At 29.8% G+C, this 230,686-nt stretch carries 191 protein-coding genes, 7 tRNA genes and 2 riboswitches (2 of these 200 running past the window's edge); of the genes, 117 read left to right on the top strand and 81 right to left on the bottom strand.

All coding sequences use genetic code 11. From position 1 onward, the window contains the following. The 3 genes in view from ACJJVY_RS08250 to ACJJVY_RS08240 are tightly spaced (at most 60 nt apart) and all read left to right on the top strand, a layout consistent with a single transcriptional unit that may run on beyond the window. Positions 1 to 478: the 3' portion of a tetratricopeptide repeat protein gene (locus ACJJVY_RS08250; protein ID WP_405606763.1), read on the top strand. 242 nt of this gene lie to the left of the window's left edge; 478 of the gene's 720 nt are visible here — the last part of the coding sequence; the start codon falls outside the window, past its left edge; it ends in the stop codon at positions 476 to 478. A 60-nt stretch (positions 479 to 538) separates the two neighbouring features. Next, complete coding sequence (locus tag ACJJVY_RS08245; protein WP_405606761.1) at positions 539 to 1,972, top strand: M20/M25/M40 family metallo-hydrolase; 1,434 nt, start codon at positions 539 to 541, stop codon at positions 1,970 to 1,972. A gap of 25 nt (positions 1,973 to 1,997) precedes the next feature. Further along, entirely contained in the window at positions 1,998 to 3,611 is a 1,614-nt protein-coding gene (locus ACJJVY_RS08240; protein ID WP_405606759.1) for an amidohydrolase, read from the top strand. A 74-nt stretch (positions 3,612 to 3,685) separates the two neighbouring features. Here ACJJVY_RS08240 and ACJJVY_RS08235 read toward each other — a convergent pair whose 3' ends face one another. Continuing rightward, positions 3,686 to 5,902, bottom strand: a complete 2,217-nt coding sequence (locus tag ACJJVY_RS08235; RefSeq protein ID WP_405606757.1) for an FUSC family protein — start codon at positions 5,900 to 5,902, stop codon at positions 3,686 to 3,688. Positions 5,903 to 6,153: 251 nt separating this feature from the next. Between ACJJVY_RS08235 and ACJJVY_RS08230 the strand changes: the two genes are divergently transcribed. Then, positions 6,154 to 6,990, top strand: a complete 837-nt coding sequence (locus ACJJVY_RS08230; RefSeq protein ID WP_405606755.1) for an FKBP-type peptidyl-prolyl cis-trans isomerase — start codon at positions 6,154 to 6,156, stop codon at positions 6,988 to 6,990. Between the two features lie 66 nt (positions 6,991 to 7,056). Here the strand turns inward: ACJJVY_RS08230 and ACJJVY_RS08225 are convergent, their stop codons facing one another. From ACJJVY_RS08225 to ACJJVY_RS08150, 16 genes are all read right to left on the bottom strand, one after another. Continuing rightward, on the bottom strand, positions 7,057 to 10,227 hold the full coding sequence (locus tag ACJJVY_RS08225; protein ID WP_405606753.1) for a S41 family peptidase: 3,171 nt from the start codon (positions 10,225 to 10,227) through the stop codon (positions 7,057 to 7,059). 84 nt (positions 10,228 to 10,311) lie between these two features. Next, the gene (gene trpA / locus ACJJVY_RS08220) at positions 10,312 to 11,076 is read right to left on the bottom strand and encodes a tryptophan synthase subunit alpha (RefSeq protein ID WP_405606751.1); all 765 of its coding nucleotides are present in this window, start codon (positions 11,074 to 11,076) and stop codon (positions 10,312 to 10,314) included. Then, positions 11,073 to 11,864: a DUF3050 domain-containing protein gene (locus tag ACJJVY_RS08215; RefSeq protein WP_405606749.1), complete on the bottom strand. Its 792-nt coding sequence runs from the start codon at positions 11,862 to 11,864 to the stop codon at positions 11,073 to 11,075. The genes trpA and ACJJVY_RS08215 overlap by 4 nt, the downstream gene beginning before the upstream one ends. After that, a complete protein-coding gene (gene trpB, locus ACJJVY_RS08210) occupies positions 11,864 to 13,048 on the bottom strand; it encodes a tryptophan synthase subunit beta (RefSeq protein ID WP_405606747.1) in 1,185 nt (394 codons plus the stop codon). Before trpB ends, ACJJVY_RS08215 begins: the two co-directional genes overlap by 1 nt. Position 13,049: 1 nt before the next feature. Beyond that, positions 13,050 to 13,739 (bottom strand): phosphoribosylanthranilate isomerase, encoded by a 690-nt coding sequence (locus ACJJVY_RS08205; protein WP_405606745.1) that lies wholly within the window; start codon positions 13,737 to 13,739, stop codon positions 13,050 to 13,052. 121 nt (positions 13,740 to 13,860) lie between these two features. Beyond that, the gene (trpC, locus tag ACJJVY_RS08200) at positions 13,861 to 14,649 is read right to left on the bottom strand and encodes an indole-3-glycerol phosphate synthase TrpC (RefSeq protein WP_405606743.1); all 789 of its coding nucleotides are present in this window, start codon (positions 14,647 to 14,649) and stop codon (positions 13,861 to 13,863) included. A gap of 107 nt (positions 14,650 to 14,756) precedes the next feature. Then, entirely contained in the window at positions 14,757 to 15,746 is a 990-nt protein-coding gene (trpD, locus tag ACJJVY_RS08195; RefSeq protein ID WP_405606741.1) for an anthranilate phosphoribosyltransferase, read from the bottom strand. 23 nt (positions 15,747 to 15,769) lie between these two features. Next, the gene (locus ACJJVY_RS08190) at positions 15,770 to 16,270 is read right to left on the bottom strand and encodes a phosphohydrolase (RefSeq protein ID WP_405606739.1); all 501 of its coding nucleotides are present in this window, start codon (positions 16,268 to 16,270) and stop codon (positions 15,770 to 15,772) included. Between the two features lie 39 nt (positions 16,271 to 16,309). Further along, entirely contained in the window at positions 16,310 to 16,885 is a 576-nt protein-coding gene (locus ACJJVY_RS08185) for an anthranilate synthase component II (RefSeq protein ID WP_405606737.1), read from the bottom strand. Between the two features lie 72 nt (positions 16,886 to 16,957). Then, positions 16,958 to 18,349 (bottom strand): anthranilate synthase component I family protein, encoded by a 1,392-nt coding sequence (locus tag ACJJVY_RS08180; RefSeq protein WP_405606735.1) that lies wholly within the window; start codon positions 18,347 to 18,349, stop codon positions 16,958 to 16,960. Between the two features lie 278 nt (positions 18,350 to 18,627). Further along, entirely contained in the window at positions 18,628 to 21,960 is a 3,333-nt protein-coding gene (gene gatB/aspS, locus ACJJVY_RS08175; RefSeq protein ID WP_405606733.1) for a bifunctional amidotransferase subunit GatB/aspartate--tRNA ligase AspS, read from the bottom strand. Beyond that, complete coding sequence (locus ACJJVY_RS08170) at positions 21,960 to 23,360, bottom strand: amidase family protein (protein ID WP_405606731.1); 1,401 nt, start codon at positions 23,358 to 23,360, stop codon at positions 21,960 to 21,962. Before ACJJVY_RS08170 ends, gatB/aspS begins: the two co-directional genes overlap by 1 nt. A 2-nt stretch (positions 23,361 to 23,362) precedes the next feature. Next, entirely contained in the window at positions 23,363 to 23,632 is a 270-nt protein-coding gene (locus ACJJVY_RS08165; RefSeq protein WP_405606729.1) for a hypothetical protein, read from the bottom strand. Between the two features lie 300 nt (positions 23,633 to 23,932). After that, the gene (locus ACJJVY_RS08160) at positions 23,933 to 25,702 is read right to left on the bottom strand and encodes a glycerophosphodiester phosphodiesterase family protein (RefSeq protein WP_405606727.1); all 1,770 of its coding nucleotides are present in this window, start codon (positions 25,700 to 25,702) and stop codon (positions 23,933 to 23,935) included. A gap of 82 nt (positions 25,703 to 25,784) precedes the next feature. Continuing rightward, entirely contained in the window at positions 25,785 to 28,289 is a 2,505-nt protein-coding gene (locus ACJJVY_RS08155) for a TonB-dependent receptor (protein WP_405606725.1), read from the bottom strand. A gap of 178 nt (positions 28,290 to 28,467) precedes the next feature. Further along, on the bottom strand, positions 28,468 to 29,736 hold the full coding sequence (locus tag ACJJVY_RS08150) for a porin (protein WP_405606723.1): 1,269 nt from the start codon (positions 29,734 to 29,736) through the stop codon (positions 28,468 to 28,470). Between the two features lie 371 nt (positions 29,737 to 30,107). On the opposite strand from ACJJVY_RS08150, the gene gyrB reads away from it, so the two are divergent. The 3 genes from gyrB to ACJJVY_RS08135 all read left to right on the top strand — a co-directional run bounded on the left by gyrB (position 30,108) and on the right by ACJJVY_RS08135 (position 34,682). Next, positions 30,108 to 32,045, top strand: a complete 1,938-nt coding sequence (gene gyrB, locus ACJJVY_RS08145; RefSeq protein ID WP_405606721.1) for a DNA topoisomerase (ATP-hydrolyzing) subunit B — start codon at positions 30,108 to 30,110, stop codon at positions 32,043 to 32,045. 182 nt (positions 32,046 to 32,227) lie between these two features. Beyond that, positions 32,228 to 33,235, top strand: a complete 1,008-nt coding sequence (locus ACJJVY_RS08140; RefSeq protein ID WP_405606719.1) for a DUF6588 family protein — start codon at positions 32,228 to 32,230, stop codon at positions 33,233 to 33,235. A 436-nt stretch (positions 33,236 to 33,671) separates the two neighbouring features. Beyond that, a complete protein-coding gene (locus ACJJVY_RS08135; protein WP_405606717.1) occupies positions 33,672 to 34,682 on the top strand; it encodes a DUF6588 family protein in 1,011 nt (336 codons plus the stop codon). A gap of 43 nt (positions 34,683 to 34,725) precedes the next feature. On the opposite strand, the gene ACJJVY_RS08130 is transcribed toward ACJJVY_RS08135, so the two are convergent. Beyond that, positions 34,726 to 35,724 (bottom strand): DUF6588 family protein, encoded by a 999-nt coding sequence (locus ACJJVY_RS08130; RefSeq protein ID WP_405606715.1) that lies wholly within the window; start codon positions 35,722 to 35,724, stop codon positions 34,726 to 34,728. 37 nt (positions 35,725 to 35,761) lie between these two features. Continuing rightward, positions 35,762 to 36,262, bottom strand: a complete 501-nt coding sequence (locus tag ACJJVY_RS08125) for a hypothetical protein (protein WP_405606713.1) — start codon at positions 36,260 to 36,262, stop codon at positions 35,762 to 35,764. 270 nt (positions 36,263 to 36,532) lie between these two features. Between ACJJVY_RS08125 and mdh the strand changes: the two genes are divergently transcribed. From mdh to obgE, 5 genes are all read left to right on the top strand, one after another. Next, positions 36,533 to 37,459, top strand: a complete 927-nt coding sequence (gene mdh / locus ACJJVY_RS08120; RefSeq protein WP_405606711.1) for a malate dehydrogenase — start codon at positions 36,533 to 36,535, stop codon at positions 37,457 to 37,459. A 72-nt stretch (positions 37,460 to 37,531) separates the two neighbouring features. Further along, a complete protein-coding gene (locus tag ACJJVY_RS08115; RefSeq protein ID WP_405606709.1) occupies positions 37,532 to 38,134 on the top strand; it encodes a hypothetical protein in 603 nt (200 codons plus the stop codon). Between the two features lie 164 nt (positions 38,135 to 38,298). After that, positions 38,299 to 41,274 (top strand): protein translocase subunit SecDF, encoded by a 2,976-nt coding sequence (gene secDF / locus ACJJVY_RS08110; RefSeq protein WP_405606707.1) that lies wholly within the window; start codon positions 38,299 to 38,301, stop codon positions 41,272 to 41,274. A gap of 100 nt (positions 41,275 to 41,374) precedes the next feature. Then, positions 41,375 to 42,493, top strand: a complete 1,119-nt coding sequence (locus ACJJVY_RS08105; protein ID WP_405606705.1) for an adenylate kinase — start codon at positions 41,375 to 41,377, stop codon at positions 42,491 to 42,493. Between the two features lie 81 nt (positions 42,494 to 42,574). After that, positions 42,575 to 43,564, top strand: a complete 990-nt coding sequence (obgE, locus tag ACJJVY_RS08100; protein WP_405606703.1) for a GTPase ObgE — start codon at positions 42,575 to 42,577, stop codon at positions 43,562 to 43,564. Positions 43,565 to 43,637: 73 nt separating this feature from the next. Here obgE and ACJJVY_RS08095 read toward each other — a convergent pair whose 3' ends face one another. The 5 genes from ACJJVY_RS08095 to ACJJVY_RS08075 form a co-directional block, all read right to left on the bottom strand. After that, complete coding sequence (locus tag ACJJVY_RS08095; protein WP_405606701.1) at positions 43,638 to 44,114, bottom strand: hypothetical protein; 477 nt, start codon at positions 44,112 to 44,114, stop codon at positions 43,638 to 43,640. A 42-nt stretch (positions 44,115 to 44,156) separates the two neighbouring features. Then, entirely contained in the window at positions 44,157 to 45,410 is a 1,254-nt protein-coding gene (locus ACJJVY_RS08090; RefSeq protein ID WP_405606699.1) for a tetratricopeptide repeat protein, read from the bottom strand. 15 nt (positions 45,411 to 45,425) lie between these two features. Then, positions 45,426 to 46,904, bottom strand: a complete 1,479-nt coding sequence (locus ACJJVY_RS08085) for a M56 family metallopeptidase (protein ID WP_405606697.1) — start codon at positions 46,902 to 46,904, stop codon at positions 45,426 to 45,428. 17 nt (positions 46,905 to 46,921) lie between these two features. After that, on the bottom strand, positions 46,922 to 48,484 hold the full coding sequence (locus tag ACJJVY_RS08080; protein ID WP_405606695.1) for a M56 family metallopeptidase: 1,563 nt from the start codon (positions 48,482 to 48,484) through the stop codon (positions 46,922 to 46,924). Between the two features lie 163 nt (positions 48,485 to 48,647). Further along, entirely contained in the window at positions 48,648 to 49,010 is a 363-nt protein-coding gene (locus tag ACJJVY_RS08075) for a BlaI/MecI/CopY family transcriptional regulator (protein ID WP_405606693.1), read from the bottom strand. Positions 49,011 to 49,176: 166 nt separating this feature from the next. Here ACJJVY_RS08075 and ACJJVY_RS08070 point away from each other — a divergent pair, with 166 nt between their 5' ends. From ACJJVY_RS08070 to ACJJVY_RS08055, 4 genes are all read left to right on the top strand, one after another. Next, the gene (locus ACJJVY_RS08070) at positions 49,177 to 49,677 is read left to right on the top strand and encodes a DUF456 domain-containing protein (protein ID WP_405606691.1); all 501 of its coding nucleotides are present in this window, start codon (positions 49,177 to 49,179) and stop codon (positions 49,675 to 49,677) included. Between the two features lie 367 nt (positions 49,678 to 50,044). After that, positions 50,045 to 51,739 (top strand): lysine--tRNA ligase, encoded by a 1,695-nt coding sequence (lysS, locus tag ACJJVY_RS08065; RefSeq protein ID WP_405606689.1) that lies wholly within the window; start codon positions 50,045 to 50,047, stop codon positions 51,737 to 51,739. A 138-nt stretch (positions 51,740 to 51,877) separates the two neighbouring features. Then, complete coding sequence (locus ACJJVY_RS08060; RefSeq protein WP_405606687.1) at positions 51,878 to 52,795, top strand: glutaminase; 918 nt, start codon at positions 51,878 to 51,880, stop codon at positions 52,793 to 52,795. A 33-nt stretch (positions 52,796 to 52,828) separates the two neighbouring features. Then, the gene (locus ACJJVY_RS08055; RefSeq protein WP_405606685.1) at positions 52,829 to 53,527 is read left to right on the top strand and encodes a hypothetical protein; all 699 of its coding nucleotides are present in this window, start codon (positions 52,829 to 52,831) and stop codon (positions 53,525 to 53,527) included. Positions 53,528 to 53,564: 37 nt separating this feature from the next. Here ACJJVY_RS08055 and ACJJVY_RS08050 read toward each other — a convergent pair whose 3' ends face one another. Further along, positions 53,565 to 54,437 carry a phosphatase PAP2 family protein gene (locus ACJJVY_RS08050; RefSeq protein WP_405606683.1) on the bottom strand — a complete coding sequence of 291 codons (873 nt, stop codon included), beginning with the start codon at positions 54,435 to 54,437 and terminating at the stop codon, positions 53,565 to 53,567. Positions 54,438 to 54,602: 165 nt separating this feature from the next. Between ACJJVY_RS08050 and ACJJVY_RS08045 the strand changes: the two genes are divergently transcribed. Continuing rightward, positions 54,603 to 55,322: a 3-ketoacyl-ACP reductase gene (locus ACJJVY_RS08045; RefSeq protein ID WP_405606681.1), complete on the top strand. Its 720-nt coding sequence runs from the start codon at positions 54,603 to 54,605 to the stop codon at positions 55,320 to 55,322. A gap of 14 nt (positions 55,323 to 55,336) precedes the next feature. Here ACJJVY_RS08045 and ACJJVY_RS08040 read toward each other — a convergent pair whose 3' ends face one another. After that, positions 55,337 to 56,107 carry an alpha/beta fold hydrolase gene (locus tag ACJJVY_RS08040; RefSeq protein WP_405606679.1) on the bottom strand — a complete coding sequence of 257 codons (771 nt, stop codon included), beginning with the start codon at positions 56,105 to 56,107 and terminating at the stop codon, positions 55,337 to 55,339. 157 nt (positions 56,108 to 56,264) lie between these two features. After that, entirely contained in the window at positions 56,265 to 56,978 is a 714-nt protein-coding gene (locus ACJJVY_RS08035; RefSeq protein ID WP_405606677.1) for a pyridoxine 5'-phosphate synthase, read from the bottom strand. A 60-nt stretch (positions 56,979 to 57,038) separates the two neighbouring features. Between ACJJVY_RS08035 and ACJJVY_RS08030 the strand changes: the two genes are divergently transcribed. From ACJJVY_RS08030 to murI, 8 genes are all read left to right on the top strand, one after another. Continuing rightward, a complete protein-coding gene (locus ACJJVY_RS08030) occupies positions 57,039 to 57,698 on the top strand; it encodes a CBS domain-containing protein (protein WP_405606675.1) in 660 nt (219 codons plus the stop codon). Beyond that, a complete protein-coding gene (locus ACJJVY_RS08025) occupies positions 57,698 to 58,597 on the top strand; it encodes an NAD kinase (protein ID WP_405606673.1) in 900 nt (299 codons plus the stop codon). Before ACJJVY_RS08030 ends, ACJJVY_RS08025 begins: the two co-directional genes overlap by 1 nt. Before the next feature lie 106 nt (positions 58,598 to 58,703). Further along, complete coding sequence (locus ACJJVY_RS08020; RefSeq protein WP_405606671.1) at positions 58,704 to 59,381, top strand: DUF6089 family protein; 678 nt, start codon at positions 58,704 to 58,706, stop codon at positions 59,379 to 59,381. Positions 59,382 to 59,383: 2 nt separating this feature from the next. After that, positions 59,384 to 60,127, top strand: a complete 744-nt coding sequence (locus ACJJVY_RS08015) for an isoprenyl transferase (protein ID WP_405606669.1) — start codon at positions 59,384 to 59,386, stop codon at positions 60,125 to 60,127. 7 nt (positions 60,128 to 60,134) lie between these two features. After that, positions 60,135 to 62,666 carry an outer membrane protein assembly factor BamA gene (bamA, locus tag ACJJVY_RS08010; RefSeq protein WP_405606667.1) on the top strand — a complete coding sequence of 844 codons (2,532 nt, stop codon included), beginning with the start codon at positions 60,135 to 60,137 and terminating at the stop codon, positions 62,664 to 62,666. 64 nt (positions 62,667 to 62,730) lie between these two features. Next, positions 62,731 to 63,534: an OmpH family outer membrane protein gene (locus ACJJVY_RS08005; RefSeq protein WP_405606665.1), complete on the top strand. Its 804-nt coding sequence runs from the start codon at positions 62,731 to 62,733 to the stop codon at positions 63,532 to 63,534. A 16-nt stretch (positions 63,535 to 63,550) separates the two neighbouring features. After that, complete coding sequence (locus ACJJVY_RS08000; protein WP_405606663.1) at positions 63,551 to 64,057, top strand: OmpH family outer membrane protein; 507 nt, start codon at positions 63,551 to 63,553, stop codon at positions 64,055 to 64,057. Between the two features lie 64 nt (positions 64,058 to 64,121). Beyond that, entirely contained in the window at positions 64,122 to 64,922 is an 801-nt protein-coding gene (murI, locus tag ACJJVY_RS07995; protein ID WP_405606661.1) for a glutamate racemase, read from the top strand. Here the strand turns inward: murI and ACJJVY_RS07990 are convergent. The 11 genes from ACJJVY_RS07990 to ACJJVY_RS07940 form a co-directional block, all read right to left on the bottom strand. Continuing rightward, positions 64,919 to 65,902 (bottom strand): type IX secretion system membrane protein PorP/SprF, encoded by a 984-nt coding sequence (locus ACJJVY_RS07990; RefSeq protein WP_405606659.1) that lies wholly within the window; start codon positions 65,900 to 65,902, stop codon positions 64,919 to 64,921. The genes murI and ACJJVY_RS07990 overlap by 4 nt on opposite strands. 120 nt (positions 65,903 to 66,022) lie before the next feature. After that, positions 66,023 to 66,721: a sulfite exporter TauE/SafE family protein gene (locus tag ACJJVY_RS07985; RefSeq protein WP_405606657.1), complete on the bottom strand. Its 699-nt coding sequence runs from the start codon at positions 66,719 to 66,721 to the stop codon at positions 66,023 to 66,025. Continuing rightward, positions 66,721 to 67,167, bottom strand: coding sequence for a FixH family protein (locus tag ACJJVY_RS07980; protein WP_405606655.1), 447 nt, complete (start codon positions 67,165 to 67,167; stop codon positions 66,721 to 66,723). The genes ACJJVY_RS07985 and ACJJVY_RS07980 overlap by 1 nt, the downstream gene beginning before the upstream one ends. A gap of 6 nt (positions 67,168 to 67,173) precedes the next feature. Beyond that, a complete protein-coding gene (gene ccoG / locus ACJJVY_RS07975; protein WP_405606653.1) occupies positions 67,174 to 68,595 on the bottom strand; it encodes a cytochrome c oxidase accessory protein CcoG in 1,422 nt (473 codons plus the stop codon). Positions 68,596 to 68,605: 10 nt separating this feature from the next. Then, complete coding sequence (locus tag ACJJVY_RS07970; protein ID WP_405606651.1) at positions 68,606 to 69,496, bottom strand: cbb3-type cytochrome c oxidase N-terminal domain-containing protein; 891 nt, start codon at positions 69,494 to 69,496, stop codon at positions 68,606 to 68,608. Between the two features lie 13 nt (positions 69,497 to 69,509). Continuing rightward, entirely contained in the window at positions 69,510 to 69,677 is a 168-nt protein-coding gene (locus ACJJVY_RS07965; protein ID WP_405606649.1) for a CcoQ/FixQ family Cbb3-type cytochrome c oxidase assembly chaperone, read from the bottom strand. Positions 69,678 to 69,682: 5 nt separating this feature from the next. Continuing rightward, a complete protein-coding gene (gene ccoN, locus ACJJVY_RS07960; protein WP_405606647.1) occupies positions 69,683 to 71,878 on the bottom strand; it encodes a cytochrome-c oxidase, cbb3-type subunit I in 2,196 nt (731 codons plus the stop codon). Positions 71,879 to 71,888: 10 nt separating this feature from the next. Then, a complete protein-coding gene (gene ccoS, locus ACJJVY_RS07955; protein ID WP_405606645.1) occupies positions 71,889 to 72,125 on the bottom strand; it encodes a cbb3-type cytochrome oxidase assembly protein CcoS in 237 nt (78 codons plus the stop codon). A 24-nt stretch (positions 72,126 to 72,149) separates the two neighbouring features. Next, positions 72,150 to 73,520 (bottom strand): oxygen-independent coproporphyrinogen III oxidase, encoded by a 1,371-nt coding sequence (hemN, locus tag ACJJVY_RS07950; RefSeq protein ID WP_405606643.1) that lies wholly within the window; start codon positions 73,518 to 73,520, stop codon positions 72,150 to 72,152. Between the two features lie 9 nt (positions 73,521 to 73,529). Further along, positions 73,530 to 74,228, bottom strand: a complete 699-nt coding sequence (gene deoD, locus ACJJVY_RS07945; RefSeq protein ID WP_405606641.1) for a purine-nucleoside phosphorylase — start codon at positions 74,226 to 74,228, stop codon at positions 73,530 to 73,532. 2 nt (positions 74,229 to 74,230) lie between these two features. After that, a complete protein-coding gene (locus ACJJVY_RS07940) occupies positions 74,231 to 76,606 on the bottom strand; it encodes a heavy metal translocating P-type ATPase (protein ID WP_405606639.1) in 2,376 nt (791 codons plus the stop codon). A 103-nt stretch (positions 76,607 to 76,709) separates the two neighbouring features. On the opposite strand from ACJJVY_RS07940, the gene ACJJVY_RS07935 reads away from it, so the two are divergent. Beyond that, entirely contained in the window at positions 76,710 to 77,396 is a 687-nt protein-coding gene (locus ACJJVY_RS07935) for a Crp/Fnr family transcriptional regulator (protein WP_405606637.1), read from the top strand. Between the two features lie 81 nt (positions 77,397 to 77,477). Here ACJJVY_RS07935 and ACJJVY_RS07930 read toward each other — a convergent pair whose 3' ends face one another. The 6 genes from ACJJVY_RS07930 to xrtF all read right to left on the bottom strand — a co-directional run bounded on the left by ACJJVY_RS07930 (position 77,478) and on the right by xrtF (position 81,877). Continuing rightward, positions 77,478 to 77,705, bottom strand: coding sequence for a heavy metal-binding domain-containing protein (locus tag ACJJVY_RS07930; protein ID WP_405606635.1), 228 nt, complete (start codon positions 77,703 to 77,705; stop codon positions 77,478 to 77,480). Positions 77,706 to 77,709: 4 nt separating this feature from the next. Further along, complete coding sequence (locus ACJJVY_RS07925; protein WP_405606633.1) at positions 77,710 to 78,117, bottom strand: heavy-metal-associated domain-containing protein; 408 nt, start codon at positions 78,115 to 78,117, stop codon at positions 77,710 to 77,712. Between the two features lie 21 nt (positions 78,118 to 78,138). Beyond that, positions 78,139 to 80,382: a TonB-dependent receptor domain-containing protein gene (locus tag ACJJVY_RS07920; protein ID WP_405606631.1), complete on the bottom strand. Its 2,244-nt coding sequence runs from the start codon at positions 80,380 to 80,382 to the stop codon at positions 78,139 to 78,141. A gap of 81 nt (positions 80,383 to 80,463) precedes the next feature. Continuing rightward, positions 80,464 to 80,868: an HYC_CC_PP family protein gene (locus ACJJVY_RS07915; RefSeq protein ID WP_405606629.1), complete on the bottom strand. Its 405-nt coding sequence runs from the start codon at positions 80,866 to 80,868 to the stop codon at positions 80,464 to 80,466. A 44-nt stretch (positions 80,869 to 80,912) separates the two neighbouring features. Next, positions 80,913 to 81,344 carry an exosortase F system-associated membrane protein gene (locus ACJJVY_RS07910; RefSeq protein WP_405606627.1) on the bottom strand — a complete coding sequence of 144 codons (432 nt, stop codon included), beginning with the start codon at positions 81,342 to 81,344 and terminating at the stop codon, positions 80,913 to 80,915. After that, positions 81,341 to 81,877 (bottom strand): exosortase family protein XrtF, encoded by a 537-nt coding sequence (gene xrtF / locus ACJJVY_RS07905; protein WP_405606625.1) that lies wholly within the window; start codon positions 81,875 to 81,877, stop codon positions 81,341 to 81,343. The genes ACJJVY_RS07910 and xrtF overlap by 4 nt, the downstream gene beginning before the upstream one ends. Positions 81,878 to 81,930: 53 nt before the next feature. Here xrtF and ACJJVY_RS07900 point away from each other — a divergent pair, with 53 nt between their 5' ends. The 9 genes from ACJJVY_RS07900 to ACJJVY_RS07860 all read left to right on the top strand — a co-directional run bounded on the left by ACJJVY_RS07900 (position 81,931) and on the right by ACJJVY_RS07860 (position 91,400). After that, complete coding sequence (locus tag ACJJVY_RS07900; RefSeq protein WP_405606623.1) at positions 81,931 to 82,383, top strand: GAF domain-containing protein; 453 nt, start codon at positions 81,931 to 81,933, stop codon at positions 82,381 to 82,383. 76 nt (positions 82,384 to 82,459) lie between these two features. After that, positions 82,460 to 82,588 (top strand): hypothetical protein, encoded by a 129-nt coding sequence (locus ACJJVY_RS07895; protein WP_405606621.1) that lies wholly within the window; start codon positions 82,460 to 82,462, stop codon positions 82,586 to 82,588. Between the two features lie 121 nt (positions 82,589 to 82,709). After that, entirely contained in the window at positions 82,710 to 84,236 is a 1,527-nt protein-coding gene (purH, locus tag ACJJVY_RS07890) for a bifunctional phosphoribosylaminoimidazolecarboxamide formyltransferase/IMP cyclohydrolase (protein ID WP_405606619.1), read from the top strand. Between the two features lie 77 nt (positions 84,237 to 84,313). Further along, positions 84,314 to 85,342, top strand: coding sequence for a rod shape-determining protein (locus ACJJVY_RS07885; protein WP_405606617.1), 1,029 nt, complete (start codon positions 84,314 to 84,316; stop codon positions 85,340 to 85,342). Between the two features lie 19 nt (positions 85,343 to 85,361). Continuing rightward, positions 85,362 to 86,192 (top strand): rod shape-determining protein MreC, encoded by an 831-nt coding sequence (gene mreC, locus ACJJVY_RS07880; protein ID WP_405606615.1) that lies wholly within the window; start codon positions 85,362 to 85,364, stop codon positions 86,190 to 86,192. Further along, positions 86,185 to 86,688: a rod shape-determining protein MreD gene (gene mreD / locus ACJJVY_RS07875; protein ID WP_405606613.1), complete on the top strand. Its 504-nt coding sequence runs from the start codon at positions 86,185 to 86,187 to the stop codon at positions 86,686 to 86,688. Before mreC ends, mreD begins: the two co-directional genes overlap by 8 nt. Next, on the top strand, positions 86,688 to 88,574 hold the full coding sequence (gene mrdA, locus ACJJVY_RS07870; RefSeq protein ID WP_405606611.1) for a penicillin-binding protein 2: 1,887 nt from the start codon (positions 86,688 to 86,690) through the stop codon (positions 88,572 to 88,574). The genes mreD and mrdA overlap by 1 nt, the downstream gene beginning before the upstream one ends. Then, positions 88,555 to 89,835 carry a rod shape-determining protein RodA gene (gene rodA, locus ACJJVY_RS07865; RefSeq protein ID WP_405606609.1) on the top strand — a complete coding sequence of 427 codons (1,281 nt, stop codon included), beginning with the start codon at positions 88,555 to 88,557 and terminating at the stop codon, positions 89,833 to 89,835. The genes mrdA and rodA overlap by 20 nt, the downstream gene beginning before the upstream one ends. Positions 89,836 to 91,208: 1,373 nt before the next feature. Beyond that, on the top strand, positions 91,209 to 91,400 hold the full coding sequence (locus ACJJVY_RS07860; protein ID WP_405606607.1) for a PID-CTERM protein-sorting domain-containing protein: 192 nt from the start codon (positions 91,209 to 91,211) through the stop codon (positions 91,398 to 91,400). Here ACJJVY_RS07860 and ACJJVY_RS07855 read toward each other — a convergent pair. After that, entirely contained in the window at positions 91,390 to 91,974 is a 585-nt protein-coding gene (locus tag ACJJVY_RS07855) for a riboflavin synthase (RefSeq protein ID WP_405606605.1), read from the bottom strand. The genes ACJJVY_RS07860 and ACJJVY_RS07855 overlap by 11 nt on opposite strands. Before the next feature lie 59 nt (positions 91,975 to 92,033). Between ACJJVY_RS07855 and pdxA the strand changes: the two genes are divergently transcribed. The 7 genes from pdxA (at position 92,034) to ACJJVY_RS07820 (ending at position 97,465) form a co-directional block, all read left to right on the top strand. Further along, a complete protein-coding gene (gene pdxA, locus ACJJVY_RS07850) occupies positions 92,034 to 93,068 on the top strand; it encodes a 4-hydroxythreonine-4-phosphate dehydrogenase PdxA (protein WP_405606603.1) in 1,035 nt (344 codons plus the stop codon). A 73-nt stretch (positions 93,069 to 93,141) separates the two neighbouring features. After that, the gene (locus tag ACJJVY_RS07845; RefSeq protein ID WP_405606601.1) at positions 93,142 to 93,684 is read left to right on the top strand and encodes a YceD family protein; all 543 of its coding nucleotides are present in this window, start codon (positions 93,142 to 93,144) and stop codon (positions 93,682 to 93,684) included. A gap of 1 nt (position 93,685) precedes the next feature. Further along, positions 93,686 to 93,880, top strand: coding sequence for a 50S ribosomal protein L32 (gene rpmF, locus ACJJVY_RS07840; RefSeq protein WP_405606599.1), 195 nt, complete (start codon positions 93,686 to 93,688; stop codon positions 93,878 to 93,880). A 150-nt stretch (positions 93,881 to 94,030) separates the two neighbouring features. Beyond that, positions 94,031 to 95,026 (top strand): beta-ketoacyl-ACP synthase III, encoded by a 996-nt coding sequence (locus tag ACJJVY_RS07835; RefSeq protein WP_405606597.1) that lies wholly within the window; start codon positions 94,031 to 94,033, stop codon positions 95,024 to 95,026. Positions 95,027 to 95,051: 25 nt separating this feature from the next. Continuing rightward, positions 95,052 to 95,528 carry an acetyl-CoA carboxylase biotin carboxyl carrier protein gene (gene accB, locus ACJJVY_RS07830; RefSeq protein WP_405606595.1) on the top strand — a complete coding sequence of 159 codons (477 nt, stop codon included), beginning with the start codon at positions 95,052 to 95,054 and terminating at the stop codon, positions 95,526 to 95,528. 75 nt (positions 95,529 to 95,603) lie between these two features. Then, positions 95,604 to 96,941, top strand: a complete 1,338-nt coding sequence (gene accC, locus ACJJVY_RS07825) for an acetyl-CoA carboxylase biotin carboxylase subunit (RefSeq protein WP_405606593.1) — start codon at positions 95,604 to 95,606, stop codon at positions 96,939 to 96,941. 74 nt (positions 96,942 to 97,015) lie between these two features. Then, the gene (locus tag ACJJVY_RS07820; protein ID WP_405606591.1) at positions 97,016 to 97,465 is read left to right on the top strand and encodes an Lrp/AsnC family transcriptional regulator; all 450 of its coding nucleotides are present in this window, start codon (positions 97,016 to 97,018) and stop codon (positions 97,463 to 97,465) included. 68 nt (positions 97,466 to 97,533) lie between these two features. Here the strand turns inward: ACJJVY_RS07820 and ACJJVY_RS07815 are convergent. After that, positions 97,534 to 97,619 (bottom strand) — tRNA-Leu (locus ACJJVY_RS07815). 19 nt (positions 97,620 to 97,638) lie between these two features. After that, positions 97,639 to 97,710 (bottom strand) — tRNA-Gly (locus ACJJVY_RS07810). Between the two features lie 570 nt (positions 97,711 to 98,280). Between ACJJVY_RS07810 and ACJJVY_RS07805 the strand changes: the two genes are divergently transcribed. Continuing rightward, the gene (locus ACJJVY_RS07805) at positions 98,281 to 100,662 is read left to right on the top strand and encodes a polysaccharide lyase 6 family protein (protein WP_405606589.1); all 2,382 of its coding nucleotides are present in this window, start codon (positions 98,281 to 98,283) and stop codon (positions 100,660 to 100,662) included. Positions 100,663 to 100,676: 14 nt separating this feature from the next. After that, positions 100,677 to 101,738 (top strand): heparin lyase I family protein, encoded by a 1,062-nt coding sequence (locus ACJJVY_RS07800; protein WP_405606587.1) that lies wholly within the window; start codon positions 100,677 to 100,679, stop codon positions 101,736 to 101,738. A 9-nt stretch (positions 101,739 to 101,747) separates the two neighbouring features. On the opposite strand, the gene ACJJVY_RS07795 is transcribed toward ACJJVY_RS07800, so the two are convergent. Next, a complete protein-coding gene (locus ACJJVY_RS07795) occupies positions 101,748 to 102,716 on the bottom strand; it encodes a Gfo/Idh/MocA family protein (RefSeq protein ID WP_405606585.1) in 969 nt (322 codons plus the stop codon). Positions 102,717 to 103,030: 314 nt separating this feature from the next. On the opposite strand from ACJJVY_RS07795, the gene ACJJVY_RS07790 reads away from it, so the two are divergent. From ACJJVY_RS07790 to ACJJVY_RS07725, 14 genes are all read left to right on the top strand, one after another. Further along, on the top strand, positions 103,031 to 105,343 hold the full coding sequence (locus ACJJVY_RS07790) for a chondroitinase-B domain-containing protein (RefSeq protein WP_405606583.1): 2,313 nt from the start codon (positions 103,031 to 103,033) through the stop codon (positions 105,341 to 105,343). Between the two features lie 77 nt (positions 105,344 to 105,420). Then, positions 105,421 to 107,628: a heparinase II/III family protein gene (locus tag ACJJVY_RS07785; RefSeq protein ID WP_405606581.1), complete on the top strand. Its 2,208-nt coding sequence runs from the start codon at positions 105,421 to 105,423 to the stop codon at positions 107,626 to 107,628. A gap of 143 nt (positions 107,629 to 107,771) precedes the next feature. Continuing rightward, positions 107,772 to 108,716 carry a T9SS type A sorting domain-containing protein gene (locus ACJJVY_RS07780; RefSeq protein WP_405606579.1) on the top strand — a complete coding sequence of 315 codons (945 nt, stop codon included), beginning with the start codon at positions 107,772 to 107,774 and terminating at the stop codon, positions 108,714 to 108,716. A 76-nt stretch (positions 108,717 to 108,792) separates the two neighbouring features. After that, the gene (locus ACJJVY_RS07775; protein ID WP_405606577.1) at positions 108,793 to 111,054 is read left to right on the top strand and encodes an alginate lyase family protein; all 2,262 of its coding nucleotides are present in this window, start codon (positions 108,793 to 108,795) and stop codon (positions 111,052 to 111,054) included. A gap of 23 nt (positions 111,055 to 111,077) precedes the next feature. Next, the gene (locus ACJJVY_RS07770; protein ID WP_405606575.1) at positions 111,078 to 111,452 is read left to right on the top strand and encodes a cupin domain-containing protein; all 375 of its coding nucleotides are present in this window, start codon (positions 111,078 to 111,080) and stop codon (positions 111,450 to 111,452) included. Positions 111,453 to 111,735: 283 nt separating this feature from the next. Continuing rightward, positions 111,736 to 114,966, top strand: coding sequence for a SusC/RagA family TonB-linked outer membrane protein (locus ACJJVY_RS07765; RefSeq protein WP_405606573.1), 3,231 nt, complete (start codon positions 111,736 to 111,738; stop codon positions 114,964 to 114,966). Between the two features lie 11 nt (positions 114,967 to 114,977). Beyond that, positions 114,978 to 116,552: a RagB/SusD family nutrient uptake outer membrane protein gene (locus ACJJVY_RS07760; protein WP_405606571.1), complete on the top strand. Its 1,575-nt coding sequence runs from the start codon at positions 114,978 to 114,980 to the stop codon at positions 116,550 to 116,552. Between the two features lie 13 nt (positions 116,553 to 116,565). Beyond that, entirely contained in the window at positions 116,566 to 117,744 is a 1,179-nt protein-coding gene (locus ACJJVY_RS07755; RefSeq protein WP_405606569.1) for a hypothetical protein, read from the top strand. Between the two features lie 15 nt (positions 117,745 to 117,759). Beyond that, complete coding sequence (locus ACJJVY_RS07750; RefSeq protein ID WP_405606567.1) at positions 117,760 to 119,250, top strand: PKD domain-containing protein; 1,491 nt, start codon at positions 117,760 to 117,762, stop codon at positions 119,248 to 119,250. Between the two features lie 358 nt (positions 119,251 to 119,608). Beyond that, positions 119,609 to 122,647 (top strand): SusC/RagA family TonB-linked outer membrane protein, encoded by a 3,039-nt coding sequence (locus ACJJVY_RS07745; RefSeq protein WP_405606565.1) that lies wholly within the window; start codon positions 119,609 to 119,611, stop codon positions 122,645 to 122,647. An 18-nt stretch (positions 122,648 to 122,665) separates the two neighbouring features. Next, on the top strand, positions 122,666 to 124,204 hold the full coding sequence (locus ACJJVY_RS07740) for a RagB/SusD family nutrient uptake outer membrane protein (protein ID WP_405606563.1): 1,539 nt from the start codon (positions 122,666 to 122,668) through the stop codon (positions 124,202 to 124,204). Positions 124,205 to 124,357: 153 nt separating this feature from the next. Continuing rightward, positions 124,358 to 125,068, top strand: coding sequence for a FadR/GntR family transcriptional regulator (locus tag ACJJVY_RS07735; RefSeq protein WP_405606561.1), 711 nt, complete (start codon positions 124,358 to 124,360; stop codon positions 125,066 to 125,068). A 20-nt stretch (positions 125,069 to 125,088) separates the two neighbouring features. Then, positions 125,089 to 126,375 (top strand): MFS transporter, encoded by a 1,287-nt coding sequence (locus ACJJVY_RS07730; protein WP_405606559.1) that lies wholly within the window; start codon positions 125,089 to 125,091, stop codon positions 126,373 to 126,375. Positions 126,376 to 126,428: 53 nt separating this feature from the next. Beyond that, positions 126,429 to 127,193: an SDR family NAD(P)-dependent oxidoreductase gene (locus ACJJVY_RS07725; protein WP_405606557.1), complete on the top strand. Its 765-nt coding sequence runs from the start codon at positions 126,429 to 126,431 to the stop codon at positions 127,191 to 127,193. Positions 127,194 to 127,357: 164 nt separating this feature from the next. Here ACJJVY_RS07725 and ACJJVY_RS07720 read toward each other — a convergent pair. After that, a tRNA-Asn gene (locus tag ACJJVY_RS07720) sits at positions 127,358 to 127,431 on the bottom strand. A gap of 184 nt (positions 127,432 to 127,615) precedes the next feature. On the opposite strand from ACJJVY_RS07720, the gene ACJJVY_RS07715 reads away from it, so the two are divergent. From ACJJVY_RS07715 to ACJJVY_RS07705, 3 genes are all read left to right on the top strand, one after another. Beyond that, a complete protein-coding gene (locus ACJJVY_RS07715; RefSeq protein WP_405606555.1) occupies positions 127,616 to 130,348 on the top strand; it encodes a 2-oxoglutarate dehydrogenase E1 component in 2,733 nt (910 codons plus the stop codon). Between the two features lie 188 nt (positions 130,349 to 130,536). Further along, positions 130,537 to 131,748: a 2-oxoglutarate dehydrogenase complex dihydrolipoyllysine-residue succinyltransferase gene (gene odhB / locus ACJJVY_RS07710; RefSeq protein ID WP_405606553.1), complete on the top strand. Its 1,212-nt coding sequence runs from the start codon at positions 130,537 to 130,539 to the stop codon at positions 131,746 to 131,748. Positions 131,749 to 132,002: 254 nt separating this feature from the next. Beyond that, a complete protein-coding gene (locus ACJJVY_RS07705; RefSeq protein WP_405606551.1) occupies positions 132,003 to 132,371 on the top strand; it encodes a DUF2200 domain-containing protein in 369 nt (122 codons plus the stop codon). A gap of 121 nt (positions 132,372 to 132,492) precedes the next feature. Here the strand turns inward: ACJJVY_RS07705 and ACJJVY_RS07700 are convergent, their stop codons facing one another. Together ACJJVY_RS07700 and ACJJVY_RS07695 are read right to left on the bottom strand one after the other, a co-directional pair. Then, complete coding sequence (locus ACJJVY_RS07700; protein WP_405606549.1) at positions 132,493 to 133,074, bottom strand: TetR/AcrR family transcriptional regulator; 582 nt, start codon at positions 133,072 to 133,074, stop codon at positions 132,493 to 132,495. An 80-nt stretch (positions 133,075 to 133,154) separates the two neighbouring features. Continuing rightward, the gene (locus ACJJVY_RS07695; RefSeq protein WP_405606547.1) at positions 133,155 to 133,910 is read right to left on the bottom strand and encodes an SDR family oxidoreductase; all 756 of its coding nucleotides are present in this window, start codon (positions 133,908 to 133,910) and stop codon (positions 133,155 to 133,157) included. A 348-nt stretch (positions 133,911 to 134,258) separates the two neighbouring features. Between ACJJVY_RS07695 and ACJJVY_RS07690 the strand changes: the two genes are divergently transcribed. Next, the gene (locus tag ACJJVY_RS07690) at positions 134,259 to 136,664 is read left to right on the top strand and encodes a helix-turn-helix domain-containing protein (protein WP_405606545.1); all 2,406 of its coding nucleotides are present in this window, start codon (positions 134,259 to 134,261) and stop codon (positions 136,662 to 136,664) included. Between the two features lie 186 nt (positions 136,665 to 136,850). Then, a complete protein-coding gene (locus ACJJVY_RS07685; protein WP_405606543.1) occupies positions 136,851 to 137,222 on the top strand; it encodes a VOC family protein in 372 nt (123 codons plus the stop codon). A gap of 8 nt (positions 137,223 to 137,230) precedes the next feature. Here ACJJVY_RS07685 and ACJJVY_RS07680 read toward each other — a convergent pair whose 3' ends face one another. Genes ACJJVY_RS07680 through ACJJVY_RS07670 form a run of 3 tightly spaced genes read right to left on the bottom strand, consistent with a single transcriptional unit; the run spans position 137,231 to position 139,720 of the window. Next, positions 137,231 to 137,584 carry a DUF4160 domain-containing protein gene (locus ACJJVY_RS07680; RefSeq protein ID WP_405606541.1) on the bottom strand — a complete coding sequence of 118 codons (354 nt, stop codon included), beginning with the start codon at positions 137,582 to 137,584 and terminating at the stop codon, positions 137,231 to 137,233. 5 nt (positions 137,585 to 137,589) lie between these two features. Beyond that, on the bottom strand, positions 137,590 to 139,275 hold the full coding sequence (gene recJ / locus ACJJVY_RS07675; protein WP_405606539.1) for a single-stranded-DNA-specific exonuclease RecJ: 1,686 nt from the start codon (positions 139,273 to 139,275) through the stop codon (positions 137,590 to 137,592). A 13-nt stretch (positions 139,276 to 139,288) separates the two neighbouring features. After that, positions 139,289 to 139,720: an OsmC family protein gene (locus ACJJVY_RS07670; protein WP_405606537.1), complete on the bottom strand. Its 432-nt coding sequence runs from the start codon at positions 139,718 to 139,720 to the stop codon at positions 139,289 to 139,291. A gap of 293 nt (positions 139,721 to 140,013) precedes the next feature. On the opposite strand from ACJJVY_RS07670, the gene ACJJVY_RS07665 reads away from it, so the two are divergent. Next, positions 140,014 to 143,052, top strand: a complete 3,039-nt coding sequence (locus ACJJVY_RS07665; RefSeq protein WP_405606535.1) for a SusC/RagA family TonB-linked outer membrane protein — start codon at positions 140,014 to 140,016, stop codon at positions 143,050 to 143,052. A 10-nt stretch (positions 143,053 to 143,062) separates the two neighbouring features. Further along, positions 143,063 to 144,574 (top strand): SusD/RagB family nutrient-binding outer membrane lipoprotein, encoded by a 1,512-nt coding sequence (locus ACJJVY_RS07660; RefSeq protein ID WP_405606533.1) that lies wholly within the window; start codon positions 143,063 to 143,065, stop codon positions 144,572 to 144,574. 80 nt (positions 144,575 to 144,654) lie between these two features. On the opposite strand, the gene ACJJVY_RS07655 is transcribed toward ACJJVY_RS07660, so the two are convergent. The 3 genes from ACJJVY_RS07655 to ACJJVY_RS07645 are packed head-to-tail and all read right to left on the bottom strand — an operon-like array spanning position 144,655 to position 147,360. Further along, entirely contained in the window at positions 144,655 to 145,311 is a 657-nt protein-coding gene (locus tag ACJJVY_RS07655) for an N-acetylmuramoyl-L-alanine amidase (RefSeq protein WP_405606531.1), read from the bottom strand. A gap of 13 nt (positions 145,312 to 145,324) precedes the next feature. Further along, on the bottom strand, positions 145,325 to 146,347 hold the full coding sequence (locus ACJJVY_RS07650; RefSeq protein ID WP_405606529.1) for an aminotransferase class I/II-fold pyridoxal phosphate-dependent enzyme: 1,023 nt from the start codon (positions 146,345 to 146,347) through the stop codon (positions 145,325 to 145,327). A 2-nt stretch (positions 146,348 to 146,349) separates the two neighbouring features. Then, complete coding sequence (locus ACJJVY_RS07645) at positions 146,350 to 147,360, bottom strand: dipeptide epimerase (protein ID WP_405606527.1); 1,011 nt, start codon at positions 147,358 to 147,360, stop codon at positions 146,350 to 146,352. A gap of 68 nt (positions 147,361 to 147,428) precedes the next feature. Between ACJJVY_RS07645 and ACJJVY_RS07640 the strand changes: the two genes are divergently transcribed. Beyond that, on the top strand, positions 147,429 to 148,025 hold the full coding sequence (locus tag ACJJVY_RS07640) for a carboxymuconolactone decarboxylase family protein (protein WP_405606525.1): 597 nt from the start codon (positions 147,429 to 147,431) through the stop codon (positions 148,023 to 148,025). A 75-nt stretch (positions 148,026 to 148,100) separates the two neighbouring features. Here the strand turns inward: ACJJVY_RS07640 and katG are convergent, their stop codons facing one another. The 4 genes from katG to ACJJVY_RS07620 form a co-directional block, all read right to left on the bottom strand. Further along, the gene (gene katG, locus ACJJVY_RS07635; RefSeq protein WP_405606523.1) at positions 148,101 to 150,380 is read right to left on the bottom strand and encodes a catalase/peroxidase HPI; all 2,280 of its coding nucleotides are present in this window, start codon (positions 150,378 to 150,380) and stop codon (positions 148,101 to 148,103) included. A 390-nt stretch (positions 150,381 to 150,770) separates the two neighbouring features. Further along, entirely contained in the window at positions 150,771 to 151,721 is a 951-nt protein-coding gene (locus ACJJVY_RS07630) for a tRNA-dihydrouridine synthase family protein (protein WP_405606521.1), read from the bottom strand. A 109-nt stretch (positions 151,722 to 151,830) separates the two neighbouring features. After that, the gene (locus tag ACJJVY_RS07625; protein WP_405606519.1) at positions 151,831 to 153,192 is read right to left on the bottom strand and encodes a dihydrolipoyl dehydrogenase family protein; all 1,362 of its coding nucleotides are present in this window, start codon (positions 153,190 to 153,192) and stop codon (positions 151,831 to 151,833) included. 74 nt (positions 153,193 to 153,266) lie between these two features. Further along, the gene (locus tag ACJJVY_RS07620; protein ID WP_405606517.1) at positions 153,267 to 153,611 is read right to left on the bottom strand and encodes a HopJ type III effector protein; all 345 of its coding nucleotides are present in this window, start codon (positions 153,609 to 153,611) and stop codon (positions 153,267 to 153,269) included. 117 nt (positions 153,612 to 153,728) lie between these two features. Between ACJJVY_RS07620 and ACJJVY_RS07615 the strand changes: the two genes are divergently transcribed. From ACJJVY_RS07615 to ACJJVY_RS07600, 4 genes are read left to right on the top strand one after another with little or no spacing between them, the layout of a single operon-like run. Next, on the top strand, positions 153,729 to 154,244 hold the full coding sequence (locus ACJJVY_RS07615) for an RNA polymerase sigma factor (RefSeq protein ID WP_405606515.1): 516 nt from the start codon (positions 153,729 to 153,731) through the stop codon (positions 154,242 to 154,244). Continuing rightward, the gene (locus tag ACJJVY_RS07610) at positions 154,225 to 154,653 is read left to right on the top strand and encodes a hypothetical protein (protein ID WP_405606513.1); all 429 of its coding nucleotides are present in this window, start codon (positions 154,225 to 154,227) and stop codon (positions 154,651 to 154,653) included. The genes ACJJVY_RS07615 and ACJJVY_RS07610 overlap by 20 nt, the downstream gene beginning before the upstream one ends. 38 nt (positions 154,654 to 154,691) lie before the next feature. After that, positions 154,692 to 155,192: a TonB-dependent receptor plug domain-containing protein gene (locus ACJJVY_RS07605; protein WP_405606511.1), complete on the top strand. Its 501-nt coding sequence runs from the start codon at positions 154,692 to 154,694 to the stop codon at positions 155,190 to 155,192. A 44-nt stretch (positions 155,193 to 155,236) separates the two neighbouring features. Continuing rightward, a complete protein-coding gene (locus ACJJVY_RS07600; RefSeq protein ID WP_405606509.1) occupies positions 155,237 to 156,025 on the top strand; it encodes a TlpA family protein disulfide reductase in 789 nt (262 codons plus the stop codon). Positions 156,026 to 156,073: 48 nt separating this feature from the next. On the opposite strand, the gene rsmI is transcribed toward ACJJVY_RS07600, so the two are convergent. After that, on the bottom strand, positions 156,074 to 156,745 hold the full coding sequence (rsmI, locus tag ACJJVY_RS07595) for a 16S rRNA (cytidine(1402)-2'-O)-methyltransferase (RefSeq protein WP_405606507.1): 672 nt from the start codon (positions 156,743 to 156,745) through the stop codon (positions 156,074 to 156,076). A 288-nt stretch (positions 156,746 to 157,033) separates the two neighbouring features. Here rsmI and ACJJVY_RS07590 point away from each other — a divergent pair, with 288 nt between their 5' ends. From ACJJVY_RS07590 to ACJJVY_RS07570, 5 genes are all read left to right on the top strand, one after another. After that, positions 157,034 to 159,154: a catalase gene (locus ACJJVY_RS07590; RefSeq protein WP_405606505.1), complete on the top strand. Its 2,121-nt coding sequence runs from the start codon at positions 157,034 to 157,036 to the stop codon at positions 159,152 to 159,154. Positions 159,155 to 159,331: 177 nt separating this feature from the next. Beyond that, positions 159,332 to 161,086, top strand: a complete 1,755-nt coding sequence (gene aspS, locus ACJJVY_RS07585) for an aspartate--tRNA ligase (RefSeq protein ID WP_405606503.1) — start codon at positions 159,332 to 159,334, stop codon at positions 161,084 to 161,086. Between the two features lie 47 nt (positions 161,087 to 161,133). Next, positions 161,134 to 161,847 carry a DUF6503 family protein gene (locus ACJJVY_RS07580; protein ID WP_405606501.1) on the top strand — a complete coding sequence of 238 codons (714 nt, stop codon included), beginning with the start codon at positions 161,134 to 161,136 and terminating at the stop codon, positions 161,845 to 161,847. Then, positions 161,847 to 163,622, top strand: a complete 1,776-nt coding sequence (locus ACJJVY_RS07575; protein WP_405606499.1) for a chloride channel protein — start codon at positions 161,847 to 161,849, stop codon at positions 163,620 to 163,622. The genes ACJJVY_RS07580 and ACJJVY_RS07575 overlap by 1 nt, the downstream gene beginning before the upstream one ends. 47 nt (positions 163,623 to 163,669) lie before the next feature. Further along, complete coding sequence (locus tag ACJJVY_RS07570) at positions 163,670 to 164,269, top strand: hypothetical protein (RefSeq protein ID WP_405606497.1); 600 nt, start codon at positions 163,670 to 163,672, stop codon at positions 164,267 to 164,269. Here ACJJVY_RS07570 and ACJJVY_RS07565 read toward each other — a convergent pair. Further along, a complete protein-coding gene (locus ACJJVY_RS07565; protein WP_405606495.1) occupies positions 164,266 to 164,799 on the bottom strand; it encodes a hypothetical protein in 534 nt (177 codons plus the stop codon). The two genes, ACJJVY_RS07570 and ACJJVY_RS07565, sit on opposite strands and share 4 nt — an antisense overlap. Before the next feature lie 67 nt (positions 164,800 to 164,866). Beyond that, entirely contained in the window at positions 164,867 to 165,799 is a 933-nt protein-coding gene (gene glpQ / locus ACJJVY_RS07560) for a glycerophosphodiester phosphodiesterase (RefSeq protein ID WP_405611620.1), read from the bottom strand. Positions 165,800 to 165,828: 29 nt separating this feature from the next. On the opposite strand from glpQ, the gene ACJJVY_RS07555 reads away from it, so the two are divergent. Beyond that, the gene (locus ACJJVY_RS07555) at positions 165,829 to 166,068 is read left to right on the top strand and encodes a hypothetical protein (protein WP_405606493.1); all 240 of its coding nucleotides are present in this window, start codon (positions 165,829 to 165,831) and stop codon (positions 166,066 to 166,068) included. Here ACJJVY_RS07555 and ACJJVY_RS07550 read toward each other — a convergent pair. Beyond that, positions 166,065 to 167,030, bottom strand: coding sequence for an endonuclease/exonuclease/phosphatase family protein (locus tag ACJJVY_RS07550; RefSeq protein WP_405606491.1), 966 nt, complete (start codon positions 167,028 to 167,030; stop codon positions 166,065 to 166,067). The genes ACJJVY_RS07555 and ACJJVY_RS07550 overlap by 4 nt on opposite strands. Positions 167,031 to 167,298: 268 nt before the next feature. Here ACJJVY_RS07550 and hflX point away from each other — a divergent pair, with 268 nt between their 5' ends. Together hflX and ACJJVY_RS07540 are read left to right on the top strand one after the other, a co-directional pair. After that, on the top strand, positions 167,299 to 168,507 hold the full coding sequence (gene hflX, locus ACJJVY_RS07545; RefSeq protein WP_405606489.1) for a GTPase HflX: 1,209 nt from the start codon (positions 167,299 to 167,301) through the stop codon (positions 168,505 to 168,507). Positions 168,508 to 168,521: 14 nt separating this feature from the next. Further along, complete coding sequence (locus ACJJVY_RS07540) at positions 168,522 to 169,373, top strand: CPBP family intramembrane glutamic endopeptidase (protein WP_405606487.1); 852 nt, start codon at positions 168,522 to 168,524, stop codon at positions 169,371 to 169,373. A gap of 37 nt (positions 169,374 to 169,410) precedes the next feature. Here ACJJVY_RS07540 and ACJJVY_RS07535 read toward each other — a convergent pair whose 3' ends face one another. The 3 genes from ACJJVY_RS07535 to metK form a co-directional block, all read right to left on the bottom strand. Next, the gene (locus tag ACJJVY_RS07535; protein WP_405606485.1) at positions 169,411 to 170,526 is read right to left on the bottom strand and encodes a CNNM domain-containing protein; all 1,116 of its coding nucleotides are present in this window, start codon (positions 170,524 to 170,526) and stop codon (positions 169,411 to 169,413) included. 193 nt (positions 170,527 to 170,719) lie between these two features. Continuing rightward, positions 170,720 to 173,191, bottom strand: a complete 2,472-nt coding sequence (locus ACJJVY_RS07530; RefSeq protein ID WP_405611617.1) for a zinc-dependent metalloprotease — start codon at positions 173,189 to 173,191, stop codon at positions 170,720 to 170,722. 287 nt (positions 173,192 to 173,478) lie between these two features. After that, on the bottom strand, positions 173,479 to 174,735 hold the full coding sequence (gene metK, locus ACJJVY_RS07525; RefSeq protein WP_405606483.1) for a methionine adenosyltransferase: 1,257 nt from the start codon (positions 174,733 to 174,735) through the stop codon (positions 173,479 to 173,481). A gap of 358 nt (positions 174,736 to 175,093) precedes the next feature. Next, positions 175,094 to 175,218, top strand: a riboswitch (SAM riboswitch). Between the two features lie 126 nt (positions 175,219 to 175,344). Between metK and ACJJVY_RS07520 the strand changes: the two genes are divergently transcribed. The 31 genes from ACJJVY_RS07520 to ACJJVY_RS07370 all read left to right on the top strand — a co-directional run bounded on the left by ACJJVY_RS07520 (position 175,345) and on the right by ACJJVY_RS07370 (position 209,636). Then, entirely contained in the window at positions 175,345 to 176,619 is a 1,275-nt protein-coding gene (locus ACJJVY_RS07520; protein ID WP_405606481.1) for an O-acetylhomoserine aminocarboxypropyltransferase/cysteine synthase family protein, read from the top strand. 97 nt (positions 176,620 to 176,716) lie between these two features. Next, positions 176,717 to 180,118, top strand: coding sequence for a bifunctional aspartate kinase/homoserine dehydrogenase I (gene thrA, locus ACJJVY_RS07515; RefSeq protein ID WP_405611614.1), 3,402 nt, complete (start codon positions 176,717 to 176,719; stop codon positions 180,116 to 180,118). Positions 180,119 to 180,200: 82 nt separating this feature from the next. After that, entirely contained in the window at positions 180,201 to 181,367 is a 1,167-nt protein-coding gene (locus ACJJVY_RS07510; protein WP_405606479.1) for a trans-sulfuration enzyme family protein, read from the top strand. A 69-nt stretch (positions 181,368 to 181,436) separates the two neighbouring features. Next, positions 181,437 to 182,642, top strand: coding sequence for a polysaccharide lyase family 7 protein (locus tag ACJJVY_RS07505; RefSeq protein WP_405606477.1), 1,206 nt, complete (start codon positions 181,437 to 181,439; stop codon positions 182,640 to 182,642). A gap of 92 nt (positions 182,643 to 182,734) precedes the next feature. Then, positions 182,735 to 183,148 (top strand): RrF2 family transcriptional regulator, encoded by a 414-nt coding sequence (locus ACJJVY_RS07500; RefSeq protein WP_405606475.1) that lies wholly within the window; start codon positions 182,735 to 182,737, stop codon positions 183,146 to 183,148. Positions 183,149 to 183,357: 209 nt separating this feature from the next. Further along, entirely contained in the window at positions 183,358 to 183,621 is a 264-nt protein-coding gene (locus tag ACJJVY_RS07495; RefSeq protein ID WP_405606473.1) for a DUF2061 domain-containing protein, read from the top strand. Further along, complete coding sequence (locus ACJJVY_RS07490) at positions 183,621 to 184,235, top strand: phosphoadenosine phosphosulfate reductase family protein (protein ID WP_405606471.1); 615 nt, start codon at positions 183,621 to 183,623, stop codon at positions 184,233 to 184,235. Before ACJJVY_RS07495 ends, ACJJVY_RS07490 begins: the two co-directional genes overlap by 1 nt. A 10-nt stretch (positions 184,236 to 184,245) precedes the next feature. Further along, complete coding sequence (gene cysD / locus ACJJVY_RS07485) at positions 184,246 to 185,151, top strand: sulfate adenylyltransferase subunit CysD (RefSeq protein WP_405606469.1); 906 nt, start codon at positions 184,246 to 184,248, stop codon at positions 185,149 to 185,151. Positions 185,152 to 185,267: 116 nt separating this feature from the next. Further along, positions 185,268 to 186,515, top strand: coding sequence for a sulfate adenylyltransferase subunit 1 (locus ACJJVY_RS07480; RefSeq protein ID WP_405606467.1), 1,248 nt, complete (start codon positions 185,268 to 185,270; stop codon positions 186,513 to 186,515). Positions 186,516 to 186,688: 173 nt separating this feature from the next. Further along, the gene (locus ACJJVY_RS07475) at positions 186,689 to 188,776 is read left to right on the top strand and encodes a HEPN domain-containing protein (protein WP_405606465.1); all 2,088 of its coding nucleotides are present in this window, start codon (positions 186,689 to 186,691) and stop codon (positions 188,774 to 188,776) included. Positions 188,777 to 188,786: 10 nt separating this feature from the next. Further along, a complete protein-coding gene (cobA, locus tag ACJJVY_RS07470; RefSeq protein WP_405606464.1) occupies positions 188,787 to 189,557 on the top strand; it encodes a uroporphyrinogen-III C-methyltransferase in 771 nt (256 codons plus the stop codon). A 4-nt stretch (positions 189,558 to 189,561) separates the two neighbouring features. Then, positions 189,562 to 190,146 carry a bifunctional precorrin-2 dehydrogenase/sirohydrochlorin ferrochelatase gene (locus ACJJVY_RS07465; RefSeq protein ID WP_405606462.1) on the top strand — a complete coding sequence of 195 codons (585 nt, stop codon included), beginning with the start codon at positions 189,562 to 189,564 and terminating at the stop codon, positions 190,144 to 190,146. Positions 190,147 to 190,150: 4 nt separating this feature from the next. Next, positions 190,151 to 191,206, top strand: a complete 1,056-nt coding sequence (locus ACJJVY_RS07460) for an NAD(P)/FAD-dependent oxidoreductase (protein WP_405606460.1) — start codon at positions 190,151 to 190,153, stop codon at positions 191,204 to 191,206. 57 nt (positions 191,207 to 191,263) lie between these two features. Next, entirely contained in the window at positions 191,264 to 191,593 is a 330-nt protein-coding gene (locus ACJJVY_RS07455) for a 2Fe-2S iron-sulfur cluster-binding protein (RefSeq protein WP_405606458.1), read from the top strand. 8 nt (positions 191,594 to 191,601) lie between these two features. Further along, entirely contained in the window at positions 191,602 to 192,360 is a 759-nt protein-coding gene (epsC, locus tag ACJJVY_RS07450; RefSeq protein ID WP_405606456.1) for a serine O-acetyltransferase EpsC, read from the top strand. Position 192,361: 1 nt separating this feature from the next. Beyond that, positions 192,362 to 193,249 (top strand): cysteine synthase CysM, encoded by an 888-nt coding sequence (cysM, locus tag ACJJVY_RS07445; RefSeq protein ID WP_405606454.1) that lies wholly within the window; start codon positions 192,362 to 192,364, stop codon positions 193,247 to 193,249. A 60-nt stretch (positions 193,250 to 193,309) separates the two neighbouring features. Beyond that, positions 193,310 to 193,413, top strand: a riboswitch (SAM riboswitch). Between the two features lie 52 nt (positions 193,414 to 193,465). Continuing rightward, positions 193,466 to 194,479: a homocysteine S-methyltransferase family protein gene (locus ACJJVY_RS07440; RefSeq protein WP_405606452.1), complete on the top strand. Its 1,014-nt coding sequence runs from the start codon at positions 193,466 to 193,468 to the stop codon at positions 194,477 to 194,479. A gap of 5 nt (positions 194,480 to 194,484) precedes the next feature. Then, complete coding sequence (locus tag ACJJVY_RS07435) at positions 194,485 to 194,766, top strand: antibiotic biosynthesis monooxygenase family protein (protein ID WP_405606450.1); 282 nt, start codon at positions 194,485 to 194,487, stop codon at positions 194,764 to 194,766. Continuing rightward, on the top strand, positions 194,766 to 197,441 hold the full coding sequence (gene metH / locus ACJJVY_RS07430; RefSeq protein ID WP_405606448.1) for a methionine synthase: 2,676 nt from the start codon (positions 194,766 to 194,768) through the stop codon (positions 197,439 to 197,441). The genes ACJJVY_RS07435 and metH overlap by 1 nt, the downstream gene beginning before the upstream one ends. A gap of 321 nt (positions 197,442 to 197,762) precedes the next feature. Further along, positions 197,763 to 198,719: a methylenetetrahydrofolate reductase [NAD(P)H] gene (gene metF / locus ACJJVY_RS07425; protein WP_405606446.1), complete on the top strand. Its 957-nt coding sequence runs from the start codon at positions 197,763 to 197,765 to the stop codon at positions 198,717 to 198,719. Positions 198,720 to 198,922: 203 nt separating this feature from the next. Beyond that, positions 198,923 to 199,240: a thioredoxin gene (gene trxA / locus ACJJVY_RS07420; RefSeq protein ID WP_215993585.1), complete on the top strand. Its 318-nt coding sequence runs from the start codon at positions 198,923 to 198,925 to the stop codon at positions 199,238 to 199,240. Between the two features lie 79 nt (positions 199,241 to 199,319). Continuing rightward, positions 199,320 to 201,884, top strand: a complete 2,565-nt coding sequence (locus tag ACJJVY_RS07415) for a M1 family aminopeptidase (protein ID WP_405606444.1) — start codon at positions 199,320 to 199,322, stop codon at positions 201,882 to 201,884. Position 201,885: 1 nt separating this feature from the next. After that, positions 201,886 to 202,806, top strand: a complete 921-nt coding sequence (locus tag ACJJVY_RS07410; RefSeq protein WP_405606442.1) for a DUF58 domain-containing protein — start codon at positions 201,886 to 201,888, stop codon at positions 202,804 to 202,806. Positions 202,807 to 202,869: 63 nt separating this feature from the next. Continuing rightward, positions 202,870 to 202,943: transfer RNA gene (locus ACJJVY_RS07405), tRNA-Asp, on the top strand. 130 nt (positions 202,944 to 203,073) lie between these two features. Beyond that, positions 203,074 to 203,147 (top strand) — tRNA-Asp (locus ACJJVY_RS07400). A gap of 187 nt (positions 203,148 to 203,334) precedes the next feature. Then, entirely contained in the window at positions 203,335 to 203,694 is a 360-nt protein-coding gene (locus ACJJVY_RS07395) for a phage holin family protein (protein WP_405606440.1), read from the top strand. Positions 203,695 to 203,789: 95 nt separating this feature from the next. Beyond that, positions 203,790 to 205,112: a trigger factor gene (gene tig / locus ACJJVY_RS07390; RefSeq protein ID WP_405606438.1), complete on the top strand. Its 1,323-nt coding sequence runs from the start codon at positions 203,790 to 203,792 to the stop codon at positions 205,110 to 205,112. A 175-nt stretch (positions 205,113 to 205,287) separates the two neighbouring features. Continuing rightward, a complete protein-coding gene (gene clpP, locus ACJJVY_RS07385; RefSeq protein WP_405606436.1) occupies positions 205,288 to 205,947 on the top strand; it encodes an ATP-dependent Clp endopeptidase proteolytic subunit ClpP in 660 nt (219 codons plus the stop codon). A 65-nt stretch (positions 205,948 to 206,012) separates the two neighbouring features. Further along, the gene (clpX, locus tag ACJJVY_RS07380) at positions 206,013 to 207,251 is read left to right on the top strand and encodes an ATP-dependent Clp protease ATP-binding subunit ClpX (RefSeq protein ID WP_405606434.1); all 1,239 of its coding nucleotides are present in this window, start codon (positions 206,013 to 206,015) and stop codon (positions 207,249 to 207,251) included. A 128-nt stretch (positions 207,252 to 207,379) separates the two neighbouring features. After that, positions 207,380 to 209,404 carry a DNA primase gene (gene dnaG, locus ACJJVY_RS07375; RefSeq protein WP_405606432.1) on the top strand — a complete coding sequence of 675 codons (2,025 nt, stop codon included), beginning with the start codon at positions 207,380 to 207,382 and terminating at the stop codon, positions 209,402 to 209,404. A 100-nt stretch (positions 209,405 to 209,504) separates the two neighbouring features. After that, entirely contained in the window at positions 209,505 to 209,636 is a 132-nt protein-coding gene (locus tag ACJJVY_RS07370) for a hypothetical protein (RefSeq protein ID WP_405606430.1), read from the top strand. A gap of 65 nt (positions 209,637 to 209,701) precedes the next feature. Here the strand turns inward: ACJJVY_RS07370 and nadE are convergent, their stop codons facing one another. Beyond that, positions 209,702 to 210,490, bottom strand: coding sequence for an NAD(+) synthase (gene nadE / locus ACJJVY_RS07365; RefSeq protein ID WP_405606428.1), 789 nt, complete (start codon positions 210,488 to 210,490; stop codon positions 209,702 to 209,704). 60 nt (positions 210,491 to 210,550) lie between these two features. Between nadE and gldB the strand changes: the two genes are divergently transcribed. Further along, the gene (gldB, locus tag ACJJVY_RS07360; protein ID WP_405606426.1) at positions 210,551 to 211,510 is read left to right on the top strand and encodes a gliding motility lipoprotein GldB; all 960 of its coding nucleotides are present in this window, start codon (positions 210,551 to 210,553) and stop codon (positions 211,508 to 211,510) included. Then, the gene (gldC, locus tag ACJJVY_RS07355; RefSeq protein WP_405606424.1) at positions 211,510 to 211,845 is read left to right on the top strand and encodes a gliding motility protein GldC; all 336 of its coding nucleotides are present in this window, start codon (positions 211,510 to 211,512) and stop codon (positions 211,843 to 211,845) included. Before gldB ends, gldC begins: the two co-directional genes overlap by 1 nt. Positions 211,846 to 211,926: 81 nt before the next feature. Here gldC and ACJJVY_RS07350 read toward each other — a convergent pair whose 3' ends face one another. The 7 genes from ACJJVY_RS07350 to ACJJVY_RS07320 form a co-directional block, all read right to left on the bottom strand. Next, complete coding sequence (locus tag ACJJVY_RS07350; RefSeq protein WP_405606422.1) at positions 211,927 to 213,393, bottom strand: OmpA family protein; 1,467 nt, start codon at positions 213,391 to 213,393, stop codon at positions 211,927 to 211,929. 67 nt (positions 213,394 to 213,460) lie between these two features. Then, complete coding sequence (folK, locus tag ACJJVY_RS07345; RefSeq protein ID WP_405606420.1) at positions 213,461 to 214,585, bottom strand: 2-amino-4-hydroxy-6-hydroxymethyldihydropteridine diphosphokinase; 1,125 nt, start codon at positions 214,583 to 214,585, stop codon at positions 213,461 to 213,463. A 104-nt stretch (positions 214,586 to 214,689) separates the two neighbouring features. Further along, the gene (locus ACJJVY_RS07340; protein WP_405606418.1) at positions 214,690 to 216,930 is read right to left on the bottom strand and encodes a polyribonucleotide nucleotidyltransferase; all 2,241 of its coding nucleotides are present in this window, start codon (positions 216,928 to 216,930) and stop codon (positions 214,690 to 214,692) included. A 179-nt stretch (positions 216,931 to 217,109) separates the two neighbouring features. Next, positions 217,110 to 217,379: a 30S ribosomal protein S15 gene (gene rpsO / locus ACJJVY_RS07335; RefSeq protein ID WP_405606415.1), complete on the bottom strand. Its 270-nt coding sequence runs from the start codon at positions 217,377 to 217,379 to the stop codon at positions 217,110 to 217,112. 103 nt (positions 217,380 to 217,482) lie between these two features. Continuing rightward, a complete protein-coding gene (gene accD / locus ACJJVY_RS07330; RefSeq protein WP_405606413.1) occupies positions 217,483 to 218,346 on the bottom strand; it encodes an acetyl-CoA carboxylase, carboxyltransferase subunit beta in 864 nt (287 codons plus the stop codon). A 159-nt stretch (positions 218,347 to 218,505) separates the two neighbouring features. Then, positions 218,506 to 219,573, bottom strand: a complete 1,068-nt coding sequence (gene fbaA, locus ACJJVY_RS07325; RefSeq protein ID WP_405606411.1) for a class II fructose-bisphosphate aldolase — start codon at positions 219,571 to 219,573, stop codon at positions 218,506 to 218,508. 101 nt (positions 219,574 to 219,674) lie between these two features. Continuing rightward, entirely contained in the window at positions 219,675 to 222,182 is a 2,508-nt protein-coding gene (locus tag ACJJVY_RS07320; RefSeq protein ID WP_405606408.1) for a BamA/TamA family outer membrane protein, read from the bottom strand. A gap of 69 nt (positions 222,183 to 222,251) precedes the next feature. On the opposite strand from ACJJVY_RS07320, the gene ACJJVY_RS07315 reads away from it, so the two are divergent. Next, positions 222,252 to 222,983, top strand: coding sequence for a TrmH family RNA methyltransferase (locus tag ACJJVY_RS07315; RefSeq protein WP_405606406.1), 732 nt, complete (start codon positions 222,252 to 222,254; stop codon positions 222,981 to 222,983). A 22-nt stretch (positions 222,984 to 223,005) separates the two neighbouring features. Here ACJJVY_RS07315 and ACJJVY_RS07310 read toward each other — a convergent pair whose 3' ends face one another. The 5 genes from ACJJVY_RS07310 to ACJJVY_RS07290 form a co-directional block, all read right to left on the bottom strand. Then, positions 223,006 to 223,719 (bottom strand): porin family protein, encoded by a 714-nt coding sequence (locus ACJJVY_RS07310; protein ID WP_405606404.1) that lies wholly within the window; start codon positions 223,717 to 223,719, stop codon positions 223,006 to 223,008. Further along, on the bottom strand, positions 223,719 to 224,447 hold the full coding sequence (gene ubiE, locus ACJJVY_RS07305; protein WP_405606402.1) for a bifunctional demethylmenaquinone methyltransferase/2-methoxy-6-polyprenyl-1,4-benzoquinol methylase UbiE: 729 nt from the start codon (positions 224,445 to 224,447) through the stop codon (positions 223,719 to 223,721). Before ubiE ends, ACJJVY_RS07310 begins: the two co-directional genes overlap by 1 nt. Positions 224,448 to 224,452: 5 nt before the next feature. After that, positions 224,453 to 225,361, bottom strand: coding sequence for a NifU family protein (locus tag ACJJVY_RS07300; RefSeq protein WP_405606400.1), 909 nt, complete (start codon positions 225,359 to 225,361; stop codon positions 224,453 to 224,455). A 130-nt stretch (positions 225,362 to 225,491) separates the two neighbouring features. After that, complete coding sequence (locus ACJJVY_RS07295; protein WP_405606398.1) at positions 225,492 to 226,886, bottom strand: OmpP1/FadL family transporter; 1,395 nt, start codon at positions 226,884 to 226,886, stop codon at positions 225,492 to 225,494. 40 nt (positions 226,887 to 226,926) lie between these two features. Then, positions 226,927 to 227,895: a hypothetical protein gene (locus tag ACJJVY_RS07290; protein ID WP_405606396.1), complete on the bottom strand. Its 969-nt coding sequence runs from the start codon at positions 227,893 to 227,895 to the stop codon at positions 226,927 to 226,929. A gap of 155 nt (positions 227,896 to 228,050) precedes the next feature. On the opposite strand from ACJJVY_RS07290, the gene proS reads away from it, so the two are divergent. The 5 genes from proS to rpsT (ACJJVY_RS07265) form a co-directional block, all read left to right on the top strand. Then, entirely contained in the window at positions 228,051 to 229,529 is a 1,479-nt protein-coding gene (proS, locus tag ACJJVY_RS07285; protein WP_405606394.1) for a proline--tRNA ligase, read from the top strand. A 101-nt stretch (positions 229,530 to 229,630) separates the two neighbouring features. Then, positions 229,631 to 229,702, top strand: a tRNA-Glu gene (locus ACJJVY_RS07280). 34 nt (positions 229,703 to 229,736) lie between these two features. Next, on the top strand, positions 229,737 to 229,988 hold the full coding sequence (gene rpsT / locus ACJJVY_RS07275; protein ID WP_405606392.1) for a 30S ribosomal protein S20: 252 nt from the start codon (positions 229,737 to 229,739) through the stop codon (positions 229,986 to 229,988). Positions 229,989 to 230,352: 364 nt separating this feature from the next. After that, positions 230,353 to 230,424: transfer RNA gene (locus ACJJVY_RS07270), tRNA-Glu, on the top strand. A gap of 35 nt (positions 230,425 to 230,459) precedes the next feature. Continuing rightward, positions 230,460 to 230,686 carry the 5' portion of a 30S ribosomal protein S20 gene (gene rpsT, locus ACJJVY_RS07265; RefSeq protein WP_405606390.1) on the top strand. It continues 25 nt past the right edge of the window, so only the first 227 of its 252 coding nucleotides appear in the window; the start codon lies at positions 230,460 to 230,462; the stop codon falls past the right edge of the window.

Raw genomic sequence — 230,686 nt, 5'->3', positions numbered from 1 at the left:
CACTTTTCAAAATAAAATAAATTTAGCAGATGCATATTTAACTCATAAAGATTATGAGAAAGCCATTTTTTATTATGAAAATGCTTTAGAAGCTAATTTTAAAGACGAACCTTACACCTTAAATAAATTAATAAAATGCTATTTTAAAATTGCTGATTATGATAAAGTAATCGCAATTTCACATAAAATAGATTTAGACAAAGATTTTAAAGAATCGCTTTATTTTTATGGTTTGGCTTTAGAGAAAAAAGGAAATTTGGATGAAGCAGAAAATCAACTTAAAAAAGTAGATGTTAGATATTCGAATTACACAGAAAGATTAGAATTCTCTAACTTTTTAGTCCGAAGAAATAAAAATAAAGAAGCAAAAGAAGTTTTAACAGAAATTATCTCAGAAATACAGTCAATGTCTAAAGCAAGTGTTAAAAATCATCGATTAACACTTAATCAAGCTGAAAAAAGACTGAATCAACTATAACTATTTTAGGTTTTTAATTTCATTTTTGTAGATTTATAAAATCAAATAATTTACACAAAAATGAAAAAACTACTACTCTTTATTTCAATTTCAATCTTAATTATTTCTTGTAACCAGAAACAAGAAACAAAATTAGCTTCGACTAAATTTTCTGCTGAAGAAAAAATAGATTCTACTCAAATAAAAACTATTTTTAATTCTGCTCTTACAGAAAGTAAATCTTACGAGTGGCTTAGAGATTTAACTCAAAATATTGGTGGGCGATTATCTGGTTCTCCAGAAGCACAACAAGCGGTAGAATGGGGAGAAAAATTAATGAATGAAGTTGGTTTAGATTCAGTTTGGTTGCAACCAGTTATGGTTCCACATTGGGTTCGTGGAGAAAAAGAAGTTGCCACTTACACTACAAACGGAGTTCAAAAAAATGTACCAATTTGCGCTTTAGGTTTTTCTATTGCAACACCAAAAAATGGAGTTTTAGCAGAAGTTCTAGAAGTAAAAAGTTTAGAAGAAGCGGCTGCTCTAGGTAATAAAATGAAAGGTAAAATTGTATTTTTCAATCGCCCTTTCGACAATACATTAATCAATACTTTTAAAGCTTACGGTGGTTGTGTAGACCAACGTGTTAGAGGTGCAACAGTTTGTGGCGAGTTTGGTGCAAAAGGTGTAATTGTACGTTCTATGACAAATGCTATTGATGACTACCCGCATACCGGAACCATGAGTTACGGAGATTTACCAGAAGAAAAACACATACCAACTGCTGCAATTAGTTCTAGAGCTGCAAATATTTTAAGTGATGATTTAAAAGCAAATCCTAATTTAAAATTCTACTTTAAACAAAGTTGTAAAAACTTACCTGACGCTCCTTCTTTTAATGTTGTCGGAGAAATTAAAGGATCTGAAACTCCTGAAAATATTTTTGTAGTAGGTGGTCATTTAGATTCTTGGGATTTAGGTGAAGGTGCACATGATGACGGAACAGGAATTGTACAGTCTTTAGAGGTAGCTTATTTATTTAAAAAAAACAACATCAAACCTAAAAACACCTTAAGAGTTGTATTTTTTATGAATGAAGAAAATGGAACAAGAGGTGCTAAAAAATACGCGGAATTAGCAAAATTGAATAAAGAAAATCATATAGGAGGTATAGAATCTGATGCTGGTGGTCATACACCAAGAGGTTTTTCTATTGATGCAAATACTGTGAATACAAAATTATTACAAAGTTGGAAAAAGTTGTTATCGCCTTACGGATTACACGATTTAGACAAAGGTGGTTCTGGTGCAGATATTGGTCCTTTAAAAGGAGAAAATGTAACTTTAGTTGGTTACAGACCAGATTCTCAACGCTATTTTGATTACCACCATACAAGTACAGATACTTTTGATAAAGTAAACAAACGTGAGCTAGAATTAGGAAGTGCTTCTATGACAAGTTTGATTTATTTAATGGATAAATATTTATACAGTAATACACCAGTAAAACTTTAAAATCAGTTTTTTATAAAATATAAAAATGAAAAAAAATATATTAACCTTAAGTTTATCAATCCTACTTTTTGCTTGTAATAAAGAAAAAGTAGACACTATTATCATAAACTCTAACACCTATACTGTAAATGATAATTTTGATAAAACAGAAGCATTTGCCATAAAAGATGGTAAATTTATAGCTGTAGGTACATCCAAAGAAATTCAAAAAAAATACGAAACTAAAAATACTATTGATGCTAAAAACCAAACTATTGTTCCTGGTTTAATTGATGCACATTGTCATTTTTTTAGAATGGGTTTACAACAACAAAAAGTAGCTTTAGATGGCACAAAAAGTTACGATGAAGTTTTAGAAAGAATCGTTGCTTTTCAGAAAGAGAAAAATGTTGCTTTTATTACAGGTCGTGGTTGGGATCAAAATGATTGGGAAATAAAAGAATTCCCGACTAAAGAAAGATTAGATGAATTATTCCCTACAACTCCGGTTGCTGTTGGTAGAGTTGACGGACACGCTTTATTGGTAAATCAAGCTGCATTAGATTTATCTGATATCACAAAAGACACCAAAGTGTCTGGTGGAGAAATTATCAAAAAAAACGGCAAAATTACAGGTGTTTTAATTGATGCTGCTATGGATTTTATCAAGTTTCCAGCAACTACAAAACAAGAAGCTATTCAGGGTTTATTAGATGCTGAAAAGATTTCTTTTTCCTACGGATTAACAACTATTGATGACGCTGGTTTAGATAGAAGTACTATTGAATTGATAGATAGTTTACAACAAGCAGAAAGTTTAAAAATGCGTATTTACGCCATGATTTCTGGTGATAAACAAGAGCAAATAGATTACTACCTTAACAAAGGAATCATTAAAACGGATAGATTAAATGTGCGCTCTTTTAAAGTTTATGGTGATGGTGCTTTAGGTTCTAGAGGAGCTGCAATGCGAACATCTTATTCCGACAGAGATAATCATTTTGGAGCTTTAATTTACTCGCCAGAAAGATATCAAGAAATTGCAAAACAGATTGCAAATTCAGAATTTCAAATGAACACACATGCTATTGGAGATTCTGCAAATAACTGGCTTGCAAAAACCTACAGCGAAGTTTTAAAAGGTCAAAAAAACAGACGTTGGAGAATTGAACATGCTCAAATTATTTCTCCAGAAGATTTCTCAAAATTTGATAATATATTGCCTTCCGTACAACCAACACACGCAACATCTGATATGTATTGGGCAAAAGACCGTATTGGAGAAGAAAGAATGAAAGGCGCTTATGCTTTTAAAGATTTGTTAGATAGTTATGGTAAAATTGCTTTAGGTACAGATTTTCCCGTAGAACAAGTAAATCCGTTTTTAACGTTTTATGCAGCAACAATTAGAAAAGACATCAACAATTATCCAGAAGATGGTTTCCAAATGGAAAATGCTTTAAGTAGAGAAGAAACTTTAAAAGGAATGACTATTTGGGCTGCTTATTCTAATTTTGAAGAAGAAGAAAAAGGATCTATAGAAGTGGGTAAATTTGCAGATTTTGTGATTTTAAATCAAGATATTATGGAAGTTGAGGGAAGTAAAATACCAAAAACAAAAGTAATTTCTACTTTTTTAAATGGAGAAAAAGTTTACTAAAAATACATTTATTTTCATCAATTTTAAAACGATTGATTTTAAAATTGATGAAAAATTTATCACTTTATTCTTTATTATATCAATTTTACTTTTTTTACTAAATTCTCAGACAAATTAAACATCCATCTTACTTGTTCTGATACCAATTGTATTTCGTGCAATTTCATTCTCATTTCTTTTGTAATTGGCAATCCTTCTTCTATTTCTTTATCTCTCTTTAGGGCTAGATTTTTAAAATAATCTTCATAATTTTTTGTTGCTACATCTAACTCTTTATTCTCCAGAGAAATTTTAGTTTCTGAATTGTTTAAAATATCTTTTGCCTTCTCTAAATTTGCTAAAATATATTTTATATAAACCTCAAATTGTTGTGGTACTTTACCTGTTTCATTTGTTCTTATATATACACCTAAAGACGTTAGCGAAGATAAATAGGTATTAAAAATAGTCATCAATTCGTAAATTGTAGCCAAATTTTGTTGTTTGGATTTTGGTTCTTGAATCAATCTTTGATAAGCAGAATTTAAATTACCAACTTGTAAGAAAGCTTCTTTTCTTGCCAAACCATATGCGGTAGAAACTTCTCCCTTTTTATGATAAAAAGCATCTATCTCTTTTAAAAATTCGACAAAACTATCTATTGAATTTGAGAAAAATTCTTTGATATTTTTAGACTCCCAAACAGGCCAAAAAAAGTAATTACCCAAATAAGCCAACACAGACCCAATTAAAGTATCAAAAACCCTAAATTCTATAACTGTTAATATATTAGGATGAATTAATGCATACATAAAAATAACATAGACCGTTATAAATGCTGCTCCGTTTCTATAATTTTGTTTTACTAAAGAAAAACCAATAATTAAAGACAGTGCAGCAATTAGGGCATAAATTACTGTGTTTTGTGTTAAAAAAACAATTGCTACTGCAATTGCAGCACCAATTAAAGTACCTACTACTCTATTTTTAGTTCTCTCTTTTGTTAACCCGTAGCTTGGTCTCATAATTACAACTACGGTTAATAAAATCCAATAAGATTGTTGCATTTCTATAAAATTACCAATAATAAAACCGATTAACATGGTAAGTGTTAACCTTAAAGAATGCCTAAATATTGGTGATTTAAAACTAAAGTTTGCTTTTAATTTTCTGAGATCATAGTCTTGTGGAGTTAAAAATTGTTCTACATCTTTTATTGCTCTAATTTTATCATTTTTAGAATAACTATCTAATATTCTTACAATATCAATTAAATTGCTAATTTGCTTTTCTTGATATTCTTTGTAATTCAGTAAAAATATAGTGCCTTCTCTAGATGTTGGCATACCAACACTTACTTTATAAATTTCTATGTGGTTTTCTATCTTTTTAATTAAAACCTTAAAATTATTTTTAAATGAAAGTTTTTCTTCATTTAAAATAACTTTAGAAATATGATTTAACCTGTTTGAAATTTCAAAAATTAAGAGCTTAAATTCATCTATTTTTTCTTGATGTTCTTTAAAGAATGTATCAAATTTTTCATAATCAATGGTATTAGATATTGCCAATTCATAAATCTCTATAATCTTAGAAAAAATTAATTGCTGTCTTCTTGTTCTATTACTAAAACCAGAACTTAATCTTTTGTCTAAAATAACTTCTCTAATCGTTTCGTGTAACTCATTTATTTCTACTTGAAGTTTAAAATTTTGTTCTAATAACGTTGTTCTATTTTCTACCTCAACTAATAATTTGCCTCTTATTTTTATAAATTCAGATGTTTTTTCAATCAGATTAACAAACAAATTATCTACCTGAACACTTGGTAACGATAATTGTGTTATCACTGTTAAAAACAAGTACCAAAAACCACCCAATAAAATATACAAAGAATGTTCAAAAACAGAAATTTCTGCACTCTGATTAGCAAAAGCTAAAACTAACGCTATTAAACCAGATAAAGAGACTAAAGAAGCTCTAAAACCAAAAACAGAAATATAAGATATAGAAAAGGTTAAAATAATTAATAAAGGCACTGATACAAACAAGGAACCACTAAAAGTACCAATTAATAATGTTATCAAAAAAGATAAAATGATAGAAGCTAGTATACCATAAAATTTATGCTTTAAACTTCCAGACACATCAGAAGGCGCACTAAAAATAGTACCTAAAGCAAAACTAAAACCAATTGTAAAACTATCAAAAAAATAAATTGACACCAATACAGGAATCACCATTGAGATGGCAACTAAAAATGCTTTAAAAAAATCGATACTTTTAAAATACCTAATTAAGTTTTTAATCATATTACAATTTATAGTACAAATTTAAGAAGTATTTATAGCTAAAATGATACTTTTAATATATTTAAAGCGTTAAAAAGTAGAGATAATCAATGTTAAATAATCTTTCTGTAAGATTTTATCAAAAAAGTATAGTAATTTAACCACCCTTATTAAAGTTGATAAAATTAACCTCTTTTAACTTATTTAAAAGCCAAAAGGTTTTTTAAAATAATCAAAGTATATTTGCCAAAAACCATAAAAAACACATTAAAATGAAATCATATTTATTACTTTTTTTCTCATTAATTCTTTTTAATTCTTGTAATAGTGATGACTCTAATTCTTTTACACAAGAAACTGAAGAAGACATCTTACAATATATAACAGATAATAATTTAACGGCTTCAAAAACAGATTCTGGTCTATACTATATTATTAATAATGAAGGAACTGGAGCGACTCCTACAGAAAGCTCTGTTGTAGAAATTGATTACAAAGGATATTTTTTAGATGGTTCTCTTTTTGACGAATATGATGGAGCAGTATTATATTTACCACAAGTAATTAATGGTTTTAAAGAAGGTCTTCAGCTTTTTAAAGAAGGAGGAGATGGTACATTAATAATCCCTTCTGAGTTGGCTTATGGAGATTATGGTAACGGTGATGTAATTCCCGGAGGTGCTGTATTAATTTTTGACATAAAAATTAATAATTCTTATGCTGATTATGAAGAACAAAATGATGTTCTTATTTTACAATATATAGAAGATAATGATTTAACAGCTACAAAAACAGAGTCTGGTTTGTATTATGTTGTTAATAATGAAGGGACAGGAACTCAACCAACAAGCGACTCTAATGTAACAGTTGCCTATAAAGGGTATTTATTAGACGGAACTGTTTTTGATGAAAGTACTGATGCTGGAGTATCTTTTAATTTAAGCCAATTAATTGCAGGGTTCACAGAAGGAGTTACTTACTTTAAAGAAGGTGGAGAAGGTACCTTATTAATGCCTTATACTTTAGGTTACGGAGAATACGGAAGTGGTTCTATACCTGGTTTTACTGTATTAGCGTTTGATATAAATTTAATTAGCGTTAATGACTAAATAGTTTTAAACGTCATAAAAAAAGCGAAACTTATTAAGTTTCGCTTTTTTTTGTCTAGATTTCTTTTAATTTAAGTCTTGCAACAAAACTTCTACAGCTTTCTTTAACTGGTCGTCTTCTCCTCTTGCTTTCCATCCTGGTTTATTTTGTACTAAATAATCTGGTACTGCAGGACCATGTTCCATATTTTTACCAGTTTCTTTAACATACCAAGCTCTGTATGGCATTCGAATAGAACCGTCTTGTAATCTATGAGAGCCGGTAGAGATTACTGCTCCAAAAGTTGGTTGGCCAACTATTTTACCTAACTTAAAACTTTTAAATGCATGTGCAAAAATTTCTGCATTAGAGTAACTACTTTCATTGGTTAATGCAACCAAAGGTTTTGTATTTACCGCTAACAAAGCTCTTTCATTAAAAGGATAATTGCCAATAAAATCTTTATTATCTTTTTGTAAGTTATCTGTTGCACCTCTTGGTACTGTATACGAATGTTGTTGTACCGTTAATACAGCCATTAAACGATCTGTTGTCCATCCACCACCATTATTTCTAACATCTATTACAATTCCTTTTTTACCATAACCACTGGCTTTTAACTCTCTCTCAAAACGTTCAAAACTTGGTAAATTCATTCCTTGTATATGAATATATCCTAATTGTCCATTAGAATATTCATCAACTAACTTTTTTCTAGAATTTATCCATTCCTCATAACGTAAGCCACTTATTGTTCTACTAGATTCTGTTCTTACAACAACCTCTCTTTTATCCCCTAAAGTTAATAAAATCTCATTTTCTGATGTATTTTTTAATAAGCTATAAAAATTAGTGTTTTTTGTAATCTTTTTTCCGTTTACAGCAGTAATAACATCACCTTCATTTAAAGAAACATTTGTTTTTGTTGCTGCAGAGTTCGGTAAAATAAAATTGATTTTTACTCCACTATTTACATTAGAAACATCTAACCCTAACAAACCAACATTATCATTAGAAACTTTTTCTGGTGTTCTTCCTCTATATCCCATATGACTAGCATTTAACTGACCTAGCATATTATTAAACATAAATGTATAATCTTGCTTTGTAACGGCAGCTAAAACCATTGGTCTGTATCTTTTTACAATCTCATCCCAATTATATCCATGAAATTTAGGGTCATAAAAACCAGCTGTTATCGCTCTTACTCCTTCTTCAAAAACCTGTTCATTTAATTTGCTAAAGTTGGTTGTATAAATAGCTGAATGAGAAAAAGATGAAATCTTATCTGATTTTAAGTTTAAAGATTTTAATTTTCCGGCGGCAGAGTAATAAAGATTATCTTTATTTAAACTGAAGCCACGTAAATTAGCTACGCCTTTAACTAATTTTGGGTTTCCTGCTTTAATAGCTATTTTATAAAGAGCATTTTGACCTGTTGTTGGGTCTACAGCAGACACATATATACTTTTGCTATCAACACTAAATAATCTACCATATTCATTACCACCCCAATTAGTTAACTGTACCAATCTATCATAGATTTTCTCTTCGTCTATTTTTACAGTTACTACTTTCTTTTCTTTTTTGCTTTTAGAATCATCATTATTTGTATCATAATAATCTCCTTCTGCAAAATCTGCTCTTGTTTTTTCCCAATCAGATTTTTCTAACCAAACCATCCAAGTATCATAATTAATTCCGCCTCTATCTCCTGCTCTATTAGAAACAAAAGAAAGTTTTTTACCATCTGGACTCCAAACTGGAGAAGAATCTGATCTTGGATGCATAGAAACATTTATTTTCTTTGATGAATTTTCTATAGACTGAATATAGATTTCGCTATCAAAATTTAAATCTTTTTGAGAATATGCGATGTATTTGCTATCTGGACTCCAAGCAACACCCTCTGCTGCTGCCCAAGTATCTGAGTAACTTTTGATATTAGTTAATTTACCTTCTTTTAAATCTGCAATTACTAATTGGCCTCTACCAACTCTATAAGAAATTTTCTTTCCGTTTGGCGACACTAAAGGTTCAAAAACATCTATTTTACTTTTGGTAAGTTGTGTAACTTTTGTTTTTAAACTTCTACTTAAGTTTACATTATCTTCTGTAGAAACTACTTTATAAAGTTCGTTTAGGCCACTTCTATCTGATAAAAAACCTAATGTATTATCATCAATCCAAAAAGGATTATCATCTTTAAAAGGATGATTACTTACATTATTAGATTTTGATTTTTCTTTAGTATTTTCTTTTACAAAAATTTCTCCATTAATACTCAACGCTATTAATTTACCATTTGGAGAAACATTTAAGTCTCTAATTCCGTTAGATACTGTTTCTGTTTCTTCCAATTCAAATCTATTATCTGTAGATAGATTTAAGTTTATTTTTGATACAGCGTTATTTTCAATTTTAAAAACATCTAATCCGCTATTATAAATAATGGTTCCGTTACTACTTACAGTAAAAGATAAAATACCATTTACTTTTAAACCTGTTAATTGATTTTCTGAAGCTTTTTTACTACCATTTGTATTTAAAGACGTTTTATAAATATTATACCTACCACTTTCTGCACCAATATAATATAGATTATTATCAACGTCCCAAAGAGGAGAATGATCATTCTTTTTACTGGTAGTAATTTGGTGATATTCTTTAGTTTTTAAGTTAAAAACCCAAATATCCCTTTGTGCAGGACCATTATAATCTTCTCTAGAAATTCTACAAGTTCCTTTTACAAAAGCAACAAAATTACCATCAGGAGAAATTGAAGCCTGACTCCCTAAAGCTGTCATAAACCGATTAGGAGTTTTTCCATTTTCATTAATTTTATATATTGACGATTCTCTTTCTGTACCCTTATATATTCTGTTACTAGAAAATATAATTTCTCCATCAGAATTCCATTGACTAGGTGTATCTGTTGTAGGGTAATAAGTTAATTGTGTAGGAATACCTCCATTTAAATCAGTTTTAAAAATATTTGTATTTCCTCTTCTATTAGAGGTAAAAACTAACTGATTACTTTCTGAATTCCATATAGGATTCGTTTCATAAGCCTGGTGAATGGTTAATCTTTTAGGCTGGTTTGTATTTAAATCGAGTACCCAAATATCACCATCAAAACTAAATGCCATCTTAGAAGCGTCTGGGCTTATAGATGGCATTCTTATTAAGGTCTTTTGGGCTATTAATACAGTTGTACTAAACAAAACTGCATAAAAAAATAAAGTATTTTTAATCATTATTTTAATTTTAATGACCAAATTAAACTTTATTAAGAACTCAACCTTTTTTTAATTACTCTTTATGAAATATTTAAGAATTTGTTAACTAATTATCGGTTTTATAAAAGCATCAATTTTATCAATACCTTTTTTTCCTAAATTCTTGATAAAAGCAGAACCTATAATTGTTCCGTTTGCATATTTACAAGCTGTCTTAAAAGTTTCTTTATCAGAAATACCGAAACCAACAATTAAATTACTTTTTAGATTCATACTTTTTATTCTTTCAAAATAAGCAATTTGTTGATTAGAGATATCACCTTTTGCTCCCGTTATAGAAGCTGAAGCCACAACATAAATAAATGCTTTTGTATAAGAATCTATTTTTCTAATTCTTTCTTCGGATGTATGCGGTGTGATTAAAAATACATTTGTAATTCCGTATTTTTCAAACAAAGCTTTATAATGGTTTTCAAATTCAACCATTGGTAAATCTGGTAAAATAACTGTCTCAATACCACAATCTACAACTTTTTGGCAAAACTTCTCTTCACCGTATTTTAACATCTGATTTAAATACCCCATTAAAACCAAAGGTGTTTTATTGGTTTCTTTAATAGACATTAATTGGTCAAAAATTAGATCTAAATTAATTCCGTTTTCAAGCGCTTTTTGGCTACTATCTTGTATTGTTGGTCCGTCTGCTAATGGATCAGAATATGGCAAACCAACCTCTATAAAATCTACACCACTTTTTTCTAACTCAGTAATTACTTTTGTTGTGTCATCTAATTTAGGATAACCGCAAGTAAAATAAATTGATAATAAATTTTTCTTTTCTTGAAAAATTGTTTCTAACTTTTTCATGCTAAAACTGATTCTTTTTTACTTTTTAATTCCTCTTCTACAGCACTCCATAAATTAATTCTTACTTGTAAAGATTCTTTAGCTACGTCTAAAACTTCTTTCCATTTTTTATCATCATTACCGCATAACTCTTCAATCATTTGTAATGATAAAGGTCCATGCTCATCACCATCTAAATCAATATGTCTTTGTAAATAATAAATAAAATTATCAAATCTTTTATTACTTTTCAAAGTAGTTTCATCAACAATTTTTAAAAACATATCTGGTATAATATCTTCTCTTCCAAATGTAAAAGACGATGCTATTTTATGATTTTCATTGGTTTCTATTATCTTAAAAGTATAAAAAATAAAGTCTTTTACAGCTTTATTAATTGATAAGTTATCAATCAATTTTATAACATTTTCTCCTTCAGAAATTCTGTTGATAAAATCTTCAATGATAGTGCAATCTGCATTCATTTCTTGCATTGCATCCAAATACATTTCGTAATGACTTTTTAAAACGCCATCTTTATTAACATCACTTTCTTCTGCCAAAGTAATCTCATTTATAAAGCGTACAAGGTTTGTATTTTTCTTCGGAATCCAAGGAAGTGAAACAGTTGTTAAATTGATTTGTAACGCTTTTAAAAGCGACATAAAGTCCCAAACAGCAAAAACATGAGCTTCCATAAAAATTTTAATATCTTCTATAGAATTTAGTTTTTGATATAAACTATGATTTCTTAATTCTTCTCTTAAAGAGGTTAATTCGTTTTCTAAGTATTCTATTTTAGAATTCATTAATCTTCTAAATTTTTAATATATGTTTCTAAATCTTTATCTCCTCTACCCGATAAATTTACAACAACAACTTGGTCTTTTGTAAACTTAATTTTTGGTAAAACTGCCAATGCATGCGCACTTTCTAAAGCAGGAATAATTCCTTCTATTTTAGTTAATTCATAAGCAGCTGCTAATGCTTCTTTATCTGTTGCATCCATAAACTTGGCTCTTTTACTTTCATATAAAAAAGCATGTAAAGGCCCAACTCCAGGATAATCTAAACCTGCAGAAATAGAATAAGGTTCTACAATTTGTCCATATTCGTCTTGCATTAAAATGGTTTTAGAACCATGTATAATTCCTACTTCTCCTAATTGAGAAGTTGCAGCACTTTCACCAGAATTAACGCCTAAACCAGAAGCTTCTACTGCAATTAATTCTACTTCATCATCATCCATATAATGATAAAAAGCACCAGCAGCATTAGAACCTCCACCAACACAAGCGATAATTGTATCCGGATTTTCTTTACCTGTTTTTTCTTTTAATTGCCATTTCATTTCTTCTGATATTACAGCTTGTAAACGCGCCACCATATCTGGATATGGATGCGGACCAACTACAGAACCAATTAAATAAAATGTTTCTGGATGCTGAATCCAATAACGAATCGCTTCGTTTGTAGCATCTTTTAGTGTTTTAGAACCGCTGGTTGCCGGTACAACTTTTGCCCCTAACATTTTCATACGAGCTACATTTGGAGCTTGACGCTTAATGTCTTTTTCTCCCATAAAAACTGTACATTCTAAGCCCATTAATGCACAAACTGTTGCAGCTGCAACTCCATGTTGTCCTGCTCCTGTTTCTGCAATAATCTTGGTTTTCCCTAATTTCTTAGCAACCAAAATCTGACCAATTGTATTGTTTACTTTGTGTGCTCCTGTATGATTTAAATCCTCTCGTTTTAAATAAATAAAAGCACCATATTTTTCTGACAAACGCTTTGCCAAATACAACGGACTTGGGCGACCAACGTAATCTTTTAATAATGATTTGTACTCTTCTTGAAACTCATCAGATTCTAATATTTGAATATAATTATCTTCTAATTCTTTCACATTTGGGTATAATAATTCAGGGATAAATGCACCTCCAAATTGCCCGTAATAACCATTTTTGTCTGGGTGAAATTTTGATTTCATATTATAATGTATTCTTGAAGCTTTTTACTTCATTAATATTCTTTAATCCTGGTTTACTTTCAAATTTACTATTTACGTCTAATGCATAAATTGGTAAATCTGATTTCATTATTTTTTGTACTTCTTCAACATCCTCTAGACCAATTCCTCCACTTAAAAAGAACGGTTTATCAAAAGGATATTTTTCTAAAACAGACCAATCAAATTTTGTTCCGTTTCCGCCTCTTTCTTTTCCTTTTGTATCAAATAAAAAGAAATCTACTACTTCTAAATAAGGTTTTAAAACCTCAAATTTAAATGTATCTTTTATTCCGAAAACTTTAATAATTTCAACTTCTTTTTTAGAAATATAATGTTGGTTTTTCTTCTTTTTAATCTGCTTATTCTCTTCAATAAATAAAGCTCTATTTTCTGCTAGTTGTTTTTTTAATTTAATAACATAATCAACAGATTCATCACCATGTAACTGAATCGCATCTAATCGATATTCTTCAATTAAAGAAATAACAATTTCTATATATTCATTAACAAAAACACCCGCTTTTTTAATTGAATTAGAAAATTCTGGAATAATTCCTTCAAAATTTCTTTTTGATTTTTCATAGAAAATAAAACCTAAATAATCTGGTTTTAAATCAGCAACTTGCTGAATATTTTCTACATATTTCATTCCACAAACTTTCAGTTTCATAATATAATTTTATTGCTGTCACTTCGAGTGGTTTTTGATTTTAGGAGAAAATTGTATCGAAAAATTATTTTGTTCTCGATACAAATTTTTAGTTCCTCAAAATTCACTCGAACTGACATAACTATCTAATTTGATTGATAAAATCTTGACAAGCTTCTCCAGGATTTTCAGTTTTCATAAAGTTTTCTCCAATTAAGAAACCTTGAAAACCAAATTCTTTTAAACCTGTAATAATCTTCGGATCAGAAATTCCACTTTCAGAAACTTTTAAACACGTATCAGGAATTTGACCGGCTAATTTAATAGAGTGTTCTAAATCAACTTCAAAAGTCTTTAAATTACGGTTGTTAATTCCGATAATTTTATTATCTAAATCATTTATTTTATCTAAATCTTCTTGCGTATGCACCTCATACAAAACCTCTAAACCTAAATCTGTTGCTAAGTTTCCGTAGTTTTTTAATTCTAATGATGTTAAACATGAAGCAATTAATAAAACAACATCTGCTCCAATTGCTTTTGCTTCTACAATCTGAAAACCATCTACAATAAAGTCTTTTCTAAGAATTGGTTTTTGTTGATTGATAACTCTAGCTTCCATTAAATCTGCCATTGTTCCTCCAAAGAAAGAAGTATCTGTTAAGATAGATTGTGCTGCAACATTTGCATCTAAATAACCATTAGTAACCTCAGCAATTGTTACTTTGTCATTAATAATTCCTTTTGATGGAGATTGGCGTTTATATTCTGCAATAATCCCTGTAGAACCTACTTCTAACAAAGATTTTTTTAATGAAAAAGTTTCTCTGCCAAAACTAGGACTTTTTACTAAATTCTGAACAGGTACTTCTGCCTTTATCTTTGCTATTTCCTTCTTTTTAAAAGCTATAATTTTATCAAGTATAGTCATTTTCTATATTATTTTATCATTTCGACTTTATGGAGAAATCTAGAATCTTTTTAGATTTTTCAATTTCATTTCATTTAGCTCAAAATGACATTATTTATAATTTGTTATTAAATACTTACTAATTTTTCTAATGTTTGTTTCGCTTTTAAGCCAAAAAGCGAATCTTTTGATTCTGCAAAAGCGTTTTCAAAAGACTTATTTTCATCAACAATCGTTAAAGCAAAAGCAGCATTTGTTAATACTACATTATTTTGTGCTTCAGTTCCTTTCCCTTCTAAAATTGATTTGAAAATTTTTGCAGCATCAGCAACCGAGCTTCCTCCAAATATTTCTGATTGTTGAATTCTTTTTTGTCCTAAATCTTCTGGATTTATAATTTGTTCTCCGTTTTTAGTAAACAATTTAAATCCGCTTGTTAACGAAATTTCATCATAACCATCTAAGGCATGAATAATTCCGTAATTGATATTTTCTTCTTGTAAAATATAGTTGTACAAACGTGCAACTTCTAAATTAAACGTACCTAACATGTGGTTTTTTGGCGAACTCGGATTTACCAAAGGTCCTAACATATTAAAGAAAGTTTTTAAGGCCAAAGCCTTTCTTGTTGGTCCAACTGCTTTCATTGCCGGATGAAATTTTGGCGCATGTAAAAAACAAATATTTGCTTTTTCTAAGTGTTCTTTTAAAATGTTTTCATCATTGGTAAAATTATATCCAAAACTCTCTAACATATCTGAAGAACCCGATTGAGAAGACACCGAATAATTACCGTGTTTTGCTACTTTTTGTCCGGTTCCTGCAACAATAAAAGAGGTTAGGGTTGATATATTGAACGTATCTTTTCCATCGCCACCAGTTCCAACAATATCTATGGTATTATAATCTGATAAATCTACTTTTATAGATAATTCTTTTAACGCGTCTCTAAAACCAGAAAGTTCGTCTGCTGTAATTGGACGCATCATAAAAACCGTCATAAACGACGCTAAATGTGCATCGTTGTATTTTTCTGAAGCAATATCTTTTAAGATTTGTTTTGCTTCTGATTTTGACAATCTTTCGTGATTATATAATTTGTTTAAAATTGCTTTCATTTTTATTTCTCGGTACAATATTTTTATTCGAATAAGCTTTCTAAATGATTCGCTATTTCCTTACATTTCGGTGTATAAATTTTGGCTACAAAGTTAGAGTTTTCTGATTTGTATTTTTCAAACATTCCAGATTCTATAGATTTAGAATAAGTAACATTTGCTATTCTATCACAAAATTTGATAAAAGAAGCGTTTTTAGTCTCTAAAATTCCTTTGTAATATTTATCATTTGCCCTTTCTTGTCTTGTGCGTCCTTTTTCATTAGTTAGAGCATATACTAAATTTGCAACTTTTTCATTAGTTACCTTTTTAACATCATTATAGCTTTCTCTTGCATCTTCTATTATATCATGTAACCAACAAGCAGCCAAAACATTTTCTTGCTCATCTTTTTCTACTAAATGAATAAATTGTTGCCCAACTTCAAAAACCATATTTAAATGAAAATCATAATTATAATCATCATATTTATGGTTTGTTGCTTGGTGCTTTTCTATTGCGTAGTTTTTAGCTTTTTGTAACATACTTTTTATCTGATTGATTATAAATTTAAATCTCTCTAATTAACTATTTGCGTTGATAAAATTAGCAACTAATTGCTCACCAACATCTGTTAAAATAGATTCCGGATGAAATTGAACTGCAGAAATTGGAAATATTTTATGCTCAATTGCTTGTATTAATCCATCCTCATCTCTTGCGGTAACTTGTATTTCTTCTGGAAAACCTTCGTCTGTTGCTGCCCAAGAATGATAACGTGCTGCTAAAAATATTTCTGGCACATCTTTAAAAATAGTTGCATTTTTATCGGTTACTTTCATCTCTGTAGCAACTCCATGAAAAACATCATTTAAATTGATAATTTTACCACCAAAAACTTCTGTAATTGCTTGCAAACCTAAACAAACTCCGAATATTGGTTTTATACCTGCGTAGGTTTTAATTACCTCTTTTAAAATCCCTGCTTCATCTGGAATTCCTGGTCCTGGAGACAACATAATCATATCGTAATTTGCAACATCTGCAATACTGATTTCATCGTTTCTAAAAACTGCAGGAAAATTTCCTGTAATTTTTTCTACCATATGAACCAAGTTATATGTAAACGAATCGTAATTATCTAAAATTAATATTTTCATTTTAAAAAGCTTTTGGCTTTTCGCTTTTGGCAATCAGCAAAAGGCTAACTGCAAATAGCTAAAAGCATTTTTTTAAATATTTTCTGCTAAAATCAACGCTTTTTTTAACGCTGCTAATTTATTATTTACTTCTTGTAATTCTTTTTCTTCATCAGAATGAATTACGATTCCTGCTCCTGCTTGATAATACAAAACATTGTTTTTACTAACAAAAGAACGAATGGCAATTGCTAAATTTACAGAACCATCTAAACCGATAATACCTACTGCACCTCCATAAAATCCACGAGATTGATTCTCGTAGGTATCAATCAATTGCATGGCTTTGTATTTTGGCGCTCCACTTAATGTTCCTGCCGGAAAAGTATCTCCAACAATTTCTATTGGATTTCCTTTTAACTGACCAGAAACCGTAGAAACCAAATGAATTACATGGCTAAAATACTGCACTTCTTTAAAAACCTCTACTTCTACATTATCGGCATGTTTGCTTAAATCGTTACGTGCTAAATCTACCAACATTACGTGTTCTGCAGTTTCTTTTTTATCTGCGGATAATTTTTTACCCAACTGAATGTCTTTTGCCATATCGCCAGTTCTTCTAAAAGTACCTGCAATTGGATTAATGGTTGCTTTACCCGCAGAAACTTTAATTTGTGCTTCTGGTGAAGATCCCATCAATTTAAAAGAACCATAATCAAAAAAGAACAAATATGGAGACGGATTGATTGAACGCAATGCTCTATAAACATTAAACTCATCCCCTTTAAATTTTTGTTGAAATTGGCGAGATAAAACCAACTGAAAAACGTCTCCTCTTTTACAATGCGCTTTTGCTTTTCTTACATACTCTATAAATTCTTCTCCTTTTACATTGGATGTTTCATCACCAACAATTTCAAATTTTTGAGTATTAAAAGCTTGCGCATCTATAATTGTCTCAATTTCTGTAATACGAGATTCTGTACCTTCTTCAATATTTTCTATCAATATCATTTCATCATTAAAATGATTAATGGCAATGATAAATCGATAAAAACTATATTGCATTAACGGAATTGTAGAAGGCGCATCTTTTACAGTTAAATCAATATTTTCGAAATACTGAACAGAATCATAAGTTGTATAACCATACAATCCGTTAAAAGATTTTAATTCCGCAGAACAATCTAATTCGATTGTTTTACTATAAGTATCAAAAATTTGGTTAAAATTTCTTCCTATTTTCTGATTTTCTAACTCAACTCCTTTATGAGAAAAACTTAAATGATGATTTTCGGCTTTTATAGAAACAACAGGCTCAATAGCTATAAATGTATAACTTTCTTCTTTACTATGATAATCTGAACCTTCTAACAGCAATGTGTTTGCATATCTATCTCTAAAACGCAAGTACAAACCTACCGGAGTAATTGTATCTGCCATTTTTGTTTTAGAAATTGTTTTAACTTGTATTTTCTTCATTTTACTTTTTGTCTAGTTGAGCGCAGTTGAATTTTTTTAACTCCTCTCGACTGCGCTCGATAGGACATTTATCTTTTTTACTTTGAATGATAAAAATATATCATAAAAAAAAGGCTTATCGTGAGATAAGCCTTTTTTAATATATTATATACATATAGGTTAGTTCTCACTTATTAGATAAGAGAGTTCCACCACCAAGTATTTTTTGTAAAATTTTTCATAATTAAGTTACAAAAATAACATAGATTTTTGATTAAACAAATTTTATCTCTAAAAAATTACTTTATAATTTTCACATTCATCTCTTCTACTTTCTTATCAGAAAGAATAGATGGTGCATTAAATAATAAATCTTCAGATGAACCTGTTTTAGGGAAAGCCATTACCTCTCTAATAGAAGCTTTCTTTTCTAAAATCATCATTAATCGATCAACTCCCCAAGCAATTCCTCCATGAGGTGGAGCTCCATATTGAAAAGCTTTGTACATTGTACCAACACTTTTCATCATTTCTTCTTTATCGTAACCCATATTTTTATAGGTTGCTTCTAAAATTTCTGCTTTATGTGCACGAACAGAACCTCCACCAATTTCATAACCATTTAAGATTAAATCGTATTGCTGTGCTATTATGGTTCCTATTTCATCTCCTTCTCCATTCATGTGCTTTTCTAAATCATAAATTGCTGGCATAGAAAAAGGATTGTGTGTAAATGTCCATCTTCCTTCGTCTGTTTTTTCAAACATAGGGAAATCTACCACCCAAGCTGGTCTTAATTCTTTAGGATTTATCAATTTTAAGATTCTTCCCATTTCTTGACGAACAGCATCTAATGCTTTATTTGCTGTTGCATAATCTGCTGCAGAGAAAAATACGATATCTCCTACTTGAGCATCTGTAGCTTTTATAATATTAGCTGCAATTTCTTCGCCTAAAAACTTAATAATTGGCGATTGTAAATCGTTTTCATTTACAATAATATACGCCAAACCACCCAAACCATTTTGTTGTGCAATGGCTGTTAAGTTTTCTATTTGTCCTTTAGACATACGTTTGTTTCCTTGCTCTTCTGCAGAAACCTTAATACATTTTACAATTCCACCATCTTCAATTGGTTTACTAAAAACTTGGAAAGTTGTATCTTTTACAATACCTGTAATATCTTGCATTTCTAAACCATAACGTAAATCTGGTCTATCACAACCATATTTATCCATAGCATCTTTGTAAGTAATTACTTCAAAAGGACGTAAAATCCATTTTTTACCATAAATTTTCTTCACAATTTCATTAAACATTTTGGTGTTTAAATCGATAATCTGTTGCATACTTGCATACGCCATTTCAATATCTAATTGTGTAAATTCTGGTTGTCTGTCTCCTCTAGAATCTTCATCTCTAAAACAACGAGCAATTTGGAAATATTTTTCAAAACCACCCACCATTAACATTTGCTTAAACTGTTGTGGCGCTTGTGGTAATGTGTAAAAAGAACCTGCTTGTTTTCTTGTTGGAACAATAAATTCTCTTGCACCTTCATCTGTACCTGCAGTTAAAATTGGAGTTTCAATTTCTAAAAATTCTTCCTCGTCTAAAATATCACGTAGTAACTTAATTACTTTATGTCTGTTTACGATTGCTTTACGAACCTCATCATTTCTATGATCTAAAAACTTGTATTGAAAACGCGTAGTTTCATTCGTTTTCATCGCTCTTTTTATTTCAAAAGGAAGCGTTTTAGATAAGTTTAAAATTTCTAATGCAGCTGTTTCTAATTCTATTTTACCAGTTCTTAAACCTGCATTATAATCGTCTTCGTTTCTTTGAACTACAACTCCAGTAACCATAATTACAGTTTCTGGTTTTAGCTTTACCAATTCATCTAAATTAGGGAAAGTTTCTCTACTTAAACGAACTTGAAATATTTGGTTACTAGAATCTCTTAAATCGATAAAAATTAACTCTCCGTGATCTCTTACACTAGAAACCCAACCAGATAAAGTAACTTCTTCTTTGATAGATTCTTCTGATAATTGAGAAATTTTATGAGTTCTATATTCTTCTTTAATTACAATAGGAATTTCTGGAAGCGTTTCTTCTTCTGTTTTTGCCTTTGGTTGATCTCCATTTGCTTTAAGTTGACCAGCTTTTACATTCGTATTCTTATTTGTAGAATCTCCTTTAAGGTTATCTAAAATTTCTTGACGAATTACTTTTCCTGAAGCTCCTTTACCAATAATGCCAATTACCTTACCAACAAGAATACCAGCTTTACCTTGGTTTCCTGCTTTTATATCATTTGCAATAGCTTCATTTTCTGATATTACTTTTAAAACAGCAGCCTTAATTTGATCTTCAGAAATGGTATTTTCTTCAAAATATTTGTTGTAATCGAAATTTCTATCTTTTAAATAAGATGTAATTCCGTTTCGAACTAAAACAGAAGTAATTTTATCATCTTTAAATAATTGAAAAATTTCAATCAATTGATCTACACTATGAATATTTGCATATTCATCTGCTCCAAGATTATTAACTAAAGTTTTAGCAACAAAAGAAGGATCTTTAATTGCATTATTAATTTCTACAAAAGTTTTAGAACGTAAAGCATCTGCAGTAAAAAACTTTGCATCTTGAGGTAAAACTCCACCTTTAATCAAAATAGATTCTACAGCAAAAGGTAAAGAACTTACATCTACATCTATACTTTCTACAACTTGTTTAATGTTTACAAATGGTAAATCTGGTTCAGAAATAAAACGGTAATCTGCTTCAAATTCCTTTTTACGCATTGTTTTGGTTTGCTTTAAATCTGCATCCCATAAAACAGTTGTTTGATCTGGTCTAAACGCTTTATTTTCTATATAATAATTTAATTGCTTTTCTACTTCTTCCTTTAAAGCATCTACCATAAACTTAAATGAGTTTAAGTTTTTGATTTCTGTTCTTGGGTTTAAATTATACGTATGTTTCTTTCTAAGTGATACAGAAACATCACTTTTAAACTCACCTTTTTCTAGGTTTGCTTCAGATATTTTTAAGTTCTGAACAATTCTTTGAATATACTGTGCATATGTTGATGCATCTTCGATATTACGAATACAAGGATCTGTTACAATTTCTATTAACGGAACACCAGCTTTATTAAAATCTACTAAAGAAACTTTCTTTTCGTGCATTAATTTTGCAGCATCTTCTTCAATATGAGTTTGCGTTAAACTCACTGTAAACTGAGTTCCATCATTTCTATAACAAGAAACTTGTCCGTCTGGAATTACAGGATTATGAAACTGTGTTATTTGAATATTCTTTGGATTATCTGGATATTCATAATGCTTTCTATCCCAAGAAATAACTTCATTTTTAAATGTAGATTTTACCGCTTTTCCAAAATAAATTGCTTTTGTAATTGCTTCTTTATTTATAGATGGTAAAACCCCCATTTGTCCTGTACAAACAGAACAGATATTTTTATTAGGCTCTTCAATTTCTTGATTTGCACAAGAACAAAATAATTTGGTATTCGTATTTAAACGAACGTGTGTTTCTAAACCAATTACTAACTCTAAATCGTGCTTTTTTAAAAGCTCATTTAATTGTTCCAATTCCATTATATCGTATCTTTTAAGAAGTTAGCAAACTTCAAAACGAGTTCGTCATTATTTTTTGCTGCTGTAATTTGCAATCCTGTTTCTGTTCCTTGTGGTACAGTTAACGTTGGTAATTGTCCCAAACTAAAACCAACCGTATAAGCATCTGACAAGTACATTGCCAATGGATCACTTAAGCTGTCTCCTATTTTTGGCGGAGAATTTGGTGTTACTGGTGATAAAATAATATCAACTTCCTTAAAATCTTTTTCAAAATTATCAGAAATCTGATCTCTCAAATTCAATCCTTTTAAATAAATTTCATCAGAAAAACCTTGCGATAATACTTGATTTCCACCAACAATTCTACGTTTTGTTTCTTCAGAAAAATTTTCTGAACGTGTAATAGAATACGTGTCTTTTAAATTATCTCCTTCAATTCTTGCTCCGTAATTTGTACCATCTAATCTAGATAAATTAGAAGCAGTTTCTGCCATTGCTAAAGTATAATATGTAGAAACTAACGTATCTGATTCAAAGAAATCTAACTCTTTTACTTCAATTCCTTTTGCTTTTATTTTTTCTATGGATGCTAAAAAATCTGATTTTACTTGTGCATCAATAGCATCATTTTCGATGAAATTTTTAAAATAACCGATGGTTTTAATTTCATCAGCATTTAAAATATTGTCTTCTAAAATTGTTTCTGATTGATAAGTTGTCTGATCTTTTATATCCTTTCCACTCATCACATTTAAAACAATTCTAATATCTTCAATCGATTTTGCAATTGGACCTACACAATCTGTTGATGAAGCATACGCCATTAAACCATATCTAGAAATTCTTCCATAGGTTGGTTTTAATCCATAAATATTATTGTAACCTGCTGGCTGACGAACAGAACCTCCTGTATCTCCTCCAATTGAAAATACTGTATAATCTTTGGCAACATTTACTGCAGAACCTCCACTAGAACCTCCACCAACTAAATCTGGATTGATCGCATTTTTTACGGCTCCAAAAATGGTGTTTTCTGATGATGATCCATGTCCAAAAGAATCACAATTTTCTTTTACTAACGGAATTGCGCCTGCATCAAATAATTTTTGAATTGCTGTTGCAGTATAAGAAGACTTGTATTTTTTTAGTAAATCAGAACTTGCAGTTGTATAAGTTCCTTGCACCATGTATACATCTTTAATTCCGAATGGAATTCCTTCTAACAGACCAATTTCTTGTCCACTTTCTATTTTAGCATCTACTTTTGCAGCAGCTTCTAACGCTAAAGAATCTAAAAGTGAATTAACAGTATTGTTTGTGTTCTGTTTTAATAAATCTAATCTTTCTTGCACTAATTTTGTACAAGTGATTTCTTTGTTCATCAATTGCTGATGAATTTTATGTATTTGCGATTCCATAATTATTCTTCTATCACTTTAGCAACAACTAAATATCCGTCTTTTTCTTTTGGAAAGTTTTCTATAATAATCTCTTTTTCTATTTGAGAACTATCAATTACAACATCTTCTCTTAAATCATCTAATGACACAGCATTATTATGACCTGCATTAACAGCATTATTATTTGAAGTATTTGCACTTTTAATTGCCTCAAACAATTTACTTACAGCTTCAGACTCTTTTGCTCCTTTAATACTCGACAAAATGTCGACAGTCATTATTTTACTCATTTTTTTTGATATTAAAAAAGCCTTCCGAATTCGGAAGGCTTTATATATTTCTAAACAACAACCTTCCTACCCTAACAATTAGGATTATTGAAATTACGATTGTTATTATTGTTTGTCATTTTTGTTTTATTGCTGACAAATATATACAGAATATATCTTATAAAAACTTCTTTTTAAAGTTTTTATAAAGACTTTACAGTATTTTTAAAATATCTTTATTTATTTGTTGATATATTAAAACATTACTATTAATCACAAAAATCATTAACGATTAGTTAGGATTTATTTTCAAATAATAAATTACTTTCTTATAGGAACTGCAATATTCGGGTAATCAGTAATAATTCCATCAACACCCATTTTCAATAAATCCACCATTTCTTCCTTTTTATTAACAGTCCAAGGAATTATTTTCATGTTATTATTATGTATTATTTCAACCTCTTTTCTATTTAAAAGAATGTAAAACGGACTATACACTTTTGGCATAAAACTTAACATTTTCATATTTGTTTCAAAATCATTTTGATACGTTAAAAATGCCAAAGTAAACTCTGGATACGTTTTATGAATGTATTCTAAAACTCTAGGATCAAAACTTTGTACCGTTATTTTTTCTAATGGTAATTTTGCTTCTTTTAATTGTGCTATTACAAGATCAGAAAATTCTGCAACAGAAGGTTGAAACCCATTTTTTTCGTCATTTGGCGTACTTTTAATCTCAATATTATAACGAATTTCATCATTTTTAGCTTCCGAAAATGTAATTACTTCAGACAATAAAGGTTTGTAAGCTTTCTCTTTTTTCTGTTCTAAAAATTTTGGATTCCCGATAGAACCAACATCATAACTTTTAATTTTTTTGTATTTATTCTTATACATATTAAAAGCTTTAGCATCTTCTTTTGTTATCTTGTTTCCTTTTGCATCTAAGGTAACTTCATCATTTAACCAAGGTTCGTGAGAAACAACTACTTTATTGTCTTTACTGATAACTACATCTAATTCTAAGGTGTTTACACCTAAATCTAAAGCTTTCTCAAAAGCTTGAATAGTGTTTTCTGGTGATAAACCTCTTGCTCCTCTATGACCTTGTAAATCAAAATTAAACTTTTGCTCTTTCTCTAAAATTACTTCATCAATAAAAGTTATTGTTTGATTATATACATTCTGCCAATCGTTAGATCTTAAATCACACGCAATTACATGATTTCCTGCTTCTGGGAACGCAACTTTTACTTTTTTATCCGCAGGAGTTGCCAAGGCATCAAACATTTTTAAAATTGCAGGTACAGAAACCACTTGATCTTGTTCTTTTTCATTTTTATAATAATAGCCAACAAATGCCGGAATTTTAACTTTAGAAAAAGTAGTTGAATTCATGTTTTTAGTTACCATATTTATCAAAGCCTCGTAACCATCTATATGATAAATTGTAGACCAATATTTAGCTTCTTCTTCTGGTCTTTCTTGTTTCATAATCTCACTTCCTTTATTCATTTGAATAAAACCAGCTTTACCTTGCGGCGTAGTAATCGCTTTAAAAGCAGGATTTATAAGATCTATAAAAGGAGAATACATTACTAATCCTAAAATATCGCTACTATCTTCTGATGCTAATTTTAAACTTAAAGAACCACCTGTAGAAGTACTAACTAAAATTATTTTTTTTCCAATTATTTTACCAATTGATAACGCTTCCTTTGCAGTTTCTATATAATTTTCTGGCGTTAACTTACTAAAACTATCATCTCTACTAATTCCATGTTCTTTTAAACGAGACATATATACATTGGCATTGTATTTTTTAGAAAGTTGACTCATAATTGGTTCACCTTCTCTACTACTCGCTCCAAAACCATGCAAATACACAAAAGCAATATCTGTTTGTTTTTGCTTATAATTATCTGCCCAAATAATTTTTGCTTGGTTATTTGGCTTGATGTTTTTATTACTATTTTCTTTAGTATTTACAATACTTTCAATTGTCATTATCGTTTTTACTTCTTGACCTAAAACTGCAAAATTAAAGGCGATTAATAAAAGCGAAGTTAAAAATGTTTTTTGCATAATAAATTGTATTTAAAAAAAAGCTATCTAAAATGTTTGTTAAGACACCTTAAGATAGCTTTTATGTTTGTTTTAATTTTTATTAAAAGTCAGCTTTTAATTGTACTCCAAAAAACCTAGGAGCACCCGCAATAAATGTTGGTATACCAAAAGCACCACCTGTGTTACCAGCATCTACAATAAATTCTTTATCTAAAACATTGTTCATAAAGAAAGTTAACTCATAATCTTTATTAAGTACAAGTCCTGTTTTAAAGTTTAAAATACCATAACCGTCTTGAGATATGTTTGGTAAATTTGTTTCTTCAAAAAACACTTTAGATTTGTATGTATACGTTGGTCTAAAGAAATAACGTAAATTATCATTAGCATCTACATTGATGTTAAAACCAGCAGAAAAAGAATGTTTTGGTGTTAATCTAAATGTATTTCCTGCTAAATCCTGTTCGTTTCCATTAGAATCTACATCATCAAAAGAAGCATCTATATAACCATAATTAGCAAAAAAGCTTGATGTTTTAGAAAAAGCATACTGCATTGCTGTTTCAAAACCAAAAGAACTTGCATTACCACTATCTTCTGTAGTACTTGTTAAAACTCCATCTTCAAATTTAGCAACCGAAGTTTGAAAGTTAGAATAATCGTACATATAAGCATTTACATCAAACTGTAAACTGTTATCTAAGAATAAAGATTTTGCACCAACTTCGTAAGACCAAACAATTTCGTCTGATAAAATATTTGTTTCTGTAGCTGTTATGTTAATTACATTTGGTCTTCTTCCTCTAGAAGTTGTACCAAATAATGTAATATTTTCGTTTACATCATAATTTACAGCAAAACGACCAACTGCTGATAAAAAAGTTTCACTAGCTTCTATTTTTTCTCCGTTTGTTGATGCAAACAATACATTTGGAAAACTACCTGTTAAATAACCTAAGACAGATGGATTTTCTGAATCTGTTACTTGATACCCTGCATTAATATTTTCTAACGTTGCTCTTAAACCTAATGTAAAAGATAATTTATCTGTAAGATCATAAGAAGCATCTGCAAAAACATCTCCTGAGTAATTTTCTCCAAAATTAGTGTTTGCTTCTGTGTTAAAAGAATTTAAAGGAGCACCTGCTAACGGTCCAAAAGTATCTGGATCATTTGGTAAGTTTGGTATTAATGTTGGTACACCACCTACTAATAAAGCGGTTGGATTTAAGAAAATCATAGCTACACTTTGCTCATTATATTCCCAAGGCACATATTGCGATCCATCTTCGTAAAAGAAATTTGCACCAAAGAAACCTCTAAATTTATCATCATTATCAAAATTGAATCTAAATTCCTGACTAAATTGTTCTCCTTTAGATATTTCATGAAAGAATAATGCCGGAGCTGCTGTTCCGTCTGCATCAAAAGATTCATCAGAATTAAATTTTCTATAGGCAGTTGTAGACGTTAAATCCCAAGCATCATTAAAACTATGCTTTAAAATACCTGTAACACCCCAAACAGTTCTATCTAAACCTAACTCTTCTCCTCTTTCTAAATCCGCAAAAGTATTAGGATTTAAACCTCCACCTAAAGGAGCAAAAGTTCCGCTTTTAAAAGAAGTTCCCGGAGGTGTATCTTGCTGCCAGTTTGCAATAAGATCTAGAGTTGTATCGTCATTTATTAAATATTTAAATGATGTTCTAAATGCTACTGTTTCTTTTCCATTTAAATCTCCACCAGAAAGATTTTCAATAAAACCATCTCTTTTGTTATAAATTGCAGCAGCTCTAAAAAATAATTTATCATCTACCAAAGGAGCATTATAATGTCCTGTTGCTAAAAACTGATTAAAATTACCGTATCCTAATTTTACAGAACCAGATGTTTCGTTTTTTGCTTTATTTTGAATGATGTGCATTGCACCGATTTGAGCTCCTCTACCAAATAAAGTTCCTTGCGGTCCTTTTAAAACTTCTACGCGTTCTATATCGTATAACTCAACAACAGAACCTCTAGATTTACTAATAGAAACTCCGTCTTGAAAAATAGAAACCCTTGGTTCTACTCTAGAATCCCCACTATCACTTGTAATTCCTCTAACTACAATTCCTGGATTATTTACACTCTGAATTTGAACTTGAAAACCTGGTACATATTCAGACAAAGCATCATATTCAAAAGTACCTTGATTCTCTAAAAAATCTGTTCCATAAGATGTAATTGCAATAGGTACATCTTTATTTTTTTGTTCTCTTTTTTGTGATGTCACCACAACACCTTCTAATATAGAAGTACTTTCTTCTAAAACAAAATTTTGAATTGTTTCCGAATTACCAACCACAACTTTTTTTGTTATAGTATTGTAACCGATATAAGACACCTCTACTACATAAGTAGCGCTTGCAATATCTTTTAACAGAAAACTTCCATCAACGTCCGAAGTTGTTCCAATAGATAAACTTTTAACAAGAACACTTGCACCCATAATCGGCTCTCCTTGTTCTGTTTTTATTGTCCCTTTTATTGCGCCTTTATTTTGAGCGCTCATATTAATTACACCAAAAAGTGTTAAAAAAGTAAGTAAGAATTTAAATTGCATTTCTTTGAATTTATAATTAAGTAGAATGCGAATTTATCTTAGAAAAACTATCTTTTTATTAACTAAAAATGATACTAATGTTACATTTTGCAACAAATAGTATCATTTTTACATATACTTTACATTAAAATAATATTTTATTTTTTCTCGATTAATTATCCGTGTTTAAAAATTCATATTAAAATAAAGATACTTGATACTGTAATACAAGCATACCTTTATAATCTTTTTGTTTAAGTGTAGAAGAATCAAATATTGGTCTATGTTGGTAACCTAAACTTAATTTTCTAGCATGACCGCCATCTAATAAAAAATTTAATGTAAAATCGTACACTGTCATTTGATCTTTAAGCACATCAAAATTAGAACTCTGTACAGCAATATTTGGCTGAACAACTATTGGATAATTTAAAATCTTAGTCTTTTTAAACGCATAACCTAATTGTGTATACCAAGTAGTACCTGTACCCATCATAGGAAACGCAACTCCAGAACCATTAAAATCGTTTCCACCACTTGTTGCAGGGTTATTAGCACCTACATTTCTTATGTAATCTTTACCATAATCATAATCAAAAAAACCTAAATAAGCTGTAATTGCACCATCGTTATTTAATGGTAAGTTAAAAAATGAATCTATAGCCCAATGTTTCATATCATACAAATTAGTACTCGCTAATAGTGCATCTCCATCACTCATTGCTTTTTCTTGAAACTGAAAACCTACTCCTATATTAAACACTTTTTTAGTTTGCATATAAGAACCTGCTAAGTATGCAGATTTATTAGACTCCATATCAAAAAACTGATAATTAACATAAGATGATGTTCTAATTCTAGGTCTATTATTTGCAAAATCTACTTTACCATTTGGCATAGAAGTTACTAAAGTTGGCCTGCTAAAAGTAATTCTATAATCAAACTTATTAATTTGTCCTTTTGCCCAAACACTTAACAAACGTCCAATATGATCGTTTTTATTAACTGTTGTTAAAACAAATAAAGGAGAATCTAATCCCATTAAAGATTTACTAGAACGCACATTATACCTACTTAAACCTTGCCAACCAGATTTACCAAAACCAACTTCAAACTTTTTATCAAAAGCATATTCTGCATATAAATCTAAAATTTCTACAGCAAAACTTCCATCTTGATAATTATAATTATTTCCACCAAAAATAGAATACAAATATAATTTTGGTGTTACTTGAGATGTTATCGGTATTCTTAAACGTCTCATAGAAACATCTGCATAACCACTTGTAGCTTCTCCATTAATTAAAGAACCCTGGTTTAAATCTGAATAACGTAACCAAAACTGAGAAGTTATATTCCATTTTAAAGTAGGTTTAAACTTTTCTTTTTCTTGACCAATTACAAAAAGTGAAGAAAATAAAACAATTACTATTAAAAACTGTTTGAATAAATCTTGTACAAACTTCATTACAATTCTATTTTTTGAATTAAAAAACAAAATTATGGATATAAAATAATAGCGTAAGTGACAAACATCATATTTGTTCACACAATTTTAAATTAAAAAGTAAAATTGACATTTTTATCGATTTTTAATTAAAAATTAAACTCAAAAATTTTATAAATAAGCAACTTTATCAATCTTAAGATTTATCAATGATAAAAAAATTCTTGTTTTCTAAAATAATACGCTTTTTAGCTGTTTTAAGCCACTTTTAGAGTTTTTTATATTTTTTATTTTTTTGAACAAAATCATTTAAAAACCTATATTTTTAGCTATATTTGATAGCTTGTATTTTATACAATTTATTATTAAAAACAGAAAACTTATTAACTATAATGAGCGAAGAAAAAAAACATAATTATTCTGCTGATAGCATTCAGGCATTAGAGGGAATGGAGCATGTTAGAATGCGTCCATCAATGTATATTGGAGATGTTGGTGTACGTGGTCTACACCATTTAGTATACGAAGTTGTAGATAACTCTATTGATGAAGCAATGGGTGGCCATTGTGACACCATTGATGTTACTATAAACGAAGATAATTCTATTACTACTAAAGATAATGGACGTGGAATTCCTGTAGGGATTCATAAAAAAGAAGGTGTCTCTGCATTACAAGTTGTAATGACAAAAATTGGTGCCGGTGGTAAATTTGATAAAGATTCTTATAAAGTTTCTGGTGGTTTACACGGTGTTGGGGTTTCTTGTGTTAACGCATTATCAGACCATTTAACAGCAACTGTACATAAAGAAGGAAAAGTTTGGCAACAAGAATACGAAAAAGGTAAAACTTTATATCCTGTTAAAACAATTGGAGAAACAGATTTTACAGGTACAATTGTTACTTTTTTACCAGACAAATCTATTTTTCAGCAGTCTACTGAATACAATTACGAAACGCTAGCAACACGTATGCGTGAGTTAGCTTATTTAAACAAAGGGATTACAATTTCTTTAACTGATAAAAGAAACACAGATGATGAAGGTAACTTTATTTCAGAAACTTTTCATTCTGACGAAGGTTTGCCAGAATTTATCAAATACCTAGACTCTACAAGAGAGCAATTAACAGCTTCTGTAATTTCTATGGAAGGTGAAAAAAATGGAATTCCTGTTGAAGTTGCCATGGTTTACAATACTTCTTATGCAGAAAATTTACATTCTTATGTAAATAACATTAATACTCATGAAGGAGGAACACATTTATCTGGATTTAGGCGTGGATTAACAGGTACTTTAAAAAAGTATGCTGATGAATCTGGGTTATTAAAAAACGTAAAATTTGATATTGCTGGTGATGATTTTCGTGAAGGTTTAACAGCAATTGTATCTGTAAAAGTACAAGAGCCTCAATTTGAAGGGCAAACAAAAACAAAATTAGGAAACAGAGAAGTTACTTCCGCGGTATCTCAAGCAGTTTCAGAAATGTTAGCTGATTACTTAGAAGAAAACCCTAATGACGCTAAAACGATTGTACAAAAAGTAATTTTAGCAGCCACAGCACGTCATGCAGCACGTAAAGCCAGAGAGATGGTACAACGTAAAACTGTAATGAGTATTGGTGGTTTGCCTGGTAAATTATCTGACTGTTCTGAAACTGACCCAGAACAATGTGAAATTTTCTTAGTTGAGGGAGATTCTGCTGGTGGAACAGCAAAACAAGGTAGAGACAGAAACTTTCAAGCAATTTTACCACTTCGTGGAAAAATCTTGAACGTAGAAAAAGCTATGCAACACAAAGTTTTTGAAAACGAAGAGATAAAAAACATGTTTACAGCTTTAGGGGTTTCTATTGGTACTGAAGAAGACCCAAGAGCATTAAACTTATCTAAAGTTCGTTATCATAAAGTTGTTATTATGTGTGATGCCGATGTAGATGGATCGCATATTGCTACCTTAATTTTAACTTTCTTTTTTAGATATATGAGAGAAATGGTAGAGCAAGGTTATGTTTACATTGCTACTCCACCTTTATATTTAGTTAAAAAAGGTCAAAAAAGAGAATACGCTTGGGATGATAATCAACGTGATTTAATTGCTCAAAAAATGGGGGGTTCTGTAAACATCCAAAGATATAAAGGTCTTGGAGAGATGAATGCAGAACAACTTTGGGACACAACAATGAATCCTGAATTTAGAACTTTACGTAAAGTTGTAATTGATAGCGCTACAGAAGCAGATAGAGTTTTCTCTATGTTAATGGGAGACGAAGTTCCACCACGTAGAGATTTTATAGAAAGAAATGCTAAATATGCTAATATAGACGCATAGTAATTTTTAAATAATATTTTCAAAACCTCGACTCTAAAAATTAGTTTCGAGGTTTTTTTTGTCATATTTAATACCTATAAATAGGTATTTTTCTATAATTTAGAAGATTAATCATCATTTTATTAGAATCAAAATATTAATTTGTATTATTTTTATTTTGTTACCAACTAAAAACTAATAGAATGAAGAAAAATTTACTACTTCTAATGAGCCTCTTTACTTTAACTCAAACAATAAAAGCTCAAGAAGGTTTTGAACAAATTATTATTGCCGGACAAGAAGATTCAAAAAAAGTATTAGAAGGCTACTTTCAACCCGCTATGGAAGGGTTTATTTATGGCATTAATAATGGATGGGCACATACTGCCAAAGTACACAAAGTTTTAGGTTTCGATATCACAATAGGAGCTAGTGGAGCTTTAGTACCCTCTTCTCTAGAAATGTTTAAAGCAGTAGGACTTACAAATATTAATCAATCTGACGGAGGTGTTTACGAAGGACCAACATTAATGAGTGAACAAAGCGAAGGAAACACTTTAATAGTAAGTAAAAACGGTTATGATATTCCTATTAATATGCCTGGAGGAATTACTGAAGATTTACCTGTAAATGCTGTACCCTCACCAACCGTTCAATTAAATGTAGGACTCCCTTTTAAACTAGAAGCAATGGTTCGTTATTTCCCAGAAACAGATTTTGGAGAAGATGGCGGAAGTGCTAAATTATTAGGTTTAGGTTTAAAAAAAGAAATTACTAATTGGTTTGGTCCATTAGGTAAATTCCCTTTACATGTATCTTTATTAGCCTCTTATACAACATTAGAAGTTGCCTATGGTTTTGAAGATTCTTATTCAGATTACTTTTATTCAGAAGACGGTATGGCAGAGTTTGATTTAAAAGCGTATAATGTACAAATGCTAGCTTCTATAAATTTCCCTATTATAAATTTCTATGGAGCAATTGGCTACGGAAAAGGAGATACTAATTTTAAAATGACAGGTACTTATACATTTGACAAAGATGGATCTTATGAAGAAAACTTAACTCCTCCTGATTTAGAATTTAGCGCCGGAGGATTTAAAACAACTATAGGTACTAGATTAAGTTTAGGGTTCTTTAAAATATTTGCTGATTATACTTTACAGGAATATAACACAGTTTCTGCAGGTATAGCTTTAAGTATTAGATAAAAAATAAATAATTCATTAATAAAAAGACATCTATAAAAGGTGTCTTTTTATTTCTAGAAGGTACTTACCCTTCTTAATTATTTTTTATTATTCGTAAAAACACTCAAGTAAAGTTTTACTTTTATTCCAAACCTACTTTTAACGTAAATCATATTTAGATATATAATAATATTTATTGAAAAAATAAAAAGTAAACCATATAATAACTGTTATTTTATTTTTTCTCATTACTTTGCAGTATTCATTTTATTTAAACAACTCTATATCAAAGTAAAATTGAAGCATTTCAAATAAAAAAGACTAAAAAGATTAAGTTAAAATATGCTATCACCTCTGTTAAATCACAATACATCTCCACCTTTACCATATTTAAAATATATTATTTCGCCTTTTAAAAACCTTAATTAATTTTTTAATAAAATCAGAAATTTTTATAATGGCAAAAATCGCACTAATAGTATTATCTTTCTTTATTTATACACTATCAATAAAAGCACAAGAAGGTACACAAGATGTTATTGTAGCAGGTACAGATGATGCATCAAAACTATTAAAAGGCTATTACGGACCAGCAATGGAGGGTTCTATTTATAGCATAAATAATGGATGGGCACATAGTGCTGAGGTTCATAAACCATTCGGGTTTGATTTATCAATAGGAGTCAGTGGAGCTATAGTACCTCCAAGTAAGCAATTTTTTAAAGTAACTGGTTTAACTAGAGTAAATCAAAGAGATGGAGGCGTCTATGAAGGTCCAACTTTAATCAGTAATCAAGTTCATGGTAATTATTTGACTGTTATAACATCAAATGAGTTTTCACTAGCTGTTAGAATGCCTGGTGGCTTAGAAAAAAGATTACCATTAAATGCGATACCAGCACCTATAGCTCAATTGAATTTAGGTCTACCTCATAAAGCAGAAATAATATTTCGTTATCTACCAAAAATTAATATTGCTGGAGAAAATTTAAGCTATAATCTATTAGGTATTGGCTTAAAAAAAGAAATTACTGATTGGTTTGGGGAATTTAATAACCTCCCTCTACACATATCTTTACTAGCTTCTTATACAAATTTTGATGTTCAATATAGATTTGCTAATCTTAATTCTGAAATTTTATCTACCGAAAATGGTGCAGGTGCTTTTGATTTACAAGCTTATAATATACAAGCTCTATTTTCTTTAAATTATTCTACTGTAAATTTTTATGGTGGACTTGGTTATGGTTACGGTAACAGCAATTTTGAATTTAAAGGAAGGTATATTTACGATAAAGGTGGCCCAGATGAAGATCTTTATGATACTCCTAACTTAAAATTTTCTTCAGGTAGTCTAAAAGCAACTTTAGGCACAAGATTAGACTTTAATTATTTTAAAATATTTGCAGACTTCACATTACAAAAATACAATACTATTTCTACAGGTATCGTTTTTAGTCTTAAATAAATATATAATTACAAAAAAAACACTAAATAAACATAGCAGATCTTTATCTAACACTAAAACCAACTCTAACCGAAAATACATCATACTCTTGTAACGCATACTCCGCAGCTATATTAATAAAAAGTAGCTGAACACTCAAACCAAGATTAGCTTTCATAGAATTACCATTATATTCTAATTGAATAGGATCTATATAAACATCATCTTCAGTAGTAACATACCTACCTAAAACATTAACATCAGTTTCATAAGAACTTGTACCGACACCTCCATACAAAGTAAAAATTGAGAGTTTTTTTGACGCCAATAATTGAAACATAAAAGTTTTTGTATTAAACTCTAAAGCTTGGGTTGGCTCATCAATTTCATCCAAATAAAATTTTGTCTTTACATCATTCCAAGCTACTAATGCAGACAAATCAAAAGGTAATCGTTTAACAAAAGGAATCCATTGTTTAATATCATGCATTATACCTATTCCAAAAGTTGAAAACTCATATTCATCATCTGTTTGTTTTGGTATAAATCTAATTTTTAAATCGGTATTTTTAAAAAGACCAACACCCGCTTGTATCATCGCAGAAGGGACTACGTTATAATCGATAGATTCTTTTATACCAACCCCAGGTAAAGTAGATGCAGAAATTGTATTTCCATCACTATTAGAAAACTCTAATAAGGGTCTATCTTCTAATTTTTGAGATCCAAACAACGTTGGTAGTTCTGCTGAAGTACTGTTACTATTATATAATTTTATATTTGTATAATCCGCATTATTAAAAGTAAAAGTTTCTGATTTTGTAGGTACAAAAGATGCACTTGCTATAACAGCAATATCAAACCCAAGCACTTTATGTGCTTTTGCTGTTGTATACCAACCACCATTAATACCGTTTCCAAAACCAATTGGTGCAGGTTCTGTATAACCTTTTAAAAAAGTACTAGCATCACTTGTTCCTCCTTCTAATAAATACTCTAAGTCTATCTGCCCAAAAGACATTTTACAACAGAATATAAAAGCAAATACAATTATTGTTCTCATACAATTAGTTTAGTTAATTATTTTTAATCTTAACCTTCTACTCTACTGTAGCCTTAACTTTAAAAATCATATTTATAGTAAAATCGTTATCTTCTAATGGAGAAGCAGATGTACCAGATATAACAAAAGGAAAATTACCTGAAGTTATAGAATTAAGAATATCTACAGACTCTGTTAGATCTAATGTTTTTTCTACACCTTGTTCTAAAATTAAATCTTGGTCCACTACCGTTTCACCATCAATAACAATATGTAAACTAAGTGATATCGGGTTACCCGAGTAATCATCCTTCAAAACTATTCTAACTTCTTCTATTTCAGCTTCCACAAAGTCCGCACTATTCTCAATTAACCCAGAAATATCTGCTGATTCAGTAACTGAAAAACCAGACTCTCCTTCTTGACCTTTTACCTCCAAAATACCACTTTCAAATTCATCAACTACAATAAATTGTATAGGCCCTCCTTCTTCACAACTACTAAGACAAAACCCTAAAAAAAGAAAGAATATTAATTTTAAATGTTTAATTTTTTTCATCATTTTTATTTTTAGTTAAATTAACTTAAACGGTATAAATCATATTTTAAATTAGCAACAAAATTTTATTATTACTGGGACAATTTACACATTTTTCTCAATAAAGGATCCAAAAAATAACAATTAACCAAAATAAACGTTAATAAATAAAGAATAATTAATTATTACAATTTACCAATAGCCTAAGTGTTTATTACCCGTTATTACTTAATATTATCAATATTTTACCTTATTTTTGTAATTAAATTTAACACAATAAAATATATTCATATGAAAGTTACAGTTGTTGGTGCAGGTGCAGTAGGTGCAAGTTGTGCAGAATACATAGCTATTAAAGACTTCGCTTCTGAAGTTGTAATTTTAGACATTAAAGAGGGTTTTGCAGAAGGTAAAGCAATGGATTTAATGCAAACTGCTTCTTTAAATGGTTTTGACACAAAAATCACTGGAAGTACAAATGATTACTCTAAAACAGCAGGATCTGATGTTTGTGTAATTACTTCTGGGATTCCTCGTAAACCAGGTATGACTCGTGAAGAGTTAATTGGTATTAATGCAGGAATTGTAAAAACAGTATCTGCTAACTTAATAGAGCATTCTCCAAATACAATTATTATTGTGGTTTCTAACCCTATGGATACAATGACTTATTTAGTTCATAAAACTACTGGGTTACCTAAAAATAAAATTATAGGAATGGGTGGTGCTTTAGATTCTGCTCGTTTTAAATATAGATTAGCAGAAGCTTTAGATGCTCCTATTTCTGATGTTGATGGAATGGTAATTGGTGGTCACTCTGATAAAGGAATGGTACCTTTAACAAGATTAGCTACAAGAAACTCTGTACCTGTATCAGAATTTATTTCTGAAGAAAGATTAGAAAAAGTTGCTGCAGAAACTAAAGTTGGTGGTGCAACATTAACTGGTTTATTAGGTACTTCTGCTTGGTATGCACCAGGTGCTGCTGTTTCTGGAATGGTACAAGCAATTGCTTGTGATACTAAAAAGATTTTCCCTTGTTCTTCTTTATTAGACGGAGAATATGGTTTAAGCGATTTATGTATTGGTGTACCTGTAGTTTTGGGTAAAGACGGTATTGAAAGTATTGTTGAGATTAATTTAAGTGATGCTGAAAAAGCTCATTTAGAAGAATCTGCTGCTGGTGTTTCTAAAACTAATGGTTTATTAGAACTATAAGAAAATAAATATTATAAATTAAGATTGCTTTTTACTTCTGTAGAAAGCAATCTTTTTTTATATATTTGGCGCATGAAAGCAAAATGGTACATTAGTACACTTTTAATTGCGTTTACTTTTCTTGGAGCCTTCCAAGAAAACATACTGTTGCCTAATCAAGAAGTTATTCTAGAATTTAACAATCTAGATATTACTAGAAATGAAGTAGACAATACCATTAAAGATGTAAAAGAACAACTTATTACATCTGGTGCTTCTAATATTAGAGTACAAGAAACAAAAAATGGTACTTTAAAAATCTCTTACTTTAGTACCAATAATGTTTCTAACATTAAAGAAGCTCTTTCTAACAAAAACAAATTAGCTGAAAGTAATTTACCAAAAGACAATTATCCTCTTAAAAAAATATCTCGTTATAATTTAGACGTACATGAATTAAGTACAGATTCTGAAATATCAAATTTTGATAATAATTCAATTTTAGAAATAAAGAGTGATATACAAAGACCGAACATCACAAAAACTTACGCTTCCTTAGATCATATTTTAAAAAATGAAGCTAATAAACTCTTTAAAACAGCCTATAAATTTAATAGAGATGTTTTCAACTCTAAAGACAATACACTTCGTTGCCAACCAGAAGTAAGAGCTGGGCCCTACTTTTTTTATATATAAAAACTAAGTGGATTGATTACAACTTCTTTTAATCATCCCTACAATTGAGTCTCATTATCAGTTGTTAAAAAATAAAATATTAAAACAAATACTTTGTCAAAAAAAGTTCGAGATGTTATATATTTGCTCGTTTTTAAATTTTTTGACAAAAAAAGACATATAAAATGCAAAACAAAGGACTTATTAAATTATTCGCTATTCTTTTTGGATTAGTGAGTTTATACCAACTATCATTTACATTTTTAGCTAATAAAGTTGAAGATGATGCCGTTAATTTCGCTAACACTAAAGGTACCGATAGTGACGCAAGACAAAAAGCTACTTTAGAAAGAAAGTACTTAGATAGTGTTGCTAATAAAGAAATTATTGATTTAGGTGTTGCACAATACAGCTATAATGACGTTAAAGACAAAGAAATGAATCTTGGTCTAGACTTAAAAGGTGGTATAAACGCAATCTTACAAGTATCTGTAAAAGAAGTTTTAAAAAGCTTATCTAACGATTCTAAAAATGTTGTTTTTAACCAAGCTTTAGATGCTGCTGACGAAGCTCAAAAAAGTGATAATGCAAATTATTTAGACTTATTTTTCGAAGAATTTGAAAAAATTGCTGGTGACACTAAATTAAGTGATCCATCTATTTTTGGTACTAAAGCTTTAAGTGATAAAATTTCTTTTGACGAAGCTAATTCAACTGTAAAAGAAACATTACAAGAAGAAATTAATAGTTCTATTGCTACTGCTTTTGAAGTATTAAGAAGTAGAATTGATAAATTTGGTGTTACGCAACCAAATATTCAAAGAATTGGTACTTCTGGTAGAATTCAAATTGAATTACCAGGTGCAAAAGATATTGAGCGTGTTACTAAGTTAATTACTAGTAAAGCAGAATTACAGTTTTGGGAAGTATATACAAATGCAGAAATACAAAACTATTTCTTTGTTGCAAATAGTAAAGTTGCAGAACTTTTAAAAGATGATTCAGTTATCGAAAAAGCAATTGATTCTACTAAAAAAGATGATATTGATGATTTATTAGGAGAATCTACAGATTCTACAGACGTAGCTCAGAAAAATCTATTTACTTATTTATACCCAAATGTAGCACAATCTCAACAGCAAATGAGCTCTTTAGTTGCTCAAGCTAGAGTTGTAGATACTGCAATGGTAAACTCTTTATTAAATAAAAAAGAAGTAAGATCTTTATTACCAAACGAATTAAAATACGTTAAGTTTTTATGGGATTACAAATCTAATAAAGGAACAGACGGAACTGAATTGATTGGTTTATACGCTATTAAAGGAAACAGAAATGACAAACCTACAATTGAAGGTGATGTTATTTTAGATGCTGGTCAGGTTTTTGATCAATTAAATAAACCAGAAGTAAGCATGACAATGAATAGTTCTGGTTCTAAACAATGGGCAAAAATGACGGCAGATAATGTTGGTAATTTTGTAGCAGTTGTTTTAGATGATTATGTTTACACAGCTCCTTCGGTTAACCAAGCTATTACAGGAGGTAGAACTTCTATTTCTGGTGGAACAATGACAGTTGCAGAAGCAGAAGATATTTCTACAGTATTAAAAGCAGGTAAGTTGCCAGCAACCGCAAGAATTATTCAAATAGAAGTTGTTGGTCCATCTTTAGGACAAGAAGCTATTGATGCTAGTTTCCTTTCTTTTGGTTTGGCTATTTTATTAGTATTAGTTTGGATGACTTTATATTATGGTAAAGCAGGTATTTATGCAGATATTGCTTTATTAGTAAACATCTTATTTATCTTCGGAATTTTAGCTTCATTTAATGCTGTATTAACATTACCTGGTATTGCTGGTATTATCTTAACAATAGGTATGTCTGTAGATGCAAACGTAATTATCTTCGAAAGAATTAAAGAAGGTTTAGCATCTAAAAAAGGTTTAAAACAATCTGTAGAAGAAGGTTTTTCTATAAAAGGAGCATTATCTGCCATTATTGATGCAAATATTACTACATTATTAACAGGTGTTATTTTATATGTTTTTGGTACAGGGCCAATTAAAGGTTTTGCTTTAACATTAATGATTGGTATTGCAACGTCTTTATTTACAGCTGTATTTATTACACGTTTATTAATTGACAGAGCTATAAATAAAGGAAATAACTTAACTTTTAACACATCTATCTCTAAAGGATGGTTCCAAAATATAAATGTAGAATTCTTAAAGAAACGTAAGATTGCTTACATCATTTCTGGTACTATTATTATTGCTGGTATTATTTCAATTTTCTCTATCGGATTAAAACAAGGTGTAGATTTTAAAGGAGGTCGTTCTTATATTGTTCGTTTTGACGATGCTTTAAGTGCTACAGATGTTGCAGAAACTTTAAAGGATGCTTTTGGTACTGCTCCAGAAGTTAAAACTTATGGTTCTGATCATCAATTAAAAATAACAACAGTTTATAAAATTGAAGAAGAAGGTACTGAGGTTGATGAAGAAGTTCAAAGTGCTTTATTTACAGGGTTAAAGCCTTACTTAGGTACTACTTCTTACGAAAACTTTAAACCAGGTTTCGAAAAACAAGGAGCAGGTGTAATGAGTTACATGAAAGTAGAACCTACTATTGCAGATGATATTAAAACATCAGCTTTATATGCCGTATTTGGTTCTTTATTAGTTGTTTTCTTATACATTTTATTACGTTTTAGAAAAGTATCTTTTTCTATTGGTGCTGTAGCTGCAGTTTTCCATGATGTATTAATTGTATTAGGTGTATTCTCTATAACATATAGCTTTATGCCTTTTGATATGGAAATCGGTCAATCTTTTATTGCTGCTATTTTAACAGTAGTTGGTTACTCTCTGAATGATACCGTGGTTATTTTTGATAGAATTAGAGAATTTACAGATTCTCATTCTAACTGGAAATATAGCGAACTAGTAGACAAAGCATTAAGCTCTACTTTAGGTAGAACAATAAATACTTCTTTAACAACATTGTTAGTAATGATAGTAATCTTTTTATTCGGAGGAGACTCTATTAAAGGATTTATGTTTGCTTTAATTGTAGGTGTGGCTGTTGGTACATATTCATCATTATTTGTAGCAACACCAATTATGTACGATACTACAAAAAAAGAAGAGAAAAATAAATAATCTTATTTTAAGATAAATTAAAACCGTTTTTAATTACTGTATATCAGATTAAAAACGGTTTTTTCATTAACATATACATATTTATTATATTTACATTCTAATGAGCATTATAAAACTTCAAGACTTATATTTTAAACCTTATATTAATAAAGAGGAAATTGCTGCTATTGTAAAAAATTTAGCTTATCAAGTAGAAGCAGATTTACCAAAAGGAGAGGTTCCTATTTTTGTAGGTATTTTAAATGGATGTTTTTTATTTGCTGCAGATTTTATTAGAGAATTTAATAGTAACTGCGAAGTCTCTTTTGTAAAACTAGCCTCTTATAGTGGTACAACATCCACAGAAAATGTAAAAGAATTAGTAGGTATTAATGAAGATTTATCTGGTAGAACTGTAATTATATTAGAAGATATTATTGATACAGGAAATACTTTACAACAAATTTATAATATCTTTAGAGACAAAAACTTAAAACAATTAAAAATTGCAACGTTATTTTTTAAACCAGATGTATTTAGAAAAGAACTACCAATAGATTATATCGGAAAAAGTATAGACGATAAATTTATTGTAGGTTACGGTTTAGATTATAACGGATTAGGTAGAAATTACCCAGTAATATATCAATTATCAACACAACCAAAAATGAAAAACATAGTATTATTTGGCCCTCCTGGAGCAGGAAAAGGAACACAAGCAGAATTCTTAAAAGGAATGTACAATTTGGTACATATTTCTACCGGTGATGTATTCCGTTTCAACATTAAAAACCAAACAGAATTAGGTTTATTGGCTAAGAAATACATGGATGAAGGAGACTTAGTACCAGATGAAGTAACTATTAATATGCTAAAGGCAGAAGTAGAAAAAAATGCAGATGCTAATGGTTTTATTTTTGATGGTTTCCCTAGAACAGAGTCTCAAGCAAAAGCTTTAGACGAATTTTTATCTGAAAAAGGCGAACAAATAAACGGAATGATAGCTTTAGAAGTACCAGAAGACGTTTTAGTTACTCGATTATTAGAAAGAGGTAAAACTAGCGGAAGAACAGATGATACTGACGAAAGTAAAATTAGAAATCGTTTTAACGAATACAACACAAAAACTGCTATTTTAAAAGACTATTTTAATGAGCAAAAAAAGTATTATGGTATTAATGGTGTAGGTTCTATTAAAGAAATTACAAACAGAATTACCGAAGTATTTGATACACTATAAAAGCGTGTAACTGTTTAAACGTTTAATTGTTTAAACAAAAAATACAATTATACGTTTAAACTATTTAACAATTACACTAAGATGACTGAAGGAAATTTTGTCGATTACATAAAAATATACGCTTCTTCTGGAAAAGGAGGACAAGGATCTATGCACTTACATAGAGAAAAATTTATTACCAAAGGTGGTCCCGATGGTGGTGATGGTGGCCGTGGAGGACATATTATTTTACGTGGTGATAAAAATATGTGGACGTTGTTTCACTTAAAATTTAAACGTCATTTTAGAGCAGAAGGCGGTGGATCTGGAAGCGCTAGTAGAAGTACTGGGCACGATGCAGAAGACATTTATATTGATGTACCTTTAGGTACCATTATAAAAGATGCAGATACCGATGAAGTTATTGTAGAAATTACAGAACATCAAAAAGAAGTAGTTTTATTACGTGGTGGAAAAGGTGGGCTTGGAAACTGGCATTTTAAATCATCTACAAATCAAACTCCTAGATATTCTCAACCAGGAATGGATGGTGCAGATGGTTGGTTTAGAATGGAATTAAAACTTTTGGCAGATGTTGGCTTAGTTGGTTTCCCTAATGCTGGTAAATCTACTTTATTGTCTGTTTTAACTTCTGCAAAACCAAAAATTGCAGACTACGCTTTTACAACGCTAAAACCTAATTTAGGAATTGTAGAGCATAGAAATCATCAAACGTTTGTTATTGCAGACATACCTGGTATTATAGAAGGTGCTGCAGAAGGAAAAGGTTTAGGGCATCGTTTTTTACGTCATATAGAGCGTAATTCTGCTTTGTTATTCTTAATTCCTGCAGATAGTGATGATATCAACAAAGAATATGAAATTCTTTTAAATGAACTTAAAAAACACAATCCAGAACTGTTAGATAAAGAACGATTATTAGCAATATCTAAAACAGACATGTTAGATGATGAATTACAAGCAGAAATAAAAGCAGAATTACCAGAAGGTGTAGAAGCTATATTTATTTCTTCTGTAGCTCAAAAAGGTTTACAAGAATTAAAAGATAAACTTTGGAAAATGTTGAATTAAATAATATAATTCCTTTTTGTCTTTTTCATTTTGATAAAATAAAAAGCTCAAACATTAATTTGTTTGAGTTTTTTTATTCTGATAATTGAATTCTTATGGGCAATCTATATTTTGTAGTAACCGGAATTCCTCTTTTAATTGCCGGATAAATCTTTGGTAAATTCTGTACACTTACTTTTAATAAGCTATCTAATTTAGGTAATTCCTTTTTTATGTTTTCAGAATATTGAGTTGAATCTAAAATAAACAATCCATCAGAATTAATAATTAAATCTACATAAACAACCTCATCAATAGAATCTTTAATTGTAAAAGTATATTGTTGCAACTCCTCTCCTATTTTTTGATGTATGGTTGCTCTAAAACAAGTTGCTTTATCTTGTTTATCAATAATTGAATCACAATTTTTAAAAGAAGGAAAAACATCAACCGAAGAAAAATCTACAATAGTATCTAAAACGTTATTTTCTGATTTTTTAGTAAACGATAATTTATCACAAGAAGTGATAAAAATTAACAAAACCAAAAAAGAATAAAAACGTAAAAACATACCAATATTTAAAGCGTGAATTTACAAAACTTTAACGACTTTTTATTCTAAAGTTTCACCTCTTAAAAAGTAGTCCTTTTTAATTTCTTTTAATCTTTTTTCCACCAAACTGGTCATGGTTTTATCTTTAGATTCAAATCTTTCTATATATTTTTTATAATGTCTATAAGCGATCTTTTTATCTTTATAATAATCATCAGATAACTTTGCTAACTGAAAAAGAGCTTTATAATTGTTATAATTTTCCCTGTATGCTTTTTCGAAATTTACAATTGCTTCTTTAGGTTTTTTAGTTTCATAATACATGGTTGCCATTCCAAAGTACTCTTCATCTCGTTTTTCCTTTCCAATATAAGTTGCCATTCTATAACTAATTTCAGCCATTTTATAATTCTTCTCTTTAACAGCTATATGCCCTAAATAAGTAAAAGGTTTAAAATTCTCTCTATCCATAAATTTTAATTTGCTAAAATACTTTTTAGCTTTATCTAAACTGTCTAAATTATAATATGTGCGCCCTAACATAGAAGTTGGATATGTATCATTTCTAGAAATTGTATCTAATTTTAATAATAATGGAATTGCATCTAGATATTTTTTATCTCTATAAAATTGATTAATTTTTAATTTATTTAACGCAACATGATTACTATCTATTTGTAATCCTTTTTCTACAAATATTTTTGTAGAATCTATTTCTTTTAAAGTATTAAAACTCGTTGCTAATCTTAAAATCGCATTAAAATGAGTAGAATCTTTAGCATAAGTATCTAAAAAACTATTTATCATTCTATTTCTATCTTTGTTTAAACCATAACCCATCCCTAATTGATAAGAATAATGTGCATTTAAAGAATCTTGCTTTATCAATTTTTTAAAAACACCAATAGCTTTATCACCTTTTTTTGTAGTTAAATAAAGTTTACCTAATTGATATTTTAAAACCAAGTTTAGAGAATCTTGTGCTAAAATACCTTCATAAATTTCTATCGATTTATCAGGTTTTTTTATTCTTTGATAAGCTTTGGCTAATTTTAATTTTGCTTTATAATCATCTTTAATAGACAATGCTTTCTCTAAAAAAAGAATCGTATTTTTATAATCATCAATAGATTCATAAATAACAGCCGTTTTAAAATTTAATAAAAACGACGGTTCTTCAATTTGTTTTAATTTAGATAAAGCTAATTGATATCTTCCTTTTTCAAACAAACTATCAACGGTAGAAAAAGCCGGAGTTTGCGCTCCGACTTTTAAAAATCCAAATAAGAATACAAATAAAATTTTCTTTTTCATTTTCTTTTTTTAAAACTAGTTGATCATTATTGACAATGGAATATTGTAATAAACCTCTTCGTTTTGACTTGTTTTTTTATCAACAACTATTTTTGGTAAATTATTCATAACTCTAATAACTTCTTTTTTAATTTCAACATCAGGCGCTCTAACCTTTACATTTTCAACATTGCCTTCAGAATTAATTTTAAAAGCTATTAAAACTCTTTTTTTACCAGACTTTAAACCCGCATTGCTAAACATATTTTTATTAAAACTTTCAGAAAAATAATTTTGAATCTTATAAGAAAAACATTTGCTTTGTTCTACTTCATCATTAGAATTACAATCAGGTTCTATAGTTGAAACTTCCCATGCACTTTCTGGTAATATTACCTCATTAAGCATTTTAGAACTACTCTTAGCTTTATTATTATTTATTTCATTTGTATAAGTGAATTCTGTTAGCAATCTACCATTCTTAAAATTTAAAGCGACAACACTTTCTGGTAATAAAGTTAAAATATCTACTTCTTGTCCTTTACTATTAATACCAATTGTTTCTCCTAATTTATTTTGTTTTACTAAATAAAATTCATTTTCTATTTTAATTTTTCCTTGATATTCTTCTGTAGAAATATTAGTAGAGTTAGTTTCAGAACTTGTACACGACACATAAAACAACATACTTACTAATACAGGAATCAATAATAAATACTTTAATTGATTCATTTTTTGTGATTGATTTTTCTTCATCATAATAATTCTTTTTTTGATTAATGTTTGTTTGTAAAATTGATTGACAAAAGCAATATTTTCTACTTGAAAAAAGTTGGATAATAAATTATTGATATACCTTTCTTTTGTAGCTGATTTTGCGGCAACTTCATCAGAAATATACTCATGTATTAAAGTGATTCTTTTCTGATAGAAATAAATTATTGGGTTAAACCACATGACAATTTTCAAAAGCTCGAATAATAATAAATCTAAAGAATGCTTCTGTTTTGTATGGACTAACTCATGTGCTATAATTTGATTTTGTTGTGATTTTGGAATTTCTTTTCCTAAAAATATAAAGTTAAAAAACGAAAATGCTCTTGTTTGCTTAGGAATTAAAACCAATGTAAAAAACTCTTTTTTTACAGCTTTATACTTTCTAATTAAATAAACGATTTTAAATAATTTTACTAAAAATAAGATTGAAAAAATGCCAACTCCAACAAAAAATAAAATGTTTATATAATTTATATGATTAACCGATTGATAAATTTCTGTTTTCTGAATCACTTTATCTGGTGATAAAACAACTTCTGGCAAATGAATAATATATTCTTGCGGAATCGCTTTTTTAAAGGTTGGTATCTTTATCAACGGAATTAAAAAAGACAATAAAGGTGTTGTTATTAAATAACTTCTGTTTTTGGTAAAGAAGGTTTCTTTACTTAAAAAGAAATCATAAATAGCCAAGAACAAAACTTGAAATAAAATAACTTGTAGAATATAATTAATCATAGCTTTTTCTATTTTTATTATTCTACTATTAAAGTAATAGGAATTGAATATTTTACACCCACAGTTTTACCATCTTGTTCTCCAGGGGTCATTTTTGGTAAAGCATTCATAACACGTGTAACCTCTTCTTTAATATCTTCGTGTGGAGCTCTTGCTTGTACATTAACTACATTTCCTTCTTTATCAATTTTAAAGCCAATAAACACCCTTTTTCTACCTGATGTTAAACCTAATTGATTTGGTAAATCTGTATTAAAGTTTTTAGCAAAGTGCTTTTGTACTTCTTTAGAAAAACAGTCTTTATCTCCAGATTCGCAACCAGGAAAAGTAGGTGCTTTGTCAATTACCATAAAAGATACTTCTTCTGTTTCTATTATTTCTTTAGAAGAAAATTTATAATTTTTAGCTCCTTTTTTAAACTTATCAAAATCAATAATGTTCGCAATAATATTTCTTCCTTTATCTCCTTTATATAGTTTAATGTTAAATGTTATACTAGAAGACTTATCAATGTTATTTATTTTATTGATACGTTCATCATATTCATTTTTTTCTCCTTCAGTTAAATCATTATAGGTAATTTCTTTCCAACCTACAGTTTCTGTACCGAAATAAGAATCTAAATAAGTTTCTTTTTTCCCTACAGATTCTCTCATCTCATTGTCTCCAATTTTAATGTACGTTGTAGTAAGTTCTTTTTTAGCACTAATTTCATCTGATGTTGTCTCTGCACAAGATGTATAAAATAACATACTTGTCAATACCGGAATCAATACTAAATATTTTAGTTGATTCATTTTCTTAGATTGTGTTTTTTTCATCATAATAATTCTTTTTTTGATTAAGGTTCTTTTATAAAATTGATTGACAAAAGCTATATTTTCAACTTGAAAAAAGTTGGATAATAAATTGTTGATGTACGTTTCTTTTGTAGCTGATTTTGCGGCAACTTCATCAGAAATATACTCATGTATTAAAGTGATTCTTTTCTGATAGAAATAAATCATCGGATTAAACCACATAACAATTTTTAAAACCTCAAAGAACAATAAGTCTAAAGAATGCTTCTGTTTTGTATGGACTAACTCATGTGCTATAATTTGATTTTGTTGAGATTCAGGTATCTCTTTTCCTAAAAATATAAAGTTGAAAAACGAAAATGCTCTTGTTTGCTTCGGAATTAAAACCAACGTAAAAAACTCTTTTTTTACAGCTTTGTGCTTTCTAACTAAATAGATAATTTTAAATAGTTTTACTAAAAATAAGATTGAAAAAATGGCAACTCCAACAAAGAATAAAACGTTTATATAATTTATATGATTAACCGATTGATAAATTTCTGTTTTCTGAATCACTTTGTCTGGTGATAAAACAATTTCTGGCAAATGAATAATATATTCTTGCGGAACTGCTTTTTTAAAGGTTGGTATTTTTATCAACGGAATTAAAAATGACAACAATGGTGTACTTAATAAATACCACCTGTTTTTGGTGAAAAATGTTTCTTTACTTAAAAAGAAATCATAAATAGCTAAAAATAATACTTGAAATAAAATGACTTGTAAAATGTAATTTATCATAATTTTTAATTTTTGTTTATAAATCAATTCGAGTGACTCTGCTTTTATACAGAATTATATCAAGAAATATTTAATATGAAAACCAATCCAAAGTTTCAAGGCTCTCGATACAGATTTTTTGTCTTTAAAAATTCACCCGAACTGATATTTAGTAAAATACCGTTTACTCTTTCTTATTCACTTCATTTAAAATTGATTCTAATTCTTTAACATCCATTTTATTTTCTTTTACAAAAAAAGAAACCATACTTTTAAATGATCCATTAAAATAACCGTCCATTAATTTGTGTAAACTTTGGTTGCTATACGCTTCCTTTTCTATAATAGGATAATATAAAAAACCTCGTCCCAAAGGCTTATGACCTACAAATTCTTTGGTTTCTAAAATTCTGATAATTGTAGAAACTGTATTATATGCAGGTTTTGGTAATGGTAATTTTTCGATTACTTCTTTTACAGAAGCTTCTTCTAACGTCCATAAAACTTGCATTATCTGCTCTTCTGCTTTTGTTAATTGCTTACTCATTTTTTTAACTAATTTTTTAGTTCAACAATACAAATATAACTATTTATTTAGTTTAAACTAATTTTTTAGTTAATAAAATTGTAACAAATGAAACATATAACCGTCTTATAATTAGAAAAATGGCGTAAACATTGGGTTTAAGCTGATAAATTATTTTAAAATAAATATGGATATTTTTTTATTACTCTTAGGCTTTTTATTTGTTTGCTTAGGTATTATTGGGTCTTTTTTACCAGTCTTACCCGGACCTTTAACAAGTTGGCTTGGATTATTTTTATTACATTTTACTAAGATTATTCCTACAGATTGGACTTTCTTAGGGATTACTTTAGCAATTGCAGTTCTTATTTGGATTCTGGATTATTTTATACCAGCAATAGGAACAAAAAAATTTGGAGGAACAAAATATGGCGTTTACGGAACTACAATTGGGTTGATAATTGGCTTACTCTCTCCTATTCCTTTTGGTATGTTAATTGGCACATTTTTAGGTGCTTTTATTGGAGAGTTAATTTATGATAACAAAGACACTAATAGAGCATTAAAGGCTTCTTTTGGTGCTTTTATCGGTTTTTTAGCTTCTGCAACAATTAAATTTTCTATAGCAATCGTCTATTTTGTATTTTTTATAATACAGTTTTGGGAATTTAAAGGAGACTTCTTTTAATGTATTCTAAAAGTTTGCAAACAAGAATAGCCCTGATTGAAGCATTTGTTTGAGCTCTTTTTGAAGAATGAAAAAAAGCGAGTGCGTAAAGCAGGAAATAGCTTCAAAAAAAATAACTAAAAAGCAAAAAAAAAGCGTCCCATTAAAGGGAAGCTTTCCATTGGTTAACAAAACCACGACACTTTTACTAAAGCGCCAAAACAACACAACTAATAACTGCCCTAACAAAAAGCAGCCGACAAATATACAACCTTTTTAAATATTCGCAAGTAAAGAAGACGTTTTTTATTTATTTCTCAATTGTCTATTCATTCAAAGCATCGTATCTTTGCATTCTTTAATAAACATCAGAAAATTTAGACAACAAATGCAATTATCAGAACAAGAAGTTGTACGTAGAGAAAAGCTTGTAAAGTTACGCGCTTTAGGCATCAATCCTTATCCTGCAGATTTATATCCTGTAGATTCTAACTCAAAAGAAATTAAAAAGGATTTTGTTGCAGATAAAAAAGTAGTTATTGCTGGTAGATTAATGTCTATAAATATACAAGGTAAAGCCTCTTTTGCTCAATTACAAGATGGAGAAGGTAGAATACAAGTGTATTTTAATAGAGACGAAATTTGTGTAGGAGAAGACAAAACAAAATATAATGATGTTTTTAAAAAATTATTAGATTTAGGTGATTTTGTTGGGATTGAAGGTGAATTGTTTACCACTAAGGTAGGTGAAAAAACAGTGCGTGTTAAAGATTTTACTTTATTAAGTAAGGCTTTAAAACCATTGCCTTTACCTAAAGAAAAAGATGGTAAAGTTTATGATGCTTTTACAGACCCAGAATTAAGATATAGACAACGTTATGCAGATTTAGTGGTTAATCCGCATGTAAAAGAAGTATTTGTAAAAAGAACAAAATTGTTTAATGCAATGCGTTCTTTCTTTAATGATGCTGGTTATTTTGAAGTTGAAACTCCGGTTTTACAACCAATTCCAGGAGGAGCAGCAGCAAGACCTTTTATTACGCATCATAATTCTTTAGATATTCCGTTATACATGAGAATTGCTAACGAATTGTATTTAAAAAGACTAATTGTTGGTGGTTTTGATGGTGTTTATGAGTTCTCTAAAAACTTTAGAAATGAAGGAATGGACAGAACGCATAATCCAGAATTTACAGCCATGGAAATCTATGTTTCTTACAAAGATTACAATTGGATGATGGATTTTGCAGAGCAACTTCTAGAGCATTGTGCCATTGCAGTAAACGGAACCTCAGAAGCTACTTTTGGTGAACACAGAATAGACTTTAAAGCGCCTTACGCAAGAGTAACTATGGCAGATTCTATTAAACATTTTACTGGTTTTGACATTACAGGGAAAACAGAAGATGAAATTAGAGCAGCTGCTAAAAGCATGAATATTCCTGTGGATGAAACCATGGGGAAAGGAAAATTAATTGATGAAATTTTTGGTGAAAAATGTGAAGGAAACTACATTCAGCCAACTTTTATTACAGATTATCCAAAAGAAATGTCTCCACTTTGTAAAGAACACAGAGACAACCCAGAATTAACAGAGCGTTTTGAGTTGATGGTTTGTGGTAAAGAAATTGCAAATGCATATTCTGAATTAAATGACCCAATTGATCAACGTGAGCGTTTTGAGCATCAATTAAAATTGGCGGCAAAAGGAGATGATGAAGCAACTGAATTTATAGATCAAGACTTTTTACGTGCTTTAGAATATGGTATGCCTCCAACTTCTGGAATGGGAATTGGAATGGACCGTTTAATTATGTTCTTAACCAACAATCAATCGATACAAGAAGTTTTATTTTTCCCTCAAATGAGACCAGAAAAAAAAGCTACTGCTGTTGAGTTAAATGATGATGAAAAAGCTGTTCTAGCAATTATTAGAAAAGCAGAAAAAATAGATTTAAATACATTAAAAACACAATCTGGTTTGTCTAATAAAAAATGGGATAAAACCATTAAAGGTTTAACTAAAAATAAAGTTGCAAAAGTTTCTAAAACAGACGAAGGTTTGTTTGTAGAAGTTATTTAAAACAATTTTTGTTATTCCCAAATGATATAAAAATTCAAAAGGAATTACAGAAATGTAGTTCCTTTTTTTTCTGACTTTTAATCTGTTGCTTTAATAAATATTTTAAAAATTTACAACCACTAATTTTATAAACTATAAATGAGAAGTTATAAAGAGGTAATTGAATGTGTTTATACTGATGTAAAAAACATTACCGATACAGGTAAAGTTGCGGATTATATACCTGAATTAGCGCATGTTGATGCTAATAATTTTGGAGTTAACATTACAACTATTGATAAAGAAAGCTTTGGTGTTGGAGATTTTGAAAAGAAATTTTCTATACAAAGTGTTTCTAAAATTCTTACACTAACTTTAGCTTACAAGTTTGAAGGAGTTAAATTATGGGACAGAGTTGATGTAGAACCTTCTGGTAATCCGTTTAATTCCTTATTACAACTAGAAGCCGATTCCGGTAAACCAAGAAACCCGTTTATAAATGCTGGTGCCATTGTTATTTGCGATGTTTTATTGAGTCATCTTAAAAACCCAAAAGAAGATTTTTTAGATTTTTGTAGAGAAATTTCTAATAACCCTACTTTAAATTATAACGAAAAGGTTGCCGAATCAGAAAAAATATCTGGTTTTAGAAATGTTGCTTTGTGTAATTTTATCAAATCTTTTGGCAATATTAAAAATGATGTAGAAGAAGTTTTAGACTTTTATTTTTATACTTGTTCTTTAGAAATGACTTGTAAAGAGCTTTCTGAAATATTTCTATATTTAACTATAGATAATTTTACTACTCAAAAAGGAGAAAGAGTAATCACCGAAAGTCAAACAAAAAGAATTAATGCAATTATGCTTACTTGTGGTTTTTATGATGAATCTGGCGAGTTTGCTTTTCGTGTTGGTTTACCGGGTAAGAGTGGAGTTGGTGGAGGAATTATAGCGATTCATCCAGACCAATATTGTATGGCAGTTTGGAGCCCGAAACTAAATAAAAAAGGAAATTCTTATAAAGGAATGTTGTTCTTAGAAAAATTTACTACAAAAACCGCTTCTTCAATTTTTTAAAATCATTGTGTTAATATAAAGTTGAAAAGTATTATGGTTAATTTATCTCATTCTGATAATCAAATACAATGTGTTTCTAATTTTGAAAATCTAATTAGAACATCATTTCAAGGAAAAGTAAATGCCCTGTGTTGGAATCGTAAATTAGACGGTGATTTTTTTGAAATTATTGAAAAATCAACATTAACAGAAAACATTACATTATTACATCCTGATGAACTCTCCAAACTTCCGTTAAGCAAACAAGGGCAACTTGCACGTAACATTATTTTAGAAGATTATAAATTACTAAAAGCTTTTGGAGCATCACCAAGTATAAACATCATAAAACATTATGATAGAGATGATGTTTTTCCCTACTTTCCTACGGATGTTTATTCTTTTCATGTAGACAAATCTCCGATACCAACAGATACTTTTTTATGCACATATCATGGTAATGCGAGTGAAATTGTTGCAAACTCTAAAGCAGATCAAAAAATACAAATTCCAGAAATTCGTAATGAATTACGAAAATTACATGATGGAAAAGAAGAAGATTTTGATGCTTTTTTAAGTGAATTTTTCTTTGATTTACATTATCAACCAAAAAAAAATGTAGAATTCACCAATTTAGGTGTTGGTAATTTATGGAAACTAGCTACTAAGACTCCAGAAAGCAACGTATTACCTTGTATTCATAGAGCTCCTATAGAAAAAAATAAACAGTATCGATTGCTCTTAATTTGTTAAAGTAAATTAAGCTAATACATGAGTCAAAAAATAAATCTTAAAAAGTCATTACAACACCAAAACTTTGTGGTGTAAACTGAATATCCCAAGCCACTTTTTTCTCTTTTTTTAGAATACCTCTTTTATCATTATATTTTTCATCATACTTTGTATCTAAATATCTATCGATTGCTTCTACAATAAAAATACTTAAAGCAGTAGAAAAAGCAACATCAGAAACCCAATGAAAACGATCCATTATTCTTGCAAAACCAGGTATAGAGCCTACAGTATATAAACCTGCTTTTATCCAAGGATTATCAAAATGTTTTGCAACTACATAAGCATTTGTAAAACCTAACATTACATGACCAGAAGGAAAAGAATCATAATTATAAACTCTATCTATATGAAACGGATCAAAGGTAGCTTTACCAACATTTGCTTTTGGCCTTGCTCTACCAATAATTCTTTTAGATACTTGTTGTAATAAACCAGATGCAGATGCAGAAGAAATTAGTAAAACTCCTGTTCTTCTTAATTTAGGATTTTTTGTAAATAACCCCACCAAATATACAGCTCCTGTTAACCTAAAATTTGTATTTGGTCCTCCATATTCATTTCCATAATCAATTAACCAACGAGGTACATCATCTCTCCAACCACTTGCCCAGTTATCTATATTATCATCAACTAAATACAAAGCCCCTGTTCCGGCAGCAACATAACCTGCATTTTTAAATTGATTACCTTGCCAATGTAAAGGTCTGCTATATGCGTAACCCATTCCGCCTGCTATATTACCTAAATCGTAAGTAAGTGCTTGCCATAAATTTCTATCCTTTTTTAAGTTTAAGGAAATTTTATTGGCCTGACCAAAGCTCGCACTAAAAGAACTTATAAAAAAAACTAACGGTAATATTTTTCTCATTGATATAAAAATAAAGCGACAAAGATAAAGTTTCTCACCTCATTTTTCTTACCCAATGATAAAATTCTGTTAAGTTCAAAATTACTTACCTAAAAACTTAACGAAACTTAGTAACTTTACATCAAATCATTAAACAAAAAATTTACACCTAAAATATAATATAAAATGGAAAATTTAGTACGTAAAAAAGCAATAATAACTGGCGGTAGCAGAGGTTTAGGTAAAGCTACAGCAATTGCATTTGCAAAAGAAGGAATTGATATTGCCATAACAGGAAGAAATGAAACGTTTTTAAAAGAAACAGTTTCTGAATTAGAAGATTTTGGAGTTAATGCAATCTATGCTACATTTGATGTAGGTAATTATGAAGAAGTAAAAACAGGTATACAAAGTATTATAACTGAATTTGGCACTGTAGATATTTTAGTTAATAATGCTGGTATTGCTGCTTTTGGTTCTTTAAATGATATGCCTGTTGATAAATGGAGCCAAATTATACAAACCAATGTTATGGGTATGTATTATGTTACCAAAGAAGTTTTACCTTATTTAATTGAAAAAAATAAAGGAGATATTATTAACGTTTCTTCTACTGCTGGTTTAAACGGTAACGCAACTACATCTGCCTATTCTGCATCTAAATTTGCAGTGATTGGTATGTCTGAATCTTTGATGAAAGAAGTACGTAAAAATAATATTAGAGTTTGCACATTAACACCAAGCACAATTGCTTCTGATATGTCTATAGATCTTGGAATTGCAAGTGAAGATTCTGAAGACAGTGTTTTACAACCAGATGATTTTGCAGAATTAATTGTTGCTGGTTTAAAATTACCAAGAAGAGCTATGCTTAAAAGTGCAGCTTTATGGTCTACAAACCCTTAGAAAAAATTAAGTAATTATAACAAAAACTCAGAAACTTCTGTATAAAATTGTTTCGGATTTTCTGCATGTAGCCAATGTCCTGCATTTTTTATTTCTACAATTTTAGAATTCGGAAAATGTGCTTCTATAATTGGTTCTTCATCTTCTGTTATATAATCCGATTTATCTCCTTTTAAAAACAACGTTTCTTTTTCAAAAACAGTAAAAGGCGGCAAAGCTTCACCAACTTCTGGGTTATTTTCTGTTAAAGAATCTAAATTAAATCTGTATGCTAATTGTCCTTTTTCTTTCCAATACACATTTTTTAACAAAAACTGACGAACTCCAAATTCTGGAATTAATGTTGATAATTTTTTATCAACCAAAGTTCTTGTCTTTTCAACTGAAAAATCCACAGAATTTAAAGCGGCTAAAATTGCATTATGATGTGGTTGATACATTCTTGGAGAAATATCTACAACTACTAATTTCTCAATCAATTCTGGATACGTTACCGCAAACAACATCGCTGTTTTGCCGCCCATAGAATGCCCAATAATAACAACTTTTTCTAATTTATGATATTGTATATAAGCCAATAAATCTTCTACTAAAACTTCATAATTAAATTCATCTTCATGAAAACTACGTCCGTGATTTCTTTGATCTATTAAATGAACTTGATAATTTTCTGCAAACTGATTTCCTAAAGTTTTCCAATTATCGGACATTCCAAAATAACCATGCAAGATTAATAATGGCTTCCCTTCTCCTTTTATTGTTGAATGTAAAATTTTATTAGACATTTAGATTATTTTGTCTGGTCGAGCGCAGTCGAGACCTAAAGATGAACCTCTCGACTGCGCTCGAGGAGATATTTTTAAAAATTTTCAACTACATAGCAACATAAAAAACAAATTTTTAATGCTGACTAAAACTGCAATCTGAGGCTGATATTAAAACTTATTTTAAACGATGTAAATACATGTTTACAACATTCTCTAAACCTAAGTATAAGCTTTCTGCAATTAATGCGTGCCCTATAGAAACTTCGTCTAAATTAGGAATATTATCTTTAAAAAACTGAATATTATCTAAACTTAAATCATGCCCTGCATTAATTCCTAATCCCAATTTATTGGCTAAAATAGCAGCTTCTGTATAAGGTTTTATAGCTTCTTTATTTCCTAAATCAAACTGTGTAGCAAAATCTTCTGTGTATAACTCAATTCTGTCTGCTCCAGTCTTTGCTGCAGCTTCCATCAACTTCGTATTAGTATCAATAAAAATTGAAGTTCTAATTCCGTTTTGATTAAACTCTTTTATCACTTCTTGTAAAAATGATTGATGCGTAATTGTGTCCCAACCCGCATTAGATGTAATTGCATCTACGGCATCTGGCACTAAAGTTACTTGAGTTGGTTTTACTTCTAAAACCAAATCCATAAAAGATTTTATCGGATTTCCCTCGATATTATATTCTGTAGTTACCACTTTTTTTAAATCTCTTGCATCTTGGTAACGAATGTGTCTTTCGTCTGGTCTTGGGTGAATTGTAATTCCCTCAGCTCCAAAATTCTCTATATCACTTGCAACTTTTAACAAATCTGGCACATTAGCGCCACGAGAGTTCCTTAAAGTTGCTATTTTATTAATATTTACACTTAACTTTGTCATTATCTAAAATTAGACCGCAAAGATAATTTATTAAATCATTTTATCCTATATTCGTAAGGCATGAATGTTAACGACTACATATTAAAAGAAATAAAACCACTACGTTTAAAAGACACTATAAAAAAGGCTCAAAAAGTGTTTAAGAACTACCCTATTACTCATTTTCCGGTTATAGAAAATGACAAATTGTTAGGTTCTTTTGCAGAAGTTGACATCCAAACTATAGAAAACAAAGGCAATGAATTGGTTGAATATTCTTATTTACTAGATTCTTTTTTTGCTGATGAAAAAGCCACGGTTTTAGAATTATTAAAAATATTTGCTGATAACGACACCAATATTATCCCTGTTTTAAATCAAAATAAAGACTATATCGGTTATTTTGATTTACGTGATGTTTTAGATGTTTTTTCTACTAGTCCTTTTATGATTGAAGAAGGAGAAACACTTATTGTAGAAAGATCTAAAGATGATTATTCTATGAGCGAGGTTGTACAAATTATAGAAACTAACGGAGCTACACTATTAGGTTTGTATATTTCAGATAAAAAATCGGATATCACTCAAGTTACATTAAAAATAATTTCTGATGAGATAAACGAAATTATGCAAACTTTTAGAAGATATGATTATAAAATTATATCTATGCATGAAAACGACATTTATTTAGAAGACTTAAAAAACAGATCTGAATATTTACAAAAATACCTAGAAATGTAATGAAAAAAGCAGCTATATACGGTCAATCTTACGCAGTAACATCAGAAAAAGAAATCAAGACATTATTAGATGTTTTAACTAAAAATAATATTGAGTTTTATATTGAACAAGATTTTTACAATCTTTTAATTCAAGAAAAAATTATAGAAAATTCTTACAATTCATTTAGTAGTTTTAGCGATTTAGATAACACTTTTGATATAATGCTTACCATTGGTGGAGACGGAACATTTTTACGTTCTGTAACACATATTAGAGATTTAGACATTCCTATATTAGGCATAAACACTGGTAGATTAGGCTTTTTGGCAATTGTTGCTAAAGATGTTATAGAAGAAAGTATAAACCTGGTTTTAAATGGAGAATATACCACACAAGAAAGAGCACTTATATCTATTAGAACAGAACCAGAAACTAATAAATTTGGAGATCTTAATTTTGCGCTAAATGAAGTTACTATTGCTAAGAAAAACACCACTTCTATGATTGGTGTTAAAACTTATTTAAACAAAGAATATCTAACCAATTATTGGGCAGATGGTCTTATAATATCTACACCAACAGGTTCTACCGGTTATTCTTTAAGCTGTAATGGACCCGTAATTTTACCTGATTCTAAAAATTTAGTAATTACACCTATTGCACCGCATAACTTAAATGCAAGACCTATGGTTATTTCTGATGATACTAAAATAGAATTGAAAGTAGATTCTAGAGAAAAAAGTTACTTAGTATCATTAGATTCTAGAGTTACAACTGTGCCAAATGACACTAAAGTTTTTATAGAAAAAACAGACTTTTCAATTAAAAGTATTTTACCAAAAAATCAATCTTTTATAAAAACCCTTAGAAGTAAATTACTTTGGGGAGAAGATATTAGAAACAAAACCAATCTTTAACATTAATCAAACAATAATAGCCTAAAATAATTGTTATTCAAAAAAGACTGAATATTAACTTTATAAAGCAAATTGAAATTCTTATATTTGCACGCTATTTTTTAGGATGAAAAACACAATCTTATTTTTTGTTTTTGTAAATTTTTCTTCGATACTACTTGGTCAAGTTTATGAAGCAGGTGTATCTTTTGGAGGAACAAACTATGTTGGTGATATAGGAAGAAATTATTATTTCTATCCAAGTAAACCTGCAGGAGCTGTATTTTTTAAATATAACTGGAACCCAAGAATAGCATTAAGAGCCACTTATAATTACTTACCTATAGAAGGAAATGATGAAGATGCAGATACCGGTTTTAGAACAGATAGGGGTTATAGTTTTAAAAATACTTTACACGAAGTAGCATTAGGTATAGAGTTAAATTTTTATGAATATGATCTTTCTTCTGAAGACAAAACATGGACTCCTTACTTATTGTTAGAATTAGCTGGTTTTAATTATAGCAATGTAAAATCTCACACAGACACAGAAGACCTTGTAGCAGGCAATAAAACATCCTTTGCTATACCTTTCGGATTTGGTTATAAATCTAAATTGGCTGGTAATTTAGCTTTTGCCATTGAAGCAAAGTTTAGATATACTTTTGAAGATGATTTAGATTTTACAACTAATAACACACCTAATATAGAGTTAGACGGTACAGGTAACGATTGGTATATGTTTACAGGAGTTTCTTTAATTTACACATTTGGTAGACCTGCCTGTTACTCTAATAGAATATAAATATGGATAAAAAACTAAACATTGATTTACAAAGAGTTCCAAACCATGTTGCCGTTATTATGGATGGTAATGGAAGATGGGCAAAAGGTAAAGGAATGAATAGGATTTTTGGTCATAGAAATGCACTTACCGCAATAAGACAAGTTGCAGATGCATCATCAGAAATAGGTGTAAAATTCTTAACAATGTATGCTTTTTCAACAGAAAATTGGAAAAGACCCAAACTAGAAGTAGATGCTTTAATGAGCTTATTAATTTCTACTTTAAAAAAAGAATTACCAGAATTTCAACGTAAAAATGTTAAAGTAAATGCCATTGGTAACCTTACTAGCTTACCTAAAAATGCCCAAAAAGTATTAGAAGACGTAATTAATTCTACAAAAAACAACACAAAAATCACCTTAACCTTTGCTTTAAGCTACGGTTCTAGAGAAGAAATTGTTAATGCAATTAAAAACATTTCTAAAAAAGTTGTTAATAAAGAAGTTAATATCGAAGAAATTAGTGAAAAAACTATAAATAACCATTTATATACGTTTAATTTGCCCGATGTTGACTTAATGATAAGAACTAGTGGAGAGCAACGCATTAGTAATTACTTATTATGGCAGATGGCATATGCTGAATTATATTTTACAGATATCCTTTGGCCAGATTATAGAGAAGAGCATTATTATGATGCAATCATAGAATACCAGAATAGAGAACGAAGATTTGGAAAAACAAGCGAACAAATTACAGAATAAGTTTTATATGAAATTATTTTCTGCATCAGTAGTACTGATAACATTATTTTTTACTTTTAATGTTAACGCACAAACAAGTAAAGATAGTATACCAACTATTAAAAAAGACACAACATCTTCAGACAATATTTCTTATCAGAAAGGCAAAGAATATATTTTAGGAGGTATAAGTGTAACTGGTTTAAAGAAGTTTAGTGAAGAAACTGTTAGAGTTTTTACTGGTTTAAGAAACGGGGCTTTAATAAAATTACCTGGAGATAAACTTACTAGTGCCATAAAAAAACTATACGAAAGTAAGCAGTTTAGCGATGTAGATGTTTATTTAGCCAAAGTAGATGGTAATACTATTTATCTTCAATTTGATGTTCAAGAATTACCTCAACTAAAAACAGTTGTAATTAATGGTATCAAAAAAAGAAAAGCTAAAGAACTTATTAAAGATGCCGAATTAAAAACGGGTGCTCAGGTAACAGACAACCTTATTGTTACTACCAAAAATTACTTCACAAAAAAATACACCGATAAAGGTTTTCTTAAAACTAAAGTAAGTTTAGATGTAAGAAAGGACACTTCTGACATTAACACTGTAGATATGTCTATCTTTATTGATAAAGGAGAAAAAATAAAAGTTAAAGACATTCTTTTTACAGGTAATACAGCTATTACTGACTCTAAGTTAAAGAAGGCAATGAAAAACACCAAAGAAAAATTTCTAGGTCGTTTTTGGAAAGCTTCAAAGTTTATTGAAGAAGAATATCAAACAGATTTAGAAAGCATTTTAGATAAATATAGTAGATTAGGTTATAGAGATGCACGTATTCTTAACGATGGTATTTCTTGGAATGATGATAATACTATTAATATTAATATAGACTTAGAAGAAGGAAGACAATATAGATTTTCTGAAATATTATTTATTGGTAATAAAGAATATACTGATGAACAACTTCAAAGATATTTAAAAATTGAAAAAGGAGATGTTTATAACGGAGCTGTTTTAGAAGAACGTATTAAAGGTGACGGAACACCAACCTCTCAAGATATCTCTACATTATACCAAGATAATGGTTTCTTATTTTCTCAAGTAAACGCTGTAGAAACAAAAGTTTTAAATGATTCTATTACAGTAGAAATTAGAATTAGAGAAGATGAAAAAGCTCGTATTAGAAAGGTTACTCTTTCTGGTAATGAAAAAACAAATGACCATGTACTTTTTAGAGAATTAAGAGTAAAACCAGGTGATTTATTTAGTAGAAGTGCAATTATTAGATCTATTAGAGAGATTGGTCAATTAGGTTTCTTTGACGCTAACGTAACTCCAGACGTTATCCCTGATTATGAAAATAAAACAGCAGATATCGATTTTAGCGTAGTAGAAAAAGGAGGTAGCCAAATAGAACTACAAGGTGGTTATGGTGGTGGATCTTTTATTGGTACTTTAGGTTTATCTTTTAACAACTTTTCTGTTAAAAATATATTTAATAAAGAAGCATATAAACCATTACCTATGGGAGATGGTCAAACGTTATCTTTAAGACTACAGACAAGTAGAACTTATAGTACTTATAGTTTTTCTTTTACAGAGCCATGGTTAGGTGGTAAAAAACCAAAATCTTTATCTTTTTCTGTATATTCTTCCAATCAATACTCATTAGATTATACAACTTATGATGTAGATAAAAGTAAAAGTTTATCTATTATTGGAGCTACTTTAGGTTTAGGACAACGTTTAAAATGGCCAGATGATTATTTTCAATTATCTCAATCTATAAGTTATCAAGCATTAAAGTCTAATGATTATAGTTTTGGTTTAGCAGATATAAACCTTAACAATGGTACATTAAATAACCTATCTTACAATATTTCTTTAACTAGAAATTCTGCAGGACCAAGTTTAATATTCCCTACTTATGGTTCAGAATTTACAATTGGAGCAAAAGCAACTTTTCCTTATTCTTTACTTAGTGATACTGATTACACAGATAGTGATTTAGATGATAATGAAAAATATAAATGGTTAGAGTATTATAAATTTAACTTTAAGGCAAAATGGTATACATCATTTACAGATAAATTAGTACTAATGTCTAATGCAGAAATGGGTTATTTAGGGTTTTATAATGATGATTTAGGACCAACACCTGTAGAACGTTACTATGTTGGTGGAGATGGTATTGCTTCTTATCAATTGGATGGTAGAGAAACTATTGGTTTAAGAGGTTATGAAAACAGTGGACTTTCATCTTCTTATGGTGGAACTATCTACAACAAGTTTCAATTAGAATTAAGATATTCTATAACAGACTCTCCATCTGCTTCGATATATACCTTAGGTTTCTTAGAAGCAGGTAATTCTTATGACAATTTTAATAGTTTTAATCCGTTTGAATTGAAACGTTCAGCAGGATTAGGTGTTAGAATATTTATGCCAGCATTTGGATTATTGGGTATTGACTTTGCTCATGGTTTTGATCCTTTACCTGGAGAAAGTGAAAAATCTGGTTGGCAAACACATTTTATTATTGGAAGACAATTCTAAGAAAACTGTAATTTTGTAAAGAAAAAGTTTTTTTGGCACGGTTTTTTCTAAATACATTATACAAATGAAAAAAATATTTTTATTAATTGTTCTTTTGCTTAGCGTAAGTATTTCTTGGTCACAAAGAGATCAAATAATTGCTTACATAGATATGGAGTATATTTTAGAAAATGTACCAGAATATATTGAAGCTCAAAATACTCTAGATGCCAAAACTGTAAAATGGAGAACAAAATTAGACCAACAAGCAAGAGAAATTGAAATTTTAAAAACAGATCTAGCTAACGAAAAGGCTATACTTACAAAAGACTTAATTGAAGAAAAAGAAGAAGAAATTTTTATTAAACAAGCACAATTAAGAAAATCAGAATCTTTATACTTTGGTCCTAATGGAGACATGTTTTCTGTTAGAAAGCAACTAGTAAAACCTATACAAGACCAAGTTTACAATGCCATACAAAGTATTGCTACCAGAAAAAAGTATGATTTTGTATTTGATAAATCTAGTGACTTGGTTATGCTATATTCAAATAAAAAATACGATATTAGCGACCTTGTTTTAGCAACTATAGACAGAACACGTTTAATAGACACAAAAAACAAGCAAAGGAAAGAGAAGCAAAATACTCCTAAAGAGTTAACAGAAAAGCAAAAAGAGCAAATTGCTAAAAAAGAGGCTGCACAAGCTAAAAAGCTTGCAGATATAGAAGCTAAAAAGAAATTAATAGCAGAAAAAAGAGAAGCCATAGCAAAACAAAGAGAAGAAAAAAGAAAATTATTACGCGAAAAGAAAGAAGCTTTAAAGAAAGAGAAGGAAGAACAAGAACAAGAACAAGAACAAGAACAAGAACAAGAACAAGAACAATAATTAAATCAAAACAATAATGAAAAATTTAAAAACGTTACTATTAATTGCTGTATTTACTTTAGGTGTAAGTGGATTTACAAATGCACAAAAAATAGGTCATATAGACTTTGAAAAATTAGTAGCTGAGATGCCAGAAACAAAAACTTTAAAATCTGACATTGAAAAACTTGGTAAAACTTATCAAGATGAGATTACAGGAATGGAAAAGAAAATTGAGTCTACTCAAAAGAAATACGTTGCGGAATCTAAAACTCAAACAAACGAGACTAACGATCAAAGAGTACAAGAATTACAAGGTGAAGCTGCTAAATTAGAACAAGCAAGAAGATTAGCTTACCAAGATATGCAGAAAAAACAACAAGAAGGATTGTTACCTATTATAGAAAAAGCTCAAAAAGCAGTAGAAGAAGTTGCTGCCGCTAAAAGCATTCTTTACGTATTAGACGCTACTAATGGTAAAGGGTTATTAGTTAAAAAAGGAGAAGATTTATATCCTGCTGTAAAAGCAAAATTAGGATTCTAAAAAACTACTTAAATATTTATAAATGAAACCTACTGAATTCAGTAGGTTTTTTTATTTTTAGAAAATGATAAAATCTAACAGTTTTCCTATTGGTGTTTTTGATTCCGGAATTGGAGGCACATCCATTTGGAAAGAAATTAACGCACTTCTACCTTTAGAGAATACTATTTATCTTGCTGACAGTAAAAATGCTCCTTATGGAGAAAAAAGTAAAGAAGACATCATTAATTTATCGATTAAAAATACAGAATTACTTCTACAAAAAAAATGTAAATTAATAGTTGTTGCCTGTAATACAGCTACTACAAACGCTATTAAAATTTTAAGAAATAAATTTGACGTGCCTTTTATAGGAATAGAACCAGCTATAAAACTTGCTGCTCTAAACACAAAGACAAATACCATAGGTATATTGGCTACTAAAGGCACATTAAATAGTGAATTATTCGAAAAAACCTCTAATACTTTAAATAAAGAGATTATTATTAAAGAAATTATTGGTAAAGGTTTAGTTGAACTTATAGAGTCTAAAAAAATAAACTCTAAAGAGATGAAATCTTTATTATTAAGTTATATATCACCTTTAATGAAAGAGAACGTTGATTGCTTAGTTTTAGGCTGTACCCATTACCCTTACTTAATTCCTCAAATTAAAGAAATTGTAGGTAATCAAATTCAAATTATAGATTCTGGACGAGCAGTTGCTAAACAAACAAAAGCTATCTTAGAAAAAAACTCATTAATTAACTCTTCTTTAGAAACAAGTTCTCATCAATTTTTTATAAACACAAACAAAGAAGTAATTGAGATGTTTACTGATAATAAACTCCAAAAGAATATAACTATATTAGAAAAGGACTTTTAATAACCAATAAAAGAATTATTAATATTTGGTATACTTCTCCAGTTTTTTTCTCTAGTCCATAAATTAATACCTAAACCTATTTGATGAAACCCAGTATTAGATAAAACAACGTCATCTAACTGATTTGTATAAGTATAAGAAAACATTAACTTTTTATAATTTAAACCAATTATTGGTGATATAAATTTAGAATTATTTACACCATCTGCGCTATCAAAACTTCTTCTATAAGATAAAGCAACCCAAGCCTGAGTGTTAGAGAATGTTTTGTACATTTTTATATTAAAATCTGCTATTGTTTGCCCAATACTTTCTTTATATTGAAGCATAAAAGAAGGTTCTAATTGTACAAAATAACTGTCGTGATAATATCCAGCAGCAAACACATAATTTTTTAAGTCTAAAGGCTCTAGAACGTTTAAATTATTTTTATTGGTCTGTAATAAATTTTTAACCGTAAAGTAAGACGAGAATCCGCCTTTGTGATAAGCAGCACTAAAATCTGCATTATAGTAACTAGTGTTTTGAATAATTGCTGCTACATCATCATTACCAAAAGCTGTTTGGTCTGATTGATTTTGAATAAAAGTAAAAGACAACCCAAATGAAAGTTGCTCAAAATAATGTCCATTATCATTCAATGGTAAATGATAAGCATATGTACCTTGAATTCCTTTTTGTGAATGATATCCATTTTTATCATTAAATAAAATTAAACCATACGCTGCATTAGTTTCTTCTCCAAATCTAGAGTTTAAACTTATAGTTTGTAAAGTTGGCGCATCTGGTATACCAGACCATTGTTGTCTTGCTGTAAACCTTAATTTACCAGAGTTACCAATACCAGCTGCAGAAGGGTGTATTAAGTATACATTATCAGACAAATAATCTTGATATATAGGTAATGTTTCTTGAGAAAAAGTGTTTAAAGAAAAAAATAATACACAAAAAATGCAATATTGCAGGTAATTTAACTTCATTAAAACTAGTTTATTTATAAGTTATCAAATATATAATATTTTTTACATAAATACTTTTGCACTAAAATATTTAACAACAAAAAACTACTATTATTATAATAAAATTTTAATAAAGTAATATTAATGACAAGAATTATTTGCGTTAACTAAGTTTAAGACAGGTTCGGGTGATATATAAGGGATGCCTAAACCTAAACCTCTCAACACAAATAAGACTCCTATAAATACAACTACAACAGGTATTGCTTTTTGTATTTTATTTCTAACTGCACCTTTAGTAAAATTACCTAAATAGACTACAGATGTCATTAACGGTATTGTGCCTAGACCAAACAAAAACATGTACATACTACCAAATAGGGCATTGGTAGTTGTTAAAGCACCAAAAACAGCCATATAAACTAATCCACAAGGTAAAAACCCGTTTAAAAATCCTATAGTAAAAAATGTATCATTTTTTTTACTTTTTAATTCTTTTCCTAAAGCATTTTTTACTTTAAAGATAAGTTTACTTATTTTTTTTGATCCATTTATTTTAGCAAATAATTTCGGGAAAAGAATTATAAATATCATAGTAACACCAACTATAATAGATAATTGTTGTTGAAAACCGAAAAAATAAAAACCTTTACCCAAAAAGCCAAATAATAAACCGATTAAACTATAAGTTAACAATCTACCTAAATGGTAACTTAAAATTTGAAAAAATCCTTTAACAGTATTTTTTCTATCAATTGGTAACATAAAAGCTATAGGCCCACACATGCCAACACAATGAAAGCTCCCTAATAAACCAAATATAATTGCAGATAGAAACATTACAAATTCAACTCTTCTTTAAATAAATAATCTTTACCTTTATAGCTCCAAGAAACAGAAATGTTCCAACGACCACCTAACAAACGTTTCTCAGGCACGAGCAAATATGTATTAGAGATTGAAATTGGCATTTCAAAATCTAATTGTTTATTAGATGGTCTATATAGGAACACTTTTCCATTAATTTCTTTAGTATCAAAATTTGATGGAAATTTTATTTTTAAACCTTCTTTTACTTTAAGTAAGGTTACTTTTTCTTCTAGATTTGATGCATTTTTAGTAGCATCTATTTGATTTTGATATACTAATTCTTGTTGATAATATTTATCCGTTACCAAATCGTGACTATAATTTTTATCCGTACTCATTGTAATTACGAAATACATAATAAAGCTGATAAAACCAATAATAGCAATTACAATTCCTGTTCCCCAATTAAATTTCATACTTTTTTATTTATAACTTCTTGGTCCTAAAAAGTTTGTTATTGTTGTTTCTATAAGTGTATCACCACTAAAAACACCTATTTCTAATTTTTCTTTATCATTTTTTAATGCCGACGCATTTAACTCAATAAATAATGTTCCTTCTGCCAAACCTTGTTTTGGTACTACAAAATCATGATCGGAAACTAACTTGATGGTTCCTTTATGGGATAAGATTTTATAGTTGACATTATTGATATCTTTTGTAGTTTTATTAATCACTTTAAAAGTATACACATTACTTATAATATTGTTTTCTTTATGTTGATACAATTGCCCTGGCAATCTTAAAATTGTAGCTTCAACATCATTTCTTAAAAACAACATACCCACCAAAACACCAATTAAAATAAATAAAACTGCTGAATACCCTTTTATTCTTGCGGTTAATTTAAAAGGGTTCTTTTTTGCAATATTATCTTCACTTGCATATCTAATCAACCCTTTTGGCAAACCTACACTTTCCATCATATGGTCGCATTCGTCTATACAAGCAGTACAATTTACACACTCTAATTGCGTACCGTTTCTAATATCAATATTTGTTGGGCAAACAACTACACATTGTTTACAATCTATACAATCACCTTTTCCTGATGCTGCTCTATCTTCATTCTTTCTAAATTTAGCTCTTCCTTTCTCTCCTTCTCCTCGTTTATAATCGTAAGCAACATTTATTGTTTTATTATCTAATAAAACACCTTGTAACCTACCGTAAGGACAAGCAATAATGCAAACTTGTTCTCTAAACCAAGCAAAGATAAAATAGAAAATACCTGTAAAAATTAATAATGAAATTAAGGTACTTACATTATCTAAAGGATTGCCAGTGATGTAGCTAATTAACGTATCTCCACCTATTAAATAAGCTAAAAAAACATTGGCAATTATAAAAGAAATTACAAAGAAAATAAACCATTTTAAAAGTCGTTTTCTTATCTTTTCTGCATTCCAAGGTTGTTTATCTAACCGAATTTGTTTCCCTCTGTCTCCATCTATCCAATATTCTATTTTTCTGAAAACCATTTCTAAAAAAATAGTTTGTGGACAAATCCATCCGCAAAAAATACGACCAAAAACTACTGTAAATAATATTACAAATACTACTCCTATTATCATTGAAATTACTAACAAATGAAAATCTTGTGGCCAAAACGGAAATCCGAAAATATTAAACTTACGCTCTAAAACATTAAACAATAAAAATTGATTTCCATTAATTTTTATAAACGGAGCTGATAAAAGAAATATCAATAAAAAGTAACTTACATAACTTCTGTATTTGTAGAACTTACCACTTGGTTTCTTTGGAAAAACCCAAGAACGTTTACCGGCTTTATCTATAGTACCGATACTGTCTCTAAATTGTTCGTTTTTGGGTGTTTCCATATTAATTTAACTAGTTAGTAGCTTCTTCTACTTCTGTTACTTCAGTTTCAATAATCCATTTTTCTCCTTGCGGAGCTTTTGGGTTTGCTGGTGTAGTTCCTTGCAAGGAAAGCACATAACTTGCAACTTTAGCCATATCGGCAGCTTTTAAAGTTTTATTCCAAGCAATCATACCTTTACCATCTCTACCTCCATTAGAAATAGTTGTAAAAACATTTTTTATTCCTCCGCCTAAAATCCAATATTCATCTGTTAAATTTGGACCTATTTGTCCGCCTCCATCTTCTAAATGACAAGAAGCACAGTTCAATTTAAAAATAGCTTTACCTCTACCTAAATCTTTAGCATCTGTTAAAAGTTCCACATTATCTGCAGTAATTAAATCTGGTGCAGTTGCTTTATATTTATTTAAAGCAACTTTAGCTTCTGCAACAGCTTTATTATATTCTACAATTTGATTATCATCACCAACAACCTCAAAACGAACTAAATAAACAACCGCAAATATGATTGTTGCATAAAACATATACACCCACCAAGGAGGCAAAGTATTATCTAACTCTTTAATACCATCATAATTATGATCTAAAACAATTTCCTCTTCATCTTCTACGGCTTTTGCTTTGGTCCAAGAAGCAATAAGTTTTTTAATCCATGCATCGCTTTCTTCTGGTACAATTCCTAACTTTTCATTTTGCAGTTCTTTTGCTTTAGTTATGGCAATTACATTTACCATTTCTTTTAAAACAACTACAATGACAAAACCAATAAGTGCAAGCCAAACCAAAGGGTTTTCATAAACACTAAATGGGTTTTCGTACACCATAAACGACTTTGCAAGCGCTAAAAAAGTAACTATTACAAAAATGATATATACCGTAGATTTAAAATATTTTTTCATTTTATATTCGATTTTAATTATCTAATGGTAAATTACTTACCTTATTTATATATTCTTTTTTAGCTGTAACAACCCACCAAAACAAGGCTACAAAAAAAGTAAAGAATATAACTAATGATATCATCGGATAAATTTCTATACCCGTAATACTCTCCATATGATTTTTTACAAATTTTAACATAACTCTTATTTTTTAGCGGTTTTTTGTTCGTCTTTTACTTTAATATCTGTACCTAATCTTTGTATGTAAGCTATCAATGCAACAATTTCTCTATTTTTCATTTCTACAAAAGGCTCGCCATTTTCTTCTGCATATTTTTTATCAGCTTCATAACTTTTTGCAAAATCAGGATCTGCATAAAGATTCTCTTCAATTGTTGTTCCCTGTGCTAACATTAATTCTTGCGCATTGTCAATTTCTTCTTCTGTATAAGGAACTCCTAAAGTTACCATTGCTTCCATTTTAGCTTCTGTATCAGACTTATCAAGTTCATTTCTAACCAACCATTTATATGAAGGCATAATAGAACCTGGTGATGTACTTTGAGGATCGTACATATGATTTAAGTGCCAACTGTCGTTATATTTTTGACCAACTCTATGTAAATCTGGACCTGTACGTTTAGATCCCCATAAAAATGGATGATCATACACATATTCACCAGCTTTAGAATATTCTCCGTAGCGTTCTACTTCACTTCTAAAAGGTCTTACCATTTGAGAGTGACAACCAACACAACCTTCTCTTATATATAAATCTCTACCTTCTAACTCTAACGGTGTATAAGGTTTTACGCTACTAATTGTAGGAATATTAGATTCTACCAATAATGTTGGTATAATTTGTACAACACCACCAATTAAAATGGCAATAGTTGCATATATTGTTAATTTAATAGGTTTTCTTTCTAACCAAGTATGGTAACCTTCTCCTTTTGTTCTGTATTTAGAAACTTTTGTTAAAGCTGGTGCTTCTGCCAATTCATCAGTAACATCGCTACCAGATCTTACAGTTCTTACAACGTTGTACAACATTACAATTGCTCCTAAAATAAATAAGCTTCCTCCAATTGCACGCATCCAATACATTGGTATAATTTCATTTACCGTTTCTAAGAAATTACCATAAGTTAAAGATCCGTCTGGGTTAAATTGTTTCCACATAGAAGCTTGTACAAAACCTGCTACATACATTGGTAATGTATACATGATAATACCCAAAGTACCAATCCAGAAATGGAAATTAGCCAAACCTGTAGAATATAATTTTGTTTTAAACATTCTTGGTATTAACCAATACAACATACCAAAAGTTAAAAAACCATTCCATGCTAATGCACCAACGTGTACGTGTGCAATAATCCAATCAGAAAAATGTGCAATTGCGTTTACATTTTTAAGTGATAACATTGGTCCTTCAAAAGTTGCCATACCATAACCAGTAATTGCAACAACCATAAATTTTAAAACAGGATCTGTTCTAACTTTATCCCATGCACCTCTTAGTGTTAACAATCCGTTTATCATTCCTCCCCAAGAAGGTGCAATTAACATTACAGAAAATGCAACTCCTAAATTCTGAGCCCATTCTGGCAATGCTGTATATAATAAGTGATGCGGTCCTGCCCAGATGTAAATAAAGATTAAAGACCAAAAGTGTACAATTGATAATCGATAAGAATAAACTGGTCTGTTTGCTGCTTTTGGCACAAAATAATACATCAAACCTAAAAACGGAGTTGTCAAGAAAAATGCAACGGCATTATGTCCGTACCACCATTGTACCAAAGCATCTTGTACACCTGCGTATACAGAATATGATTTTAAGAAACTAACTGGTAACTCTAAACTATTAAAGATATGAAGCACCGCAACAGTAACAAAGGTCCCTAAGTAAAACCAAATTGCTACATATAAATGGCGTTGTCTTCTTTGTAATATTGTCCAAATCATGTTTACACCAAAAGCAACCCAAACTAAAGCAATGGCAATATCTATTGGCCACTCTAATTCTGCATATTCTTTAGATGATGTATATCCTAAAGGCAGTGTAATTGCTGCTGCAACAATAATTAATTGCCAACCCCAAAAATTAAAATTACTTAAAAAGTTACTTGCCATTCTTGCTTTTAACAATCTTTGTAACGAATAATAAACACCTGCAAAAATTGCGTTACCAACAAAGGCAAAAATAACTGCATTGGTGTGTAATGGTCTTAAACGCCCAAAACTTAACCACGAAATACCGTCGGTAAGATTAGGGAACAAAAACATAAAAGCTAAAAGTAAACCTACAGAAAACCCAACTATTCCCCAAAGTAAGGTGGCGTAAATAAACTTTTTAACGATTTTATTATCGTAATAAAATTGTTGCATCTCCATAATATAAAATTTAGTCTAAAGTTGATTTTTCTTGTTTGTCTATAACTAATTCGTCATCAAACAACATGCGAACAGAAGGTGTATACGAATCATCGTACTGACCTTTTTTTACCGAATAAATAAATGCAATAAAAAATAAGATTGCCACTATTATACTAATAGTTAGTAGTAGGTATATTACGCTCATATCTTGCCTGATAATTAATGATTCAAAAGTACTGTTGGTAGTTCTCTTATAATATGACATTTATCATACTTCAAAAATTCTCCATTAAATTGTCATTGAAAACAACTTTGTTTTAGGTTTATTTTTTAATAAACGTGCATCAAATGCCATACAGATATTTCTAACAAATGGTCTTGCTTTTTCTGGTATTTCTATTGATTTTAATTTTTTATCAATTATTACTAAACCGTCTTGTTCCATTTCTTGCAATAAATTCAAATGAGTGTCTATATCATTTATTCTCATCGATTTTTCTTCCCACGAAGTGGAAAAATGACACATCATATTTAAAATATGTTTTCTGATAATTCTATCTTCTTCGGATAAAAGGTGTCCTCTGAAAATTGGAATTTTACCAGAATTTACAATTTTTTGATATTCTTTTACCGTTTTTACATTCTGTGCAAATGCATACCAAGAATCTGAAATTGCAGACATACCCAAACCAATCATTAATTGAGTTTTGCTTGCTGTATAACCCATAAAATTTCTGTGTAATGTTTTGTTGATGGTTGCTTTATACAAACTATCCGTTTTTAAAGCAAAATGATCCATCCCAATTTCTATGTAACCTAACTCTGCAAAAAGTTCTTTACCAATTTCATAAAGCGCTCTTTTTTCATCATCTTTTGGCAAATCACTTTCATTAAAACCTCTTTGTCCAACTCCTTTTACCCAAGGCACATGTGCATAACTGTATAACGAAATTCTATCTGGTTGTAATTCTTTGGTTTTATTAATTGTGTGAATTACGTTTTCTTTGGTTTGAAATGGAAGTCCGAAAATTAAATCATGACTAACAGATGTATACCCAATTTCTCTTGCCCATTTTGTTACTTTTTCTACTTCCGTAAAAGGCTGAATTCTATGAATTGCCGTTTGTACTTTTAAATTATAATCTTGTACGCCATAACTAACTCTTGTAAAACCACAATTGTACAATGTTTGTAATTGTGCTTTTGTTGTATTACTCGGATGTCCTTCGAAACTAAATTCTGCTTCTGGATGTTTTTTTGAAAACGCAAAAATTCCATCCATTAAATACTCTAAATTTTCTTTTGAAAAAAAAGTAGGTGTTCCGCCTCCTAAATGCAATTCTTTTATAACCGGAATTTCATCAACTAAAGCAACATATAATTTCCATTCTTTTAAAACCGTTTCTATATAATCTTCTTCTACTTCGTGCCTTTTAGTAATGTGTTTATGGCAAGCACAAAACGTGCACAAACTTTCGCAAAAAGGTAAATGAATGTAAATACTAATTCCTTCAGAAGCATTACTTTCTTTAAAAGAAGCCTGAAAAGATTGTTTCCAAACTTCTTGGTCTATTCCTTCTTTATCCCAATACGGAACTGTTGGGTAACTTGTATATCTCGGGCCCGGAATATTATATTTTTGTATTAAAGAATTTTTCATTTTTATTTTTTAAACAAGCCCTAAAGCTATTTCTATCATCTCTTTAAAAGTTTGTTCTCTTTCTGATGAAGTAGTTATTTCTTTTGTTACCAAACTATCGGAAATTGTAAGAATAGATAAGGCATTTACATTGTATTTTGCAGCTACGGTATATAAACCAGAAGTTTCCATTTCTACACATAAAACACCATATTCTGCCCATTTTTTATAACTTTCAAAATCATCGGCATAAAACTCATCAGAACTTAAAACATTACCAGCTTTAACCGTAATTTCTTTTTCTTTGGCAACTTCAATTGCGTTTTGTAATAATTTAAAACTTGCTGTTGCTGCATAATCAGCACCATTAAAACGTATTTTATTTAAACCAGAATTTGTGGATGCTGACATTGCCAAAACAATATCTCTAACTTTAATTTCCTTTTGATAAGATCCAGCTGAACCAACTCTTATTAAATTTTTAACGCCATATTCTGTAATCAATTCTGTAGCATAAATTAAAGTTGATGGAATTCCCATTCCGGTTCCTTGAACTGATATTTTTTCTCCTTTATAAGTTCCTGTAAACCCCAACATTCCTCTAACATCATTATATAATTTTACATTTTTCAGAAATGTTTCTGCAATCCATTTTGCTCTTAACGGATCTCCAGGTAACAAAACTGTTTCTGCTATTTCTCCTTTTTTTGCTGCAATGTGAAGACTCATAATTATTTGATTTTTTTTCCTAATAAATTAGTTGCTATTGTTGTAAAAACTACAATACTTATGGAACTTAACGGCATTAAAATTGCCGCAATTACTGGCTTTAATTGCCCCGTTACAGCAAAATACAAGCCAACTATATTGTAACATAAAGACAGTACAAAACAATACTTTATAATTTGTATTGCTTTTTTAGATGCACTTATATAAGTTGCTATCTTATTAAATTTAGATGCATCTAAAATAGCATCGCAAGCAGGTGAAAAAACATTAATATTTTCTGATAAAGCAATACCAACATCACTTTGCGCTAAAGCACCAGCATCATTTAAACCATCGCCAATCATGGCTACTTTTTTATTTTTTTCTTGTAGTTTAACAACAACATTTAATTTATCTTCTGGTTTTTGATTAAATAAAAGTGTAGTTTCTTTCGGTAAATTTTCTTGTAAATAGGTTCTTTCTCCTTCATTATCTCCAGAAACAACAGATAAATCAAAATTTGGTTTTAGAGAATTAAATAGCTCTTTTACTCCTTTTCTATAAGAATTCTTAAAAGTAAATTGCCCTTTATATTCACCATTAAAACTGACGTAAACAGAAGTATCTAAAGCAGATTTTTCATTATCCATTTTAACAAATGAAGAGGAACCTAATTTTAGTTTAACACCTTTGTATTCAACTTTAATTCCTTTTCCAACAACTTCTTCGTAATTAGAAATAGTAACTGTTTCTACCTCATTAAAACTACCATATAAAGTTCTACTTAATGGATGGTTAGAAGCTCTTAAAGAACTTTTTAAAATGCTTTTTTCTTGAGTATTTAAGGCAATTCCGTCATAAGAAATGGTGTTTTCTTTATGCGTAGTAAGCGTACCTGTTTTATCAAAAATTAACGAATCTATTTTTGCCAATTGTTCTACAACTGTAGCGTTTTTTAAATAGAATTTTTGCTTTCCAAAAATGCGTAACATATTACCTAATGTAAATGGTGCTGCTAATGCAATTGCACACGGGCAAGCAATAATTAAAACTGCTGTAAATACGTTTAATGCTTTGCTTACATCAAAAAACAACCAAAAGACAGTCGCTATAAATGCGATTGATAAAACGATAATGGTAAAGTTTTTACTTATTTTATCTGTAATAGTTTTAAAATGCGATTTTTTATCCTTCTGAAAAACATCGTTACTCCATAATTGCGTTAAATAACTTTGAGAAACAGATGCTAAAACTTCCATTTCTAAAATTCCTGATAACTGTTTTCCTCCAGCAAAAAGTTTATCTCCAGATTTTTTAGCAACAGGCTCAGCTTCTCCGGTTACAAAACTGTAATCTATCTCGGCATTTCCGTTGATTAAAATTCCATCAACCGGAATTAATTCTTGGTTTCTAATTAATAACCTATCCCCTTTTTCAACATCATAAATTTGTACATTTTCTTCTTTATTATCTCTAGAAATACGGGTAACTGCTATTGGAAAATACGATTTATAATCGCGTTCAAAAGACAAAAAGTTATAGGTTTTTTGCTGAAAAAACTTCCCTAATAATAAAAAGAAAACTAAACCTGTTAAACTATCAAAAAAACCGGTTCCTAAATCAAAAATAATTTCTACAGCACTTCTTATAAAAAGCACAGAAATCCCTAATGCAATAGGTACATCAATATTTAAAATTTTAGAACGTAAACCTTTAAATGCAGAAATAAAATAATCGTTACCTGCATAAAAAACTACAGGTAAAGAAAAACAAAACATCAACCATCTAAAAATTGGTTTGTATTTTTCTATCCAAAATCCATCAACTTCAAAATATTCTGGAAAAGACAAAAACATTACGTTTCCAAATGCAAAACCTGCAATTCCTAACTTGTAAATTAAACTTCTATCTACTGCTTTTTTTCCAGATTCATAATCCTCTAAACTTATATAAGGCTCGTAACCAATAGAACTTAGAAGCAACACAATTTCTTTTAAAGAAGTTTTATCAGAATTATAAGTTACTCTTACTTTTTTCTTTGGGAAATCTACTTGAGATGAAGCTATTTTATCGTTTAATTTATGTAAGTTTTCTAAAACCCAAATACAAGAACTACAATGAATATGCGGAATGTATAACGTTACTATTTGTGTGTTTCCATCATTAAAATCTAGTAATTTTTCTGCAATTTCTTTATTGCCCAAGAAATCATATTTCCCTTTAATTTCTGTTGGAATTGCACCAGGATTATCCTGAAAATTGTAATAACAAGTTAAATTATTTTCAGAAAAAATTTCATAAACAGTTTTACAACCATTACAACAGAAAGGTTTATCATCAAATGTTATTAAATCATTATCACAAGAATCACCGCAGTGATAACATTGTGTAGATTTCATATTTACTCTTTTGCCTAGAGCAAATTTCCAATAAGTCGTTATTTTAAAACATGATATTTGTCACAATTTTAATATCTTTGATTTACAATCTTTAGCAGGGAATATGAGTAAATGTGAACAATGTATTATTCGTCAGTTAAATTCTTTACAACATTTAAGTAAAGAAGAACTGGTTAGAATGTCTAATTGCAAGACGTCTAAAATCATTAAAAAAGGTGATTCGATTTTTGATGAAGGAGATCGTTTAAAAGGTGTTTTTTGTATTAAAGATGGGGTTTGTAAAGTTTCTAAAATGAGTGAAAATGGTAGAAACCATATAATTAGCCTTGTTACTAGAGGAGATTTATTAGGTGAAAGAAGTTTGATTTCTGATGAAACATCTAACTTAAAAGCTATTGCTTTAAACGACATGGAAGTTTGCTTTATACCAAAGGAAGAAATAATGAAAGATTTAGAGAAAAACCCTAAGTTTTCTTTAAGTGTTTTAAAGGATATGGCTAGTAATTTAAAACAAGCTGACAATGTTATTGTAGACATGGCTCAAAAAACGGTTAAGCAAAGACTAGCTGAAACTCTTTTAAACTTAGAAGCTAAATTTGGCACAAATAAAGAAAATGTAATAGATGTATATCTTTCTAGAGAAGATATTGCTAATATTATTGGTACCGCAACAGAATCTGCAATAAGACTTTTATCTGACCTAAAGAGAAACAAAATAATTATGTTTAAAGGGAAAAACATTTCTATCTTAAATTCTAATGAATTAGAAAGAATATCTCAAGGTTTTTAACAAAACCAATTATTTATAAATAAAAAATCCGATAGAAATTAATCTATCGGATTTTTATTGATTTTCTAAAAAGCTAAAAAACTACTCTAAATCTGTTGTTTTAACTAATTTCATTTCGCAAACAGCACATTTACCTTTTTTATCATAGGTTTTTTCTCCTTCACATTTCATTGGGCATTGATATTTTGCAATTTCATTTTCTTCTGTAGAAATCTGCTCTTTTTTATCTTCTTTCTTTTCTGATTTACACGCAATAAATATCATGTTTACAGACAAGACTAAAGTTAATGCGATTATTATTTTTTTCATAATTCTAATTCTTCTTTTGTTTTTTTAATTCACCATCATGACCAGTAATAATCTCTTCATCTCTATATTTACAACAAGGATGCACAGAATTATAAGCTTCTGTAGTAGCAACCATTTTTTTATCTTCTTCTAAAATAATGTCGTGTCCAACTTCTGTTATATTTTTCTGAATCGTTAAAACATCTGTTTTACGCTCATCCATAATAACATTTAATTGATGAGTTTCTAAACTCCAAACAGCAAACTTGACACCTTTGGATTTTAAAGCTGCAGTTTCAATTCTTGTTTTACACATTCCGCAAATTCCATCTACTTCAAAAGATACTTTTGCATTTTTTTTCTTTTTTACTTCTTGTGATTGAACTGAAAACCCAATCAAAAACAAACTAAATACTAAGACTAATTTTTTCATTTTTATTTATTTTATGGTTTATTATTTTATTTTAAATCTTAAGCCCACATAAATTGTGCGTCCAAAAATTGGAGCATATACAATTGTCGTATCAAAATTTTCTCCAAATGGAGCATCACTTGCAATAATTGGATTTTCTTGTTGAACATTTGTAATGTTTTCTGCTCCCACATAAATTTCAAACTTTTCTGAAAACACTTTAGTTATTTGTGAATTTAATAACTGATAAGAATCTACATAATCTGTCAATTGATATTCTATAGGATTTGATGCAGTATTCGGTAAACGCTGCTTACCAATATTATTAAAAGTTACGTCAAATTTCCAGTTAGCGTTTTTTTCGTTTACTGGTGTTTCATAAGAAAGGTTTGCAAAAAAACGATTTTTAGGCTGTATTGGTTTTTGCAAATTACCCGAAGTATAATCTGTAGCAATATCAAAATACTTATAAGCGGTTCTAAAATTAAAATAAGGTGCAATATTATAATTTAATTCTACCTGAAAACTATTTGCAATACTTTTACCGTCTAAATTATAAAATGAAACTGCTTGCGGATTTTCCCAATCTACAACAATTTGGTTAGTAAAATCTGTCTGATAGAAATCAAAAGTAACATCTCCTTTTTTGTTGAATAAATTAAACTTTTGCATGTAAGAAACACCGTAATTCCATGCAATTTCTGGATTTAATCCGTAAATATTTCCACCAACAGCATTAATATTAATTTGTCTAGAACTTGCAAACATTTGTTGATTTTCTGCAAAAATATTAGCACTTCTTTTTCCTCTTCCAACGGAAGCTTTTAAAACTCCATTTTCCCAAGGCACATATCTTGCATGAATTCTTGGCGTTAAAAAAGTTCCTAATAAATTATGATCATCTACACGCAAACCAGCCGTTAAACTAAAATCCTCTAAATTATCATACGCATATTCAAAAAATGCGCCAACAGAAGTTTCTTTTCTTCCGTAATCTGTAAGATTTACAATTTCATCATAATCATCATGTGTAAAACTAATTCCTGTTTTAAAATTGTTTCTTGTATCACCAATAATCGATTTAAAAATAATATTAGAGTAAATACTTTGATGTTGTATATCATATGTTTTTAAACCAAAATAAGAATCTTGCTCATGATTGCTATATGCAAATTGCAGACTTACACTTTGAAAAGGCAATTCTGGGAAAACATATCCTAATTTTGCAGAAGTTTCAAAACGTTTTGTGTCAATTTCACTTCCCCAAGCATTGGTTGTTCCTTTATCTAAAGATGGATTAAAATCAGTTTCTCCTGTTTGTTTTTCATCATTTAAAAAACGAATATTTATAAAACTCACCCAACCTTTTTCTGCATCTACATATTGCCAACGATTCATTACATTAATTTGATTGGACAAAGGCATATCTATAAATCCGTCATCATTCCTATCAAACTTTTCTCCTCTATAATCTCCATGAATGTACAAACCTGTGTGCCATTTATCAGAAACTTTTTTATTGATGTGTGTATTCAGTTCCATTCTTCCATTTAAAGAAGAGTAAGCATTTACAAACAACTTATTATCAGAAAAGGGTTTTACCAATTCTGCATTTATTTGTCCGGAAATACTTTCGTAACCATTAACAACAGAACCTGCACCCTTTGTAATTTGTATACTTTCTACCCAAGTACCTGGTGTAAAAGTTAACCCAAATGCTTGTGATGCACCTCTTACAGAAGGAATGTTTTCTTGGGCAATTAACAAATACGGACTTGTTAAGCCTAACATTTGTATTTGTTTTGTACCTGTTAAGGCATCAGAAAAACTAACGTCTATAGATGGATTTGTTTCAAAACTTTCTGCTAAATTACAGCAAGCTGCTTTTAGAAGTTCATCGGAATTTACCGTAAACATATTAGTAGTTGCTAAGAAGTTTTTTTGAACAGATTTTTTTGTTGTTTTTATTACAACTTCATCTAAATCATCTTCTGGAGTTATAAAATGATGGACTGGTTTTAAACTGGTAATTGTTAAAGTGTCTGTCTTATAACCTAAATAATTAACTACTAATTTTTTATATTCTGGTTTATAATCAATTGTAAACCAACCTTTTTTATTAGTAATGGCACTTACATTTGTATTTAACCAATGTACAGTTACATCAGCAACACCTAAATTGTCTTTTGGATTGTTTTTATCCATAATCATCCCTTTAAACGTGGTTTGAGAAAAGAGAATGAGTGGAATAAATAGTAGAATACTACTTATTGTATATTTTTTCATTTTTATCTTAAAATTTTAATTGATAACGCTAATTTTTATCACCTATAAAAAAGGTGATATTTATTTGTTAAAAATTAAAAATCAAATTAAAAATGTTTGATATAAAACCTGGTAATCTCCATAATAATTAGGCGGAGAAAAGTTTGAGTAAAATTTATTCTTAGATTCATTTAAAACAAATAAATCTCTATAAGAAATTAAAAAAGCAGTTAAGAATTGCTCTTTTTCGAAAGTAATTTTATCGATTTTGTTTGTTTGTAGTTGGTCTTGCCCTTCTACTTTATGAATTTCGTCTTTGCAACAACCTTTTTTTACTTGTGTTACTTCTTTACTAACATCCATTTTACAAGCGTCTGTTTCTCCTGTAAAAGAAACATCAACTAAAAAATCTCCACAATAATGTTTTTCTACCGTAAAAGAAAAGGTCGAAAAAAGCACAAAAAGTGCTAATAAAAACGATATTATTTTAGAGAAAAATTGTTTCATTGCTTTTGCAAATTTACAATAAGAAAATTTAATAATCAATAGAATTACTTATTACTCAATTTTTGATAATAGAAAGCTGGCAATAATAACAATAAGAATATTGGATGAATTATAAATCTTCGGATATAAAACGGCAATAAATAACCATTTTTAAAATCGTTTTTTAATAAAAATATAAAAGGTATAATTAAAATAACAAATGCGACGATTAAGAAAAAAACAGAAAATTTAAAATAATCTTTTCTTAAAAAAAGAATCCAAATAATACCTAATGATATTATAGAATTTAAACTATATCTAAATAACATGTTTGTAATTAACTTCCAAAAATCTAAATCACCTACCTGTTTATATAAATATTCATTTTGAAAATATTCAATTAAAGGATCGTAAAACAATTCTTTTTGAAAAACTCTAACAAAAAAGAATGATAAGAAGAGTATTAAAACAAGTATAATCCTTATGTATTTATTCATTTTTTATAATTAGAAAACTTATTTACCCAAATAACCCAAAGTAAAAAAACTGTTCCGTAAATAATTGCCGGAAAAACCACACCATGTAATATTTCTACTTTAGCAGGGTATTTATAAATCATCACGGTTAAAAAAGCAATTCTTAAAACATTTATCACATAAATTACAATACTCCCAAAAATTGAATATAAAAAAGTGACTTTTAAAGATCCGGCAAAAGCAACAATAAAAGCAATAAATAGAATAATTAAACTTATAGAGTTACAACCTTCTATTACTCTTGCTGTATACTTCCCTTCAATTATTAATTTTACAGACAATTCTTTATCATGCTGTATAGCTTCTACATTATAATTAAAAATAGAAAGTACCGTAACTGTTTGATTTGCTACTAAACTTGTTATTGATGACGTATTATAGACACCTTGCTTTTTTTGAGATTTTTGTAAGTAGCCATTATATATTGCTACTAACAGAAAATAAGTTACAAAAAACTTAATTAGAAAAATGATAATATTTTTATGTTTTTTCACAAAAAATTTTAATTTAATTTAGCCGAATTATTTATAGTTAACGAATATACAAAATGAATACAGATATTTTAAAAAAGGAGATTGATAATATAATTTCATCTGATAATAAAACAGCACAAAAATTACAAGCAATTTGCGACTATTTAGAGAGTGAAATTTCTTATTATGATTGGGTTGGTTTTTACTTTAAAAACGGAGATAAAAACGAGTTAAAATTAGCACAATATACAGGCGAAGAAACAGAACATGTTATCATTCCTTTTGGTAAAGGTATTTGTGGACAAGTTGCTGTTAGTAACGAAAACTTTGTGGTACAAGATGTTACAGCTCAAGACAATTATATTTCTTGTGGATGGAAAGTAAAGTCAGAAATTGTAATTCCTATTTTTGTAAATGGAGAAAATATTGGTCAAATTGACATCGATTCTCACACTGCAAATACGTTTTCCTCAAAGGATGAGGAGATTTTAGAGTATATTTGTAAAAAATTATCACAAACACTTTAATTTTATTGATTTATATTTATGTTTTTGTTAAGTTTGATAAAAATAATGCAATTATCAAATTTTAAAAACCATAATAATGAGAAAACAAGACGCTAACGCCGCTTTTTCTGGATCTGATTTAACACAAAATCATACAAATGGAAAAGAAAGTTTATTAAATAATTTTATAGATTGGTTTAGAGACTTTTTAGATAATGCAGAGTAATTTTTTTTCTTAAAAATTACATTATTTTATTGTTAATTACTTCCTCTTTTTTGTTACTATTTTTTTATTGTGATTCACTCAATGTTTATGTAGATTTGCACTCTTAACAACACAACAAAAAATGAGCACTTCAAAAACAATTAAATCTGCATTAATTTCAGTTTTTCACAAAGATGGTTTAGCGCCAATTGTAAAAAAATTAGACGAATTAAATGTAACTATTTACTCTACAGGAGGAACAGAAAAATTTATTAAAGAACTAGGTATAGATGTTGTACCTGTTGATGAAGTTACTTCTTATCCATCAATTTTAGGAGGAAGAGTTAAAACTTTACACCCGAAAGTTTTTGGAGGTATTTTAAACAGACAAGACAACGAAAGTGATGTTGCTGAGTTAGCAGAATACAACATTCCGCAAATAGATTTAGTAATTGTAGACTTATATCCTTTTGAAAAAACGGTTGCATCTGGAGCACCCGAACAAGATATTGTAGAAAAAATTGATATAGGAGGAATCTCTTTAATTAGAGCAGCTGCTAAAAACTTTAAAGACACTTTTATTGTTTCTTCTATGGATCAATACGAAGATTTTTTATCTATTATTTCTGAAAATAACGGAGAAACTTCAATTGAACAAAGAAAGAAATTTGCTGCAAAATCTTTTAACATTTCTTCTCATTACGATACTGCTATCTTTAATTATTTTAATGAAGATGAAGTAGTTTACAAAGCTAGCGAACAAACTTCTAAAACATTACGTTACGGAGAAAACCCTCATCAAAAAGGATATTTCTTTGGAAATTTAGACGCAATGTTTGATAAATTACACGGTAAAGAACTAAGTTATAATAATCTTTTAGATGTTGATGCTGCCGTAAATTTAATGAATGAATTTATTGGAGAAGACCCAACTTTTGCTGTTTTAAAACACAATAACGCTTGTGGTTTTGCACAAAGAGCTACTATAAAACAAGCTTATGTAGACGCTTTAGCTGGTGACCCAGTTTCTGCTTTTGGTGGTGTTTTAATTGCTAACAAAGAAATAGATTTAGAAACAGCAGAAGAAATTCATAAATTATTTTGCGAAGTAGTAATTGCACCAAGCTATTCTGATGAAGCTTTGGCTACCTTAAAAGGGAAAAAGAACAGAGTAATTCTAATTCAGAAAACAACAGAGTTACCAATACAGAATGTTAGAACTGCTTTAAATGGTTTATTAGTACAAGATAAAGATGCTATAACAGATAAACTAGAAGATTTAACTTATGTTACAAATACTAAACCTGCAGAAAACGAGTTAAAAGATTTATTATTTGCTTCTAAAATTTGTAAACACACAAAATCTAACACTATTGTTTTTACAAAAAACAATCAATTATTAGCAAGTGGTACAGGGCAAACAAGTAGAGTTGATGCATTAAGACAAGCTATAGAAAAAGCAAATTCTTTTGGTTTTGATTTAAAAGGAGCTGTTATGGCAAGTGATGCTTTTTTCCCTTTTCCTGACTGTGTAGAAATTGCAGGTAATGCAGGTATAACAAGTGTTATACAACCTGGTGGTTCTATAAAAGATCAGTTAAGCATAGATTATTGTAACAACAACAATATTTCTATGGTTATGACTGGAACAAGACATTTTAAACATTAATAATTATTATGTATTTCACACTTATAAATTCAGTAAATTTGTGGTAATACATCAAAAATAAATAATAAAAATATTTTATGGGTTTTTTCGATTTTATGACTGAAGATATTGCGATAGACTTAGGAACCGCAAATACTCTAATAATCCACAACGGAAAAGTAGTTATTGACAGTCCTTCAATTGTTGCAAGAAACAGAATATCTGGTAACATAATTGCAATTGGTAAAGAAGCCAATTTAATGCAAGGAAAAACCCATGAAAATATTAAAACTATTCGACCTTTAAAAGATGGTGTAATTGCCGATTTTGAAGCCTCTGAACAAATGATTAAAGAATTTGTAAAGCAAATTCCTTCAATCAAAAAGAAATTATTTCCACCCGCATTAAGAATGGTTATTTGTATTCCTTCAGGAATTACAGAAGTGGAAAAACGTGCTGTACGTGATTCTGCAAAACACATGAATGCAAAAGAAATCTATTTAATTTACGAGCCAATGGCCGCTGCAATTGGTGTTGGTATAGACATTATGGAGCCTAAAGGAAACATGATAATTGATATAGGTGGTGGTACAACAGAAATTGCAGTTATTGCTTTAGGTGGTATTGTTTGTGATCAATCTGTAAAAGTTGCAGGAGATTTGTTTACCAGTGATATTATGTATTATATGCGTACGCAACACAATTTACATGTTGGAGAAACAACTGCAGAAAAAATTAAAATTACTATTGGTGCAGCTACAGAAGATTTAGAAACTCCGCCAGATGAAATGCTAGTTCAGGGTAGAGACTTATTAAGTGGTAAACCTAAACAAGTGCAAGTTTCTTTTAGAGAAATTGCCAAAGCTTTAGATAAATCTATCTTAAGAATTGAAGATGCTGTAATGGAAACTTTATCTAAAACACCTCCAGAATTAGCTGCAGACATTTATAACACTGGTATTTATTTAGCAGGTGGTGGTTCTATGCTTAGAGGGTTAGACAAACGTTTATCTAGAAAAACAGACTTACCTGTTTATGTAGCAGAAGATCCTTTAAGAGCAGTTGTTCGTGGAACAGGTATTGCTTTAAAAGAATTAAATAAATATAAGAATGTATTAATGAAATAGCAGTTTCTAAGTTCTAACAATGCAACAGATTATCTATTTTTTTCAGAAGTTTAAGTATTTTCTGTTTTACTTATTGTTAGCGTTTATTGCACTTGCATTAACATTTAACAATCTTAACTTTCATAGAAGTAAGTATGTTAATTCGGCAAACTATATTACAGGGGGTTTGTATTCTAAAACAGCTAATATTTCTGAATATTTAAGTCTAAAATCTGAAAACGAATTATTAAGCATAGAAAATACTAAATTAAGAAATCAGCTTGAAAAAGTAGGAGCTATTAAAGATTCTATTATTGAAGAATTGATAATTGATACTACTAAATTTCAGCAGAAATATTCTTATATCAATGCCAAAATCATTAAAAATAATTTTACCAACTCTTTCAATTTTATTACTATAAATAGAGGTAATAATAATGGTATATCTCAAGAAATGGCTGTAATTAATAGTAAAGGGATTATAGGTATTACAGATAATGCTAGAAACAAATATGCCAGAGTTCAATCTATTTTAAACAAGAATAGTAAAATAAATGCTCGTCTAAAAAACAGTTTTTATTTTGGTACTTTAACCTGGGATGGTAAAGATTATAAAACCGTTCAGTTATTAGATATACCAAGACAAGCTCCAATAAAAATTGGTGATACAATTGAAACAGGAGGTAAATCTACTATTTTTCCAGAAGGAGTTCCTATAGGTACAATTGCTAAAATTAATAAAGGTAATACTGCTGACAATAAAATAGATATTAAACTATTTAATGATATGAGCAACCTAGGTTATGTATATGTTATTAGAAATTTAGATAAAATAGAAATTAAATCATTAGAAAATTTAGTAAATGAATAAAACAGTTTATTTAATACTTCTTTTTATATTCTTATTATTTATTCAGGTTTTTGTTTTAAATAACATTAATTTTTTAGGATACATAAACCCTTATTTATATATTTCTTTTGTGTTTTTTTTCCCTTTAAAAGAAAATAAGTTTCAAATTTTATTCTTCAGTTTTTTATTAGGTTTATTTATAGACTTTTTTTCAGATTCAGGTGGTATTCATGCTTTATCAATTACTACAATAGCTTATTTAAGATTATTTTTTGTTGGAGTATTCTTTAAAAAATTACCATCAGATTATGGTTTTTTCAGCTTACAAACAGAAGCTTTCGGAAAAGTTTTTAACTATATAGTAACTTTAACAGTAATACATCATTTTATTCTTTTTGCTTTTATTAATTTTAGTTTTCAAAATTTTACAAGCGTTCTAACTAATACTTTATATTCTAGTATTTTTACATTAGTTCTATTTTTTTTAAGTAACTATATTTTTACGAAAGAGCAATAATGCAAAGAAGTTTTCTACTATATTTTATAATTACCACTGTTGGTATCATTTTTATTGGAAGGTTATTTCAACTTCAAATAATTAAAGGATCAAATTACGATCCTATTCATAATTCTGCTGTAAAAATCGTATATGATTATCCAGAAAGAGGATACATTTACGATAGAAATAATAAGCTTATAGTAGCCAATCAACTTTCTTATGATGTAATGATTCAGCCTAATCAAATAAAAAACTTAGATACTTTAGAATTTTGTTCTTTATTAAAAATTGATAAAGAGGATTTCTTAAAGCGTTTACAAAAAGCAAAAAATTATGCTACCTATTTACCTTCAGTTTTTTTAAAACAATTAGCCAAAGACGACTTTGCTTTTTTACAAGAAAAACTACATAAATATCACGGATTTTTCATACAAAAAAGAATTATCAGAAAGTACCCAATAAATGCAGCTGCAAATGTTTTAGGTTATTTAGGGGAAGTAAATCAATCTCTTGCTAAAAAAAGTAATTATTATCAAGCAGGAGAATTAATTGGTAAAGATGGTATAGAAAAACAATACGAACATTTTTTAAGAGGAAAAAAAGGAAAAAAATACCTACAAAGAAATAACCTTAATAAAGTTACAGGTTCTTATAAAGAAGGAAAACACGATACATTACCAATACAAGGTAAAGATTTAACATTAACGTTAGATATAGATTTACAAGTTTATGCACAAAAATTGATGACAGGTAAACGAGGTGGTATCGTTGCAATAGAACCTTCTTCCGGAGAAATTTTAGCTTTAGTTACCGCACCATCTTATGATCCTAATTTACTTGTTGGTAGAAAACGTTCTAAAAACTCTGTATTACTTTTTAACGATTCCATCAGTAGACCTGCTTTTGACAGAAGTCTTCTAGCGGCTTATCCTCCAGGATCACCATTTAAAATGATGAATGCTTTAATAGGTTTACAAGAAGGTGTTATAAATGAACAATCAACTTTTTACTGTCATCATGGTTATAGATATGGTGGTAAATCTACTGATTTCATGGGATGCCATTGTGGTATATTTTCTAGACCTGTTGATCTTAATTCTGCTATCGCTAGATCTTGTAATAGTTACTTTTCAAATACGTACAAAAGAATTGTAGAGCATGAAAATAATCCGTCTAAAGGAGTTGATGATTGGCATGATCATGCAGCAAGTTTTGGTTTTGGTAATTATTTAGGATATGATTTACCAGCCGGAAGTCCTGGTTTAATTCCTACCGGAGAATATTACGATAATGCATATAGATATTCTTGGAATGGATCGACAACCATATCAAATGCAATAGGACAAGGAGAAGTATTAACTACACCAATTCAACTAGCTAATTTCACTGCCGCAATTGCTAATAGAGGTTTCTTTTATACACCACACATTCTTAAAGAAACAAATAAAAAATCCATAGAAAATCCTAAATATACAGTTCCTCATAAGACAACAATCAATAAAGAGTATTTTACTCCTGTAGTTGAAGCAATGGCGGAAGTTTTTAAAACTGGTACTGGTAAATATAATCAAGTTGAAGGAATAGAAATTTGCGGAAAAACTGGTACTGCAGAAAATTTTATTAGAAACAATGGTATTAAAATACAATTACCAGATCATTCAATTTTAGTTGCCTTTGCTCCAAAAGATGATCCAAAAATTGCTATAGCTATTTTTGTTGAAAATGGTGGATATGGTTCTACAATAGCTGCTCCAATAACTAGTTTATTAATTGAAAAATATTTAAACGGAACTATTTCTGAAAAGAATAAACCTAGAGAACAAAGAATGCTAGATTTAAGTTTACAAGATATATATGATAAATTAATTCAAAAACCTCAAGAAATTGCGTCAGGAACGAAATAATATTTTTGTAGGTATCGATTGGCTTTTAGTTATTTTATTCATAATTCTTGTTAGTTTTGGATGGATGAATATTTATGCTGCATCAAAAAGTAATGAAGAATTTGAACTTCTAAATTTTTCGACAAAATATGGGAAACAATCAATTTTTATCTTGTTAACCATTCCTTTAATAGTTTTAATTCTCTTTTTTAATTCTAAGTTTTATGAAAAATTTGCCAGTATCTTATATGTAATATCTCTCTTATCACTTCTTGGTCTATTTATCTTTGGAAAAGAAATAAACGGAGCAAGATCTTGGTATAATTTTGGAGTTTTAGGATTACAACCATCAGAGTTTGTAAAAGCTTTTACTGCTTTGGCTGTTGCAAAATTGCTCAGTGATAGACAATACAATTTAAAATTAATAAAGAATCAAGTAAAGGCATTTATCATCATTTTTACTCCTGCCTTGTTAATCACATTACAACCAGATGCTGGTTCAGCTTTAATATATTTAGCTTTTTTCTTTGTTTTAAATAGAGAAGGATTAACATTAAATTATATCTTATTTGGTTCATTAGCTATTGTTCTTTTTATCTTATCTATATTATTAGGTCATATGTGGGTTCTATTTGGGATGTTAATTATTTTATCATTGATAACCTCTTATATTATCTATAAAGGAGATAAAATTTTTTTACGTTTTAATTGGCCTTATATTATAATAGCCTATTCAGCTGTTATATTATTTATTTTTGGAACAAATTTCGCATATAATAACATTTTCAAACAACACCATAGAGATAGATTTGAAGTTTTATTGGGATTAAAAACAGACAATAAAAATATAGGTTATAATTCTTATCAATCAGAATTAACAATAAGTTCTGGAGGTGTTAATGGAAAAGGTTTCCTAAATGGAGATATTACTAAAGGAGATTTTGTACCTGAACAGCATACTGATTATATTTTCAGTACAGTAGGTGAAGAATGGGGGTTTTTAGGAAGTTCTATAGTTATTCTTTTATTTATGTTGATGTTATATCGTATCATCTATTTGTCAGATACACATTCAAATAAATTCGGGCGTATTTATGGTTACGGAGTAGCATCTATATTCTTATTTCATATTATTGTTAATATAGGTATGGTAATAGGTTTACTTCCGACTGTTGGAATACCTTTACCTTTTTTTAGTTATGGAGGGTCTTCATTATGGGGTTTCACTATATTATTATTTATATTTATTAGATTAGATGCACATAAAAAATACGATTGGTAAATAAAGAATTAAGAGAAAGCACTCTTTCAGATAAATTATCCCCACTAAGAGATTTTCATTCTAATTACAACTAAATTTACAGAATTAAATACGATTTAAAAAGAATTTCAAAGATTAAAACTAGGTTCTAAAGGTTTTTTTCTAATTAAAGTGTGCAAGATTTTCCAATCCTTAGCAAAAACATTTTTCTGCATATATTAAGAAACGTTGGTTTAAAGAAATTCTAAGTTTTTTTTACCAAAAATTGGCAATTGGTAGGAAAGGATCTAGAATGACAAATAAATTTGCTACTTTTTAAAACAAATTAGTATATATTCATCATACAAGTACAAGTCTTGTTGCAAACTTCTTTAGTATAAATCCAAGAAATTCACAAAGACAATATAAAGATTATTTGAGTGATTTTAAATAATGAATCAAGAACCACACTCTAAAAACTCGTTGCCATTTCCTGAAAATATCTTTCCGTTGATAAAACCTCTTTTTTTAATGAAACTTATATACCATAGTTATCAATGGAAACAGAGGTGTGTTAATAAGGATGAATAAGGCAATAAATTTGAAGACTTTTAGAATTATTCATTAAAGAATATTAAAACTAAATAGAAAAGTATAATTAACTATGAATATGAGGTAATAGTTAAAAAATATTTCACAAAAGAAGTCCTGGTTATAGATCGATTTAATGTACAAAAATTAGATTTAGAAGCTTTAGCAGTATTGCCAGAATAATGGCTATTCATTATAAAAATATTCTAAATTATTTTGCCAATAGAAGAACAAATGCTTGTGCAATTCTTTTAATGCGAAAATAAAAGCGTTTAGAGTACTATTTAGAGTTGTCAAAAACATAGAATTCTTTATTTAAGCTAGCTAAATATCTATACCTGATTATTCATTTTCTCAACTTTAAGACTATCTTACCTCTTAATAAAAAAAGCCTCAATTCGTTAAGAATTGAGGCTTTAATAAAGAAAGGCGGCGACCTACTCTCCCACATAAATGCAGTACCATCGGCGCTATTGGGCTTAACTTCTCTGTTCGAGATGGGAAGAGGTGACCCATCTCGAACAGAGAAGTTAAGCCCAATAGCGCCGATGGTACTGCATTTATGTGGGAGAGTAGGTCGCCGCCTTTCTTTATTAAAGCCTCAATTCTTAACGAATTGAGGCTTTTTTATGATATATGAGTGTTAATAAATATTTTAATAATTGTTAATTTCTATATAAATAAAATGTTTTATTATTTATAAATAAGTAAATTAGGGGTGTTTAGTCAAAATTTACATAAATTACTAAAAAAGCAATCTCTATATTTTTTTATCTTAATAAAGTTTTATATTTGTAACCAGAAGTAATAAAAAATTAGGGGAAATGAAGAAAATAAAATACTTTATACTAGTATTAGTTACATGTACTAGTTTTAATAATTTGTATGGTCAAAAAACACCACCACCGCCTGAGGCAAAAGATGTGACTCCACCACCAGGTTTACCTATTGATGCTGGTTTGACTATCTTAGCTTTATCTGCGATTGTTTACGGTGTTAGAAAAACTAAAAATTAGTAAGTTTATTAATATACTTTCCAATAACATCAAATTCTAAATTAACATTATCCCCCATGTTAATGTGTTTGAAAGTTGTATTATCAAAAGTATAAGGTATTATTGCAACACTAAATTGATTCTTTTTAGAATTAATAACAGTTAAACTTACACCATTTATAGTAATTGATCCTTTTTCAATTGTAATGTTATTTGTTGTTGTATTGTATTCAAATGTAAAGATAGTACTACCTTTTTCTTTTAATATGTTTGTACATATTCCTGTTTGATCAACATGCCCTTGAACGATATGTCCATCTAATCTATCACCAAGCTTCATGCCTCTTTCTAGATTTATAGTATCTAATATAAGTAAATTACCAATATTAGTTTTTTCTAAAGTTTCCTTAATTGCCGTAACAGTATATTCGTCATTTTCAATAGCTACTACAGTTAAACAAACTCCATTATGAGCTACACTTTGATCAATTTTTAATTCATTGGTAAAATTACTTCTTACTGTAAGATGTATATTATCTTTTTCTTTGACAATATTAGTTACTGAGCCAAGTGTTTCTATTATACCGGTAAACATATCTATAAAATTTAGTTACTTTTGTAATATTCAAAAATAGGAATTATAGAAGAGTTAGTATGGATAAAATTGATAAAATTATAGTTGGTATTTCAGTAGGTGATTTAAACGGAATTGGTTTAGAGGTAGTGCTAAAAACTTTTATGGATAAGAGAATGTTAGAATTCTGTACTCCTGTTATTTTTGGATCAACAAAAGTTGTAAATGCTTATAAGAAATTATTAAAAATTGATACTCAAATTCTGGGTATCTCATCTTTAAATCAAGTCAATCATAATAGAATTAATGTTTTAAATATCTGGAAAGAAGATGTTTTTATCGAATTAGGTAAAGCTACTAGGACATCTGGAGAATATTCTGCAAAATCATTAGAAGCAACTGTTAATAGCTTAAAAAATAATGATATTGATGTTTTATTAACAGCTCCTATAAATAAAGATACCATTCAATCTGAAAATTTTAATTTTCCAGGTCATACAGAATATTTAGAAGCAAATTTGTCAGGAAAAAGTTTAATGATATTAATGACAGATGAATTAAAAATTGGTTTAATAACTGGTCATATTCCTATTTCTAGAGTGGCAGAATCAATTACTCCAGATTTAATTAAACAAAAAGTTGAGACAATGTATAATTCTTTAGTTTGTGATTTTGGAATAAATAAACCTAAGATTGCAGTTTTATCTTTAAACCCTCATTGTGGTGACAATGGTTTAATTGGTAAAGAGGATGATGAAACTATATTACCGACTATAGATGGAATAAGAAAAACAGGAAAACTTGTATTTGGGCCTTATGCAGCAGATGGTTTTTTTGGTTCTGAAACTTATAAACAATTTGATGGAGTTTTAGCAACCTATCATGATCAAGGTTTGGCTCCTTTTAAAGCATTATCTTTTGGTAATGGAGTTAATTATACAGCTGGGTTAAGCGAAATAAGAACATCTCCAGACCACGGTACAGGTTTTGACATTGCAGGTAAGAACTTAGCAAACCCTTCTTCTTTTAAAGAGGCATTATTTACAGCTATAAAAATTTATAAAACAAGGAAAGAGTTTAATCAGTTATCGAAAAATCCTCTTTTAGTTAAATAATAATTCTTTTTTAAAGAAAAGATGATAGAATAATAAATTTTTATATCTTTGCACGCTCAATTGATGTTTGGTAATGAAAGACTTGAAGGGATTCAACATACAGTTTGTAGGATTAAGAGAAGGTAATCATTGTTATACATATGATATTGATAATATGTTCTTTGCATTTTTTAATTATGATGAATTTGAAAGTTCATCTATTAAAGTCTCATTAGATTTTAATAAAAAAAGCACATTGTTCGAATTAGATTTTGAAGCTAAAGGTTATGTGGAAGTTCCTTGTGATACAACAGGAGAGCTATTTAACCAAGAAATTGATTCAAATTTACGTTTGATTGTAAATTTTGGTTCAGAATTTAATGATGATAATGAAGAAATTTTAATTTTACCTCATGAAGCATATGAGTTTAATGTGGCGCAATACATATATGAAATGATTGTACTGTCAGTTCCTTTAAAAAGAGTACACCCTGGTGTATTGGATGGAACATTAGATTCAAATACATTAAGTAAATTAAAAGAATTAGATAGTAATAGTAGAGTAGAAAAACCTGTTGAAGAAACAGACCCTAGATGGGATAAATTAAAGAATTTAATAACAGAAAAAAAGACATAAAATGGCACATCCTAAAAGAAAAATATCTAAAACTAGAAGAGATAAAAGGAGAACACATTATAAAGCAGCTTCTCAGCAAATTGCTACTGATCCTACAACAGGTGAAGCTCATTTATACCATAGAGCTCATTGGCATGAAGGTAAATTATACTATAGAGGACAAATAGTATTAGAATCTGCTGCAGTAGAAGCATAAGTAAAATACGAAAAATATAAAAAACCCTCATTTTTGAGGGTTTTTTTGCGTTTTCAAATCAAAAATGAGTGTTTTTTACTTTTTCTATCTAAAAGTGAAATAATTTTCATTTCTTTGAAACTCCTTAACGTTAGGATAACAACTTGAAATATGACTAAAATCACTGCGGCAATTACAGCAGTAGGGAAGTATGTTCCTGAATATGTTTTGACCAATAAAGAATTAGAAACCTATGTAGACACTAATGATGAGTGGATAACTACAAGAACAGGTATAAAAGAAAGAAGAATTCTTAAAGGAGAAGGTTTAGGTACTTCTTACTTAGCTATTAAGGCAACTGAAGATTTATTAAAAAAATCAAATACAGATCCAAAGGAAATAGATTTAGTGATAGTTGGTACAGCAACTCCAGATTTATTTGTTGCTTCTACAGCTGCTTATGTGGCATCAGAAATAGGAGCTGTAAATGCATTCGGTTATGATTTGCAAGCTGCATGTTCTAGTTTTTTATTCGGTATGTCTACAGCCGCGAGTTATATTGAATCTGGTAGGTATAAAAAAGTATTATTAATTGGAGCAGATAAAATGTCTTCAATTATAGATTATAATGATAGAGCAACTTGTATTATTTTTGGAGATGGTGCCGGAGCTGCATTATTTGAACCAAATAAAGAAGGTTTAGGTTTACAAGATGAATATTTAAGAAGTGATGGTGTTGGTAGAGATTTTCTTAGAATAGAAGCAGGTGGTTCTATGATGCCAACAACAGAACAAACTGTAAAAGAAAAAAGACATTTTGTATATCAAGAAGGAAAAACTGTTTTTAAATATGCAGTTTCTAATATGGCAGATGTTGCAGAAAAAATGTTAACTAGAAATAACTTAGAAGAAAAAGACATTCAGTGGTTAGTTGCACATCAAGCTAATAAAAGAATTATAGAAGCAACTGCTAAAAGAGTTGGTGTTTCTTCAGAAAAGGTAATGATGAATATTCAAAAGTATGGTAATACAACATCAGCAACATTACCACTTTTACTAGCAGATTACGAAAATCAATTAAAAAAAGGAGATAATTTAATTTTTGCTGCATTTGGTGGTGGTTTCACTTGGGGAGCTGCTTTTGTAAAATGGGCATATAATTCATAAATCAAATATTAAAATAATAAGTAGTATGGATATTAAAGAAATTCAAAATCTTATAAAATTTGTAGCAAAATCTGGCGCAAGCGAGGTAAAGTTAGAAATGGAAGATATTAAAATTACTATTAGAACAGGTAGTGATAAGACAGAAACTACAATTGTACAAGCTGCTCCTATTCCTAATATGCATCAGGCAGCTGCTCCTGTAGCAACTCAAATAACTGTTCCTGTAGATTCTAATGTTAATACAGAAAGTAATGAGTCTAAATACATTACTGTAAAGTCTCCTATTATAGGGACTTTTTATAGAAAACCTTCTCCAGACAAACCAAATTTTGTTGAAGTAGGTACTGCTATTAATGTTGGAGATACCGTTTGTGTTATTGAAGCAATGAAGTTATTTAATGAAATTGAATCTGAAGTTTCAGGTAAAATTGTTAAAGTATTAGTTGATGATTCTTCTCCAGTTGAATTTGATCAACCTTTATTTTTAGTAGATCCATCATAGTATTTTAGAAGATTTATAAAAGAAACTTAGGTTTCTTTTTCTACTAATTTACTAATCAAACTAACTAAAACAATTATGTTTAAAAAAATATTAATTGCCAATAGAGGTGAAATAGCACTTCGTGTTATTAGAACATGTAAGGAAATGGGTATAAAGACTGTGGCGGTTTACTCAAAAGCAGATGAAGAAAGCTTACATGTAAGATTTGCAGACGAAGCTGTGTGTATTGGTCCTGCAGCAAGTTCAGAATCATACTTAAAAATGGCTAATATTATTGCAGCTGCAGAAATTACAAATGCAGATGCAATTCACCCAGGTTATGGATTTTTATCTGAAAACGCTAAATTTTCTAGATTATGTGAAGAACATAATATTAAATTTATTGGTGCTACGGGTGGGATGATAGATCAAATGGGAGATAAAGCAAATGCAAAATCTACCATGATTGCAGCTGGTGTACCTTGTGTTCCTGGAAGTGAAGGTGTTATCACAGACTTTGAAGAGTGTGAAAAAGTTGCTGAATTAACAGGTTATCCTGTAATGCTAAAGGCTTCTGCTGGAGGTGGTGGTAAAGGAATGCGTGCGGTTTGGAAGAAAGAAGATTTAAAAGATGCTTGGGATTCTGCTAGACACGAAAGTAAAGCTGCTTTTGGTAACGACGATATGTATATGGAGAAGCTTATTGAAGAGCCTAGACATATTGAAATACAAATTGTTGGAGATTCTTACGGAAAAGCTTGTCATTTATCAGAAAGAGATTGTTCTGTTCAAAGACGTCATCAAAAGTTAACAGAAGAAACTCCATCTCCTTTTATGACAGATGATTTAAGGAATAGAATGGGAGAAGCAGCTGTAAAAGCAGCAGAGTTTATTGAATATGAAGGTGCAGGTACTGTAGAATTTTTAGTTGATAAACATAGAAATTTTTTCTTTATGGAAATGAATACTCGTATTCAGGTAGAACATCCAATTACAGAAGAAGTTGTTAATTATGATTTAATTAGAGAACAAATATTAGTTGCGGCAGGTGTTCCTATTTCTGGGAAAAATTATTTTCCTCAAATGCATTCTATAGAATGTAGAATTAATGCGGAAGATCCTTCTAATAACTTTAGACCAGCTCCGGGAAAAATCACAATTTTTCACTCACCAGGAGGTCATGGTGTAAGAGTTGATACACATGTTTATGCTGGTTATATGATTCCGCCTAATTATGACTCTATGATAGCTAAGTTAATTACTACTGCTCAAACAAGAGAAGAGGCAATTAATAAAATGAAAAGAGCTTTAGATGAGTTTGTAATAGAGGGGGTAAAAACTACGATTCCATTTCATAGACAATTAATGGATCATCCAGATTATGTAGCAGGAAATTACACTACTAAATTTATGGAAGATTTTGAAATGAAATAAAATACTTTGTTAAATATAAAAAAAGAGAATACATTATGTATTCTCTTTTTTTATATTTATAATTAAAAAATAATATGAAAATAGATGGAATTGATAAAAAAATTATTAGGGGTCTTATAAAAGACGCTAGAACACCAATTTTAAGCATTGCTAGAGAGGCGGGCGTGTCTGGAGCGGCTATTCATCAAAGGTTAAGGAAGCTTGAAAAGGCAAAGCTTATTGATGGTTATCAAATGAGAATTAACCATCAATCATTAGGCTATTCTAGAACAGCTTTTATAGGGATTTATTTAGATACAGATACTTTATTGCCTTCTGTGATAAAAAGATTAAAAGATATTACAGAAGTTTTAGAGTGCCATTATACTACAGGTAACTTTACGATTTTTATTAAAGTAATATGTAAGAATGATCAAGACTTAATGAATCTATTAGAAACTAAAATTAAAACAATCAAAGGAGTCTCTAAAATAGAAACTTTTCTATCATTAAATCAGCAAATAGACAGGCAGTTTTATATATAATTTGATATAATTTTAACCTCATAAAATCAAAAAACCGTTGAAAATCATTAGATTATCAACGGTTATTGTACTGAAGATGGGACTTGAACCCATACGGCCATTACTGACCACTGGATTTTAAGTCCAGCGTGTCTACCAATTCCACCACTTCAGCATTGGTATATTTTAAATAGAGCGAAAGACGGGATTTGAACCCGCGACCCTCACCTTGGCAAGGTGATGCTCTACCCCTGAGCTACTTTCGCAGTCATTATTTTATTTAGAACTTTGCTGTAAACATCTAATTGTTTAGAGCGGTGCAAAGATAGTATGTTTTATGGTTCTGACAAATTTTTTTTGATTTTTTTATGTTTTTTTTCTTCGGAGTTTTTGTTAAATAATTGAAGCTGAAAAAAGGGGCTTATAAACAGTTATTTAACTTGATTTTTTTTAAAATTAATTTTTACATTATGTTAATTAATTTAATCTTGGTAGGGAAGCAAAATATATTTTATATGTAATATCATCAATATTGATTAGAAGTAATATATTTTAGATATTCAAAATAGTTCTTTAAATTAATAATTTAAATATAAAAAGGTTTATTATTAAAAAAAAACCTCTTGTTAAAGGTCTTGTTTATAGTTTTGAGTTTTTTTTAAAATAATTCACTAAATGAGGTTAAGTTGTAATTTTTTTTATTCAACAAATGTTTATATATTTGGTTTACCAAATTGGTAAACCAATTGTATTGTTGCTTAATAAGATTAAGGTGACGTAAATAAAATTGGTTCATTTTTTGATTTATAAATAAAACACAATCAAAATTTAATTTTATGAATAGAATAGTTTTTATAATTATTACAGTTTTATCTTTATTTTCTTTAGAAGTAAAAGCTCAAGAAGTTTTAGTTTCTAATATAACAGAATATAATTCAACTATAAAAGAAGCAAAAGCAGGAGATGTTATTATTTTAAAAAATGGTGTTTGGGAAGATGTTAAACTAAATGCTTATGGTAATGGAGAAGAAGGTAAACCAATTATTGTTAAAGCAGAAACTGCTGGAGAAGTAATTATTTCTGGAAACTCTACTTTAAATATTTATGGAGAGTATGTAATAGTTAGTGGTCTATGGTTTAAGGATGGTAGCTCTTCTTATAAATCTGTTGTTCAATTTAAAAAAGATTCTAAAACTTTTGCTAATAATTGTAGATTGACTAATTCAGCAATAACTTATTTTGAAAATAATGCTGGCTTAAAAGATCATTGGGTTGATATTTGGGGAAAAAACAATAGAGTTGATCATAACAATTTTACAGGTAAAACTAGTGAAGGAACAACTTTAGTTGTTTGGTTAAAAGGAGATGAACATGTAGAAAATAACCATAGAATAGATAACAACTTCTTCGGAGAAAGAGAGGATTTAGGTAAAAATGGTGGAGAAACCATAAGAATTGGTACAAGTGAAAATTCTATGAAATCTTCTAAAACTTTAGTTGAAAGAAATGTTTTTGCAAACTGTGATGGAGAAATAGAAATTGTTTCTAACAAATCTTGCGATAATGTATTTAGAGATAATTTATTTGTAGAAAGTAAAGGTACTTTAACTCTTAGACATGGTAATAATGCATTGGTAGAAAGAAATGTATTTATTGGTAATGGAGTTTCTAAAACAGGAGGTATTAGAATTATTAATGAAGGACATATTGTAAGAAATAATTACCTAATAGGGTTAACAGGTGATGGGTATAGAGGTCCGTTAGTGGTTATGAATGGAGTACCGAATACTCCTTTAAATAGATATCTTCAAGTAAAAAATGTAGATATTCAAAATAACACAATCATAAATTCTGGACCAATAACTTTTGGAGCAGGAAAAGATGAAGAAAAAACTCTAGCACCTTTAAGTACTAATTTTTCAAATAATTTAATATTTAATACAAAATCTAGTAAAAATATCATTTTTGAAGACAGTGTTGATGGAGTTACGTTTAGTAGTAATTATATAGATGCTCCTACTTCTGAGGTTTTAAATGGTTTTATTTCTACAAAAGTAGATTGGAAAGAAATAGGTTCTTTTCCTGTGCCAACAGCAAATAATGCTGGATTATTGCAAGTGTCTAAGAATGATAAAAGTGCTATAAAAGATATTACAAATGCAACAAGACAAACATTTAATGCAGGTGCTTTTAATTTAGATGCAAATAAATTGCCAAAAGCATTAACTTTAAGAGCAGGTACTGGTTGGAAATTAAAAATTGTAAAACCTGTAGCAAAAGCAGAAGAAATTATTGTAGAGCCTGGTGTAGAAACATTGAGAAAGGTTATTAGTAAAGCAAATCCTGGTTCTATATTAATATTAAAAACAGGAGAGTATATTCTAGAAAAATCAATTAAAGTTTCCAAAAATATTACAATAGTTGGTGATAAAGGAGGAGCTACAATAATTACAGCTAAAAAAGACTTAGAAAAACCACTTAGTTATTTATTTAGAGTAAATGAAGGTGTTACTTTACATCTTAATAATGCAATTTTAGACGGAGAAATTTCTAACTTAAAATATGCAATAGTTTCACCTGATAAACTAGAAGCACAACTTTATAATTTATTTGTAGACAATGTTACTTTTAAAAACTTTACAAATAAAGATGGAGGAAGTGTGTTTAAAGCATACAATGGTACAAAAGCAGATACTTTAAGTTTTATAAACTCTAGAATTGAAGATAATTATAGAGGTTTAAATTTATCTTATGATAAAGATGAAATGGGTAAGTTTAATGCAAATAATATAATTATAGATAATACCGTCTTTAAGAATATAGAAGAAGCAGCTATTAATTATTACAGAAAAATTTTATCACCAGAACTTCCTGGTGGAAATTTAATTGTAAAAAATTCAGTTTTTAGCAATGTTTACAATGAAGAAAAAGGGAAAATAATTAGATCAGAAGGAATACATAATGTAGAAATTACCAACTCTGTTTTTGAGGGTAGTTTTAAAATGGAAACTCCAATCTCATTAAAAGGAACAAAAAATATAATATCTAATTGTTTGATATTTAAAAGTGGTTTTGTAAAAGTGAGCAATGGAGCAGAAAAAAAAGATATTATATATAAGAACCCGAAATGGGAAGATGATGTGCTTTTTATCCCTAGTGAAAAATCAGATTTATTAAAAAAGAATAACGAAATAGAAAACATTGGTTTAAAACAATAAATAATTTACTGTTTATGAAAAACTATCTTTTTGCTCTATTTTGTGTTTCAATTTCACAGTTGATTAATGGACAAGTTGTATTAAATTCAGACGGGCCTGGTGATACTTATCAATTGATAAATTCAGTTTTTGCCAATCCAAATAGAAATGTTGTAGAAGCTCCAGATTGTAGTCACTCAGATTTTGGTAATCATATAGATGAAGTTTTTGATACTGATTTAAATAAAAATGTTTTTCGTTTTCATATACATGTATCACCAGATAATGATCGTTGTAAAAAATTTGATAGACAACGAAATGAAATAAAATCATATTCAGATTCACCAGAAAACTTAAAAGCAGAAAAAGGGGAAACTGTAGAATATCGATGGAAATTTAAGTTGCCAGAAAACTTTAAAACTTCTTCTGATTTTACACACATTCATCAATTAAAAGTTGTTGGAGGGCCTTATGCATCAATTCCTATGATTTCTTTTACACTTAGAAAAGGAAATCCAGATAAACTAGAATTAAGATATACAGCAACCAAGAAACAGAACACGTTAAAAACAGTAAGTTTAGATTTATTTAAAGGTAATTGGGTAGAAGTTATCGAGTTTGTTAAGTTTGATGATGTTGGTAGTTATTCTGTAATTATAAAAAGGATTTCTGATGATAAAGAAATTTTTAATTACTCTAACAGCCCTTTAGATACTTGGCAAGATGGTGCAGAATTTGCAAGACCAAAATGGGGTATTTACAGAAGTTTAAAAAGTAAAGAGGATTTACAAGATGAAATTGTAAAATATGCTGATTTTAGCATCAACGAAATTAAAGGATTACTTTCTGTAGATGTTTTAAAAGAAAAAGCAGAAAGAGTGTTGTTAATGTCAAATTCATCCTCAGAAATAGAATTTAAGAATGTTGATGATTATGATTTGGTTGAATTATTTAATAATTCAGGAAGAAAAATAGAAATAGAAAATAGATTAAGTGATGAAGAATTAGATGTTTCTGATTTAACGAAAGGATTATATTTTATCGTTTTTAAAAAGGAAAGCGAAATTAGAAAAGTATTAAAATGCTATGTTAAATAAACTTAGCATTTACTTTTTAGTAAACTGATCTATAATTTTCATTGCTACTAAACCGCTTTCTATAGAGCAAGGATTTTCTTCTTTTTCTAAAAAATAATTAATAGTACTTTCAATCATCGGTTTTTGTATGTTTACAGGGTTTTCAAAATTGAAAATAGTTTCATTTTCTATAGTTGAAAGAAAAACCTTTTCTCCGTAAAAAGAAAAAGTAATTACACCTTTTTCTCCATAGATTTTACATTGATCTTTTACTTCTTTGTCAGAAACATTAAAGTTCCAGATTCCTTTAAATTGAATTCCATTTTTAAATTCGATACTTCCGTTTATAATGTCTGCGACTTTATTATTTTGTAATGAGGTAGTAAAACCTTCTGCTTTTTTAATTTCACCAAAATAATGATACATTAAATCTATTTGATGTGGAGCAATGTCATGAAAATAACCACCACCAGATATTTCTGGTTGCAAACGCCAATTATCGTCTGTTTTTACAATTACATTATTGTTTTTAGATTGTAGTATTTGAAGGTCAACATGTAAAACTTTACCGATTGCTCTATTGTCTATCAATTCTTTTACTTTTATAAAAGCAGGTAATTTTCTTCTATAATGTGCAACAACTAATTTATTTTGGTTAGTAACCAATTCGTTTAAATTTTCAGCTTCTAAAAAATTAAGCGTCATTGGTTTTTCTAAATAGATATATTTATTAGCAATTAAGCACTTTTTAGTTATTTCTAAATGAGTAGAAGGCGGAGTTGCTATATAAACTGAATTTATTTCTTTATTTTCTAGCAATTCATCAACAGAATTATACCAAAGAGGAACTTTATGTCTTATTGCAAAGTCTTCAGCTTTTTTTGCATTTCTTCTCATTACAGCAATTAGTTTAGAGTTTTTAACCTTGTTAAAAGCAGGTCCGCTTTTAACTTCTGCTACATCTCCACAACCGATAATACCCCATTTAATAATTTTCATTTTTAAAAAGATTTATTTAAGCTAAAATAGTTTTTTTGATTTCAATATTAGCAGTATATTTGGCTTAATGAATTGGTAAACCAATTTATTGAATTGTACATAAAATTACTTATAAATGGTGTTTCAATTTTTTATCTTAAAAAGAAATCCCTTATTTATTTAGCTTAGTTTGATTTTTTAAAAATAAGTAAACTCTTATTTTATTATTAGTACAATTAAATTTTTTATAGTAATAAATAAATTATTAGAGTTAGCAGCCTCTTTTATTTTTTACTCAACTTAGAACAGATTATTTAAACATATTAACTAAAAAAATGAAAAAATCCTTATTAATTATTGCTATGTTGCTTATAGTGGTATCTTGTAGTAACGAAAAAGTGGCACAAAGTATTGTTGTCTCAACACCTTCAGAATTAATCAATGCAGCAAAAAATGCACAACCAGGAGATGATATTGTTATCAAAAATGGTACTTATAAAGATGTGCAAATTGAGTTTATTGGAGAAGGAACAGAAGAAAATCCTATTAACTTAAGAGCAGAAACACCAGGAGAAGTTTTTATAGAAGGTGTTTCTAATTTAGAAATAGGAGGTTCTTACCTTAATGTGAGTGGACTTTATTTTAGAAAAGGTTATACACCAACTAAAGATGCTATTGCTTTTAGAATTGATAGTGAAAAAGTTGCGAATTACTCTAGTGTTTCTAATTGTGTGATTTTAGATTTTAATCAAGAGCAAAGGGATAAAGATGATCTTTGGGTTCAGTTTTACGGAACGCATAATACATTACAAAACTGTTACCTTGCTGGTAAAACAAATGGGGGACCAACGGTTAGAGTAGATTTAAAAGGAAACCAAAGTATTAGAAATTATCACCAAATTGTAAATAATCATTTTGGACCAAGGCCTAGAAAAGGTGGTGCAAGAGGAGAAACTATTCAATTAGGAAGTAGTTTTACATCAATGTCGCCAAGTAATACAACAATTGCAAATAACTTATTTGAAGAGTGTAATGGTGAGGTAGAAATTATTTCTAGTAAAACAAATTTTAATGTTATTCGTAACAATGTTTTTTATAAAAGTGAAGGTTCTGTGGTAACTCGTCATGGAAATTATGCTACAATTGATGGTAATTACTTTATTGGAGATGGTGTAAATAAAAACTACGGAGGAATAAGAATTGTAAATACAGGTCATTGGATTATCAATAACTATTTTTATAAAATTATTGGTGAGAACTTTAGAAGTCCTTTAGCGGTAATGAATGGTATTCCTAAATCTCCATTAAATAGATATAACCAAGTAACAGATGTTGTTGTTGCTTATAATACGTATGTAGATAGTAAATCTCCTTGGCAATTTGGAGTAGGAACAAACATTGCTCAGGCAGCAGTTTTACCTAAATCAGAGATTCGTTCTGCAAGAGCATTAAGAACCGTTGTTGCTAATAATGTTATATACAACAGTAAAGGTGATAAAGATATTATTATAGAACATGACAAAGCTGATGGTGTTAAGTTTGTAAGTAATGTTATTAACAATCAAGGAGTTGCTTTTGGTAATGAAAAAAGAATTACGCCAACTAGTTTTGAGTTAACAAAAGTAAGTGAAAACATTTATTTACCTAAGTTAACAGAAGATTTTGATGTTTACCAAGGTTTTGGTTTTGAAACAATTACTAAAGATCTTTTTGGAAACTCTAGAGCAAGTTCTAATTCTATAGGAGCTACAATTTCAGGAGAATTTCAAAATCCAGATATTTTAGACAAAACAAAATATGGTGCAGATTGGTACTCTAATGTTGTTGAGGCTAAAGAACCTACAGTTATTGAAGTTGCAGCTACGGAAGGAGAGTTAGAAGCAGCAATTGCTAAAGCAAAACCAGGAGACGTTGTTGTTTTAAGTGCTGGTAAATATTCGGTAGCAAAATCAATTGTAATCAATAAATCAATTACAATTAAATCAAAAGAAAATGAAAAATCTGAAATAGTTTTTACAGGCGCAGCTAATACTCCGGTATTTGAATTAAATCCTTATGGTATTTTAAATATTAAAAATATTGTACTTACAGGAAACGGAAAACAACAAGCTTTTTCTGACTTAAAAGAAAAAATGTCTAACCATTTTGGTTTAACTGTTACAGGTTGTGATATTAATAATTTTGATTTTGTATTAAAAGCTTATAAACAAACCTTTGCAGAAGAAATTACATTTAAAGATTCTAAAATATCTAATTGTGAAAACGGTATTGAATTATCGGAAGAAACAAATGATAGAGGAGATTATAATACAGAATATTTAACGATAGAAAACTGTGAGTTTACCAACGTTAAACAAAATGTTATAGATTACTATAGAGGTGGTTATGATGAGTCTACAATTGGTGGTAATTTATTAGTTGCTAATAGTACTTTTACAAATAGTGGAAGCAAAGAAAAAAATGGAATTTTATTAAACCATAGAGGTATTGTAAATGTAAATATTACAAACAATACATTTAAAAATAATAAAGTTGATTTTGTTTCTATTTTATGGGGAGCAAAAAACAATGTTGAATCTAATAACACATTAAGTAATTCAGGAAAAATAAAAACTGAAGAAAACTTAGTGATGAAATTAATGTATTAATAAAATTGATTTTAAAAAATCCTACAAGGCCTAAAAACTTTGTAGGATTTTTTTGTTTATAAAGAATTGTAATTATTATGAAGATCGGTAAATTTTTATTTTTAGTATTTTTTTCAATTTCCGTTTACGGACAAAAAATACCTGCAAAAAAGATTATAAAGGTATCTAAATTAGCTAATTTTTTAAAAGATGATGTAAAAAAACAATTGTCTGAAAAAGGAAAAATTACACCAGAAAAATTAGCTAGTTATTTTAGAGATCAATTTTCTGAACGTTACTATTACGATTATAAAACGGTTGATAAACGTTTTGAAGCTTATTCAAAATTATATCAAGATGCAGAAGAAAATCATACTTCAAGAGCTTTAGATCATTTGGGGAAATTTTCTTCAAATCCAAAATGGAAATTACCGTTTAATTACCAAAATGGAGAACCTGTAAATGCATATGCTTTAAGACATTTGGCACGTCAGCATAAAATGATTGATATTGCATTTTATTATTTTTATCAACAAAAAGATACAAAATATATCGATTATTTTACAGAACAAATGCAATCTTTAAATGTTGCTTTAAAAGAAAATAAGTTTGAAACTATAGAAGATGGTAATGGAGTTTATGAGGCTTTTAGATCTGGTTACAGAGTTTTGAATTGGCTAGAAATTCATAATTTATTTTTAGGTGAAAAAGCATATTCAGATGAAGATCAGTTAACAACAATTGCTACTTTATTGCAACATGCTTCTTATTTGTTTGAGATTAATCAAGAATTTAAATCGGGTAATCATCAAACAAGAGGTTTGTCTGCTTTGGCAATGGTTTCTATTTTGTTAAGAGATTTTGTAGATACAGATGTTTGGTATCAGCATTCTATGACACTTTTAGCAGAACACATGCGTAAAGAAATAAACGAAGATGGTTTTCAGTTCGAGAGAACAGTGCATTATCATATAAGTGATATTGGTAACTATTTTTACGTATATCAACTAGCAAAAAACAGTAATATAAAAGTGGATGATTTTTGGACCAAAAAATTAGAGTCTTTATTCGGTACGTTAACTAAAATTGCTTTTCCGGATAAATCTGCACCTGTTTTTTCTGATGATACAGATACACCTTGGGCAGAAACAAATGATATTTCTGATGCTTTAACTTTAGGTTTTTTATTGTTTGAGAATCCAACTTTTGGATATTTTGCAAACAATAATATTAGCAGAAAGATGTATTGGTACACTAGTAAAAATCAGCTAGAAAATCTTAAAAACATCAAAGAAGTAGAACCAGATTTTAAATCGTATGATTTTCCTAAAACAGGATATTATATTTTAAGAGAAGGTTGGGCAAATAAAGATAAAATGTTAGTTGTTTCTGCGGGTGTAGACGAAAAAAAGCCAGATCATCAGCATGGAGATATTTTAGGCATTCAAGCTTTTGCTAACGAAAATGTGATTTTACCGAATTATCAAGTTCGTTACTCTCTAAAAGATTTAGAATTGTTTAAAAATTCGATGACTAAAAATGTGGCTTTAGTTGACGATGAATTAATTGGTAAACAATATTCTTCTAATAAAGGAGGAAGCGGATTTGGTAAATTTAAAGAGTTGCCAAAACCGACTGTTATTGGTTTTCAAAAAAACAAAGATTTAGAAGTTTTTATTGGTTCTCATGATGGCTTCGAAAATATTGGTGTAAAATATGTAAGACAAGTCATTAATATAGAAAATGATTTTTGGATTGTAAAAGATAATTTTTCATCAGACAAAAAGCATGTTTATAAACAAGTTTGGCAAGGACATTATAGTTTAGAAAATGCACCAAATTTATTGAGATCTAGTTTTTCTAATGGATCAGGTTTAGATATTTATCAATTAAATAAAGTTGATAAAATTACTACTGATGGAGCAAGGGGAAAACAATGGAGTGTAGTTGAAAAGAAAGAGACTCAAGATTTTAATTTTATTACTATATTATTTCCGTTCTCTAAATTTGATGACAGAATAGATGAAGAAAGTAATATTCTTGATTTTAACGGATGGAAAACAACATCAGAAATTATAACAGATGCAAGTCAAAAATTCTTTAAAAAAAATAAATGTTTACTGTTTGGGGTAAAAGAAGTGATTATTAAAGGGCGAAAATTTGAATTTACAGAAAATGTAGATGTTTATATTGAGTTTGATAAAAATACAATTTCTATACAATCATTAGATAGTAATACTTTTGAGGTTAAGAATGATTTAGTGTCTAAAGTAGTTGAGCCACTAGAATTTTTTATTTTTAAATAAATATTACAAAGGGTTTATATTCAGTTTTTTATGAAAAATAATGTAGAAAATATTTTGATAATTCGTTTTTATTTGTATTTTTGGTAAACCAATTTGGTAAACCAATTCTTAGCAGGATAACAATTAACTAAAACTTTTTACAAATGAAAACAAAATTACTTATTACAAAAAAAACAAAAACATTTTTAAGCCTTTTGTTACTGTGTTTATGTTTTAATTATGGATGGAGTCAAACAAATCTTGTTTTAAATGGCACAGGAGATGTTCATACTTTTGATCCAAATGATAATGCAGATGCCTGGGATATGACACCACCTAGTAGTATTGATGATAACTTAGAGAGTCCTTATAAAGCTCTTTGGAATAATTCGGAACTAGATTCTTGGTTAGATAATTTTTATGATGATAATAGTGAGCAACCAGGTGCATCTAGTGATGGGGCTTACGTTGATGGGGTTAAAACAAGAGGATTTAAGTTAAGTGAAAGTTCTCGTCGTTTATATCAAGTAATTACTGTTGTTCCTGGTGTAGAGTATACTTTTAATATTGATTCTAGATCTGAAGCAGAAAATATAAATTCAGAAATATTTGTACTTAATGAAGAAATTACTTCAGAAGAGGGGTTAAATGAAACAAGTAGCAGTGTTGATGCTTATTTGAAAATAACAAACGATTTTAATGCAAGTAAGGGGTCGGCAGATGACAATACATTTACTACCAGTACACTTAATTTTACGGCATCAACAACTAAGGTTGTAGTTTATATTAGATCAGTAAGTACTATTGATGGAGATAAAGAAGTGTATTATGATAATATAGAACTTTATGTTGCAGCCACAGCTTCTATAGATGATGTTTTTTCTTCAAAAATTAGTATCTACCCAAATCCGGCTAATGATTTTATAAAAATTTCTACATCAGAAACTATTGATAGTGTGGATGTTTACAATTTAATTGGAAAGAAAGTTATTTCTTCTAAAAATTTAATTGAAAACAGCTTAGATATTTCTACCTTAGCGAAAGGAGTTTATATGCTAAAACTTACTAGTGGAAGTGCAGTAGCTTCCAAAAAGTTAATCAAAAAATAAAATAATTATATTTATTTGAATGAATGTAAGAATCCATTTTAACATGGATTCTTATTTATCTAAAAAAAATCTTAAGATGAATTTTTACAAAGTGCCTTTACTTGCTATATTAATAATGCTTTCTTGTTCTAAAAAAGAAAAAGTTGTAGTTATAGATTCAGGAAATACACATCCAAATTTAATTTTAACAACTAAAAGTGTTTCAGAAATAAAATCAAAATTAGGTACAATTCCTGTCTTTGATGAAACATTAAAAGAAGCAAAAGAAGCAGTTGATGCAGAGATAGAAAAAGGGATTGATGTGCCAATTCCTAAAGATATGGCTGGTGGTTATACGCATACACAACATAAATTAAATTACGCAACAATGCAGAAAGCTGGAGTATTATTTCAGTTATTAGGTGATGAAAAGTATGCAATTTATATTAGAGATATGTTGTTAGAATATGCCGAAATGTTTCCAACTTTACCAAGGCATCCGCAAGAGAGAAGTTATTCTAGAGGAAAGCTTTTTTGGCAATGTTTAAATGATTCTAACTGGTTAACTTTTACAAGTCAAGCTTATGATTGTATTTATTCTTGGTTGCCAAAAGAACAATCAGATTATTTAAATAAAACACTATTTAGACCTTATGCAGATTTTTTATCTGTAGAAACACCTCAGTTTTTTAATAGAGTACATAATCATTCTACTTGGGGTAATGTTGCCGTAGGTATGATTGGATTGGTAATGGATGATGAAGTTTTAATAGAAAGAGCTTTATATGGCTTAAAGAAGGATGATGTAGATTTAAGTGCAAAAGATAATGATGGTGGCTTTATTTTTGATAAAGATGGTAAAGCTGGTTTTTTAGCAAATGTAGATTCTCCTTTTTCCCCTGATGGATTTTATACAGAAGGTCCATATTACCAGCGTTATGCCATGTATCCTTTTTTAATATTTGCAGAAGCTTTAGAAAATAAAAAGCCAGAATTAAAGATTTTTGAATATAAAGATGGGGTTTTAATAAAAGCTGTAGATGCCTTATTAAACCTTACAGATGCAGATGGAGAATTTTTTCCGTTAAATGATGGTCAAAAAGGGATGTCTTATTATACAGCATCTTTAGTTTCTGCTGTAGATATTGCTTACCATTACGGTTCTCAAAAACCAGAATTATTATCAGTAGCAAAAAAACAAAATAAAGTCCAACTAGATGCAACGGGTCTAAGTGTTGCGGTTGGTTTAAAAGAAAATAAAGAAAAACCTTTTATTAAAAAATCTATGGAATTGAGAGATGGTTCTAAAGGTGATGAAGGTGGAGTAGGAATTTTAAGATATCAAAAAGAAGATGAAACTTTAGCTTTAGTAATGAAGTATACTGGACAAGGTTTAAGTCATGGTCATTATGATAAATTATCTTTTTCTTTTTATGAAAATGGAGATGAGGTTTTACAAGATTACGGACTTTCTCGTTTTGTAAATGTTGAACAGAAAAATGGTGGAGGTTATTTAAAAGAAAATAAATCTTTTGCTAAACATACAATTGCTCATAATACAATTGTGCAAAATGAAATTTCTCATTTTAATTACGATTTTGCAACAGGTAGTTTAAATCATTCTGATAAATATTTGTTTGATGTTAGTGATGCTAACTTTCAAATTGTAAGCGCTACAGAAGAAAATGCGTATCCTGGCACAAAACTTCATCGAACTATGATTATGGTTAAAGATGAAGATCTAGAAAAACCATTTATTATTGATGTTAATAAAGTAGAATCTAATAAAAAGAATAATTACGATTTACCATTTTATTATTTCGGACAAATAATTTCTACAAGTTTTGATTTTGATTCTCCAAAAACACTTGAAACACTTGGAGATAAATATGGTTATCAACATGTTTGGAAAGAAGGGAGTGGAGCTGCAAATGCAAAAAGTATTCAATTTACTTGGTTGGATAATAGGAGGTTTTATTCTATAACATCAGCAACAAATCCTAAAGATGAGGTTATTTTAGCAAGAATAGGAGCTAATGACCCTGAATACAATTTAAGAAAAGATCCTTCTATAATAATTAGAAAAAAGGATACTAAAAATACAGTTTATGCATCTATTATAGAATCACATGGTAGTTATGATGCTGTTGTAGAGGTTGCAAATAATGCTTATAGCAATTTTTCTGATATTAAAATTCTTAGTGATGATGTTAAATATTCATCATTTAGTATTCATTTTAAAGATGGTAAAGAAAAAATGTTAATTTTATCTAATATTGATAATGATAAAAATAAAGAACATTCTATAACAATAAACGGTAAGAACTATGCTTGGTCAGGGTCTTATTATTACAAATAAATTAATTTAAAAAAAACGAAAAAATGAAACGAGTTAGTGAAAAGTATGTCATCGCAAAAGATATGGAGTGGGAAAACCTTGGAGGAGGAGTTTCAAGAAAATTCTTAGGTTATGATAACCAAATAATGATGGTAAGTGTAAAGTTTGATGAAGGTGCGTTAGGTGCTCCACATCAACATTTTCACACCCAAGCTACTTATTGTGTTTCTGGTAAATTTGAATTTGAAATTGATGGTGTAAAGCAAATTGTAGAAGCAGGAGATGGTGTTTATATTGAGCCAAACTTAATGCATAGCGCAGTTTGTTTAGAGGAAGGTCAATTAATAGATACATTTAGCCCAGTAAGAGAAGACTTTTTAACGGGAGATGGTCCATCTTATTTTGGAGATAAAAAGTAATTATTTAAAATAGATCGATAATTTATCTAATTAGGTAAAAAAGACTAAAAAACATGTCCATTATCATAGTATAGTAAGAATTTAAGGAATAATTAACTTTTTTTTTTTTAGTCGTAAAAAAACAATTATATTTGGTAAACCAAACTGGTTTACCAAATTTTTTTTTATATAACTAATTAATAGCGTATTAGAATTACAGTATAGCAGTGCTAATTCAATTAATTATTTATTTAAAAGAATAAAAAAAAAGTTTATTAACAAAAATTACCCAAAACAATTAACAATGAATTTAAAGTTTAAGTTAGTATTTATCGGAATACTGCTTTTTAGTGCGTTTGGTTATGCACAAGAGAGTGTTACGGTAAAAGGTACTGTTACGTCTGTAACAGATAATGAGCCAATTTTAGGGGCTAACATTATTATTGTAGGCACAACAACAGGTACAAGTACAGATTTTGATGGAAACTATAAGATTAAAGTGAAGTCAGGAGATGTGCTTCAGTTTTCTTATTTAGGTTTCAAATCTAAAACAATTACTTATGTAGATCAAACAACAATTAATGCAGCGTTAGAAGAAGATTCTAATGTTTTAGAAGAAATTGTTGTAGTTGGTTATGGAAATCAAAAGCAAAAAAACGTAACTAGTGCTTTAACAAAAGTGTCTGGAGACGATCTTCAAAACCAAGCAGTATCTCGTGTGGAAGATGCACTTAAAGGTAGAGTTGCTGGTTTAAGAATTCAGGTAACTTCATCAGAAGCTGGTGGTGATCCTAAGATTACATTAAGAGGACCAGGATCTGTAACAGGTTCATCTTCTCCTTTAATTGTTGTAGATGGAGTTGTATTAGGTAACGATTCTGATATTTTGGCTTCTATAGACAATAATAATATTAAGTCTTTAAGTGTGTTAAAAGATGCATCTTCTGTTGCTATTTACGGTTCTCGTGGGGCAAACGGTGTAATTTTAATTACTTTAAAAGAAGGTATTGCTGGTCAAACAAAGTTTTCATATAATACATTTATGGGATATAAATATTCTACAAATAATGATAACTTTAATACTACGATTGCTCAAGAAAGAGCTAGATTAGATGGTTTGCAAAGTTCTATTGACGGTATCTCTACCAGTAGTATAAACTACGATAGAATTATAGGGGATTATGATACTGCTTATGCAGAATTAGAAGCCATGGATTTTATAGCATCTTTAGGAAATGGAGAAACAAATTGGCAAGATGAAGTTTTTAATGGAGGAGTTATAACAAGTCATTCTTTTGCAGTAAGGGGAGGTTCTGAGTTAACAAGTTTTTCTGCTTCTTTAGGTTATTTAGAAGATGAAGGAATTGCACTTACTGATAATTTTAAGAAGTATAATGCAAGAGTAAAGATTGATAGTAAGTCTAAAAACAAGAAAATAAAATACGGAGCTAGTATTCGTGTTAATTATAATGATCAGAAAAAATTACCTGCTAGATTTACTGATCCATTAAGACAAATGGGTCATATTCCATTATATTTAAATGAAGAACATTTAAAGTATGTTACTCAGTTTTCTACAGATGTAGGAGTATCTACAGATGCAGGTAAATTATTTGAAAACTTAGGAGTAGGAAGTTATGGTTTTTCAAGAGCTTTTGACCACGTATTTACAGTTGACCCAGATAATCCAAGAGATATTGCTAGAGATCCTGATACAGGTCTTCCTTTAGCAAGCAGTTTAACTTCTGGTGGTTTAACATTGTCTACAACTAAGAATGTACATCCTTTAGTACACTTTTTAGAAAGAGAAAGAACAAAGAAAAAGTTAAGCTTAAATGCATCTTCTTATATCGATTTTAAATTAGCAGAAGGTCTTAGTTTTAGACAAACAGTTGCTGGTGTGTTTAGACATAATAAGAGTAATGAAGTTGATTTTTTATATGGCCAAGAAAATAGAGATCAAGAATCTTATAGACTAGAAAGAAGAGATGAATTAAATCAATATTCATTTGAATCTCTTGTAAAGTACAACAAGAGTATAAAAAAACATAATTTTAATACAGTACTTGGATTCGAGTTTACACAAAGAGATTTTTACAGACAAGAATCTGAGGCTCAAGGATTTAGCAATGATTTTAATAACAATATTTCAGTTGCAGACGGAGGTACTACTTACACAGATAACGGAACTGATAAGTTAGTTTCTTATTTTGGTAGATTAGATTATAATTATGATGAAAAATATCTTGTACAATTATCTGCTCGTAGCGATGGTAGTACTAGATTTGGTACAGATAATAGATTTGGGTTTTTCCCTGCAGCATCTCTTGGTTGGGTAATGTCTAACGAGAAGTTTCTAGAAGACAGTAACTTAATATCATTCTTAAAAGTAAGAGCAAGTTACGGTATTTCTGGATCTAATGAAATATCTACTAATGTATTTGAATCATTATATAGATTTGAAGAGTCTTTCAGTTCTATTGGATATAACGGTAGTACAGGTGTAAAAGGAATTACATTAGCAAACCAAGCTTTAGGTTGGGAAAAATTAAGAGAATTTAACCCAGGAGTAGATGTTACTTTTGGTAGAGGTTTATTTAGTTTAACTGCAGATTACTATATAAGAACAAGTGAAGATTTATTACTTTTTGCACCGTCATCAGCAACCTATGGTACTGATAATTGGTTACAAAATCTTGGTGAAGTTCAAAATGAAGGAATGGAGTTAGAATTAACTTCTAGAGTGATGTCTAAAGAAAACTTTAGATGGAGTGCAGGAGCTCAGTTCTCTTTAAACAGAAACACGGTTAAAAGTTTAGGTAATAATGAGCAAATTATTTCTAGAATTGATCAAGATACTAGACCAACAGAGTTTATAGCAAAAGTAGGTCAGCCAATTACTTCTTTTTACGGTTGGGTTTATGATAAAGAAATTCCATTAGAATGGGTAGATAATCCTTTTAATAGATTTAATAATGATTTTGCAGATGTTTATGTAAAAGATTTAAATGGAGACGGAATTATTGATGCTGATGATAGAACAGAACTAGGAAGTCCTTATCCAGATTTTGAGTGGGGTTTCAATTCAGACTTTACATTATATGATTTCGATTTTTCTTTCCAATTACAGGGTTCTCATGGAGCTGAGGTTAGGGTAGCAGATTTAGATCAATTATACTATGCAAGTGAGTCTGCAGTAAATGAAGTTTCTAATTTTCCAGATAAAGATTTAACTGTTCATAGAAGATATACAGATGATCATATTCAAGATGCTTCTTTTGTAGCGGTAAGAAACATCACTTTAGGGTATACTTTACCAGAATCTTTATCTACAAAATATAATTTTGATAAATTGAGATTTTATGTAACAGGAGAGAATTTATTATACTTTATGGCAAAAGGTTATGAAGGTTTTAATCCAGAAGCAGCGGGGCAAACATCAGACAATGCAAATACTCCATTAACTGCAGGTTACCAAAGAGGTGATGGACCAATTGTTAGAACAGTTTCAGCAGGTATTAACTTTCAATTTTAATTAATATAATTATGAAAAAAATATATAAAAAATTAATAGTAGGTTTTTCTTTCATGGCTTTATTAACAAGTTGTGAAACAGAGTTAGACCTTAGTAACCCAACAGCACTTTCTTTAGAAGAGTTGTTACAAACAGATGATGGTTTTATCTCATTATCAAATGGAGTTTTAGATGCATATCAAAAAATTCCTGCAAACGAATTCTATTTAACAGAATTAAGATCAGATAACGTTAGAGCTAATTCAGAAAACGGAAACTTTCCGGCATTTAATTCATACAATGTAGACGCAAATAACGGAGATGTAGCTACTTATTATTCTAATAATATGCATACAATTAAACATGCAAATACAATTATTGATAATCGTTTCTTAGTTCCAGAAAGTCAACAATATACTGTTGGTGAAGCTTATTTTATGAGAGCTTTGTGTCATTTTAATTTAGTAAGAGCATATCAAAATGTTCCTTTTATTGATAAAGTTTTAGATATAACAGAAGAAGAGGCTTTAGATTATCCTCAGTTACCAGAGGCAGAAGTTTATGAGAAAATTATTGATGACTTTAAAACTTCTATTGCTTATTTAGATAATGCAGAACAAAATAGATACCGTCCTTCTAAAGGAGCTGCTATTGTTTTAGCAGCAAAAGCTTATTTAAGTCAGCCTAGTCCAAACTATACAGAAGCAGAATTATTATTAGCATCTGTTGTAGAGAATAGTTCTTCTTATGGGTATAATTTACTTTACACAGATAGATCTAATGCAATAAATTTTGATGAAAATCCGGATGAAATAACAGATGCAGAATATTTAGCTAACCTAGTCGTTGATTTTGGGCATGTTTTTGGAAACGAAATTTCTTCTGGATATACAGATGGAGTTTTAGATGGTTCTTGGTCTAATAATTCTGGATTTGAAATCAATAATGAAATAATATTTTCTATTGCTTATGATTTGGTAAGTAGTGATAATTACACTACTAGTGACAGTGGTTTAAATGATCAGGTGGAAACAGACTCAGAATCTCATAGTTTTGCAATGACATTACAAGGGCCTTCTAATGGTGTTAACATTGCTACATTAGATTTCTTAGAGGTAATGACACCAGAATTACAACCAGTTAGATTTTATGCAAGTATAGATGCTTTGTCTTATGATCCAACAAACATTACAAACGATACTTTTAATGCTAAATTTCCTACAGATGGAGAAATTGGGGATAATGACTGGATTGTTTTAAGATATGCAGATGCATTGTTGTTGTATGTAGAAGCTATCATAGGTAGTGGAGATAGTACTACAGATTCAAGAGCTATTGATGCTTTTAACCAAGTAAGAGCAAGAGCTGGTCTAGAAGAAGTTGCAAACGTAACTAAAGAAGAGTTGTTGGCAGAAAGAAGAGTTGAGTTTGTATATGAGAACCAACGTTTGTATGACTTAGTAAGATTTGGTGTTGCAGATGAAGTTTTAAGGGAATTTTCAACAGCAAATAGTTTAAATTATACGAGTGAAAAGAAGTATCTTCCTTTTCCTCAAAGAGAAATAGACAATTTACCTAATTTTTATCTACAGAATAGTGGATACTAAAAAACATATAATTATGAATAAATACTTAAATAGTTTAAAATATGTTGTGTTAGGGACAATGATTTCTCTAACATCATGTGTTAATGACGATCTACCAGAAATAGGAGATTTAGAGGATTTTACAAATCCAACACCTTTTTATAATTTTACAGATGCTACTGCTTCTGAGTTTGATTGTAATGATACTGAGTTATGGGTTAATTATGAATATAGTTTTCAAGCAGGTTCTAACTTAGCTGTTAATGGTACTCAATATTTATGGTCGGTTACTCCATCAGAAGGTGTAACATTGATTAATAATAATTTACCTGTTTTAGAACAATTAATTGAAGCTGAATTAGCTACTACTGTTGCTTTACAAGCAGAGATTGATAAATTAGAGTTTAAATTACCATGTGAGTCTGATGCTGCTAAGTTAGCTGTTTTAGAAGCACAAATAGCAGCCTTAGAAGCTCAATTAGAAGAGGCTACTGTAGCAATTACAGAAGAAACGTTACAAAATGTTGCTGACTTAGAAGCTCAAATAGCTGCTTTACCAGCAGCTACTTATGAAGATCAAGAATTAATATTTTCTTTTCCTGGGCCTGGTGACTATACAGTTGGTTTAACTGTAACCGATGATTTAGGAAAATCAGAATATACAGAAAAATTAATAACAGTTAATCAAGCTGTACCAACAATTGCGGTACCAGAAATAGGTGAACCAGGTTTTGAAGATAATAGTTTATTTGATGGATCAGGAGATGGTAGAGATTCTTGGAGAGCACCAAGTTCTTCTTTATGGGGTTCTGTTTTTCAAATTAATTCTAAATCAGAAGAAGGTATTCTTCCTGATGGAATACAAGCAGCAAAATTCCCTTCTGATGGAACAAGATCTATGTATCAAGAAATAGAGGTTACACCAGGAGCTACATATGTGTTAACTTATTTTAGTGCTTTTAATTTAGATAGTGAAGGTGGTGAGATGACAGTATCTATTTTAAAACCAACCACAGGTTCTTATGAAGAATCCTTATTAGAGGATAATATAGTAGCTTCTAGAACAGATACAAGTGTTGGTAGAGTTTCAGAAGTTTTCAAAAAACATGCAATCACATTTGAAGCAGGAGAGAATGAGTCTGTTATAATTTATGGACGAAATGCAAATGACGAGGTTAGAGTAGATGCATTTGCTATAATAGTTAAACAATAATCTAAAAAAAATATTATGATATTTAAATTAATAAAAAAAATTACTAAAAGTATTTTTATAGTATCTTTTATGCTTTTAGGTTTTGTGTCTTGTTATGATGATGGTTACGAAGAGTTTGTAGCACCTACAGGAAATGTAAATAACATACAACCTAGTACTTTATTTACTACAAGTACAGATGCGGATGATAGCATGTCAATAGTTTTTAGAAGTTACTCAACAGAAGCAGATACTTATTTTTGGGATTTTGGAGATGGTAATACTTCAACAGATGCAAACCCAGATTATACTTATGCTGAAGGAGGCTTATATAATGTAAAATTAACAACAACTAGTTCAGAAGGTTTAACAGCTGTAGATTCAACATATGTATCACCTATTTCTGTTGATTTTAATTTTTCAAGCGTAGATTCTCAAGTTACTTTCGAGAATTTAACTTCTGGAGCAAGTACTTTAGAATGGAGTTTTGGAGACGGAAATACTTTAGGTTGGGTAGCTGAAGATACAGAAGATGATGCAGATTTCAATCCTGTATATTCTTACACTACGGCTGAGACTTTTGTGGCAACATTAACAGCAACAAATTTTTTAGGTGCAGAAGTTTCTGTAAGTAAAAATATAGAAGGTTTAGTTTTGTCAACAATACCAGATTTTACTTTTGATGTTAATGGATTAGATGTTCAATTTACTGATGCATCTCTTTATGCGGTTTCTTGGGATTGGGATTTTGGAGACGGAACAACTTCATCAGAAGTAAATCCTGCTCATACATTTGCTGCAGAAGGTACTTTTGAAGTAACTTTAACAACAACTAATGATGCAGGCGTTTCTAGAAGTGTAACAAAATCTGTTCCTGTAGGTGCTGTAAAAGCTAGTTTTAAGGCAATTGTTCAAAATGGAACTGGAGACGATTTTCAAGGTGAAACAGGAGATAATGCTGATGCATGGGATATGACGCCTAATAGTACTGTAAAAGATGATGTTGCTGGGGAAATTGATAGTCCATATAGAGCCCTTTGGTATAATTCGGATTTAAATAGCTACATTGATGAAGCTTTTGGTACTAATGAGCAGCCGGGTTCAACTGGTGATGGTTCTTATGTAAATGGTGTTAAAACTAGAGGTTTAAAGTTAGCTAATAGTTCAAGACGTTTATATCAATTAGTAGAGGTGGAGCCAGGTGTTGTATATTCTTTTAGTATAGATACTCGTTCAGAGGCAGAAGGTATTAATACTGAAATTTTTATTTTAAATAATGAAATCACCACAGAAGAAGATATAAATACAGATCCTGCTAATAATAGTAATGTAGATGCTTATTATAACATTACAGATGATTTTAATTCTAGTAAGGGGTCAGCTTCAGAAAATACATTCACAACTACTTCATTTACTTTTGAAGCAACAGCAAATATTGTTGTAATTTATGCAAGAGCAATAAACGCTGTAGATAGTAGTAATGAAGTATTTATTGATAATATAGATATTATTACTCCTGGGTTTTAATTCTAGAAAATAATACTTAATAACAACACCTATTTCAATTGATATATTAATTGAAATAGGTGTTTTAATTTATGTAGAAGTTAAAAAAAATCACCCCTATTCACTATATAATGAATAGGGGTAATTTTTTTTGTGAATTAATTAACAAATCTTTTTTTATATAAAAAAAAACGTATATATTTGGAAAGTTAGATTGGTTTACCAATTTGGTTTACCAAAATTTCTCATAAAACTATTGGTTTTTAAGGTTTATATTTAGCAGTATTAGACTTTGAGTGTTGACTATTAGTTTGTTGTTGAGAAATTGGTAATTAATTATTAATAGAAACAATTCAAAAACAATTCAAAACAATTAACTATGAACTTAAAAATTAAGTTAGTATTTATTGCAATGCTTCTCTTAAGTGTAACAAATTATGCGCAAGATGGTGTTTCAGTAAAAGGAACTGTTACATCCCAGACAGATGGAGAGCCTATTTTAGGTGCCAATATTATTATTAAAGGGACAACAATTGGTACAAGTACCGATTTTGATGGAAATTATGAGATTAAAGTAACTAGCGGAGCTGTTCTACAATTCTCATATTTAGGTTTTGTAACTAAATCAGTTACATATACAGATCAAAAGTCTATTAATGTAGAATTAGTAGAAGATACTGGTGTTTTAGAAGAAATCGTAGTGGTTGGTTATGGATCTGCAAAGAAAAGTGATATAACTGGTTCTGTTTCTTCCGTAAAATCAGAAGAATTAACAGCGTTTCCTGTGTTAGATGCAGGACAAGCATTACAGGGTCGTGCAGCGGGAGTAGTTGTGCAATCTAATAATGGTGGTGAGCCAGGAGCACCTGTTAGTATTAAAATTAGAGGTAATACTTCTATTAATGCAAGTAGTTCTCCTTTAATTGTTGTGGATGGATTTGTTGGGGCAACTATGCCACAAGCAAATGATATACAATCTATGGAAATTTTAAAAGATGCATCAGCTACTGCTATTTATGGGTCTAGAGGTTCAAATGGTGTTGTATTAGTAACTACTAAGAAAGGTAAAAGTGGTAGATTATCTATAGAGGTAAATAGTACTTATGCTGTTCAGAATATTTCAAATAGGTTAGATTTATTAGGTGCAGATGAATTTGCAGATTATCAAAATCAAATTAGAGCGAATAATGATGTAACTACTGCTTATAGCCAAGGTTCTGCTGATACAGATTGGCAAGATTTAATTTACAGAAGTGGTAATACTCAAAACCACCAAGTTTCTTTTTCAGGAGGTACAGATAAGATTAATTTTTATGCTTCAGGAAACTACTTTAAACAAGATGGTATTATAATTAATTCTGGTTTCGAAAGAGCAACTTTCTTATCTAATATTGATGCTCAAATGACAGATAAATTAAAGTTAGGAATGAATCTTTTTGGTAGTAGAGGGACTAAAAATGGGTCTGCTACTCAGTCTAATGGTTCTGTATCTGCTGGTGGTGATGATGTAATTACATTAGCACTTAGATATGCTCCAGATCAACCAATATATAATGAAGATGGTAGTTATAATTTTGGGAATACAGTAGGAGATCCTGTAGATAACCCATATGCTGTTGCTAAAGAAAGAATAGATGAAACTAAAACAGATAATTTTAGAGCAAATTTCTATGGTAACTATGATATTTTAGAAAACCTTACATTTAAAACTACTTTTGGTTTTAGTACAGAAAATTCAACAAGAGGAGTTTATTTACCTTCTATTTTAACACAAACTGCAGGTGGTGATAGTGGTAGAGCTGAAGTTGAAACAGATAAAGAGACAACTTTATTAAATGAAAACTATTTAACTTATAAAACAGAGTTAGGTAAAGGTAATTTAACTTTATTAGCTGGTGTTTCTTATCAAAAAACTGTTTCAGAAAACTTTTATTCAGAAGCTACAGGGTTTATTTCAGATTCTTTTTCTTACTATGGTTTAGGTTCTGCTACAAATATATTACAACCAGATTCTTCAATTTCAGAAGTTGAAATTCAGTCTCAATTTGGTAGAGTAAATTATGATTGGGATGATAAATATTTATTAACAGCTACAGTAAGAAGAGATGGAGCTTCTAACTTTGCAGCTAATGAAAAATATGCAATATTTCCTTCTGCTGCTTTAGGTTGGAAAATATCAAACGAAAAATTCTTAGAAGAAAGTGAGTCTATTTCTAACTTAAAATTAAGGTTAAGTTATGGTGTTACAGGTAATCCTTCAATTGGTGCTTATGAGTCTTTAGCTAGATTCGAAACTCTTTATGCTTCAAGTAATGGAGAGTCTGTAAGTGCAATTACACCAGAGCAGCCAGAGAATCCAAACTTAAAATGGGAATCTTCTTATCAAACAAACTTAGGTCTTGATTTAGGATTATATAATAATAGAGTTACAGTTTCTTTAGATTATTATAATATTGATACTAAAGATTTAATTTTAACGGATAATAGTATAACAGAATATTTAGGTTATACGGCAGATGATATTTTAGCAAACGTAGGTGAGGTAAATAATAGAGGTTTTGAATTTTCTATTAGTACAAGAAATATATCTACAGATAACTTTAGCTGGAATACAGATTTTAATATTGCTTTTAATAAAAATGAAGTAGTAAGTTTAGTAAATGACGCAGACTTATATTTTGATGCAGCTCCTTCTTATTTTAGTAACGATAGAAGTTATGTTTTACGAGTTGGTGAAGAGGTTGGGCTTTTCTACGGATATGATTATGCAGGTGTTTATCAAGGTGGTACTTTGCCAAATAATACAGCAACTTTATCAGGTGGTGTAGCAGGTGATCCATTATTTAGAGATTTAGATGAGGATGGAGAGATAACTACTGCTGATAGAGATGTTATTGGTAACCCTAATCCAGATTTTACTTTTGGTTTTACAAACAGTTTTACATATAAAGATTTTGATTTAAGTATTTTCCTTCAAGGTTCTCAAGGTGGTGATATTTTTAATATGACTAGCGTACAGTTAACAAATGGAGATGCTAATACAACTGTAGATTATTATAACAATGCTTGGACATCCACTAACACAGATACAGATGCTCCAAGAGTTGGTAATAATTCTAACAGAGAAATTTCTTCTCGTTTTGTAGAAGATGGTAGTTATGTAAGATTAAAAAACATAGCAATTGGTTATAATTTACCTGGAGAGTCTTTAGAGAAACTAGGTATTGATAGAGTAAGGTTATCAGTAAGTGCACAAAACTTATTAACTTTTACTAACTACTCAGGTTTAGATCCTGAAGTAAATTACGTTGGACGTGGTGGAGATAATAATACATCTTCAAACACTGCACAAGGGTTTGATTTTGGAAGTTACCCAACAGTTAAATCTGTTAGTTTTAGCCTTAACGTAAAATTTTAATCAAAAAACATAAAAAACATGAAAACAACATATAAATATTTATTCTTACTACTGTTAAGTTTATCGATAGTAGGATGTTCAGACTTAGAAGAAGAGCCTGTAGGTTTATTAGCGCCAGATGGTTTCTTTCAATCTACATCAGACATACAAACTGCAGTAGATGGATCTTTAACACATGCAATTAATGAGAAGTTTTGGGGAAGAAAACTTTCTATTGCATTAATGTTACGTTCAGATATGGTAAGTCTTGCTTCTAATGAAACAAGAAGGGTAGAAATGAATGATTTTTCTACTTTAGCAAGTAATGGAATGATAAGTGAATTTTGGCCAAAAACATATCAAGGAATTGCAGCTGCTAACCAAGCGATTGCAGGTGCAGCAGATGTTGATGTTGCAGACGACCTTAAAAACCCAGTAACCGCACAAGCTTATTTTGCAAGAGCATTTTACTATTTTCATTTAGTAAGATTATTTGGAGAGGTTCCTTATATAGATGAGCCTGTAACAGATATAGATGCAGCAACATCTATGAGTAAATCTTCTGTATCAGAGATATATACAAATATAATTGCAGATTTAGAATATGCTAAAACTTGGTTGCCAAACACACAAACGTCTAGAGCAACACCTTCAAAAGCTGCTGCAAGTTCATATTTGGCTTTAGTGTATTTAACAATGGGAGATTACCAAAATGCATTTACAGAAGCTACTGATGTTATAAATAATGCAGGTACTTATGACTTAGCTTTAGATGATAATTATCAAAACCTATTTAATGGTGATGTAATAGATGCTTCTAAAGAACCAATTTTTGCATTAGATTATAATAATTTTGAAGCTGCTGACAATGCTTACGATCAAACAGCCCCAATGACAGGTATTAGAGGTGATGATAGAAACTTAGGTGGTGGATGGTCTGTAGCTGTACCAACTCTTGAAGTATATACAACTTGGGATGCTGGAGATTATAGAAGAGCTGTTAGTTTAGACGATAGAGCCTCAATTGGAGGAGTTGTTGTAGATTATACAGAGTTTGATATTAGTGGACATCAATTTGCTAAGAATAATCCTTATGTTGCAAAATATATGCGTTATCCAGGGTTGTTTGCTCGTGCAAACGCTAGAGCAACAAGTCATAATTATTCTATGATTCGTTATGCTGAAGTCCTATTAATAGCAGCAGAAGCAGCAGTGGAGTTAGGAGATAATGCATCTGCACTTACTTACATTAATCAAGTAAGAGAAAGAGCTAGAAAAGGTGGTGCTACTAAAACTGGAGCAGATGAAGAATATGTTTTTGCAGCAAGTGATGTGCCAGCAGATCTTACAGGAACTGTTACTATTGATGATGTGTTAGAAGAGCGTAGATTAGAACTTGCTTTTGAAGGGAAGAGATGGTATGATATTGCTAGAAGACAAATTGGAGTAGAGGTTTTTAGTGCTTCTGGTTTAGAAGGGTTTAAATCTAGTTTTGATTCAAATGATTATTTATTACCATTACCAGAAGATGAGTTAGAAAGAAATCCTAATTTATTACCACAGAATCCTGGTTACTAAATTAGAGTAAATGTATTAAATTTTGTTAAGGTTTTATCCTGCCAACTTATAAAGGTTGGATAAAACCTTAATTTATAAAATAAATCGGTTTTTAAATATTTTTTATTAATATTTGCAATGAAGATTTGGTTAACCAATCCTAAATTAAAATAAATGAAGTTAGAGGTGCCTGCAAAACCTGAAAATTTTGATATTCAAAAAAATATTATTTCTCAAATAAGAGATTTGATAAATTTTAAGAATTTAGAGCCTGGAGATAAGCTACCTTCGGAAAGAATGCTTTCTGAAAAATTCAAAGTTTCTAGGAATGTTGTTAGGGATGCTATTCAAAAATTAGAATTATACGGTTTGTTAAAATCAAGGCCTCAAAGCGGGACTTTTATTGCAAACATTGGTATTACTGCTTTAAATGGAATGGTTGAGGATATCTTAAGATTAGATGAACCTGATTTTAAATCATTAGTAGAAACAAGAATCCTTTTAGAGTTAAAAACAGCAAGATTAGCTGCATTAAGAAGAACAGAAGAAGATTTAGATCAAATATATAAAGCTTTAGAAGCTCATAAAGAAAAGATTTTAAATGGAGTTGAAGCTGTGCAAGAAGATTTGTTATTTCATTTAGCAATTGCAAAAGCAAGTGGTAATAGCTCTATGAATACTTTTATGTTGATTATAACACCAGAAATTATTACTAATTTCGAAAAATATCATGTGTGTGATGTAGGAGAAGCACATTCAAGAATAGAAGAGCATCAAGCTATTTTTGATGCCATAAAAAATAGAAGTCCGCAATTAGCAAAACAAAAAATGAAAGAGCATTTTAGGGAACTCTATAAATATTGCTACAACATAGAAATTAATTAACATTTTTAAATATACTAAGTATGAAAGTAAAAGGATTAAGGTGGTTTATTATTGGACTAATCTTTATAGCAACAGTAATCAATTATATTGATAGAAGTGCTTTAGCTATTATGTGGGGAAGCAACGATCAACCCAACTCAATTTCTGGGTCATTAGACCTTACGAAAAGTGATTATGGTTTAATTCTAAATATTTTCATGGTATTTTATGCATTAGGTCAATTATTTTCAGGTAAATTATTTGATAAAGTAGGTACAAGAATTGGTTATGTGATTAGTATTGGTGTTTGGGGATTATCTTCTTTTTTACATTCAACAGTACAAGGTCTTGTTGGTCTTACTTTTTTTAGAAGTACATTAGGTATTTCTGAAGCAGGTAACTGGCCAGGAGGTGTTAAGAGTAATGCAGAATGGTTTCCTATTAAAGAACGTGCTATTGCACAAGGTCTTTTTAATGCTGGTGCTTCTATTGGTTCTGTAATAGCTCCACCATTTATTGCAACTTTGTTTGTTGCCTATGGTTGGAGAACTACTTTTATGGTGGTTGGTTCTTTTGGTTTACTTTGGATTATTCCTTGGTTATTAATTAATAAAGCTGGTCCTAAAAAACACCCTTGGATTACACCAGAAGAACAAAAATATATTTCAGAAGGTCAAAGTAAAGCCGATCAAGAAGCTACGGAAGATACAAAGGGATTAAGTCTTAAAGAAATTTTATCACACAGAGAGTCTTGGGCAATTGTAGTTGGCCGTTTCTTTTTAGAACCAATTTGGTGGTTATTTGTAGGTTGGATGCCTCTTTACTTGGCAGATGTTTATGGTTTTAATGTAAAAGAAGTAGGTATGTTTGCTTGGGTGCCTTATGTAGGTGCTGCATTAGGTAGTATTGTTGGAGGATATGTTTCTGGACAAATAATTTCTAAGACAAATTCAATAGATAAAGGTAGAAAGTATACTATTTTAATTGGTGGTGTAATTATGTTTTTAGGTTTAGTTGCTACAGTAATGTTTGGTGACTCACCAGAACGTTTTGTTGCAATTGTATTCTTTGTATTATTTGGTTTTCAGTTTTCAATTGGAAATGTACAAACATTACCAAGTGATTTATTTAGCGGGAAGTCAGTAGGCTCTTTAGCAGGTTTAGCAGGTATGGTAGGTGTATTTTCTGTAATACTTATGAACTTTTTAGTACCTATTGTTCAAGAGAAATTTTCTTACACACCAATTTTTGCTGCAATTGCTGCATTTGTACCATTAGGTTTAGGAGCAATTTATTATTTCGCTAGAGAAATTAAGTCGGTAGAGTAAAAAGAAATATAAAAAAACTATATAAAAATCAATAATAAATAAACGTAATTAAAATGAGTACATTAGACAAAAAAGTTGCTGTAATTACTGGAGCTACAGGTGGTATCGGGTTTGCAGTTGCAAAAAGATTAGGACAAGATGGTTATACTGTTATTTTAAACGGTATTGAGGATGAAGCTGGAGCAAAAAGAGTAGAAGAGTTAACTGCAGAAGGTATTACTGCAGAGTATTATGGTTTTGATGTTACTAAAGATGAAGAGGTAACAAAAAATATTACTGCTATTGGAGAAAAATACGGTAAGATTGATGTATTAGTAAACAATGCAGGTGGTTTAGGTGGAAGATCTAGATTTGAAGAAATGACTACTGAATTTTACAGATTTGTAATGGCTTTAAATCTTGATTCAGCATTTTTTGCATCTAGAGCAGCAATTCCTTTTCTTAAGAAAAGTGAAAATGCTTCAATTGTAAACTATACTTCTAATGCTGGTTGGAATGCAGGTGGACCTGGAGCAGGAATCTATGGTACTTCTAAAGCTGGAGTTCATGCAATTACAAGAGCGTTAGCAAAAGATTTAGCTGAATATGGTATTAGAGTAAATGCAGTATCTCCTGGTACTATTGATACTCCTTTCCATGCTCAAATTAAAGCAACTAAACCAGAAGTTTTTGCTTCTTGGGCAAATAGCATTATGTTAGGTAGATTAGGTCAACCAGAAGATGTTGCAGGAGTTGTAGCTTTTTTAGCATCTAAAGACGCTGCTTTTATTACTGCAGAGACTATCCAAATTGGAGGAGGGCAAGCTCTAGGTATCTAAAAAATAAATAAGTATTTTTTAAATACTAAGTTTTATAAAAAAAAACCGCTTTGTAAATTTTACAAAGCGGTTTTTCATTTTAGTAACTATGATATAAAAAGTAATATTTTTATTTAATTATTAGACAATAAAAAAGCCTTATCAATTAAGATAAGGCTTTTTTGCTCCCCCTCTAGGACTCGAACCTAGGACCCTCTGATTAACAGTCAGATGCTCTAACCAACTGAGCTAAGGAGGAGTTTGCATCACATATTGTGATTAGCGAGTGCAAATATAGAACATATTTTAATATGTGCAAACTTTTTTTTAAAATTTTTTAATTTATTTTTTTTAGATTTTAATTGCTGAAATAAATCATTGTTTTTACCAAAAATTGTATTTTTGTTTACTTTAGATACTTATAAAAAAATAGTAACTATAATATGGATAAATTTTCGTTTTTAAACGCAACACATACAGGCTTTATAGCTGATTTATATGATAAGTATTTGGTGAACCCAGATGCAGTAGAACCAAGTTGGAGAAGTTTTTTTCAGGGTTATGATTTGGCTAATGAAAACTACTCTTTAAAAGAAGAAGAAGTTTCTGCAGAGATACCTCAAGAAGTAAGAAAAGAGTTTTTTGTAGTCGATTTAATTAACGGTTACAGAACACGTGGACACTTATTTACTAAAACAAACCCAGTTAGAGATAGAAGACAATATCAACCTACTTTAGATATCGAAAATTTCGGACTTTCCGAAAACGATTTAGAAGTAGAGTTTTCTGCCGGAGAATTATTAGGTTTAGGTAAAACAACTCTTTCTAAAATAATAGAGAATTTAAAGCGTATTTACTGCGACTCTATTGGAGTTGAGTATATGTACATGCGTAACCCTGAGAAGTTAAAATGGTGGCATGAAAGATTCAATAAGAATGATAACCATCCTAACTATTCTCCAGAAGCTAAAAAGTATATATTAGGTAAATTAAACCAAGCAGTTACTTTTGAAAGTTTTTTACAGACAAAATACGTTGGTCAAAAACGTTTTTCTTTAGAAGGAGGAGAAACTTTAATTCCTGGTATGAGTGTTATCTTAAGGGATGCTGCAGAAATATATGGAGTTAAAGAATGTGTAATAGGAATGGCTCATAGAGGTCGTTTAAATACATTAGTAAATATCTTTAAAAAACCAGTTAGAGATTTATTTAGCGAGTTTGAAGGTAAAGATTTCGAAGATGAAGATATTGATGGAGATGTAAAATACCATTTGGGTTTAACTTTAAGTAAAACTTATAGAGATGGTAATGAGATTAAGATGAACTTAGTTCCTAATCCATCTCACCTAGAAACTGTAGCTGCAGTTGCAGAAGGTATTACAAGAGCAAAGATTGATAGAAAGTATGATGGTGATGAAAGTAAAATATTACCAATTATAATTCATGGAGATGCTGCAATAGCAGGGCAAGGTATTGCTTATGAGGTAACTCAAATGGCAAAATTAAATGGTTATAAAACAGGTGGTACAATACACATTGTTGTAAATAATCAAATTGGTTTTACTACCAATTATTTAGATGCTCGTTCTAGTACGTATTGTACAGACGTTGCAAAAGTAACTTTATCACCAGTATTACACGTTAATGCAGATGATACAGAAGCAGTTTGTCATGCAATGGAGATGGCATTAGAGTTTAGAATGAAGTTTAAACAAGATATTTTTATCGATTTATTAGGTTACCGTAAATACGGACATAATGAAGGTGATGAACCTCGTTTTACACAACCTAAACTGTATAAAGCAATATCTAAGCATCAAAATCCAAAAGATATTTATGCAGAACAATTACTTGCAGAAGGTTCGATAAATAATTCTTATTTAAATGAAATTACTACTGAGTTTAAACAAATGCTTGAAAGAGAATTTGATGAAGCTAAAAAAGTAGAAAAATCAAAGGTTAGAGAGTTCATGCAATCTACTTGGGAAGGATTTGAGCGCCAAGATTTAGAAGCTATGTTACTTACCGATGATACAAAGTATGCAGAAGAAAGCTTAAAAGGAATTGCAAAAGTTGTTTCTACAGTTCCAGAAAACGTAAAATTTGTAAGAAAAGCAGAACGTATTTTAGCAGGAAGAGCAAAAATGGCTTTTGAAATCAATCAACTAGATTGGGGAATGGCAGAAAATCTTGCGTATGGTTCTTTAATGGAAGAAGGTTATAACGTAAGAATTTCTGGACAGGATGTAGAAAGAGGAACTTTTTCTCACAGACATGCTATCTTACGTGATGAGATTACAGAAGAAAGAATTAATTTATTAAATACAAACCCAAATAACAAAGGACAAATGACGATTTATAACTCGTTATTGTCTGAATATGGTGTACTTGGTTTTGATTATGGTTATGCTATGGCAAACCCTAATACGTTAACTATTTGGGAAGCTCAGTTTGGAGATTTTTCTAACGGAGCGCAAATTATGTTTGACCAATACATTTCTGCAGCAGAAGATAAATGGAAATTACAAAACGGAATTGTTGTTTTATTACCTCACGGTTATGAAGGGCAAGGTTCTGAGCATTCTTCTGCAAGAATAGAACGTTATTTACAGTTATGTGCTGTAGATAATATGACGGTTGCAAACTGTACAACTCCAGCAAACTTCTATCATTTATTACGTAGACATATGAAACGTAATTATAGAAAACCATTAATTGTATTTACACCTAAGAGTTTATTGCGTCATCCTAAAGCAGTAAATTCAATTCAAGATTTAGCTACAGGAGAATTCCAAGAAGTAATAGATGATACTGTAAATCCAAAAGGTGTTAAGAAATTAGTTTTCTGTATGGGTAAATTCTATTATGATTTATTAGCAGAAAGAGAAGAGAACAAAAGAGAAGATGTTGCTTTGGTTAGAATAGAGCAGTTATTTCCTTTACACTTAGAAAAGATTCAAAAAGTAATTGATAGATATCCTAATGTAGAAGAATATATTTGGGCACAAGAAGAGCCTAGAAATATGGGAGCATGGAGTTTTATGTTAGAACGATTTGAATTAGTGAAATTAAACGTACGTTCTCGTAAATATTATGCTGTACCAGCAGCTGGTTCTAGTACAAGATTTAAAAAACGTCATAAAGCTGTTATAGACAGTGTTTTTAATAATGAGTAAGTTGCGTTAAGGATTGAAACGGTATCCTTTTTTACTGTCAGTTCGAGTAAAATTTCTTTTTCAGAAATTTTGTATCGAGAACAAAGTAAAAAAGATATAGTGTAAAGCCTGCTAAAACGCCCAAAAAGAATAAAACCAATAATAAAATTAAAAGCTGATTAAAGGTCAGTAAAATAAAAAAAGAAACCATGAGTGTTTTAGAAATGAAAGTTCCTTCTCCAGGAGAATCGATTACAGAAGTAGAAATTGCAACTTGGTTAGTTGAAGACGGAGACTATGTTGAAAAAGACCAACCAATTGCAGAGGTAGATTCTGACAAAGCTACGTTAGAATTACCTGCAGAAGAAAGTGGAATTATCACTTTAAAAGCGGAAGAAGGTGATGCTGTAGCAGTTGGTGCAGTTGTTTGTTTAATTGATATGGACGCAGCAAAACCAGAAGGAAGTGCTCCTGCAAAAGAAGAAGCACCTAAAGAAGAAAAGAAAGTAGAAGTAAAAGAAGCGCCAAAAGCTGCAACATATGCAACGGGTACAGCTTCTCCTGCTGCTAAAAAAGTATTAGCTGAAAAAGGAATTGTTTCTTCTGCTGTTAAAGGAACAGGAAAAGATGGTAGAATTACTAAAGATGATGCTGTAAAAGCTGTACCATCTATGGGAACGCAACCAGCAAATGGTTCTAGAGGAACAGAGCGTAAGAAAATGTCTATGTTACGTAGAAAAGTTGCTGAACGTTTGGTAACTGTTAAAAATGAAACTGCCATGTTAACTACTTTTAACGAAGTAAACATGCAACCAATTTTTGACTTACGTACAGAATATAAAGAAGCTTTTAAAGCAAGACACGGTGTTGGTTTAGGTTTTATGTCTTTCTTTACTTTAGCGGTTGTAAGAGCATTAAAATTGTTTCCTGATGTAAATTCTATGATTGATGGAGATTTCCAAATCAAGCATGATTTTCAAGATATTTCTATTGCAGTTTCTGGACCAAAAGGTTTAATGGTTCCTGTAATTAGAAACGCAGAAAACTTATCTTTTAGAGGTGTAGAAAGCGAAGTAAAACGTTTAGCAATTAGAGCTAGAGACGGTCAAATAACGATTGATGAAATGACTGGTGGTACATTTACTATTACTAATGGTGGTGTATTTGGTTCTATGTTATCAACGCCAATTATCAATCCTCCACAAAGTGGAATTTTAGGAATGCACAATATTGTAAACAGACCAATGGCAGTAAATGGTGGAATTGTAATTCAACCAATTATGTACGTTGCTTTATCTTACGATCACAGAATTGTAGATGGTAGAGAATCTGTTGGTTTCTTAGTTGCTGTTAAAGAAGCATTAGAAAACCCAGTAGAATTATTGATGGATGGTAATCCAGCAAAAGCATTAGAAATGTAGTCAAACATTTTGACTTATAAATATTAAAATCCTGAGCTTTTGCTCGGGATTTTTTTTGTTTGAAGCTATTTCCTGCTTTCGCTACTCGTTTTTTTTAGGTTTGTTCTCGATACAATTTTTATTCCTTCGTCATAAAAATTACTCGAACTGACACCAAAAAAAGAGCTCAAACAAATCGCTCAATCAGGGCTAAACTTGTTTGCTAGCTTTTGGTTTTAAATAATTTTGTAAATTGCTATTTAAACACCTATAAAATGAAGGTTACATCTAAAAAAAATGAAAAAGTTGCAAATATGATCTTTGGGGCTATCTATCCACTTTATTGGGATAGATTAGAAAAAAACGGAAGAACAAAAGAAGAATTTCATAAAGTATTAGAATGGTTTACGGGTTTTAACGAACAAAAGCTTCAAGAACTAATTGACCAAAAAATAACATTTAGAACATTTTTTGAAAAAGCAACAATCCACCCAAATGAACACATGATTAAAGGAGTTGTTTGCGGTTATAGAATTGAAGAAATAGAAGATGAATTCGAAACCTATAAACTTTGCAGACAAATGGAAAAGCTGATAGATGAATTAGCAAAAGGTAGAAAAATGGAAAAAATTTTGCGAACTTAAAAAAATAATGAACCCTTAAATTATACTTTGGTTTTTTTGAATAAAAAAGCCAAACTTAGTTAACTACTTTTTTAAAATATTAGAACGTTTTATAAAATTATTCATCTCAACACACATTTGGTCAAACCAATAACATCATCGCTAAATTAATTGAATCTGTTAATTCCTTTTTGTTTGGGCGAATTTTGGAAACAACTTGAATACCATTATATAAAGTGTAAAAAAGAGTAGCAAGTGACTTTAAATCTTGACTAGATTTTAATTGACCACTTTCCTTTCCCTTTTTTAGATATTCAAAAAATAGGTTTATTAAATCTTGTTTGTTAGTTTCTAAAATCTGGTACAAATTTTCGTCATTTGGTGTAAGTTCAGTAGTAGTATTTACTACAAAGCAGCCTTTTCTATCTTTATCACTAACTGCTTCTTGAATAGCATTATCAAAAAGTTCAGAAAATCCAATTTTTACATTCGGCCTGTTTTCAAAAAACTGAATTAATCCTTCACTATTTTGCTTACGATATAATTCAAAAGATTTTTTAAAAAGTTTATTCTTATCTCCAAAAGTATCATAAATACTTGCTCTATTAATACCTAAATGACTCACTAAATCTTGAACAGATGTAGCGGAATAGCCTTGTTTCCAGAACAAATTCATTGCTTTGGTTAAGACCTCATTTTCATCAAATAACTTTACTCTTGGCATATATTAAAAAAATGTGGAAGCGATATCGCTTCCACAAAGATAATTTATTGGAACTATCATTCCAAATATTGTTAAAAAAATTAACCCAAAAGCGGATTAATGTTAATTCCTCCATCAATATTATATTCACTTCCTGTTATAAAAGAAGCATCATCTGAAGCTAAAAATGATATCAATTTAGCAATATCTTCTGGCTGACCGAAACGCTTTAACGGAATACGTTCTTGCATAGTTTGTGCAAAACCATTCAATTGTGCTTCTTCCATTCCTGTCTTTCCAAAAATTGGAGTAGAAACTGGTCCAGGATTAACTGAATTTATTCTGATTTTTCTTGGTGCTAATTCGGTTGCAGCAGTTCTAGTATACGAATTTAAAGCAGCTTTTGAAGCAGCATAAACAGCAGTATTTGGCATTCCAGTATAAGCATTTACCGAAGACAAATTGATAATTGATGCACCATTATTTAAAATTGGCAGAAATTTTTCCGTTGTAAATAAAGCACCTTTAAAGTTTATACTCATTTGGTGGTCAAACATTTCTTCACTTATCTGACCAACTGGTGCAGGCTGAAAAATACCAGCATTCACGAATAAGACATCAACTTTTCCGAATTCAGATTTAACCTCTGAAACCAAATCATCTATTGCTGAAAGACTTTTAACATCGGCAACAATACCTTTAACGCCAAGTTTTTGTGAAGCTTCTGCAACTTTTTCAGAATTTCTACCTGTAATTACTACAGTTGCTCCTTGACTTTTAAACTCTTTAGCAGATGCATAACCAATACCACTATTTCCACCAGTAACTATAGCAATTTTTCCATTTAATTTACTCATTTTTCTAATTTTTTAAATTAATAATAATTACAGAACGTTCATTCCGTTATGCAAACATACAAATATTAGAACGAATGTTCCAAATAAAAAAATAAATTTTAATATGAGATAATAAAAACGAGAGCTAAGACCGGCTAAAATTAATACGGGTTTGATTCTTACTGAAAGTTTTTGTGTTTTTAGTAAGTGGTTTAATCTTGTAGATTTGGCTTAGTACGTTTTCGAAAAAGCTCTACTCATTTTCTTTCCGTACTAATCCCTAACCAAAACCATCAGAGAAATTTTCAAAATCATTATTTTTTTTCAGTAAATAATTTTTGATTTATTACCTTGCATCAAAAAGTAAAAATGCCTGAAAATCCTGAATTAGAACTTGCCTTTAATTTTATCAATAAAACAGATAGAAATATCTTTGTTACAGGAAAAGCAGGTACAGGAAAAACTACTTTTTTACATCAAATTAAAAAAGAATCTTTAAAAAGAATGGTTATTGTAGCGCCAACTGGTGTTGCTGCAATTAATGCAAAAGGTGTTACAATTCATTCGTTTTTTCAAATGCCTTTTGGACCTATTCTACCAAACCAGATTGCCAATACAAATCAGCAACGTAAGTTTTCTAAAACCAAAATTGATATTATAAAATCGTTAGACCTGGTGATTATTGATGAAATTTCGATGGTTCGTGCAGATTTGTTAGACGGAATAGATCAAGTGATGCGCAGGTATAAAAACAGAAACAAAGTTTTTGGTGGCGCTCAAGTTTTAATGATTGGAGATTTGCAACAATTAGCACCAGTTGTTAGACCAAACGAGTGGAGTTTATTACAACAACATTACAATACAGTGTATTTTTTTAGCTCTAAAGCTTACCAAGAAGCTAATGTGGTTTCTATAGAACTGAAACATATTTATCGTCAGAAAAACGAAGATTTTATTACTATTTTAAATGAAATTAGAACAGATACTTTATCAGAAAAATCTGCCGAAATTTTAAATAAAAATTACAATCCTTCTTTTTCACCAACCAAAGACGATGGTTATATTACGTTAACAACTCATAATAATAGAGCCAATTTAATCAACAATTCTGAACTTAATAAACTTAAAAACAGAAGCTATCATTTTGATGCCGAGGTTTCTGGTAAATTCAGTGAAAACTCATATCCGAATGATGAAAAATTAGAATTAAAAATTGGTGCTCAAGTAATGTTTATCAAAAATGATTCATCACCAGAAAAAAGATATTACAACGGTAAAATAGGAATTGTAACCGATATTACAAGTGAAAATGTAATTGTACAATGCCCAAATGAAATTGACGAAATTGTTACCGAAAAAGAAACTTGGGAAAACATAAATTACTCAATTAACGAAGAAACTAAAGAAATTAAAGAAGACATTGCAGGTTCTTTTTCTCAAATTCCTTTACGATTGGCTTGGGCAATTACCATTCATAAAAGTCAGGGTTTAACTTTTGAAAAAGCAATTATAGATGCAGAAGCTTCTTTTGCACATGGGCAAACTTATGTTGCTTTAAGTAGGTGTACTTCTTTGGAAGGTTTGGTTTTAAAAACGCCAATTACAAGTAGCGCAATTATTAATGATAGAACGGTTAGTGTTTTTAATGAAAGCGTAGAAGAAAATCATCCAGACGAAAGTGTTTTAAACGATTCTGAAAAAGACTTTCAATTGAATTTAGTTGCAGAATTATTCGATTATCAACCTTTTTTGTATCCAACAACAAGATTAATTGACATTTTTTACAAAAACCAAACAAGTATAAAAGGAGATGTAATAGATCATTTACAAACCATAAAAGATGATGGTGTTGTTGCGTTGATGAAAGTTTCTAACGGATTTAAAAATCAGTTAGTACAAATTTCTGAAGATAATATTCTACCAGAAAATAGTTCTCAAATTCAAGAACGATTTACAAAAGCTGTTGATTATTTTTTAAATCAGACTAAAAATAATATTTTAAAACCATTAAATACTATTGAATTTTCTTCGGACAATAAAGCTGTAAAAACAGATTTTAAAAAACAGTTTGATGCACTTCAAGAAAAGTTGTTAGAAAAATTGTTTGCCTTAAATAAAATGATGAGTGGATTTAAGGTTCAAGAATATTTAAAAGTAAGAGCAAATGCTGTTTTACAAAAATCTGCACCAACTACAAAAAAGAAAAAATTATCTAATAGAAAAGATCCTTTACTAGCTTTAAAATTACGAGAATTGCGTGATGAAATTAGAATTGAAGAAAACATACCTGCTTTTCAAATATTTACGCAAGAAACGTTGTATGCAATGTGTGAAGCATTACCTAGAACCGAAAAAGAACTGTTAAAAGTAAAAGGAATGGGTAAAGTTCGTTTTTCTAAATACGGAGATGAAATATTAGAGGTTATAGAAAAATATTGCAAAGAAAACGGAATAAATAAACAGAACGAACAAAAAAGGGAAGACAAAAAACCAACCAAACAAATTACTTTAGAGTTATTTAAATCGGGACTTTCAATTAAAGAAATTGCCAAAGAACGTAGTTTAACTTCTGGTACAATAGAAAGTCACTTGGCAAGCTATATTCCTTCTGGCGATGTTGACGTTTTAGAATTAATTGACATTAAAAAATATAAGAAAATTGTAAATAATATAGAAAATACTGAATTTAAAAACCTTACAGAGTTAAAAGAAAAAGTAGATAAGTCTTTTACTTTCATGGAATTAAGAATGGTTTTACTGTCTATGGAAAATTAATTTAAAAATTTTTATAATTAAGCGCAAGTTTTATTAAAAACTAGCATCTAAAGATATATGATAAGAAACTTCTTATCATTTTCTTTTTCATAGCAATTTTTCCCACTTCTAATTTAGGAGTGGGTTTTTTATTAAAAAAAACAAAATAATTTCCTAAATTTAGAACATCAACCAAAAATAACAATTATGAAATTAGGAGCATTTTCAAACAGTTTAGCAGTAGAAGACATTTATAAATCAAAAGCATTCTATGAGAAGTTGGGATTTACAATTTTTGCTGGAGAAATTGAAAAAAAATATCTCATCATGAAAAACAGAAATGCTTTAATTGGTCTTTTTCAAGGAATGTTCGAAAATAATATTATGACTTTTAATCCTGGTTGGGATGAAAACGCCAACAAATTAGAAGAATTTGATGATGTTAGAACCATACAGCAACATCTAAAAAAAGAAGGAGTTAAATTAGAATCAGAAGCTGATGAAACTACTTCTGGTCCGGCAAGTTTTGTAATTTTAGACCCTGATGGAAATGCTATTTTAGTTGATCAGCATGTTTAGGTGTTGTGTTATAATTTTCGATTTTCATCTTTAGATTTGTTCCACATTTCTTTCATTAAATATTTTGTTTCAGGATCATTGAAAAAAGCTTCAATTCTTTTTCTATCTTTTATATCAATTTCACCTTTAAGGAGATTACAGTTGTCTAACCTAAAAGTAGCATTTATTGATTTATCCGATGATTTTACATGAAAATGAGGAGGGTTATGATCATTAGAATAAATTTCAATTTTCATATTTCTTATTCTAGAAACAAGCTCTTTAATGAAGTAAACTCCAAATTCTTCATGATAAACTGTTTTATTTATATACTTTTCTAAAATATTTATTAGAAAAGTACTTTTATTTTCTTTTTCTTCCATTTTTATTATTTCAAATCTTTTAAAACCAATTGAATCGACTTATGTCCATTCCATTCGTTTTCATCTAAAGCATAAACAATATCAAAATCATTCTGAACAAACTCCATTTTATCACCCAAACCAAAACCTATAGAATTAAAAGTTCTTTTATTATCACCTTGAAAAACATTTAGTTTTAAATGTGTTTTGTCTGCTCCAACTTGTTTTCCGTAACCATTATCTCTTACACAAGTAGATTTAAAAGTTGGTTTCATATTCATTGGGCCAAAAGGCGCCATTTGCTGAATAATTCTAAAAAATTTAGGTGTAATTTCTGATAAATCAATTTCTGCATCTACAGAAATTTCTGGAGTTAATAACTCTTTATCGATGGTTGTTTTGACAACTTCTTCGAACTTATTTTTAAAATTCTCATAATTTTCTGGCAATAATGTTAAACCCGCGGCATACTTATGTCCGCCAAATTGTTCTATAAATTCTTCACAGGCATGTAAAGCATTATACACATCAAAACCTTTTACAGAACGTGCAGAAGCTGCTAATTTATCGCCACTTTTTGTAAAAACTAACGTTGGTCTGTAATATTTTTCTATCAACCTAGAAGCTACAATACCAATAACACCTTTGTGCCAATCTTCTTGATAAACTACAGTAGAAAACCTTTCTTCTTCGTTATTATCAATAATCTGAATGATTGCTTCATCTGTAATTCTTTTATCTAAATCTTTTCTATCTGCATTAAAAATTTCTATGGCAGCAGCAAATTCAACTGCCGAATCAAAATCCATTTCGGTTAATAATTCTACTGCATAATTACCATGTTTCATTCTTCCGGCCGCATTTATTCTTGGTGCAATCGTAAAAACAACATCGGTAATTGTGAGTTCTGTTTTTTTAGTTTGATAAATAATGGCTTTAATTCCGTTTCTAGGACTTTGGTTGATCACTTGTAAACCATAATAAGCCAAAACTCTGTTTTCGCCATTCATTGGTACAATATCTGCAGCAATTGCAGTAGCAACTAAATCTAAATATGGTAAAAAACCTTCAATCGTTTGATTTCTTTTAGAACCTAAAGCCTGAATCAATTTAAAACCGACTCCGCAACCGCAAAGCTCATCAAACGGATAATTACAATCTTCTCTTTTTGCATTTAAAACGGCAACAGCTTTCGGAATTTCGTCACCAGGTTTATGATGATCACAAATAATAAAATCGATGTTTTTTTCGGTTGCATAGGCAACTTTATCAATGGCTTTTATACCGCAATCTAGTGCAATTATTAAAGAGAAATCGTTGTCTTGTGCAAAATCGATTCCCATAAAAGAAACTCCGTAACCTTCTGCATATCTATCAGGTATATAAGTTGCAATATTTGGATAAATGGTTTTTAAATACGAAGCAACTAAAGAAACTGCAGTAGTTCCATCAACATCATAATCGCCATAAATTAAAATGTTTTCGTTGTTAGCAATTGCCTTTTCTATTCTGGCAACTGCCAAATCCATATCCTTCATTAAAAAAGGATCGTGAATATCCTCTAAACTCGGGCGAAAATATCTTTTTGCTTCATCAAAACTTTCAATATTTCTTTGACAAAGAATTTGTGCTAATGTTTTATTAACTTGTAATTCTTTGGCAAGTTTTTCTACTTTTTCATTTGCAGGCTTTGGTTTTAAAGTCCATCTCATAGCAAATTTATTCTTAACCTTCTATTTCATGTAAATGAATTTCAACCTCAACTTCAGCAAATTGACGAAACATCTCCATAACTCCACAATATTTTGTAACCGATAAGTTTACTGCTTTTTGAATTTTTTCTGGTTGTAGATTACTATCTGTAAAATGATAATCTACTTTTACTTTGTTGTAAAACTTAGGATGTTCGTCTGTTAAGTCTGCAGTAACTTCAATTTTAAAATCTTCTACTTCTGCACGCATTTTTGTTAATAAAGAAACAACATCTAAACCAGAACAACCAGCTAGAGAAGACAACATTAATGCTTTTGGTGCAAAGCCAACAGTATCTCCATTATCTTGAGATTTGTCAAACATTGTAAATTTATGTCCGCTTGGGTTGTCTGTTTCAAATTGAGATTTCTCTGTCCAGACTGTTTTAACTATATTTTTAACCATTCTAAATAATTTAAAATTTATATACTATTCTTACAAAAATAGCAAAACGTGTATTAGTTAGTCGTTAAAAAGAATAGAATCTTTTTGATAAAAATGCGTTTTAAACGAAAAAAAGTAATAAAAGTGAATTTTTTTAAGATTTAACCGATTACTTAAGTGGTTATTTTTTATTGCAAAAAAAATGCAATTTTTAACTTATTGTTAATGTTTTTTGCTGTTTTTCATATTTATTTGCATTTATTATGTTTTTTTAGCTAATTTTATGAAAATATTAATCTATAAAAAGTGTTTTCATGATAAAAAAACTGTTTTTTTCGGTTTCTGTTTTCCTATTATTTACAGTTGGGTTTTTTGCTCAAGAAATTAATGTAAAAGGAAAAGTTACAGATGCCTCAGGAGAGTTGCCAGGAGTAAGTGTGTTGATTAAAGGCACATCAAAGGGTACAAGTACAGATTTTGATGGAAGGTATTCTATTAAAGTAAATCGAGGAGAAACAATTGTTTTCTCTTCTTTAGGTTTTAAACCTATTGAAATTGTAGTAAACTCATCTAAAATAAATGTAACTTTAGAAGAAGATTCTAGCGTGTTAGATGAGGTTGTTGTTACATCTTTTGGTGTAAAAAGGCAAAAAAAATCTTTAGGTTATGCTGCTCAAGCATTAAAAGCAGAAGAACTTTTAGAAGGTAACCAAACCAACATGGTTAATTCTTTACAAGGAAAAGTTTCTGGTGTAACCATAACAAGTTCTGGTGGAGCACCTGGTTCTTCTTCCGTTATTATGATTCGTGGGGGTACTTCTATAACAGGTAACAATCAACCACTTATGATTGTTGATGGATTGCCAATAGATAACTCTACAGATTCTAGTTCAGAAGTAGCAAGTACAAATAGAGCTTCTGATTTAAACCCAGAGGATATTGAAAGTATAACGGTGCTAAAAGGACCTGCAGCAGCAGCATTGTATGGTATTCAGGCGGCGGAAGGGGCAGTTATTATTACAACTAAAAAAGGAAAAGAAGGAGTAAGTAAAGTGTTTGTTTCTTCTTCTCTTTCTGTAGACAATGTTATGGGAACTCCAGATATTCAGCAAGTATATGGTCAGGGAGAACAAATTGTTCAAACAGACGGTAGTGTTAATTATAATTTAGAAAGTCCACTTTCTTGGGGAGAAGCAGTTTCTTCTGGTACAGAAACATATAATCATATAAAAGATTTTTATAAAACAGGAGTTTCTCAAAACTATTTTGCAAGTTATACTGGGGGTAATGCTAAAGGGAATACTTATTTTTCTTTAGGAAATTTAGATAATGAAGGAATTATACCAACAACATCTTATGGTAAAACTACTTTTAGAATTACACAAAATTCTAAACTTTCTGATAAACTTACTTTATCTATTTTAGGTAATTATATTAGAACAAATATTAAGAGCACGCGTCAAGGTAATGCAACAGGAGGTAGTATTACAAGTTTATTAAATTATCCTACGAATGTTGATGTTAAAGATTATATAGATGTAGACGGGGCTCAAAAGCAATTCTTTACAGGTCAACAATTCGATAATGTATATTGGAGTTTAGAAAACAGTCCTAATACAAATGAGTTAAACAGATTTATTGGGTCTATTGGTTTAGATTATGCTATTAACCAGAATTTAAACCTTTCTTATAAGTTTGGCGCGGATATTTATGACCAACATAGTAAAAGAATAACAGCAAATGGTTCTTTAAATGAATCTAGAAGCGAAGGGTATATTTCTCAATATGAAAGACTTTATAAAAAATATACTTCAAATTTTATTGCAACTTATACCAAAAAAATATCTGAAAAATTTGAGCTGAATTTGTTAGCAGGTAATACTATTGAAGATAGTAATGTAAGAACAGATTATTTAACTGGAAATGGATTCTTAGCGCCGGGTATTTATAATATTAGTAATGTGTCATCAGAAAACCAAACAATTTTAGAGCGTATAGCTAGAAAAAGAAATGTTGGTGTATTTGGAGAAATAAAAGTAGGTTATAAAAATGCATTATTCTTTAATGTTACTGGTAGAAATGACTGGTCTTCTACACTTCCTTCTAAAAGTAGGTCTTTCTTTTATTCTTCTGTGGGGGCTTCTGCTGTTCTTACAGATTTATTTGATATTAAATCAGAAAATAATGGTTTAAATTATTTAAAATTAAGAAGTACTTGGGCACAAGTAGGTAAAGATGCCCCAATTGGTCAATTAGAAAGTTATTTGGTAACTCAAATTAATGGACTTGGTAGTACCGGTTATGCATATAATGGAGTAGATGTTGGTAATGCAGCTTTAGAACCAGAGTTTACAAATAGTTGGGAATTTGGTTTTGACTCAAGCTTTTTAAATAATAGATTAAGCTTTAATGCCACTTATTATAAGAGTGTTTCAGATAATCAAATATTAACAGACATACGAGTTCCTCCAACAGCAGGTACTTTTTATGCAACTTTAAATGGTGGAGAAATAGAAAATGAAGGTATAGAAGCATTGTTGTCTGTTAAATTAATGCCTTCTACATCAGATTTTCAGTGGGATATGAATTTTAACTTCGGTAGCAATGTAACAACGGTAGTGGATTTACCAGGAGAAATTAATGAAGTTTATTTATCAGATTCTTGGACTTTTTTAAATTCTGCGGCAGGTGCAGGAGTTTTAGATGCTTCTTTATTTTCATTAAGAGGAAAAAGAGCAATTAAAAATGAAAATGGAGAGGTTTTAATCGGTGATAACGGATATCCAACCCTAACTGATGAAACTTATGCAGATATAGATAGACAACCAGATTTTACATTGGGTATTTCTAGTACCTTAAGATATAAAAACTTTGGATTGTCATTTTTATTAGACATTATAGAAGGTAACACGGTTTATAATGCAACAGCATCCGCTTTAGCTTATTATGGTGTAGGTACCACTACTTTAGATAGAGGAGAAACAACAATTATATCTGGTGTACAAGCAGATGGAACACCAAATGATATTGAAGTAACAAAAAACCAAGAGTATTATCAAAACTATTATGCTTTAAATTCAGAAAATTTTGTAGAAGATGGCTCATATACACGTTTAAGATATGTTAGTTTAAACTATAGATTAAGCCAAGGTTTATTAGACCGTTTGCCAATTTCTAATTTAGAAATTTCTTTAACAGGTAGAAACCTATTAACATTTACAAACTATAGTGGTGTAGATCCAGAAATTAACGCCTTTGGTGGTGGGGTTCCAGGAGCTGGTTCTGTAGGTGTAGATAATCTTGGTACGCCAAATACTAAAGGTTTTGATATAGGCCTTAAATTAACTTTTTAAAATATAAAAAATGAAACATTTAAAATATACAATTTTTATACTATTAGTTAGTATAGTGTTTATGTCGTGTTCTGAAGGTTATTTTGATGTAAATAGTTCAGAAACAGCACCAACAACACAGTCATTAGATCCACAATACCGTATAAAAGGTGCCATAGAAAATATGTTTACAGGTGTTATTTACAGAGGTAGTAGAGAGGTATTAGGAATAACACAACATGGAGCACAAAATGTTGCTAACTATTACTCAGAAACATGGAGTAGTTATTTAACTACAGGTAGCTATTTTTTATGGCAAAATGCCTATGTATACTCTTTACCAAACACAGCAGATTTAATTGCTTTAGGAGAAAAACACAATTCGCCAAACTTTATAGCTGTTGGTAAAATATTACGTGCTTACGGTTTTGGGACAACAACAGACCAATACGGATCTATCGTTTTTACTGAAACTTATGATGGAGTATCATCATTAAACTTAACACCAGAGTTTGAGAGTCAAGAGGTCGTTTATCAGGGAATTATACAAATGTTAGATGAAGCTATTGCTCAAATTAACGAACCTAGTGATATAGAATTAAATGCAAATGGAGGTGATGTTTTTTATAATGGAAATAAAGAACAATGGATAAGATTAGCTTACGCTTTAAAGGCTCGTTATCTAAATCATTTATCTAAGAAAAGTTCTGGAGATATGGCTTATGATGCAGATGCAATTATAGAAGCTTGTTCTCTGGCTTTACAATCTAATGCTGATAATGCTTACAGATCTTATGGTGGTGGAGAAGCGGAAAATGACAGACAACCTTTTTCTGTAGGTGGTTATGGTAGTTCTAGAGTAGATTATTTTTCACACTTTTTTGTAGAGTTGTTAAAAAACTCATTAGATTTAGATGTTGCTTATGAAGATCCTCGTCTTAAAATTATTGTACCTGAAGCCGTAAACGGAGGTTACCAAGGAGTTAGAATAGGAGAAGGTCCATTGCCAGATAATGCAACAGGAGGAGATGATTATTCTATAGGTAATGGTGGCTTTTATACTAGCCCAACATCGCCGACTTATATGATGACTTATAGTGAAGTTAAGTATATAGAGGCTGAAGCTAGATTAAGAAAAGGTGATAACTCAGGAGCCTATACAGCTTTAAAATCAGGGATTCAGGCAGATTTTGAAAAAGCAGAAGCATCATCATTAGAAACTACCGCTTATTTAGCTAAAATGGATGAAGAAATAGGAGAATCGGGTCTTACATTATCTCACATTATGGTTCAGAAATATATTACATTACTTTTTGATCCAGAAACTTGGGTAGATATGAGAAGAATGGATTATAGTGATGAAATTTATCCAGGTTTAGAGAGACCGGTAAATGTAAATTTAAATATTTTCCCTAATGATGATGATTGGATTCAAGCAATGGTTTATGAGTATAATGAAGAGGATAGAAATTATGAAAACATGCCAGACAATACAGCAAGCGTTAGATTAACAACTCCTGTTTGGTGGAATGTTACTGAATAAGAGTCTTTATTTGTTTTTAATTAAAAAAAGCTGCTAGAAAATATTTTTCTAGCAGCTTTTACTTTTATTTTATATTCTCTTTATTCAGGAGTTTCCTTAAATCCTAAATCTTTAGTGGCATTTTTAATTTTAAAAAGAAAATCTTTACCTGGATCTGTTTTTTTAGTTCTGTAACCTTCATCTTTTTCTAACCATAATTCATGGTTTTCAAAATTAGTATATTCATAATGTCCAATAACATAATTAATATCATATTTGTTTTTTAGATATTTAACAAGCCAAATGTTGGCTTTTAGTTGTTTTTCTGTTAAAGGAATATCAGTTGTTCCACCTACATTTTCTATACCAATTGCACAATGGTTTAACCCAATAACGTGTCTTGCCATATAGTTTTCTGGCATTAAGCGATAAATAGTTCCGTCTAAGTCAATCATAAATTGTGATGAAACATTTAATTGACTGGCAGTATTAATTTTGGTTCTATGACTACCAATTTTTGTGTTTACAAAGGCTCTAAAAGATTTTTCTAGTGTTGGTATTGCAGTCCAGTGTATCACAATCATTTTTGGGTCAATTATAGGAGACGTTTGTACAATACCATAATGAGATTTCATGTAATCTAATGTTAATTGCTCTCTTAATTCTCCAAACTCTATGGGCTTATCTATAATTTTAGGTTCTTTATTACATGATATAATACCAAGTAATAATATTAGAAAATAGAGTTTTGTTTTCATGATTAAATTTATATTAGTTGTTGATTGAGTTGACCAATAAGGATAATTGTTCTTTTGTATGATTTGCATTTAAAACAATTCTATTAAACTTTTTACTACTTGTGGCATAATAGAAAGAGGTAATTAAGGTTTTTTTGTCAAATAAAATTTGATCTATTTTTTCATCAGAATGAAAGAAAACAGGATATGTTTTATCAATAGTTATTGCAGAATTATCCTTTAATTCTTTAAAAACATAATCGATGTTATTTTTTAGTTTTATTAGCTGACTTTTATAAATTTCTTGAGCATTTAAAAATACTTCTAAAAAAGCAGGACTCATACCTGCGCAACCAATAAAAAGATTGTTTTTTTTGATGAGGTTTATAAAATTTGAGTCACCCGCGATAACACCTCCGTTAATACCAAATGCTTTACCTAAAGAAGAGGTAATAATTATTTTTATATTTTTCTTTTTAGAAATTAAGTTTGAAACTCCATTTCCATTATCACCTAAAATTCCTAAGCTGTGAGACTCATCAACAACTAAATAAATAGTATTAGAAACGTCTATTTCTTCTAAAAAATCTAAAGAAAAAGGTTTTGTTTCAAAAGCGGCAATTCCGTCTAAAACAATACTTATTTTTTTGTTTTTTATGGATTTTAATTCGCCATTTACTTCTAAGTTATCAAAAACAGGGAGCGCATTTTTAGGTAAAATTGCAGGATGGGTTTTAGGCATAAAATAAAAAGCATCTACAAGAGACTCTAAAGTTTTTATAGCAAATTGCCCTGCTAAAGTTCCTGAAGAAAGCGTTACAGCCGTTTCTGTTTGTAAAAAATCAGCTAAAAAAGTTTCCCCTTTTTCATAAATGGATAGTTTTATATTGGCATTTCTAGAACTTCCGTAAGAAGTGCCCCATTTATGAATTGCTTTAAAAACCAATTCTTGAAATTCTGGTAAAAAAGCCACTCCTAAGTAAGAAGTTCCGCTAAAATATAGATATTCTTTTTCGTTTAAAAATGCTGTTGTATTAGGTGCTTTTTCTAGTTGCATAATTATAATAAAGAAGCTCCAATTCCATTTTTATCAGCATAAGAAATTACTCCGTCTTTTATAGTAATTCCTTTTGCAATATCTTTTTTAAGAAGTAAACCTCCGTCCATATCTACATAATCTAAAAGAGGCAATAAATGTGCAATTGCAGAAATACCAACTGTAGATTCTGTCATACAACCTACCATCGTTTTCATGCCTAAAGATTTTGCTTTTTCTAACATTCTCTTTCCAGGTGTTAAACCTCCACATTTAGTAAGCTTTACATTTACTCCATGAAACAAACCTGCACATTTTTCAACATCACTCTCTATAATACAACTTTCATCTGCAATGATTGGTAAAGCAGAATTTTTGAACAATTTTTTAGCACCTTCAAAATCATTTGCTTTTAAAGGTTGTTCTAAAAACTCTACACCTAACTCTTTTAACTTGTAAGAGTTTTCAATTGCTTCACCTGCTGTCCATCCGCAGTTTGCGTCAATTCTAAAAATTGCGTTAGAATGTTTTCTAAGTTCTGTTACAATTTCAATATCATTTTTTGTACCTAATTTAATTTTATAAATCGGCCAAGGTAATTCTTTCATTTTGGCAACCATTTTTTCTACAGAATCGATACCAATTGTATAATCTGTCATAGGATTTTTATCAATATTAAAACCCCAAACTTCGTACAATTTTTTTCCTTGTTTACGAGCATTTAAATCATTAAAAGCCATATCTAAAGCACATAGAGCAAACATGTTTTCTGTAAATAGAGGTTTTAATTTCGCCCAAAAATCAGTAGGTTGTTCTTTAGATAAAGATTCAATAAAAGACAAGTTTTTTTGAATGGTAGCCATCATGTTTTCAACAGTAATATTGTAATAAGGATTAGAGGTAGCTTCTCCAAACCCACTAAAATTATCATCAATTAGTTCAACGATTAAAGATGGCTGAAAATCGTGTGATTCTCTAGAAATAGTAAATGTATGTTTTAATTCAAGGTTAAAAGAATGTAATTTGATTTCCATTTATAAAAGTTATATTTATCGTAAAGTTATAAAATTAGATTTCGATATTTTAAAAAATAGATAAAAATATGGCATTAGTAACACCGTTAGCAGCAGGGCACGATTTAGAAACAAAACAATTGGCAGAATTTTTTAATGAAACTTTGGGTTTTTGCCCTAATTCCGTTTTAACAATGCAACGTAGACCTGCAATTTCCAAAGCTTTTATCAACTTAAATAAAGCAGTTATGGCAAATGAAGGTAAAGTTTCTTCTGCGTTAAAAAGAATGATTGCTTGGGTTTCTAGTAATGCAACAGGTTGCCGATATTGTCAAGCACATGCAATAAGAGCCGCAGAACGTTATGGAGCAGAACAAGAACAGCTAGATAATATTTGGGAATATAAAACCCACAATGCTTTTTCTGATGCAGAAAGAGCGGCTTTAGATTTTTCTTTGGCAGCTTCTATGGTACCAAATGCTGTTGATGATAAAATTAAAGAAGAATTATATAAATATTGGGATGAAGGAGAAATTGTAGAAATGTTAGGAGTAATTTCTCTCTTTGGATATTTAAATAGATGGAATGATTCTATGGGAACAACTATTGAAACCGGTGCAATAGAAAGTGGTAATAAATATTTAGGAAAACATGGTTTTGAAGTTGGTAAGCATAATGGTTCTTAGTATTAATCAATTTTTCTGATAAAAAAACGGCTTTGATAATTTATCAAAGCCGTTTTTATAAAATTAAATTTTTCTTTATTTAAGATCAAATCTATCTGCATTCATCACTTTTGTCCATGCTTTTACAAAAGCATTTACAAATTTTTCTTTACTGCCATCTTGTGCATAAATTTCTGAGTAAGAACGTAATATTGAATTAGAACCAAATACTAAATCCATACGAGTTGCAGTCCATTTTACAATTCCTGTTTTACGATCACGAATTTCGTATAATCCATTTTCTATAGGGTTCCAAGTGTTACCCATATCTGTTAAGTTTACAAAGAAATCATTGGTTAAAGCACCAATTTTATCAGTGAATACACCATGTTTAGTGTTGTCATAATTTGTGCCTAGCATTCTCATTCCTCCAACAAGTACTGTCATTTCTGGTGCGGTTAATCCCATTAATTGAGTGCGATCTAACATTAATTCTTCTGGACTAACTTCGTAATCTTTTTTAGAATAATTACGGTATCCATCAGCTAAAGGCTCTAAAGGTTCAAAAGAATCTGCATCAGTCATTTCATCTGTAGCATCTCCTCTTCCTGGAGCAAAAGGTACTTCTGTATCAAACCCTGCAGCTTTAATAGATTGCTCTACACCAACATTACCAGCTAATACAATAGTATCTGCAATACTAATACCAAATTCAGCAGCAATTGGTTCTAAAACAGATAATACATATGCTAGACGTTTTGGTTCGTTTCCTTCCCAATCTTTTTGAGGCGCTAAACGAATACGAGCTCCGTTTGCTCCACCACGCATATCAGAACCACGATAAGTACGAGCACTATCCCAAGCAGTGTTTACCATTTCTGAAATAGATAATCCTGATGCTGCAATTTTAGATTTTACAGCTTCTACATCATAATCTGTTTTTCCTGCCGGAACAGGATCTTGCCAAATTAAATCTTCTGTTGGTGCATCTGCTCCAAAGTAATTTGCTTTTGGACCCATATCTCTATGTGTTAATTTAAACCAAGCACGTGCAAAAGTTTCAGAGAAATACTCTTGATCGTTCATGAATTTTAATGAGATTTCCTTATAGATAGGATCTACTTTCATAGCCATGTCAGCATCTGTCATCATTGGGTTATGGCGGATACTATCATCTTCTACATCTACAGGTTTATCTTCGTCTTTAATTGATACAGGTTCCCATTGTGTTGCTCCTGCAGGACTTTTAACAGATTTCCATTCATGATTAAATAGCATTTCGAAGAATCCACCATCCCATTTTGTAGGGTTTGTTGTCCATGCACCTTCAAGACCACTTGTTACCGTATAACGACCTTTTCCTGAATTGCTAGGATTTGTCCATCCTAAACCTTGCTCTTCTACATTTGCAGCTTCTGGTTCTGCTCCTAACAGACCTGCATCTCCATTACCATGCGTTTTACCAACAGTGTGACCTCCAGCAGTTAAAGCAACAGTTTCTTCATCATTCATAGCCATACGAGCAAATGTTTCTCTTATGTGTGCAGCTGTTTTTAATGGATCTTGTTTTCCGTTAACACCTTCTGGGTTTACATAAATTAATCCCATTTGTACTGCCGCTAATGGATTCTCCATAGTTGATGGGGTTTCAACATCATCATAACGCTCATCACTTGGTGCTAACCATTCTTTTTCTGAACCCCAATAAGTATCTTTTTCTGGATGCCAAATATCTTTACGACCAAAAGCAAAACCATAAGTTTTTAATCCCATGCTTTCGTAAGCAATTGTACCGGCTAATGCAATTAAATCGGCCCAACTAACTTTTGTTCCGTATTTCTTTTTAATAGGCCATAATAGACGTTTCGCTTTATCTAAACTAACGTTATCTGGCCAAGAATTTAATGGAGCAAAGCGGATGTTACCAGAACCAGCACCACCACGACCGTCAGAAATACGGTAAGATCCTGCTGAGTGCCAAGAAAGGCGAATAAACAATCCTCCATAATGCCCCCAATCTGCAGGCCACCAATCTTGACTATCTGTCATTAAAGCATGCATGTCTTTTTTTAAAGCCTCTGTATCTAATTTTTTTAATTCTTCATAATAATCAAATTCTTCTCCTAAAGGGTTTGTTTTTGTATCATGTTGATGTAAAATATCTAGATTAAGTGCGTTAGGCCACCACTCCATAACAGAATCTTGACTAGAAGTATTTGCACCGTGCATTACAGGACATTTTCCTGCTGATGAGGTATGACTGTTTGTTTGTTCTTTGTTTTCTTCAACAATTGGAGAAGATTGATCTTGTTGAGCTTGATGATATGGGCATTTGCTTTCATCATTAGATGGGGTAGTATGTTTATCGTTTTCCATTTTTGAAAGGTATATGTGTTTTGTATGTTTAATTTTTTTACGTTACAAATCTATTCTTTTTCTGCTCCGATATATTGATAGTATAATTCTCATGTTTTATATTTATATAGATTAAATCTATATAAAAAATAAAAACATAATTTTTTTATATTATAGTGTGTATTTATTTAAAAACAACAATCTATAAGATATGTGTATGTTGTTTTTAATATGCTAATTATAAGTACCTAAAATAATGATTTTATCATAAAATAAGAAATAAAATCAATTATTTGATGAAAATTTAATTTTAGATATTAATATTGGTAAAAAGAAATACCAATTATTTAGGAATATTTTAAAGATTAAAAGGAGAGGAATGTAAAAGTATTTGATTAATTTTTAAAGAAACTACATTTTAGCTTCTTTAAAAATTTCTCTTACAGCAATTTCGTAAGCTCTTTTATTGCTGGCCTTTTTAATTTTTTTGTAGGTTTTAGCAGGATTCGAAAAACTTTGAGAAAAATATTCCCAAAAACCTAACATTTTCATTTTAATAGGAGTTGGACCAGAAAGTGTAGCATCATATTCATTATAAATACGATCGTGAAAATCATTAAATATCTGAAATCTATTTTTAGGATATTCTGTAGTATCTTTTTTTATCATACTTGGTAAAAAAGGATCTGCAATTAATCCTCTACCAATCATCCAATGGTCTATAGAAGGAAAACGTTCTTGTAATTTTTTAAAAGAAGCAACAGAGGTAACATCTCCGTTATAATACATTTTATGTTTTGTATTGTCTAAACATTTTTGAAAGGCTTCTAAATCTGTTCCGCCTTTATAAAGTTGTTTTCCTATTCTAGCGTGTATGGCAATATTTTTTAAAGGATAGTTGTCTAAAATGGGTAAAACATCTAAAATTTCTTCTGGAGTATCATAGCCCATTCTCATTTTCATAGAAACTAAAATATCGGATTCATTATGAATTTTATGAAGAATATTATTAATTTTTTCAGCGTCATTAATTAAACCAGAACCCATTCCGCGTTTTGCAACCATTGGGTAAGGGCAACCTAAGTTCCAGTTTAATTCTTTGTAACCTAATTCTTGTACATATTTAGAAACGAATAAAAACTCATCTACATCATTGGTTATTACTTGCGGAATAACTTCTAACTCGGTATTATTTTCGACTTTTATGTCTTTCTGATAAGAGTTTTTAATCACAAATTTACCATTCAATCGAATGTACGGAGCGTAAAATGTATCGATACCTCCAAAGAAATGATTAAAAGCATTTCTAAATTTATAATCGGTAAAACCTTGTAAGGGAGATGATAAAAGAGTTTGATTCATGGATAAGAAAGTTATGCAAATATAACATACTTTTAATGAGTTTTGTATTTGTAAAAGATTAGAAAATTCTTTTTTGAACCTTATCAAGAATAGTAGATAAAAACAGTTTTTAATCAATGTTTTTCATCATGTTTTTTAAGTCGCTTGTATAAGAAGGATACGTAAAAATAAGTTTCTTAAATTGGGATACGGTCATTTTTTTATCAATAGCCATCATCATAATATTAATACATTCGTTTGCTTCTGTACTTAAAAGATGTGCGCCAACAATTACATCTGTTCTTTTGTTGATAATTATTTTATAGGCATAAGTGCTTTCGTTACTTTTCTTTGCGTTGTAAAAATCAGAAGCATCATCTTGATATATTTTAATGTTTTTATACCTTTTATTGGCTTCCTTTTCAGATAAGCCAACACTAGCTAAATTAGGGTGGGTAAAAACAACAGAAGGAACTAGTGGATTAGAGAATTCTTTACTGTTTTTATTAAGTATATTATTTCCCACAATATAACCCTGTAAACCCGAAAGCGGAGTTAAAGGCAAAGATTTACTAGAAATGTCTCCGCAAGCAAATACATTACTATTGGTTTCATTCTGTAAAAAGTTATTTACAATTATTCCAGAATCATCATATTTAATATTTGCTTTTTCTAAGTTCAATAATTCAGTAGCAGGAACTCTACCCGACGTATTAAAAACAACTCTAGATTTTATTGAATATTCTTTTCCATTTTTATTAAAATGAACTCGAAAATTTTTCTTTAACTTTTCAATGGATTCAATTTCTGAATCAAAATAAAATTTTACTCCATTCTCTTTCATTTTATCAGTAAGTTTTTTTACTAAAAAATCATCAAATTGAGATAATGGCTGTGCTCCTCTGTCAATGATTGTTACTTTACAACCGAGAGTAGATAATAGAAAACTGAATTCCATAGCAATATATCCAGCACCAATAAAAGTAGCAGATTTTGGTAATTTTTTTAAAGTGAAAAAATCACCACTTGTTTTTAAATAAGAAGCTCCTTTAAAATGCAATTTACGAGGAGTTAATCCTGTTGCAATCACAAAATTATCTGCAGAAATAGTTTTGCCTTCTACAGAAATTTCATTTTTATTGATAAATTTAGGAGATTGATGATATAAATCGATTCCGAGTTCTGATAGTTGTTCTTCTGTTCCTTTCGGAATCTCTTTTACAAAAGAATCTTTAAACTTTAGAATGTCTTGCCAATCAATTTTTGGAACTTTTTTGATTCCTAAACCTTTTAAAGCTTCGGTCTTTTTTATAATATCACCAAATTGAAGTATTACTTTTTTGGGATCACAACCTCTTAAGGCACAAGTTCCGCCAAAAGCTTGTTTATCTGCTATGGCAACTTTAAGTCCGTTTTTAGAACATACTTTTGCAGCTGTTTGTCCTGCAACACCGCTTCCAATTACAAAAACATTATAATGTTTAGATTCCATAAATTTTGATTTTTATCAAAAATAAAACAGAACATAAACAGAAATGAACGCTTATGAAATAAATATTGACGGTTTTAATTTTTTAAAGTCAAAGCTTCTCCATCAAAAGTTAAACCTTTAAAACCAGTTTGCATAAAGTTTCTAATATTTTGATGAGAATCTCCATTTTCATCCTCTAAAACATTTTTATAATGCTCTCCAAAACACGCTAAAGCTTCTTCTTTTGTTAATTGTTGATGAGCCGCAAAAGCAAATAATTTACAAGAACCAGAATTTTCTCCTGCATTATTTTTGATGTCTCCGTTGGTAAAAGCAGTTGGTGTAAAATTGTAATTATCCTCAATTACTTGCATGGTTTCTGCAAAGTTAATTTCTGTTGAATTTGATTTTAATTTGGTTTTAAATTCTTGGATTGTCATTTTGTATGTTTAATAAGCGCCAAATTTAAATGAAAATTAGTCAAATATTTTATTGTACTTTAAAAAAATCAAAAATCTTTGTTATGAATTATTGTATTAGTACGTTATATAAATAGAATGAACAAAAAAGACTTTAAGATTAACGTGTTTTCGTTATCAGAACGCATTTATCCTATGGTAGCAAGAATGCTTGGTGGGAATGAAAATGCAGAAGATGCTATACAAGAAATCATGATAAAATTATGGGAAAAGAGAAATTATGTAGCAAAACACCCAAATATTAAGGGCTTAGTTTTTTTAACAGCTAGAAATCATTGTATAGATATATTAAGAAAAAAACCACTTTTAATAGATGATTCGTTATCGCATCTTAAAGTTTTAAAATCTTCAACAGAAAGTTTAGATATAGAGTGGCAAGAACTAAATGGTATCATTAAAAATATTTTAAAGCAATTACCAGAACAACAAAAAGAGGTTTTTATAATGCGAGATATTGATGGTTATGAATTTATAGAAATTGCAGCTACATTAGAAATAAGAATAGAACATGCTAGAGTTTTAGTCTCTAGAGCCAGAAAGTTTATAGGTGTAGCATTAGAAAAAACATACAATTATGAGCGAGGAGAATATTAAAGACCTTATAGGTAAATACAAATCGGGTAGAAGTTCTTTAAAAGAAGAATCAATGTTGTTTGATAATGTTGATGAATCAGAAACAGGAATTAAAATGTGGTCGACTTTTGTGAAAAATAATAAAAAAGTTGCTCCAAATAATTTTAATGATGATTTATGGCAATCTTTTGATAAAAGAACAACAAAAAATAATCGATTTGGAATAGGGTTTATTACTATTGCTGCTTCTATACTATTGATGAGTATACTTTTTATCAATAACATAAGAAATGAAGGTTTAAGTAATAAAGAAAAAGAAGCCTTATTAAATGAAGCTAAAATGATGTTTCTAAATTCAGAAGAAGTACAACCAATACATAATATTGTTGTAGAAACCGACTTATTAATTGTTTACACAAAAACGGAATAAAAAACCAAACTTAAAAATAACGATTAAATATTTAAAAAATGAAAAAAATATTATTTACAACAATTGTACTATTATTTTCAATTTCTTTGATTCATGCTCAAGAAAGCGAGAGTAAAGAAGTAGAAAAAGATAAATTATATATAGAATTAAAAGATGGAGCAAACCCGGATATTTATGTAGATGGCAAAAAATTTGAGTTCCCAATAGAATTAATAGATCAAGATAAAATTAAAACGATATTTGTTGTAAAAGGAGAAGATGCAATTGCCAAATACAAGGCACCAAATGGAGTAATATTAATTACAACAAAAACAAAAGCAGAATCAGCTTTTTCTAAAATAAAAATAAGAAAGAATGATAATGATAAAGGTGAAAAAACACCATTGGTAATTATTGATGGTATCGTTTCTGATAAAAAAAATCTCGATACTTTAAAACCTGCTGATATAGAAAAAATGGAAGTTTTAAAAGGGGAACAAGCGATTAAAAGGTACAATTCTCCAAATGGAGCCATAATAATTACACTTAAGAAAAAATAATTTTCACACAAGTTCAATATTTAAATCTTTTCAAAAAAATAAGCATGAAAAAAATTATTATATTAATCTTCTTTCTTTACGGATTTACTTTTTTTGCACAAAATAAAACCATAAAAAAACCTGAGTATGTAATCATTGCCAATAATAAAATTATAACTAAAGTAGAGCTTGAAGAATTAGGGCAACAAGGATTCATAAAAGCGATGAAAAAAGGTATCTCTGAAGAAGAAAGAAATAACCTTGCTGAAAAATTTGGTGATAAAATTGGAGATAGAGAATTTGTAATTATAATAGATTTACTAACAGAAAAAGAAAAAGCAGAGAGAGATAGCAAAAAACTATCAAACAATAAGGTAATTCCTGAAGTTAAAAATCGTAATGACGAATTAAAATTAAACGTTAACGATACTGCAAATCATTTTACAGTCGAAATGATTAATGGTGAAAAACTTAATCTTTCAGATTTAAAAGGAAAAGTAGTTCTGTTAAATTATTGGGCTACTTGGTGTGCACCTTGTCTAATGGAATTTGCAGAGTTTCCAGAAAAAATATTGACTCCTTTTAAAAATGAATATTTTATTTTAATAGCTATATCTATAGGAGAAAGTAAAGACAAAGTTTTAAATAAAATGGAGAAGATGAAAAAATATGGTGTTGATTTCAATGTAGGAATTGATCCTAATAAAGAAATTTGGGATCAATATGCAACTGGAGCTATCCCAAAAAGTTTTTTAATTGACCAAAATGGAGTTATAAAATATATTTCTATTGGAAATTCTGAAGGAAACGTAGATAAATTGGCAAAAGAAATAGCAAAACTATTTACAGATTAAAAATTACTAACAACAATATGAATAAAACCTAGCTAAAAAAGTTAGGTTTTATTTTTTCCCATCTACAATAACAACAATTTCACCTTTTGGTGGTTTTGCAGTGTAATGCGCTAACACTTCGGTTGCAGTTCCTCTTACAGTTTCTTCGAACATTTTTGTGAGTTCTCTTGAAACAGAAACTTGTCTGTCAGATCCAAAATATTCTATAAAATGACCTAAAGTTTTTACTAATTTATGTGGAGATTCGTAAAAAATCATCGTTCTTTTTTCTTCTGCTAATAAAAGAAAACGTGTTTGTCTTCCTTTTTTTACAGGTAAAAAACCTTCAAAAACAAACTTATCATTTGGCAAACCAGAATTTACTAAAGCAGGTACAAAAGCCGTAGCTCCAGGTAAACATTCCACGTCAATATTGTTTTCTACACAAGCTCTGGTTAATAAAAAACCAGGATCTGAAATTGCAGGAGTTCCTGCATCAGAAATTAAAGCACAAGTTTCTCCGTTTTGTATTCTTTGCACAACACCTTTTACAGATTTATGCTCGTTGTGCATATGATGACTGTGCATTTGTGTAGCAATTTCAAAATGTTTTAAAAGTTTACCACTTGTACGCGTGTCTTCTGCTAAAATAAAATCTACTTCTTTTAAAACTTTTATAGCTCTAAAAGTCATGTCTTCTAAATTACCAATTGGTGTAGGTACTAAATATAATTTGCTCATTTTTTAATAGATTCTATTGTGTATACATTAATACCTTTTTGTAATTAAAGGTTAAAAATAAAACATGTAATTATGTTTTGTTAGTGTAGTTTGCTATTCATTTTAATCTAATTAGAATACTAACTCAACACTGGCGCAAAAATAATATATTAAAGATTGTAAGCGCTTTATTCTGATAAATAGATTTATTTTTTATGCTGAAATGAGTTAAAGAATATTTCATTTGAGCAATAATTACACTTTATTAATAAATAGTTTTGGCATCATACCAATCTAAAAAACAATACTATGTCAAATAAAAGTGAAAAAATAGATCAGTTAGAAGAACATATGGTAGATGCAAAAGGCAAGCCATTAACAACAAGACAAGGAGTAAAAGTTAATGATACTAATAATTCTTTAAAGTCTGGTGAAAGAGGTTCTACATTATTAGAAGATTTTTTATTGAGAGAAAAAATAACCAATTTTGATCACGAGAGAATTCCGGAAAGAATTGTACATGCAAGAGGTAGTGGAGCTCATGGAGTATTTGAGTTGTATAAAAGTCAAAAAAAATACAGTAAAGCAGGTTTATTTACAGACACCAATAGAAAAACACCTGTTTTTGTACGTTTTTCTACAGTTGCAGGTTCTAAAGGATCTCCAGATTTGGCAAGAGATGTACGAGGTTTTGCTGTAAAATTCTATAATCCAGAAGGTACTTGGGATTTAGTTGGTAATAATATGCCTATTTTCTTTATTCAAGATGCAATGAAATTTCCAGATTTAATTCACTCAGTAAAACCAGAACCAAATAACGAAATTCCACAAGCAGCTTCTGCACACGATACTTTTTATGATTTTGTTTCTTTAACTACAGAAACATTACACAATCATATTTGGGCAATGAGTGATAGAGCAATTCCTAGAAGTTTAAGAATGATGGAGGGTTTTGGGATACATACTTACAGATTAATAAATGAAGAAGGGAAAGCACATTTCGTAAAATTTCATTGGAAACCAGTTTTAGGTATACATTCTGTTACTTGGGATGAAGCTGTAAAAATAAATGGTGCAGATGCAGATTTTCATAGAAGAGATTTATGGAATGCCATTGAAGATGGTAATTATCCTGAATGGGAGTTAGGTTTTCAAATAATTCCAGAAGAGGATGAACATAAATATGATTTTGATATTCTAGATCCAACAAAGTTAATACCAGAAGAAATGGTGCCAGTTGAAATTGTTGGAAAAATGACGTTAAATAAAAACCCAGAAAACTTCTTTGCAGAAACAGAGCAGGTTGCTTTTTTACCAGGAAATATTGTGCCAGGAATCGATTTTACTAATGATCCATTATTACAAGGTAGGTTGTTTTCTTACAGAGATACACAATTATCTAGATTAGGAACACCTAATTTTCATCAAATACCAATTAACAAACCAATTTCTGAAACGCATAACAACCAAAGAGATGGTCATATGCAAACTGAAATACCTAAAGGGCAAACGGCATATTTCCCAAACTCTTTAAGCGGAGGTTGTCCTCATTTAGCAAAAATATCAGAAGGTGCTTTTCATTCTTATGAAGAAAGAATTGATGCTAAAAAAATAAGATCTAGAAGTAAGAGTTTTAGCGATCATTTTTCTCAACCAGCATTGTTTTACAGAAGTTTAAAAGAGTGGGAAAAACAACATGTAATTGGTGCTTATTCTTTTGAGTTGGGTAAATGTACTCACGATCATATTAAAAGCAGAATGTTGTGGTTGATTAAGGAAATAAATGAAGATTTAGCGAAACAAGTTGCCGAAAACTTAGGAATGGAAATTCCAAAATCTATAGATAAGCCAATAAACCAAGCAATTGGTGCAGATGCGAATGTAGAAGATTTTCAGCCAGGTAAAGCAAAAAATTATTTAGATGAATCGCCTGCATTAAGTCAAGGTAATACAAAGTTTAATTCTATTGCAACTCGTGAAATTGCTGTTTTGGTTGCTAATGGTTTTTCTATGAAAGATTTTGATGCAATGCGTAAAAAATTAGAAGAAGAGAATGCTACTGTAAAATTAATTGCACCAAAAGGTGGAATTGTTAAGTGCGATGAAAGTATGGACCATGATGTAGATGCTTCAATTAACACTACAGAAAGTGTTTTATTTGATGCCATTTATGTTCCTGGAGGTAAAAAATCTATTGAAACCATAAGCAAAAATGGTAAATACAAAAAGTTTGTAAACGAAGCTTTAAAACATTGTAAAGCTATTGCTGCAGATAATGAAGGTGAAGATTTCTTAGATGAAACTTATGTAAAAGATTTTAAGAAAGATACAGCAATTTTAATTAATAAGAAACCAATAGATTTTGTTAATGCTGTTTCTAAACATAGAAATTGGGATAGAATGGATAAAGTAGATTCAATTCCTGTTTAAAAAATATTTTGATTAAAGAAGAAGTGTTTATTAATCACTTTAGAATTTATTTTCTAAGGTGATTTTTTTTGTTTTTCAATTAAAAACAAGCCATATTTTGCTCTAGAAATTTCATCATTAAAAATAAGTAGGTTTTCATTAGATTGATTAATTTTGCAGCTTAATAAAAGATAAAAAATGTACAGAAGTCATTCTTGTGGTGAGTTAAGAGCATCACACATCAATACAGAAGTTACTTTAGCAGGTTGGGTACAAAAGTCTAGAGACAAAGGTTTTATGGTTTGGGTAGATTTGCGTGATAGATACGGAATTACACAGTTAATTTTTGATGAAGATCGTACACCTAAAGAAATGATGGAAAAAGCAAAATCTTTAGGTAGAGAGTTTGTAATACAAGTAACAGGTACTGTAATTGAGCGTGAATCTAAAAATACAAATATAGTTACTGGTGAAGTTGAAGTTTTGGTTTCTAAATTAGAAATTTTAAACGAAGCAAAGTTACCACCTTTTACAATAGAAGATAAAACGGATGGAGGTGAAGACATCCGAATGAAATATAGATACTTAGATATTAGAAGAAATCCTGTTAAAGACAGTTTAATTTTTCGTCATAAAGTAGCTATGGAAGTTCGTAAATACTTGTCTGACCAAGAATTTATAGAAGTAGAAACTCCGTATTTAATAAAATCTACTCCAGAGGGAGCAAGAGATTTTGTGGTGCCTTCTCGTATGAATGAAGGTCAGTTTTACGCATTGCCTCAATCACCTCAAACCTTTAAACAATTGTTGATGGTTGGTGGAATGGATAAATATTTTCAGATTGTAAAATGTTTTAGAGATGAAGATTTACGTGCTGACAGACAACCAGAATTCACACAAATTGACTGTGAAATGGCGTTTGTGGAACAAGAAGATATTTTAAATATTTTTGAAGGATTAACGCGTCACTTATTAAAAGAAGTAAATAATGTTGAGGTGGAGAAATTCCCAAGAATGTTGTACGATGATGCTATGCGTTTGTACGGAAATGACAAACCAGATATTCGTTTTGGAATGGAATTTGGCGAGTTAAATGCTGTTACACAACACAAAGATTTTGGCGTTTTTAATTCTGCTGAATTGGTAATTGGTATTGCTGTTCCTGGTGGAAATGCATATACAAGAAAAGAAATAGACAATATTATAAAGTGGGTTAAACGTCCACAAGTTGGTGCTTTAGGAATGATTTATGCTCGTGTAAACGAAGATGGATCTTTTAAATCTTCTGTAGATAAATTCTACGACCAAGAAGATTTAGCAAAATGGGCAGAAATTACAGGTGCAAAACCTGGTGATTTAGTGTGTGTTTTATCTGGAGAAACAAATAAAGTAAGAGCACAAATGTCTGCTTTACGTATGGAATTGGCAGAACGTTTAGGATTAAGAGACCCTAAAGTATTTGCTCCGCTTTGGGTAATCGACTTTCCATTATTAGAATTAGATGAAGAAACTGGTCATTACCATGCAATGCACCATCCATTTACATCACCAAAACCTGGTCAAATGGAATTGTTAGATACAGATCCTGGAGCTGTAAAAGCAAATGCGTACGATTTAGTTTTAAATGGAAATGAAATTGGTGGAGGATCAATAAGAATTCATGATAAGCAAATGCAAGCAACTATGTTGCGTCACTTAGGTTTTTCTGAAGAAGATGCTAAAGCTCAATTTGGTTTCTTAATGGATGCGTTTGAGTACGGAGCACCACCACATGGAGGTTTAGCTTTTGGATTGGATAGATTGGTTGCTATTTTAGGTGGACAAGAAACAATTCGTGACTTTATTGCATTCCCAAAAAACAACTCAGGGCGTGATGTTATGATTGACGCGCCAGCATTTATTGATGATGATCAACTAAAAGAATTAAGTTTAAAACTTGATATTGAAGCATAAAGAGTAAAAAATCCCGCTTTTGCGGGATTTTTTATTAAATTTAAAGTATGAAAAATTTAACCACACTTTTATTTCTATTAGTATCACTTACTTTCTCTGCTCAAAAAATAACTGGTGATGAATTATTAGAGAAATCAATCAACTTTCACGATCCGAACAATAATTGGTCTACTTTTAAAGGAACTCTTTTTGTAACGATGGAAACACCTAAAGGAGCACCAAGAAAAAGTGTTATCAACATTAATTTACCTGAAGAATATTTTTCTGTAAAAGCAAAAAGAGATACAATTACTACAGAGTATATTTTAGATAAAGAGGTTACAACATTTTCTTTTAATGATGATAAAAATCCATCTGAAGTAATAAAAAAGAAATACGGTTTAACTTTAGAAAGAGCCAATTTGTATAAAAATTATTATACGTATTTGTATGGTTTACCAATGAAACTGAAAGATGAAGGTACAATTATTCATCAAAAAGTAGAAAAGAAAACCTTTAAAGAAAAAGACTATTTGGTTTTAAAAATTACTTACAATAAAGAGGTTGGTAAAGATACTTGGTATTTTTATTTTGATCCAGAAACGTATGCTATGGAAGTGTATCAGTTTTTTAAAGAAGCAAAAGATAGCGGAGAATATATTTTACTTTCGGGTTTAGAAACCATCAATGAAATTAAAATACCAAAAAGTAGAGCTTGGTATTATAACAAAGATAATGGGTATTTAGGTACCGATTTTTTAAAAAGTACTGACAAGGAGTAATGCCAAAGAATAATAAGTTATACAAAAGAATTTTAATTTGGAGATACAAATATATTTCTGAACGTCAGTTTGTTTATGTCCTTAGTATTTTAGTCGGTTTTTTAGCCGGTTTAGGTACTTTTATTTTAAAAGATTTAACGTTTTTTATTGAAGAATTGTTGCAGGGTAACCTTATAAAAGATTATCATTATACACTTTATTTTGTCTTTCCAATTATTGGATTGTTTTTAGTGTTTCTAATTAAAAAATTTGTAATCAAAAAAAATATTGGTCATGGTATTTCTACCACATTACATGCTATTTCTAGAAGAAATGGAATTATAAAAAGATATAAAATCTTTGCTTCTTTAATAACAGCACCAATCACAGTGGGTTTTGGAGGTTCTGCAGGGTTACAAGGTCCGGCAGTAAGTACAGGAGCAGCTTTAGGATCTAATGTTGCAAGATTTTTTCACATGAATGCCAAAACAAGAATGTTGTTAATTGGTTGTGCAACAGCGGGTGCCATGTCTTCTATGTTTCAGGCGCCAATTGCAGCTATAATTTTTGCAGTAGAAATCTTTAGCTTAGATATGGCTTTTGTTTCTTTGGTTCCATTATTGTTAGCATCGGTTTCTGCAGTTATTTCTTCTTATTTTTTAGTAGGAACAGACGTTTTGTTTCGATTTAAATTAGTGGATGTTTTTGTAATAAATGACATTCCGTTTTATATTTTTTTAGCATTTGTAACAGGTAATGCTTCTGTTTATTTCTCTAAAATGTATTTTAAAATTAGTAATTTTTTCGAAAAATTTGATAGCCCTTTTAAAAGGTTAGCTATCGGAGGATTTGCAATAGGAATTATGTTGTATTTAATTCCGCCATTATATGGTGAGGGTTATGGATTGATAAACAATTTATTAAAAGGAAATACCGCAGCAGCGTTAAAAGACATACCCTATAATTTAGATTTAGAAAATGTGTATGTTGTTGTTTTAATGTTGATATTAATTGCAATATTTAAAGCAATTGCCATGACAACTACTTTTGCAGCTGGTGGAGTAGGAGGTATTTTTATTCCAACAATATTTATGGGTAGTGCTTTGGGTAATGCTATAGCAAAAATTATTAATCATTTAGGGTTTAGTGTTTCAGAATCTAATTTTACATTAATTGGGATGACGGGGTTAATGGCAGGTGTATTACATGCGCCATTAACAGCAATTTTCTTAATTGCAGAAATAACCGGAGGATATGAGCTATTTGTACCTTTAATGTTGGTTTCTGCTATCTCTTATGCATTTACAAAATACTTTGTTTCTAACTCTATTTACACAATAGAATTAGCCAAAAAAGGGCAATTGATCACGCATAATAAGGATAAAAATGTATTAATGTTAATGAGGATTGATAGCTTGATTGAAACTAATTTTAAAACTATTACACCAAAAATGACTTTAGGTGAAATGCTAAAAAAATCGGTTGCTAAATCCAAAAGAAATATATTTCCTGTTTTAGATAGTAAGCAACAATTTTTAGGGATTATTTTATTGGATGATATTAGACCGATTATGTTTGATCAAAGTCAATATAAAGAAACGTATGTATCAGACTTTATGAAAGGTGCACCAGCAATTATTTTTCATGATGATTCTATGGAAGTGGTTATGCAAAAATTTAAGGAAAGTGGTGCTTGGAATTTGCCAGTAGTTAACGATGGAGTTTATTTAGGTTTTATTTCTAAATCTAAATTATTAACTGCTTACAGAAATAAATTAATTGAAGTAACTGCTTAATTGGTTACATATTATTAGAAATGAGAACGAATAGTTTTACAAAAAATATGAATAAAAAATCTAATGATGAGTTAGAGAAAATTATTCAGCAAAAAGAAAAGTATACAAATGAAGCTTTACAGGCGGTAATTTGGGAGTTAGAAGACAGAGGCTTATTAAAAAAAGATGAAATTGTACTAGAAGGAGTAGTAATTGAAGGTGATGCGGTAATTAAGGAAGAAGTTATAGTAACTAAAGAAAAAAGTACTTTTGAGGAGTTTGAATTGCCTTTGTTATATTCAAAATCAGCAATACAAGGTTTTACAATTTTTTTTAGTCCATTTTTTGGAGCGATGCTTTTAATGTCTAATTTAAAAATACAAAATAAGCAGAAAGCAAGAAATCAAGTTTTAATATTTGTAATTTTATATACCATCTTAACTTATTTGGTTTTAAGTGCTTTTCCTACAATGATGTTTTTAAGTCTGGCATTTAATGTTTTAGGATCTCTAGTTTTAATTGAATATTTCTGGAATAAAAATTTAGGAAAAAATTTAAATTATACAAAAAAAGGAATAACAAAACCGCTGTTAATCTCTTTTTTAGTCGTGCTAATTTTAGTCTTTATTCAATTTTTGCCGCAGTTGTTAGAAGAGCAAGCTATTTAACTCCAAGGGTCATCATTAGGCTCTAATTGTTTCTGGCTTGTTAAAATAGATTTTCCATTTAGTTCTGTATCTCCTATTTTTAAACATGAAAATAGTAAGAAGCAAATTTCTAAATCTTTTTTGTCTAAAAGTTGCACTTTTATAGAGTCATCAGGTTTTTTAACAATATAAGATTCATCAAATTCGGCTATTTTATCTCCGTTTTTAAAGATAGATTTTTTCTTTTTATGATGAATTTTTAACTCGTAAGTTATTTCATTTACATCTATAGAATAAATTGTTTTTTTATTGTTTTGAGATATAAATTCAGTTAAATTTCCTTTGTCATCTTTAATAGAGAAAACCATTTTCCACTTCCAAAATTTAAATTTTTTGGTAATAAAATAAATTATTTTTTCTTCATTATTAAAGACTTCAGAACCCATTTTACCAAACTCCATAAACCATTTAGAACTGTAGATTTTTTCTGTGGCTTCAAAAACATCTAAAGTGTTATTAAAGTGATTTATCGAATATAATTTTGTACTCATAAAATAGTTGTTTGTAAAAATAAAAATACTGTAACTAATTAGAAAATCAACTTATTTATTACTTTTTTTAATACAATTTTTTCTTTTTTAAAAATGATATCACTTTATCAGGAAAATCTGTAAAACCACCATCAATTTTTGCGTCTATAAAAAGTGTTTGCATCATTTCTTCAAAGCTAGAAAATTCACCTAAATCATCGGCTCTAAATGTATACGGATGTACTTTTAATCCTAATTTATGTGCATCAGAAACTAATGAAGTAAAACTAAATTTACCATCAGTTTTTTCTGATAAAATTTGTTTGTACCAAGGCCCAATTCCGTCTGCAAAAGTAGCAAAATGCGTTAGTTGTTTGGTTTCTTTTTCAAACTCTATTAACTGAATTAAAAATAAATCGGACTTTAATTCTTTTCTTATTTTTTCTAATTCTTTTGCATCAAAACATTGTAAAATACAGTTGTCTTGTTTGGTTTTGTAACCATAATCAGCTAAAATTTTTAGAACAATTTTTGTCAAGTTTTTTCCTTCTTTTTGATGAAAATTGGGTTCTTTAATTTCAGGGTAAATCCCAATATTTTTTCCTGTCGATTTATTTAAACCTTGTATAAACTCTATTTCTTCTTGTAAAGAATGTAGTTTAAAATTCCCTTTCCAAATAGGAAAACGATTCGGATAAACTTGCTCGCCAGTTTTAGGGTTAAAACGTTCGGTAACCTTTAATTTTTTTAATTCATCAAACGTAAAATCGATTACATAAAAACGATTGTCAATTCTTTTTCTATCAGCAAATTTTGTAGCAACATCAGTTACATCATCCAAATAAATATCATGGATAACAATAGGAACATCATCTTTACTTAACACCAAATCTTGCTCAATAAAATCTGGATTCATAGCATATGCCATTGCTTTTGCCTCTAAGGTATGTTCTGGTAAATAACCAGATGCACCTCTGTGCGCAATAACTATTTTTGATTTCATAAGTTTTAAATTATAGATTAAAGATATAACTTTTGTAAATTTGCAGTATGAAATTAGCGTTAAAAATAATGTTTGTTATCTTTTTAATTTGGATGGCAGCCGGAATGTATTTGGTAAATACAGCACACGAAAAAGCACAAATAGTAATGGGTTTAGGTGTGTTTTATTTTTCTTTTTTGTTTATGCCTTTCTTTATTTATTACAGATACAGAGATGGTAAGTACAAGAAATATATTTTAAATGATGAAAAACTAAAGAACGCTTTTAAAGATTTTGGTAAAGATTAGTTGTTTTTTTTAAAATATACATAAACAGGAAAGTGATCAGAAAAACCACCTTGATACCAAGGGCCAATATAAGTTCTAAACGGACTTCCTTTTAGCTTTCCTTTATATATTTTTAACCACTTCTTATTAAAAACTTCTGCGTGTTTAAATTGTAACTTATTAGAAATTGGTGTTAAGAAATTTTTAGAAACAATAATTTGATCAAATAAATTCCATTTTCCTTCAAAGGTTAAAGAACCATTATTTTCTTTGTTTAATAAACTTTCCATTGGGTTGTAAAAATCTTCTGTTACAAGATTATCTTTAATGCTTTTACTGGTTGGATCATCATTAAAATCTCCCATAATTATAATTTTTGCATCATAATTTCTGGCTTGTATACCTTCTATAATTGTTCTTGCTAATTCTGCAGCTGCAATTCTTTTTGGCTCAGATTTTTCTATACCTTCTCTTCTAGAAGGCCAATGATTTACTAAAATATGTACAAGTTCTCCATTTAAATTACCAGAAACAACTAAAATATCTCTTGTGTAATCACGTTTACCTCTTTCATCTTCTAAAAATAAAGGAAAGTGTTCTGAGTCTATTAATTCGAATAATTGCTTGTTGTATAAAAGAGCAACATCTATACCTCTTTCGTCAGGAGAGTTGAAGTGTACATAATTATAATGATGTTTTTTTAAGTAAGTAGATTTTGCTAAATCCGCAACTACTTTTGCATTTTCTACTTCTACTAAACCTATAATTGCTGGGGCATAATAAGATTTTTCGTTACCTATTTGAGAGATAACGGAACCTAATTTTTTAATTTTATCGTTATAACGTTTTTTATTCCAATGTAATTTTCCGTTAGAAGTATAATCGTCATCAAAAGTTTTAGGGTTATCAATCGTATCAAACAAGTTTTCTACGTTGTAAAAACCGATAGTAAAAGTATTTTTATCTTTTTTTGATGAGAACATTTTAAAATTTATTGGTAAAAGTAGTAAAATATAGTTTTTAAACAGATAACTTAAAATATATGTTTTGTTAACATTAAAGTGTGTAATCTTATCTTTTCTAGCCTTAGTTTTGCAGTGATTAAAGAAAAAAATAAAGAATAAACCATAAAAACCATAGCTATAAGAAGAAAATTTGTTGAATTTGAATTTGAATTAATTAATAAAACCTCAAGCTACTTGAGGTTTTTTTTATGTCTTTACAAAGCAAATCTTTGTATTTTTGCATTGTATGATAGATCAAAAAGAAGCCATATCAGAAAAAGCTGTTTTAATAGGTATAATTACACAACAGCAAGATGAAACAAAATCTGAAGAATATTTAGACGAGTTAGAGTTTTTAACAACAACTGCAGGAGGAGTTGCTGTAAAACGTTTTGTTCAAAAAATGGAAAGACCAAATCCTAAAACATTTTTAGGTACAGGAAAATTAGATGAAGTTAAGAGTTTTATCGAATCTCATAATATTGGTACTGCAATTTTTGATGATGAATTGTCGCCAGCACAATTAAGAAACATAGAAAAAATTCTTGATTGTAAAATTTTAGATAGAACCAATTTAATCTTAGATATTTTTGCACAAAGAGCTCAATCAAGTTCGGCAAAAACACAAGTAGAATTAGCACAACATCAATATTTATTACCACGTTTAACAAGATTATGGACGCACCTTGATAAACAAAAAGGGGGTATTGGAATGCGTGGACCTGGTGAAACAGAGATTGAAACGGATAGACGTATTATTCGTGATAAAATTAATGTTCTTAAAAAGAAATTATTAACCATTGATAAACAAATGGCTGTGCAACGTAAAAACCGTGGTAAAATGGTTAGAGTTGCATTAGTTGGTTATACAAATGTTGGTAAATCTACTTTAATGAATGTTATTAGTAAAAGTGATGTTTTTGCTGAAAACAAGTTATTTGCAACACTAGATACCACTGTTAGAAAAGTTGTTATTAAAAATATTCCTTTTTTGATGACAGATACAGTTGGTTTTATTAGAAAACTACCAACTCAATTAGTAGAGTCTTTTAAATCTACGTTAGATGAGGTAAGAGAAGCAGATTTATTACTGCATGTTGTAGATATTTCGCATCCAAATTTCGAAGATCATATTGCTTCTGTAAATACAATTTTAGATGAAATAAAATGTGCTGATAAACCTGTATTAATGGTTTTTAATAAAATAGATGCTTATGAGCACGAAACTATTGATGAAGATGATATTGTTACAGAAAAAGGCAAAGAACATTATACTTTGCAAGACTGGAAAAAAACTTGGATGAATGATAGTGAAGTAGAATCTATCTTTATCTCTGCATTAAATAAAGAAAATTTAGAAGATTTTAAAGAGAAAACATATCAAGAAGTAAAGAAAATTCATGTTCAGCGATTTCCTTATAACGACTTTTTATATTACGAGTATAAAGAAGAATAGCAAAACTTATAAAATTGGAAAAGAACGAATTTAAATACAGGGGTTGGTTAAGAGTTTTATTACTTACAATACCCTGTTTTTTTATTGTTGGGTTATTTCAATTTATTGGTGGATTAATAATTGGTGTAGATTTTACAAGTCAAGAAACTAGAAATTCGTTTGAAGACTTAATTATTTATTTTTCTGGATTAGTGGGTACTTTTCTGGCACTTTGGATTTTTATGAAGTTTGTAGATAAAGAGCCTTTTGTTAAACTTGGTTTTCAAACAAAAAATAGATTTAAAGAATTTATTATTGGTATTATAATTGGCTTGGTTATAATGTCTTTAGGATATTATATTTTAATTTATCTTGATGAAATTATCTTTTTAAAAACCAATTTTAATTTTAAAGAATTAATAATATCAATTTTACTTTATATAATTGTTGCGGTTGGCGAAGAGGTTATTTTAAGAGGGTATGTTTTAAAGAATTTACTATTTTCTTTTAATAAGTATATAGCTCTTATTTTATCATCAATATTATTTTCTTTGATACATGGCTTCAATGACCATATAGATTCATTTGCGCTACTCAACCTATTTTTAGCAGGAATACTTTTAGGTTTGCCTTATATTTATACTAAAAATTTATGGTTTTCTATAGCATTGCATTTAAGCTGGAACTTATTTCAAACACTTTTAGGATTTAATGTTAGTGGACACGAATCGTATTCTTTAATTGAATTTAAAATAAACCAACCGAATTTAATTAATGGTGGACCATTTGGTTTTGAAGGTTCTTATCTGGCTGTAATAGCACAAATTATAACTATAGTTGCAATAGCATATTATTTTAATTGTAAAAAAGAATTACAGACGATTTAACTACCTGATTTAAAATTTTAAAATATCAGAAAATAAATTATTCTTCTTTATTATCTTTTAAGTTTCCTAACTTTTTTGCACGAGTTTTCCAAGATTTTCTAGCATGATCTTGTAAATCTGCAACAGAATCACTTTCGTCCATAATTTCTAAACCTAGTAAGGTTTCTATAACATCTTCTTGAGAAACTAAACCACTAACAGAACCGTATTCATCAACAACTAAGGCAATTTGTTCTTTTTCTTTAATTAGCTGGTCAAATAAATTTGCTATAGATAACTCTCTATCTGTAATAAGTATATTTCTTTTTATTGTAGCTAAAGTAACTTCGCTATTTCCTTTAATCATTGCATCTAATAAATGATCTTTTAAGAAATAACCCGTTATTTCATCAGGGTTTTCTGCAAAAACAGGAATTCTAGAAAAACGTAGTTCTTGATGTTCATCATAAAAAGATTGTATGGTTTGGCTTTCATCAGCAATTTCTAACACAGATCTAGGAGTCATTACATCACTTACTTTAATCTCTTTAAAGCCTAGTAAATTTCTAATAACTTTACTTTCGTTTTTTTGAAAAACTCCATCTTTCTCAGCCATTTCCGTCATCACTAAAAAGCTTTCTCTACTTAAAATACTTCCGTGACCTTTACCGCCAATTAATTTTGTGGTTAATTGTAGAATCCATAAAATCCCTGTCCATCTTAATGGAAAAATCATTAAGTTTAAAGCTTTAGAAGTAAAGTTTGCTAATTGTCTCCAATAAGTTGCACCAATGGTTTTTGGTATAATTTCTGAAGCAACTAAGATTAAGATAGTCATAATAGTAGATACAACACCTACCATAAGATCTTCGGTAATTTGAAAGCCAAAAATTGTTTTTGTTGTGCTACCATACATTTCTGCATATGCAACTTTTGCTTGTACACCTACTAAAATTGCCCCAACTGTATGGGCAATAGTATTAATAGTTAAAATTGCAATTAAAGGTTTATCAACATCTTTTTTAAATGTTTCTAAAGTAGAAGCAAACTCATGTCCTTCGTTCTTTTTTAAGTTTATAAAAGTAGGAGTAATGCTTAACAGTACAGCTTCTAAAATAGAGCATAAAAAAGAAAAGAAAATAGAAACAGTAGCATAAATTATTAATAGTGTCATCAATACAAAGTTAAGAGTCAAAAATAGTTAAAATAAAGTTTCTTATTTGTAATATTTTGTAAAAGGTTTTGGTTAAAAATATGAAAATAAGATTGATTATAGAATTATTTAGGTATAATAATAATTGGTCAAAAAAAGAAAAAGCCTCATCCAATTAAGATGAAGCTTTTTCTTTATAAAAAGAATTTTAATTTTATTTAGGATCTAAAGCTACATCAATTCTAGCTAAAACATCTTGTAAATGGTAACGAGAAGTTGTGTTAGATGCTCTTGAAGCAGCAGACCTAACATCTCTTTTTAATCTACTTAATTCTCCTCTTGCAAAAGATTTAATATCAGACTGCCCTACATTAACAGAAGCAGATCCAAAACGACCTCTTTGGTCTTCGGCTTTATTTAAAAGGTAATCTAAACGCTCAATGTGAGCTTTTTGTAAGTTTCTTCTATAAGTATCTATAGTTTTACCGTTATATAATTCTGACCAAATACCTTTTCTTACATCAGAAAACATAGAAACTAAATTGTAAGCTTTAGTACCATTTAAAGTTTCGTTTTCAATCATACGTGCCATTCTATCAGCACTTAAAACGCTATTTAAAGTTCTTGTTTGTAAAGATCTTATGTTTTCTATAGCACCACTAGATTGTACTTTAGAGAAAAGGTCTTTGTCTAGCATCCAAGTAGGTGTTTTAAACAATTCATCAATAACAAACTTTAAAGACTCTTTTTGACGAGCTTTATTTACATGTGTATATACAGCTCCTTCTTGATCTGTTGTTTTATAGTTTTCATAAATACCACCAATATTAGAAGAAACGTGTCCCATATATCTAGCAAACTGCCCAATTAATTGATTGTACATTTCTGCCATATCATCATAAGTCTCTCCATCTTCGGTAGTCCATTCGCTTAATTTAGGTAGAATTAATTTTAAATTTTTAATACCATAAGTACTTGCTTTTACTGCATCGTCTCCTAAATCCTCTGTTTGAGAACTAGGGTCTATAACACCACGTTGTTGACGACCAAAACGATACATTGGGTCTCCTGCATGTTCTAAAATCCAAGAATCTAAAATAGGTTTCTCTTCAATAGCAGTTTTACCTAAGATTGGTTTATACCCCCAAGCAATTGAGTATTTGTCATAAGTACCAATGTTTGGCATTAAAGCAACACCTTTATCTTCTGGTTGTGCAACATAATTAAAACGAGCATAATCCATAATAGAAGGTGCAGTACTGTATTTTGCTGTAAAGGTAGCAGAACGTAAAGAGTCTACAGGATATGCAGAAGAACTTCCCATGTTATGTGGTAATCCTAAAGTATGGCCTAACTCGTGAGAAGAAACAAAACGAATTAAACGTCCCATTGTTTCTGTTTTAAAGTTATTGCTTCTAGCATCTGAGTTTATTGCAGCCGTTTGTACGAAAAACCAGTTGTGTAATAACGTCATTACATTATGATACCAGTTGATATCAGATTCTAAAATCTCTCCAGATCTTGGGTCACTTACGTGAGGTCCGTTTGCGTTAGGAATCGGAGAGGCTAAATATCTAATTACAGAATAACGTACATCTTCTGGGCTATATTCTGGATCTTCTTCTTTTGTTGGCGCCATTTTACCAACAATTGCATTTTTAAAACCAGCAGCTTCAAAAGCAACTTGCCAATCATTTACACCTTCTATAATATAAGGAACCCATTCTTTTGGAGTTGCTCTATCTACATAGTATACAATTTGCTTTTTAGGTTCTACTAATTCTCCTCTTTTAAATTTCTCGATGTCTTCATCTTTTACTTCTAAACGATATCTATCTAAATATCTAACTGTTTTACTTTTTTGAGCTTCTAAACCATAATCAGTTTGCCCTCTAGCAAACCAACCAACTCTTTCATCAAAGTAACGACGTTTCATAGGTACCTTTGGTAACAATACCATGGAATTACTCATTTCTAAAGTAATAGATCCTAAAGCACTGTTAGAAGGCGGTTTGTTAGCAAAATAAGTTTTTACATGTCTTATTTCTATGTTTTTAGGGTAACTACTAACTCTATCAATATAAGAACGTGTTTTATCCATTCTTGTAGCTTGATATCCTTTTCTATAAAAATCAGGAAGACCTAAAGGTTTAATATCTGTAGAAAATAATTCTGTAGCATCTATAACTGTAGCAGTACTATCTTTACTAATTGCTTTTATAGGAAAAGAAAACAAGATAGGTTCTAAATTAGAATTTACAACAGCTTCATGTACAGGTAAAAGAGTGTCTGCAACTACGTTATGAGAAACAATACGTAATAAAATATTCTTTTTCTTACGTTCCCAACGTAATACTTGTGTGTTAGTTTTTCCTCCTCCAAAACCAAGTCCGCTTGCAGTTTTAGCAATTCTTGTTACCATTAACATTTCTCTGTTTATAAGAGAATCTGGAATTTCGAAAAGATAAGATGCGTCTTTTGAATGAACTTTAAAAAGACCATTATCTGTTTTATGGTCTTTAGTAACTACCTTAGAATAAGGCTGGATGTCTCCTTTTTTTGGTTTAGGAGCTGCTTTTTTTTGAACTTCTTTTTTCTTTTTTTTCCAAAACTGAGCTTCAGTTTCTAAAGAAAATCCAAAAATTAGAGCAACTATGAATAGTTGCGAAAGTAATTTTTTTGATATCATGTGTGATTTATTTGAATTGCGTCCGAAATTACGGAAACTCTAAAAGTTGATATCTTAAATTTATGTTAAAGAGAAAGGTGATTTTATGTTAAAAAAAAAGTTGTAATTAAATTAGATTAAATTTAATGTGTTTTAAATGTGTGTTTTAGGTTTTTTTTATTTGTTGATGGATGTTCATGTTTTATTTTTATGAAATAAAAAGACGATTATTATTATTAATTTATTCATAAAAAACGACATCAAATTAACTTTGATGTCGTTTTTACTTTGTATTGAGTATGCCTTTATAGTTTAAAAGCTTCTTTAATTTTATCTACATAATCTAATTTTTCCCAAGTAAAAGTTTCTACTTCTTCAGAAACTGTTTCTCCCATTGGGTTTGTAAAGGTTACTGTTTTTACTTCTGGAGTTCTTCCCATATGTCCGTAAGCAGCAGTTTCAGAATAAATAGGGTTTCTTAATTTTAAACGTTGTTCTATAAAATAAGGACGCATATCAAAAATAGATTCTACTATTTTACTGATTTCTCCATCAGTTAAATCAACAGAAGCAGTTCCGTAAGTATCAACATTAATACTTGTTGGTTTTGCAACACCAATAGCGTAAGAAACCTGTACTAAAACTTCTTTACAAACACCTGCTGCAACTAAGTTTTTAGCAATATGTCTTGTAGCATAGGCTCCAGATCTATCAACTTTACTTGGGTCTTTTCCAGAAAAAGCACCACCACCATGTGCACCTTTACCACCATAAGTGTCCACAATAATTTTTCTTCCTGTTAAACCAGCATCTCCATGAGGTCCTCCAATTACAAAAATTCCTGTTGGGTTTATATGATATGTAATACTATCTGTAAATAATTTTTGAATATGAGCAGGAAGTTTTGCAACTACTCTAGGAATTAAAATTTCTACAATATCTTTTTTAATTTTTGCTAACATTACTTCTTCTGAAGTATCAAAATCATCATGTTGTGTAGAAATTACAATCGCATCAATTCTTTGCGGAACATTGTCATCAGAATATTCTATAGTTACTTGAGATTTTGCATCCGGACGTAAGTAATTAATTTCCTTATTTTCTCGACGTAAAAGAGCTAATTCAATTAACAATCTGTGCGACAATTCTAAGGCCAAAGGCATATAGTTTTCTGTCTCATCAGTTGCGTAACCAAACATCATTCCTTGGTCTCCGGCGCCTTGCTCTTCTGGTGTAACTCTATCAACACCTTGGTTAATATCTGGTGATTGTTCGTGGATTGCAGATAAAACTCCACAAGAATTTCCATCAAACATATATTCTCCTTTAGTGTAACCAATTTTGTTAATTACATCTCTGGCAATTTGTTGTACGTCTAAATAAGTTTTAGATTTTACTTCTCCAGCCAAAACAACTTGTCCAGTTGTAACAAGGGTTTCACAAGCAACTTTACTAGACTTGTCAAAAGCTAAAAAATTATCGATTAAAGCATCAGAAATTTGATCTGCAACTTTGTCTGGGTGTCCTTCAGAAACACTTTCTGAGGTAAATAAATATGACATATTAAATCTTCTTTTATAATTATTGAAAAATGAAAAGAGATTGCATTGGTCGCGAAAAGTAGTAGGAATTTACTGCTTTAGCATTTTTTTTATGAGGTTGCAATCAGTTCAAATTTTTCCTCTAAATTCTTTGCAAAGTTACATCTTAAATTTTAATATCATAATTTTTAATCATAATATTTTGTTATGATATTATCAGTGAAATTAAAATTACAGTTTTTAGATTATGTGATAATGATAAAAAACAAGGATTTTAATAAGAAATTGGTATTTAAATGAAAATAATTTAATTTTTTCTTGGATATTAAATTTTTCTGAACATATATTTGCATTCACAAAGTTCAATAAACTTATTGAAATGTTATCAAGAAAGGTGAAGGGATTAGACCCGTTGAAGCCTTAGCAACCCTTTTCGTGAGGAAAAGAAGGTGCTAAATTCTACTTAATTTCAGATTCATTTATCAGAAATTGGATAGATAACCCAAAAACAAGTACATTTTCCGTGTATTTGCATAATTCTTAATAACATTTTTCTAGTAAGTACATCAAAAATTTTGATGCATTCAACTTTTGTTTTAATCAATTTATTAACTCAAAAAAATTAGAAAAATGAGTACGCACAAATTAGCAACAAACGCATTACATGCAGGACATGATGTAACACAAAATGGAGGAACAAGAGCAGTTCCTATTTATCAAACTTCTTCGTATGTTTTTAACAATTCAGAACATGCAGCAAATCTATTTTCTTTAAAAGAATTAGGGTTTATTTATACGCGTTTAAACAATCCAACAAATCAAATTTTACAAGATCGTTTAGCAGCTGTAGAAGGCGGAATTGGAGCAGTAGTTTTTGCTTCTGGAACTGCAGCAATTTCAACAGGATTGTTAACTCTTTTAAAAGCCGGAGATCATATTGTAGCTTCAAGCAGTTTATATGGAGGAACGTATAATTTATTAAGTGTAACGTTACCAAGGTTCGGAATTACAACTACGTTTGTAGATGCTGATAATCCTGATAATTTTGCTGATGCAGTTCAAGAAAATACAAGAGCATTTTTTGTAGAATCTTTAGGAAACCCGAAGTTAGATGTTTTAGATTTAGAAGCAATTTCTGTACACGCTAAAGCGGCAGAAGTTCCTTTTATTGTAGACAACACGGTGGCAACGCCTGTTTTATTAAACCCGATTAAACATGGAGCAGATATTGTAATTCATTCATTAACAAAATATATTGGCGGACAAGGAACTTCGTTAGGAGGCGCAATTGTTGATGCTGGAACATTTAATTGGGCAAACGGAAAATTCCCAGAATTTACAGAGCCTTCTGCAGGTTACCATGGTTTAAAATATTATGAAACTTTAGGTGCAGCATCGTATGTTTTTAAATTGATTTTAGAAGGATTGCGTGATTTTGGTGGTGCATTAAGTCCAACAAATGCATTTAATATCATTCAAGGTTTAGAAACTTTACCGGTTAGAATTAAACAACACTCTAAAAACGCATTGGCTTTAGCTACTTGGTTAGAAGGGCAAGAAGTAGTAACTTGGGTAAATTATCCTGGTTTAGAAAGTAATAAATACAAAACTTTAGCAGATAAATATTTAACAAAAGGGCAAAGTGGATTGGTGACTTTTGGTGTAAAAGGTGGTTTTGAAGCTGCAAAAAAGATTGCAGATAACACAAAATTATTCTCTTTATTGGCAAATATAGGAGATACAAAATCATTAATAATTCATCCGGCAAGTACAACGCATCAACAATTAGATGAAGCAGCGCAAGCAAGTGCAGGTGTAAGTCAAGATTTAATTAGATTGTCTGTAGGTATTGAAGATTTAGAAGATTTAAAAGCAGATTTAAAAGCGGCTTTTTCAGAAATATAAAACAATTGTCTCTTTGAGCGGAGTCGAAAGGTTTAACTAACTTTCGTAAATTAAGAGTTCTCGACTGCGCTCGAACAGACAAAAAAAAATGTCAAAATTGGAATATCCATTACAACATATCAAAATAAATAATTTTACCACAGAATCTGGTGTATTAATTGCAGAACTAAACTTAAGTTACCAAGTTTTTGGGCAAGATTTAGGCACTGCACCAATTATTTTGGTAAATCATGCACTTACAGGTAACTCTTATGTTGCCGGTAAAAAAGGTTGGTGGCAAGATATTGTTGGTGATGAAAAGGCGATTAATACTAAAACCTACACCATTTTATCATTCAATATTCCAGGTAATGGTTTCGATGGATTTTTAATTGATAATTATAAAGATTTTATTGCTAGAGATGTTGCAAACATATTTTTAAAAGGTTTATCAATCTTAAAAATTGATACTTTATTCGCTTTAATTGCAGGTTCTTTAGGTGGCGGAATTGCTTGGGAAATGATGGTTTTAAACAATAAATTAACCCAACATTTTTTACCAATTGCAACCGATTGGAAGTCTACAGATTGGTTAATTGCTAACTGTCAAATTCAAGAACAATTTTTGGTAAATTCTAGCAATCCTGTGCACGACGCAAGAATGCACGCCATGTTGTGTTACAGAACGCCAGAAAGTTTTAAAGAGCGTTTTCATCGCTCTAAAAAAGAAGATTCAGATATTTTTGATGTAGAAAGTTGGTTGTTGCATCACGGAAAATCTTTACAGGAGCGTTATCAATTATCGTCTTATAAATTAATGAATCAATTATTAAAGACAATAGATGTTACTGTTGGAGGAGAAAAAGATATCGAAATTTTAGATAAAATTGATGCCAATATTCACATTATTGGTGTGGATTCTGATTTGTTTTTTACTGCGGAAGAAAACAGAGAAACGCATAAAAAATTAGCATTAACAAAAGATAATGTTACGTATAACGAAATAAATTCGGTGCATGGTCATGATGCATTTTTAATGGAATATGATCAATTACAAAAAATTATAGAACCTATTTTTAATAAAGATTATAGAGAAAAGAAGATGAAAGTTTTAAAGTTTGGAGGAAAATCTTTAGCCAATGGAAAAGGCTTAGAAAATGCAATTGAAATTATTGCAAGTAAATATAAAAAAGGAGTAAAAATTACAGTTGTTGCATCTGCAAGAGGAAATGCAACGAACGAATTAGAAGCTATTTTACAAAAAGCATCTAGTAAAAAAGAGTATAAAACTAAGTTTGATAAATTTAAAGAATATCAATTAGCACCTAATAATACTGTTGATTTTTCTGATGAATTTTCTAAGTTAGAAACCATTTTTGAAGGTGTTTCTTTATTAGGCGATTATAGTCAGAAAATTAAAGACGAAGTTTTAGCACAAGGAGAATTGTTATCTGTAAAAATGGTAGCGAGTCTGTTAGAAAAAGAAAATATAACAGCAAAAGCTGTAGATTCTAGATCGTTAATTATTACGGATGAAAACTTTGGAAATGCACAACCAATATCTGCAATTTCTAAAGAAAATGTAATTACATATTTTAAAGAAAATAACGATACAATTAATGTTGTTTCTGGTTTTATTGCATCCAACAAAAAAGGAGAAACAACCACTTTAGGTAGAAATGGAAGTAATTATACTGCCGCTTTGCTAGCTAATTATTTAGATGCTGATGAGTTGCAAAATTATACGCATGTTAGTGGTATTTTTACTGCGGATCCAAAACTAGTTGCTGATGCTAAAAAAATAGATCAACTGTCTTTTAATGAGGCAAATGAATTGGCTACTTTTGGTACAAACTTATTACATGCAAAAACAATTATTCCGTTAATTGAAAAAAATATCAACCTAAGAATTTTAAATACTTTTAATCTTAAAGATAAAGGAACTTTAATTTCATCTACTTCTGCATCACAAGGAATTAAAACAATTTCTACCATAGAAAATATGGCGATGATTAACTTTGAAGGTAGAGGTTTGTTAGGTAAAGTTGGTGTAGATGCTCGTATTTTTAATACATTAAGTAAAGAAAATATTAGTGTAAATATTATTGCGCAAGGTTCTTCTGAACGTGGAGTTGGTCTGGTAATTAATGCCGACAATACTTTGCGTGCAGTAAATGCTTTAGAAGAAGAATTTGAAAATGATTTTCATGCGCAAGATGTAAATCATATTGCCGTTTTTGATGATGTTTCTGTAATTTCTATTATTGGGCAAGATTTAAGTCAATTTCATCATCCATATAATGCATTAATCAAGAATCAAATTGTGCCACTTTTATTCAACAATACAGTTACGGGTAAAAACGTGAGTTTGGTTGTTAAAAAAACTGAGTTGCACAAAGCGGTAAATGTTATTCACGGTCAGGTTTTTGGAGTAACTAAAAAGATAAACATTGCTGTTTTTGGTAAAGGTTTGGTTGGCGGAACGTTAATTGATCAAATTATAGAAAATACACAATCTGTTTTAGAAAGAAGAAAATTACAATTGAATGTTTTTGCAGTAGCAAATTCTAAGAAAGTATTGCTTAAAAAAGACGGAGTTTCTAATACTTGGAAAGAAAGTTTAGAAGAAAATGGTCAGGAAAATGTAAAAGTTGATGATATTATTGCTTTTGCAAAATCGCATCATTTCGAAAATTTAATTGCGGTAGATAACACTGCAAGTGTAAATTTTGTGGCAAACTACATTCCATTAATAGAAGCAGGTTTCGATTTGGTTTCTTGTAATAAAATTGCAAACACCTTATCGTTTGATTTTTATAAAGAAGTAAGAGCAAAGTTAAAAGAGTACAAAAAACAATATTTATACGAAACCAATGTGGGTGCAGGTTTACCTTTAATAGATACGATTCGTTTATTACATGAATCTGGAGAAAATATTACCAAAATTAGAGGTGTTTTTTCTGGGAGTTTAAGTTATTTATTTAATAATTTCTCATCTAAAGATGTTTCGTTTTCGAAAGTTTTACAAGAGGCAATCGACAAAGGATTTACAGAGCCAGATCCAAGAGAAGATTTAGGAGGAAATGATGTTGCAAGAAAATTATTAATTTTAGCAAGAGAGTTAGAATTAGAAAACGAGTTTGATGAGGTTAAAATTAAAAATTTAATTCCAGAAAACTTAAGAGAAGGTTCTGCAGATGATTTCTTAGGAAAATTAGACTTATTGAATGATGAGTATCAAACAATAAAAGAAAACCAAAAAGAAAACCACGTTTTACGTTATATTGGAGAGTTAAGTGGAGATTTATCGCAAAATAAAGGTACTTTAGAGGTAAAATTGGTTTCCACAGAAAAAAGTTCACCTTTAGGTTCTTTAAAGGGTTCTGATGCAATTTTTGAAATTTATACAGAATCTTACGGAGAACAACCCATTGTAATTCAAGGAGCAGGAGCAGGAGCAAGCGTAACAGCAAGAGGTGTTTTTGGAGACATTTTAAGATTAGCAAAACATAATAACTAAAAACGTAATTAGATTTTAGTAGTTAGTAGTTTGAAAAAATACACACTAATTACGATTTACTAAATACAAATAATAAAAATAAATGAGTAAACATTTCGAAACAGAAGCAATTAGAAATCAAACAGAAAGAAGTCAGTTTTCTGAACATTCTACACCGTTATATTTAACGTCTAGTTTTGTTTTTGATGATGCAGAAGACATGCGTTCATCCTTCGCAGAAGAAAAACAACGTAATTTATACAGCAGATTTACAAATCCGAATACAACAGAATTTGTAGATAAGGTTGTAAAAATGGAAGGTGCAGAAGTTGGTTACGCATTTGCAACTGGTATGTCTGCAATTTTTTCGTCATTTGCAGCATTGTTAAATGCAGGAGATCATATTGTTTCGTGTCGTTCTGTTTTTGGTTCTACACATAGTATGTTTACCAAATATTTGCCAAAATGGAATATTGAAACTTCTTATTTTAAAGTTGATGAGGTAGATTTAGTAGAAAGTTTAATTCAAGAAAACACAAAGATTCTTTATATAGAAACACCAACAAATCCGGCAGTAGATATTTTAGATTTAGAATTGATTGGTAACATTGCCAAAAAACACAATCTTATTTTTATTGTTGATAATTGTTTTGCAACACCTTATATACAGCAGCCAATTAAATTTGGAGCAGACATTGTTGTGCATTCTGCTACAAAATTAATGGACGGACAAGGCCGTGTTTTAGGAGGAATTGCCGTTGGAAAGGAAGATTTAATTAGAGAAATTTATTTATTTGCAAGAAATACAGGGCCAGCAATGTCTCCGTTTAATGCGTGGGTTTTATCTAAAAGTTTAGAAACTTTATCAATAAGAGTAGAAAAACACTGTGAAAATGCCTTAAAAGTTGCTCAATTTTTAGAAGAAAATGAAAATGTAGAATTTGTAAAATACCCGTTTTTACAATCGCATCCTCAGTACGAAGTCGCAAAAAACCAAATGAAATTGGGTGGAAACATAGTTGCTTTTGAAATTAAAGGAGGAATTGAAGCGGGAAGAAAATTTTTAGATACTATAAAAATGTGTTCTCTGTCGGCAAATTTAGGAGATACAAGAACCATTGTTACGCATCCGTCTTCTACAACTCACGGACGTTTGTCTGAAGAAGATCGACTGGAAGTTGGTATTACAAATGGTTTGGTAAGAGTTTCTGTAGGTTTAGAAAATGCAGAAGATGTAATTGCAGATTTATCGCAAGCACTTAATAACTAATTTTAGGTACATTATTTGCATTAAGCTCAATCAATTATTATTAAAACCTATTTTTTATAAAATATAATTATGAAATTTTTAAAACCTATATTTTCTTGTTTACTTTTTGTTTTTCTTTTTAGTTGTAGTTCTGGTGAATCGAAAGAGGAAGAGGAATTAGAGTTTTTGTCTTTATCTGCTGTTTCTGAATTTTCTGCAAATCAAGAAACACAATCTTTAGAGGTAACAGCTAATATGTATTGGTACACAAGAAGTGATGCTGATTGGATTACAATAAATCCAACAAGTGGGACAAATAATAAAACGATAGAAATTTCTGTAACAGCAAATACAGAGTTTAATAAAAGAACAGGTGTAATTACAGTTATTGGTGGTAGTTTATCAGAATCTTTAACGATAACCCAGGCTGCAAAAGAAGAAATTTCAGGAGAATTAGATCCAAATAAAGCACCTTCAGAAAATTTTGATTTATCAACTTGGAATTTAAGTATTCCTGTTGATAAAGGAAATGGAACAGCAACAACAATTACGGTAAGTGAAATTAATAGCGCTTATGAAAATAGTAACTATTTTTATACGGCAGATGATGGCGGAATGGTTTTTAAATGTCCGGTAGATGGATTTAAAACATCAGCAAATACAAGTTATACAAGGGTAGAATTCCGAGAAATGTTAAGAGGAACAGATACAAGTATTAGTACACAAGGAGTAAATAAAAATAATTGGGTTTTTGGTACTGCTCCGCAAACGGAAATTGCTGCTGCAGCTGCTTATGACGGAGAAATGTCTGCAACTCTTTCTGTAAATCATGTAACTTCTACAGGAGATTCTGGCCAGCAAGGACGAGTTATTGTAGGTCAAATTCATGCAAATGATGATGAGCCTATTCGTCTTTATTATAGGAAATTAAAAGACAATACATTAGGGTCAATTTATTTTGCTCACGAGCCAACTGATGGAAACGGAAGTGAACAGTGGTACGAAATGATAGGTTCTAGAAGTAGTATTGCTTCTAATCCGATAGATGGAATTGCGCTTGACGAAAAATTTAGCTACACAATTAAAGTTGTTGGAGATGCTTTAACGGTTACGATTATAAGAGAAGGAAAAGACGATGTTGTTAAAACTGTTGATATGAAAGATAGCGGATTTAATGTTGCTGGTCAATATATGTATTTTAAAGCAGGTGTATATAATCAGAATAATTCTGGTGATGCAGATGATTATGTTCAAGCTACTTTTTATTCTTTAGAAAAATCGCACACAACAGATTAGAAGATTTGTAATTTTAAATGCTCTTTGTTTTTTAAAAAGTTTATCCTACTATTTTAATATAGTAATTGTATTAAATTATGTAATTTTGCTTTATGCTATCAAAAAAGACAAAATACGGTATTAAGGCGCTTACTTATTTAGCAAGGCAAAAAGATAAAACACCAGTTTCTATTGCTACAATCTCTCAAAGTGAAAATATTTCTCTTAAATTTTTAGAAAGCATTTTATTAACGCTTCGTAAAAACGGATTATTAGGTTCTAAAAAAGGAAAAGGTGGTGGTTATTATCTTTTAAAAGAACCTTCGGAGATTCAAATGACAATTGTTATGAGGGTTTTAGAAGGGCCTATTGCTATGGTACCTTGCGTTAGTTTAAATTTCTATGAAAAATGCGATGATTGTCCTGATGAAAATATTTGTGCAGTAAACAAATTAATGATTCAAATAAGAGATAGTTCTCTTAAGATCTTTAAGAACACCACACTAGCAGATTTGTGTAATTGCTAGAAACTTCATTTTTTACTTTTAAATATCACTACTTACTATAACCTTGTAGTGATTAAAAATTCATAAATTTTATCTGCTTTTATTAATAATCTACTAAATCTATAGGGATTTAGTAAATTTTAAGATTTATACTAGTTTTTATATATAGAAAAGATGTATGTTTGCATACCCTACTAAAAGAGTGGGGTATTTATTTGAATTAATTTTTTATGATTTTAAACCAAATCATTTTTAGCAAAAAAGCACAGAGTAAGGGTTTTGAAGAAGATAAGAAGTCAGAAAAGCCTTTACGAAGTGTATTAAAGGCATTAAGCTGGCGAGTTATAGGTACAGTAGACACTTTAGTGGTGTCTTATATACTAACAGGAGAACTAGCTGTGGCCACATCAATTGCTTCAGTAGATTTTTTAACAAAACTAATTTTATACTTCTTTCACGAAAGAATTTGGAACAAAATAAAATGGGGAAAATAATGAACCTAGATTTAGAAAAAATAAACAAAGAGTTAAAAGATAAAAGTCCTTCAGAAATTATTTCTTGGGCAATTTCTTTAGGAAAAAAACCTGTAATTACAACCAATTTTAGACCTTATGAAGTTGTAATTTTAAATGCAGTTACAGAAGTAAAAAAAGATATAAAAGTAATTTGGTGTGATACAGGTTATAATACAGTACAAACGTATAAACATGCAGAAGAAATTATAGGAAAATTGAATTTAAACATTCAGTTATACACACCAAAACAAACGGTCGCTCACAGAAATGTAGTTTTAGGAGTTCCTTCAATAGAAGATCCAAAACATGCCGTTTTTACGGAGCAAGTAAAGTTAGAGCCTTTTGCAAGAGCCATGAAAGAGCATCAACCTGATGTATGGTTTACAAATCTTAGAAAAGGGCAAACAGCATTTAGAGATAGTATAGACGTTGTTTCTGTAAGTAAAGACGGAATTGTAAAAGTGAGTCCTTTTTACAATTGGTCTGATGAACAATTAGATGCGTATTTAAAAGAAAAGAATTTACCAAATGAGTTTACATATTTCGATCCAACAAAAGTAGAAAGTAACAGAGAATGTGGTTTGCACATCTAAAAAGATAATTATGAGTAATAAAACAATACAAGTAGATGCTTTAGAAAGTGAAGCAATTTATATTTTTAGAGAAGTAGTAGCACAGTTCGAAAAACCTGTGTTGCTTTTTTCTGGAGGAAAAGATAGTATCACTTTAGTACGCTTGGCACAAAAAGCATTTTATCCTGCAAAAATACCTTTTCCTTTAATGCATATTGATACAGGTCATAATTTTCCTGAAACAATTGAATTTAGAGATCGTTTAGCGAAAGAATTAGGTGTTGAGTTAATTGTTAGAAATGTACAGGACAATATAGATTCTGGTAGAGTAAAAGAAGAAACAGGGAGATATGCAAGTAGAAACATGTTGCAAACAGAAACTTTATTAGATGCAATAGAAGAGTTTGGTTTTGACGCATGTATTGGAGGAGCAAGAAGAGATGAAGAAAAAGCAAGAGCTAAAGAAAGAATCTTTTCTGTAAGAGATGATTTTGGACAATGGGATGAAAAAAACCAACGCCCAGAAGTATTTGATATGTTAAATGGAAGAATTGATTTAGGACAAAATGTACGCGTTTTTCCTATTTCTAATTGGACAGAGTTAGACGTTTGGTCTTATATAGAGCAAGAAGATATCGAAATTCCTTCAATCTATTTTGCACACAAAAGAAAAATATTTGTGAGAGACGGTATGATTTGGTCTGCAGATGATGAGGTTGTGTATAGAGATAAAGAGGAAGTTGTAGAAGAAAGAATGGTTCGTTTTAGAACTGTTGGAGACATGAGTTGTACCGCAGCAGTTTTATCTGATGCTGTAGACATTGCAAAAGTAGTAGAAGAAATTAGAGATTCTTCTATTTCTGAAAGAGGTGCAAGAATAGATGATAAACGTTCGGAAGCAGCAATGGAAAAAAGAAAACAACAAGGATATTTTTAAAAATTTGTTTTACAAATTTTTCGCATTTCGCTTTTGGCAATTAGCCATCAGTATAAATAAAAGAATATAAAATTAGGCGAATAGCTATTTAGCGAAAAGCCAACAGCTCAAAAAAAATGAAAGTACTAAAAATAGCAACAGCAGGAAGTGTAGATGATGGTAAAAGTACCTTAATTGGTCGTATTTTATACGATACAAAATCATTGACTGACGATAAATTAGAGGCAATTGAAGAAAAAAGTAGACAACGTGGTTTTGACTATTTAGATTTTTCTTTAGCAACAGATGGTTTGGTTGCAGAACGTGAACAAGGAATTACAATTGATGTAGCACATATTTATTTTTCAACGCCATCAAAAAGTTTCATTATTGCAGATACTCCAGGTCATATTGAGTATACAAGAAACATGGTTACTGGCGCTTCTACAGCACAAGCTTCTATTGTTCTAATTGATGCAAGAAATGGAGTGATAGAGCAAACTTACAGACACTTTTTTATCAATAATTTATTGAGAATTAAAGATGTTGTAATTGCAATTAATAAAATGGATTTGGTTGATTTTTCAGAAGAAAAATACAATACAATCAAAAATGAAATTGAATATTTAGCAAGTAAAAGTGAGTATAAAGGTCAGAATTTAACGTTTATTCCAATGTCTGCTTTACAAGGAGATAATGTTGTAAATAAATCTGAAAATACACCTTGGTATAAAGGAGAGACTTTAATGCATCACTTAGAAAGATTAGATGTAGAAGATATTAATGATGATTCTCAAGCACGTTTTCCTGTACAAACAGTTATTAGACCAAAAACAGAAGAATATCACGATTTTAGAGGATATGCTGGTAAAATTTATGGAGGAGATTTAGCAGTTGGAGATGAAATTGATGTATTGCCATCGCAAACAAAATCGAAAATTAAAACAATTAATTTTTTCGATAAAGAATTTCAAGAAGCAAAAAGAGGAAGTTCTGTAACAATTACATTAGAAGATAATGTAAATGTAAGTAGAGGAGATATGTTGGTAAAAGCATCCGAAGAACCAAAAATTACCAAACAATTAGAGGCAACGATTTGTTGGATGGATAAAGAGCCTTTAAAAGCATCGCAAAAATATTACATCAAACATGGTGTAAATGATGCACAAGCAAAAATTACACAGTTATCGAGTATTATAAAAACTGATTTTTCTGGAATTGAAGAAAATCCTTCAGCATTAGAATTGAATCAAATTGGAGATATTCAATTAAAATTGAGTAAACCTTTATTGGTAGATTCTTATAAAGACAATAAATCTAACGGTTCTTTTATTTTAATCAACCCAAAAACAAATGGTACAGTTGGAGTTGGTTTTATAAAATAAAAGCCCCTTTTAATTCCTCAAAGGGGAAAACTAGCAAGTTTGTTAATAGAAAAGAAAAAGTAAAATCTGCAAGGTTTAAAAAAATTGTAGAAAAATAGAATAATAATTAACAATATTCTTACACCCGAGTAAGAATTCCTTCCCTTTGGGAAGGTTAGGATGGGCTTCTTAGTATGCAGAGTTTTAGAACAGAAATAGAAAATCCAGTTGTAGAAAAAGACATTATTGAATTAGCAGATAAAATTGCAGCATTTAATAATCTACAAATAGATGAAGAAAAATTTAGAAGTTTACGTTTAGCAAGAGGAGTTTACGGTCAGCGTCAAGAAGGCGTGCAAATGATTCGTATTAAATTGCCTTATGGTAAAGTAATGAGTAATCAATTACGTAGAATTTCTGAAGTTTCTGATGAATATTCAAGAGGAAGATTGCATATTACAACGCGTCAAGATATTCAAATTCATTATGTGGATTTAAATAGAACTCCAGAATTATGGGCAGAATTAGAAAGAGATGATGTTACGTTACGTGAAGCTTGTGGAAATGTTGTTAGAAACGTAACCGCTTCAGAAACGGCTGGTATCGATGTAAACGAACCTTTTGATGTTTCTCCATATGCAGATGCATTGTATAAATTCTTTTTACGTAACCCAATTTGTCAAGAAATGGGACGTAAATTCAAGGTTTCTTTTTCTTCTACGGATGAAGATACAGGATTGTCTTATTTACATGATTTAGGTTTTATTGCTAAAATACAAGATGGAGTAAGAGGTTTTAAAGTGATGGTTGCAGGAGGTTTAGGTTCTCAACCAAGACATGCAGAAGTGTTGTATGATTTTTTACCTTCGGATAAAATAATTCCAGTAATGGAAGGTGTTTTAAGAATTTTTGATCGTTATGGTGAACGTAAAAGTAGAGCCAAAGCAAGAATGAAATTCTTATTAAAAGATATCGGTTTAGAAGCTTTTAGAGGTTTAATTGCTCAAGAACAAAAAGCAATAGAATTAAAAACAGTTGCAATTGATGCTGACGCTTATGTAGCATCAACTCCAGTTTATGTTAATGCTCCAAAAGTAAAAATTAAAGATCAAGAATCTTTTGAATTATGGAAATCAACCAACTTAATTCCGCAAAAACAAGCAGGTTTTGTTGCAATCGGAATTAAAGTTCTCTTAGGAGATTTTTATACAGATAAAGCAAGATTGTTAGCAGATTTAGTTGATGAATATGCAGCAGGAGAAATCCGTTTAACCTTGCGTCAAAATATTGTAATTCCTTTTGTAAAGAAAGATTTAGTTCCTTTTTTCTATCAAGAATTAGAAAAATTAGGATTTGTAGAAGCAGGTTATAATAAAGCAGTAGATATTACGGCATGTCCGGGAACAGATACATGTAATTTAGGAATTGCAAGTAGTACAGGAATTTCTGTAGAATTAGAAAAAGTAATTGCGGCAGAATATCCTCAGTATTTAAAAAATGAAAATTTAGTTATAAAAATTAGTGGTTGTATGAATGCTTGTGGGCAACACAACATGGCAAACATTGGTTTTCAAGGAATGACAGTTAGAACTCCAGATAAATTAGTTGCGCCAGCATTACAAGTTTTATTAGGAGGTGGTAATTTAGGAAACGGAAACGGAGCATTTGCAGATAAAGTGGTAAAAGTACCCAGTAAAAGAGGTCCGGAAGCTTTACGTAGAATTCTAAATGATTTTGAAGCAAATGCAAACGGAAAAGAATTTGTAGATTATTATAAAGAAAAAGGAGAAAAGTATTTTTATGGTTTTTTAAGTGATTTACAAGATGTTTCTAATTTAACGCAAGAAGATTTTATTGATTGGGGAGAAGAAGATAAGTATGTAAAAGAAATAGGAATTGGAGAATGTGCAGGTGTTGTAATCGATTTAATTGCAACTCTATTTTTAGAAAGTGATGAAAAAATAGAAAATGCTAAAGAATCTTTTGAAAACGGAGTGTATTCTGGTGCTATTTATTACGCATATCAATCTATTGTAAACTCTGCAAAAGCATCGTTATTAGCAGAAAATAAGAAGACAAATACACATGCAAGTATTATTGCTCAATTTGATGAACTTTTTGTTACATCAGAAAAAATAGATTTAGGTGGTTCTTTTGCCGATTTAATTTATCAAATTAATAAATTTGCGCCTACTAAAGAATTTGCAAATAAGTATATTAGCGATGCAAATACGTTTTTACAAAAAGTAAGAGCTTATAGACAAGCAGAAACTAATGCATAAAAAGTAAAAGATGAGTTTAAAAACATCAAAGTTAACAGTAATAGGCGCAGGACCAGGAGATGTAGATTTAATTACATTAAAAGCGATTAAGGTTTTAAAAACGGCAGATGTGGTCTTATATGATGCTTTGGTAAATGAAGAAATTTTGTCTTTTATTAACCCAGAAGCAGAACAGGTTTTTGTTGGAAAAAGAAGAGGTTGTTATGCATATCAACAAGAACAAATTAATGAATTAATTGTAGAAAGAGCCAAAGCTTTTGGACATGTAGTTCGTTTAAAAGGAGGAGATCCTTTTATTTTTGGTAGAGGTGCAGAAGAAATGGAATATGCAACAGGTTTTGGGTTAGAAGTTGCTGTTGTTCCCGGAATTTCATCATCTATAGCGGTAGCTGCTTATCAAAATATACCATTAACAAAACGCGGAAGTGCAGAAAGTTTTTGGGTAATTACAGGTACAACAAAAGAACATAAAATATCTAGTGATATTGAGTTGGCTGCAAAGTCTAACGCAACAGTTGTGGTTTTAATGGGGATGAGTAAATTGCCTCAAATAGTAAAATTATTTCAAGCTCAAGGTAAAAACGATTTACCAGTTGCTATTATTCAAAACGGAACAAGAACTAATGAAAAAATAGGAATTGGAACTGTGGATACAATCGTAAATATTGTTGCAGAAAAGGAGTTGAAAAATCCGGCAATTATTGTTTTAGGAGAAGTTGTTAAACATCGCCAAACAATTTTAGAGATTCAGCAGCAATATGCAAATGAGTTAAATGGATAGTTTTATGGAAAGAAATAATTTATATCCTATTTTCTTAAAAATAAAAAATCTTGAAGTTTTAATAGTTGGAGGAGGTTTTGTTGCAGAAGAAAAATTAACATTCTTATTAAAATCGAGTCCAGATGCAAATGTAACAATGGTTTCTCCTATGTTTAGAGAAGGAACAAAGACATTAGCTAAAAAAGGAAACGTAAAATTTATCAACAAAAAATATCATAAAAGTTATTTAAAAGGAAAGCATATTGTTGTAGCAACAACAGATATTCCTAAAGTAAATGAAAAAGTGTACAAGCATTGTAGAAAGCGAAGTATTTTGGTAAATGTTGCAGATAATCCACCATTTTGTGATTTTTATATGGGAGGAATTGTAACCAAAGGAAATGTAAAAGTGGCCATTTCTACCAACGGAAAATCGCCAACAACAGCCAAAAGATTACGTCAATTTTTTGAAGAAGTAATTCCAGATAATATTGACGACTTAGTAAAGAATTTAAACGAGTTTAGAAAAACAATAAAAGGAGATTTCGAAGAAAAAGTAGAAACGCTAAACGAATTCACCAAAGGATTAATAGAGAAAAAAGAGTCTTAAAATAATGATTACAACAGATATACTTATAATTGGAGCAGGACCTACAGGGTTATTTACTGTATTTGAAGCAGGATTGTTAAAATTAAAATGCCATTTAATTGATGCATTACCACAACCAGGTGGGCAGTGTTCAGAAATATATCCAAAGAAACCAATTTATGATATTCCTGCTTATCCAGAAATTTTAGCGGGAGATTTAACGCATAAACTAATTGAGCAAACAAAACAGTTTGAGCCAGGTTTTACATTAGGAGAAAGAGCAGAAACAATAGACAAACAAGATGATGGTACTTTTATTGTAACTACAAATAAAGGGACAAAACACCATGCTAAAATTGTTGCAATTGCAGGTGGTTTAGGTTCTTTTGAGCCAAGAAAACCTAAGTTAGATAATATTACTAAATTTGAAGATAACGGAGTTGAATACATTATTAAAGAACCAGAATTATACAGAGATAAAAATGTAGTAATTGCTGGTGGTGGAGATTCTGCTTTAGATTGGTCAATTTTTTTATCAGACGTAGCAAAATCAGTAACATTAGTGCATAGAAGAAATGAATTTAGAGGAGCTTTAGATTCAGTAGAAAAAGTACAAGAATTAAAAGATGCTGGTAAAATAAACTTAGTTACACCTGCAGAAATTAAAGGTATTTTAGGAGAAGATAAAGTTACTGGGGTTTTAATTGAAAAGAAAGGTGAAGAACCTTTTGAATTACCTACAGATCACTTTATTCCTTTATTTGGTTTATCACCTAAATTAGGACCGATTGCTAATTGGGGATTAGAAATTGAAAAAAATGCAATTAAAGTAAATAATGCTTTAGATTATCAAACTAATATTCCTGGTATTTATGCAATTGGTGATGTAAATACATATCCAGGGAAATTAAAATTGATTTTATGTGGATTTCACGAAGCAACTTTAATGTGCCAAAGTGCTTATAAAAGAATTTTTCCAGATAAAAAATACGTAATGAAATATACTACAGTTGGTGGTGTAGATGGTTTTGACGGAACAAGAAAAGAAGCACCAAAAGCAGTTGTAAAAGCGATTGAGTAAATTGTTGTTAGGTTTACGTAACTTTGTAGACAGAATAATTATAATATAATAAAAAAGATGCAAGACATCAATATTAAGATAACAGACAGAAATGGTGTAACACATGATGTTGTAGCACCAACAGACATGGCAATGAACTTGATGGAAGTTGTTCGTTCTTACGAATTAGCTGAAGAAGGAACGATTGGTGTTTGTGGAGGAATGGCAATGTGTGCATCTTGTCAATGTTATGTGACATCTGATACAGTTTTACCAGAAATGACGGATGATGAAGATGCTATGTTAGCAGAAGCGTTTAATGTGGAAGATAATAGTAGATTAGGTTGTCAAATACAAATGACTCCAGAAATGGAAGGATTAGAGGTAGAATTAGCTCCGGAAATGTAAACACTTTAATGAATTTGATAGAAGAAAAAGTTGTGTTTAAAAATTACAGTATGTGCTTAAGAGATGCTGTAGAGGATTTTACAAAAGAACTCATTAATAATTTATTTGATGAGCAACATCTTGCGGAAAAAGGAGAAAAAAATAAACAAAAGTTTCTTAAAATTTTAGAAAGATTATCTATCGAAAAAGGTGAGGAAATTTGGAAAGAATTTGAAGCCTCTTTTTTAGATATCAGAAAAAAGTTAGATTTAGATGCAATTGCTGCAGAAAGAAATGACCCAGCAGCTAAAAGTTTAGAAGAAATTTATTTAGCATATCCTGGGTTTTATGCTATTGCAGTGTATCGTTTAAGTCATCAATTATTACAACAAGAAGTTGCTGTTTTACCAAGAGTAATGAGTGAGTTTGCACATAGTAAAACAGGTACAGATATTCATCCAGGAGCAGAGATAGGAAATTCGTTTTTTATAGATCATGCAACAGGTATTGTAATAGGAGAAACTACAATTATTAAAGATAATGTATCTATTTATCAAGGGGTAACCTTAGGAGGAATTCAAGTTAAAAAAAGTTTAGCTTCAACCAAAAGACACCCAACGATAGAAAGCGGAGTTGTAATATATGCAAATGCAACAATTTTAGGAGGAGATGTAATTATCGGTAAAAATTCTGTTATTGGGGCAAATGTTTGCGTAACAGAATCAATTGCAGAAAATTCAATAGTAACAGTGCAATCAGAAAATAATATTTTTCAAAAAAGAAATTAAGATGAAGACTAAAAGTATCATTGATTTTGTTGGAAATACACCACTTGTAGAGGCAAAAAACATTCTAAAGAAGGAAGGTGTTACCTTATTATTAAAATTAGAAGGTAATAATCCTGGAGGGAGTGTAAAGGATAGAGCTGCTTACTATATGATTTCTGAAGCCATAAAGAGAAATAATATTAAAAAAGGCGATACTTTAGTAGAAGCAACTAGTGGAAATACAGGTATTGCATTGTCTTTAATGGCAAAGGTTTTAGGTGTAAATATGGTAATTACGATGCCAGAAAACTCAACTATAGAAAGAGTTAAAACTATGCGTGCTTATGGTGCAAAAGTAATTTTAACTCCTGCTGAAAATGGTATTGAAGGAGCTATTGATCATGCTTTAAAATTAAAGTACAAAAAAGGATATTTTAGATTAAATCAGTTTGATAATTTAGATAACCCGAAAGCACATTATAATACAACTGGACCAGAAATTTGGAAAGATACAGAAGGTCAAGTAACACACTTTGTGTCTGCAATGGGAACTACTGGTACAATTACAGGTGTTTCAGATTATTTAAAAGAACAAAATAAAGACATTACAATTATCGGAGCACAACCTAAAGATGGTGCTAAAATACCAGGAATTAGAAAATGGCCAGAAGAATATTTGCCAGCAATTTTTAAACCTAAAAAAATAGATCAAGTTTTAGAAGTTAGTGAAGAAGAAGCAAAAGAGATGACAATTAGGTTGGCAAAAGAAGAAGGAATTTTTGCAGGTATGAGTAGTGGAGGTGCTGTAGCAACAGCTTTAAAAGTTGCAAAATCAATAGAAAAAGGTGTTATAGTTGCTATTATTTGTGATAGAGGAGATCGTTACTTATCATCAGATATCTTTGAATAAATTATAAAAACAAAAAAAAAGTTCGTTAATTTGCAGCGAGCATAGTTCATTTATTTAATATTGTTATCAAGAAAGGTTGAGGGATTAGACCCAAGGAAGCCTTGGCAACCCTTTACTTTTAAAGAAGGTGCTAATTTCTACTGGAATAAACAGAGAGATAACGGAAAGAACAACAATTCTTCTTTTCCTGATAACATAAAAAATTAATTTTCAGGAATGTCAAATATATACAAAGCTTTACAAGAAAGAATTTTGGTTTTGGATGGTGCAATGGGTACCATGCTACAAGCTTATAAATTTACGGAAGAAGATTTTAGAGGAGAACGTTTTAAAGAGTATCCAACACCTCTACAAGGTAACAACGATTTATTGTCAATAACGCAGCCAAAAGCAATAAAAACCATTCATGGTAAATACTTTGAAGCCGGTGCAGATATTATAGAAACCAATACGTTTTCTGGAACTACAATTGCTATGGCAGATTACCAAATGGAAGATTTGGTATACGAACTTAATTATCAATCAGCAAAAATTGCCAAAGAAGTTGCAGAAGAGTTTACTGCAAAAGAGCCACACAAACCACGTTTTGTAGCAGGTTCTATTGGTCCAACAAATAGAACAGCAAGTATGTCTCCAGATGTAAATGATCCTGGTTACAGAGCTGTAACTTTTGATGAATTAAGAATCGCATACAAACAACAAATTGAAGCCTTAGTTGATGGAGGTGTAGATTTGTTATTGGTAGAAACTGTTTTTGATACTTTAAATGCAAAAGCAGCTTTGTTTGCTATCGAAGAAGTAAAAGACGAGAGAAATATCGAAATTCCAACGATGTTAAGTGGAACAATTACTGATGCTTCTGGTAGAACATTGTCAGGGCAAACAGCAGAGGCATTTTTAATCTCAGTTTCTCATATTCCACTTTTATCTGTAGGATTTAATTGTGCTTTAGGAGCCAATTTATTACAACCACATTTAGAAGCAATTGCAAGTAAAACAGATTTTGCTATTTCTGCACATCCAAATGCAGGATTGCCAAATGCTTTTGGAGAATATGACGAAACTCCAGAAGAAATGGGAGAGCAAATAGAAGAATATTTAAAAAAGAATCTTATAAATATTATTGGTGGCTGTTGCGGTACAAGTCCAGATCATATTAATGTAATTGCAAATATTGCAGCCAAATATAAACCAAGAGCTCATTCTGAAATTGTTTCAGAAATTCATTAATTTATATGATTTTAGAAGTTGCAATTTTAAATGTAAAAGAAGGTCTTTCTAAAGATTTCGAGATTAATTTTAAAGAAGCAGAAAAATTTATTAAATCAGCTAAAGGATACATTTCTCATCATTTAAAGAAGTGTATAGAGGATGAAAATAAATATATTTTGTTAGTCAATTGGGAAACTATAGAAGATCACGAAATCGGATTTAGAAAATCGAAAGAATATCAAAACTGGAAAAATTTATTACATCATTTTTATAAACCTTTTCCAATAGTAGAACATTACAAGTAATGAAGATAAAGCAATCAAAATACATGAAATTGTCAGGTTTAGAGCCTTTAATTCTAAACGAAAACAGCAATTTTATAAATATTGGAGAACGTACAAATGTGGCAGGTTCTCGTAAATTTTTACGGTTAATTAACGAAGAAAAGTTTGATGAAGCGCTAGATATAGCAAGACATCAAGTAGATGGAGGTGCGCAAATTGTCGACATTAATATGGACGATGGTTTAATTGATGGAAAAGCGTCGATGGTTCGTTTCTTAAATTTAATTGCGGCAGAACCAGATATTTGTCGAGTTCCAATGATGATTGATAGCTCTAAATGGGAAATTATTGAAGCTGGTTTACAAGTTGTACAAGGTAAATGTGTGGTAAATTCAATTTCTTTAAAAGAAGGAAAAGAAAAATTTATTAACGAAGCCAAACTAATAAAACGCTACGGAGCAGCAGTTGTTGTAATGGCTTTTGATGAGGTTGGACAAGCAGATAATTACGAACGTAGAATAGAAATTGCACAACGTTCTTATGATGTTTTGGTAAATGAAGTTGGTTTTCCAAGTGAAGATATTATTTTCGATTTAAATATATTTCCTGTAGCAACAGGAATGGAAGAACACAGAAGAAATGCCATCGATTTTATTGAAGCAACACGTTGGGTTAGAGAAAACCTAGAAAATGTATCTGTTAGTGGAGGTGTAAGTAACGTGTCGTTTTCTTTTAGAGGAAATAATGGAGTACGAGAAGCAATGCATACAGTGTTTTTATATTATGCAATTCAAGCAGGTATGAATATGGGAATTGTAAACCCTGCTTTATTGGAGGTTTATGATGATATCCCAAAAGATTTATTAGAACATGTAGAAGATGTAATTCTTGATAGAAGGGAAGATGCTACCGAAAGATTATTAGATTTTGCAGAAACTGTAAAAGGTTCTAAAAAAGAAAAAACGGTAGATTTAACTTGGAGAGAAGGTTCTATACAAGACAGAATTACACATGCTTTGGTAAAAGGTATTGATGCTTTTATTATAGAAGATGTAGAAACAGCAAGATTACAAGCTACAGCGCCTATTGAAGTTATTGAAGGTAATTTAATGGCGGGTATGAATGTAGTTGGAGATTTATTTGGAGCAGGAAAAATGTTTTTACCACAAGTAGTAAAATCTGCTCGTGTAATGAAAAAAGCAGTAGGATATTTAAATCCATTTATAGAGGCAGAAAAAGGCGATAAGCAAGAACCTGTTGGTAAAATATTAATGGCCACTGTAAAAGGTGATGTACATGATATTGGTAAAAATATTGTAAGTGTTGTTTTGGCTTGTAACAACTACGAAATTGTAGATTTAGGAGTGATGGTTCCGCCAGAAAAAATAATTCAAACTGCTATTGAAGAGCGTGTAGATGCTATTGGTTTAAGTGGATTAATAACGCCTTCGTTAGATGAAATGGTGTATTTAGCAAAAGAAATGCAACGTCAAAATTTTGAATTGCCTTTGCTAATTGGTGGTGCAACAACCTCTAAAGCACATACTGCGGTTAAGATTGATACACAATATAAAAATGCGGTTGTGCATGTAAATGATGCTTCTAGAGCGGTAACAGTTGTGGGAGATTTATTAAATAAGAAAACTTCTAATGCTTATGTAGCTGATTTAAAGAAAAATTATGATGAATTTAGAACCAAGTTCTTAAAACGAGGCAAAGAAAAATCATACATTTCTATTGATGAAGCTCGTAAACGTAAATATAAAATTGATTGGGAAACTTCTGAGATTGTAAAGCCTAAAGAATTAGGAATTCAGACTTTTGAGCAGTTAAGTTTAAAAGAATTATTGCCTTTTATAGATTGGAGTCCGTTTTTTAGAAGTTGGGATTTACATGGTAAATTTCCTGCTATTTTAACAGATGAGGTGGTTGGTGAGCAAGCATCAATAATGTATGAAGAAGCACAAGCAATGATTAAAGAAATTATTGCAAAACAACTTTTAAAACCAAAAGCAATTTTTGGTTTGTTTAAAGCAAATTCTATAAATGAAGATGATATTCTTGTTCAGAAAAAAGGAGGAGAAGAATTTATTTTTAGAACCTTACGTCAGCAATTAAAGAAAAGAGAAGGAATTCCGAATCATGCTTTAGCAGATTTTATTGCGCCAAAAGAAACAGGAAAAACAGATTATATAGGTGCTTTTTGTGTCGGTATTTTTGGAGCACAAGAATTGGCGGATAGTTATAGAGCAAAAGAAGACGATTATAACGGAATTATGGCACAAGCAATTGCAGATCGTTTTGCAGAAGCTTTTGCAGAGTATTTGCATAAACAAGTAAGAACAAAACACTGGAGCTATGTTTCTGAAGAAAATTTATCTAACGATGATTTGATTAAAGAAAGCTATAAAGGTATTCGTCCTGCACCAGGATATCCTGCGTGTCCAGATCATTTAGAAAAAGAAACGATTTGGGATTTGCTAGATGTAGAAAAACAAATAGGAGTTACTTTAACAGAAAGTTTGGCAATGTGGCCAGCAGCTGCAGTTTCTGGTTATTATTTTGCAAATAAAGAAGCAAAGTATTTTGGTTTGGGTAAAATTACTGATGATCAAGTTACAGATTATTCTGAACGTAAAGGAATAACCAAAGAGAAAGCAAGAAAATGGTTACACCCAAATATTGCAGATCAGTAACATATTTTGATATTGCAAAAAGCTGCTAAGTAAGCAGCGTTAGCGATTGAAACGGCATCCTTTTTGCTTTTTTTGCAAAAAGATATAGTGTAAAGCGCGACCTGAAAGGAAACGCACAAAAAAACGAATAAAACATTAAATTAACAATTTGTTACATTTAAAATCATAAATAATATAATAGGAAAGCACATTTTTGCAGAAAATTTAAAAAATGAGAAAATATAGAGTAGAACTAAAATTTCTTCTTCAATTTTTATTGTTATCGATTACTGCATTGGTTGTTGCTTATTTCTATTAAATACTGAAATAAATTCAGCATCAATGAAAGTTACAGATCATATAAAAAAAGCAAACGGAAAAACATTGTTTTCTTTTGAAGTAATTCCACCTCAAAAAGGGAAAAATATTCAAGATTTATATAATAATATAGATCCATTAATGGAATTTAATCCACCTTTTATAGATGTAACAACTTCTAGAGAAGAATATGTTTATGTAGACAAAGGAAACGGACTTTTAGATAAAAAAATAACCAGAATGCGACCTGGAACTGTAGGTATTTGTGCCTCCATTATGCACAAATATAAAGTAGATGCAATTCCGCATTTATTATGTGGAGGTTTTACAAAAGAAGAAACAGAATATGTTTTGGTAGATTGCCATTATTTAGGTTTAGATAACGTGGTGGCTTTAAGAGGAGATGCAAGAAAAGATGAATCTTATTTTAAAGCAACACAAGGTGGAAATGCGTTTGCAAGTGAATTAGTGCAACAGATTTCTGACTTAAATAAAGGGAAATATTTACATGATGATATTAAAGTAGAACATAATTATGATTTTTGTGTAGGTGTTGCAGGATATCCAGAAAAACACATGGAATCTCCTTCTTTAAATACAGATTTAAAACGTTTAAAACAAAAGGTGGATGCGGGTGCAGATTATGTAGTAACGCAAATGTTTTTTGATAATAATAAATATTTCGAGTTTGTTAAAAAAGCAAGAGAAATAGGAATTACAGTGCCAATTATACCAGGTATTAAACCTTTGGCTGTAAAACGTCATTTACAAATATTACCACAAGTTTTTAAAATTGATTTACCAGAAGATTTAATTGAAGCGGTAGAAGGTTGTAAAGATAATAAAGCGGTAAGACAAGTTGGTATCGAGTTTGCAATTCAACAATCTAAAGAGTTAAAAGAAGCAGGTGTGCCTTTTTTACATTACTACTCGATGGGTAAAAGTGATAATATTCAGAAAATTGCATCAGAATTATTTTAAGAAAGTGGTTTTTTTACAAGTTTAATTTTAAGAATTCATCAGAAAAAAGGTTTAAAAGAGCCGTTTTTTGATGAATTTTTAGTTGTAAGCATAAAGACAATTTATAGACAAATAGTAAAAAGTAATTTTTTTAAAATATTGAAAGTAAATAAATTGTTTACTTTTGTAGTTCAAAATAGAAATAACAATTTAAAAATATAAAAATGGCATTAGAAATAACAGACGCAAATTTTGATGAAGTAGTATTAAAATCAGACAAACCAGTATTAGTAGACTTTTGGGCTGCTTGGTGTGGACCTTGTAGAATGGTTGGACCAATTGTTGATGAAATTCATGCAGAATATGAAGGTAAAGCAGTTGTAGGTAAAGTAGATGTTGATGCTAATCAAGAGTTTGCAGCTAAATATGGTGTTAGAAATATACCAACTGTTTTAATCTTTAAAAACGGAGAAGTTGTAGATAAGCAAGTGGGTGTTGCGCCTAAAAATGTATATACAGGTAAAATTGATGCTGCTATATAAGTAGTATTAACATTTTAAATAAGATAAAGGTTTGGCTAACGTCAAACCTTTTTTTATTTTTAGAATCTAAACTTTTTATATGAAATTTTATTGCTCATTAATTGCATGTTTTTTTCTTTTAATTTCTTGTGATAAACAACAAGATGATAAAGTAAAATTAGAAAAAGGAATCTCTTACGAATTAGCAAAATACAGAAAACAACAAATTGCTGATGTTGTTTACAATTTAGATTTTCAAATTCCTGTAGAAAAACAAAATCCGATTCCCTCTAAATTAGTAATAAATTTTACGGTTAAAGATTTAGAAAATGATGTGTATTTAGATTTTAATGAAGATGCTTTAAAGTTAAAATCCATCAAAATAAATGAAGAAACAACAGTTGTTAATCATCAAAAAGAACATGTAATTATTGATAAAACAAAACTAGTTCTGGGCGATAATTCTGTTGAAATATTTTTTGATGCAGGAGAAAAATCATTGAATAGAAATGAAGATTTTTTATACACTTTATTGGTGCCAGACAGAGCAAGTACGTTGTTTCCTTGTTTTGATCAACCAGATATTAAAGCTAAGTATAACTTAAGAATTACAGCACCAAAAGAATGGCAAGTTCTTGCAGGTGGTTTCGAAGAAAGTAGTTTGCAAATTGATGATTTTATAGAGCATACTTTTGCAACGTCAGATTTAATGAGTACGTATTTGTTTTCTTTTGTAGCAGGTAAATTTACAGAAGAAACTAAAAACCCAGGAGCGTTTGATATGCGCTTTTTATACAGAGAAAATAACAAAGAAAAGATTACAGAAAGTGTTGATGAAGTATTTAATATTCATCAAAATTCAATAGATTTTTTAGAAGCTTATACACAAGTAAAATTTCCATTTCAAAAAATGGATTTTGCTGCAATTCCGCCTTTTCAATACGGAGGAATGGAACATGTTGGGGCAATTCAATACAGACAATCATCGCTATTTTTAGATAAAAATGCGACTCAAAACAGAAAATTAAGCAGAGCAAAATTAATTGCACACGAAACTTCGCACATGTGGTTTGGAGATTTGGTAACCATGCGTTGGTTTAATGATGTTTGGATGAAAGAAGTTTTTGCCAATTTTATGGCAGATAAAATTATGAATCCGGTTTTTCCAGATGTAAATCACGATTTAAATTTTATGATGACGCATTACCCAAGTGCATATTCCGAAGACAGAACAAAAGGAACAAATGCGATTCGTCAAGACTTAGATAATTTAAAAAATGCAGGTTCTTTATACGGAAGAATCATTTATAACAAAGCGCCCATTATGATGCGTCAGTTAGAATATTTACTTGGGGAAGAAGCTTTTCAATCAGGAATTCAAGAATATATTAAAAAGTATCAAAACTCAAACGCAGATTGGGAAGAATTGGTGACTATTTTAGATGAAAAATCTCCAGGAAATATTAAAAATTGGAGTGATGTTTGGGTAAATTCTTCTGGAAGACCAATTTTTACAGAAGAAGTAGAATTAAACGAAAAAGGAAATGTAACCAAGTTTATTATTTATCAAAATGCAGAAGACGGTTCAGAAAAAATTTGGACACAATCTTTTAGAATTCAATTAAAAGATGCCAGAGGTTATGTGAAAAATATCAATATAAAAAATATGGGAAAATCTTTTGATATTACATCCGCAACAAAAGATTTTAAACCAGGACAAGTTTTATACAATACAAACGGATTTGGTTACGGCGTTTTTCCTATTTATAAGAAAGAAATAGATGCTTATCAATATATAAGTGATGACGTTTCTAGAGGATATCAATTTATTAATTTGTATGAAAATATGTTGATTGGAGAAGTTACTCCGTTAGAAATTTACAATGTTTATCTATCAGCAATTAAAGAAGAGAAAAACGAATTAATAACGAATTATTTATCAGGAAGAATTCAGTCTATTTTTTGGACATTTTTAACAGAAGAACAACAAAATGAAATTCAACAAAAAACAGAAAAAGAAGTTTTAAAATTATTAGAAAGTAATGTTTCTAAAAATATAAAGAGAACCCTTTTTGGCTTGTACCAATCTATTGCAATTTCCGCAGAAGGCAAAGAAAGTTTATATCAAATTTGGAATAAAAAGAAGCAAATTAATAATTTGTTTTTAAATGAAAATGATTTTACGTCTTTAGCAATGAAGTTGGCAATTTTAGAACATCCAAAAACACCAGAAATTTTACAAGAGCAGCAAACAAAAATATCTAATAACGATCGATTAAATCGTTTTAAATGGTTGTTACCTTCTTTATCTTCTGATGAAAAGGTTAGAGATAATTTTATGCAATCGCTTTTGCAAAAAGAAAACAGAGCAAACGAATCTTGGGTACAAACGGCATTGGGTAATATTCATCATCCGTTAAGACAAAAATCAGCAATAAAACACTTAAAATCGGTTTTAGACAAGTTAGAAGAAGTACAATTAACTGGTGATATTTTCTTTCCTAAAGGATGGTTGGCGAGTTCAATTGGTCAATACTCTTCTAAAGAAGCAAACGTTGTTTTAGAAGAATTTTTAGAAGTAAATCCGGATTACAATCCAATTTTATTGACAAAATTATTACAGACTACAGATAATTTAACAAGAGCTCAAAGTATTAAAAAGTAGTATGAATTTATCCGAAGTAAAATCATCAGAAATAAAAAATTTAGGCATACTTGCAAAACAAGTAGTAGAAGGTTTTATAACAGGGATTCATAAAAGTCCGTTTCACGGGTTTTCTGTTGAGTTTTCTGAACATAAATTATACAACAAAGGAGAAAGTACACGACATATAGATTGGAAATTGTTTGCAAAAACAGAAAAACTCTATACAAAAAAGTACGAAGAAGAAACCAATTTAAGGTGTCATATCATTATTGATAATTCTGCTTCAATGCATTATCCTGTTGTAAAAAAGCAAACTGTTGATAATTTAAATAAAGTTGTTTATTCTGCAATTGCAGCAGCTTCTTTAATGGAAATTTTAAAGCGACAAAGAGATGCCGTTGGTTTAAGTATTTATTCTGATAAGTATGAATATTATGCGCCAGAAAAAGGCAGTGAGCGTCATAGAAAAATGTTGTTACATCAATTAGAACAGTTAATGGTTTCTAAATCTGAAGCAAAAACAGAAACATATCAATATTTGCATGAAATTGCCGAAAAGATACATAGGCGCTCTTTAATTTTTTTATTTACGGATATGTTTCAAACAACAAAAGACCATGATGAATTATTTGAAGCTTTACGTCATTTAAAATACAACAAACATGAAGTTGTTTTGTTTCATACTTTTGATGGGAAAACCGAATTAAACTTTAATTTTGATAATGCACCCAAAAAATTTGTTGATGTAGAAACTGGACAAGAAATAAATGTTTTTGCAGAAAATATTCAAGAAAAATATAAAGAATCGATTCTTAGCTATTTTAAAACTTTAAAAAATAGGTGTTTACAATCTAAAATAGATTATGTGCCAATTGATATACACAAAGGCTTTAATGAGGTTTTGACAGCTTATTTAATCAGTAGAAGAAAAAATATTTAATTTTTGTATTTTACGCTTGCAAATATTAAAATAAGTATTATATTTGCAACCGCTAAAAGCAACGGTCTGGTAGTTCAGCTGGTTAGAATACCTGCCTGTCACGCAGGGGGTCGCGGGTTCGAGTCCCGTCCAGACCGCAAAAAGCATCTCAGTTTTGAGATGCTTTTTTTGTGTTAAAAATTTGGAAATTAAAGAATATACTTTTTTTATGTTAAAGATCGTCTTGTGTTAAAATAAAATACTATATTTGCATCCGCTAAAAGCAACGGTCTGGTAGTTCAGCTGGTTAGAATACCTGCCTGTCACGCAGGGGGTCGCGGGTTCGAGTCCCGTCCAGACCGCAAAAAGCCTAATAATCATTTTTGATTGTTAGGCTTTTTTAGTTTTTAAACATTAGTTTATGATATTAAAGACAACTTATCGGAAATATTTTCAGTAAAAAAGATTTGTTATATATATAGTCTGACAAAAAAGCAGATTATTTGACTTGGTATAGTTTTGGCTTTTAGTTAGTAAAATTAAAATAGTATGAAGACATTTTTAAAAATCTTATTAACGGCTTTGGCAGTTATTGTTTTGGCTAATATTTTACCAGGAATTTCTGTAGCAGGTTATTCATCTGCAATTATTGTAGCTGTAGTAATTGCATTATTAAATATGTTTATTAGACCTCTTTTAATTTTCTTTACTTTACCTGCAACCATTGTAACTTTAGGATTGTTCCTTTTTGTAATAAACGCATGTATTATATTGTTAGCAGATAAATTAATAGACGGTTTTGCTGTTTCTGGCTTCTTTGCAGCGTTATTATTCAGTATTTTACTTTCCTTTTTTAGGTCTGTATTATTCTCATTACTAAAAGAAGATAAAGGGGTTGTAAAGAACTAAATAACATTACTGAAATAGAAGTATTTAACATTTGTGCAATCAATTAAAATGATTAATTTTGCACTCGATTTTTTAAAGAATATAGAGACTAAGAAATGAATATTACAAAAGAAAACATTGATGCGTTAAACGCAGTTGTAAAAGTAGATATAGTTGCAGATGACTATCAAGCAAAAGTAACAGAATTATTAACAGACTATCGTAAGAAGGCAGATGTACCTGGTTTTAGAAAAGGACATGTACCTATGGGGATGATTAAAAAGCAGTATGGTAAATCTATAATGATAGATGAGGTTAATAAGCTTTTACAAGATTCTTTAAATAAATATATTACAGAAGAAAAATTAGATATTTTAGGAAATCCTTTACCAAGAGTTCAGGAAGATTTTAATTGGGATGCAGAAGCTTTTTCTTTTGAATTTGAATTAGGTTTAGTACCAGAATTTGAAATTGATTTAAGTGAAAAGAACAAAATTAAACAATATAATATTGTTGCAACTGATGAGTTACTTGACGAAGAAGTTAAGAACATTCAGACACGTTACGGAAAAATGAGTGCAATAGAAGAAGCTACAGAGCACTCTAATGTAACTGGTACTTTTGTAAATGAAGAAAAAGAAATCAACAAAAAATCTACTTTTTTAGTTAACGATCTTAAAGGGAAGAAAAACGAAAAGAAGTTAATTGGAGCAAAAGTTGGTGATGTAATTGAGCTAGAAACTAAGAAATTATTTGAAGACGACCATAAATTACAAAACATTTTAGGTGTTGATCACGATGCAATTCATGATCTAGATGTTACTGTAACTTTAACTATAGAAGAAATTACAAAAACAGAACCAGCAGATTTAGATAAAGAATTATTTGATAAATTATTTGCTGATGGAAGTGTAACTTCTGTAACAGAATTAAGAGAAAAAATTAAAGAAGATGCAGAAAAGCAATTCTTACAACAAGGAGATCAACAATTACTAAATTCTGTAATCGAATATTTAGTAGAAAATACAAAATTTGATTTACCTGCAGATTTCTTAAAAAAATGGTTAGCAACTGCTGGTGAAAAACCATTAACAGAAGAAGAAGCTGCTGCAGAATTTGAAAAATCAGAAAAAGGTTTACGTTATCAATTAATCGAAGGTAAGATTATGAAAGATAATGATATTAAGATTGATTATAAAGAATTAGTAGATTACGCTAAGGTTTTTATCCGTCAGCAAATGGCTCAGTTTGGTAACTTAAATCCAGAAGAAAAAGAGTTAGATGATATTGCTGGTAGAATATTACAAAACCAAGAAGAAGCTCAAAAATTACAAACTCAATTAATTAGTCAAAAATTATTGACTTTTTATAAAGAGAATATCAATTTTAAAACAAAAGAAGTTTCTTACGAAGACTTTATTAAAGAAGTATATAAATAATAGAAGGTTCTTTTAAAATGTTATCTCAAAATATAGAGGAGATTAGTTTTTAAAATTATAAATAATAAGAAAACCTGAATTGTAAGATTCGGGTTTTTTTAGCAACTAACTGTAACAAAATATTAAGAGAATAGTTCTTATATTTACATTAATAAACTTAAAACAGAATCACGAAATGGATTACGGAAAAGAGTTCGAAAAATACGCAACAAAACATCACGGAATAAATAGTACATATTTAGGTAAAATTACAAGTAGTTTAACGCCATATATTATGGAAGAACGCCAAATGAATATTACTCAAATGGATGTTTTTTCTCGTTTAATGATGGATAGAATTATCTTTTTAGGAACAGGAATTAATGATCAAGTAGCAAATGTTATTCAGGCTCAGTTATTGTTTTTAGAAAGTGTAGATGCTAATAAAGATATATCTATATATATAAATTCTCCTGGAGGAGGAGTGTACGCAGGTTTAGGTATTTATGATACAATGCAATTTATAAAACCAGATGTTGCAACAATTTGTACAGGTATGGCAGCTTCTATGGGAGCTGTTTTAATGTGTGCAGGAGCAGCTGGTAAACGTTCTGCATTACCACATTCTAGAGTTATGATTCATCAACCTTTAGGTGGTGCGCAAGGGCAAGCTTCTGATATTGAAATTACAGCAAGAGAAATCTTGAAATTAAAAGATGAGTTGTATGCAATTATTGCAAATCATTCTGGTCAATCAGTAGAAAAAGTACATAACGATTCTGATAGAGATTATTGGATGAAAGCTGATGAGGCAAAAGCTTACGGAATGATTGATGAAGTTTTAGCAAGAAAATAAAAAAGCAATTAGTTTTTAGCAATTTATTTATTGCTAAAAATAAAAGGCGAAAAGCCAAGTAAAGAATGTCGAAAGAAGAAAATTTAGAATGTTCGTTTTGCGGACGAAAAAAAGCAGAAACAGATATGTTAATCGCAGGTATGGATGCGCATATTTGTGATAAATGTATAGAACAAGCACACGGAATAGTACAAGAAGAAATTTCTGATGCAAAATCTAGTTCTTTATCTGAAGATTTAATTTTAAAAAAACCTATTGAAATTAAAGAGTTTTTAGATCAATATATAATTGGTCAATTAGAAACAAAAAGAGCAATGTCGGTTGCCGTATATAATCACTACAAAAGATTATTACAAACAAAAGAAGATAAAGATGATGTGGAGATAGAAAAATCTAACATCGTTTTAGTAGGAGAAACAGGTACAGGAAAAACATTGGTTGCAAAAACAATTGCAAGAATGTTAAACGTACCTTTTGCTATTGTAGATGCAACTGTATTAACACAAGCAGGTTATGTTGGTGAAGATGTAGAAAGTATCTTAAGTAAGTTATTACAAGCTGCAGATTACGATGTTGAAAAAGCACAAAGAGGTATTATTTTTATTGATGAAATAGATAAAATCGCAAGAAAAGGCGATAATCCATCAATAACAAGAGATGTTTCTGGAGAAGGAGTACAACAAGCTTTATTAAAATTATTAGAAGGAACGGTTGTAAACGTTGCGCCTAAAGGAGGAAGAAAGCATCCTGATCAAAAATTTATAGAAGTAGATACTAAAGAAATTCTATTTATTGCTGGTGGTGCATTTTCTGGTATCGAAAGATTTATAAGTAAGCGTTTAAATATGCAAGCTGTAGGTTTTGGAGCATCTTTAGATGATGATAAAGTAGATGAAGAAAATTTATTACAATACATTATTCCATCAGACTTAAAAGCATTTGGGTTAATACCAGAAATTATTGGCCGTTTACCTGTTTTAAGCTATATGAATCCTTTAGATGCAGAAACATTACGTGCTATTTTAACAGAACCTAAAAATTCTATTATAAAGCAATATGCTAAGTTGTTTGGTATGGACGATATTACTTTTAGCATAGATGAAGAAGCTTTAAACTATATTGTAGACAAAGCTGTAGAGTATAAGTTAGGTGCAAGAGGATTAAGATCTCTTTGCGAAGCTATTTTTACAGATGCAATGTTCGATTTACCAAGTTCAAACGAAAAAGAATTTAAGGTAACTAGAGAATATGCAGATGCAAAACTATCTAATTCTACCTTAAAGAAGTTAAAAGCAGCTTCTTAGTTTTTTTTAGGAGTAAAATTAAAAACCTCATTATTTATTTAATGAGGTTTTTTAATTTTAATAGGTTTATAAAATCATTAAAACATCTAATTCTTATATTTGTTCTCCCTTTTAAATAAACATATTTAATGATTTCAAGAAGTTCCATAGACCGTATTTTCGAATCTGCAAGAGTAGAAGAGGTTATTGGTGAATTTGTTCAGCTTAAAAAAGCAGGAAGTAATTTTAAAGGATTAAGTCCGTTTACAGATGAAAAATCACCATCTTTTATGGTATCTCCGGTAAAACAAATCTGGAAAGATTTTTCTACAGGAAAAGGAGGTAATTCTGTTTCATTTTTAATGGAACACGAACATTATTCGTATCCAGAAGCTTTAAGATGGTTGGCAAAAAAGTATAATATAGAAATTGAAGAAACCGAACAGACATCAGAAGAAAAAGAACAGATGAATGAGCGAGAAAGTATGTTTATGGTTTCTAATTTTGCCAAAGACTACTTTAACGATATTATGCTAAACTCTAATAAAGGGAAAGCAATCGGTTTAAGTTATTTTAAAGAGCGTGGTTTTAGTGATGAAACGATAAAAAAGTTTGATTTAGGTTATTGTATTGACGAGTGGGACAATTTTACAAATGCAGCTTTAAATAAAGGATACGATTTAAAATATTTAGCTTCTACTGGTTTAACAATTGTAAAAGAAAATAAGCAATTCGATCGGTTTAAAGGTCGTGTAATGTTTCCTATTCATTCTATGTCTGGTAGAATTTTAGGTTTTGGAGGTCGAATTTTAACTGCGGATAAAAAGGCAGCTAAATATTTAAATTCTCCAGAAAGTGATATCTACCATAAGAGTAAAATTTTATACGGAATTTATCAAGCGAAAAAAGAAATCGCAAAACAAGATAACTGTTTTTTGGTAGAAGGTTATACGGATGTGATTTCATTTAATCAATCCGGCGTAGAAAATGTAGTAGCATCTTCTGGTACAGCTTTAACATCAGATCAAATTAGGTTGATTAACAGATTAACTAAAAATATTACGGTTTTATTTGATGGTGATGCAGCAGGAATTAGGGCTTCTATAAGAGGAATAGATTTAATTTTAGAACAAGGAATGAACGTAAAAGTCGTTCAGTTTCCTGACGGAGAAGATCCGGATAGTTTTGCTAAATCTCATTCTGATGCTGAATTGAAGGAGTATTTAGAAAATTCTGCGCAAGATTTTATCAATTTTAAAGTATCACTTCTATTAAAAGATTCTAACAACGATCCTATAAAAAAAGCAGGTGTTATTAGAGATATTGTTACAAGTATTTCTAAAATTCCTGATGGTATTCAGAGAGAAGTCTATGTACAAGAATGTTCTAGAATTATGGATATTTCTGAACGTGTTTTATTTAGTGAATTGGCTCAGTTAGTAAAAAAAGGATTACAAGAAAAAAGCAAAAAAGCACAAAAAACGCAACAGAGTAATCTGCAACAAGACCCTAATCAACCACCTCCAGAATATTTTGCAGAGCAAGAACAAGCTAAAATGGGAGTTGTTAAAGGAGGTAAAGTTTCTACCCAAAAAATAGATCAACTTTCTATTTTAGAAACAGAGATAATAAGAATATTACTTTTATATGGTAATGAAGAGGTAGAGTTTGTAGAAGAAGTAATTGAAGTTACAGATTCTGGAAAAGAAGAAATTACTACAAGAAAATATCAAAATTTAGTTTCTGCAGAAATTTATGTGCATTTACAAGATGATGAAATAGAGTTTTCTAATGAAGTTTTTCAAGAAATTTATGCAGAAATTATCCATCAATTAAATCAATATGAAAAAGTAGATATTGATGGTTTAATAAATCATCAAAATCCAGAAATAAGAACAATAGTAACTTCTATTTTAATGGATGAAGAAGACCCAAATTTGAGACTAAGTGACTGGGAAGGACAAAATATTTACGTAACAACAGCATTAGAAGTGCTTAAGAAAGCTGTTAATGATTCTGTTTATAATTTAAGAAGAGTTTTAATTGGAGAAAAAATAGAAGAATTGATGCAGCAAGCTACACAGAACCAAAATTTATCAATAGATTTAGAGGTTATAAAAAATTATACTAGTTTAAAAATGAGGCTATTTGAGAAGTTAAATAGGGTAGTTTAATATTAATAAATTGTAAAAAAATGTATTTATACCTATATCTAGGTATAAGATTTAGTTTCCTTTTTTGTATATTGCCAACGCTAAAGAAAAAACATAGACTATGAAAAAAGTATTACAATTATTAAAAATCGTACAATTGTTTATCTTATTACCTTTCGAAATTTCTAAAGGTTCTAAAAAAAGAGCTTACATGCAGATTAAAAAAGTAATGGTAGCTGCAAATTTGTTGTAAGTATATTTCAAAAAAAAGCCTTAATTTATTAATAAATTAAGGCTTTTTTTTGAAATCATGATCAATTATTTAATTTCCTTAGGTATTTCGCAAACAGGAATCGGTTGCATTTTATGTTGATTAATAGTATTTAATCTCGTATAAATTTTAAATACTTCTTGCTCTCTGTCAGAAAAATCATCTACAGTTTTTCCTAAACCTTGCATATCCATAGCCCATTCTAATTCATCATAAGAAGCTCCAATTTGGTCTTCATCAGTTCTACTATCACCAAATAAACCATCTGTAGGTTGTGCTTCTTGTATAGAATTAGGTACTTTTAAGGATGCAGCTAATTCATATACTTCAGACTTCATTAAATCTGCAATAGGACTTAAATCTACACCTCCATCTCCATATTTTGTATAAAAACCAACTCCAAAATCCTCAACTTTATTACCTGTACCAGCAACTAAATAGCCATGTAAACCAGCTAAATAATATAAAGTTGTCATTCTTAATCTAGCTCTAGTATTGGCTAAAGATAGGTCTACTTTTGGTGAAGCTTCTACATCAGGAACAACATTTTTAAAGCCATCAAAAGTTGAAGTTAAATCTACTTTTGTTCCAGAAACATTAGTAAAACGTTCTTTTAATTGCTTAATATGTTCATTTGCTCTTGTTACTTGGCTTTCTGCTTGGTGTATAGGCATTTCTACACACAAAGTTGGTAATCCTGTTTTAGCACATAATGTTGATGTTAAAGCAGAATCAATACCACCAGAAACTCCAACAACAAATCCATTTACTTTAGCATTTACAGCATAATCTTTTAACCAATCTATAATATATTTTGCAACTCTTTCAGTATCCATAGATAAACTATTTTAGTATTTTTATCGTTTTTATATTCGTAATAGCAAGATACAAAGTTTATGAGATTTTTTTTAATAGTATTAATGGTTTTATTTGTTTTTTTTTCATGTAATAAAGAAAACTTAAAAGAAATAAACACATCTAACATTCAAATAAATTTAAAAGTAGATAGATTTGATGTTGATTTTTATACTTCTGATAAGAAAAGCTTAGGTCAAATCAAAAATAAATACCTTTACTTATTCCCTAAAGAAATAACAGATAGTGTTGCGTTAGATAAGGTCAATAGTAAAGAAGAGCAGGAGTTGTTTTTAGAAACTCAAAAATTATATAAAGATTTTTCTGAAAATGAAAGAGAACTAATATCCTTGTTTAAGCATATTAAATATTATAATCCTAATTTTCATGCTCCTAAGGTAGTTACAATGTTATCAAATATTGATTATAACAGTAGAGTTATTTATGCAGATAGTTTATTATTGATTTCTCTAGATGTTTATTTAGGAAAAGATCATCAGTTTTATTCTGATTATCCAAAATATATAAAAGAGAATAATACAAAGAAAAATATAATTGTTGATGTAGCAAATACTATTATAGAAAAGCAATTATTACCAACAATTGATAGAACTTTTGTAGAAAAGATGATTTACGAAGGAAAAAAAATGTATTTATTAGATATGTATTTACCTAATATATCAGATAAATTAAAAATAGGATATTCTAAAGAGAAGCTTAGTTGGAGTATTAATAATGAAGAAGAAGTTTGGAAATATTTTATAGATAGAAAATTATTGTTTAGTACAGATTCTAAATTGAATAAGCGGTTTTTAGATATAGCTCCTTTCTCCAAATTTTATTTACAACAAGATAGTCAATCTCCTGGTAGAATAGGAGTGTGGTTTGGTTGGCAAATAGTAAAGTCTTTTATGCAGAATAATGATGTATCTTTGCAAGAATTATTAATAATTGATTCGCAAGAATTATTCAATAAATCAAAATATAAGCCTAAAAAATAATGTCAGTAAAACATAATTCACAAATTAATTTTGAAATAGGATTAGATGAAAATAAAGTGCCAGAAGAGATTTCTTGGACAGCAAAAGATGGAGGTATAAATAAAGCAGAGTCAAAAGCAGTTATGATTTCTGTATGGGATCATAAGCAAAAAGATACTTTACGTATGGATTTATGGACTAAAGATATGCCAGTAGATGAAATGAAACAGTTTTATCACCAAACATTAGTATCTATGGCAGATAGCTTTGAAAGGGCTACTGATGATCAAAAAATGAGTGCAACTATGCGAGATTTTTGTGAATATTTTGCAGAAAAGTTAGAACTTAAAAAGTAAAATAAATTTTTTACTTAAAAAAATTAATAAAAAAAGAGAGACTATTATAGTCTCTCTTTTTTTGTTATAATTCTCTAATCATTAACTGTCTAATGTCTTAATTTCTACTCTTCTATTTAACTGTCTTCCTCCTTCAGTATCATTAGAGAACTTAGGTCTAGATTTTCCAAAACCTTTGGATTCTAATCTTTCTTTAGGTATTCCTTGTTCAATCATGTATTTAACAACACTTGCAGCTCTTCTTTTAGATAAATCTAAGTTGTAGTTATCATTACCCACATCATCTGTATGACCTTCAATAAGGAATTTAACATCTGGAATTTTTTTCATTAATGTGATAATTTCATCAATGGTTGTGTAAGACACAGGTTTAATTTTATCGCTATTTGTATTGAAATTAATACTAGCAGCTAATAAATTAATTTGTTGATTAATATTATTATTAATTGTAGTTGCTTGTTTTGGACAACCATTATTTTCAATAACTCCTGGTGTATTAGGGCATGCATCTTTATCATCAGTAATACCGTCTTTATCAGTATCTATAAGAACTGGGCATCCTTCATTAGAAAAAGCACCATATATTAATGGACATTTATCTTGGTAGTCAGGTAATCCGTCTTGATCAGAATCAATAGCTTTACCATTACCATAAACCAATACTCCTGCAGGTGTATTAGGTTCTACATCTAATTGATCCATTACACCATCTTTGTCTGTATCTTTAATTCTTGTTCCACTATTTGTATTAGCTTGTTTATCATCTCCCCATATAGCAAAAACTTTTTTCTTACCTAATTTTACAACTGCACCAATACTAGTTACAAAAAATGTTTCCCAATCTTGCTTGTTGGATATTGCAGCGTCTAAATGATCTTCGTAATTAAAATAGATACCTGTTCTAAATTCTAAATCTACTCGCTTACTAATTCTTCTTTTAAGTCCGAACTGCCCCGATAAATATATAGAACTGGCCTTGCTAACACTATTTCTAGCTTCATTGTGACCAAAATCCACTAAAAGATTATCTTCACCTGTTGAATTTATTTCGTACAAGGCAGAATCATATTGATGATATCCTACACCAAAATATCCTGCAGCATTCCAATTTCTAGTTGATGTTTGATATAAGTTTGTAAAATTTAATATTAAGTTTAATTCGGCACCCAAAGCTTTTCCTTCAAACCTCATATTGTCTCTAATAACTGTATTATCAACATACAAAAGTTCATAGACATCAGAGAAATACTGTGCTCCTCCTGAAATTTTTGAATAGGTAGCTTTAAATTCTAAACCTAATAAGGGATTAAACATTTTGTCTACGTATGCAAATACCCCAAAATTTAAATAGTTAGTGTCATCACTAGTTCCTATCGAACGCATGTCTCCATGCATAATAAAGTTACTAAAACCTCCACCAACTGCCCAACTATTACTATTTTCTAAATTAATAGTTCTTGCGTAAGTAATTTCATTTGTGGTAAACTGGGCGTATGATTTTGCAGTAATAAGAAAGGTAAGTACTGTTAATAAAAAAATTCTCCTCATTTTATGATGTTTTTATAGTTTTAACAATTGGGGGAGGCATTTAACTGTACAAAGGTATATTTTTTTTTTAATAAAACTTTATTTTATTAAGAATGTATTTGTAATCAATACGATTTTTAACAAAATCTAAATCAGATACATCAATAATTAAGATATTAAGATTTTTTTCGGTGTTTATAAAGTTTTTATATCCATTATGGATACTTTTTAAATAAGAAATTTCTATATTTTGCTCATATTTTCTTCCCCTTTTTTTGATGTTTTCTAATAATCGTTCAGTATTTTGATATAAATAAATATATAAATCTGGTTTTGTAATTTCCTTATACATCAAATCAAACATTTTTCTATATAATTGATACTCTTCTTTTTGTAAAGTAACCTGAGCGAAAATTAAAGACTTAAAGATATAGTAATCTGATATAATAAAGTTTTTAAATAAGTCGAATTGAGCTAAATCATCGGTTAGCTGTTGATACCTATCTGCCAAAAAACTCATTTCTAGGGGAAGAGCATAGCGTTCTTTATCTTCGTAAAATTTTGGTAAAAAAGGATTGTCAGCAAAACGTTCTAAAACGAGTTTTGCATTAAATTCTTCAGACATCATGTTAGATAAAGAAGTCTTTCCTGCGCCAATATTACCTTCTATAGCAATGTAGTTATATTTTTCTGTAATAGGTATTGGTCTTTCTAACGGACAATTGGTTATTAATACTTCAGAAGAATCTGTGCAATTTTGTAGACAAATAGTTAATGTTTTTTTTTCTATTGGATGAATAACATTACTTGCTATCTCAACCAAAGGAACTAAAACAAATTTTCGTTCTAGCATTTTAGAATGAGGAACAATTAAGTTTTTAGAAAATATAATTTCATTATCGTATAATAAGATATCAATATCAATATTTCTAGAGGAGTATTCAAGAGAATCATTGCGTTTCCTTCCTAATTCAGTTTCAATACTTAAAAGGACATTTATCAATTTTTCAGGTTGATGGTAGGTAGTAGCTTTTAAACAAATATTAAAAAAATCATCACCATCAAAACCCCAAGAACCAGTTTTGTATACAGAGGATATTTTTTGAATAGAACCAACTTTATCTGCAATTATATTAATTGCATTTTGTAAATTTTCAAGTTTATTGCCTTGGTTTGTTCCTAAAGATAGATATGTAGTTCTTTGAATTTTCATAAAGTCTACAAAGAAAATAAAAGGATTTAGATAATCTGCTCTTAAACAAAAAAAATCGCCAAAAATAATTTTGGCGATTTTTAAAATATAATTAACTACTGAATTTAATCTTCTTTTCTTTCTCTAGGTTTTCTATCGTCACGTCTGTTATCTCTTCCACGATTATCTCTACCTCTGTTGTTGTCTCTACCACGATTATTATCTCTTGGTGGTCTTGCTACATAACCTTCTGGTTTAGGTAACAATGCTTTTCTAGATACTTTTTCTTTACGAGTTCTTGGATCTAAACCAAAGTACTTCACATCAAAAACATCGCCCATATTTACAACATCAGTAACGTTTTCTGTACGTTCCCAAGCTAATTCACTTACGTGTAATAAAACTTCATTTCCTGGAGCCTCTGTATATTCTACAACAGCACCAAAGTCTAACATTTTAATTACTTTAACTTCATAAGCGCTACCAACTTCTGGCTTAAACAACATAGATTCAATTTTAGCAATAACTGCTTCAATTCCTTCTGGTTTTGTACCTAAGATTTCAATAATTCCTTCTTCAGTTACAGGGTCTTCAGTAATTACAATTGTAGTTCCTGTTTCTTTCTGTAATTCTTGAATGTGTTTACCACCTGGACCAATAAATGCACCAATCATATCGTTAGGGATACGTCTGTTAATCATTTTTGGAGCGTGAGCTTTTACTTCTACATTAGGCGCAGCAATAGTATCTGTTAATTTACCTAAAATATGTAAACGACCATCTCTTGCTTGTTTTAAAGCATTTACTAAAATTTCGTAAGAAAGACCTTTTACTTTAATATCCATTTGGCAAGCAGTAATTCCGTCTTCTGTACCAGTTACTTTAAAGTCCATATCTCCTAAGTGATCTTCATCACCTAAAATATCAGATAAAACAGCATAACGATCACCATCAGAAATTAATCCCATTGCAATACCAGAAACAGGTTTCTTTAATTTGATACCAGCATCCATTAATGCCATTGTACCAGAACATACTGTTGCCATAGAAGAAGAACCGTTAGATTCTAATACTTCTGATACAACTCTTACTGTGTAAGGACAATCAGCAGGAATCATTCCTTTTAATGCTCTTTGTGCTAAATTACCATGACCAACTTCTCTACGAGAAGTTCCTCTTAAAGGACGCGCTTCTCCTGTACAAAAAGGAGGGAAGTTGTAGTGTAAATAAAATGTTTCTTCACCTTCGTAAGAAGCCATATCAATTTGATTTGCTTCTCTAGAAGTTCCTAAAGTTACGGTTGCTAATGCTTGTGTTTCTCCACGAGTAAAGATTGATGAACCATGTGTTGATGGTAAATAATCTACCTCACACCAAATTGGTCTAATATCTGTAGTTTTACGTCCGTCTAAACGTAAACCTTCAGCTAAAGTTAATTCTCTAACTGCATTTTTTTGTGCCTTGTTGAAATATTTTCCAATCAATCCACCAAAATCAGCTAATTCTTCTTCAGAAAAAGTTGCTATAATTTCTTCTTTTACTTCTGCAAAAGCATTTGTACGTTCTACTTTAGAAGTTCCTTTTTTAGCGATTTCATAACATTTATCGTATGCTAAATCGTTAACTTTTTTCGCTAATTCTTCATCTTCTCTTTCTGGTTCGTACTCACGTGTTACTTTTTTACCAAAAGCTTCTGCTAAACGAACTTGAGCAGCACATTGTACTTTAATAGCTTCGTGTGCAAATTTAATTGCGTCTGCCATTTCTTCTTCAGAAATTTCATCCATTTCACCTTCAACCATCATTACAGAATCAGCTGATGCTCCAATCATCATATCGATGTCAGATTCTGCTAATTGTGCTCTATTTGGATTGATTACGAATTCTCCGTTAACTCTTGCAACACGTGCTTCAGAAATAGGAGTTTCGAAAGGAATATCTGATAATTGTATTACTGTTGATGCTGCTAAACCAGCTAATGCATCTGGCATTACATCTTCATCATGAGACATTAATTGAATCATAACTTGTGTTTCTGCGTGATAATCTTTTGGGAATAATGGGCGTAAAACACGGTCTACTAAACGCATTGTTAATACTTCTCCATCACTTGGTCTTGCTTCTCTTTTGAAGAAACCTCCAGGATAACGTCCTGCGGCAGCAAATTTTTCTCTATAATCTACTGTAAGGGGTAAAAAATCAACGTCAGATTGTTTGTAGTTAGATACTACAGTACATAATAACATTGCTTTTCCCATTTGAACAACAACTGAACCGTGTGCTTGTTTTGCTAATTTACCGGTTTCTAATGAGATAGTTCTTCCATCTCCAAGGTCTATTACCTCTCTAAATACTTTTGGAATCATAAAATTTTAATTCTATTTTTAATTTGTTTGTTGTTGTGTTGCGGTTTGTTGTTAAAATGGAAATTCAAAAGGGTTGTTACTTCTTTTGATTTTTTTATTAAGATTCTGTTTGTTAAGCAGAATTAAATACTTTTTAAAAATAAAAAAGAGGCACGTTTATAGAGCCTCTTTTGTAAGAATTATTTTCTAATTCCTAATTCTTTAATAATTGCACGATATCTATTGATTTCTGTTTTCTTTAGATAATCTAATAAACTTCTACGTTTACCAACTAACATTACTAATGAACGTTCAGTGTTAAAATCTTTACGATTTTTCTTTAAATGTTCAGTTAAGTGGTTGATTCTGTGCGTAAATAACGCAATTTGACCTTCTGAAGAACCAGTATCGTTTTTACCTTTACCGTGTTTTTCGAAAATGCTTTCTTTTACTTCTTTAGTTAAATACATTCCAATATTATTTAAATGATTTTTATGTATATCAATGATGTTTTCATTGAAGCTGCAAATATATAATTATTTTTTTAATAAAAATCAAAGTAAAGCTGTTCTTTTATGCTTCTGCTCTTACAGCTATATTCTGTATTAAATCGATATATAAGTTTACTTGTTTTTTTAATTCTTTACGCTCATAAATAGCATCTAAGAAACCGTGTTCTAATACAAATTCTGATCTTTGAAAACCTTCTGGTAAATCTTTACCTGTAGTGTCTTTTACAACTCTTGGTCCGGCAAAAGCAATTAAAGCATTTGGCTCTGCAATATTAATATCTCCTAACATTGCATAAGAAGCTGTTGTACCACCAGTTGTTGGGTCTGTACATAAAGAAATATATGGTAATTTAGATTCTGCTAGTTGTGCTAGTTTTGCAGATGTTTTTACCATTTGCATTAATGAAAGTGATGCTTCCATCATTCTTGCTCCTCCTGATTTAGAAATCATTAAGAAAGGTAGCTCATTTTTTATAGCATAATCTATGGCTCTTGCTATTTTTTCTCCTACAACAGATCCCATAGATCCGCCAATAAAAGCAAAATCCATTGCTGCAATTACAATGTCTTTTCCTAAAGATTTACCAATAGCTGTTCTAATAGCATCTTTTAGTTTTGTTTTTTCTTGAGCAGATTTTAATCTATCTGGATATTTTTTTGTGTCTTCGAATTTTAAAGGATCTTTAGCCGTAAGATTAGCATCCAATTCTTCAAATTTATTGTTGTCAAAGAAAAGCTCGAAATAATGCTTACTTCCAATTCTTACATGATATCCATCTTCTGGACTTACGTATAGGTTTCTTTTTAATTCTTCTGTATCTATTATTTTTCCACTAGGAGTTTTATACCATAAACCTCTTGGAGTATCCTTTTTGTCTTCTGTAGAAGTCTGTATTCCTTTATCCTTTCTTTTAAACCAATCCATTATAGTTATTAAGTTTTTTTAGTTCTATTTTTAGAAATAGAAAGTAAATTAGAATGACAAATGTAAAAGTTTTTTTTTAAAGTTTACTTTTAGAAATTTAAAGTCATAAAAAAAAGCACCTTGAAAGAATCAAAGTGCTTTTATCTTAAAAGAATACTTCTATAAAGTATCTATATTGTTTAAATCTTCAAAAGCTTTCTTTAAACGGGTTTTAAAAGTTTCTTCACCTTCACGTAACCATTTTCTTGGGTCGTAGAATTTTTTGTTAGGTTGGTCAGATCCATCAGGGTTACCAATTTGAGTAGCTAAATAATCTGCTTTACCTTGCATGTAATCTCTAATACCTTCTGTAAACGCAAATTGCAAATCAGTATCAATATTCATTTTAATAACACCGTAACCAATTGCTTCTCTAATTTCTTCTAAAGTAGAACCAGATCCTCCATGAAATACAAAATCAATATGATTTTCTTCTACACCATACTTTTTAGTTACAAACTCTTGTGAGTTTTTTAAAATTTTTGGAGTTAATTTTACATTTCCTGGCTTATAAACACCATGTACGTTTCCAAAAGCTGCTGCAATTGTAAATTGAGGAGAAACTTTTAATAACTCTTCATAAGCATAAGCAACTTCTTCTGGTTGTGTGTATAGTTTAGAATCATCTACATCAGAATTATCAACACCATCTTCTTCTCCTCCTGTAATTCCTAATTCAATTTCTAAAGTCATACCCATTTTACTCATACGAGCTAAATAAGTTTTACAAATCTCTATATTTTCTTCTAATGGTTCTTCTGATAAATCTATCATGTGAGAACTATAAAGAGGTTTACCTGTTTCTTCGAAATGTTTTTCTGAAGCATCTAATAAACCGTCTATCCAAGGTAATAATTTTTTTGCACAGTGATCTGTATGTAAAATTACAGGAACTCCGTAAGCTAAAGCTAATTCATGAATATGTTTTGCACCAGCAATACCACCAGCGATAGCAGATTTTTGTCCTTCATTAGATAATCCTTTACCTGCATTAAATTGAGCCCCACCATTTGAAAACTGAATAATAACAGGAGAGTTTAAGTCTCTAGCTGTTTCTAAAACAGCATTTATTGTATTAGATCCAACAACGTTTACTGCTGGTAATGCAAATCCTTTTTCTTTTGCAAGATTAAAAATGTTTTGAACTTCTTGTCCAGTTGCTACACCTGGTTTGATATTGTGACTCATATTTATTTTTTTTATTCATTAATTTACTCCTCCAAAAATACTAAAAATACTGCTTAATATTAGTATAAAAAGCGAAAACGTTATAGGTTTTAATGTAAATTTTAGAAAGGATAATTGATACCTATATTGTAAACAGCATCTCCAAAATTATAGTTTTTAAGCCATTTATTACCAGTTAAATAAGGTTCGTAGGTTTTAAAACCAATATCTAATCTTAAAATTAAAAAACTAAAGTCTAATCTTGCTCCAAAACCAGAACCTACTGCAATATCCTCTAAAGAAGAAACTCCATTAAAGCTAGCATTATCATCTACAAACTCAGAACCTGTAATATCCCAAATGTTACCAGCATCAATAAATAAAGCACCTTTTAATTTGCTAATTATATCAAAACGATACTCTGCACTTGTAAGAAGTTTAAGACTACCTACATTAAATTCTAAACCTGTATTTCTGCTTCCTGGGCCAAGTTCATAAGTTTGCCATGCTCTAATATCATTAGAACCTCCTGCGAAATAACTTTTAGTAAAAGGAATGTCAGAATTATCATATGGTATGATAGCGCCTATAAATGTTCTAATTCCAAAAACATCATTTGATCCTATATTCCAAAACTTCTTATATTCTATATCAGTTTTAAAATATTGAGCAAGAGGTATGTTTGCAAAAGTTTTTTTGTCATCAGAATTTGTTTCTTGTGAAATTAAACCAAAAACACCACCAGAATTTGCAACTCTGATTTTAAAGAATGAAAAATTATTATCACTAAAACTAATTTGGTTGTTGTAAGTGTAAGAATAAGCTAAAGTAGGTATTAAAAAATCTGATGTTATTATTTTGTATCGATTTAAAATATCTAAAGCTGTATTGTAATCATCTGGATTAGTTGTTTTAAAACTATTATCATTAGATACGGTATTCATAAAACTTAAAGCTTCTGAAACCTGAGTATCTATATCATCTGATAAAGGGTAGTTAGTGGAGGTGTTATTTACTTCATCATAAGTTTCTGCAACTTCATCGAGACTTGTAAATTCTGAGCTGTAAATGTCAAAATACCTATTGATATTTAAATTTTGAATATATTGTGTGTTAAAAATTTCTAATTGAATTGTTTTTTTTGAATTATACTGCCACTGATAATCTGATTGAAAAGTAAAGGTTTGTCTATCTAAACCAATATTTTTTTGAAAACTAGAACCTATAGAAAATAGTGTTCTAGGAGACATTTCTTTAGGAACTAAGTTGTTAAGTCCAAAAGGAGCTATAAGTCTTGGAAACTCTAAAGATGCATCTGCACCAATCTCCCAACCCGGACCACTTGTAGAGTTAAAATAAGAACCTAAAAAAGAAAGTTTTAAGAGTTCTGCACCTTTAAAAGCATTTCTGTTGGTTATAGAAAATTTGGCAGAACTACCAATGTTTCTAATATTAGAATGGGTTATTTCTGTTTCAAAACCTAAAGTATATTTTTCTAACGGAGTTAAAAAAATATCCATTATTAATTCATCACTTTTACCCGGTACTTGAGAAAAAATTAAGTTGGTAGATTTAAAGTTTTTAAGAGCTTTTAAATGATTTCTAGTTAAGTTTCTTAAGGTGTCTTTGTATATATTCCCTGGTTTTAGAAAAATTGATTCAGCTAAATATTTAGGATTATATTTTATTTTTCTGCGAGCTAAAAAGTTAATGCCTTCATAAGTAATTATGTTTGATGGAGTTTTATCTTTTTGTGTAAAAGAGTAATCTGTATTAACGTTTACTTTTGTTACTTTTTGCACCTGGTAAGGCTTGTTTACATATTGGCCTTGTTCTTCTTCTAATCTACTACCAGAAATTAAGAAATCTACGTTTGTTTTGTAATCTGTTCTTGTGGAGTCTACATAGAAACCCAATGCGGCTTCATTAAAATTAGAAACTCCATTATTTCTAAAAAGTTTTACAATTCTGTCAGCTTCGTTTCTAAAGGTTTTGTCGTTATATTGATCGCCAGTTGCTAAAAGCGACTTCGTTTTTGATGCTTTATAAATAGAATCTAAAATGTCAGATTCTATTCTAAAATTTATAGAATCCAAAACAGTTGCTTTTCCTTTTTTAACATGATATTCTACAGTTCCTTTTTTATCAATAGAATCTTTGTTTATTTTATAATTTACTTTAGATTTAAAATAACCTTCATTTTTGTAATAAGCAGATAAATTATTGACAGTATTTTTAATTTTATTAAGATTAATAATTACAGGTTCATCATAACTTAAAAACCAATTATTTAAACCTATAAAATAATTAGCGTATGCAATACTTTGTTTTTCTGAGAAAATATTCTTGATAAAATTATAAGATCTAATGTTTTTTTCTCCCCACACCGAAGGTGTTGTTGGTTTATTATGATCACCGATATTATGAAAATACAAACCAAAAGGCATATTTAAAAAACGTGGATTTGGTTTTTGTAATACATATTTTTGCAGTTCGCTATTTGTGTTTTTAACGCTATCAACAAAAATATAATTATGTGTAAGCATGTGTTGTCCCTCAATAACATGTTTTGTAGAATTACATGAAATTAAAATGAGTAAGAATAAAAATGATAAAGAGAGTTTTTTCATTAATTTAGCAAAGCTATCAAAATCAAAAATAGTATTTTTCGACGGTTTATTTTTATTTACAATCAATTAATGAGTATATCAAAAAATCAATTAAAATTAATAACAAGTTTATCTCAAAAAAAGTATAGACAAAAGCATAAATTATTTATTGCAGAAGGCGTAAAAGTTGTAGAAGAACTTTTAAACTCTTCATTTGAAGTTGAAAAACTTTTTTGTACTGGTGATTTTGTATCGGATTTATCTAAAGATAAAATTGTAAATATCTCTGAAGCTGATTTAAAAAAAGGAAGCACTTTAAAGACACCTAACAGAGTATTAGGTTTGTTTAAAATACCTGACGAAGATGTAATTAAAAACAAAGGTTTAATTGTTGCTTTAGATGCAATAAATGATCCTGGTAATTTAGGTACAATTATCCGTTTGTGTGATTGGTTTGGTGTTGATGAGTTAATTTGCTCTAAAGATACCGTAGATTGCTACAATCAAAAAGTTGTACAAGCAAGTATGGGTTCTTTAAAAAGAGTTTCTATTAAATATCTTGATTTAAAAAGCTATTTATTAGAAATCAATTTACCAACTTTTATTGCAGACATGGGTGGCGAAAATGTCTATAATACAAGTTTGCCCAAAGAAGGTGTGTTAATTATGGGTAACGAGGCAAATGGTGTGTCCGAAGAAATTAAAAATCTGATAAATCATAAAATCTCTATTCCTAGATTCGGAGAAACTAAAGAAACAGAAAGTTTAAATGTTGCCACTGCAACTGCTATTTTACTGAGTGAGTTTAAAAGAAATTATTAGTTTTTTAAATTTAATCTTTGGTCTACTCGAAAGCAAATGTTAGAAAAACACCACGAGTTGCAAAATAGTTTATTTGAGATGTATACGGGCTGTTAACATCGTTATCATATTGCAATTCGCTAGGTAAAGCAAAAACACCACGAATAGAAGGTGAAAATTTAAAGTAGTATAAATAAATATCAATACCTACACCAACTTCATACATGTAATTATGTGTTGTCGTTCTAAATTGTCCTTGAGAATTATCATCTCCATCTTCGTTACTAGAAAAATTGTAGTTGTAAGAAACTCCTCCTATTATATAAGGACGAATGTTTTTAAGTCTATCAGTACTAAATTTAAACAAAAGAGGAACGTGCAGATAAGTTGAGTTAACTTCTCTAATATCTCCATTTGTAAATATTCCAGAACCTAAAGTGTTGTTACCAAAGGTTATTTGTTTAGTATTGGTCATTAAACCTGGTTCTAAACGTAAGTTCAAGTTTTTATGTAAACGTAAATCAGCAATTAAACCAACATTAAAGCCAGGTGTAGCATCAATAGCTATAGTTGTACCTTGTATGTTTGAGTTATTTTTTAAACTATATTTAAAATCATTTTGATTTAAACCAAGGTAAAAACCATAGTGTATTTTCCTTTTATCAAAACTAGGTAAATAATCCACTCTATTTCTTTGTGCAAAAAAAGCTATGGAAGTGAAAATAAAAAAACCGAATATTATTAATTTCTTACTCATTATTTACGGGCAGTATAAATTGTAGCAACTCCAAAAGTTACAGGTTTGTCTTCTGTACTTGTAAACCCATTTTTTTGTAAAATATTGTTGAAAGCTTTACCGAAAGGAAAAGAATTTGCAGATTCAGATAAATAAGAATAAGCAACTTTGTCTTTAGAAAATAATTTACCCACTAAAGGTAAGAATAAGTTGGTGTATAATTTATAACCTTGTTTAAAAGGAAACTTTGTTGGATTAGAAGTTTCTAAAATAACCAAAACACCTGTAGGTTTTAAAACTCTAGCTATTTCTTTTATCCCTTTACTTAAGTTCGCAAAATTACGTACACCAAAAGAGACAGTAATTGCATCAAAAGTATTGTCTGCAAATGGCATTTCTTCAGAATCACCAACTACCATATCTATTTTATCAGAAAGATTAGCTCTTGCAATTTTTTGTTTACCAACTTCTAACATTCCTTCAGAAATATCTAAACCTACAATTTTATCAGGATTTAAAGAAGACATCATTAAAGCTAAATCTCCTGTACCTGTTGCAATGTCTAAAATCTTTTTAGGATTATTTCTACCAACAATTTCCACTACCTTTTTACGCCATTTTACATCAATCCCTAAAGAGATAACTCTATTTAAACCATCGTAGTTTTTAGAGATGTTATCAAACATTTGAGCAACTTGCTCTTTTTTACCAAGTTTTGAGTCTTTATATGGTTTGATGATTTTTGACATGTTTTTTATCCGTTTATTGCTATTACTTGGTTAACTTGATTTGGAAGCATTTCTTGTAGTAAGCTTTCTATTCCGTTTTTTAATGTTGCGGTAGAAGAAGGGCAACCACTGCATGCACCTTGTAAAACTACATTTACTATTTTATTTTCTTCATCATATGAACGGAAAGCAATGTTACCACCATCTCCAGCGACAGCAGGTTTAATGTATTCGTCTAAAATATCTGAAATTTGTGCAGAAATACCTTCTAATTGTATTTCTGGTTCTTGTGTTATTTCTACGGATGTAGATTTTTCTTGATTAGGTAATTCCTTAATAATCGTTTTACCTTCTACAAGGTATTCTCGAATAAAAGTTCTTACTTCGGCAAAAACCTCATTCCATTCTACCATATCATATTTTGTAACAGAAATATAGTTATCAGAAATAAAAACCTCTTTTACAAAAGGAAAATTAAAAATAGCTTGTGCTAATGGAGATGATTTACTTGCTTCATCAATATTTTTATATTCAACATCAGTTTGCGTTAATGCTTTGTTTGATCCAAACTTCATAACAGAAGGGTTTGGGGTAACTTCTGCATAAACTTCTATAGCTTCTTTTTTAGAAGAATTAGAAGTTTCGTTAACGACAATACCTTTGTCATTTAAGTAATCTTCAATTTGTTCTGCAACTTCGTCTTGTACGTCAGACCATTCTAAGATATCAAAACGTTGTATTGCAATAAAATTAGCTGTAATAAATATTTTTTTTACAAAAGGTAAATAAAATAATTGTTGCGCTAAAGGAGAATTTTTTGCTTCGTCTATATTATTGTATTCGTAACTACCACCATTAATTAAAATTTGATTTGTATTAAATTTTATAATAGTATTGTTCGTAGTTTCTTGTATAGTGATTTTTATGTCTTGCATGTGCTAAAAATTGATTTGCAAAATTAATGCAAAAAAGGGAAACAGAATTGTTTTTAGGTTGATAAATAATTATTCCGTTAGAAGAAATTTACTATTTCTTCTAACGGAATAAAGTATTGTTTTTTTAAGATTATAGATTTATGCTAAGTGTAGTTGTAAAAGTTCTATTATCTAATTCTAATTCAGCAGAATTTATATTAAACCCAGGGTAAAAATTATAAACACCAGTTTTGTTGCTGTCATTAAAAGCAAAGTCTAATTTAATGTTACCAAAATTGTAACCACCACCTATAGAGTATCCTTTTAAATTGTCTGAATCTAGTGCAAGTTTATCTGGATTTTGTTCAAATTTATAACCACCTCGTATGCTAAAATTATTTAAGCGCCATTCTGTACCTAAGTTAAAAGAATGAGTATTTCTTAATTCATTTTGAAAAAATTGATTTTCATCCCCAAAATTTGCGTTGCTTAATTCTATGTTTTGATAAGCTTTATTGATATAGTCTATACTAATTAAACCACTTTTTCCAAAAATATAGGCAGCACTTGCCGTAATTTTACTAGGTGTCTTTAATTTATACAAAAACTCTTGAGAAGGAAAAAAGTTATTTCCACCATTGTCTAAGTTGTTTGTATATGTAATATTGTCTTCACTAACCGATATTTCTGTATCGCCAAAATATCCATCATTATTAAGGATGTTTGTAGATTCTATTATTTCTGAATACCAAGTTGGTGTTTGATAAGATAAACCAAATCTAAAATTTTGATTTGCTTTATAAATAAAACCAAGATTTGCAGAAAAACCTGTTCCTACAGTAATGTTTTCTTGATAAAAATAAGCATCTAATTCATTTCCGTTTCCATCACTATTCAATTCTACGAGTTCATTTTTTTGGCTAAAATTTAAATCATAAAAATTTAAAGAAGCACCAACATATAGTTTGTTTTGATGAACAGAAGAGAACGCTATATTAAATTCAGTTGTTTCTCCTGTGTAATTATTATAAAAATATTGTTGATCACCAGTGTCGTATATTATAGGTGTGGTATTACTATCTAAAGGAAAATCTTGAAAAGTTGCAATACCGCTATTCCCTTGTGCTGAAAAACTATCTGTAAAATCTTTTGTAATTCTATAATTTAAACCAATAGCAAATTTATTCCATTGAGATTTGTAAGCAGAATCAAAAACGAGAACTGCACCTGCATTAGATATGTTAGTAAACTTATCATTTGTTTTAATAGAGTTGCCGTAATAATTGGTAGTAATATCAGAGTTTCTAGAGTTTACACTCCCAGAGAACATACTATTCTTAAAAACTGCAATTCCTGCAGGGTTTACATTTATTGCAGAAATATCGCCTCCTAATGCTCCAAAAGCACCACTCATTGCTTTAAAACGAGCTGTTCCGTTTTCGTCATCTTGAGAAAAAAGAATACTTAAATCTTGATATCCTAAAGATTGAGAATAAGAGGTTAAACCAGTTAAAGTAAGAATTGCTAATGCTAAAATTTTTTTCATAAGAATATTATTGAAACCTTTAATGTTTAAAAATTAAAATTTATCTCCCGCTTCTACCTCTAGACGAAGAAGATGATGATCTTCTTGATGTTCCACTACTGCTTCTAGAACTTCTTGTTGAAGAAGAACTTCTGGTTGAACTACTACTTCTGCTAGACGATGTATTGTAAGTTCTTCTGCTGTAATTGTTATTAGAAGATTTTGTTGGAGTAGTAGAACTTCTTCTTGTAGTAGATCTTGTGTTGTTTGTAGAATTAGTTGTATTTCTACTAGTACTAGTAGTTCTTCTTCTAACGGTGTTGCTAGAAGTTTGTTTTGCAGTTGTAGATCTTCTATTAGATGTTATATTTCTGTATTTAGAATTTGTTGTATTGTTTCTTCTTAAAGTATTATTGTAAGCCGTTCTTCTATTATAGTTTGTGTTTCTATAGTAGCGGTTATTGTATCTATTGTAAGCATATCCATAATTAAAATATGGGTTGTTAAAACCTAAATTCCATCCATAATAATAGTTGTGATAAGGATGCCAATAAGAACTGTAACCCCAAGTATTATAGCCCCAGTTATTGTAACCCCAATTGCTGTATCCCCATCGGTTAAACCCTCTATTATAGTTCCATCCATTATAATATCCATATCCATAATAATTATCCCAATATGGGTTAGGGTTTAAATTTAGATGTACAACTACATTATTTGTGTTTTCCCAAGGTTCATTTTGTTCGTAGATCTCTTCATCAATATTTTGTTCATCAGAATTATAATCATCAACATTTGTAAAAATGTCATTATCATTTATACCTTCTATATTGTTTAGTTTGTTTGTGTAGTAATTATCTTCGTATTCTTGAAATTCTTCTTCATTCACTACAGCAACTCTAGTTTCGTCTCCGTAAATACCGTCATTATTATATGCGCTTTGGTAAGTACCACAAGAAATTAATAAAATATTAGCAGTAAGCAGTAGTAATAGTTGGTTTAGATTAAGGTTTATATAACGTAGTTTCATAATGAATAGATTTTGGTGGTTATGGTTTAAAATACTTGAATTCTTGCTGAAAACTCTTTAAATTATTAGTAATTTTGTGTCGTTTTTAAAACAAGTATTAAATTTAACAAATATTTCACTTTAAAGGTAACAATTTTTGTGCCAAACTAATGATTATGAGTAAACATTTAACAAAACGAGCAGACGATTATTCTAAATGGTATAATGAATTAGTAGTAAAGGCTGATTTAGCCGAAAATTCTGCAGTTAGAGGTTGTATGGTTATAAAACCATATGGTTTTGCTATTTGGGAGAAGATGCAAGCAGAATTAGATAGAATGTTTAAAGAAACAGGACATGAGAATGCTTACTTTCCGTTGTTTGTTCCTAAAAGTTTATTTGAAGCAGAAGAAAAAAATGCAGAAGGTTTTGCAAAAGAGTGTGCTGTTGTAACTCATTATAGATTGCAAAACGATCCTGATAAGCCAGGTAAGCTACGAGTAGATCCAGAAGCTAGGTTAGAAGAAGAGTTAGTTGTAAGACCAACATCAGAAGCTATTATCTGGAATACATATAAAGGTTGGATTGAATCTTACAGAGATTTACCTTTATTAATAAATCAATGGGCAAATGTAGTTCGTTGGGAAATGCGTACTCGTTTATTTTTAAGAACAGCAGAGTTTTTATGGCAAGAAGGGCATACGGCTCATGCTACTAAAGCAGAAGCGATAGCAGAATCAAAACAAATGCAAGATGTTTATGCGGAATTTGCAGAAAATTTTATGGCTATGCCTGTTGTTAAGGGTGTAAAATCAGATAGTGAGCGTTTTGCTGGGGCCGATGAAACCTATACTATAGAAGCTTTGATGCAGGATGGCAAAGCGTTGCAGGCAGGTACAAGTCATTTTTTAGGTCAAAATTTTGCCAAAGCATTTGATGTAAAGTATACTTCTAAAGAAGGTAAGCAAGAATATGTTTGGGCAACTTCTTGGGGAGTTTCCACGCGTTTAATTGGTGGGTTGATTATGACGCATTCAGATGATTTAGGCTTGGTGTTACCACCTAAGTTAGCGCCAATACAGGTGGCAATTGTTCCTATATATAAAGGAGAAGAACAATTAGAAGCAATTTCAGGAAAAATAAATATAATTGTAAAAGATCTACGTAAAAAAGGTATTTCTGTTAAGTTTGATACAAGAGATACATACAGGCCTGGAGCTAAATTTGCAGAATATGAATTAAAAGGTGTCCCTGTTAGAATTGCTATAGGTAAAAGAGATTTAGAAAATGATACTTTAGAAATAGCTAGAAGAGATACTTTTGAAAAACAAACAATTGCTCAAGGTGATGCTGTTTCATTTATCGAAAACCTTTTAGAAGAAATTCAAGAAAATTTGTTTAATAGAGCAATTAATTTTAGAAAAGAACATACTACGGTTGTAGATGATTTTAAAGAATTTAAAAAAGCAATTAAAAATACAGGAGGTTTTGTTTCTGCACATTGGGATGGTACGGAAGAAACAGAGGGTAGAATAAAGGAATATACCAAGGCTACAATTAGGTGTATACCCAATGATACTAAGGAAGAAGAAGGTTTTTGTGTTTTAACAGGGAAACCATCGGCTAGAAGGGTGCTTTTCGCAAAAGCATATTAATTAGGTAAAGAAACTTTTTTTTATTTTTTTTCTAAAACTATTGTGAGAATTAAAAAACATTGTATATTTGCATCCGCAATTAGGAAGTGCTTAATTGTTATGGTCCGTTCGTCTAGGGGTTAGGACGCATGGTTTTCATCCATGTAACACGGGTTCGATTCCCGTACGGACTACAATGTTTTATTAAAAACAACAAATTAAAGTATTATGGCAAATCACAAGTCAGCATTAAAAAGAATCAGAAGTAACGAAGCTAAAAGGTTGCGTAACAAGTATCAGCATAAAACTACTCGTAATGCTGTTAGAGACTTGCGTATTGCAGAAGATAAGAAAGATGCAGAAACTAAATTAGTTAAAGTTATTTCTATGTTAGATAAGTTAGCTAAGAATAATATTATTCATAAAAATAAAGCATCTAATTTAAAATCTAAATTAACAAAGCACGTTGCTGCATTGTAAGATTAAAAACATAAGGAAATTTAAGACTCTGAATATAAGTATTCAGAGTTTTTTTTGTTTTAAATTTAAATCATATTCTTTTATTATAGTGTAGGATTGAGGTTTGTATTTTGATTTGTTAAGATGATTTAATGTGAAATGTATGTTAACTTTTTAATTAACACATACCGTAATTTATTTAATAATTGGATTAAGTCTGAATTACTGTGCCTAGTTATTGGTTTTTAACTGGTTTTATAATGTGTTTTTTATTGGTAATTAAGCGTTTTTTAAAAAAAAATAAATATATTTTTATAATGATTTCTTGTGGGAGTTAAAAAACATTGTATATTTGCACCCGCAATTAGGAATTCTTAATTGTTATGGTCCGTTCGTCTAGGGGTTAGGACGCATGGTTTTCATCCATGTAACACGGGTTCGATTCCCGTACGGACTACAAGTTTTAATAAAAGAAGTAATAAATTAAGAATTATGGCAAATCATAAGTCAGCTTTAAAAAGAATTAGAAGTAACGAAGCTAAAAGGTTACGTAATAAATATCAGCATAAAACTACTCGTAATGCTGTTAGAGATTTACGTGTTGTTGAAGATAAAACTGAAGCTGAAGGAATGTTAGTTAAAGTTGTTTCTATGTTAGATAAGTTAGCTAAGAATAATATTATTCATAAGAATAAGGCTTCTAACTTAAAGTCTAAATT

The sequence above is a fragment of the Polaribacter sp. Asnod1-A03 genome (assembly GCF_045063585.1).
Taxonomy (GTDB): Bacteria; Bacteroidota; Bacteroidia; order Flavobacteriales; family Flavobacteriaceae; genus Polaribacter.
This window is presented reverse-complemented; position numbering and strand designations above follow the sequence as displayed.

What these genes read in the sequence shown, in the direction of transcription:
- ACJJVY_RS08245 (WP_405606761.1), top strand. Translation starts at nt 539, where the DNA reads ATGAAAAAACTACTACTCTTTATTTCAATTTCAATCTTAATTATTTCT.
- ACJJVY_RS08240 (WP_405606759.1), top strand. Translation starts at nt 1,998, where the DNA reads ATGAAAAAAAATATATTAACCTTAAGTTTATCAATCCTACTTTTTGCT.
- ACJJVY_RS08235 (WP_405606757.1), bottom strand. Translation starts at nt 5,902, where the DNA reads ATGATTAAAAACTTAATTAGGTATTTTAAAAGTATCGATTTTTTTAAA.
- ACJJVY_RS08230 (WP_405606755.1), top strand. Translation starts at nt 6,154, where the DNA reads ATGAAATCATATTTATTACTTTTTTTCTCATTAATTCTTTTTAATTCT.
- ACJJVY_RS08225 (WP_405606753.1), bottom strand. Translation starts at nt 10,227, where the DNA reads ATGATTAAAAATACTTTATTTTTTTATGCAGTTTTGTTTAGTACAACT.
- trpA (WP_405606751.1), bottom strand. Translation starts at nt 11,076, where the DNA reads ATGAAAAAGTTAGAAACAATTTTTCAAGAAAAGAAAAATTTATTATCA.
- ACJJVY_RS08215 (WP_405606749.1), bottom strand. Translation starts at nt 11,864, where the DNA reads ATGAATTCTAAAATAGAATACTTAGAAAACGAATTAACCTCTTTAAGA.
- trpB (WP_405606747.1), bottom strand. Translation starts at nt 13,048, where the DNA reads ATGAAATCAAAATTTCACCCAGACAAAAATGGTTATTACGGGCAATTT.
- ACJJVY_RS08205 (WP_405606745.1), bottom strand. Translation starts at nt 13,739, where the DNA reads ATGAAACTGAAAGTTTGTGGAATGAAATATGTAGAAAATATTCAGCAA.
- trpC (WP_405606743.1), bottom strand. Translation starts at nt 14,649, where the DNA reads ATGACTATACTTGATAAAATTATAGCTTTTAAAAAGAAGGAAATAGCA.
- trpD (WP_405606741.1), bottom strand. Translation starts at nt 15,746, where the DNA reads ATGAAAGCAATTTTAAACAAATTATATAATCACGAAAGATTGTCAAAA.
- ACJJVY_RS08190 (WP_405606739.1), bottom strand. Translation starts at nt 16,270, where the DNA reads ATGTTACAAAAAGCTAAAAACTACGCAATAGAAAAGCACCAAGCAACA.
- ACJJVY_RS08185 (WP_405606737.1), bottom strand. Translation starts at nt 16,885, where the DNA reads ATGAAAATATTAATTTTAGATAATTACGATTCGTTTACATATAACTTG.
- ACJJVY_RS08180 (WP_405606735.1), bottom strand. Translation starts at nt 18,349, where the DNA reads ATGAAGAAAATACAAGTTAAAACAATTTCTAAAACAAAAATGGCAGAT.
- gatB/aspS (WP_405606733.1), bottom strand. Translation starts at nt 21,960, where the DNA reads ATGGAATTGGAACAATTAAATGAGCTTTTAAAAAAGCACGATTTAGAG.
- ACJJVY_RS08170 (WP_405606731.1), bottom strand. Translation starts at nt 23,360, where the DNA reads ATGGAATCGCAAATACATAAAATTCATCAGCAATTGATGAACAAAGAA.
- ACJJVY_RS08165 (WP_405606729.1), bottom strand. Translation starts at nt 23,632, where the DNA reads ATGAGTAAAATAATGACTGTCGACATTTTGTCGAGTATTAAAGGAGCA.
- ACJJVY_RS08160 (WP_405606727.1), bottom strand. Translation starts at nt 25,702, where the DNA reads ATGCAAAAAACATTTTTAACTTCGCTTTTATTAATCGCCTTTAATTTT.
- ACJJVY_RS08155 (WP_405606725.1), bottom strand. Translation starts at nt 28,289, where the DNA reads ATGCAATTTAAATTCTTACTTACTTTTTTAACACTTTTTGGTGTAATT.
- ACJJVY_RS08150 (WP_405606723.1), bottom strand. Translation starts at nt 29,736, where the DNA reads ATGAAGTTTGTACAAGATTTATTCAAACAGTTTTTAATAGTAATTGTT.
- gyrB (WP_405606721.1), top strand. Translation starts at nt 30,108, where the DNA reads ATGAGCGAAGAAAAAAAACATAATTATTCTGCTGATAGCATTCAGGCA.
- ACJJVY_RS08140 (WP_405606719.1), top strand. Translation starts at nt 32,228, where the DNA reads ATGAAGAAAAATTTACTACTTCTAATGAGCCTCTTTACTTTAACTCAA.
- ACJJVY_RS08135 (WP_405606717.1), top strand. Translation starts at nt 33,672, where the DNA reads ATGGCAAAAATCGCACTAATAGTATTATCTTTCTTTATTTATACACTA.
- ACJJVY_RS08130 (WP_405606715.1), bottom strand. Translation starts at nt 35,724, where the DNA reads ATGAGAACAATAATTGTATTTGCTTTTATATTCTGTTGTAAAATGTCT.
- ACJJVY_RS08125 (WP_405606713.1), bottom strand. Translation starts at nt 36,262, where the DNA reads ATGAAAAAAATTAAACATTTAAAATTAATATTCTTTCTTTTTTTAGGG.
- mdh (WP_405606711.1), top strand. Translation starts at nt 36,533, where the DNA reads ATGAAAGTTACAGTTGTTGGTGCAGGTGCAGTAGGTGCAAGTTGTGCA.
- ACJJVY_RS08115 (WP_405606709.1), top strand. Translation starts at nt 37,532, where the DNA reads ATGAAAGCAAAATGGTACATTAGTACACTTTTAATTGCGTTTACTTTT.
- secDF (WP_405606707.1), top strand. Translation starts at nt 38,299, where the DNA reads ATGCAAAACAAAGGACTTATTAAATTATTCGCTATTCTTTTTGGATTA.
- ACJJVY_RS08105 (WP_405606705.1), top strand. Translation starts at nt 41,375, where the DNA reads ATGAGCATTATAAAACTTCAAGACTTATATTTTAAACCTTATATTAAT.
- obgE (WP_405606703.1), top strand. Translation starts at nt 42,575, where the DNA reads ATGACTGAAGGAAATTTTGTCGATTACATAAAAATATACGCTTCTTCT.
- ACJJVY_RS08095 (WP_405606701.1), bottom strand. Translation starts at nt 44,114, where the DNA reads ATGTTTTTACGTTTTTATTCTTTTTTGGTTTTGTTAATTTTTATCACT.
- ACJJVY_RS08090 (WP_405606699.1), bottom strand. Translation starts at nt 45,410, where the DNA reads ATGAAAAAGAAAATTTTATTTGTATTCTTATTTGGATTTTTAAAAGTC.
- ACJJVY_RS08085 (WP_405606697.1), bottom strand. Translation starts at nt 46,904, where the DNA reads ATGATTAATTATATTCTACAAGTTATTTTATTTCAAGTTTTGTTCTTG.
- ACJJVY_RS08080 (WP_405606695.1), bottom strand. Translation starts at nt 48,484, where the DNA reads ATGATAAATTACATTTTACAAGTCATTTTATTTCAAGTATTATTTTTA.
- ACJJVY_RS08075 (WP_405606693.1), bottom strand. Translation starts at nt 49,010, where the DNA reads ATGAGTAAGCAATTAACAAAAGCAGAAGAGCAGATAATGCAAGTTTTA.
- ACJJVY_RS08070 (WP_405606691.1), top strand. Translation starts at nt 49,177, where the DNA reads ATGGATATTTTTTTATTACTCTTAGGCTTTTTATTTGTTTGCTTAGGT.
- lysS (WP_405606689.1), top strand. Translation starts at nt 50,045, where the DNA reads ATGCAATTATCAGAACAAGAAGTTGTACGTAGAGAAAAGCTTGTAAAG.
- ACJJVY_RS08060 (WP_405606687.1), top strand. Translation starts at nt 51,878, where the DNA reads ATGAGAAGTTATAAAGAGGTAATTGAATGTGTTTATACTGATGTAAAA.
- ACJJVY_RS08055 (WP_405606685.1), top strand. Translation starts at nt 52,829, where the DNA reads ATGGTTAATTTATCTCATTCTGATAATCAAATACAATGTGTTTCTAAT.
- ACJJVY_RS08050 (WP_405606683.1), bottom strand. Translation starts at nt 54,437, where the DNA reads ATGAGAAAAATATTACCGTTAGTTTTTTTTATAAGTTCTTTTAGTGCG.
- ACJJVY_RS08045 (WP_405606681.1), top strand. Translation starts at nt 54,603, where the DNA reads ATGGAAAATTTAGTACGTAAAAAAGCAATAATAACTGGCGGTAGCAGA.
- ACJJVY_RS08040 (WP_405606679.1), bottom strand. Translation starts at nt 56,107, where the DNA reads ATGTCTAATAAAATTTTACATTCAACAATAAAAGGAGAAGGGAAGCCA.
- ACJJVY_RS08035 (WP_405606677.1), bottom strand. Translation starts at nt 56,978, where the DNA reads ATGACAAAGTTAAGTGTAAATATTAATAAAATAGCAACTTTAAGGAAC.
- ACJJVY_RS08030 (WP_405606675.1), top strand. Translation starts at nt 57,039, where the DNA reads ATGAATGTTAACGACTACATATTAAAAGAAATAAAACCACTACGTTTA.
- ACJJVY_RS08025 (WP_405606673.1), top strand. Translation starts at nt 57,698, where the DNA reads ATGAAAAAAGCAGCTATATACGGTCAATCTTACGCAGTAACATCAGAA.
- ACJJVY_RS08020 (WP_405606671.1), top strand. Translation starts at nt 58,704, where the DNA reads ATGAAAAACACAATCTTATTTTTTGTTTTTGTAAATTTTTCTTCGATA.
- ACJJVY_RS08015 (WP_405606669.1), top strand. Translation starts at nt 59,384, where the DNA reads ATGGATAAAAAACTAAACATTGATTTACAAAGAGTTCCAAACCATGTT.
- bamA (WP_405606667.1), top strand. Translation starts at nt 60,135, where the DNA reads ATGAAATTATTTTCTGCATCAGTAGTACTGATAACATTATTTTTTACT.
- ACJJVY_RS08005 (WP_405606665.1), top strand. Translation starts at nt 62,731, where the DNA reads ATGAAAAAAATATTTTTATTAATTGTTCTTTTGCTTAGCGTAAGTATT.
- ACJJVY_RS08000 (WP_405606663.1), top strand. Translation starts at nt 63,551, where the DNA reads ATGAAAAATTTAAAAACGTTACTATTAATTGCTGTATTTACTTTAGGT.
- murI (WP_405606661.1), top strand. Translation starts at nt 64,122, where the DNA reads ATGATAAAATCTAACAGTTTTCCTATTGGTGTTTTTGATTCCGGAATT.
- ACJJVY_RS07990 (WP_405606659.1), bottom strand. Translation starts at nt 65,902, where the DNA reads ATGAAGTTAAATTACCTGCAATATTGCATTTTTTGTGTATTATTTTTT.
- ACJJVY_RS07985 (WP_405606657.1), bottom strand. Translation starts at nt 66,721, where the DNA reads ATGTTTCTATCTGCAATTATATTTGGTTTATTAGGGAGCTTTCATTGT.
- ACJJVY_RS07980 (WP_405606655.1), bottom strand. Translation starts at nt 67,167, where the DNA reads ATGAAATTTAATTGGGGAACAGGAATTGTAATTGCTATTATTGGTTTT.
- ccoG (WP_405606653.1), bottom strand. Translation starts at nt 68,595, where the DNA reads ATGGAAACACCCAAAAACGAACAATTTAGAGACAGTATCGGTACTATA.
- ACJJVY_RS07970 (WP_405606651.1), bottom strand. Translation starts at nt 69,496, where the DNA reads ATGAAAAAATATTTTAAATCTACGGTATATATCATTTTTGTAATAGTT.
- ACJJVY_RS07965 (WP_405606649.1), bottom strand. Translation starts at nt 69,677, where the DNA reads ATGTTAAAATTTGTAAAAAATCATATGGAGAGTATTACGGGTATAGAA.
- ccoN (WP_405606647.1), bottom strand. Translation starts at nt 71,878, where the DNA reads ATGGAGATGCAACAATTTTATTACGATAATAAAATCGTTAAAAAGTTT.
- ccoS (WP_405606645.1), bottom strand. Translation starts at nt 72,125, where the DNA reads ATGTCATATTATAAGAGAACTACCAACAGTACTTTTGAATCATTAATT.
- hemN (WP_405606643.1), bottom strand. Translation starts at nt 73,520, where the DNA reads ATGAAAAATTCTTTAATACAAAAATATAATATTCCGGGCCCGAGATAT.
- deoD (WP_405606641.1), bottom strand. Translation starts at nt 74,228, where the DNA reads ATGAGTCTTCACATTGCAGCAAAAAAAGGAGAAATAGCAGAAACAGTT.
- ACJJVY_RS07940 (WP_405606639.1), bottom strand. Translation starts at nt 76,606, where the DNA reads ATGAAATCTACACAATGTTATCACTGCGGTGATTCTTGTGATAATGAT.
- ACJJVY_RS07935 (WP_405606637.1), top strand. Translation starts at nt 76,710, where the DNA reads ATGAGTAAATGTGAACAATGTATTATTCGTCAGTTAAATTCTTTACAA.
- ACJJVY_RS07930 (WP_405606635.1), bottom strand. Translation starts at nt 77,705, where the DNA reads ATGAAAAAAATAATAATCGCATTAACTTTAGTCTTGTCTGTAAACATG.
- ACJJVY_RS07925 (WP_405606633.1), bottom strand. Translation starts at nt 78,117, where the DNA reads ATGAAAAAATTAGTCTTAGTATTTAGTTTGTTTTTGATTGGGTTTTCA.
- ACJJVY_RS07920 (WP_405606631.1), bottom strand. Translation starts at nt 80,382, where the DNA reads ATGAAAAAATATACAATAAGTAGTATTCTACTATTTATTCCACTCATT.
- ACJJVY_RS07915 (WP_405606629.1), bottom strand. Translation starts at nt 80,868, where the DNA reads ATGAAACAATTTTTCTCTAAAATAATATCGTTTTTATTAGCACTTTTT.
- ACJJVY_RS07910 (WP_405606627.1), bottom strand. Translation starts at nt 81,344, where the DNA reads ATGAATAAATACATAAGGATTATACTTGTTTTAATACTCTTCTTATCA.
- ACJJVY_RS07900 (WP_405606623.1), top strand. Translation starts at nt 81,931, where the DNA reads ATGAATACAGATATTTTAAAAAAGGAGATTGATAATATAATTTCATCT.
- ACJJVY_RS07895 (WP_405606621.1), top strand. Translation starts at nt 82,460, where the DNA reads ATGAGAAAACAAGACGCTAACGCCGCTTTTTCTGGATCTGATTTAACA.
- purH (WP_405606619.1), top strand. Translation starts at nt 82,710, where the DNA reads ATGAGCACTTCAAAAACAATTAAATCTGCATTAATTTCAGTTTTTCAC.
- ACJJVY_RS07885 (WP_405606617.1), top strand. Translation starts at nt 84,314, where the DNA reads ATGGGTTTTTTCGATTTTATGACTGAAGATATTGCGATAGACTTAGGA.
- mreC (WP_405606615.1), top strand. Translation starts at nt 85,362, where the DNA reads ATGCAACAGATTATCTATTTTTTTCAGAAGTTTAAGTATTTTCTGTTT.
- mreD (WP_405606613.1), top strand. Translation starts at nt 86,185, where the DNA reads ATGAATAAAACAGTTTATTTAATACTTCTTTTTATATTCTTATTATTT.
- mrdA (WP_405606611.1), top strand. Translation starts at nt 86,688, where the DNA reads ATGCAAAGAAGTTTTCTACTATATTTTATAATTACCACTGTTGGTATC.
- ACJJVY_RS07860 (WP_405606607.1), top strand. Translation starts at nt 91,209, where the DNA reads ATGAAGAAAATAAAATACTTTATACTAGTATTAGTTACATGTACTAGT.
- ACJJVY_RS07855 (WP_405606605.1), bottom strand. Translation starts at nt 91,974, where the DNA reads ATGTTTACCGGTATAATAGAAACACTTGGCTCAGTAACTAATATTGTC.
- pdxA (WP_405606603.1), top strand. Translation starts at nt 92,034, where the DNA reads ATGGATAAAATTGATAAAATTATAGTTGGTATTTCAGTAGGTGATTTA.
- ACJJVY_RS07845 (WP_405606601.1), top strand. Translation starts at nt 93,142, where the DNA reads ATGAAAGACTTGAAGGGATTCAACATACAGTTTGTAGGATTAAGAGAA.
- rpmF (WP_405606599.1), top strand. Translation starts at nt 93,686, where the DNA reads ATGGCACATCCTAAAAGAAAAATATCTAAAACTAGAAGAGATAAAAGG.
- ACJJVY_RS07835 (WP_405606597.1), top strand. Translation starts at nt 94,031, where the DNA reads ATGACTAAAATCACTGCGGCAATTACAGCAGTAGGGAAGTATGTTCCT.
- accB (WP_405606595.1), top strand. Translation starts at nt 95,052, where the DNA reads ATGGATATTAAAGAAATTCAAAATCTTATAAAATTTGTAGCAAAATCT.
- accC (WP_405606593.1), top strand. Translation starts at nt 95,604, where the DNA reads ATGTTTAAAAAAATATTAATTGCCAATAGAGGTGAAATAGCACTTCGT.
- ACJJVY_RS07820 (WP_405606591.1), top strand. Translation starts at nt 97,016, where the DNA reads ATGAAAATAGATGGAATTGATAAAAAAATTATTAGGGGTCTTATAAAA.
- ACJJVY_RS07805 (WP_405606589.1), top strand. Translation starts at nt 98,281, where the DNA reads ATGAATAGAATAGTTTTTATAATTATTACAGTTTTATCTTTATTTTCT.
- ACJJVY_RS07800 (WP_405606587.1), top strand. Translation starts at nt 100,677, where the DNA reads ATGAAAAACTATCTTTTTGCTCTATTTTGTGTTTCAATTTCACAGTTG.
- ACJJVY_RS07795 (WP_405606585.1), bottom strand. Translation starts at nt 102,716, where the DNA reads ATGAAAATTATTAAATGGGGTATTATCGGTTGTGGAGATGTAGCAGAA.
- ACJJVY_RS07790 (WP_405606583.1), top strand. Translation starts at nt 103,031, where the DNA reads ATGAAAAAATCCTTATTAATTATTGCTATGTTGCTTATAGTGGTATCT.
- ACJJVY_RS07785 (WP_405606581.1), top strand. Translation starts at nt 105,421, where the DNA reads ATGAAGATCGGTAAATTTTTATTTTTAGTATTTTTTTCAATTTCCGTT.
- ACJJVY_RS07780 (WP_405606579.1), top strand. Translation starts at nt 107,772, where the DNA reads ATGAAAACAAAATTACTTATTACAAAAAAAACAAAAACATTTTTAAGC.
- ACJJVY_RS07775 (WP_405606577.1), top strand. Translation starts at nt 108,793, where the DNA reads ATGAATTTTTACAAAGTGCCTTTACTTGCTATATTAATAATGCTTTCT.
- ACJJVY_RS07770 (WP_405606575.1), top strand. Translation starts at nt 111,078, where the DNA reads ATGAAACGAGTTAGTGAAAAGTATGTCATCGCAAAAGATATGGAGTGG.
- ACJJVY_RS07765 (WP_405606573.1), top strand. Translation starts at nt 111,736, where the DNA reads ATGAATTTAAAGTTTAAGTTAGTATTTATCGGAATACTGCTTTTTAGT.
- ACJJVY_RS07760 (WP_405606571.1), top strand. Translation starts at nt 114,978, where the DNA reads ATGAAAAAAATATATAAAAAATTAATAGTAGGTTTTTCTTTCATGGCT.
- ACJJVY_RS07755 (WP_405606569.1), top strand. Translation starts at nt 116,566, where the DNA reads ATGAATAAATACTTAAATAGTTTAAAATATGTTGTGTTAGGGACAATG.
- ACJJVY_RS07750 (WP_405606567.1), top strand. Translation starts at nt 117,760, where the DNA reads ATGATATTTAAATTAATAAAAAAAATTACTAAAAGTATTTTTATAGTA.
- ACJJVY_RS07745 (WP_405606565.1), top strand. Translation starts at nt 119,609, where the DNA reads ATGAACTTAAAAATTAAGTTAGTATTTATTGCAATGCTTCTCTTAAGT.
- ACJJVY_RS07740 (WP_405606563.1), top strand. Translation starts at nt 122,666, where the DNA reads ATGAAAACAACATATAAATATTTATTCTTACTACTGTTAAGTTTATCG.
- ACJJVY_RS07735 (WP_405606561.1), top strand. Translation starts at nt 124,358, where the DNA reads ATGAAGTTAGAGGTGCCTGCAAAACCTGAAAATTTTGATATTCAAAAA.
- ACJJVY_RS07730 (WP_405606559.1), top strand. Translation starts at nt 125,089, where the DNA reads ATGAAAGTAAAAGGATTAAGGTGGTTTATTATTGGACTAATCTTTATA.
- ACJJVY_RS07725 (WP_405606557.1), top strand. Translation starts at nt 126,429, where the DNA reads ATGAGTACATTAGACAAAAAAGTTGCTGTAATTACTGGAGCTACAGGT.
- ACJJVY_RS07715 (WP_405606555.1), top strand. Translation starts at nt 127,616, where the DNA reads ATGGATAAATTTTCGTTTTTAAACGCAACACATACAGGCTTTATAGCT.
- odhB (WP_405606553.1), top strand. Translation starts at nt 130,537, where the DNA reads ATGAGTGTTTTAGAAATGAAAGTTCCTTCTCCAGGAGAATCGATTACA.
- ACJJVY_RS07705 (WP_405606551.1), top strand. Translation starts at nt 132,003, where the DNA reads ATGAAGGTTACATCTAAAAAAAATGAAAAAGTTGCAAATATGATCTTT.
- ACJJVY_RS07700 (WP_405606549.1), bottom strand. Translation starts at nt 133,074, where the DNA reads ATGCCAAGAGTAAAGTTATTTGATGAAAATGAGGTCTTAACCAAAGCA.
- ACJJVY_RS07695 (WP_405606547.1), bottom strand. Translation starts at nt 133,910, where the DNA reads ATGAGTAAATTAAATGGAAAAATTGCTATAGTTACTGGTGGAAATAGT.
- ACJJVY_RS07690 (WP_405606545.1), top strand. Translation starts at nt 134,259, where the DNA reads ATGCCTGAAAATCCTGAATTAGAACTTGCCTTTAATTTTATCAATAAA.
- ACJJVY_RS07685 (WP_405606543.1), top strand. Translation starts at nt 136,851, where the DNA reads ATGAAATTAGGAGCATTTTCAAACAGTTTAGCAGTAGAAGACATTTAT.
- ACJJVY_RS07680 (WP_405606541.1), bottom strand. Translation starts at nt 137,584, where the DNA reads ATGGAAGAAAAAGAAAATAAAAGTACTTTTCTAATAAATATTTTAGAA.
- recJ (WP_405606539.1), bottom strand. Translation starts at nt 139,275, where the DNA reads ATGAGATGGACTTTAAAACCAAAGCCTGCAAATGAAAAAGTAGAAAAA.
- ACJJVY_RS07670 (WP_405606537.1), bottom strand. Translation starts at nt 139,720, where the DNA reads ATGGTTAAAAATATAGTTAAAACAGTCTGGACAGAGAAATCTCAATTT.
- ACJJVY_RS07665 (WP_405606535.1), top strand. Translation starts at nt 140,014, where the DNA reads ATGATAAAAAAACTGTTTTTTTCGGTTTCTGTTTTCCTATTATTTACA.
- ACJJVY_RS07660 (WP_405606533.1), top strand. Translation starts at nt 143,063, where the DNA reads ATGAAACATTTAAAATATACAATTTTTATACTATTAGTTAGTATAGTG.
- ACJJVY_RS07655 (WP_405606531.1), bottom strand. Translation starts at nt 145,311, where the DNA reads ATGAAAACAAAACTCTATTTTCTAATATTATTACTTGGTATTATATCA.
- ACJJVY_RS07650 (WP_405606529.1), bottom strand. Translation starts at nt 146,347, where the DNA reads ATGCAACTAGAAAAAGCACCTAATACAACAGCATTTTTAAACGAAAAA.
- ACJJVY_RS07645 (WP_405606527.1), bottom strand. Translation starts at nt 147,360, where the DNA reads ATGGAAATCAAATTACATTCTTTTAACCTTGAATTAAAACATACATTT.
- ACJJVY_RS07640 (WP_405606525.1), top strand. Translation starts at nt 147,429, where the DNA reads ATGGCATTAGTAACACCGTTAGCAGCAGGGCACGATTTAGAAACAAAA.
- katG (WP_405606523.1), bottom strand. Translation starts at nt 150,380, where the DNA reads ATGGAAAACGATAAACATACTACCCCATCTAATGATGAAAGCAAATGC.
- ACJJVY_RS07630 (WP_405606521.1), bottom strand. Translation starts at nt 151,721, where the DNA reads ATGAATCAAACTCTTTTATCATCTCCCTTACAAGGTTTTACCGATTAT.
- ACJJVY_RS07625 (WP_405606519.1), bottom strand. Translation starts at nt 153,192, where the DNA reads ATGGAATCTAAACATTATAATGTTTTTGTAATTGGAAGCGGTGTTGCA.
- ACJJVY_RS07620 (WP_405606517.1), bottom strand. Translation starts at nt 153,611, where the DNA reads ATGACAATCCAAGAATTTAAAACCAAATTAAAATCAAATTCAACAGAA.
- ACJJVY_RS07615 (WP_405606515.1), top strand. Translation starts at nt 153,729, where the DNA reads ATGAACAAAAAAGACTTTAAGATTAACGTGTTTTCGTTATCAGAACGC.
- ACJJVY_RS07610 (WP_405606513.1), top strand. Translation starts at nt 154,225, where the DNA reads ATGAGCGAGGAGAATATTAAAGACCTTATAGGTAAATACAAATCGGGT.
- ACJJVY_RS07605 (WP_405606511.1), top strand. Translation starts at nt 154,692, where the DNA reads ATGAAAAAAATATTATTTACAACAATTGTACTATTATTTTCAATTTCT.
- ACJJVY_RS07600 (WP_405606509.1), top strand. Translation starts at nt 155,237, where the DNA reads ATGAAAAAAATTATTATATTAATCTTCTTTCTTTACGGATTTACTTTT.
- rsmI (WP_405606507.1), bottom strand. Translation starts at nt 156,745, where the DNA reads ATGAGCAAATTATATTTAGTACCTACACCAATTGGTAATTTAGAAGAC.
- ACJJVY_RS07590 (WP_405606505.1), top strand. Translation starts at nt 157,034, where the DNA reads ATGTCAAATAAAAGTGAAAAAATAGATCAGTTAGAAGAACATATGGTA.
- aspS (WP_405606503.1), top strand. Translation starts at nt 159,332, where the DNA reads ATGTACAGAAGTCATTCTTGTGGTGAGTTAAGAGCATCACACATCAAT.
- ACJJVY_RS07580 (WP_405606501.1), top strand. Translation starts at nt 161,134, where the DNA reads ATGAAAAATTTAACCACACTTTTATTTCTATTAGTATCACTTACTTTC.
- ACJJVY_RS07575 (WP_405606499.1), top strand. Translation starts at nt 161,847, where the DNA reads ATGCCAAAGAATAATAAGTTATACAAAAGAATTTTAATTTGGAGATAC.
- ACJJVY_RS07570 (WP_405606497.1), top strand. Translation starts at nt 163,670, where the DNA reads ATGAATAAAAAATCTAATGATGAGTTAGAGAAAATTATTCAGCAAAAA.
- ACJJVY_RS07565 (WP_405606495.1), bottom strand. Translation starts at nt 164,799, where the DNA reads ATGAGTACAAAATTATATTCGATAAATCACTTTAATAACACTTTAGAT.
- ACJJVY_RS07555 (WP_405606493.1), top strand. Translation starts at nt 165,829, where the DNA reads ATGAAATTAGCGTTAAAAATAATGTTTGTTATCTTTTTAATTTGGATG.
- ACJJVY_RS07550 (WP_405606491.1), bottom strand. Translation starts at nt 167,030, where the DNA reads ATGTTCTCATCAAAAAAAGATAAAAATACTTTTACTATCGGTTTTTAC.
- hflX (WP_405606489.1), top strand. Translation starts at nt 167,299, where the DNA reads ATGATAGATCAAAAAGAAGCCATATCAGAAAAAGCTGTTTTAATAGGT.
- ACJJVY_RS07535 (WP_405606485.1), bottom strand. Translation starts at nt 170,526, where the DNA reads ATGACACTATTAATAATTTATGCTACTGTTTCTATTTTCTTTTCTTTT.
- metK (WP_405606483.1), bottom strand. Translation starts at nt 174,735, where the DNA reads ATGTCATATTTATTTACCTCAGAAAGTGTTTCTGAAGGACACCCAGAC.
- ACJJVY_RS07520 (WP_405606481.1), top strand. Translation starts at nt 175,345, where the DNA reads ATGAGTACGCACAAATTAGCAACAAACGCATTACATGCAGGACATGAT.
- ACJJVY_RS07510 (WP_405606479.1), top strand. Translation starts at nt 180,201, where the DNA reads ATGAGTAAACATTTCGAAACAGAAGCAATTAGAAATCAAACAGAAAGA.
- ACJJVY_RS07505 (WP_405606477.1), top strand. Translation starts at nt 181,437, where the DNA reads ATGAAATTTTTAAAACCTATATTTTCTTGTTTACTTTTTGTTTTTCTT.
- ACJJVY_RS07500 (WP_405606475.1), top strand. Translation starts at nt 182,735, where the DNA reads ATGCTATCAAAAAAGACAAAATACGGTATTAAGGCGCTTACTTATTTA.
- ACJJVY_RS07495 (WP_405606473.1), top strand. Translation starts at nt 183,358, where the DNA reads ATGATTTTAAACCAAATCATTTTTAGCAAAAAAGCACAGAGTAAGGGT.
- ACJJVY_RS07490 (WP_405606471.1), top strand. Translation starts at nt 183,621, where the DNA reads ATGAACCTAGATTTAGAAAAAATAAACAAAGAGTTAAAAGATAAAAGT.
- cysD (WP_405606469.1), top strand. Translation starts at nt 184,246, where the DNA reads ATGAGTAATAAAACAATACAAGTAGATGCTTTAGAAAGTGAAGCAATT.
- ACJJVY_RS07480 (WP_405606467.1), top strand. Translation starts at nt 185,268, where the DNA reads ATGAAAGTACTAAAAATAGCAACAGCAGGAAGTGTAGATGATGGTAAA.
- ACJJVY_RS07475 (WP_405606465.1), top strand. Translation starts at nt 186,689, where the DNA reads ATGCAGAGTTTTAGAACAGAAATAGAAAATCCAGTTGTAGAAAAAGAC.
- cobA (WP_405606464.1), top strand. Translation starts at nt 188,787, where the DNA reads ATGAGTTTAAAAACATCAAAGTTAACAGTAATAGGCGCAGGACCAGGA.
- ACJJVY_RS07465 (WP_405606462.1), top strand. Translation starts at nt 189,562, where the DNA reads ATGGAAAGAAATAATTTATATCCTATTTTCTTAAAAATAAAAAATCTT.
- ACJJVY_RS07460 (WP_405606460.1), top strand. Translation starts at nt 190,151, where the DNA reads ATGATTACAACAGATATACTTATAATTGGAGCAGGACCTACAGGGTTA.
- ACJJVY_RS07455 (WP_405606458.1), top strand. Translation starts at nt 191,264, where the DNA reads ATGCAAGACATCAATATTAAGATAACAGACAGAAATGGTGTAACACAT.
- epsC (WP_405606456.1), top strand. Translation starts at nt 191,602, where the DNA reads ATGAATTTGATAGAAGAAAAAGTTGTGTTTAAAAATTACAGTATGTGC.
- cysM (WP_405606454.1), top strand. Translation starts at nt 192,362, where the DNA reads ATGAAGACTAAAAGTATCATTGATTTTGTTGGAAATACACCACTTGTA.
- ACJJVY_RS07440 (WP_405606452.1), top strand. Translation starts at nt 193,466, where the DNA reads ATGTCAAATATATACAAAGCTTTACAAGAAAGAATTTTGGTTTTGGAT.
- ACJJVY_RS07435 (WP_405606450.1), top strand. Translation starts at nt 194,485, where the DNA reads ATGATTTTAGAAGTTGCAATTTTAAATGTAAAAGAAGGTCTTTCTAAA.
- metH (WP_405606448.1), top strand. Translation starts at nt 194,766, where the DNA reads ATGAAGATAAAGCAATCAAAATACATGAAATTGTCAGGTTTAGAGCCT.
- metF (WP_405606446.1), top strand. Translation starts at nt 197,763, where the DNA reads ATGAAAGTTACAGATCATATAAAAAAAGCAAACGGAAAAACATTGTTT.
- trxA (WP_215993585.1), top strand. Translation starts at nt 198,923, where the DNA reads ATGGCATTAGAAATAACAGACGCAAATTTTGATGAAGTAGTATTAAAA.
- ACJJVY_RS07415 (WP_405606444.1), top strand. Translation starts at nt 199,320, where the DNA reads ATGAAATTTTATTGCTCATTAATTGCATGTTTTTTTCTTTTAATTTCT.
- ACJJVY_RS07410 (WP_405606442.1), top strand. Translation starts at nt 201,886, where the DNA reads ATGAATTTATCCGAAGTAAAATCATCAGAAATAAAAAATTTAGGCATA.
- ACJJVY_RS07395 (WP_405606440.1), top strand. Translation starts at nt 203,335, where the DNA reads ATGAAGACATTTTTAAAAATCTTATTAACGGCTTTGGCAGTTATTGTT.
- tig (WP_405606438.1), top strand. Translation starts at nt 203,790, where the DNA reads ATGAATATTACAAAAGAAAACATTGATGCGTTAAACGCAGTTGTAAAA.
- clpP (WP_405606436.1), top strand. Translation starts at nt 205,288, where the DNA reads ATGGATTACGGAAAAGAGTTCGAAAAATACGCAACAAAACATCACGGA.
- clpX (WP_405606434.1), top strand. Translation starts at nt 206,013, where the DNA reads ATGTCGAAAGAAGAAAATTTAGAATGTTCGTTTTGCGGACGAAAAAAA.
- dnaG (WP_405606432.1), top strand. Translation starts at nt 207,380, where the DNA reads ATGATTTCAAGAAGTTCCATAGACCGTATTTTCGAATCTGCAAGAGTA.
- ACJJVY_RS07370 (WP_405606430.1), top strand. Translation starts at nt 209,505, where the DNA reads ATGAAAAAAGTATTACAATTATTAAAAATCGTACAATTGTTTATCTTA.
- nadE (WP_405606428.1), bottom strand. Translation starts at nt 210,490, where the DNA reads ATGGATACTGAAAGAGTTGCAAAATATATTATAGATTGGTTAAAAGAT.
- gldB (WP_405606426.1), top strand. Translation starts at nt 210,551, where the DNA reads ATGAGATTTTTTTTAATAGTATTAATGGTTTTATTTGTTTTTTTTTCA.
- gldC (WP_405606424.1), top strand. Translation starts at nt 211,510, where the DNA reads ATGTCAGTAAAACATAATTCACAAATTAATTTTGAAATAGGATTAGAT.
- ACJJVY_RS07350 (WP_405606422.1), bottom strand. Translation starts at nt 213,393, where the DNA reads ATGAGGAGAATTTTTTTATTAACAGTACTTACCTTTCTTATTACTGCA.
- folK (WP_405606420.1), bottom strand. Translation starts at nt 214,585, where the DNA reads ATGAAAATTCAAAGAACTACATATCTATCTTTAGGAACAAACCAAGGC.
- ACJJVY_RS07340 (WP_405606418.1), bottom strand. Translation starts at nt 216,930, where the DNA reads ATGATTCCAAAAGTATTTAGAGAGGTAATAGACCTTGGAGATGGAAGA.
- rpsO (WP_405606415.1), bottom strand. Translation starts at nt 217,379, where the DNA reads ATGTATTTAACTAAAGAAGTAAAAGAAAGCATTTTCGAAAAACACGGT.
- accD (WP_405606413.1), bottom strand. Translation starts at nt 218,346, where the DNA reads ATGGATTGGTTTAAAAGAAAGGATAAAGGAATACAGACTTCTACAGAA.
- fbaA (WP_405606411.1), bottom strand. Translation starts at nt 219,573, where the DNA reads ATGAGTCACAATATCAAACCAGGTGTAGCAACTGGACAAGAAGTTCAA.
- ACJJVY_RS07320 (WP_405606408.1), bottom strand. Translation starts at nt 222,182, where the DNA reads ATGAAAAAACTCTCTTTATCATTTTTATTCTTACTCATTTTAATTTCA.
- ACJJVY_RS07315 (WP_405606406.1), top strand. Translation starts at nt 222,252, where the DNA reads ATGAGTATATCAAAAAATCAATTAAAATTAATAACAAGTTTATCTCAA.
- ACJJVY_RS07310 (WP_405606404.1), bottom strand. Translation starts at nt 223,719, where the DNA reads ATGAGTAAGAAATTAATAATATTCGGTTTTTTTATTTTCACTTCCATA.
- ubiE (WP_405606402.1), bottom strand. Translation starts at nt 224,447, where the DNA reads ATGTCAAAAATCATCAAACCATATAAAGACTCAAAACTTGGTAAAAAA.
- ACJJVY_RS07300 (WP_405606400.1), bottom strand. Translation starts at nt 225,361, where the DNA reads ATGCAAGACATAAAAATCACTATACAAGAAACTACGAACAATACTATT.
- ACJJVY_RS07295 (WP_405606398.1), bottom strand. Translation starts at nt 226,886, where the DNA reads ATGAAAAAAATTTTAGCATTAGCAATTCTTACTTTAACTGGTTTAACC.
- ACJJVY_RS07290 (WP_405606396.1), bottom strand. Translation starts at nt 227,895, where the DNA reads ATGAAACTACGTTATATAAACCTTAATCTAAACCAACTATTACTACTG.
- proS (WP_405606394.1), top strand. Translation starts at nt 228,051, where the DNA reads ATGAGTAAACATTTAACAAAACGAGCAGACGATTATTCTAAATGGTAT.
- rpsT (WP_405606392.1), top strand. Translation starts at nt 229,737, where the DNA reads ATGGCAAATCACAAGTCAGCATTAAAAAGAATCAGAAGTAACGAAGCT.